The sequence below is a fragment of the Acinetobacter sp. Marseille-Q1618 genome (genome assembly GCF_902809855.1).
GTDB lineage: Bacteria > Pseudomonadota > Gammaproteobacteria > Pseudomonadales > Moraxellaceae > Acinetobacter.
Genome location: NZ_CADDWJ010000002.1, coordinates 1 through 230,686, shown reverse-complemented (window position 1 = coordinate 230,686; position 230,686 = coordinate 1). Strand labels below are relative to the sequence as shown.

General features: G+C 38.4%; 212 protein-coding genes, 6 tRNA genes, 3 rRNA genes and 1 pseudogene (1 of these 222 cut by a window edge). 117 read left to right on the top strand and 105 right to left on the bottom strand.

Annotated elements, in window-relative coordinates; all coding sequences use genetic code 11:
• The 5 genes from HUS24_RS08245 to HUS24_RS08225 form a co-directional block, all read left to right on the top strand.
• A protein-coding gene (locus tag HUS24_RS08245) for an ATP-dependent helicase (protein ID WP_173911606.1) crosses the window boundary here: on the top strand, positions 1-1,911 show its 3' portion. It extends 81 nt beyond the left edge of the window; 1,911 of the gene's 1,992 nt are visible here — the last part of the coding sequence; the start codon falls outside the window, past its left edge; its stop codon occupies positions 1,909-1,911.
• Between the two features lie 29 nt (positions 1,912-1,940).
• Entirely contained in the window at positions 1,941-2,192 is a 252-nt protein-coding gene (locus HUS24_RS08240; RefSeq protein ID WP_173911605.1) for an RNA-binding protein, read from the top strand.
• A 69-nt stretch (positions 2,193-2,261) separates the two neighbouring features.
• Positions 2,262-2,624, top strand: coding sequence for an ASCH domain-containing protein (locus HUS24_RS08235; protein WP_173911604.1), 363 nt, complete (start codon positions 2,262-2,264; stop codon positions 2,622-2,624).
• A gap of 78 nt (positions 2,625-2,702) precedes the next feature.
• A complete protein-coding gene (locus tag HUS24_RS08230; protein ID WP_173911603.1) occupies positions 2,703-3,206 on the top strand; it encodes a DUF6586 family protein in 504 nt (167 codons plus the stop codon).
• Between the two features lie 115 nt (positions 3,207-3,321).
• Positions 3,322-3,600 (top strand): hypothetical protein, encoded by a 279-nt coding sequence (locus HUS24_RS08225; protein WP_173911602.1) that lies wholly within the window; start codon positions 3,322-3,324, stop codon positions 3,598-3,600.
• Positions 3,601-3,669: 69 nt separating this feature from the next.
• Here HUS24_RS08225 and HUS24_RS08220 read toward each other — a convergent pair whose 3' ends face one another.
• The 5 genes from HUS24_RS08220 to HUS24_RS08200 all read right to left on the bottom strand — a co-directional run bounded on the left by HUS24_RS08220 (position 3,670) and on the right by HUS24_RS08200 (position 7,977).
• Positions 3,670-3,915, bottom strand: a complete 246-nt coding sequence (locus HUS24_RS08220) for a hypothetical protein (protein WP_173911601.1) — start codon at positions 3,913-3,915, stop codon at positions 3,670-3,672.
• Between the two features lie 166 nt (positions 3,916-4,081).
• Positions 4,082-5,800 carry a cation:proton antiporter gene (locus HUS24_RS08215; RefSeq protein ID WP_173911600.1) on the bottom strand — a complete coding sequence of 573 codons (1,719 nt, stop codon included), beginning with the start codon at positions 5,798-5,800 and terminating at the stop codon, positions 4,082-4,084.
• A 158-nt stretch (positions 5,801-5,958) separates the two neighbouring features.
• Positions 5,959-6,114, bottom strand: a complete 156-nt coding sequence (gene rpmG / locus HUS24_RS08210) for a 50S ribosomal protein L33 (RefSeq protein WP_004976146.1) — start codon at positions 6,112-6,114, stop codon at positions 5,959-5,961.
• 12 nt (positions 6,115-6,126) lie between these two features.
• Entirely contained in the window at positions 6,127-6,363 is a 237-nt protein-coding gene (gene rpmB, locus HUS24_RS08205) for a 50S ribosomal protein L28 (RefSeq protein WP_000048256.1), read from the bottom strand.
• 165 nt (positions 6,364-6,528) lie between these two features.
• Positions 6,529-7,977, bottom strand: coding sequence for a coniferyl aldehyde dehydrogenase (locus HUS24_RS08200; RefSeq protein ID WP_173911599.1), 1,449 nt, complete (start codon positions 7,975-7,977; stop codon positions 6,529-6,531).
• Positions 7,978-8,089: 112 nt separating this feature from the next.
• On the opposite strand from HUS24_RS08200, the gene HUS24_RS08195 reads away from it, so the two are divergent.
• From HUS24_RS08195 to HUS24_RS08175, 5 genes are all read left to right on the top strand, one after another.
• Positions 8,090-8,782: a TetR/AcrR family transcriptional regulator gene (locus HUS24_RS08195; RefSeq protein ID WP_173911598.1), complete on the top strand. Its 693-nt coding sequence runs from the start codon at positions 8,090-8,092 to the stop codon at positions 8,780-8,782.
• A gap of 86 nt (positions 8,783-8,868) precedes the next feature.
• Positions 8,869-9,735, top strand: a complete 867-nt coding sequence (gene purU, locus HUS24_RS08190; protein ID WP_173911597.1) for a formyltetrahydrofolate deformylase — start codon at positions 8,869-8,871, stop codon at positions 9,733-9,735.
• A gap of 214 nt (positions 9,736-9,949) precedes the next feature.
• The gene (locus HUS24_RS08185; protein ID WP_173911596.1) at positions 9,950-10,777 is read left to right on the top strand and encodes an energy transducer TonB; all 828 of its coding nucleotides are present in this window, start codon (positions 9,950-9,952) and stop codon (positions 10,775-10,777) included.
• A 32-nt stretch (positions 10,778-10,809) separates the two neighbouring features.
• The gene (locus tag HUS24_RS08180) at positions 10,810-11,430 is read left to right on the top strand and encodes a MotA/TolQ/ExbB proton channel family protein (protein ID WP_173911595.1); all 621 of its coding nucleotides are present in this window, start codon (positions 10,810-10,812) and stop codon (positions 11,428-11,430) included.
• A complete protein-coding gene (locus HUS24_RS08175; protein WP_173911594.1) occupies positions 11,430-11,834 on the top strand; it encodes a biopolymer transporter ExbD in 405 nt (134 codons plus the stop codon). Before HUS24_RS08180 ends, HUS24_RS08175 begins: the two co-directional genes overlap by 1 nt.
• A 68-nt stretch (positions 11,835-11,902) precedes the next feature.
• Here the strand turns inward: HUS24_RS08175 and msrA are convergent, their stop codons facing one another.
• The 5 genes from msrA to thyA form a co-directional block, all read right to left on the bottom strand.
• Positions 11,903-12,427 carry a peptide-methionine (S)-S-oxide reductase MsrA gene (gene msrA / locus HUS24_RS08170; protein ID WP_173911593.1) on the bottom strand — a complete coding sequence of 175 codons (525 nt, stop codon included), beginning with the start codon at positions 12,425-12,427 and terminating at the stop codon, positions 11,903-11,905.
• A 93-nt stretch (positions 12,428-12,520) separates the two neighbouring features.
• Entirely contained in the window at positions 12,521-12,943 is a 423-nt protein-coding gene (locus tag HUS24_RS08165) for an META domain-containing protein (RefSeq protein WP_173911592.1), read from the bottom strand.
• Positions 12,944-13,037: 94 nt separating this feature from the next.
• Complete coding sequence (locus HUS24_RS08160) at positions 13,038-14,105, bottom strand: DUF4105 domain-containing protein (RefSeq protein WP_173911591.1); 1,068 nt, start codon at positions 14,103-14,105, stop codon at positions 13,038-13,040.
• Between the two features lie 28 nt (positions 14,106-14,133).
• Positions 14,134-14,646 (bottom strand): dihydrofolate reductase, encoded by a 513-nt coding sequence (locus HUS24_RS08155; protein ID WP_173911590.1) that lies wholly within the window; start codon positions 14,644-14,646, stop codon positions 14,134-14,136.
• Between the two features lie 99 nt (positions 14,647-14,745).
• Positions 14,746-15,588 carry a thymidylate synthase gene (thyA, locus tag HUS24_RS08150; protein ID WP_173911589.1) on the bottom strand — a complete coding sequence of 281 codons (843 nt, stop codon included), beginning with the start codon at positions 15,586-15,588 and terminating at the stop codon, positions 14,746-14,748.
• A 131-nt stretch (positions 15,589-15,719) separates the two neighbouring features.
• On the opposite strand from thyA, the gene HUS24_RS08145 reads away from it, so the two are divergent.
• Both HUS24_RS08145 and HUS24_RS08140 read left to right on the top strand, forming a co-directional pair.
• Entirely contained in the window at positions 15,720-16,529 is an 810-nt protein-coding gene (locus HUS24_RS08145; protein ID WP_173911588.1) for a YwqG family protein, read from the top strand.
• Positions 16,530-17,014: 485 nt separating this feature from the next.
• Positions 17,015-17,437 carry a peptidoglycan amidohydrolase family protein gene (locus tag HUS24_RS08140; RefSeq protein WP_254433864.1) on the top strand — a complete coding sequence of 141 codons (423 nt, stop codon included), beginning with the start codon at positions 17,015-17,017 and terminating at the stop codon, positions 17,435-17,437.
• Between the two features lie 63 nt (positions 17,438-17,500).
• On the opposite strand, the gene HUS24_RS08135 is transcribed toward HUS24_RS08140, so the two are convergent.
• From HUS24_RS08135 to lgt, 3 genes are all read right to left on the bottom strand, one after another.
• Positions 17,501-17,872, bottom strand: a complete 372-nt coding sequence (locus HUS24_RS08135) for a hypothetical protein (RefSeq protein WP_173911586.1) — start codon at positions 17,870-17,872, stop codon at positions 17,501-17,503.
• Positions 17,873-17,874: 2 nt separating this feature from the next.
• Entirely contained in the window at positions 17,875-18,258 is a 384-nt protein-coding gene (locus HUS24_RS08130; protein ID WP_173911585.1) for a hypothetical protein, read from the bottom strand.
• 142 nt (positions 18,259-18,400) lie between these two features.
• On the bottom strand, positions 18,401-19,219 hold the full coding sequence (lgt, locus tag HUS24_RS08125) for a prolipoprotein diacylglyceryl transferase (RefSeq protein ID WP_173911584.1): 819 nt from the start codon (positions 19,217-19,219) through the stop codon (positions 18,401-18,403).
• A 107-nt stretch (positions 19,220-19,326) separates the two neighbouring features.
• Between lgt and HUS24_RS08120 the strand changes: the two genes are divergently transcribed.
• Entirely contained in the window at positions 19,327-20,106 is a 780-nt protein-coding gene (locus HUS24_RS08120) for an NRDE family protein (protein ID WP_173911583.1), read from the top strand.
• 63 nt (positions 20,107-20,169) lie between these two features.
• On the opposite strand, the gene HUS24_RS08115 is transcribed toward HUS24_RS08120, so the two are convergent.
• From HUS24_RS08115 to tatA, 4 genes are all read right to left on the bottom strand, one after another.
• Positions 20,170-22,365, bottom strand: coding sequence for a PhoX family phosphatase (locus tag HUS24_RS08115; RefSeq protein ID WP_173911582.1), 2,196 nt, complete (start codon positions 22,363-22,365; stop codon positions 20,170-20,172).
• Positions 22,366-22,491: 126 nt separating this feature from the next.
• Positions 22,492-23,271 carry a twin-arginine translocase subunit TatC gene (gene tatC, locus HUS24_RS08110; RefSeq protein ID WP_173911581.1) on the bottom strand — a complete coding sequence of 260 codons (780 nt, stop codon included), beginning with the start codon at positions 23,269-23,271 and terminating at the stop codon, positions 22,492-22,494.
• Positions 23,268-23,735, bottom strand: coding sequence for a Sec-independent protein translocase protein TatB (gene tatB, locus HUS24_RS08105; RefSeq protein ID WP_173911580.1), 468 nt, complete (start codon positions 23,733-23,735; stop codon positions 23,268-23,270). The genes tatC and tatB overlap by 4 nt, the downstream gene beginning before the upstream one ends.
• An 18-nt stretch (positions 23,736-23,753) precedes the next feature.
• Complete coding sequence (tatA, locus tag HUS24_RS08100; RefSeq protein ID WP_173911579.1) at positions 23,754-23,975, bottom strand: Sec-independent protein translocase subunit TatA; 222 nt, start codon at positions 23,973-23,975, stop codon at positions 23,754-23,756.
• Between the two features lie 164 nt (positions 23,976-24,139).
• Between tatA and HUS24_RS08095 the strand changes: the two genes are divergently transcribed.
• Entirely contained in the window at positions 24,140-25,018 is an 879-nt protein-coding gene (locus HUS24_RS08095) for an AEC family transporter (RefSeq protein WP_173911578.1), read from the top strand.
• A gap of 69 nt (positions 25,019-25,087) precedes the next feature.
• Here HUS24_RS08095 and rdgB read toward each other — a convergent pair whose 3' ends face one another.
• From rdgB to HUS24_RS08040, 11 genes are all read right to left on the bottom strand, one after another.
• Positions 25,088-25,714 carry an RdgB/HAM1 family non-canonical purine NTP pyrophosphatase gene (rdgB, locus tag HUS24_RS08090; RefSeq protein ID WP_173911577.1) on the bottom strand — a complete coding sequence of 209 codons (627 nt, stop codon included), beginning with the start codon at positions 25,712-25,714 and terminating at the stop codon, positions 25,088-25,090.
• 85 nt (positions 25,715-25,799) lie between these two features.
• The gene (locus HUS24_RS08085) at positions 25,800-26,297 is read right to left on the bottom strand and encodes a hypothetical protein (protein WP_173911576.1); all 498 of its coding nucleotides are present in this window, start codon (positions 26,295-26,297) and stop codon (positions 25,800-25,802) included.
• Between the two features lie 136 nt (positions 26,298-26,433).
• Complete coding sequence (locus HUS24_RS08080; protein WP_173911575.1) at positions 26,434-27,027, bottom strand: tetratricopeptide repeat protein; 594 nt, start codon at positions 27,025-27,027, stop codon at positions 26,434-26,436.
• Positions 27,024-27,617, bottom strand: a complete 594-nt coding sequence (gene metW / locus HUS24_RS08075) for a methionine biosynthesis protein MetW (protein ID WP_065993461.1) — start codon at positions 27,615-27,617, stop codon at positions 27,024-27,026. Before metW ends, HUS24_RS08080 begins: the two co-directional genes overlap by 4 nt.
• Positions 27,617-28,777, bottom strand: coding sequence for a homoserine O-acetyltransferase (locus HUS24_RS08070; protein WP_173911574.1), 1,161 nt, complete (start codon positions 28,775-28,777; stop codon positions 27,617-27,619). Before HUS24_RS08070 ends, metW begins: the two co-directional genes overlap by 1 nt.
• 109 nt (positions 28,778-28,886) lie before the next feature.
• Positions 28,887-30,584: a 2-isopropylmalate synthase gene (gene leuA / locus HUS24_RS08065; RefSeq protein WP_173911573.1), complete on the bottom strand. Its 1,698-nt coding sequence runs from the start codon at positions 30,582-30,584 to the stop codon at positions 28,887-28,889.
• A 290-nt stretch (positions 30,585-30,874) separates the two neighbouring features.
• Entirely contained in the window at positions 30,875-31,978 is a 1,104-nt protein-coding gene (locus HUS24_RS08060; protein ID WP_173911572.1) for an alpha-hydroxy acid oxidase, read from the bottom strand.
• Positions 31,975-32,658, bottom strand: a complete 684-nt coding sequence (locus HUS24_RS08055; protein WP_065993465.1) for a Fe2+-dependent dioxygenase — start codon at positions 32,656-32,658, stop codon at positions 31,975-31,977. Before HUS24_RS08055 ends, HUS24_RS08060 begins: the two co-directional genes overlap by 4 nt.
• A 107-nt stretch (positions 32,659-32,765) precedes the next feature.
• Complete coding sequence (locus HUS24_RS08050; RefSeq protein WP_173911571.1) at positions 32,766-35,027, bottom strand: catecholate siderophore receptor Fiu; 2,262 nt, start codon at positions 35,025-35,027, stop codon at positions 32,766-32,768.
• Positions 35,028-35,397: 370 nt separating this feature from the next.
• On the bottom strand, positions 35,398-37,650 hold the full coding sequence (locus HUS24_RS08045) for a TonB-dependent siderophore receptor (RefSeq protein ID WP_173911570.1): 2,253 nt from the start codon (positions 37,648-37,650) through the stop codon (positions 35,398-35,400).
• A 210-nt stretch (positions 37,651-37,860) separates the two neighbouring features.
• A complete protein-coding gene (locus HUS24_RS08040) occupies positions 37,861-40,056 on the bottom strand; it encodes a TonB-dependent receptor (protein ID WP_173911569.1) in 2,196 nt (731 codons plus the stop codon).
• Between the two features lie 283 nt (positions 40,057-40,339).
• Here HUS24_RS08040 and tig point away from each other — a divergent pair, with 283 nt between their 5' ends.
• From tig to HUS24_RS08020, 4 genes are all read left to right on the top strand, one after another.
• Positions 40,340-41,674 (top strand): trigger factor, encoded by a 1,335-nt coding sequence (gene tig / locus HUS24_RS08035; RefSeq protein WP_173911568.1) that lies wholly within the window; start codon positions 40,340-40,342, stop codon positions 41,672-41,674.
• 190 nt (positions 41,675-41,864) lie between these two features.
• Complete coding sequence (gene clpP / locus HUS24_RS08030; RefSeq protein ID WP_173911567.1) at positions 41,865-42,476, top strand: ATP-dependent Clp endopeptidase proteolytic subunit ClpP; 612 nt, start codon at positions 41,865-41,867, stop codon at positions 42,474-42,476.
• Between the two features lie 34 nt (positions 42,477-42,510).
• On the top strand, positions 42,511-43,821 hold the full coding sequence (gene clpX, locus HUS24_RS08025; RefSeq protein WP_173911566.1) for an ATP-dependent Clp protease ATP-binding subunit ClpX: 1,311 nt from the start codon (positions 42,511-42,513) through the stop codon (positions 43,819-43,821).
• A gap of 158 nt (positions 43,822-43,979) precedes the next feature.
• Entirely contained in the window at positions 43,980-44,735 is a 756-nt protein-coding gene (locus HUS24_RS08020; protein WP_173911565.1) for a DUF2846 domain-containing protein, read from the top strand.
• A 215-nt stretch (positions 44,736-44,950) separates the two neighbouring features.
• Here the strand turns inward: HUS24_RS08020 and HUS24_RS08015 are convergent, their stop codons facing one another.
• The 8 genes from HUS24_RS08015 to HUS24_RS07980 form a co-directional block, all read right to left on the bottom strand.
• On the bottom strand, positions 44,951-45,484 hold the full coding sequence (locus tag HUS24_RS08015; protein WP_173911564.1) for a DUF2059 domain-containing protein: 534 nt from the start codon (positions 45,482-45,484) through the stop codon (positions 44,951-44,953).
• Positions 45,485-45,544: 60 nt separating this feature from the next.
• Positions 45,545-46,036 carry a DUF2059 domain-containing protein gene (locus tag HUS24_RS08010; protein WP_173911563.1) on the bottom strand — a complete coding sequence of 164 codons (492 nt, stop codon included), beginning with the start codon at positions 46,034-46,036 and terminating at the stop codon, positions 45,545-45,547.
• A complete protein-coding gene (locus HUS24_RS08005; RefSeq protein ID WP_173911562.1) occupies positions 46,036-46,548 on the bottom strand; it encodes a hypothetical protein in 513 nt (170 codons plus the stop codon). Before HUS24_RS08005 ends, HUS24_RS08010 begins: the two co-directional genes overlap by 1 nt.
• Before the next feature lie 79 nt (positions 46,549-46,627).
• Entirely contained in the window at positions 46,628-48,154 is a 1,527-nt protein-coding gene (locus HUS24_RS08000) for a fumarate hydratase (RefSeq protein ID WP_173911561.1), read from the bottom strand.
• Positions 48,155-48,478: 324 nt separating this feature from the next.
• On the bottom strand, positions 48,479-50,620 hold the full coding sequence (gene pta, locus HUS24_RS07995) for a phosphate acetyltransferase (protein ID WP_173911560.1): 2,142 nt from the start codon (positions 50,618-50,620) through the stop codon (positions 48,479-48,481).
• 62 nt (positions 50,621-50,682) lie between these two features.
• On the bottom strand, positions 50,683-51,900 hold the full coding sequence (locus HUS24_RS07990) for an acetate/propionate family kinase (RefSeq protein WP_173911559.1): 1,218 nt from the start codon (positions 51,898-51,900) through the stop codon (positions 50,683-50,685).
• A gap of 299 nt (positions 51,901-52,199) precedes the next feature.
• Complete coding sequence (locus HUS24_RS07985) at positions 52,200-52,601, bottom strand: hypothetical protein (RefSeq protein WP_173911558.1); 402 nt, start codon at positions 52,599-52,601, stop codon at positions 52,200-52,202.
• 157 nt (positions 52,602-52,758) lie between these two features.
• The gene (locus HUS24_RS07980) at positions 52,759-54,024 is read right to left on the bottom strand and encodes a glutamate-5-semialdehyde dehydrogenase (protein ID WP_173911557.1); all 1,266 of its coding nucleotides are present in this window, start codon (positions 54,022-54,024) and stop codon (positions 52,759-52,761) included.
• A 314-nt stretch (positions 54,025-54,338) separates the two neighbouring features.
• Between HUS24_RS07980 and HUS24_RS07975 the strand changes: the two genes are divergently transcribed.
• The gene (locus HUS24_RS07975; protein ID WP_173911556.1) at positions 54,339-55,673 is read left to right on the top strand and encodes an alpha/beta fold hydrolase; all 1,335 of its coding nucleotides are present in this window, start codon (positions 54,339-54,341) and stop codon (positions 55,671-55,673) included.
• Between the two features lie 59 nt (positions 55,674-55,732).
• On the opposite strand, the gene HUS24_RS07970 is transcribed toward HUS24_RS07975, so the two are convergent.
• Both HUS24_RS07970 and nagZ read right to left on the bottom strand, forming a co-directional pair.
• The gene (locus HUS24_RS07970) at positions 55,733-56,581 is read right to left on the bottom strand and encodes a class I SAM-dependent methyltransferase (protein WP_173911555.1); all 849 of its coding nucleotides are present in this window, start codon (positions 56,579-56,581) and stop codon (positions 55,733-55,735) included.
• A 151-nt stretch (positions 56,582-56,732) separates the two neighbouring features.
• Complete coding sequence (gene nagZ / locus HUS24_RS07965; protein ID WP_173911554.1) at positions 56,733-57,752, bottom strand: beta-N-acetylhexosaminidase; 1,020 nt, start codon at positions 57,750-57,752, stop codon at positions 56,733-56,735.
• Between the two features lie 193 nt (positions 57,753-57,945).
• On the opposite strand from nagZ, the gene HUS24_RS07960 reads away from it, so the two are divergent.
• The 12 genes from HUS24_RS07960 (at position 57,946) to HUS24_RS07905 (ending at position 73,613) form a co-directional block, all read left to right on the top strand.
• The gene (locus HUS24_RS07960; RefSeq protein ID WP_173911553.1) at positions 57,946-60,126 is read left to right on the top strand and encodes a carboxy terminal-processing peptidase; all 2,181 of its coding nucleotides are present in this window, start codon (positions 57,946-57,948) and stop codon (positions 60,124-60,126) included.
• Between the two features lie 217 nt (positions 60,127-60,343).
• Positions 60,344-62,410: a bifunctional diguanylate cyclase/phosphodiesterase gene (locus tag HUS24_RS07955; RefSeq protein WP_173911552.1), complete on the top strand. Its 2,067-nt coding sequence runs from the start codon at positions 60,344-60,346 to the stop codon at positions 62,408-62,410.
• A 206-nt stretch (positions 62,411-62,616) separates the two neighbouring features.
• Complete coding sequence (locus tag HUS24_RS07950; RefSeq protein WP_173911551.1) at positions 62,617-64,206, top strand: peptide chain release factor 3; 1,590 nt, start codon at positions 62,617-62,619, stop codon at positions 64,204-64,206.
• A 133-nt stretch (positions 64,207-64,339) separates the two neighbouring features.
• Positions 64,340-65,137 (top strand): hypothetical protein, encoded by a 798-nt coding sequence (locus tag HUS24_RS07945; protein ID WP_173912516.1) that lies wholly within the window; start codon positions 64,340-64,342, stop codon positions 65,135-65,137.
• Between the two features lie 93 nt (positions 65,138-65,230).
• Entirely contained in the window at positions 65,231-66,220 is a 990-nt protein-coding gene (locus HUS24_RS07940; RefSeq protein WP_173911550.1) for an RsiV family protein, read from the top strand.
• Between the two features lie 21 nt (positions 66,221-66,241).
• Complete coding sequence (locus HUS24_RS07935; RefSeq protein ID WP_173911549.1) at positions 66,242-67,066, top strand: TatD family hydrolase; 825 nt, start codon at positions 66,242-66,244, stop codon at positions 67,064-67,066.
• A 123-nt stretch (positions 67,067-67,189) separates the two neighbouring features.
• Positions 67,190-69,946, top strand: coding sequence for an aconitate hydratase AcnA (acnA, locus tag HUS24_RS07930; RefSeq protein ID WP_173911548.1), 2,757 nt, complete (start codon positions 67,190-67,192; stop codon positions 69,944-69,946).
• A 106-nt stretch (positions 69,947-70,052) separates the two neighbouring features.
• Positions 70,053-70,826 carry a hypothetical protein gene (locus HUS24_RS07925; protein WP_173911547.1) on the top strand — a complete coding sequence of 258 codons (774 nt, stop codon included), beginning with the start codon at positions 70,053-70,055 and terminating at the stop codon, positions 70,824-70,826.
• A 59-nt stretch (positions 70,827-70,885) separates the two neighbouring features.
• The gene (locus HUS24_RS07920; protein WP_173911546.1) at positions 70,886-71,653 is read left to right on the top strand and encodes a ThiF family adenylyltransferase; all 768 of its coding nucleotides are present in this window, start codon (positions 70,886-70,888) and stop codon (positions 71,651-71,653) included.
• 177 nt (positions 71,654-71,830) lie between these two features.
• Positions 71,831-72,352 carry a hypothetical protein gene (locus HUS24_RS07915; protein WP_173911545.1) on the top strand — a complete coding sequence of 174 codons (522 nt, stop codon included), beginning with the start codon at positions 71,831-71,833 and terminating at the stop codon, positions 72,350-72,352.
• A 178-nt stretch (positions 72,353-72,530) separates the two neighbouring features.
• Positions 72,531-72,944, top strand: coding sequence for a hypothetical protein (locus HUS24_RS07910; protein WP_173911544.1), 414 nt, complete (start codon positions 72,531-72,533; stop codon positions 72,942-72,944).
• Positions 72,945-72,947: 3 nt separating this feature from the next.
• A complete protein-coding gene (locus HUS24_RS07905; protein ID WP_173911543.1) occupies positions 72,948-73,613 on the top strand; it encodes a CDP-alcohol phosphatidyltransferase family protein in 666 nt (221 codons plus the stop codon).
• A 38-nt stretch (positions 73,614-73,651) separates the two neighbouring features.
• On the opposite strand, the gene dusA is transcribed toward HUS24_RS07905, so the two are convergent.
• A complete protein-coding gene (dusA, locus tag HUS24_RS07900) occupies positions 73,652-74,644 on the bottom strand; it encodes a tRNA dihydrouridine(20/20a) synthase DusA (protein WP_302476105.1) in 993 nt (330 codons plus the stop codon).
• 466 nt (positions 74,645-75,110) lie between these two features.
• Here dusA and HUS24_RS07895 point away from each other — a divergent pair, with 466 nt between their 5' ends.
• The gene (locus HUS24_RS07895; protein ID WP_173911541.1) at positions 75,111-77,267 is read left to right on the top strand and encodes a TonB-dependent siderophore receptor; all 2,157 of its coding nucleotides are present in this window, start codon (positions 75,111-75,113) and stop codon (positions 77,265-77,267) included.
• 134 nt (positions 77,268-77,401) lie between these two features.
• On the opposite strand, the gene HUS24_RS07890 is transcribed toward HUS24_RS07895, so the two are convergent.
• Genes HUS24_RS07890 through HUS24_RS07880 form a run of 3 tightly spaced genes read right to left on the bottom strand, consistent with a single transcriptional unit; the run spans position 77,402 to position 80,990 of the window.
• Positions 77,402-78,769 (bottom strand): DUF3526 domain-containing protein, encoded by a 1,368-nt coding sequence (locus HUS24_RS07890; protein WP_173911540.1) that lies wholly within the window; start codon positions 78,767-78,769, stop codon positions 77,402-77,404.
• Positions 78,766-80,205: a DUF3526 domain-containing protein gene (locus HUS24_RS07885; protein WP_173911539.1), complete on the bottom strand. Its 1,440-nt coding sequence runs from the start codon at positions 80,203-80,205 to the stop codon at positions 78,766-78,768. The genes HUS24_RS07890 and HUS24_RS07885 overlap by 4 nt, the downstream gene beginning before the upstream one ends.
• Entirely contained in the window at positions 80,202-80,990 is a 789-nt protein-coding gene (locus HUS24_RS07880; RefSeq protein ID WP_173911538.1) for an ABC transporter ATP-binding protein, read from the bottom strand. The genes HUS24_RS07885 and HUS24_RS07880 overlap by 4 nt, the downstream gene beginning before the upstream one ends.
• 329 nt (positions 80,991-81,319) lie before the next feature.
• On the opposite strand from HUS24_RS07880, the gene HUS24_RS07875 reads away from it, so the two are divergent.
• The gene (locus HUS24_RS07875) at positions 81,320-81,964 is read left to right on the top strand and encodes a HEPN domain-containing protein (protein ID WP_173912515.1); all 645 of its coding nucleotides are present in this window, start codon (positions 81,320-81,322) and stop codon (positions 81,962-81,964) included.
• Between the two features lie 47 nt (positions 81,965-82,011).
• On the opposite strand, the gene HUS24_RS07870 is transcribed toward HUS24_RS07875, so the two are convergent.
• A complete protein-coding gene (locus tag HUS24_RS07870) occupies positions 82,012-83,202 on the bottom strand; it encodes an MFS transporter (protein ID WP_173911537.1) in 1,191 nt (396 codons plus the stop codon).
• An 18-nt stretch (positions 83,203-83,220) separates the two neighbouring features.
• Positions 83,221-83,652 (bottom strand): RidA family protein, encoded by a 432-nt coding sequence (locus HUS24_RS07865; RefSeq protein WP_173911536.1) that lies wholly within the window; start codon positions 83,650-83,652, stop codon positions 83,221-83,223.
• Positions 83,653-83,726: 74 nt separating this feature from the next.
• Here HUS24_RS07865 and soxR point away from each other — a divergent pair, with 74 nt between their 5' ends.
• Positions 83,727-84,212: a redox-sensitive transcriptional activator SoxR gene (gene soxR, locus HUS24_RS07860; protein WP_171531267.1), complete on the top strand. Its 486-nt coding sequence runs from the start codon at positions 83,727-83,729 to the stop codon at positions 84,210-84,212.
• Here soxR and HUS24_RS07855 read toward each other — a convergent pair.
• Positions 84,209-85,075: an LD-carboxypeptidase gene (locus HUS24_RS07855; RefSeq protein ID WP_173911535.1), complete on the bottom strand. Its 867-nt coding sequence runs from the start codon at positions 85,073-85,075 to the stop codon at positions 84,209-84,211. The two genes, soxR and HUS24_RS07855, sit on opposite strands and share 4 nt — an antisense overlap.
• Positions 85,076-85,087: 12 nt before the next feature.
• Entirely contained in the window at positions 85,088-86,014 is a 927-nt protein-coding gene (locus tag HUS24_RS07850; RefSeq protein WP_173912514.1) for a DMT family transporter, read from the bottom strand.
• Between the two features lie 888 nt (positions 86,015-86,902).
• On the opposite strand from HUS24_RS07850, the gene HUS24_RS07845 reads away from it, so the two are divergent.
• From HUS24_RS07845 to HUS24_RS07830, 4 genes and pseudogenes are all read left to right on the top strand, one after another.
• A complete protein-coding gene (locus tag HUS24_RS07845) occupies positions 86,903-88,030 on the top strand; it encodes a Re/Si-specific NAD(P)(+) transhydrogenase subunit alpha (RefSeq protein ID WP_173911534.1) in 1,128 nt (375 codons plus the stop codon).
• 11 nt (positions 88,031-88,041) lie between these two features.
• Entirely contained in the window at positions 88,042-88,362 is a 321-nt protein-coding gene (locus HUS24_RS07840; protein ID WP_065995507.1) for a proton-translocating transhydrogenase family protein, read from the top strand.
• Positions 88,363-88,365: 3 nt separating this feature from the next.
• A complete protein-coding gene (locus tag HUS24_RS07835) occupies positions 88,366-89,820 on the top strand; it encodes an NAD(P)(+) transhydrogenase (Re/Si-specific) subunit beta (RefSeq protein WP_173911533.1) in 1,455 nt (484 codons plus the stop codon).
• Positions 89,821-89,954: 134 nt separating this feature from the next.
• Positions 89,955-90,653: pseudogene (locus tag HUS24_RS07830) on the top strand (hypothetical protein).
• Between the two features lie 74 nt (positions 90,654-90,727).
• Here HUS24_RS07830 and rsfS read toward each other — a convergent pair.
• From rsfS to HUS24_RS07805, 5 genes are all read right to left on the bottom strand, one after another.
• Complete coding sequence (gene rsfS / locus HUS24_RS07825; RefSeq protein WP_065994372.1) at positions 90,728-91,129, bottom strand: ribosome silencing factor; 402 nt, start codon at positions 91,127-91,129, stop codon at positions 90,728-90,730.
• 101 nt (positions 91,130-91,230) lie between these two features.
• Positions 91,231-92,025, bottom strand: a complete 795-nt coding sequence (locus tag HUS24_RS07820; RefSeq protein WP_173911532.1) for a hydroxypyruvate isomerase family protein — start codon at positions 92,023-92,025, stop codon at positions 91,231-91,233.
• Between the two features lie 50 nt (positions 92,026-92,075).
• On the bottom strand, positions 92,076-92,942 hold the full coding sequence (locus HUS24_RS07815; protein WP_173912513.1) for an NAD(P)-dependent oxidoreductase: 867 nt from the start codon (positions 92,940-92,942) through the stop codon (positions 92,076-92,078).
• A 29-nt stretch (positions 92,943-92,971) separates the two neighbouring features.
• The gene (locus tag HUS24_RS07810; protein WP_173911531.1) at positions 92,972-93,760 is read right to left on the bottom strand and encodes a crotonase/enoyl-CoA hydratase family protein; all 789 of its coding nucleotides are present in this window, start codon (positions 93,758-93,760) and stop codon (positions 92,972-92,974) included.
• Positions 93,761-93,867: 107 nt separating this feature from the next.
• The gene (locus HUS24_RS07805) at positions 93,868-96,672 is read right to left on the bottom strand and encodes an ATP-binding protein (RefSeq protein WP_173911530.1); all 2,805 of its coding nucleotides are present in this window, start codon (positions 96,670-96,672) and stop codon (positions 93,868-93,870) included.
• A 317-nt stretch (positions 96,673-96,989) separates the two neighbouring features.
• Here HUS24_RS07805 and cysM point away from each other — a divergent pair, with 317 nt between their 5' ends.
• The 4 genes from cysM to HUS24_RS07785 all read left to right on the top strand — a co-directional run bounded on the left by cysM (position 96,990) and on the right by HUS24_RS07785 (position 102,567).
• Positions 96,990-97,904, top strand: a complete 915-nt coding sequence (cysM, locus tag HUS24_RS07800) for a cysteine synthase CysM (RefSeq protein WP_173911529.1) — start codon at positions 96,990-96,992, stop codon at positions 97,902-97,904.
• Between the two features lie 103 nt (positions 97,905-98,007).
• A complete protein-coding gene (locus tag HUS24_RS07795; protein WP_173911528.1) occupies positions 98,008-98,829 on the top strand; it encodes a 3'-5' exonuclease in 822 nt (273 codons plus the stop codon).
• Between the two features lie 9 nt (positions 98,830-98,838).
• Positions 98,839-100,233: a 23S rRNA (uracil(1939)-C(5))-methyltransferase RlmD gene (gene rlmD / locus HUS24_RS07790; protein WP_173911527.1), complete on the top strand. Its 1,395-nt coding sequence runs from the start codon at positions 98,839-98,841 to the stop codon at positions 100,231-100,233.
• A gap of 27 nt (positions 100,234-100,260) precedes the next feature.
• Positions 100,261-102,567: a bifunctional (p)ppGpp synthetase/guanosine-3',5'-bis(diphosphate) 3'-pyrophosphohydrolase gene (locus tag HUS24_RS07785; protein ID WP_173911526.1), complete on the top strand. Its 2,307-nt coding sequence runs from the start codon at positions 100,261-100,263 to the stop codon at positions 102,565-102,567.
• 54 nt (positions 102,568-102,621) lie between these two features.
• On the opposite strand, the gene HUS24_RS07780 is transcribed toward HUS24_RS07785, so the two are convergent.
• The gene (locus HUS24_RS07780) at positions 102,622-103,005 is read right to left on the bottom strand and encodes a hypothetical protein (protein ID WP_173911525.1); all 384 of its coding nucleotides are present in this window, start codon (positions 103,003-103,005) and stop codon (positions 102,622-102,624) included.
• Between the two features lie 101 nt (positions 103,006-103,106).
• Positions 103,107-103,889 (bottom strand): SDR family oxidoreductase, encoded by a 783-nt coding sequence (locus tag HUS24_RS07775; protein ID WP_173911524.1) that lies wholly within the window; start codon positions 103,887-103,889, stop codon positions 103,107-103,109.
• 116 nt (positions 103,890-104,005) lie between these two features.
• Between HUS24_RS07775 and mazG the strand changes: the two genes are divergently transcribed.
• From mazG to yjgA, 9 genes are all read left to right on the top strand, one after another.
• Positions 104,006-104,809, top strand: a complete 804-nt coding sequence (mazG, locus tag HUS24_RS07770) for a nucleoside triphosphate pyrophosphohydrolase (protein ID WP_173911523.1) — start codon at positions 104,006-104,008, stop codon at positions 104,807-104,809.
• Between the two features lie 40 nt (positions 104,810-104,849).
• A complete protein-coding gene (locus tag HUS24_RS07765; protein ID WP_254433830.1) occupies positions 104,850-105,224 on the top strand; it encodes a ComEA family DNA-binding protein in 375 nt (124 codons plus the stop codon).
• A gap of 151 nt (positions 105,225-105,375) precedes the next feature.
• Positions 105,376-106,830: a polynucleotide adenylyltransferase PcnB gene (gene pcnB, locus HUS24_RS07760; protein WP_173911521.1), complete on the top strand. Its 1,455-nt coding sequence runs from the start codon at positions 105,376-105,378 to the stop codon at positions 106,828-106,830.
• On the top strand, positions 106,827-107,315 hold the full coding sequence (gene folK, locus HUS24_RS07755) for a 2-amino-4-hydroxy-6-hydroxymethyldihydropteridine diphosphokinase (protein WP_173911520.1): 489 nt from the start codon (positions 106,827-106,829) through the stop codon (positions 107,313-107,315). Before pcnB ends, folK begins: the two co-directional genes overlap by 4 nt.
• 45 nt (positions 107,316-107,360) lie before the next feature.
• Positions 107,361-108,170, top strand: a complete 810-nt coding sequence (panB, locus tag HUS24_RS07750; protein WP_173911519.1) for a 3-methyl-2-oxobutanoate hydroxymethyltransferase — start codon at positions 107,361-107,363, stop codon at positions 108,168-108,170.
• Between the two features lie 2 nt (positions 108,171-108,172).
• Positions 108,173-109,018: a pantoate--beta-alanine ligase gene (gene panC / locus HUS24_RS07745; RefSeq protein ID WP_173911518.1), complete on the top strand. Its 846-nt coding sequence runs from the start codon at positions 108,173-108,175 to the stop codon at positions 109,016-109,018.
• A gap of 25 nt (positions 109,019-109,043) precedes the next feature.
• Positions 109,044-109,895, top strand: coding sequence for an RNase adapter RapZ (gene rapZ, locus HUS24_RS07740; protein WP_173911517.1), 852 nt, complete (start codon positions 109,044-109,046; stop codon positions 109,893-109,895).
• Entirely contained in the window at positions 109,892-110,161 is a 270-nt protein-coding gene (locus HUS24_RS07735; RefSeq protein ID WP_065994388.1) for an HPr family phosphocarrier protein, read from the top strand. The genes rapZ and HUS24_RS07735 overlap by 4 nt, the downstream gene beginning before the upstream one ends.
• Positions 110,162-110,163: 2 nt before the next feature.
• Complete coding sequence (gene yjgA / locus HUS24_RS07730; protein WP_130072016.1) at positions 110,164-110,709, top strand: ribosome biogenesis factor YjgA; 546 nt, start codon at positions 110,164-110,166, stop codon at positions 110,707-110,709.
• 177 nt (positions 110,710-110,886) lie between these two features.
• Here the strand turns inward: yjgA and HUS24_RS07725 are convergent, their stop codons facing one another.
• The gene (locus tag HUS24_RS07725) at positions 110,887-112,533 is read right to left on the bottom strand and encodes an acyl-CoA synthetase (RefSeq protein WP_173911516.1); all 1,647 of its coding nucleotides are present in this window, start codon (positions 112,531-112,533) and stop codon (positions 110,887-110,889) included.
• 555 nt (positions 112,534-113,088) lie between these two features.
• Here HUS24_RS07725 and thrS point away from each other — a divergent pair.
• The 10 genes from thrS to rplT all read left to right on the top strand — a co-directional run bounded on the left by thrS (position 113,089) and on the right by rplT (position 119,517).
• Positions 113,089-115,011 carry a threonine--tRNA ligase gene (thrS, locus tag HUS24_RS07720; RefSeq protein WP_173911515.1) on the top strand — a complete coding sequence of 641 codons (1,923 nt, stop codon included), beginning with the start codon at positions 113,089-113,091 and terminating at the stop codon, positions 115,009-115,011.
• A 5-nt stretch (positions 115,012-115,016) separates the two neighbouring features.
• The gene (gene infC / locus HUS24_RS07715) at positions 115,017-115,568 is read left to right on the top strand and encodes a translation initiation factor IF-3 (RefSeq protein ID WP_130072012.1); all 552 of its coding nucleotides are present in this window, start codon (positions 115,017-115,019) and stop codon (positions 115,566-115,568) included.
• A gap of 82 nt (positions 115,569-115,650) precedes the next feature.
• On the top strand, positions 115,651-115,962 hold the full coding sequence (locus HUS24_RS07710; protein WP_173911514.1) for a hypothetical protein: 312 nt from the start codon (positions 115,651-115,653) through the stop codon (positions 115,960-115,962).
• A 179-nt stretch (positions 115,963-116,141) separates the two neighbouring features.
• Positions 116,142-116,759 (top strand): glutathione binding-like protein, encoded by a 618-nt coding sequence (locus HUS24_RS07705; protein ID WP_173911513.1) that lies wholly within the window; start codon positions 116,142-116,144, stop codon positions 116,757-116,759.
• Positions 116,760-116,873: 114 nt separating this feature from the next.
• Positions 116,874-117,491, top strand: coding sequence for a glutathione S-transferase N-terminal domain-containing protein (locus tag HUS24_RS07700; protein WP_173911512.1), 618 nt, complete (start codon positions 116,874-116,876; stop codon positions 117,489-117,491).
• An 87-nt stretch (positions 117,492-117,578) separates the two neighbouring features.
• Positions 117,579-117,863: a hypothetical protein gene (locus HUS24_RS07695; protein WP_173911511.1), complete on the top strand. Its 285-nt coding sequence runs from the start codon at positions 117,579-117,581 to the stop codon at positions 117,861-117,863.
• 36 nt (positions 117,864-117,899) lie between these two features.
• The gene (locus tag HUS24_RS07690) at positions 117,900-118,307 is read left to right on the top strand and encodes a hypothetical protein (RefSeq protein WP_173911510.1); all 408 of its coding nucleotides are present in this window, start codon (positions 117,900-117,902) and stop codon (positions 118,305-118,307) included.
• 15 nt (positions 118,308-118,322) lie between these two features.
• Positions 118,323-118,748, top strand: coding sequence for a YqaA family protein (locus HUS24_RS07685; protein ID WP_173911509.1), 426 nt, complete (start codon positions 118,323-118,325; stop codon positions 118,746-118,748).
• A 203-nt stretch (positions 118,749-118,951) separates the two neighbouring features.
• Positions 118,952-119,146, top strand: a complete 195-nt coding sequence (gene rpmI, locus HUS24_RS07680; RefSeq protein WP_002054552.1) for a 50S ribosomal protein L35 — start codon at positions 118,952-118,954, stop codon at positions 119,144-119,146.
• An 11-nt stretch (positions 119,147-119,157) separates the two neighbouring features.
• On the top strand, positions 119,158-119,517 hold the full coding sequence (gene rplT, locus HUS24_RS07675; protein WP_120401613.1) for a 50S ribosomal protein L20: 360 nt from the start codon (positions 119,158-119,160) through the stop codon (positions 119,515-119,517).
• A gap of 27 nt (positions 119,518-119,544) precedes the next feature.
• Here the strand turns inward: rplT and HUS24_RS07670 are convergent, their stop codons facing one another.
• On the bottom strand, positions 119,545-120,477 hold the full coding sequence (locus HUS24_RS07670; RefSeq protein ID WP_173911508.1) for a hypothetical protein: 933 nt from the start codon (positions 120,475-120,477) through the stop codon (positions 119,545-119,547).
• 508 nt (positions 120,478-120,985) lie between these two features.
• Between HUS24_RS07670 and HUS24_RS07665 the strand changes: the two genes are divergently transcribed.
• From HUS24_RS07665 to HUS24_RS07640, 6 genes are all read left to right on the top strand, one after another.
• Positions 120,986-121,183, top strand: coding sequence for a hypothetical protein (locus HUS24_RS07665; RefSeq protein WP_173911507.1), 198 nt, complete (start codon positions 120,986-120,988; stop codon positions 121,181-121,183).
• A gap of 114 nt (positions 121,184-121,297) precedes the next feature.
• Entirely contained in the window at positions 121,298-121,690 is a 393-nt protein-coding gene (locus HUS24_RS07660) for a hypothetical protein (protein ID WP_173911506.1), read from the top strand.
• 73 nt (positions 121,691-121,763) lie between these two features.
• On the top strand, positions 121,764-121,961 hold the full coding sequence (locus tag HUS24_RS07655; RefSeq protein ID WP_173911505.1) for a hypothetical protein: 198 nt from the start codon (positions 121,764-121,766) through the stop codon (positions 121,959-121,961).
• Between the two features lie 54 nt (positions 121,962-122,015).
• Positions 122,016-122,561 carry an AAA family ATPase gene (locus HUS24_RS07650; protein ID WP_173911504.1) on the top strand — a complete coding sequence of 182 codons (546 nt, stop codon included), beginning with the start codon at positions 122,016-122,018 and terminating at the stop codon, positions 122,559-122,561.
• Between the two features lie 35 nt (positions 122,562-122,596).
• On the top strand, positions 122,597-123,079 hold the full coding sequence (locus HUS24_RS07645) for a GNAT family N-acetyltransferase (protein ID WP_173911503.1): 483 nt from the start codon (positions 122,597-122,599) through the stop codon (positions 123,077-123,079).
• Between the two features lie 12 nt (positions 123,080-123,091).
• A complete protein-coding gene (locus tag HUS24_RS07640; protein WP_173911502.1) occupies positions 123,092-123,640 on the top strand; it encodes an NADAR family protein in 549 nt (182 codons plus the stop codon).
• A gap of 42 nt (positions 123,641-123,682) precedes the next feature.
• On the opposite strand, the gene HUS24_RS07635 is transcribed toward HUS24_RS07640, so the two are convergent.
• Entirely contained in the window at positions 123,683-124,696 is a 1,014-nt protein-coding gene (locus HUS24_RS07635; RefSeq protein WP_173911501.1) for a hypothetical protein, read from the bottom strand.
• Between the two features lie 171 nt (positions 124,697-124,867).
• On the opposite strand from HUS24_RS07635, the gene pheS reads away from it, so the two are divergent.
• From pheS to HUS24_RS07620, 3 genes are all read left to right on the top strand, one after another.
• A complete protein-coding gene (pheS, locus tag HUS24_RS07630) occupies positions 124,868-125,848 on the top strand; it encodes a phenylalanine--tRNA ligase subunit alpha (protein WP_173911500.1) in 981 nt (326 codons plus the stop codon).
• A 141-nt stretch (positions 125,849-125,989) separates the two neighbouring features.
• The gene (gene pheT, locus HUS24_RS07625; RefSeq protein ID WP_173911499.1) at positions 125,990-128,371 is read left to right on the top strand and encodes a phenylalanine--tRNA ligase subunit beta; all 2,382 of its coding nucleotides are present in this window, start codon (positions 125,990-125,992) and stop codon (positions 128,369-128,371) included.
• A complete protein-coding gene (locus HUS24_RS07620; protein ID WP_004723042.1) occupies positions 128,368-128,664 on the top strand; it encodes an integration host factor subunit alpha in 297 nt (98 codons plus the stop codon). Before pheT ends, HUS24_RS07620 begins: the two co-directional genes overlap by 4 nt.
• 281 nt (positions 128,665-128,945) lie before the next feature.
• On the opposite strand, the gene HUS24_RS07615 is transcribed toward HUS24_RS07620, so the two are convergent.
• From HUS24_RS07615 to trxA, 3 genes are all read right to left on the bottom strand, one after another.
• Positions 128,946-129,227, bottom strand: a complete 282-nt coding sequence (locus HUS24_RS07615) for a hypothetical protein (protein ID WP_065993534.1) — start codon at positions 129,225-129,227, stop codon at positions 128,946-128,948.
• A 381-nt stretch (positions 129,228-129,608) separates the two neighbouring features.
• Positions 129,609-130,877, bottom strand: a complete 1,269-nt coding sequence (rho, locus tag HUS24_RS07610) for a transcription termination factor Rho (protein ID WP_065993535.1) — start codon at positions 130,875-130,877, stop codon at positions 129,609-129,611.
• Between the two features lie 326 nt (positions 130,878-131,203).
• Positions 131,204-131,530 (bottom strand): thioredoxin, encoded by a 327-nt coding sequence (gene trxA, locus HUS24_RS07605; protein WP_065993536.1) that lies wholly within the window; start codon positions 131,528-131,530, stop codon positions 131,204-131,206.
• Positions 131,531-131,805: 275 nt separating this feature from the next.
• Between trxA and ppx the strand changes: the two genes are divergently transcribed.
• From ppx to HUS24_RS07580, 5 genes are read left to right on the top strand one after another with little or no spacing between them, the layout of a single operon-like run.
• A complete protein-coding gene (gene ppx, locus HUS24_RS07600) occupies positions 131,806-133,326 on the top strand; it encodes an exopolyphosphatase (protein ID WP_173911498.1) in 1,521 nt (506 codons plus the stop codon).
• Between the two features lie 51 nt (positions 133,327-133,377).
• Complete coding sequence (locus HUS24_RS07595) at positions 133,378-134,202, top strand: acetyl-CoA carboxylase carboxyltransferase subunit alpha (protein WP_065993538.1); 825 nt, start codon at positions 133,378-133,380, stop codon at positions 134,200-134,202.
• Entirely contained in the window at positions 134,139-135,488 is a 1,350-nt protein-coding gene (tilS, locus tag HUS24_RS07590; protein ID WP_173911497.1) for a tRNA lysidine(34) synthetase TilS, read from the top strand. Before HUS24_RS07595 ends, tilS begins: the two co-directional genes overlap by 64 nt.
• 26 nt (positions 135,489-135,514) lie before the next feature.
• Positions 135,515-136,345: a pyrroline-5-carboxylate reductase gene (gene proC / locus HUS24_RS07585; protein ID WP_173911496.1), complete on the top strand. Its 831-nt coding sequence runs from the start codon at positions 135,515-135,517 to the stop codon at positions 136,343-136,345.
• Between the two features lie 38 nt (positions 136,346-136,383).
• Positions 136,384-136,953, top strand: a complete 570-nt coding sequence (locus HUS24_RS07580) for a YggT family protein (RefSeq protein ID WP_065993540.1) — start codon at positions 136,384-136,386, stop codon at positions 136,951-136,953.
• Between the two features lie 326 nt (positions 136,954-137,279).
• On the opposite strand, the gene polA is transcribed toward HUS24_RS07580, so the two are convergent.
• Entirely contained in the window at positions 137,280-140,051 is a 2,772-nt protein-coding gene (gene polA / locus HUS24_RS07575; protein ID WP_173911495.1) for a DNA polymerase I, read from the bottom strand.
• Positions 140,052-140,215: 164 nt separating this feature from the next.
• On the opposite strand from polA, the gene HUS24_RS07570 reads away from it, so the two are divergent.
• Complete coding sequence (locus HUS24_RS07570) at positions 140,216-142,921, top strand: DUF2339 domain-containing protein (RefSeq protein WP_173912512.1); 2,706 nt, start codon at positions 140,216-140,218, stop codon at positions 142,919-142,921.
• 102 nt (positions 142,922-143,023) lie between these two features.
• Here the strand turns inward: HUS24_RS07570 and HUS24_RS07565 are convergent, their stop codons facing one another.
• Together HUS24_RS07565 and HUS24_RS07560 are read right to left on the bottom strand one after the other, a co-directional pair.
• Positions 143,024-143,962 (bottom strand): mechanosensitive ion channel family protein, encoded by a 939-nt coding sequence (locus HUS24_RS07565; RefSeq protein WP_173911494.1) that lies wholly within the window; start codon positions 143,960-143,962, stop codon positions 143,024-143,026.
• Positions 143,963-143,981: 19 nt separating this feature from the next.
• Positions 143,982-144,803, bottom strand: a complete 822-nt coding sequence (locus HUS24_RS07560) for a hypothetical protein (RefSeq protein ID WP_171531407.1) — start codon at positions 144,801-144,803, stop codon at positions 143,982-143,984.
• A gap of 100 nt (positions 144,804-144,903) precedes the next feature.
• Between HUS24_RS07560 and gspE the strand changes: the two genes are divergently transcribed.
• Together gspE and HUS24_RS07550 are read left to right on the top strand one after the other, a co-directional pair.
• Entirely contained in the window at positions 144,904-146,391 is a 1,488-nt protein-coding gene (gene gspE / locus HUS24_RS07555; protein WP_173911493.1) for a type II secretion system ATPase GspE, read from the top strand.
• A complete protein-coding gene (locus HUS24_RS07550) occupies positions 146,391-146,615 on the top strand; it encodes a hypothetical protein (protein ID WP_173911492.1) in 225 nt (74 codons plus the stop codon). Before gspE ends, HUS24_RS07550 begins: the two co-directional genes overlap by 1 nt.
• A 127-nt stretch (positions 146,616-146,742) precedes the next feature.
• Here HUS24_RS07550 and HUS24_RS07545 read toward each other — a convergent pair whose 3' ends face one another.
• The 6 genes from HUS24_RS07545 to HUS24_RS07520 all read right to left on the bottom strand — a co-directional run bounded on the left by HUS24_RS07545 (position 146,743) and on the right by HUS24_RS07520 (position 152,252).
• Positions 146,743-147,879, bottom strand: coding sequence for a GIY-YIG nuclease family protein (locus HUS24_RS07545; RefSeq protein WP_173911491.1), 1,137 nt, complete (start codon positions 147,877-147,879; stop codon positions 146,743-146,745).
• Positions 147,880-148,163: 284 nt separating this feature from the next.
• A complete protein-coding gene (locus HUS24_RS07540) occupies positions 148,164-148,589 on the bottom strand; it encodes an organic hydroperoxide resistance protein (protein ID WP_173911490.1) in 426 nt (141 codons plus the stop codon).
• Positions 148,590-148,693: 104 nt separating this feature from the next.
• Positions 148,694-149,524 carry a carbon-nitrogen hydrolase family protein gene (locus HUS24_RS07535; RefSeq protein ID WP_173911489.1) on the bottom strand — a complete coding sequence of 277 codons (831 nt, stop codon included), beginning with the start codon at positions 149,522-149,524 and terminating at the stop codon, positions 148,694-148,696.
• 21 nt (positions 149,525-149,545) lie between these two features.
• Positions 149,546-150,076: an anti-anti-sigma factor GigB gene (gene gigB / locus HUS24_RS07530; RefSeq protein ID WP_173911488.1), complete on the bottom strand. Its 531-nt coding sequence runs from the start codon at positions 150,074-150,076 to the stop codon at positions 149,546-149,548.
• A gap of 113 nt (positions 150,077-150,189) precedes the next feature.
• Complete coding sequence (gene gigA / locus HUS24_RS07525) at positions 150,190-151,158, bottom strand: RsbU family protein phosphatase GigA (protein ID WP_173912511.1); 969 nt, start codon at positions 151,156-151,158, stop codon at positions 150,190-150,192.
• A 146-nt stretch (positions 151,159-151,304) separates the two neighbouring features.
• The gene (locus tag HUS24_RS07520) at positions 151,305-152,252 is read right to left on the bottom strand and encodes a VacJ family lipoprotein (RefSeq protein ID WP_173911487.1); all 948 of its coding nucleotides are present in this window, start codon (positions 152,250-152,252) and stop codon (positions 151,305-151,307) included.
• A 583-nt stretch (positions 152,253-152,835) separates the two neighbouring features.
• Between HUS24_RS07520 and HUS24_RS07515 the strand changes: the two genes are divergently transcribed.
• The 5 genes from HUS24_RS07515 (at position 152,836) to rrf (ending at position 158,201) form a co-directional block, all read left to right on the top strand.
• Positions 152,836-154,374 (top strand): 16S ribosomal RNA (locus tag HUS24_RS07515).
• Positions 154,375-154,433: 59 nt separating this feature from the next.
• Positions 154,434-154,510 (top strand) — tRNA-Ile (locus tag HUS24_RS07510).
• A 46-nt stretch (positions 154,511-154,556) separates the two neighbouring features.
• Positions 154,557-154,632 (top strand) — tRNA-Ala (locus HUS24_RS07505).
• A 378-nt stretch (positions 154,633-155,010) separates the two neighbouring features.
• A 23S ribosomal RNA gene (locus HUS24_RS07500) occupies positions 155,011-157,903 on the top strand.
• Between the two features lie 183 nt (positions 157,904-158,086).
• Positions 158,087-158,201 (top strand): 5S ribosomal RNA (rrf, locus tag HUS24_RS07495).
• Together the 16S, 23S and 5S rRNA genes with 2 tRNA genes alongside form the textbook arrangement of a ribosomal RNA operon.
• Positions 158,202-158,359: 158 nt before the next feature.
• Here the strand turns inward: rrf and HUS24_RS07490 are convergent.
• Positions 158,360-161,740, bottom strand: a complete 3,381-nt coding sequence (locus HUS24_RS07490; protein ID WP_173912510.1) for a DEAD/DEAH box helicase — start codon at positions 161,738-161,740, stop codon at positions 158,360-158,362.
• A gap of 197 nt (positions 161,741-161,937) precedes the next feature.
• Between HUS24_RS07490 and HUS24_RS07485 the strand changes: the two genes are divergently transcribed.
• Positions 161,938-163,101: an acyl-CoA dehydrogenase family protein gene (locus HUS24_RS07485; RefSeq protein WP_173911486.1), complete on the top strand. Its 1,164-nt coding sequence runs from the start codon at positions 161,938-161,940 to the stop codon at positions 163,099-163,101.
• A 70-nt stretch (positions 163,102-163,171) separates the two neighbouring features.
• Here the strand turns inward: HUS24_RS07485 and HUS24_RS07480 are convergent, their stop codons facing one another.
• From HUS24_RS07480 to HUS24_RS07465, 4 genes are all read right to left on the bottom strand, one after another.
• Entirely contained in the window at positions 163,172-163,984 is an 813-nt protein-coding gene (locus HUS24_RS07480) for a hypothetical protein (protein ID WP_173911485.1), read from the bottom strand.
• Complete coding sequence (locus HUS24_RS07475) at positions 163,977-164,732, bottom strand: hypothetical protein (protein WP_173911484.1); 756 nt, start codon at positions 164,730-164,732, stop codon at positions 163,977-163,979. Before HUS24_RS07475 ends, HUS24_RS07480 begins: the two co-directional genes overlap by 8 nt.
• A 30-nt stretch (positions 164,733-164,762) precedes the next feature.
• Positions 164,763-165,380, bottom strand: a complete 618-nt coding sequence (locus HUS24_RS07470) for a hypothetical protein (RefSeq protein ID WP_173911483.1) — start codon at positions 165,378-165,380, stop codon at positions 164,763-164,765.
• A 182-nt stretch (positions 165,381-165,562) separates the two neighbouring features.
• The gene (locus tag HUS24_RS07465; RefSeq protein WP_173911482.1) at positions 165,563-166,162 is read right to left on the bottom strand and encodes a TetR/AcrR family transcriptional regulator; all 600 of its coding nucleotides are present in this window, start codon (positions 166,160-166,162) and stop codon (positions 165,563-165,565) included.
• 156 nt (positions 166,163-166,318) lie between these two features.
• Between HUS24_RS07465 and HUS24_RS07460 the strand changes: the two genes are divergently transcribed.
• From HUS24_RS07460 to HUS24_RS07435, 6 genes are all read left to right on the top strand, one after another.
• A complete protein-coding gene (locus tag HUS24_RS07460; RefSeq protein ID WP_173911481.1) occupies positions 166,319-168,106 on the top strand; it encodes an acyclic terpene utilization AtuA family protein in 1,788 nt (595 codons plus the stop codon).
• Positions 168,107-168,242: 136 nt separating this feature from the next.
• Positions 168,243-169,181: an SDR family oxidoreductase gene (locus HUS24_RS07455; RefSeq protein WP_173911480.1), complete on the top strand. Its 939-nt coding sequence runs from the start codon at positions 168,243-168,245 to the stop codon at positions 169,179-169,181.
• On the top strand, positions 169,178-170,791 hold the full coding sequence (locus tag HUS24_RS07450; RefSeq protein WP_173911479.1) for an acyl-CoA carboxylase subunit beta: 1,614 nt from the start codon (positions 169,178-169,180) through the stop codon (positions 170,789-170,791). Before HUS24_RS07455 ends, HUS24_RS07450 begins: the two co-directional genes overlap by 4 nt.
• Positions 170,792-170,902: 111 nt before the next feature.
• Complete coding sequence (locus HUS24_RS07445; RefSeq protein WP_173911478.1) at positions 170,903-172,060, top strand: acyl-CoA dehydrogenase family protein; 1,158 nt, start codon at positions 170,903-170,905, stop codon at positions 172,058-172,060.
• 13 nt (positions 172,061-172,073) lie between these two features.
• The gene (locus tag HUS24_RS07440) at positions 172,074-172,910 is read left to right on the top strand and encodes an enoyl-CoA hydratase/isomerase family protein (protein ID WP_173911477.1); all 837 of its coding nucleotides are present in this window, start codon (positions 172,074-172,076) and stop codon (positions 172,908-172,910) included.
• 83 nt (positions 172,911-172,993) lie between these two features.
• A complete protein-coding gene (locus tag HUS24_RS07435; protein ID WP_173911476.1) occupies positions 172,994-174,940 on the top strand; it encodes an acetyl/propionyl/methylcrotonyl-CoA carboxylase subunit alpha in 1,947 nt (648 codons plus the stop codon).
• A 47-nt stretch (positions 174,941-174,987) separates the two neighbouring features.
• Here the strand turns inward: HUS24_RS07435 and HUS24_RS07430 are convergent, their stop codons facing one another.
• From HUS24_RS07430 to HUS24_RS07405, 6 genes are all read right to left on the bottom strand, one after another.
• Positions 174,988-175,416: a roadblock/LC7 domain-containing protein gene (locus HUS24_RS07430; protein ID WP_173911475.1), complete on the bottom strand. Its 429-nt coding sequence runs from the start codon at positions 175,414-175,416 to the stop codon at positions 174,988-174,990.
• A gap of 12 nt (positions 175,417-175,428) precedes the next feature.
• Positions 175,429-175,962 carry an ATP/GTP-binding protein gene (locus tag HUS24_RS07425; protein ID WP_173911474.1) on the bottom strand — a complete coding sequence of 178 codons (534 nt, stop codon included), beginning with the start codon at positions 175,960-175,962 and terminating at the stop codon, positions 175,429-175,431.
• An 11-nt stretch (positions 175,963-175,973) separates the two neighbouring features.
• Positions 175,974-176,939 (bottom strand): hypothetical protein, encoded by a 966-nt coding sequence (locus tag HUS24_RS07420; protein ID WP_173911473.1) that lies wholly within the window; start codon positions 176,937-176,939, stop codon positions 175,974-175,976.
• A gap of 514 nt (positions 176,940-177,453) precedes the next feature.
• Positions 177,454-178,113: a hypothetical protein gene (locus tag HUS24_RS07415; protein WP_173911472.1), complete on the bottom strand. Its 660-nt coding sequence runs from the start codon at positions 178,111-178,113 to the stop codon at positions 177,454-177,456.
• Positions 178,114-178,141: 28 nt separating this feature from the next.
• Positions 178,142-178,570 (bottom strand): ClpXP protease specificity-enhancing factor, encoded by a 429-nt coding sequence (locus HUS24_RS07410; RefSeq protein ID WP_173911471.1) that lies wholly within the window; start codon positions 178,568-178,570, stop codon positions 178,142-178,144.
• Positions 178,571-178,581: 11 nt separating this feature from the next.
• Positions 178,582-179,235, bottom strand: a complete 654-nt coding sequence (locus HUS24_RS07405; RefSeq protein ID WP_173911470.1) for a glutathione S-transferase N-terminal domain-containing protein — start codon at positions 179,233-179,235, stop codon at positions 178,582-178,584.
• A gap of 121 nt (positions 179,236-179,356) precedes the next feature.
• On the opposite strand from HUS24_RS07405, the gene HUS24_RS07400 reads away from it, so the two are divergent.
• Complete coding sequence (locus HUS24_RS07400) at positions 179,357-179,749, top strand: hypothetical protein (protein ID WP_173911469.1); 393 nt, start codon at positions 179,357-179,359, stop codon at positions 179,747-179,749.
• A 71-nt stretch (positions 179,750-179,820) separates the two neighbouring features.
• On the opposite strand, the gene rpsI is transcribed toward HUS24_RS07400, so the two are convergent.
• Both rpsI and rplM read right to left on the bottom strand, forming a co-directional pair.
• On the bottom strand, positions 179,821-180,207 hold the full coding sequence (rpsI, locus tag HUS24_RS07395) for a 30S ribosomal protein S9 (RefSeq protein ID WP_173911468.1): 387 nt from the start codon (positions 180,205-180,207) through the stop codon (positions 179,821-179,823).
• Between the two features lie 12 nt (positions 180,208-180,219).
• On the bottom strand, positions 180,220-180,648 hold the full coding sequence (gene rplM / locus HUS24_RS07390; protein ID WP_173911467.1) for a 50S ribosomal protein L13: 429 nt from the start codon (positions 180,646-180,648) through the stop codon (positions 180,220-180,222).
• Positions 180,649-181,005: 357 nt separating this feature from the next.
• Between rplM and HUS24_RS07385 the strand changes: the two genes are divergently transcribed.
• From HUS24_RS07385 to HUS24_RS07365, 5 genes are all read left to right on the top strand, one after another.
• On the top strand, positions 181,006-181,434 hold the full coding sequence (locus tag HUS24_RS07385) for a hypothetical protein (protein WP_173911466.1): 429 nt from the start codon (positions 181,006-181,008) through the stop codon (positions 181,432-181,434).
• A 57-nt stretch (positions 181,435-181,491) separates the two neighbouring features.
• The gene (pdxA, locus tag HUS24_RS07380) at positions 181,492-182,472 is read left to right on the top strand and encodes a 4-hydroxythreonine-4-phosphate dehydrogenase PdxA (RefSeq protein WP_173911465.1); all 981 of its coding nucleotides are present in this window, start codon (positions 181,492-181,494) and stop codon (positions 182,470-182,472) included.
• Between the two features lie 116 nt (positions 182,473-182,588).
• On the top strand, positions 182,589-183,416 hold the full coding sequence (locus HUS24_RS07375; protein ID WP_173911464.1) for a pilus assembly protein PilJ: 828 nt from the start codon (positions 182,589-182,591) through the stop codon (positions 183,414-183,416).
• A gap of 290 nt (positions 183,417-183,706) precedes the next feature.
• Entirely contained in the window at positions 183,707-184,519 is an 813-nt protein-coding gene (rsmA, locus tag HUS24_RS07370) for a 16S rRNA (adenine(1518)-N(6)/adenine(1519)-N(6))-dimethyltransferase RsmA (protein ID WP_173911463.1), read from the top strand.
• A 3-nt stretch (positions 184,520-184,522) separates the two neighbouring features.
• Complete coding sequence (locus tag HUS24_RS07365; protein WP_173911462.1) at positions 184,523-185,374, top strand: symmetrical bis(5'-nucleosyl)-tetraphosphatase; 852 nt, start codon at positions 184,523-184,525, stop codon at positions 185,372-185,374.
• An 86-nt stretch (positions 185,375-185,460) separates the two neighbouring features.
• Here the strand turns inward: HUS24_RS07365 and HUS24_RS07360 are convergent, their stop codons facing one another.
• From HUS24_RS07360 to hflX, 5 genes are all read right to left on the bottom strand, one after another.
• Positions 185,461-185,910, bottom strand: coding sequence for a DUF2147 domain-containing protein (locus tag HUS24_RS07360; RefSeq protein ID WP_173911461.1), 450 nt, complete (start codon positions 185,908-185,910; stop codon positions 185,461-185,463).
• A gap of 320 nt (positions 185,911-186,230) precedes the next feature.
• Positions 186,231-186,662 carry a DUF2147 domain-containing protein gene (locus HUS24_RS07355; RefSeq protein WP_173912509.1) on the bottom strand — a complete coding sequence of 144 codons (432 nt, stop codon included), beginning with the start codon at positions 186,660-186,662 and terminating at the stop codon, positions 186,231-186,233.
• Between the two features lie 235 nt (positions 186,663-186,897).
• Complete coding sequence (locus tag HUS24_RS07350) at positions 186,898-187,566, bottom strand: LrgB family protein (protein WP_173911460.1); 669 nt, start codon at positions 187,564-187,566, stop codon at positions 186,898-186,900.
• A 10-nt stretch (positions 187,567-187,576) separates the two neighbouring features.
• Positions 187,577-187,948, bottom strand: a complete 372-nt coding sequence (locus tag HUS24_RS07345) for a hypothetical protein (protein ID WP_173911459.1) — start codon at positions 187,946-187,948, stop codon at positions 187,577-187,579.
• A 36-nt stretch (positions 187,949-187,984) separates the two neighbouring features.
• Positions 187,985-189,325, bottom strand: coding sequence for a ribosome rescue GTPase HflX (hflX, locus tag HUS24_RS07340; protein ID WP_173911458.1), 1,341 nt, complete (start codon positions 189,323-189,325; stop codon positions 187,985-187,987).
• A gap of 387 nt (positions 189,326-189,712) precedes the next feature.
• Between hflX and HUS24_RS07335 the strand changes: the two genes are divergently transcribed.
• Complete coding sequence (locus HUS24_RS07335) at positions 189,713-190,531, top strand: 1-acyl-sn-glycerol-3-phosphate acyltransferase (RefSeq protein WP_173911457.1); 819 nt, start codon at positions 189,713-189,715, stop codon at positions 190,529-190,531.
• Positions 190,532-190,580: 49 nt separating this feature from the next.
• Here the strand turns inward: HUS24_RS07335 and HUS24_RS07330 are convergent, their stop codons facing one another.
• The gene (locus tag HUS24_RS07330) at positions 190,581-192,212 is read right to left on the bottom strand and encodes a phospholipase D family protein (protein ID WP_173911456.1); all 1,632 of its coding nucleotides are present in this window, start codon (positions 192,210-192,212) and stop codon (positions 190,581-190,583) included.
• A gap of 96 nt (positions 192,213-192,308) precedes the next feature.
• Here HUS24_RS07330 and HUS24_RS07325 point away from each other — a divergent pair, with 96 nt between their 5' ends.
• Entirely contained in the window at positions 192,309-193,319 is a 1,011-nt protein-coding gene (locus tag HUS24_RS07325) for a metallophosphoesterase (RefSeq protein ID WP_173911455.1), read from the top strand.
• Positions 193,320-193,603: 284 nt separating this feature from the next.
• On the opposite strand, the gene HUS24_RS07320 is transcribed toward HUS24_RS07325, so the two are convergent.
• Together HUS24_RS07320 and HUS24_RS07315 are read right to left on the bottom strand one after the other, a co-directional pair.
• Positions 193,604-194,917 carry an MFS transporter gene (locus tag HUS24_RS07320; protein WP_173911454.1) on the bottom strand — a complete coding sequence of 438 codons (1,314 nt, stop codon included), beginning with the start codon at positions 194,915-194,917 and terminating at the stop codon, positions 193,604-193,606.
• A gap of 140 nt (positions 194,918-195,057) precedes the next feature.
• A complete protein-coding gene (locus HUS24_RS07315; RefSeq protein WP_173911453.1) occupies positions 195,058-195,699 on the bottom strand; it encodes a hemolysin III family protein in 642 nt (213 codons plus the stop codon).
• A gap of 100 nt (positions 195,700-195,799) precedes the next feature.
• On the opposite strand from HUS24_RS07315, the gene HUS24_RS07310 reads away from it, so the two are divergent.
• From HUS24_RS07310 to HUS24_RS07300, 3 genes are all read left to right on the top strand, one after another.
• The gene (locus tag HUS24_RS07310; protein WP_173911452.1) at positions 195,800-197,014 is read left to right on the top strand and encodes an SAM-dependent methyltransferase; all 1,215 of its coding nucleotides are present in this window, start codon (positions 195,800-195,802) and stop codon (positions 197,012-197,014) included.
• Positions 197,015-197,157: 143 nt separating this feature from the next.
• The gene (locus tag HUS24_RS07305; protein ID WP_173911451.1) at positions 197,158-197,580 is read left to right on the top strand and encodes a GNAT family N-acetyltransferase; all 423 of its coding nucleotides are present in this window, start codon (positions 197,158-197,160) and stop codon (positions 197,578-197,580) included.
• A gap of 102 nt (positions 197,581-197,682) precedes the next feature.
• Positions 197,683-198,342: an HAD family hydrolase gene (locus HUS24_RS07300; RefSeq protein WP_173912508.1), complete on the top strand. Its 660-nt coding sequence runs from the start codon at positions 197,683-197,685 to the stop codon at positions 198,340-198,342.
• A 55-nt stretch (positions 198,343-198,397) separates the two neighbouring features.
• Here the strand turns inward: HUS24_RS07300 and HUS24_RS07295 are convergent, their stop codons facing one another.
• From HUS24_RS07295 to HUS24_RS07275, 5 genes are all read right to left on the bottom strand, one after another.
• Positions 198,398-198,718, bottom strand: coding sequence for a hypothetical protein (locus tag HUS24_RS07295; protein ID WP_173911450.1), 321 nt, complete (start codon positions 198,716-198,718; stop codon positions 198,398-198,400).
• Between the two features lie 182 nt (positions 198,719-198,900).
• A complete protein-coding gene (locus HUS24_RS07290; RefSeq protein WP_173911449.1) occupies positions 198,901-201,033 on the bottom strand; it encodes a 3-hydroxyacyl-CoA dehydrogenase NAD-binding domain-containing protein in 2,133 nt (710 codons plus the stop codon).
• Positions 201,034-201,044: 11 nt separating this feature from the next.
• Positions 201,045-202,250, bottom strand: a complete 1,206-nt coding sequence (locus HUS24_RS07285; RefSeq protein ID WP_173911448.1) for an acetyl-CoA C-acetyltransferase — start codon at positions 202,248-202,250, stop codon at positions 201,045-201,047.
• A 395-nt stretch (positions 202,251-202,645) separates the two neighbouring features.
• Complete coding sequence (locus HUS24_RS07280) at positions 202,646-203,164, bottom strand: GNAT family N-acetyltransferase (RefSeq protein WP_173911447.1); 519 nt, start codon at positions 203,162-203,164, stop codon at positions 202,646-202,648.
• Positions 203,165-203,596: 432 nt separating this feature from the next.
• Positions 203,597-204,607 carry an AraC family transcriptional regulator gene (locus HUS24_RS07275; protein ID WP_173911446.1) on the bottom strand — a complete coding sequence of 337 codons (1,011 nt, stop codon included), beginning with the start codon at positions 204,605-204,607 and terminating at the stop codon, positions 203,597-203,599.
• 211 nt (positions 204,608-204,818) lie between these two features.
• On the opposite strand from HUS24_RS07275, the gene HUS24_RS07270 reads away from it, so the two are divergent.
• Together HUS24_RS07270 and HUS24_RS07265 are read left to right on the top strand one after the other, a co-directional pair.
• Positions 204,819-205,937 (top strand): CaiB/BaiF CoA-transferase family protein, encoded by a 1,119-nt coding sequence (locus HUS24_RS07270; RefSeq protein WP_173911445.1) that lies wholly within the window; start codon positions 204,819-204,821, stop codon positions 205,935-205,937.
• A 454-nt stretch (positions 205,938-206,391) separates the two neighbouring features.
• The gene (locus HUS24_RS07265; protein ID WP_173911444.1) at positions 206,392-207,387 is read left to right on the top strand and encodes a DUF2804 domain-containing protein; all 996 of its coding nucleotides are present in this window, start codon (positions 206,392-206,394) and stop codon (positions 207,385-207,387) included.
• Between the two features lie 29 nt (positions 207,388-207,416).
• Here the strand turns inward: HUS24_RS07265 and HUS24_RS07260 are convergent, their stop codons facing one another.
• From HUS24_RS07260 to HUS24_RS07245, 4 genes are all read right to left on the bottom strand, one after another.
• A complete protein-coding gene (locus HUS24_RS07260; RefSeq protein WP_173911443.1) occupies positions 207,417-208,292 on the bottom strand; it encodes a metal-dependent hydrolase in 876 nt (291 codons plus the stop codon).
• Positions 208,293-208,483: 191 nt separating this feature from the next.
• A complete protein-coding gene (locus HUS24_RS07255; RefSeq protein ID WP_173911442.1) occupies positions 208,484-209,359 on the bottom strand; it encodes a metal-dependent hydrolase in 876 nt (291 codons plus the stop codon).
• A 50-nt stretch (positions 209,360-209,409) separates the two neighbouring features.
• Entirely contained in the window at positions 209,410-210,285 is an 876-nt protein-coding gene (locus HUS24_RS07250; protein ID WP_173911441.1) for a metal-dependent hydrolase, read from the bottom strand.
• Between the two features lie 21 nt (positions 210,286-210,306).
• The gene (locus tag HUS24_RS07245) at positions 210,307-211,191 is read right to left on the bottom strand and encodes a metal-dependent hydrolase (protein WP_173911440.1); all 885 of its coding nucleotides are present in this window, start codon (positions 211,189-211,191) and stop codon (positions 210,307-210,309) included.
• 131 nt (positions 211,192-211,322) lie between these two features.
• Here HUS24_RS07245 and HUS24_RS07240 point away from each other — a divergent pair, with 131 nt between their 5' ends.
• Entirely contained in the window at positions 211,323-212,354 is a 1,032-nt protein-coding gene (locus tag HUS24_RS07240) for an AraC family transcriptional regulator (protein WP_173911439.1), read from the top strand.
• A 132-nt stretch (positions 212,355-212,486) separates the two neighbouring features.
• On the opposite strand, the gene HUS24_RS07235 is transcribed toward HUS24_RS07240, so the two are convergent.
• Entirely contained in the window at positions 212,487-213,818 is a 1,332-nt protein-coding gene (locus HUS24_RS07235) for a Na+/H+ antiporter NhaC family protein (RefSeq protein ID WP_173911438.1), read from the bottom strand.
• A gap of 359 nt (positions 213,819-214,177) precedes the next feature.
• Here HUS24_RS07235 and trpA point away from each other — a divergent pair, with 359 nt between their 5' ends.
• From trpA to HUS24_RS07215, 4 genes are read left to right on the top strand one after another with little or no spacing between them, the layout of a single operon-like run.
• Positions 214,178-214,981, top strand: a complete 804-nt coding sequence (gene trpA / locus HUS24_RS07230) for a tryptophan synthase subunit alpha (RefSeq protein ID WP_173911437.1) — start codon at positions 214,178-214,180, stop codon at positions 214,979-214,981.
• On the top strand, positions 214,978-215,874 hold the full coding sequence (gene accD, locus HUS24_RS07225; protein WP_173911436.1) for an acetyl-CoA carboxylase, carboxyltransferase subunit beta: 897 nt from the start codon (positions 214,978-214,980) through the stop codon (positions 215,872-215,874). Before trpA ends, accD begins: the two co-directional genes overlap by 4 nt.
• Entirely contained in the window at positions 215,871-217,157 is a 1,287-nt protein-coding gene (gene folC / locus HUS24_RS07220) for a bifunctional tetrahydrofolate synthase/dihydrofolate synthase (RefSeq protein WP_173911435.1), read from the top strand. Before accD ends, folC begins: the two co-directional genes overlap by 4 nt.
• A complete protein-coding gene (locus HUS24_RS07215; RefSeq protein ID WP_173911434.1) occupies positions 217,148-218,170 on the top strand; it encodes an SPOR domain-containing protein in 1,023 nt (340 codons plus the stop codon). The genes folC and HUS24_RS07215 overlap by 10 nt, the downstream gene beginning before the upstream one ends.
• Before the next feature lie 3 nt (positions 218,171-218,173).
• On the opposite strand, the gene HUS24_RS07210 is transcribed toward HUS24_RS07215, so the two are convergent.
• The gene (locus HUS24_RS07210; protein WP_173911433.1) at positions 218,174-218,770 is read right to left on the bottom strand and encodes a dual specificity protein phosphatase family protein; all 597 of its coding nucleotides are present in this window, start codon (positions 218,768-218,770) and stop codon (positions 218,174-218,176) included.
• On the bottom strand, positions 218,767-219,582 hold the full coding sequence (locus tag HUS24_RS07205; protein WP_173911432.1) for an MBL fold metallo-hydrolase: 816 nt from the start codon (positions 219,580-219,582) through the stop codon (positions 218,767-218,769). The genes HUS24_RS07210 and HUS24_RS07205 overlap by 4 nt, the downstream gene beginning before the upstream one ends.
• 149 nt (positions 219,583-219,731) lie before the next feature.
• Here HUS24_RS07205 and HUS24_RS07200 point away from each other — a divergent pair, with 149 nt between their 5' ends.
• Complete coding sequence (locus HUS24_RS07200; RefSeq protein ID WP_173911431.1) at positions 219,732-220,337, top strand: glutathione S-transferase N-terminal domain-containing protein; 606 nt, start codon at positions 219,732-219,734, stop codon at positions 220,335-220,337.
• Between the two features lie 162 nt (positions 220,338-220,499).
• Here HUS24_RS07200 and HUS24_RS07195 read toward each other — a convergent pair whose 3' ends face one another.
• Entirely contained in the window at positions 220,500-221,141 is a 642-nt protein-coding gene (locus HUS24_RS07195) for a peroxiredoxin (protein WP_173911430.1), read from the bottom strand.
• 345 nt (positions 221,142-221,486) lie between these two features.
• On the opposite strand from HUS24_RS07195, the gene secA reads away from it, so the two are divergent.
• From secA to HUS24_RS07155, 8 genes are all read left to right on the top strand, one after another.
• Positions 221,487-224,219 (top strand): preprotein translocase subunit SecA, encoded by a 2,733-nt coding sequence (gene secA / locus HUS24_RS07190; RefSeq protein WP_173911429.1) that lies wholly within the window; start codon positions 221,487-221,489, stop codon positions 224,217-224,219.
• Positions 224,220-224,359: 140 nt separating this feature from the next.
• Positions 224,360-224,755 (top strand): hypothetical protein, encoded by a 396-nt coding sequence (locus tag HUS24_RS07185; protein ID WP_173911428.1) that lies wholly within the window; start codon positions 224,360-224,362, stop codon positions 224,753-224,755.
• Positions 224,756-224,989: 234 nt separating this feature from the next.
• A complete protein-coding gene (gene argJ, locus HUS24_RS07180; protein WP_173911427.1) occupies positions 224,990-226,210 on the top strand; it encodes a bifunctional glutamate N-acetyltransferase/amino-acid acetyltransferase ArgJ in 1,221 nt (406 codons plus the stop codon).
• A 149-nt stretch (positions 226,211-226,359) separates the two neighbouring features.
• Positions 226,360-227,427, top strand: coding sequence for a quinolinate synthase NadA (gene nadA, locus HUS24_RS07175; protein WP_173911426.1), 1,068 nt, complete (start codon positions 226,360-226,362; stop codon positions 227,425-227,427).
• A 153-nt stretch (positions 227,428-227,580) separates the two neighbouring features.
• Positions 227,581-227,657, top strand: a tRNA-Pro gene (locus tag HUS24_RS07170).
• Positions 227,658-227,704: 47 nt separating this feature from the next.
• Positions 227,705-227,781 (top strand) — tRNA-Arg (locus HUS24_RS07165).
• Between the two features lie 41 nt (positions 227,782-227,822).
• Positions 227,823-227,898, top strand: a tRNA-His gene (locus HUS24_RS07160).
• A gap of 18 nt (positions 227,899-227,916) precedes the next feature.
• Positions 227,917-227,993, top strand: a tRNA-Pro gene (locus tag HUS24_RS07155).
• A 111-nt stretch (positions 227,994-228,104) separates the two neighbouring features.
• Here HUS24_RS07155 and HUS24_RS07150 read toward each other — a convergent pair.
• From HUS24_RS07150 to HUS24_RS07140, 3 genes are read right to left on the bottom strand one after another with little or no spacing between them, the layout of a single operon-like run.
• Positions 228,105-228,584: an OmpA family protein gene (locus HUS24_RS07150; protein ID WP_173911425.1), complete on the bottom strand. Its 480-nt coding sequence runs from the start codon at positions 228,582-228,584 to the stop codon at positions 228,105-228,107.
• Between the two features lie 20 nt (positions 228,585-228,604).
• Positions 228,605-229,822 carry a sensor domain-containing diguanylate cyclase gene (locus HUS24_RS07145; RefSeq protein ID WP_173911424.1) on the bottom strand — a complete coding sequence of 406 codons (1,218 nt, stop codon included), beginning with the start codon at positions 229,820-229,822 and terminating at the stop codon, positions 228,605-228,607.
• 5 nt (positions 229,823-229,827) lie between these two features.
• Positions 229,828-230,331, bottom strand: coding sequence for a YfiR family protein (locus tag HUS24_RS07140; protein ID WP_173911423.1), 504 nt, complete (start codon positions 230,329-230,331; stop codon positions 229,828-229,830).
• Positions 230,332-230,686 lie beyond the last annotated feature (355 nt).

The following is a 230,686-nucleotide window of genomic DNA, read 5'->3' as shown; positions in this document are numbered from 1 at the left end:
CTTGCAGGGGCAGGTTGTGGTAAAACCAAAACCATCGTAGCACGTGCAGCTTACCTGATTGATCAAGGCATCCCTGCTAATCAAATCCAAATCCTGACATTTACTCGCCGATCGGCAAGTGAAATTGTGGCGCGTGTTGAGTTAGCATTAGGTGAGCAAGCCAAAGGTTTACGCGCATCAACTTTCCATACCTTTTGCATGTATTTGTTACGTCGTGTGCCAAAAGCTTTTGGATTAGACCAATTTTCAATTATTGATCGAGATGATCAACTGATGTTGTTCCGCTTGATTCGGGGCAAAGACGATAAAAAGAATCCAAATGCATTACCCAAACCACAACAATTATGTGATTTGTATTCATTTGCTCGAAATACCCGTCAAAAACTCAGTCTGGCTTTAGAAAAACAATTGCCTGAATTTTTGGAATATAAAGACCAAATTGCTGAAATCATGAAAGAGTACGAAAGCCGAAAACGGATGCGTAACTTTTTGGATTATGATGATATTCTCGCTGTGGTTGCCTCAGGCTTGGCACAGTCGGAAGGCTTGGTCGATTATGTCGCAGGCTTGTGTCAGCATCTTCTTGTGGATGAAATGCAAGATACTAATCCTTTGCAATGGGCAATTCTTGAACCTCTAAAAGACAAAACTTCATTGTTCTGTGTGGGAGATGATGCACAGTCGATTTACGGTTTTCGTGGTGCTGATTTTGAAAATATTCACCATTTTAAAGAACGTGTACCTGATGCGCAGATTTTTAAACTCGAAAAAAATTACCGTTCAACTCAAGAAATTTTAGACCTTTCTAATTGGTTACTTGATCAAAGCCCGATCAAATACGATAAAAAATTAGAAGCTTATCGAGGTGACGGCATAAAACCACGCATGCATGTCTTCCCAAATGAGTTTGATGAAGCAAAATGGATCGCTATTGATATCAAAGAGCGACATTTACTAGAAGGTTCTGCGTGGAGCGAACATATGGTCTTGGTGCGTTCTGCTTTTGCGGCACGGCATATCGAAGCGGCATTTATTCAAGCCAGTGTTCCATATCGTTTTATCGGTGGCATGAAATTACTTGAAACTGCACATGTAAAAGACTTGCTCAGTTTACTGCGTGTCATTGCCAATCCAATGGATGATATCGCATGGATGCGCTTTTTAACTTTATGGAATGGTGTGGGTGATGTTGGCGCAAGTAAGCTTGCACAGCAACTTTTGCTCGAAGCAGATTTGGATAAAATTTTTGAAAAATTAGAAAAATTTGGGCGTATTCCTGATCCTACTTTGCTGATCATGAAGCAAATGTCAGTGCTGAAAACCGAAGTAGAGGCGTGTGTGAAATTGGGTGTCGAAGCCATTGTTCAGCAACTCGAAGAAAACTATGCCAAGAAAGACTGGCATAAACGAGTGGGTGATTTTGATTTGGTGAAGCAATTAGCATCTAAACATTCTCAACTCAGTGAATTTTTAGAAGAATATGTGCTCGATCCTGTTTCAATCAGTGAAATTGAACGTCAGTCGCAAGATGATGTGGTAACACTGATTACCATTCATTCAGCGAAAGGTACTGAGCAAAAAGTATGTTATGTCGCAAATGTATCAGCAGGGCAATATCCACATGCACGTGCGCAAGGTAATTTTGATGAAGTGGAAGAAGAACGTCGTGTGTTATATGTAGCGTTGACTCGTGCGCAAAATGAATTGATTCTAACTAAACAAAACCTAAGTTTTTGGGCACATACACAAACCGATGAGCAAGGGCGTAAAGTTGAAAGTTATTTTTTAAATGATTTAACTCGCAATTTATGTACCACAGAAACCCATTATCGTCAGCGTGAACAAACGGTAAAAAGTGCTTTGATTGAACGAAAAGCGATTAATTTAGATTTTGGGATTGATCTAGATTAAACTATAGCGAAGATATTGAAGGTTTGATCATGAAAATTTTAGTGCGTAATTTAGAGCGTTCTGTGAATGAGGCAGAACTACTTGAATTGTTTAAACCTTATGGTGCAGTTGAGTCAGTTGTTATTGTCATGGACAGTGAAACCAATAAATCAAAAGGTTTTGGCTTTGTGGAAATGCCAAATGCACGTGAAGCGATTAAAGCCATTAAAGGTTTAAATACCTTAAAAGTGAAAGGCGCAGGGATTCGTGTCAAAGCTGCGGAAGAGAAGCCACAAGCTTAATATATTAATTAAAGAAGGAGTCGAAATGACTCCTTTTTTATGATTTGAAAAGCTTGATTGAGAATATGTATGCTAAAAACCTATTCTGCCTTATCGATTGTTGCTCCGAGTGGAACCAAGATTGCTCAAGGTTTAAAAACGTTGGAAATACGCTCTTGGACGCCTAAACAATTACCCTTACGCGATTTGGTCATTGTTGAAAATACTCAATTTTTAACTGCTGAATATACCGAGGAAATGGGGAGCGCAGTTGCCATTGTTGATATAGCGTCAGTACACCCGTGGCGAGAAGATGAGGTTGAGGCTGCCTGTGCAAGTAATTGGGCGGAAGGTTATTGGGCTTGGGTGATCTGCAATGTTCGCCCCATTTCACAGCCTTTTGAGGTGCTTGCTCAACGAAAAATCTATTTAGTTGATTTAGATCATTTATAAATATTATTGTGATTTTCTAACAAGAAAGTTTATCTTAGAGAGGTAGGTAGTACACGCCAAAATCTAGGAAATAACATTATGTCCCGAGTTGCTCGCTTTCATGCAGACCGCACCAATCAAAAGCTGTATTTTGCTCGACTTTCATGTCAACAAGCAGAACAAACTGAGCATGTACAGCAAGAACAAGCACATCGTGAAGCAGCTGTATTTCATTTACATGGGGCTGTTTTGGCATTTTTACAGGAATTGGTGCGCTACTATCGTCTCAATGATTTTTCTCCAACCTTGAAGTCCATCGAAGAAGGCATGGCTGCAAAAGGACAAGTTTCACCAGAAGTGGTAGTCATGCAACAATTAGCCAAAAGCGGATTTATTGCAGAATTAAAACGTGCTTACCGTTTATGTCAGTATGCCCCTGAGCCAAATGCGCCAGAACCTGAAGATGAAACCTCATCTAATCTCATTATCAAAGTTACGCAAACCCCACAAGCATGGTTACCTGATACTAAGATTTTAAGAGAATGGCACCGAGATTTGACCCAATTGATAGATGGTTTTCGTAATGAAATGGTGGAATTCTGATCTTTTTGCTTGAATACACTTGAAATTTATCAGTTGAATGACTATATAAAAATATCTACAAGATGCAAAGTACATACAGTATTTTGCCCCATGTTGAGCATGGAGGGTGATTGATATGTCTATTGAACAGTTAAAAGAGTTATTTGGTAATCAAGAAGCAATTTTAGAGTTAGTTCAACTCGAAGGTGGAGAGTTGGCGCTACGTAATGCAGGTTCTGAAAAAGAGCCTTTGGTCACTATTCAGTTTAATGAAGAAGTGAAAGCTTTGCTTGGTGAACAAACCCCTGTGATTGCTCAGCATATGATTCAAGCTGCATTGTACGCATTGATGGAAAATCAAATGAATCAATTACAAGCAGAAGTCGTTGATGAGCAGCCAAAATATTTTAGCTAATTGATTGTTATTTATTTTCAAATAAAAACGCACTTGAAAGTGCGTTTTTTATGTTTAAGATTTTGAATTTTAATAGGTTGGCAAAGGCTGCGGTGGTGCAAAAAAGTAGCCGCCCACAAACATGATGGCTAAGCCAATCAGTTGCAGAAAAAATGGATTTTTAGCTTGATGCCAATGTAAGATCAAAAAAATCAAAGAAACAGGCGAAAGCAATAAACAGCCTAAACCCCATAAAATACTTTCTTTAAATGCTGCAATGAGAAAGCCAATTGAGGCAATCACCAAAATGAGTAGCCCGAAATAAAATAGAAACATACTGTCCTCTTATTGATATTTTATATATTTCAATACAATGTATTTAAGTTTTTTAATGGAAAAGTTCATTTTATGAAGTTGTTACTTATAGTGCTTCTTTTAAAATGACTTTGTTTAAAACAAACAGACTAGCATATCTGATAGTCTGTTTGAAATAACTCATGAATCAATGTGTTGGTGCATGATGATGTGCGATTTCAATCTGATTCAAAATATAATTGCTCATATTTTTCGCCATTTCTTCTTTAGCATAATACACCTCGCCAATATTGTCTTGGCGAATCACTTCAGCTTCCTCTTTGCTTTCCGCACACACTAAAACCTGAATTTGTGGATTCAGTAATTTAGCTGTATCAACGATTTTATGAATATCTAAAATATCCATCGGTGAAAGCACCAAAAGTCGTGCATGTTGAATATGTGCTTGTATTAAAACTCCCGGTTCAGTGGCATGACCTGAAACTGCAGCAATACCTTTTTGACGCAAATTTTCAACAATTTCACGGTTTTCTTCTGCGATAACGACTTTAATGCCTTCACGCATTAAAGTTTTGGTAATTCTACCCCCAACCTCACCATGACCAACAATCACCACTTGATCACGTAAATAATCTTGATCGACTTCATCAGGCAGCATTGCCAATGGATCGCCACTGCGTTCAAGCAAACGTGCCAAATGCGAACGTTCACGAATCCAGTTTTGTACAGGTTCAATCGCTGAAAATAAAAAAGAGTTGAGCGTGATCGAAAATAAAGCACCTGCCAAAATAAGGTTTTGTGCTTCAGGTGTAAGTAGACCGAGTGATAAGCCTAAGGTTGCAAGGATAAATGAGAATTCCCCAATTTGCGCTAAACTTGCGCCCACAGTTAACGCTGTATTGAGGGGATAGCGGAAAAATAAAACCAGTCCCATTGCCGCAATGGTTTTACCAATCATGATAATAGCGATCACGGCTAAAATATGTAACGGTTGCTCAATCAGGATACGTGGGTCAAACAACATGCCCACAGATACAAAGAACAAAATCGAAAATATTTCTCGAAGCGGTAAGGTTTCTTCTTCAGCACGATGGCTAAAGTCAGACTCTTTAACGACCATGCCCGCAAAGAATGCACCAAGTGCCATAGAAACGCCAAAGATCGCATAAGAGCCATACGCAATGGAAACGGCAGCAGCAACTACAGTTAGGGTAAATAACTCTCTAGAGCCCAAACGAGCCACATACTGCATGATCATTGGTACCAGTCTTTTACCAACAATCAGCATAAACGCAATAAAACCTGAAACCTTAAGTAAGGTAATCCCTAAAGTCAGCCAAATGTTCTCATCAGAAGCATGCCCCTCAAGTGCATGACCTCCTAATAGTACAGCCGTAGCAGGTAATAAAACTAAAACCAAGACCATCACAAGGTCTTCAACCAAAAGCCAACCGACAGCAATTTTTCCATTGACTGAGTTGAGTAATCCTTTGTCACCTAAAGCTTTAAGCAAAACCACGGTACTGGCACAGGATAGACTTAAACCAAAAACCAGTGCTGAACCCCAACTCCAACCCCAGAAGTGCGACACAATCATGCCTAGAATCGTGGCAACAGTAATTTGTAAAATAGCCCCCGGTAGTGCAATACGTCGGACTTGCATCAGATCATTCAGGGAAAAGTGCATACCCACGCCAAACATCAGGAACATCACCCCCAGTTCCGCAAGCTGATTGGCAAGGGCGATATCTCCCACCACACCTGGTGTATTTGGGCTAATAATAATTCCGGCAATCAAATAGCCGATCAATGGAGGTAAACGCAAACGAGCAGCGATATAGCCAAAAATAAGGGCAATACCAAAACCAACTGCAAGCAAAATAATCAAATCTACATCATGTGGCACTCAACACTCCTTAAAAGGTGGAGAAATTTATTAGACAACTCAATGCACAAACCAAGCACAAAGAGTGCCAAAAGAAAACTTGGAGAATTTTAACCATTCGCATAAAAAAAAGGCAAAAAAAACGACCCAAAAGGGCCGTGTTTTTTAAAAAACTAAAATTATTTAATTTTAGCTTCTTTGAATACGACGTGTTGACGGATTTTTGGATCAAATTTTTTGATTTCCATTTTTTCCGGCATAGTACGTTTGTTCTTAGTTGTGGTATAGAAATAACCTGTACCAGCAGTAGAAACTAGGCGAATTTTATCACGCATGGTTCAGACTCCTTAGATCTTTTGACCTTGAGCACGTAGGTCAGCAACAACCTTTTCGATACCCAATTTGTCGATAATACGCATACCTTTAGTGGTTAGACGAAGACGTACAAAACGTTTTTCGCTTTCTAACCAGAAACGGTGGTGGTGCAGGTTCGGCTCGAACCGGCGTTTAGTTTTGTTGTTGGCGTGTGAGACGTTGTTACCAACGACTGGACGCTTGCCGGTAACTTGGCAAACCTTAGACATGGTGTAACTCCATTGATTTAGCCAACAGCAAATCTGTATGGCCAGTCAAAATAAAACGGATTGAATTCTTTCAAGGGGCGTTTTATACCAAAATTCCGCTTAAAAGACAAGCGGAATCGGTGAAAACACTGCATGATCTTTGACGATAGATCATGCCTTGATCAGTTAACGGATAAAAGTTTTCTCTAGAATTTTATGAACAGCGCCACCAAATGGCGGTAGGATGAATTTTACGCTAAACAGTTTAGGCATAGACATCATAGAGCGTTCATGCGACAAATTGAAGAAACCTTCTGGGCCGTGATATTTACCCATACCTGATGCACCAACACCACCAAATGGCAGATCATCTTGTGCAACATGGGTTAATAATGCGTTTTGACCGAAATGCCCTGAATGGGTACGCTGCGCCACATATTGTGCTCGCGCATCGTCAAAGTCGAAATAGTATAATGCAAGTGGGCGTGGACGGCTATTAATAAAGTCGATGACATCATCAATTTGATCATATTCCATGATCGGTAACACTGGCCCAAAGATTTCATTTTTCATGATCTCCATGTCAGTGGTTACACCTGTAACTAATGTCGGTGCAATCTTACGTACTTGCGTTAAATCCTCATTTTTAGGATTGATTTCAATCAGTTCAGCACCTTGCGCTTTAGCATCTTCTAGATAGCTTTGTACACGTCTATATTGTTTGTCATTAATAATCGAGGTGTAGTCTTGGTTGTTGGCAATATTTGGATACATACCGCTAACAATTTTTTTGAACTGATCTACAAACTCTGCCGTTTTGCCTTTAGGCAAGAATAAATGGTCTGGTGCAACACAAGTTTGCCCTGAGTTCCATAATTTACCAAATGCCAAACGTTGTGCCACATCTTTCATTTCAGTGGATGGATGCACAATAGCAGGGGATTTACCACCGAGTTCTAAAATCACAGGAACTAAATTCTCTGAAGCTGCTGCCATCACGGTTTTACCGACATTGGTTGAACCAGTGAAAATGATTTTATCAAAAGGCAAATGACTAAATGCATCTGAGATCACGCCACCGCCCGTAACCACCGCCACGAGTTCACGCGGAAAAGCTTCAGAAAGTGCATTTTCTAAAACATAACCAAAATTCATTGAAGAACTTGAGATTTTGATCATGGCATGGTTGCCTGCAGCCAACGCACAGATGAGTGGGCCAACAGACAGAACCAATGGATAATTCCACGGTGCAATAATCCCAATCACACCCAGTGGTTGGTACTGTACCCATGCTTTTGACGGTTGGTGCATGATGCCGACATGACGTTTCGACGGTTTCATCCATGCAGTTAAGTTTTTACTATAATATTTGATCTGTTCTAGACAAGTCACCAATTCACCGATTTTGGTTTCAGTGATAGAGCGGTTGCCATAATCTTGATTGATTGCTTCTGCAATTTGATCTTGATATTTTAGTAACACTTTTTTTAAGCGAGCCAAACGCTCAATACGTTCTTTTGCAGTTGGAACGGGATAACGTTGATATGCTTGTTGTTGTTGCGCAAGCGTATCGTGTAAATGTTGAACTTCAGGGGAATAAGAAGTCATTGGATTTGTTTTTGTTTGACTGTTCATCTCGAACACCGTTAGATAGGAGCTGATTTATGATAATTTTTAGAGTAAAAGCTCTAATTAGTCAAGTCACTTTATATGTTAGCCTAAGCTAACGCTGAAATATGGGATCAGGATGTCGCACTCCAAAACGGTAAAAACCAAAGATCGAATTTTGCAAATCAGCCTACAATTGTTCAATGAACGTGGCGAGCGTTCAATCACGACAAACCATATAGCTGCTGAGCTTGGGATTAGTCCGGGCAATTTGTATTATCACTTTCGCAACAAGCAAGAAATCATCAAAGAGTTGATGGAAAAGTATCAAAAAGAGACTTTAGAAATGCTGGCTTTGCCAGATGACCGAGCAGTCAATGCCAACGATAAAATCCGTTATTTTCAAGTTTTGAGTAGTCAGCTATGGGAATATCGTTTTTTACATCGTGATGTTTATCATTTGATTGAAAATAACGGTGACTTTAGAAAAGTTTATCCTCGTTTTGCAGGGAAAGTGATGCAACAAGGGCAAAAAATTTATCATGCTTTTGTTGATGCAGGTCTTATGCAAATGACAGCTTCGGAAATTGAAGCCTTGATTATTAATATTTGGATCGTGCTGACCAACTGGACAAATTTCTTATATATGTCAGGACATTTGAGTAATTCTAATCATTTAGATGAGAAATGGATTTGGCAAGCGCTGCGCCAAATGGTGTTTTTGGAAGGCCCTTATTTACGTGGTGAAAGCCGCGAAACCTATGAGCGGTTATTGGAAAGCTTTGGTTCATCTGAGCTATTTGCTAGTTTATCGACATTAAAACATGAATGAATGTCGATCAACGATTGAAAGCTGTCGAAAAAGCGTTAGAATACTCGGCTGATTTTCAATTTAACATATAAGTGATATCAATTAACATGAACATGACCACTGCCAACACAGCACGTCTCCTGATTACTTGTGAAGATAAACCAGGTATTGTGCAAGCTGTATCGAGCTTTTTGTATCATCAAGGGGCAAATATTACTGCGCTTGATCAATATGCAACTGAAGCTCAGGGCGGGCGTTATTTCATGCGTGTTGAGTTTGAGTTGGAAAACTTACAAAGTCGTCGTGAAACTTTGTTACAGACTTTTGCAAATAATGTCGCAGAACGTTATGACATGCACTGGCGTTTGGCTTTGGTGAGTGATTTGAAGAAAGTCGGTATCTTGGTATCGAAAGTCGATCACGCTTTACTAGAGTTGTTATGGCGTCATTCACGTGGTGGTTTACCATGTGAAATTACTCAAGTGGTATCAAATCATCCTGATTTAAAAGAAGCGGTTGAAAATTTTGGTATTCCATTTCATGTCGTACCCGTGAGTAAAGAAAATAAACGTGAAGCCTATGCGCAAATTGATGAACTCATGCAAGGCAATGATTTGTTGGTATTGGCTCGTTATATGCAAATTTTAGATGAAGAATTTGTATCGAAATGGGAAATGAAAATTATCAATATTCACCATTCCTTCTTACCTGCATTTGTTGGAGCAAATCCGTATAAGCAAGCGCATGAAAAAGGCGTAAAATTGATTGGTGCAACAGCGCATTATGTGACGGCTGATCTCGACCAAGGGCCGATCATTGAGCAAGATGTAGAGCGTGTTAGCCATGATTTTACTGTTGAGCAATTACGTGAGCTTGGTCAAGATGTGGAACGAAATGTTCTAGCACGTGCTGTAAAATGGCATCTAGAAGACCGTATTATTGTAGATGGTAATAAGACCGTTGTATTTCAATAATATATCGTGATTTTGATGTAGAGAAAGGATGCTGATCGGCATCCTTTTTACATTTTCAATTTATAAAAACAATAAAAACCATCGAAAAAGTAGTTGCAAATGAAAACACTTCTCATTTATTATTGGGCTACTTTCGTTGTTTTATTCGATGAAGAAGCTCTGGACAAACTATTTTATGTGCAGAATTTTTTCAGATTTAGGTCATTAGATTCGTATGAGTCAATCTTCCACTTCAAATATGCAGGCTCCAAACCCAATGAAGAAAAAGGTCATTGCTGCGGTCATTGCCGTTCTAGTCGGACATCTAGGGGCATTGTGGGCATTGAGTCATTTAAAAACGCCTGAACTGAAGCCTATCGAGAAAAAACCGATTCAAGTTAAATTCGTAAAAATTAAAGAAGAGCAGGTCGTTCCTCCACCACCGCCACCTCCTGTAAAGCCAAAGGTTGAACCGAAACCTGTGGTTGAGAAAAAGGCACCACCGCCACCGATTGAAAAACCAAAACTGATTACACAGAAAAAACCTGTGGTGGAAAAGAAAGCCATTCAACAGGAAGAACCAAAGATTGATTATGAAAAAATCAAACGTGAACAAGAGCAGCGCCAGCTCGAACAGCAACGTTTAGAGCAACAACGCCAAGATCAATTAAAGCGTGATCAAGCTGCGAGAGATCAAGCAGCACGTGATCAGGCGGCAAGAGAACAAGCTGCGAGAGATCAGGCAGCAAGAGATCAAGCGAATCGAGATCGTGAATCCCAACAACCGCGTAAATTGAGTGCGGGTGAGATCTCTTGGAAAAAAGCGCCATCGTTTGAGTTCGATGATGAATTGTTAAAAAATCAAGATCGTACTTTACTTGTTCGTATTGAAATCAATCCAGCAGGTAAAATCACCAATGTCACTGTTTTAAAATCAAGTGGTTTATCTGGTCTTGATCGTGAAGTGCGTAGTGCTGTACGTTTTGCAAGAATGAATCCATCGAGTGATGGACGTGCTATGGTGGCTGATTTACCTGTAAATCTTAAAACCTCTGGACAATAATTTAACCGGCTAACCCTATCAGGAGTTCGAGTATGAACTTTTCAGTTTATTGGCAACATGCAGATGCAGTGAGTAAGACACTGTATTTCGTGTTATTGGCGATGTCTATTGCCACATGGACGGTATTCATTTTACGTTTAATGGGTACACGTCAGCTTAAACAACAAGCTCAAGCTCATCTTGCTCAAGCATTAAATCAGTTAAAAGCAAAACTTGCTCCTTTAGGTTTTGATCAACGTAAAGCTGTTGCTGAACAAGCCTTATTGCGTCAGATTTCAGTTGAAAAATCCAATGCTGAAAAAGGCGTTTCGGTTTTAGGGACAATCGCTTCTATTGCACCATTTGTGGGTTTGTTTGGTACTGTGTGGGGGATTTTCCATGCATTGGTTGCAGTGGGTAAAAGTGGTCAAGCAGGGTTGGCTCAAGTGGCAACACCAGTGGGTGAAGCTTTGATTATGACCGGTTTAGGTTTGGCTGTGGCGATTCCTGCGGTATTGGCGTATAACATTTGTGTGCGTTTCAACCGTACCTTGTCAAATGAACTACAAGATCAAGCGCATGGTTTATTAATTGATACCATGTTGCAGCAAGATTCAACCTTAAAAGTTGAAAATCAAGCGACACAAAAAAGTTTAGTTGGAGGTCAAGCTTAATGGCTTTTCAATTGGGTGAAGACAACGATGCTGGCATGAATGAGATGAATCTCATTCCGCTCATCGACATTATGTTGGTATTGATGATCATCTTTTTGGTGACTGCAACCGTTGCTAACCCATCAATACCATTAACCTTACCAAAAACCACTGCGGAAATTGTGGATCTGCCACCAGAAGCCATTACCATTAGCATCAATAAAAATGGTGAAGTGGCTTGGAATAATCAAGTGATCGGTTTGCCTGAGTTGGAAAAACGCTTCCAAGAAGCGGCAGGAAAATCTGTAAAACCTGCAGTTCAACTTAGAGCAGACCAAGATGCACGTTATGATACAGTTGCTCAAGTCATGTCTCGTGCCAGTGAAGCCGGGCTGAACGACCTTGCCTTTATGAGTGATAATTAAGTTTTCAAATAGCGTAAAGTATTAAAAAGCGATCTTTAAAGATCGCTTTTTTTATTTTTTATAAAGACTTAGCTCTCTTTAAGTAAGTCTTTAAATTGGCTTTGCAGTTTCATTAACTTTGGAGGAATGGCAAAGTTACAATAACCCTGTGATGGGTTTTTTGCATAATAATTTTGATGGTAGTCTTCAGCAGGATAGAACGTTGGCACAGGGCTTAATTCAGTAACAATATTTAAATCTTGCGCTGTTAATTCTGCAATATAGCTTTCAGCTTGTGCTTTTTGTTCAGCATTAAAATAATAAATCACTGAGCGATATTGTGTACCAATATCATTGCCTTGACGGTTTAACGTAGTTGGATCATGTGTGCTAAAAAATACTGTCAGCAGTTGTTTAAAACTGATTTGTTGCTCATCAAAATCAATCAAAATCACTTCCGCATGGTTGGTCGTGCCCGTGCAAATCTGTTCATAGGTAGGCTGATCTGTATTTCCACCTGCATAACCACTGGTGACCTGTATAACGCCTTTCAGTTGTAAAAATACTGCTTCGGTACACCAAAAACATCCACCGCCAAATAATGCTTGTTGCATCACGATCTCCTTTCTATTTTATTTTCTGGATCAAAATAAAACCGCATAAAACCTGAAAATATAAGCGGTTATGCTTTTAAATACTGTTCAACATTATGGCGTTTTGTATTGCAGTACGACATTGCCATATTTGTCCACCAATTTTAAAGTTTTAGCATAGACCTGATAGCCCATGACTTGTTTTAAAGCTGTGTTGTATTTTGCAACGACATCTGTATTGTTTGGGCAAAGCATTTTGGTAGATGCGATTTCACCTAAGTTTAAATGGTAGTCTTTGACTGCATAATTCCCCATGACACGGTTACAACCATCAGAGCCGCTGACACGTAAGTCACTTCCAAACTGAATCACTGGAGAATCTGCTTTTTGCGTATATTCAGTCGTGCCAATATGGGTCATGACCCAAGCTTTATTTTGCAAAAGTGCTAGATTTTCTTGTTGTTTTACAGTGTTTGTTGTCGAACAGCCCACAAATACAGTTGACGTCAATCCAACCCATAAAAGATGTTTTAGCATGATTTTCTCAAAAATATAATTTGCCTATATATAACCAAAAAATCATGCAAATCACTAGCTTGACAATGTATCTAAGCGTTAAAAAGTCATTGGATTATGAACCATTTATGACACTCTTCGGTAAACCTTCACGAATCACTTTAGAATAGTTTTCGCTGCTTGGATTTTTTACTTGTTTAAGTAAGTCAGTACGTGGATTCACATGTGCATGTTGATACCATTGTTTGATATTCCATTCTTGATTTAATGCACCTAAATCATAAAGATAATTCGGCAAATAGCCTGAAGCAAGCAAACGATAATCCAGTGGCAATTCTTTAGATGAAATGGCTTGAATCATATCAAATACTAAAGTTGTGCAATTACTGGTCAAGGTGTTATACCATTTTGGTTGTTGCGCTAACTCATCGGTTTTACTTAAGTATTCTTCAAACAAAGCTCTCATTTCCGCTTTTGGCATATTGATCGGGAAAAAGTAGACTTGTTCATTACGAATATTGCTACGGGTATAAATTAAGTCTTTTTCATCTGAAGCAATCAGACTCAATTCATATTTTCTAAAAAAACCACCAATGGCAGAGAAGCTTTCTGTTTTTTCTTTACGGATTTCGATTGAAAAAACCAAAGGTTTTTGGTCAGCAAAATCAAAACTGACCAAGGTATGGGCGATTTGTGGCCCCATCCAATAAGAAGTAATGATATTGACGCCAGTAATGTGATTTAAATTATAGCGACGTGTGTCCCAATGCACATCGTATTGATCCTCAGTAATCCAATTAAAATTACGAATATTTTGAATAGTGACAATATCACCTTGTTTTTTATAGGTAAATAAACGATCTACTTCGGGATTCCAGTCCCGATCTTGTTTTGCAAGAATATTGAAATACCCAATCAGGCTGAGTAAAAATGCCACAATATAAATTGCAATATCTTTATTTCGGCTAAAAAGATTTTGGCTAATATAAATCCCTAAAATGCTGAGAGAAAATATAATCCAAATACCGATCAGAATACGACTGAATATCATCCCCAAAGGTTCTTGAAACCAGATGACACAGCATAACCAAATAGAGGAAACAATCACAAAAATACTAAAAATGGAATGGAGTAATCCCATTCCAAGTGTATGAAAAAATTTCTTTTTTTCGAGTTGTGGCATAGCGCAGAATACTTAGAAAAAGTCAGGCTTATTTTTGATAAGTTGCAAACTCAAAAGCAATGGCAGATTTGTCATCAATATGTGATTCGCTTGCGACTTTTTTAAACGCATCAGGGATTTCTGGGTAGTGAGCATTGCCTTGAACATCTAAATCGACATGGGTAAGTTCTAAACGGTCTGCAATCGTAAGGGTTTGTTTAAAAATTTCACCACCACCAATAATGAAGATACTGCTAGGTTTCTCAGATGCAGAGGCATCATTAACTGAGCCTTGCAGAGCTTCTTCAATACTATGCGCCACTTTAACGCCATCAAAAGTCCAGTTTGGATCACGGGTAATCACCCAATTGACACGTTTCGGTAAAGCTCGCCCCATAGATTCGAGGGTTTTACGTCCCATCACCACAACACCACCTTGAGTGATTTCTTTAAAGTGTTTTAGGTCAGCAGAAATATGCCAAGGCAAGTCATTATCTTTACCAATACAACGTTGTTGATCCATTGCAACCACATGTACAACTTCTAAATCTTGGTAAGCCATAACGTTTCATCCAAAGCATCATAAAAACTATGCCTATTAAAAGACAAAATCCCACTTTAAGCAAAGTGGGATTTTATTATTTTAAATATTTAATGAGAATTAAACTGCAACAGGTGCTTTAATCGCGGGATGTGATTCATAACCTACAATTTCGATATCTTCAAATTTAAAGTCAAAAATATCGCTAATCTCAGGATTAAGTTTGAGTTGGCACAAAGCTAAAGGTTCACGGCTCAACTGTAATTGTGCTTGTTCAAAATGATTGGCATACAAATGTGTATCCCCACCTGTCCAAACAAAATCGCCCACACCTAAACCACACACTTGCGCAATCATATGCGTTAATAAGGCATAGCTGGCAATATTAAATGGTACTCCAAGAAAAACATCAGCACTACGTTGATAAAGCTGACAAGATAATTTTCCATTTTGTACAAAAAATTGGAATAGCGTGTGACAAGGTGGCAGTGCAACATTACCAGCCTCATTCGGGTTCCAACCTGAAACGATCAAACGGCGTGAGTTTGGATTGGTTTTTATTTCATTAATTAACCATTTAATTTGGTCAAAACCGTCATTTTCATACAAACCATTGTCTTTTTTGGTTGCACCGAAATTACGCCATTGATGACCATATACAGGTCCCAGCTCACCTTCAGGACGACCAAAACGTGCTGTTTGTTCAGCAGTTGCCCATTCATCCCAAATGGTAACTTTGTTGTCTTGTAAATATTTTACGTTGGTGTCGCCTTTTAGAAACCAAAGCAGCTCAATCACGATAGAACGGAAATGTACTTTTTTGGTGGTCAGTAAAGGAAAACCTTTGGATAAGTCAAAACGCATTTGATGACCAAATACAGAACGTGTTCCTGTGCCTGTACGGTCGCCTTTGTCGCCACCATTGTCGAGGATGTGTTGTAGAAGGTCTAAATACGCTTTCATATTGATTCCAAAATTAAGCTCATACGCCAGATTATGACGTTTAGTTTTGAGCATGTCATATTTTTACTAAACGTCTCAGTTTATACTAAAGCTAGATTTATTTTAACTAGCGATAACAAGAGAGAAGAAAAATGAGCATTATATGGAATGAAATTCCTGAATTTATTCAGCAATATAAAGATCAAATTTTGGCAACAAAAAAGTCAGCCATTGAACTTAATTTGACACCTCGTGATGATTTAACCTTATGGCAAAGTAAAGTTGGTGGTCAGCCATATTTACCGCTTGGTGTTGACTATCCATGCAATGAAAATGGCGAAGCTTTACAGCTTATTGCACAAATTAATTTTGCAGAATTGCCAAATAATCAGATTTATCCAAATCAGGGTATTTTACAATTTTATATTGATACACAAGATGATTTACTTGGCCTAGATTTTGATGATCAGCAAAAACAAAATGGTTTTAGAGTGGTTTATTTTGCTGATGTTATAGAAGATCAAGCCTGCTTACAACATGATTTCCCAACCGAAGAGTTGGATGAAGATATGAGTCCAATAGCAGGGCAGTATACAGTGCAATTTGCTGCAACTGAGCGTTATATTTCAATCGGCGATCATGAGTTTAGCAGCAAAATTTTTGATCCTTATACGATTGATGAAGATCTCCTTGAGGAAGGCGACTTATTTGATGACTATGAGGATAATTTTTCTTCAAATGGACATCATTTAGGTGGATATCCATTTTTTACCCAAGAAGATCCACGTACACATGATGATCGCTTTAAAGATTATGTTCTTTTATTACAAATAGATACCGATGATGCTGAAGATGTGCAAATCATGTGGGGCGACAGTGGTGTTGCAAACTTCTTTATCCATCCAGATGATTTGAAAAACAGAGACTTTTCTAAGGTATTGTATAATTGGGATTGTTATTAATTTTACCATAAAAACTATGCGGTTAAGACTGCTACATTAAAGTGAGTGCTGATCAGTTAAGGCGTAAAAAATCCTTAACTGACTGGTTATTCATTTATCAAAATGGTTTTTCATGCATCATTATTCACAAGATTCGTATTGCATAAAAAAAGATAACAATATAAATAAAATTGATATAATGGCCGTTTATAAAAAATTACAAAAGAAAGAGCAACTTAAAATATTCTCATTTACATTCACAAATTTTATTACATTTACATTAACCACTTTTTAAGAATCTATGGCTAGTATCTCAGCTTCGTTCATTATTGTATCGGTCATTTTATGGTAAAACTGGTTCAAATAAACAGACATGGGGTTGAGTCATGATTGTCGATTTAAATACTCAACCTATTCAAAATTTAGAAAATAATGCAGCGAGTCAATTTATTTTCCAACACGAAAATGGCTCTTTTTATCCACAACAGGATTTTAATCCGACTGCAATTATTCAGCAGAATAAATTAAAAGCGGCTCAAGCAAATAAATTTTCTTTAAGTAATGCTTTTCAAATTGATATTGATAAATTCATTAGCAAATTAGATAGCATTTCTGCACGTACCAGTTCAGCACGTTGTGCACGTAGTATTCGTATCGCTTTGCAAACAGCAGGTGCTAAATTTAGCAATCATCCAGTTGCTGCGGCAGATTGGGGTGATACTTTAGAAGAAATCGGTTACAAACAAATCCAGCCTGCTTTTGATAATCCGCAAGAAGGTGATATTTACATCATTGATCGGACTCGCAAGCATCGTTATGGGCATATTGCAGGCTATACAGGCTCAGAATGGGTGTCTGACTTTAAACAGCGTAGTTACGATGTCTATAAAGGTGATGTGACTTATAAATATTATCGTTTATCCGCTTAAGTAGATGCTTGATCAGTAAACAGATAGATTAAAAAGGAAGCTTGTTCGGGAAAATCTTCCTTTTTAATCCGAGCGCTTGGCACGATTTTCATAGTTAGCAATCAGAATAAATCCAAGCGCAATAAACCCAAGACATTGCGAGATCAAATATAGCATGTTTTGTCGAGGCAAAGACCAAGCCATAATTGCTAATGCTAAAACAGGCAGCAGCATAATAAGTACTTTTAACAGCTTAAATTGAACGGTTTGAGTCGCTGTTCTTAAGCTAAGTTGCTTTAAGACATGTAAAATAATACCTATTGCGAGACTGATTCCTACAAATAAAGGGCTGAGTTTGGCAATGCTGGAGCAATAATAAATCGCAATACACAGCACAATGCTGACCATTAATTTAACTTGGCGTGTACAACGTTCAGAGTACCAAAAATCTAACATGGCTAGGGTGCTTGCGTAGGTTTATTTTGATGAAGTAAGGATAAAGGTGAAAATAGACACACTGCCAAAGCCATAAAGCCAATGCCTTGTGCGCCTGGGATTAAAATTTCACCTTGATTCATATTTTTAAAAATTAATGCCAATAACAATGCAATGGGAATCCAAGTCAGTAGGCGATAGATCAGACCTGTTGGATTTTTAGCAGCGAAATGGATTTTGCAATAACGACAAATAAGAAAAATAACACCTGTTGCCACAAACATTAAAATAGCAGAATAGGCTAAAGGTTCCATGCGATACAACACTGCAGTTGCAATAGCAATCACAATAAAAATCAACAGTTTTTTTAATACAGATGTTTGTGGATCAAACCAAAATTCAAGCATAATGTCTGAGTAATCGAAAAGGACAGTCTAAGTATAAATCAACACCATGCTAAGATGAGTTTTAGTTACACAGCAGTTGATAAATAAGAATACAGCACATAAAAAAGCGGATGTTATTTCATCCGCTTTAAGAAGTTCACAATTAAGTGTTTTTCTGAGGTCCCCAATCAAAGATTTTCTTTTGATAGGCATACCAAATCATCCAAAGACCAATCAAAATCATTGGGAAGGATAAAATCTGTCCTTTGGTCATCCAGCCAAATAAAATATAGCCTTGATCTGCATCTGGTTCACGGAAGAATTCCATAAAGAAGCGAGCACATCCATAACCCATCAAGAAGATCGCTGATACAGCCATACGAGGGCGAGGTTTTGAGCTAAACCACCACAGAATAATAAAGAGTAATAAGCCTTCGCATAGCGCTTGGTAAAGCTGTGAAGGGTGACGTACCAAATGTAACGGGTCTGTTGGAAAGATCATACCTAGAGCAAAGTTTGGATCAGAAACCTGACGACCATAGAGTTCCCCGCCGATGAAATTACCAATACGACCAAACATTAAACCTGTTGGTACACAAGGGGCAATAAAATCTAAAGTTTCAAACCATGTTTTTTTATACTTATGACACCATAACAACATCGCAACCATGACACCGAGGAAACCACCATGGAAACTCATGCCTCCCGTCCAGACTTTAAATAACCAAATCGGATCGGCAAGAAACTTATCAAACTCATAAAACAGAACATAACCAATACGTCCACCGAGCACTACCCCCAAAGCACCGTAAAATACAAGGTCTGAAACCATTTCAGCGTTCCAGTTATTACGCTGTTTGGCACGATAGGTTGCCAGTCCCCAAGCACATAAAAATGCTAAGAGATACATCAATCCATACCAATGCACTTTGAGTGGACCCAGTGATATTGCCACTGGATCAATATTCGGGTAGGTCAGCATGGTGACTCCTTTGAATTCTATTTTGCACAGATTTTAGCTGAAAGTTATTAAAAATGTTGTACATTCAATGTGTAAACTTAGATTAAGAAAAAAGTGGAATAAAAAATATGTGTATTGTGGCATTGGCATGGCAAGTTTTGGACGATATGCCATTATGTTTGATCTCAAACCGAGATGAGTTTTATCAGCGTCCGACTTCGCAATTACATCAATGGGAAAATAGTCCAATCATTGCAGGCAAAGATCTGCAACTGGGGGGCACATGGATGGGCGTAACAGCACAAGGGCGTTGGGCAATTGTGACCAATTTTAGAAATGGCCATGACAAACAGCACTATAAAACATCGAGAGGTTATTTGATTGAGAACTTTTTAGAATCAGATCAAACTCCGATTCGTTTTGCACAGGATCTAGAAAGGCAACAATGTGATTATGCTGGTTTTAATTTATTTATTGGTGATCGAAATCAAGCAGTGTATATGAGTAATCGAGGAGAAGCACCACAAGTTTTAGCCAAAGGTGTTTTTGTCATATCCAACGGTTTACTCAGTGAAGATTGGGAAAAGACCAAACATTTAAGGAAGCGTTTTACCCAAGAATTTTTACCTATGCTACAACTTACGACTACCTCAGAGCAAGATTTGCAATATGCTGCATGGGATCTTTTGGAAGATGAGCGTAAGGTGATTGTGGATTTGCTACCTGATACAGGGATCAACCCCGAAATGGAGCATTTATTGTCTTCGACTTTTATTCAAAGTCCGATCTATGGTACTCGATGCTCGAATTTTTTAAGGATAAAAAACCATACGATTGAATGGCTAGAAAAAACACAACAAGGTGAAAAAGTAGGGGATGTGGTGAGGATAAACTCGTCTCTTTCATAATAAAAATATCCACACTTGCTTTGGCAAATGTGGATATCTCAAGAAAAATTATAGTTTTAACAATTAACCCGCAATTGTTCCGCCATCTTTACGTGTAATAACAACTGTTGCCGAACGTGGACGTGCGATTTGATTGTTTGCATCTTTTTGTGTTGCTGGCCAGTGACTGGTTGGTTTGTCATAGCTTTTAGAATCTTCACCAGGATGTTGCACGTTGATAAAGATCGCTTTGTGGTCTGGGGTCATGGTTACACCCGTGATTTCACACTCTTTTGGACCAGTAAGGAAGCGACGTAAATTATCATCCGTCATTTTTGCCCCAACAATCGTTTCTTGACCTGCAGAAGTTGTTGCTTTGGTACCATCACCGACTTTACCTGGAAGTGCAGCAAGCATCATACAGTTGGTTACATCTGTATATGCACCATCATCAGTTTGAATCCAAAGTACACCACGAGGGTCAAACCACATACCGTCTGGAGAAGATAAGTCATTGTTATCATTTAAACCAGACAAGTTAATGTTGCTTGCCATTTTCGCTTCGGCACCAAATAGGTAGATATCCCAAGTAAAGCTTTCTGCAGTTGTTTTGCCATCTTTTTCGTGAAAACGAATAATATGACCATTCACGTTCCCTTTACCACCTTCTGGATCTTGGTAGTTACGTGGGTTTGCTGCATCTAATGGATGTGTTGTACCGCGGTTTGAGTTATTGGTTAAAGTTACATAAACTTCGCCATTTTCTGGGTTTATTGCGACCCATTCTGGGCGGTCCATCTTAGTTGCACCAACTGCATCACCTGCAAGGCGAGCAAAAGTAGTCACTTCAGCTTGTGATTTAAATGGATAAACTTTATTTGCGGCATCTAAACCATTTTTACCATAAGTCAATTCAATCCATTGACCTGTACCATCATTATTGAACTTAGCAACATAAAGTTTGCCAGAGTTCATGTACTTATCACCTGCCTTATAACCGCCGTTAATGTCTTTTGCAGACCATTTCGCATCTGAAACGAACTTATAAATATATTCGCCACGAGAGTCATCGCCCATATAGAATGCAAGATTTTCACCTTCAATTAAGCGACTTGCACGACAATCTTCATGTGCAAAACGACCTAAGGACGTACGTTTTACTGGGTTTTGGCGGTTATCAAATGGGTCAATTTCAACAATCCAACCAAAAGTATTGGCACTATTACGATAGTCTTGAGCTGCAGAAGCACCTGTTACTGATGAATTCCAACGATCATATAAATCTTGGTTTTCAATCTGGCCAATAGCAGTTTCCCATTGATAGCGTGAACTTGCACCATCTTTTAAACCGTAACGATTTAATGCAATGATTTCTTCAGGAGTACGTTTGGCATCATCCCCTTTTGCACGAATGAAATAACCAATATAGTTTTCTTCAGTGGTGAGATATGTTCCCCATGGTGTATAACCATTACCACAGTTATTGTGTGTTCCTCGAGTTTGTTTTGCTGCTGGAGAATATTTAGTGGCTAATAAGTTAGAACCTGTCACTACGCCTGCAAAATCCATCACAGTTGAGGCAGTAATACGGCGGTTAAAAATCGAGTTCTTAACGATTTCAACTTTTTGCGTATTTTTATCTTTTTTCAGCTCAATAATTGAAACGCCATGCGCATTCATTTCACGGATTACTTCATCTTCAGGACGACGACCATCAGCGGTTTTTGTCGGACCTTTAGGATGTAAGAATGTCTGATTAATATACTCATGGTTCATGACCAATAAGCCACTTTCAGATACTGTTGGATCATAGTTTTTATTGGCTTTATTTAAACCGAAATAGCTCATACCATCATGGCAGTCACCTGAACGATATAGAAAGCTTGGACCCAATGGAACAGCATTATCATTCCATTCAGGATACGCAGGGTTAATTGAATCACCCATCGCATACAGTACAGTTGCTTCATAACCTTCAGGTACAGTCACGATATCATTTAAGTTTTTAGCAACAGGTTTGAAAGTTAGTTTTTCAGGTTTTTTATTTGGATCAACAGGATTCGGATTTGGGTTTGGTGGCGTTACATTGTTTGAAGAGTCTTTGTCATCCCCACAACCTGTTAATGTAGAAGCTAAAGCAAGTGCTGCTGCTCCACTCGCAGTTTTAGCAATCAAACTACGGCGAGTAATATGTTGTTCTAAAATATCACGAAAGTGTGTGTTGTCAGAGGTATTGTTATCAAGTTCTTGATCTTCATGATATGGCGTCAGCTCGGTCATGGAAGTTTCCCTAAAGTTAATCAACGGTAATAAAGTTGCTATTAACTTAGAGAATAAATATGACGAAGCTTTGACAGTTGGGTGACATTCTGGTGAAGAAAAAATATTATTCAGCTTAAAACAACGTCAAGCATTACGTTGTCTTTTCTCAATAATTTTGCCAAACAATAAACCAAGTTCAAATAATAACCACATAGGAATGGCAAGCATAATCATTGAAATTGCATCTGGTGGGGTAATAAACATAGACACAAAAAAACAGCCCACAATGATATAACGGCGTTTATTAACTAAGTCTTGAGTAGACACTAGACCAATTAAAATCAGGAGTAAGGTAATAACTGGAATTTCAAAAGTTAAACCAAATACCAAAAACAGTTTTAAACAGAAAGTTAAATAGCTATTAATATCGGTCATGGGTGCAACGGTTTCAGGAGAAACACTGATGAAAAAATGTAAAATTGAAGGAAGTGCAATAAAATAGGCGAAGGCGATACCTGCATAAAATAAGCTAATACTGCTGATCAACAAAGGCAGTGCTAAAGTTTTTTCTTTTGCATAAAGTGCAGGTTTAACAAATGCCCATATTTGATAAATAATAAAAGGCATTGCCAACATCAAAGCAATAAAAAAATTCAGTTTAAACGGAGCCATAAATGTTGCAGTTACATCGGTTGCAATCATTGTAGACGTTGTTGGAAGTTGTGCTCTTAAAGGTTCTGATAACGTAATATATGTTTTATTGGCAAAAGGTAATAAACAGAAAAATAGCGCAATTAAAACCCCCATGATTTTAAACAAATGTCGTCTTAAAACGATCAAATGTTTGGTAATGGGCATTGATTCTAATTCAGGCTGAGGATTTGGCTCAGAAGATTGAATTTGAGGGGTAAAGGAGCTGTTCATACCGCAACCTCTAAGTTTTTCGATTCAAGAATATGAGGTTCAGGCTTTTGAATCGGATGAACTGAATTTTTCAATTTTTTTAACCAAATATAAGCGATATAAGGTGATGGAATTGAAGATTGAATCAAATGATAATCAATAGAGGTGTCTAACACTGAATGCGTAGTTACGAGTGCATGATTTTGTTTTTCTTCAGCAAGTTTAGATTGTTGTAACTCTTGCATTTGCGTTTGCATTTTCTGTTCAAGTTCTTGAATACGTTTCATTTCAAGTTGCATTTGTTCACGCAATTCTGAAAGACGCAGTTCACGATCAATGTCATTCTGAACATTACTCACAGTACGTTTTATTTTGGAATACCATTTCCCTGCAAAACGTGCAGCGACAGGCAGCTTTTCAGGACCTAATACCAATAAAGCAATGATTCCAAAAACCAGTAATTCAGAAAAACCCACATCGAGCATGATCTACGACTCCCAGTTTTAGTGCTTAACTGTAGAGTTCACATCATTTGTGTTTTGATGTTCTAAAGTACGAGGTTCTTTGATTGCTGCAGTATTTGCCTCATCATCTTTAATTGATTTTTTAAAGTCTTTAACAGCACCACCCACATCTTTACCCAAGTTTTTAAGTTTTGATGTACCAAACAATAAAATCACTACGATTGCAAAAATCAATACGTGCCAAATTGATAATCCAGCCATGATAAAAACTCCTATTTAATTTGACCTTATCTCAACAGGTATCTATGACAAAAAAGTGACATCAATATTGCAATTTAAAGACAGCATTTTTTTAGCCATATTTTCAAAAGCATGTTTAAGCATCACATGCTAAGATTGAGTGAAATAATTTTAGGTGAATGCAAGTGTCGGCTGTATTACCACTTTTGGGATTTTGTAGTGGCTTAATTTTAGCGACAACGCCATTCTCACAGCGCTTGAAAAGTTTATTTTCCTCGGTGCTGTCACGTTTATTTATCCCGATTGTCATTATTTACAATATGGTTTTTTATAAAGCAGGCAGTTTGGGTTTGATGCTGTTTAGCTTTTTTTCAGCTATTTTACTGTTTTTTATTTATCTTGTTTTATCCAAAGACCGTTTACAGTCACTCTGTTTTAGCTATACCAATATGGCATGGTTAGGCTTTCCGATAGCGATTGCTTTGTTTGGTGAAAATATTAGTGCTGCAATGATTGCAATTTATATTGGTGGTTCAATTTTTGGAAATGTTTGGGCAGTAACTTCAGTCAGTTCGGAACCTTTAAATCTTCAAGAGGTCTTAAAAAAAGTAATGCAGTCACCACCAGTGGTGGCATTGATATTGGCGGCTATTTTCCGCTTTTTAAATCTACAAAATCTGCAAGATCATGCTTGGATTGATGCACTTTATAATTTCTCAAAATGGGGCATGGTGTTTACAGGCATGTCTGTTTTAGGGATGTGGTTGCGTAAAACCAAAGTGCATATTGACGATCTAGCATATAGCTTCCGAGTCGCTTTACTCAAAGTATTTTGTGGCGTGGTTTTTTGTACATTTGCCTATTATTTTCTACCGATTACCCATATTCAGGACAATATTGGCGTAATGTTTTTACTGTTCTGCTTGCCACCTGCAGCAAATATTGTGGCATTAGAAACGCATTATCAGGGCACAGGGATTTCTGCTAAATATATCGCAGCTGGTACAGTGGTGAGTGTTGTGATTTGTCTATTTTACGGTGTGGTTGTTCACTTGTTTTCTTGATTTTTAAATACCTCTCCTTCTTGTGAAATTTTATTTTTCATTCTAAAAGGAGAGGGCAGTTTAAGGTATTTATTTTGCTAAACTTGCTTTGAACAATTGCATCGCCTGTCCACGATGACTAATTTTATTTTTTTCTTCTTTGCTCATCTCTGCGCTCGAAATACCGAGTTCTGGCAATAAAAATAATGGATCGTAGCCAAATCCATTTGCTCCACGTGGAGCATCTAAGACTTCACCTGTCCAAATACCTTGAAAAATTTGTGGCAATGGATCATCTGCATGTTGAACCAAAGCCAAGACACAAACAAACATGGCTTGAATTGGTTTTCCATCTTGGCGAAATGGTTTTAAATTCTCTAGTAGTTTTTGGTTGTTTGCTGCATCATCACCATGTTCACCTGCATAACGTGCCGAGTAAATTCCTGGCGCACCGCCTAAAACAGGTACATAAATTCCTGAATCATCCGCAATTGCAGGTTTACTTGAAATACGACTCGCATGACGTGCTTTGATAATGGCATTTTCAATAAAACTCAAACCATCCTCAACAGCATCTTCGATGTTGAGCTTCCCTTGAGGAATGACTTCAACCGGCAGTTTGAGTTCAGCAAACATTTTTTCAAATTCAGCAATTTTACCTTTGTTATTGCTTGCGAGTACTAAAGTTCCTTGAGATAACCAATCTTGTGCAGACATTCGAATTGCTCTGAGTTTGAATAATGGTAGTTATTTTAACTTAATCTGAGTATGAAGGAAGGGACTGTAAATTAAATCTGTGCTTTCAATGAATCTGCTTTGTTTTCGGTTTAATCCATTTATCTAACTCATTTTTTAAACCAACAATATCCTCGTTTTTCATCCAGCCTGTTGCAAAGTTAAGCTGCTGCTTGGTTTGGTCTCGCATATGAAAGACCAAATAATAATGCCGATCTAGCCACGTCTTTTTTAATTCAATTTCACTAATGTCCTTTAATAAAATCGTTTGGTTGTGAACACCTTGACCTTTGTAATCAATCGTTCGAATTTGGATGGGGGTAAGTGTCAGAATCGGTTGTTGATTCTTAAAAAGCCGATATGCATTGCGAGACAATAAATAAGCAATAAATAAAATGGGTAATAATAGAATAAGTAGATATAAGCTTTTAAGGCCATGATTAAACTGAACTATTTCAACAGATGCGAATATACTAGCGAGCCAAAAAGGACATGCAAAAAGTACAGTGAAAATAGCTACAATTTTCATACGTGTATGAGATGCAAAATATTTTTTCTTATTCATATTTTTTCATCATAGGTTAATCAAGCTTTCAATCCAGTCAAATCTGTTAGAGCATATTCTATAAATTAAAACTATCGTTTAAAGTTTTATAATGACAAAAAAAGCACCCTAAGGTGCTTTGATGTTCTATTTTAAATTATTGTGTTTGAATCCAACGATCCGCACGATCACGTGCAGTACGGATTTGCTCAGGCGTTAAGTTTGCAGCCAAAGCCGTTTTTTTGGTTTCCGACATATTGATGACTTTGTTGTCTAACATGCCATCACGTGTTGAAAGCTCATACCACTGATAAGCACCGATGTAGTTTTTCTTTTGCTCTTCCATCACAGCCAAGTTAAAGCTGGCACGGTTATCGCCATGACTTGCCGCTTTTTCAAAATATTGACGAGCAGAAGCTTCGTTTTTAGATACCCCGATACCATCTGCATACATACGACCGACATTTAACTGTGCAGCAGAAATACCTTGATCAGCTGCAGATTTAAATAAACTGAATGCTTCTTTTAAATCTTTAGCGACACCATTACCTGATTGGTAACGTGTTGCAAGGTAAAATTGTGCCGCAGGTTGACCTGCTTTTGCTGCTTTGGTTAGATCAGCAACGTTCATATGGGCATATTGTGCAGCTAAAGCAGCAGTCGATGGTTTTTGCTGCGGAATATAGTCTGCATGGGCTTGAAAACTTAGCAGCCCAAAAAAGAATGTACTGCTTAATAATAATTTTTTCATAGAGCGCTCACTCGATAAATAGCGACTTCGCCGAACAAATTCGGGATGGACTTACTGAGTAAGCTCCCTTGTTGATTCCCATTTACAGCGAGTCTATTAATAATACGAATATGATTTTCAGCACACAATGCTTCAAAGTCACGAAAGGTGCATAGGTGGATATTTGGCGTATTGTACCACATATACGGTAATGCATCTGAAACAGGCATCATTCCTTTTAAGGCAAGAAAAGAACGTGTCTTCCAATGCGCAAAGTTAGGAAAAGTAATAATTGCTTGTTTCCCCACACGCACCATATCGCGCAAAAGCACATCAGGCGCATCCACAGCTTGCAACGCTTGAGCCATGACCACATAGTCAAAAGACTGATCAGCAAAACGACCTAAACCGAGATTCAAGTCCTGCTGGATAATATTTAACCCTCTGCTGACCGCAATTGCAATCTTTTCTTGATCAATTTCTAATCCATATGCACGAATATTGTGTTTTTTACTCATATGGGCGAGTAATTCGCCATCACCACAGCCTAAGTCAAGCACACGAGAATCAGGTTGAATCCATTTTTCTGCAAGTTGATGATCAATACGCATTACACATTCTCCTTAGGTGTCGCTTGAAGGTGCTGTTCACCACCTAAAAATGCTCGTAATGATTTGACATATAAAGGAATTGGGAAAAGGAATGAATCATGCCCTTGTTCCGCATCAATGTCTAAATAACTTACAGGTTTATGGGTGCTGATCAATGCATCTACGATCTCTTGTGAGCGTTGTGGGCTAAAACGCCAGTCGGTGGTAAACGACACCACCAAAAAACGACATTTGGTATTGGATAATGCTTTGACCAATGATTGTTCATATTCACGTGATGGATCGAAATAATCCAATGCTTTGGTCATGATGAGGTAAGTATTGGCATCAAAGTTACGACTAAACTGTTCACCTTGATAACGCAAATAACTTTCAACCTGGAACTCGACATCAAAACCATACATGAATTTGCCAGATTTTAAGTCACGACCAAATTTTTGCTTCATGGCTTCTTCTGACAGATAGGTAATATGACCGACCATACGTGCCAAGATCAACCCACGTTTTGGATAACTGTCTTGTTCTAGATAACGTCCATGATGAAAATCAGGATCAGATAAAATGGACTGACGTGCCACTTCGTTAAAAGCGATATTTTGTGCCGAAAGTTTTGGTGCAGAGGCGATGATCACACATTTTTGCAAACGATCAGGATAGTCCACCGACCATTGTAAGGCTTGCATTCCTCCCAACGAACCACCGATGATGGAATACCAAACATCTATACCCAAACGATCAGAGAGCATTGCTTGGGTTTTAACCCAATCTCGTACAGTAACCAACGGAAAGTCAGGGCCATACGGACGATTGTCATTTTCAGGATTTGGTGAAGTAGGCCCTGTAGAACCATTACAGCCACCAATATTATTTAAAGCGACTACAAAGAATTTTGAGGTATCAATGGCTTTGTTTGGGCCAATACATGCATCCCACCAACCTGCTTTTTTATCATCTTCGTGATGATAGCCTGCGGCATGATGATGCCCTGAAAGTGCGTGACAAATTAAAATAGCATTCGATTTATCTGCATTCAGTTCACCATAAGTTTCAACCATGATTTCAAAACGTGGTAATACACGACCACATTCAAGTTCTAAAGGTTCTTCAAATTCAAACTTTTGCGGGGTAACGAGACCCACCGAGTCAGCAGGAAAGGACACTGGAATAATTCGCCTTAAAATTTTATAAAACAATAAATAAAAGAAAGGATACCACTTGAGATATCCTTTCTAAAGTCTTTTTCGTGCTAAAGTCTAGTTCTATAAACGCTTAAACTGCTGCGGCAACGACTTGTTCAGTGTTTAATACACCACGATCAATCAAACGGTTGGTACACGCAATAATTGCTTCAATGGATGCCGTAACGATGTTGTCATGTACACCAGCACCAAAGGCAGATTTGCCTGTGCCTTGCACTTGAAGCTCAATCAAAGCCAATGCTTTGGCATGTGCGCCTGCGCTGATGCTACGCTCTTCGTAGTTCAATACATCAATTGGTAATTGAAGCGCATTCAAGATCGCTGAAATCGGTCCATTGCCTTCACCACGTAATTGTTGGATTTCACCATTCACCTCAACATCAAGCTCAATCACTTGCTTGCCGTTTTCGTCATGTAAACGATAGTTTTTCGCTGAATAATGGGCATCTTTTGCGGCAACATAGGTGTCTTTGAACAATGTCCAAATCGCTTGTGCTGAAATTTCAGTACCTTCAGCATCGGTTTTTTGTTGAACCACTTGTGAGAATTCTACTTGTAAACGACGTGGTAAAGTCACGTTGTAGTTTGATTCTAACAAGTAAGCAATCCCGCCTTTACCAGACTGTGAGTTAACACGAATTACGGCATCATAGTCACGACCTAAATCTTTCGGGTCGATTGGCAAATATGGCATATCCCAAATTTCTTCATCTTTTTGGAATTCAAAGCCTTTCTTAATCGCATCTTGGTGTGAACCTGAGAATGCAGTAAAGACCAAGTCACCTGCATACGGATGACGTGGATGTACTGGCAAGCCTGTGCATTCTTCAACTGTTGCGATAATTTCATTAATGTTTGAGAAATCTAACTCACATGGCACACCTTGGGTGTACATGTTCAAGGCAATCGCAGCTACGTCCACGTTACCTGTACGTTCACCGTTTCCGAACACACAACCTTCCACACGGTCAGCACCCGCCATGATCGCTAACTCAGATGCTGCGATACCACAACCACGGTCATTATGGCAATGTACTGAAATGATCACACCATCACGACGTTCGATATTACGGTGCATCCATTCGATTTGGTCAGCGTATACATGAGGACCTGAAACTTCTACGGTTGCAGGCAAGTTCAAAATCACTTTATTTTCAGGTGAAGCTTCCCAAATTTCAGTCACAGCATCACAAACGTCTTTTGCTACGTCCAATTCAGTTGCAGTAAAACACTCTGGGCTATATTGGAAAATAAATTCTGTTTCAGGTTGCTTTGCTGCATATTCTTTGACTTTGGTTGCCGCATTGATTGCCAATTGTTTGGCACCTGCCACATCGACATTCAATACTTTTTGACGGAAAGTCGGTGAGTTTGCATTGTAAATATGCACAATGGCACGTTTCGCACCTTGCAAAGATTCAAAGGTACGTTGGATTAAATGATCACGCGCTTGTACCAACACTTCGATATAAACATCATCTGGAATATGACCTTCTTCAATCAATTTACGTGTGAAATCAAAGTCAATTTGTGATGCAGAAGGGAAGCCAATTTCAATATGTTTAAAACCAATTTTGACCAACATTTGGAACATTTTAAATTTTTGTTCGATGTTCATTGGTTCAAAAATCGCTTGGTTGCCGTCACGAAGGTCGGTACTCATCCAAATCGGCGCTTTATTGATTTCGTTATTTGGCCATTGACGGTCTGGCAAGTCTACACGTTGATACATGCGACGATATTTTTTACTTGGATCAGCCAACATCATGAGGAAACTCCTTGTGTAGTGTACGCTGCTCATTGCTTCGGTAAAGACAGGGGGTAAAGGCAACTGACTACGATATAGATTGTGTCTATTCTAACGATTTACAAGTATTTTTCGGAGAATATTCGCCTAAAGTGGCATAATATTATGGATGTTGTAGCATCGCATAAATTCAACGCTGATGGCTTGTAAACGAACTAACTTATGATTAATTCTAAAACAGATTGTTTGGAAATAATTTCCTTAATTTGCAGCATTAAACCTAAATAAGAAAATTATTTTCATAAAAATGACTATTCTTGAGAAATAAAGCCTGCATTAATTTCTTTCAGTGTAGATGTTCCCATCAATGCCATAGTGACTTCAAATTCTTCCTTCAAGATTTTAATGACATGCGCTACACCCAAAGCACCTGCCACCGCCAAGCCGTGAATATAGGGACGACCAATTAAAACTGCGGATGCACCAAGGGCGATGGATTTAAACACATCTGTACCACGACGAACCCCACCATCCAATAATAATGGAAAATCAGTCGGCACAACCGTTTTAATTTTTGCTAAGGCTTTGAGTGGTGAAATCGAAGTGTCTAAAACACGGCCACCATGATTGGAAATGATTAAACCTTTCACTCCAATCTCTACAGCTTTTTGGGCATCCAGTGGATGTAAAACACCTTTTAAAATCACAGGTAAATTGGTATGCGCAATGATAAATTCAATATCTGCCCATTTTGGTGCGATTTGCATTAAACCAGCAAAGACAGGATGTTGATTTTTATCGAGTTCTGGTAAAGGAATATGGCTAGGTGTATGTGGGTGCTGCATATTTTCAGGCAAATGGAAAAATACCCGACGTTCCCGATCACGTACGCCTGTATGTGGAGAGTCCACCGTGATCACGATCGCTTTAAAATGATGTGCTTCTGCCAGTTTGACCAAAGCCAGTGATTTTTCACGCTCACCCTGCCAATACAACTGAAACCATTTGTAAGGGTTTTCTTGTTTTAAACTGGCTAAGTCGGTATTGGTAAATGTACTGAGGACAAAGTTACTACCTAAAACTTCCGCTGCCAAAGCACTTGCAGCTTCTGCATCAGGATGAAATTGTTGTTGATGTCCAATGGGCGCCAAGAAAATAGGATGTGGAAATGTTTGCCCTAAAATTTCACATGCAGTATGCCCTTGGGTCAGGTCATTGAGTAAACGAGGGACGAGTTGAATTTTGGCAAATTGTTCACGATTGTCACGGATACTGTATTCATCCATTGCACCGCCTTGTAAATATTGCCACACCATATCGGATAAATGCTTTTGTGCCTGAACTTCGTAATCTGCCAATGTTTGTAAATGAGGTGGAATCTCTTGTAAAGGTGGCAGAATATTTTCCATACTCATAAGTCGCCCCACTGACGTAACAAATTATGATAATGATGCGTCAAACTCAGTACTTCTTCTGAATCTCCTAATTGCTGACGCAGCTTGATAATCGTCATGTCGAGATTAAACAGTGTGGTACGTTGCCAATCATCTTTGACCATACTTTGCATCCATGTAAAAGCTGCAATACGTTTACCTGACGTCACAGGTTCAACTCGATGTAAACTGGTGGCAGGGTAGAGAATCACATCACCTGCATCAAGTTTGACTTCATGACAGCCATAATTATCTTCAACAATCAACTCACCGCCTTCATATTCATCAGGTTCTGATAAAAATACGGTCATAGAAACATCGGTGCGAATCATTTGTCCTGTAAGTGATGAAAATTGCACAGCATTGTCTACATGATTACCATAATTGCCTGAATCTTGGTAACAATTAAGCATGGGTTGTAAAATGTGTTTAGGTAGTCCAGCAGATTGAACTAAAAGATTTTGCTTTAAGGCTGCTAAGATTTGTGTAGAAATACTTTGATAAACGTCGTGTTGAACATCCACTTGTAAATTATTTTTAATGTGTTGTGCTTGTGCGCCTGCACTGATTTTACCATTTACCCAAAGCTTTTCATCTTCCAGTAATTTTCTAAATTCTAAAACTTGCTGTTTACTCAAAACTTCGGGGATATGTAGCATCATTAGATTTCATCACTCTTTGGAACAATTTGGTGTATCAATAAAAAAGTAGTACACATTCACAATGTACTACTTTTTAGAATGCAACTAAATCTCAATTTGGTGGAAATTTAGAAGTTATAATTTAAGGTTAATGCTGCCGAACGAGGCTGTCCCATAACCACACGACCACCACCATTATTTAACGTGCTGATGTAGTCTTTATCTGCGATGTTGTAAGTATTTAAATTTACAGAGGCATTTTTATTGAAGTTATAACCTACTAATGCATCAAAGACCACATAACTCGGAATGGATGGCATATTGGCGAGTGCTGTACTATCGGTGATGACACGTTTTTGCTCATCTACATAACGTGCACCTACACCTACTTTTAAGCCTTTGAATGTATAGGTTGACCATAAACTTGCAGTCCATTCTGGTGACCAACGGACATGATTGGTTTTGGTAATTGCTCCCGTTGTTGCATTGATGCTGAGCTGATCTTCTTGTTCTGTTTTCATGTGGGCAATGCCTGCTGAAATATTCCATGCATCGCTAATTTGACCTACTGCACTCAACTCTACACCCTTAACAGTGGTTTTACCTTCTTGAATGGATTCTCGTGTAATGGCATCTTGGGTAAACTGATTTTCATTTTCGGTATAATACGCTGCTGCGGTTAATGCAAGTTGATCATTCAGCAAGTCCCATTTTGTCCCTACTTCATAATGATGGGTTTCTTGAGGTTTAGCTGCGGCGCTGTTGATTCCTTCCGCTGAAAGGCTGAAATTGGCACTGCCTGGAGGCGTGAGAGATTTAGCATAAGACGCATACACACTACTTTTTGCGGTAGGTTTAAATAAACCACCCAGTTTCCAACTGATCAATGTATCGTGCGCACGAAGATCGGCTGGTGTCTGGGTAACGGCTAAAGTGTCAGAATTAGTACTCACGCTTAAGCCATTAAAATGAGTTTCATAGTAGTCCGCACGAAGTCCTGTATTGAGTTGAAAGCGTTCACCAAATTTTAAAGTATCAAATAAATAAACTGCAGCGGTATCTGTTTGACCCTTGCTAAAACCACCATTCGCTGCAACATTTGGAACACTATCATCACGATGAGGATGATAAAGACTTGCGACAGGTGAGGGCGCTTTTTGACCCGGAATCTGTGCTGATAGCGTTTTGCTGTGTTGTTGTTCTTGGATAAGCTCCAGTCCAGCCACAACAGCATGTTCGATGACGCCAGTTTGAATATTCCAGTTTACAGTTGATTGATTTGCCAAAATTTTATTTTCTTGATCGACACCTTGACGAGAACGGCTGACAGTCCAGTTGGCAGGGTTGTTCGAGTTATTTCGATTTAAAGCGTTGATCCCTGTCAATACACGATTCATCTCGGTTTTACCGAAACGGGAAATATTGGTAAATTTAAGATTTTCAGCGAGATCAGTTTCTATTTTTGCTGTCAGCATATTGGCATCAACATCTTCATGATCATCTTTGTGACCATAATAATTTTCACGATTCACTTTAGGTGCTTGGGCTAAATCAGAATCAGCATTCCAAAAGCCTTGCATTCCAATCGTAGGAATACCCCCATCTGGAATGTTGCGCTGACGAATATGTTGCGAATATAAATAGAAACGTGTGTCAGTATCTAATCCAAAAGCAATCGCTGGCGCAATCGCATAACTATTATTTTCAATATAATCACGACCTTCGATTCCACCCTCTTGTCCCATGATATTTAGGCGTACCGCAGTATTGTCATTCACAACTTGGTTGATGTCTGCGGATAGACGTGCATGTTCGGCAGTATTGTAAGTTGCTGAAACTGAGTGATTATTTTTTAAAGTAGGCAGTTTGCTGACCAGATTGATATAGCCTGATGCAGAACCACGTCCTGCTTCTGAGCCAGAAGAACCTTTGACCACTTCAATTTGATCAAGATTAAATACATCACGACTGATAGCACCGACATCACGGATACCATCGACATACGTTGATGTTTGGGTAGAAAATCCTCGCATTTGAAAGGCATCACCAGCACTGGTATTGCCATTTTCACCCAGTTGTAGGGTAATGCCGGGGGTATTGCGTAGTGCTTCGACTAAAGATGTTGCACCTTGTTCTTGTAATAGTTCTTTTTTGATGACGGAAATGGTTTGAGGCGTATCGACTAGTGCTTGCGTATATTTAGGTGAGTGTAAAGCATCCGCTTTATAATTTTCAGTTTTTTTATTTGCATGTGCTGTTGCTTCAATTTTAGGAAGTTGTACAACCTGATCTTCCCTCACATTTTCTGCATGCGTCAAAAAAGGCAAGGATGCTGCTAAAGCCACAAGTTGTGGCATTGTCTTATGTTTACGGCTTTGGATACGTGCCATTTTAAATTCCTAACAAGGTTGATCGTTCTGATTGCTTGCGGGATTGCAATCAAAACTGTGCAGTAAAGTTGTGGGTTGTGTTACAAGGTGTAAATAATTATGTGAATGATATTGATAATGATTATTAATAACAACATCTAAAAATGTTATTTCCTATGAAAAAATACAGATAAAAATGTTAGAAAAGTAAAAGTTAATCTATTAAAACGATTGAAAAATAAAGATAATTTATTGAATGGTATAAAGTTGATTTATGAATGAAAGGGTAGATATAGATGCCGAAATTTATTTTCTACACAATAAAATAGCCACTCAAAAGTGACTATTTTATTTAAAGATTTCGCATAAAAACTATGAATTTATACTGAACTTAATACTTGAAGTTTAAAGACAATACCGCATTACGTCCTTCTGCTTCGGTTGCATAGTGTGAAGCATATGCTTTAGTAAAATAACGCTTGTCAGAAAGGTTATTTACATTTAATTGAACATTCACTTGTTTGTTTACATCATAGCGAGCCATGGCATCGTAACGGACATAAGATGGTGCCCATTTGATATTAGCTACATCACCATACACTTTGTCTGAGTAAACTGCACCACCACCAAGTGTTAACTGTGGTAAGACTTTATAGGTTGTCCATAATGTTGCTGCTTGTTTTGGTACATTTGGCATTTGGTTGCCATTGTAAATGGTATTATCTGTACAGGTTGCTGTAGCACCTGAACCACGACAAGATTTACCATTTTTGGTTAATTCACTGTCAAGATAAGTGTATCCTGCTGAGATATCCCATTTTTCAGTAATTTTGCCGTTTAAGCCAAGTTCTACACCATCAACTTTACTTTCACCTACGTTTGCATAGGTTGTTGGGTCAAGTTGTACACGGGTATTTTGTTTTTCAGTACGGAAAATAGCAGCAGTTAAGTTGAGCTTATCACCAAATAAATCCCATTTTGTGCCTAACTCAAATGTTTGTGCTTCTTCAGGATCAATCATTTGGTTATTTGCATTGATGGTTTCGCTATTATCACCCCAACCTGCATTGAGACCTACTGGACTTGCAGATGTCGCATAGCTTGTATAGATTGAGCCATTTTCAACTGGTTTAAAAGTTACCCCAGCTTGGTAAGTAAAGAAGTCAGAATCATTGTTCGCTGTAAATGCTGCCGCAGAAGAAGTTGCACGGAAATTCTGTTCTGCTTCAAATTTGTCCCAACGTACACCGAGGTCAAGTAACCATTGTGGTGTAATTTCAATATTATCTAATAAATATACTGAAGTACTTTCAACAGTGGCATCAAAGTCTTGACGTGCCTCTAAACGATCCAAAAATGGTTTTTGGGTTGGGTTATTAAGTGAAGTACACCAATTTGAAGATAAATCTGAACAGTCACTAAAGAAGCCAGTCGTCGATACTTTGCCATTTTTGTCGATGATGTTGTAGCCGCCTTTATCAGTTTCTTGCTTGCTATATTCAGCACCTACATTAAAGCTATGTTTAATTGCACCTGTATTGAATTTACCTGTTAAAGCCAATTGGTCAGTAAAAGTATCACTATCAGTAATTGCCGAGTTTAGACGATGCCAAACTTTTCCATTCGCGACATTACCTTTTGAGTCATCAGGATTTGTCCAAACATAATCATTTTTAGATTTGCTGTACATTGCTGTATTAGTAAGGGTGAGGTTATCGGTTAAGTCGTGTTCTAACTTAATCGTACCTGCGTGGTTTTCTTGTTTTTGGAAATCACGATCTTTCCAACCATAGTAAGTGCCTTGTTTTACTTCAGCAGGTTTACCTTGGGCTTTAGCTAAACCAGCATCCCAATAAGGAATACCTGAATCAGGTGTATCATCAGATTTTAAATAGTAATAACTTAAAGTCGCACGTGTTGGGGTATCTAGACCAAAGCTAATGCTTGGCGCAATCCCTGCACGTTGATATTCAGTACCATGAGCTTGACCAGGTTTTTCATTTTTGTGACCTAGAACAGCAACACGTGCCGCCATGCCATTAGCAAAATCTTTGTTGCCATCTAAAGTAATACGTTGGTAATTGTCTGTACCGCCTGCAACCGAGCCTTCTAAAAAGTCACCTTTTTTCGCAACCTTAGAAATCATGTTGATGCTACCACCAACCGTACCTGCACCACCCATTGCAGAAGCAGAGCCTTTAGTGACTTCAACTTGTTCGACTGCGAACATTTCACGGTTTTGTGATGTTGAATTACGCACACCATCTAAATACATCGAACTTTCTGAACTATAACCACGAATAAACGGACGGTCGCCATTTGGGTTACCACCTTCGCCTGCACCTAGAGTAATGCCTGGAACTGTACGAAGTGCATCTGCAAGTGTTGCAACTTTTGTATCTTCAATCAGTTTTTTTGAAATAACAGAAACAGATTTTGGCGTATCTAATAGGGGCGCAACAAATTTAGAATTGGCAGATTCATCCACTTTTAAGCTGTCTTTTTTTGTTGCATGAGCTTGCGCATGAATAGTAGGGAGTTGTTGAACTGATTCCTCTTGTGCAATGGCGGTTGTTGCGATGACGGATAAAGAAGAAGCAAGGGCAGAAACAACGACCTTTTTACGTGATTTGATAAATGACATGACGACTCACTGGAGATGAATGCAAATTTGTATGCGAATAATAATAATTCTTATTTGTTTTCACTATTCTTTATAATTGGTTTTAACAATGAATTTAATGATGGTAATTTGTAAATAAAATCTATTTAATTATTTTAATTGATTAAGTAAATGATTTTTATATTAAATAAAAAACCCTTTTAGAAAAGGGTTTTTTATTGGTTTTATGAATTAGAAATCATAAGAGACAGACAACCAGAAGTTTCGTCCAGGTAAATAAGTACCATCCATACCTGAACTAATCGACATATAGTCATAAGCTGTTGCAAGTTCACCTTTTGAGTTGATATAACTTTGGTTTCCTGCAAAGTCTTTGTCTAATAGGTTGTTAATAGCACCATTAAAGCGTAATTGGTCATTAACTGTGTAGCTCGCACCTAAATTAAATAAGTTATAGCCTTTTAATTTATTACCTGTTAATTCATAAATCGTTGCAGCATCAGTTCCCGGTGTTTGTGCGGTGTCATAGCGAGTACGGCTCGATTTATATTCATGTTGTAACCACAAATCAAACTGGTCATTGATATGCCATGTTGATGTGGTGTTAAAGGCATTTTTAGGGACATTACTTAAAGCATTACCTTTGTCTTTACCTTTAGTAATCTCAGTTTCCATATAAGTATAGGCCGTTTGTATATCCCATTCAGGTAGAACGCTGTATTTCAAACTGACTTCTACGCCTTCAGATTTTGCTTCATCGGCATTGGTTTTTTGTGAGAATGACTGTTGGGTAATGTGTGAACCAAAACTGACGCAGCTTGGATTAGCTAAATTCGGTTGAGTACCATCTTTGTCTACATAATAACAGTTGAGTAATTCAGGACCATTGGTAAAACGGTCTTTGATTTTGGTATGAAATACAGTGGTTGAGAAATCAATATCGCCTTGATTAAAATAAAAGCCAAGTTCATAGTTGGTTGATTTTTCAGGTTTTAAGTTTGGAGAACCAATCCCAAAGCTGGTGCCTTGTCCGCCGACGCTAATGATACCATTATATAAATCTTTGGCAGAAGGTGCTTTATAACCTGTGCTTACACCACCTTTTAAAGTAATGGCATTATTGGCATTCCATACCAAATAAGCACGTGGGCTGAAATGTCCGCCAAATCCGCTATGCTCCTCAAAACGCCCACCCAGAGTTAATCTTAAATTATTGAGCATTTTCCATTCATTTTCAGCATATAAAGACCAAGAATCCTTTTTGAACTCTGACCCTATGCCTGCAATATCATCTGCAACAGTTGATTCTTTATATTCAGCGCCAACAGTGAGTTTATGATTGGCAATCGGTGCAATGAAATGCGTATCTACCACAAGATCTGTATTTTCTAAAGTACGATCTGCACCTGCACTTAGATTGTTCGGGAAGGTATTGGTTGGAATTGTACGTCCCACAGTTTCAGTTGTCGTATGGCTTGCATATGATCTCAGTGAACCTAATGCATAATCACCATCATGACCGACAGAGAATTGAGTCCGCTTAAACTCTAACTCGTCTTGATAACCATTGGCTTTTTTATCTGTATCTTGTGTACCTAAGCGATTATCATAATTTTGATAAGTTTGTGATGAATGAAAGGCATCTGCCCAAAGGCTGTTTTGATCATTAAGTTTTAGACTGAGTTTTGTACCAAAATCATAATTATCTGCTTCACTTGGACGAGGGTCACGACCTGATGTCCCCGGAATACGTTCTGATTTTTGACGGTCTAAATAGCTACCGCGAAGCTGTATTCCTAAACGATCTTGGATAATAGGACCATTTACGACAAAACTAGATTTCCACGAATCTGCTTCACCTTTATGCTCCATGATATTGCCGCCAACAGTGATATTACCGTGCCAGTCATCGCTTATTTTTTTGGTAATGATGTTGATGACACCGCCCATCGCTTCAGAACCATAACGTGTTGCCATTGGTCCACGAATAACTTCAATCCGTTCAATAGAGGCAATCGGTGGAAGATAGCCTGTTGATGTTTCACCAAAACCATTTGGCGTGACATCGCTTGAGGTCGATTGACGTCGCCCATCAATCAAAATCAACGTATAAGGTGCATCTAAGCCACGTATTTTGATATTTAGACCAGAAGTTTTTCCTACGCCATCACGGATATCGAGTCCTGGTACATCCACCAATAAATCAGCAATTGAAGTGGCATTTTTCTTTTCTATTTCTTCTTTTGATACCACACTGATGCTGGCAGGTGCATTTTTCAGTTTCTGTTCAAAGCCTGATGCGGTAAGTACCACAGCTTCAAGTTGTTGCACAGGTTCTTGAGGAGCAGACTGTGCTTCTGCATAGGCAAAGCTTGAGCTAAAAGTAAATAGTGCAAGTGTGAGAGGATGGAGGTTGAATTTACTCATAAAAGAATTCCAATACTTGGACGAGATGAAAATAGTAAGTAAATGAAAAATAAAAAATTACTTAAAGTTGAAGTTAATAATAATGAGAAGTGTTATTATTTGCAATAAATTTGTATGTTTTTTTTACCAAATGTAGAAGAAATAAATCTGGAAAATTAGTGAAAAGAAATATAGAGAAATTTTTAATTTAGAGGTTAAAATAACCAACATTTTGTATATCTATAAAGTTGTCATATAATATGGCACTTTTTTAAATTGTAACTACTATTATATAGAGGAAGCCATGCAAGTAACTTCTGAAGCGGTTTCGGGCGTTGCCCGTCGTTTAAATGTTTCTGTACCGACGAGCCGTGTGAATGAGCAATTCGAAGCTCGTTTAAAACGCACTGCCAAAACTGTGAAGATTAACGGCTTCCGTCCAGGTAAAGTGCCTGTAAACGTTGTTCGTCGTGAATATGGTGCTGGTATTTACCAAGAAGTGGTTAATGACATCATTCGTGACACAGTATTTGAAGCGATTCAACAAGAAAAAATTAACGCTGTTGGCATGCCAAACATCGAAAAAGTTGAAAATAAAGATGATGCTTTAGTTTATGAAGCAACTGTAGAAGTTTATCCTGAAGTGACTGTAAATGCGTTGGATGGTTTAGAAATCGAACGTAAATCAACTTCAGTCAACGACAAAGATGTCGACACAATGCTCGAAAACTTGCAAAAACAACGTCAAACTTGGGCTGAAACCAAAGGTATGGCGAAAAAAGACATGCAAGTGACTTTCGACTTTGAAGGAACTGTAGATGGTGAGAAGTTTGAAGGCGGCGCAGCTGAAGACTTTAAACTGGTACTTGGTTCAGGTCGTATGATTCCTGGCTTCGAAGATGGCATCATCGGTATGAAGAAAGGCGAAGAGAAAGTTATCGATGTGACTTTCCCTGAAGACTACCAAGCTGAAAACCTTGCAGGTAAAGCAGCACAATTTAAAATCAATGTGAAATTGGTTGAAAAACCAAAACTTCCAGAGATCGATGCTGAATTCTTACAAATCTTTGGTATCACTGAAGAAGAAGGCGTTGAAAAATTAAAAGCTGACGTTCGTAAAAATATGGAACGTGAAGTGAAAAATGGTCTTCGTAACCAAGTTAAATCTGCTGCATTTGATGCACTTGTTGCTGCAAATGAAGTTGAACTTCCTTCTGCGATGGTTGCACAAGAAATTGATCGTCAACGTCAACAAATGATTCAACAGTTTACACAACAGTTTGGTGCACAAGGTGCAAAAGCATTTGACAGCAGCATGCTTCCAGATGATTTGTTCAAAGAACAAGCTGAAAAATCAGTTAAACTTGGCGTATTGGTAAGCAAAATCTTAGCTGACTCTAAACTTGAAGTTGATGCTGCACGTGTAGATGCGTATATCGAAGATATGGCAACTTCTTATGAAGATCCTGCTGAAGTGATCGAATACTTCAAAAATGATGAAAAACAACGTGCGCAAATCGAAGCAGTTGTTTTAGAAGATCAAGTTGTAGATTACATCTTGGCTGCTGCGAAAGTATCTGATACAGAAGTGAGCTACCAAGATTTATTGAAAGAACAACAAGCGCGTCAACAAGGCTAAGTTCTTGTGAGTTAAGAGGCGCTTTCGAGCGCCTTTTTTTATGCTGTATCAAAATTGTAATTGACCCAAATTCACAATGCTTATTCAAAAAAAGTTTGATATTTAATTGTGAATATTTTGCAATTTCAATCATTATCCCTCATATTGTCACTATGAGCTGGGTAACAAAAAATTCAGGAATAAATAACATATGTATGTTCCATCTATTGAAAACGCTTTAGTGCCTATGGTCGTAGAACAATCATCTCGTGGAGAGCGTTCTTTCGATATTTTTTCACGTCTTTTGCGTGAGCGTGTGATTTTCTTAACAGGTGAAGTTGAAGACAACATGGCAAACTTAATTGTTGCGCAAATGTTGTTTTTAGAAGCTGAAAACCCAGATAAAGATATTCATTTATATATCAACTCTCCAGGCGGTTCAGTGACGGCGGGTATGGCGATTTACGATACCATGCAATTCATTAAACCAGATGTGGTGACCTATTGTATGGGGCAAGCTGCATCTATGGGTGCATTCTTATTAAATGCGGGTGCGAAAGGCAAACGTTATTGTCTTGAAAATGCGCGTGTCATGATTCACCAACCACTTGGTGGTTTCCGTGGTCAAGCATCGGATATCGAAATCCATGCCCGTGAGATTTTATTTATTAAAGAACGTTTAAATCGTTTGATGGCAGAGCATAGTGGTCAAGACTACGACCGTGTAGCAAAAGACACAGATCGTGATAACTTTATGACTGCCCAACAAGCCAAAGAATATGGTTTAGTGGATCAAGTGTTAAGCAAACGCCCGCAAAACTAAGCTTTAATGTACAGATTTAAGATTTGGAGTGAAAATGTCCGATAATCCTCAAGGACAAAAACATTGTTCATTTTGTGGAAAAACACAGTCTGAAGTTGGAAAATTGATTGCTGGTGAGGACGCTTACATTTGTAATGAATGTGTAGATGTCTGCTTGGACTTAGTTCAAACCAGTCAACAAGTTGAAACTGGGGATTGGGCAACACGTCCATTGCCTAAACCACATGAAATTCGTGCTGCGCTTGACCAGTATGTGATTGGTCAAGACACTGCGAAGAAAACTTTATCCGTTGCGGTGTATAACCATTACAAACGTTTAAAAGTAACGCAATCTGCACATAAATCTAAAGATGCGATTGAACTTGCGAAGAGTAATATTCTACTGATTGGGCCAACTGGTTCAGGTAAAACGTTACTAGCGCAAACCCTTGCACGCTTATTAGATGTGCCTTTTGCGATGGCAGATGCAACCACTTTAACTGAAGCAGGTTATGTCGGTGAAGATGTTGAAAACATCGTGCAAAAGCTATTACAAAAAGCAGATTATGATGTAGAAAAAGCGCAAAAAGGTATTATCTATATCGATGAGATCGACAAGATTACCCGTAAATCTGAAAATCCATCGATTACGCGTGATGTATCAGGTGAAGGTGTACAACAAGCACTCTTGAAAATGATCGAGGGTACCGTTGCATCGATTCCACCACAAGGTGGACGTAAGCATCCACAACAAGAGTTTATTCAAATTGATACCTCAAATATTCTCTTTATTTGTGGTGGTGCATTTGCTGGGCTTGAGAAAGTGGTACAACAACGTCAAGAAAAAGGCGGAATTGGTTTTACTGCGGATGTAAAAAACAAAGACGATAGCAAAAAACTTTCTGAATTGTTTAGCCAAGTTGAAGCGACTGACCTTGTGAAGTTTGGTTTAATTCCAGAATTTATTGGTCGTTTGCCTGTGATTGCAACGCTTGAAGAACTTGATGAAGAAGCGTTAATGCAAATTTTGACTGAGCCAAAAAATGCCTTAACACGTCAGTATCAATACTTGTTCGAAATGGAAGATGTGGATCTGATCTTTGAAGATTCTGCATTACGTGCTGTGGCGAAAAAAGCACTTGAGCGTAATACGGGTGCGCGTGGTCTACGTTCGATTTTGGAAAATGTCTTACTTGAAACCATGTATGATTTACCAAGCCGAGAAGATGTTGGCACTGTGATCATTAATGCAGACGTGATTAATGATAAAGCTGAACCAATCTATCAAACAGAGCGTCAGCCAAAGCAAGAAGCAGAAGCCGAAGAAAAAGTGGATTTAAAAGTGATTAATAGCAAATCTGCTTAATATTCATTAAAAAATTCTGCAACTCATCCGAAACGTGTAAGAAGCCTGACTTTTTACACGTTTTTTATTTTTAAATTGTCAATGAAATGTTAAGCTGAATTTGAGAAAATCATCTTCATTCAAAAATGAAAATAAAAAATACGTGGTGAGGGATAATCATGCGTTATGTGGGTTTAGTGATTGTAGCAAGTTGTACGTTGACAGCTTGTCAAAGCCATAAAGCAGTGGAGCAACAACCAAGCAGTCAAAATGTTGTTTCAACACTCAAAGCAGTCGATTTTGAAAAAGAAAATTCATTTGTTTATGAAAAGTTAGACCAATATAAATTGGGTAAATTTTCCGTAGGTTCATGGGTCAATCAAGAACCAGGACAATATTTCAAATTGGTCAAACCACAAAATCCAAATGCGGCAGTGGTATATTTTTATCGTCCAGATAGTAAGTGGAATCGTCAAGAAATCATTGCGCAAAGTTTTTATTTAAATGGTAAGCGCATTCCAAGTTTGATCAGCAATCATTATTATTGGATTGAGTTGGCAGAAGGAGATTATAAACTCAGTTTAAGTCGTCCTTTGGCTGTGATTCATTTCCAAAAACCGAAAGTTGCCTATTTCCATGTACAAGCAGGGCAGCAATACTTTGTAAAGTATGAGGAAGAGAAATTCCGTGGTGGTCCAAATGGTGGTGGTGAATTGTTGAAAGTTGGACCACTCATGCAAATGCCAACACGTCAAGCACTCAAAGAAATCGCCATGACCCAGTTGAAATCACCAGGTTTAAACTTTGTGGGTGAGCTTCGTGCAGATGGTAAGGTTATAAAACCGCAAGAAAAAATCGACAGTGGTGATTATCAAGCCAGTGATGATGTGCATTTAAGTACACCATTTAAAATTTGGAATCCATTAACGTGGTGATTTAGATTTTTTCTGATTTAGAAAAGAGGTATTAAAACCTCTTTTTTTATTTGAAAGATTGGAGGTGTTATAAATTGTATGCTAGTTAAATCAGTCAATAGAAAAATTGAAAATATATAAATTAAATTAACTGTATTTTCAATGCTTCATGACATTTAAGTAGTGAGTAAAATATAGTCAGCATACTTTTTGAAACACCACCGAAAGATTTATCTTTACTGTGCTTCTGCGGCTTTTTTCAAAGCTTCTAATTTTTTGTTCAGTTGTGTAAAATCTTTCTCAGTCGATTGCATAGTCGACATGAGCTGTGTATTTACTATTTTCATGGACTCTTGTGCCACGATTGGGCTTTTCTCAAGGATCGCTTGTCCAACTTTACTTGAATAAAAATCAATCTGTGCCTGAACTTCTTCAGCACTATAGACGTCTTTGTAAATTTTCTGATAAATCGGCTGCATTTTATCCCAAGAAATACTTTTTTTACTTTGCTCGAAAAGTTGATCCGCCAGTTCATTGGCAACGATTTGTTCTTGTGGGCTGAGTTTGTCATGTTTCACGATATTTTGCACAATGACATAAGCTTGTTGATCTATTTGTGGACGGATTTGTTGGACGGTTTGTTGTAAAAGCTGATTAATCCTCATGACATCGATGAGTTTTTGTACTTGCTGATTGGTTGCTTGTGCTGCAAAAACCATAGGTGCAAGCGTGCATAATCCAGTGCAGAGTAATATTTTGAGCATATTCATTGTATGTCCTTTTATTTATCTAAATCTATAATTTGTGTGTTTGTCTCTACAGGATGAGTTTTATCTGAGGAAGAATTTTTCCATTGCTTGGCTGAGTTTTTGTTGAGCTTGTGCAGAAGGTTCTGCATTTTCAGGAAAAATTTGTTCAACGGCATTTACAATTTTATTTTCAAACTCAGGATTATTTAAAATAGATTTACCTATGGGAGTTTTATAAAATGTAATCCATTCTTGTAACTCTTCCTCACTCATATTTTTACTATAAATATCAAAAAGCCGTTGTTGGAATTGTTGTTTATATGCATCACTTTGATAATATTTTTTTATTGCATTGTTGATACGTGTCTGATTGTCTTGCGTTTGGGGAATCTGATAATAGGCAATGATTTGCTCAGTCAGCTCCTGAAACGCATTGCTATTAGACAGCTTTTGAATGTGCTGTTCAAGTTGAATGGTTTCAATAAACTGTTGTGTAGTGGCAGTGCTGGCAGGTGTTGCATAGAGTAATGAGCTCGTTAGGCAAACACTAAGAAAAAGTAGGCTTTTTTTCATTACTGTTGATTCTCACGAATAATGTCTTGTATTTCAGTCAAGCTGATGAGTTTATTAAAATCGTTGGTCGATGCGTCTACCATATGTGCAATCATCACAGGGATATTTTTACCTGCATCTTGCATATGAGGTTTTTTATACACGTTTAATAAAGCTGCTGCTTGTGCTTTGCTGAGTGTTTGATAGGCTGCACGAATATTGTTGAGAAAAGTTTGCTCATCGACTCGTTCGATCATGTCATTGATCATAATGTCAGAAATTTGAATGATCAGTACTTGTTGGTCTGCAGTGATCGGTTGAGGATTGCTTTGTTGTATTTGCTCAAGCATTAACTCTTCTGTAGCAGCTTTCATATTGGGCATGCTTTGTTTTAGCAATGCAGGTTTAAATTGATCCCAATGTTCAACTTTGACGAGTTGTTCAATTTGTTGTGTGGTTGCAGGCGCTGCAAAAGTTTGGAAACTCAAGCCAAATAAAAATATAGAAAATACATAAGGTTTTATTTTCATCATTTTCTCAAAAATAAAAAAGCACCCTAATCATAGGATGCTTTTTCATCAAGATTCAAGTTGAATCGGTCTAAATCTTGGATTAGTTCGCAGCAGCATCAACCACTGGGATTTTTCCAATTTTTGCTTGCCAGATTTTTGGTGCAGTAGCATGGATTGAAGTACCATTCACATCTACTGCAACAGATACTGGCATGTCTTCAACCACAAATTTGTAGATCGCTTCCATACCTAAGTCAGCAAATGCCACCACTTCCGCTTGACGAACTGCTTTAGATACGAGGTAAGCAGCACCACCGACAGCCATGAGATAAGTTGCTTGATTGTCTTTGATCGCTTCAACCGCAGCAGGACCACGATCCGCTTTACCGATCATACCGAACAAGCCAGTCGCTTCTAAAACTTGACGTGTAAATTTGTCCATACGTGTTGCAGTTGTAGGGCCAGCAGGACCAACAACTTCATCACCGACTGGATCGACTGGACCGACGTAGTAAATGAATTTACCTTTTAGGTCTACAGGAAGTTCTTCGCCTTTATTTAACATATCGACCATACGTTTATGCGCAGCGTCACGACCTGTATAGATGGTACCGTTCAGCAATAATGTATCGCCCGGTTTCCATGAGTTCATTTCTTCTTGTGTGATGTTATCTAAATCAACACGTTTAGATTTTGAAGAATCCCAAGTTACTTCTGGGTAGTCAGAAAGTTTAGGCGCTTGGATATGTGCAACACCAGAACCATCTAATTGGAAATGAGCATGGCGAGTCGCTGCACAGTTTGGAATCATACCGACTGGTTTACCCGCAGCATGACAAGGGTAGTCTTTGATTTTAATATCAAGTACTGTGGTTAAACCACCTAGACCTTGTGCACCAATCCCTAAAGCATTTACTTTTTCGAAGATTTCGATACGAAGTTCTTCGATTTGGTTTTGTGGGCCACGACGAAGTAACTCGTCCATGTTGATTTCTTCCATGAGTGACTCTTTGGCAAGCATCATGGCTTTTTCTGCAGTACCACCGATCCCGATTCCGAGCATACCCGGTGGACACCAACCCGCACCCATGGTTGGTACAGTTTTAAGTACCCAATCCACGATTGAGTCAGATGGATTTAACATCGCAAGTTTAGATTTGTTTTCTGAGCCACCACCTTTTGCTGCAACAGTGATGTCTACTTTGTTACCCGGAACGAGTTTATAGTGAATTACAGCAGGCGTGTTGTCTTTGGTATTTTTACGACCAAAAGCAGGGTCGGCAAGTACAGATGCACGAAGTACGTTTGAGTTTTCTAAATAACCTTGGCGTACACCTTCGTTGATCGCATCATCCAAGCTCATGGTTAAATCAAATTTAACATCTAAGCCCACATCAACAAATACGTTAACAATACCAGTATCTTGACAGATTGGACGATGACCTTCTGCACACATACGTGAGTTAATTAAGATTTGTGCAATTGCATCTTTTGCAGCTTTGTTCTCTTCACGATCATAAGCACGACTCATTGCTTGAATGAAGTCTTGTGGGTGATAGTAAGAAATGAACTGAAGTGCATCCTTGACCGATGTGATCAAGTCATCTTGCTTGATAATAGTTGTCATATCAAAAATCTCTTGAGCGGGCTGATAGCTAGCGGGCTAAATTATACGTGATAAAGCAAGATTTGTCGGCACTTTGCTTAAGATTTGGGCTAAAGTTTAATAAATCTTGTTGTTATATAAGAAACTCTAGAGGTAGATAAAAAGTATTCAGTTAATTTAAAGATACCGTTAGGTTGATCGTCTACTAGTGGTATTAAGTTTTTGATCACAATAGTCTTAGTATTTAGCTGAAGTAATTTGAGATTTGAGATACGTATTATAAAAAGACCACCCAATCCTTAAATTGGGTGGTTGAGTATCAAACTCTAAAAAGGTAAAACGATATTATTGTGCCGCTTGTTGCTCAGATTGAATCGCTGTTAAAGCGATGGTAAACACAATATCATCGACCAAAGCACCACGAGACAAGTCATTCACAGGTTTATTTAAACCTTGTAGCATTGGGCCAACACTCACCACATTTGCCGAGCGCTGTACTGCTTTATATGTTGTATTTCCTGTGTTGAGATCAGGGAAAATAAACACATTGGCACGCCCTGCAACTTTTGAATCAGGCGCTTTTGATTTACCAACACTCTCAACAGAAGCTGCATCGTATTGTAATGGGCCATCAATTAATAAGTCTGGACGGCGTTGTTTGGCAATTTCAGTTGCTTTAGCGACTTTTTCTACATCTGCACCAGCACCAGATGTACCTGTAGAGTAAGAAATCATGGCAATACGTGGATCGATGCCAAATGCTTTCGCAGAGTCCGCAGATTGGATCGCAATCTCAGCCAATTGCTCTGCATCAGGATCAGGATTGATCGCACAGTCACCGTACACATAAACTTCATCAGGCAATAGCATGAAGAACACAGATGAAACCAACGAATAATCAGGGGCAGTTTTGATCAGTTGAAAAGCAGGGCGAACGGTATTTGCCGTCGTATGTACAGCACCAGAAACCAAGCCATCTACTTGATCAAGAGCAAGCATCATTGTACCAAGTACAACGGTATCCTGAAGTTGATCACGTGCTTGTAGATCATTCAGTTTGCCTTTACGTAGCTGCACCATTTTTTCGACATATTGTTCACGGATCAAATCTGGATCAATAATTTCTAAATCATCAGGCAGTTCAATATTGCGAGCACGAGCAACCTCAATCACAGCTTCAGGTTTTGCCAACAAAATACAATGTGCAATGCCGCGAGATTGACAAATTGCAGCCGCTTGAATGGTACGAGGCTCATCACCTTCAGGTAATACAATACGTTTTTTCGCGGCAATCGACTTTTGAACCAGTTCATGACGGAATGCAGAAGGTGATAAACGGGGTTGATAATCACCATTTAACAACAACACCAACCAATCCATATTGATATGACTTGATACAAAACGTGTCACTTGTTCAGCACGTTCGGTGTCATCTACAGGAATTTCATTGCTGAGGTTTGAAAGCAATTGTGTAGTTTCAAAGGTGCTAAGCGGGGTATGTAAAATCGGCAAACCATTTTTAATGGCTGTTTGGCAAAATGCCAAAGCGACAGGATTAGGCTCTTGTTGTTCTGCCAAAACTAAACCTGCCAACGGAATACCATTGCTAGTCGCTAAACTTGCAGCAAGTAAGACATCGATACGATCTGCCGCACTGATGATCAACTCACCAGCGATAAATTTTTGTAATTCATGTTCAATATTTGAAGCGATCAGACTGCTGTGTAAAACACGGCGTATATTGGATTTACCTTCATTGATCCAAGTTGCTTGAATGTGTGTCGCCAAGTCTGAAACACGTGGCACACTTAAAGTATCGCTAAATGGAACTAAACCAATAATTGGTAAATGTTCTGTACCAATATGTGCATGAGTGCGTTGAATGGCTTGGGTAAATTGAGCAGTTTCTTCAACCAAACGTAAGTCTGGGGCAAAGGTAACAGGAATTTGCGCCGATTCTTCAGGCAAGCCACGCGTACGCATGAACAGCACGCCGACATTACGTGAAGATGCTGCACCACCAAAATTGCGTAATTGTGCTTCAACTTTTTCAGCAGTTTGCTCTGGTTTTTCAATGTTGGCATTGCTAACAAACACTACTTTCGCATCAAGTGCTTGAGCAAGTGAAGCATTCAGTTCACTGGCAAAAGTATCACGAGCAGTCGGCACAATCCCTTCAACAATGATAATGTCATGCGTGCGTGCAACTTCACGATGTAAACGAACTGCTTCTTCAAGCAACTCATCTTCTTCGCCAGTATTGAGTAAATGCGTGAGTTTGGTGTATGCAATTGGCTCTACAGTTTCAGTTTTTGCGACGTGACGATACAGCGCAGTTGTACGGTCGGATTCAGCCTTTTCATCTTGTGAAAAAGGTTTTAAAAATCCAGCTTTGACGCCTTGACAGTCCAAAGCGTAAATAAGTCCAAGACATGCAGAGGTAAGACCTACGCCTTCACCTGTAGGAACCAATAAAATTGTTTTCATACACTATTCTTAAAAAAATAAATAAAAATTAAATTTTAAATAAAATAGAAGCCTAAGACAGCTTAAGCTGTCTCAGTTTCCGCATTAGACTTTTTTGCAGAAGAATTTACCTCTTGCAAAACTACATTTTCAGTTTCTTTTGCAATACGACCTTCTTCATCTGTTGGAATAACCCAAATTTGTGGGCCTGTACCAGCATCAATACGACCTTCAGTACCACGTTTTAAGCTGTCATTGTTTTCTTTGCTCAGGTTAAAACCAAAGTGTGGTAAGTAAGCAACTGTTTTTTCACGGATATAAGCTGAGTTTTCACCAATACCACCTGTGAAGAACAAGCCATCAATACGTGGTAAACCACAGCTTAAACCTGCCAATGATTTTGCTAAACGGTAGCAGAATACTTCGATGGCAAGCGTTGCATCTTCATTGCCTTGTTCTGAAGCTTCAATCAAGGTACGCATATCATTTGAAAGATCAGACAAACCAAGCAAGCCAGATTGACTATTGAGCATTTTGTCGATTTTATAAATGTCCCAACCTAAGTTAGACGCAAGGAAACTATGGATACTTGGGTCAACATCACCACTACGAGTACCCATTACCACGCCTTCAAGTGGAGTTAAGCCCATAGAGGTATCGACGGATTGACCATTCCAAATCGCACAAGTTGAGCTACCATTGCCTAAGTGAGCAGTAAGCCAACCGCCTTTTTTGAAGCTACCTGCAAGCTCAGAGCCACGTTCAGAAACATAAGCATGACTGGTACCATGAAAGCCATAACGGCGAACGTTGTGTTCAGTGTATAAGAATTTTGGTAATGCATAGCGGTATGCATGTGCAGGCATGGTTTGATGGAAAGCCGTATCGAACACAGCAACCTGTGGTAAATGTGGGAATAAACGCATGGTTGCATCAATACCTACTAAATGTGCAGGATTATGTAATGGTGCAAGTGGCGTTGCTTCACGAATACGTTCAATGATTTCTGGGGTCAATAACTCAGCTTTGGTGAGTGTTCCACCATGTACGACTCGATGCCCAATCGCTTGTGGATTATGATGCGATAAACGTTCAAGAATCGTTTCTAATGCTTTTTCATGATCTGCATAAGGAATAGAAAGTTCCAGTTCAGCACCACCAGTGGTAATCCCTTTAATACGTGCATCAGCAGAACCTAAGTTTTCTGCCAAACCAAAGATTCGATCTTTACGGTGCTCTGAAACCAAAGCATATTTAATTGATGAAGATCCGCAGTTAATAACTAATACTGATGTAGACACGTTTTATTACCCGAAATTGTAATTTGATATGGTCGTCCTGATTGATCTGATTACGCTTTTTGTTGATGCAATTTAGATCAGTAGTAATGTTGTACCATGTGTTGATTTTCTGTCCTAGATAGACTTTAGGTGATTAGACTTAAGCACTATCGACCAGTCTAATAATTATAATTAAAATTTATCAGTTGATAGATTCCATTTATAAATAAAATACTCATGAATTGAATCATTCTGAGTGTTAAACCATTCTGACCATAACATGAGTTCGCTAGACATTCTAAGTAGATTTGTTTAAAAAATTATTTCGAATATTTAATTTCAGACCAACGCACAATCACATAGGCGATCAGTGACACCATAAAAAAGACCAACATCATCCATGCCAAACCCTGTAACGTTTCAATGATGGTACGATAAATTTCTAAGAACCAACGCTCATGCGTAAGTTCAATAATGACACGCTTATCATTTGCCGTATAGGTGAGAGGTGTGATGTATTTTTCCATATCATAGATACGAATACCTGAAGACGTCCCCACCACCATGCCTGCAAATTTGGTGTATTTTGCCCAAGCTGTATGAATTGGATCATTGATGATACGTGCCAAGATGGCATTGATTGAGTTTGAGAAAATACGCATCACGATGAAAGACACCAACAGCGCCAAGAAAAACGTAATAATCACTAAGGCGTAAAACATACAAAATCCTTATTTTTTCATCTTTTTAGCATTGTATGGAAATATCACCATAATGTTGTAAATTTTTATAACGTTATCATTTTCAAAAACATAAAAAGCTGCATAGTTTTAATTAAAGCTATGCAGCTAGGAACTTGATAAAAACTAGAAATGAAAATTATTGGCGAATTTGACCATCACCTAATACGATCCATTTTTGTGAGGTTAAGCCTTCTAAACCGACTGGACCACGTGCATGGATTTTATCGGTTGAGATGCCGATTTCAGCACCTAAACCGTATTCAAAACCATCAGCAAAGCGGGTAGAAGCGTTGACCATAACCGAGCTAGAATCTACACGAGTTAAGAACTGACGTGCTAAGCTAAAGTTTTCAGTAATGATCGAATCCGTATGATGCGAACCATATTTATTAATATGATCAATGGCTTCATCTAAACCTGAAACGACTTTTACTGCAAGAATAGGACCGAGGTATTCCTCATACCAATCTTCTTCGGTTGCTGTTTTGACAGATGTACCTAAAATACGGCGTGTTTCAGCATCACCACGCAGTTCAACTTGCTTTTCAGCATAAAGTTCTGCAATACGCGGTAAAAACTCTTCTGCGATTTTTTCATCAACTAGTAAAGTTTCCATCGCATTACACACACCATAACGATGAGTTTTGGCATTTAAAGCAATCGGTAAAGCTTTATGTAGATCCGCTTGTGCTTCGACATAGACATGACAGTTACCATCTAAGTGCTTGATCACAGGAATGGTTGCTTCATTGGTAATCAGTTCAACCAAACCTTTACCACCACGCGGAACGATGACATCCACATATTCAGACAATGTAATCAATTGACCTACGGCTGCACGATCTGTGGTATTGATCACTTGAACACATGTTTCAGGTAAGCCTGCTGCTTTTAAACCATGTTGAATCGCTTCAGCAAGTGCTTGATTTGAATTTAAAGCTTCTGAACCACCACGTAAAATAATGGCATTGCCTGATTTGAGTGCCAGTGATGCTGCTTCAAGTGTCACGTTTGGGCGAGATTCATAAATCATGCCGACAACACCCAAAGGCACACGCATTTTACCGATTTGAATCCCTGTTGGACGATATGCCAAATCAGTGATTTCTCCAATTGGGTCAGTCAAATTCATGACATCTTTTAAGCCATCTAGCATATCTTGGAAGCGTTTGGGGTTGAGTTCTAGGCGATCAAGTAAGGCGCTGTCTAAATTGTTGGCATGACCTTTGTCCATGTCCACTTTATTTGCAGCTAAAATTTGCGGTTGGTTGTTTTGCAAAGCTGTATAAATAGCTGAAAGTGCATTATTTTTTTGCAGCGTAGAAGCACCCGCCAAAAAGCGTGAAGCTTGGCGCGCCTGTTTCCCTACAGTTTGCATATACTGTTCAATAGAATCTTGCATAGCGTTTTAATTGACCACCTAGAAATTTCCCTTCGATAGTAGCAGTCAATGCCAAAGCAAGGAAGTCTGATTCGTAAATAAAAAAGAAAATGCAAGCGAAAACGCAGGCTTGTAAATATTTTGCAATGGTTTTTTGCTTTAAAAATGATAAGCGGTCATTTCAGCAATTGCGTAGAATTCACATATCTGTATAGAATGAAACTATAAGGACATTGAAATGATACAAAAGTAGGTCTGTATCACGATTTGATAAAACAACGCGAGCGATAATAATCTTGCAGACTAAAAGAATAAAGCAAGGATGGAGGAAGGATATGAATTCCATTATCCAGATGGACTCAGAATTAAATCAAAATTTTACAAATTTTGGTTTTTTCGATATTTACAATAAAAATAGTTTCAAGCAACCCGCCCGTACAACATGGATTGACGGTTGGAAAATTGAATATATGGCGATTGCTGATCCACAGACAATTCATAATACGCCTATTGTAATTATCGGTGGTGCTTTTCAAAATTTTAACTCCTACAAATATTGTGTAGAACAGTTTTTTGAAAGCGGACCTGTGATTTTAATTGACCTCCCGTCGATGGGAGCTAACCAGCAGATTACCAATGTCGATACGGGATTATCCGCAGGCACTTTAGAGTTACCTGATTTATCACTTATGCTGGGTCAGTGGTTTGATATTGTTGGTATTCCGAAAGTTGATGTTGTTGGTATTTCCTTGGGTTCTGTGATTGCGTCTTTTTTTGTAGAGCAACGCCCTGAACTGGTTGAAAAAATGATCCTGATGGGGGTGATGCAAAAAACCCGTAAAAGCTGGCGTATGCTTCTTGAAGAGTCTTTGATGTTGATGAAAGAACAGCGCATGGATGAGTTTGGTCAAGCTGTGATTTTATATTTGGTCAATCATGCCAAGCTCGACAAAACACGGATGTCGCCCACAGCAAAACGTCTGTTCTTTAAACAAATGGCTGAGTTTTCTGCAACCGAACAAGAACGTTATGAAATTAACTGCAATCGTTTGTTGCGCTTGTCCAATGTTCCCGTGCCACAGTGCGATACATTAGTTGCTTGTGGGCAGTATGACAGTTTTACTTTACCTCATGAAAATGCAGCTTTTGCCTTGCAATGTCCAGATATGCAATTTGCTATGATTGCCAATGCTGATCATGTGCCACAGTTGCAACGCCGTAAAGAAACCATGACTTTATTTACCACCTATTTAAAAGGTGAGTCGATTGATGGTTTGGATGGCATTATTAATTTAAGTCGTGAAGATATGCAGAATATGGAGCGTCGTGGTGAAGATCGTATTCAGCTTCAGCAAGCTACACGTAAAATGATGCACCGACATTTACCACGTGAGCTGACAGTTACGGTAGATGATCTGAATTATTTTGGACTTTCAATGACAGTAAGTTCAGAGGATGCACAATTTGCACAACAACATACACGTGATTTGGCATTGATTTTAAATGATGAACAAGGCGAGTTTGCCATTGAATGTTTGATCTTTGAAACAGGTGAAAATCACATCCGAGCATTATTTAAACATGGCAGTTTTGAAAATGCAGATCGTTTACTTAAATTCATTGCAGCAGAACGTGCAATGTTAGATATTGAAGAATGTGAAAACGTTTAATATTTTCAAATCATTAAAAACCAGTCAAATATGACTGGTTTTTTTGTGCATAAAATTAACTATTTTTCAGCATGAATCATCCACACTAAGTCACCTAAATGTTCCTCAGCATTGCCATTTTTAGCTTGTTTTTCTGGGAAATAAAGGCTCGGTTGAATGACCTCAACTTGGTTAAATCCTGCTGTTTGGAAAAAATCTCGGACTTCTTGAGGCGTTTGAAAATGGAAACTAAATGCACTACGAGAAATCACTTTGAGTAATTTGCTACTGTTCCAAATGACAGATGCCAGTTTGTTTTTGGTCGGTTCTGGATAAATGTCGGTGAGATAATGCAGTACCGCAAAGTCTTGTCCATAATGCACAATCGACTTTAATAACTGTTGTAATAAATCTTTCTCAAAATAGTTGATCAAACCTTCACTGATCATGACGAGTGGTCGCTTAGGATCAAACACGGCAAAAGCATTTTTAAAATCCTCAGTAAATAAATCCACAGATAAAACATTAGGGCTTGCTGCATTGATCTGTTTTAAAGCTGCTTGTTTCGTTTTTGCCATGTCAGGCAGGTCTAATTCTCGATAATCAATTTGTGGATAATGTTCTCTAAACCACCAACCACGTGGTGAAAGTCCTGCTGCAATTTCTAATACTTGTAGATCAGGATAGCGTTCGATGAGTCGTTTGAGGGTGTCATCTAAAAGGATATGACGTTCTTTTAAAGTGGTGCGCATACTGCCACCCACATATTTTTCTGCCCAAGTTTCAACAGGATTGGCAATAAAAGCTAAGGTTTTGCCTTTAGATGTGGCAAGGCATGGATGGGAGATTCCCATTTGATACCAAATATATCCCGTATAATGTGCGGTAAATGAGATATGGCGATGTTTTGACAGGCTTTGATCAGTCATGGTTATCCTTAACGTTCTTTTTTCTAATTTGGAATTTATTTAGCAATGATTAAAATAATTAATCAAAAAGGAATATGAAAATTTAATAGTATGGAGTCATTCCTTTTAAATCCTTTCGAACCCTCCTTAACAGGAGGGCGCTTTCATCTTTTTAAAGTGAATTCTTAAATTCTTCAATGACTTTTTTGACAGATTGCCATTCTTCCCCCAAATCAAGTTGTTCACCAATTTGGATATTTGGAATTTTTCCACGCATACGTGCTAAACGTTCTTGATTTGGTAACGGTAAATTTTCAATACCTGTAAGTGCTGTGCATGCCGATTCACGATCATTACACACCAGTCCCATATCACAACCTGCATCTAAAGCAGCTCTGATCCGAGCATCTGCGCCTCCTGCAACACACGCTGCTTGCATACTTAAATCATCTGAAAATAATACCCCATCAAATTTTAACTCTTGGCGTAATATTTTTTGAATCCAATACGGTGAGAACCCAGCAGGATTTGGATCGACATTTTCATAAATCACATGCGCAGGCATCAAAGCGTCCAGTTGATCTTGTAGCTGAATAAAACTTTGCATGTCATTTTGATAAATGTCGTCATAACTACGTGAGTCGATTGCTGCTGCAACATGAGAGTCAGCTTTGACTGAACCATGTCCAGGGAAATGTTTGCCTGTGGTTGCCATGCCAGCACTTTGCATGCCTTTCATAAAGGCACGTGCAAGTGGCACGATGTCCTGTGCATTTTTCGCAAAAGCACGATCACCGATGACATCACTAATCGCATTAATATCTAAAACAGGTGCAAAGCTAAAATCAATCCCTACAGCTAAAACTTCAGTCGCCATAAGCCAACCACATTTTTCAGCTAAATCAAGTGCTTTTTCAGGTTGGCTTAAGTAAAGCTCGCCAAAATGCCCCATTGCTGGTAATAATGTAAAGCCTTGTTTTAGACGTTGTACACGACCACCTTCTTGGTCAACGGCAATCAAAATGTCTGGGCGAATTTGACGCATATGATCAGTCAGTTGGCGAACTTGAGCAGGGGATTGGATATTTCTTGAAAATAAAATCATGCCACCGACTTGCGGAGCTTGTAATAGTTGAATATCTTCTTGGGTAAGTTCTGTGCCTGCAATGTCAAGCATCAATGCGCCGATCATAAGAAATCCGAATTGTATTTATTTAAAAAGAAACAATAACCGAATTTTGCAATGATTTGCTACATTTTGTCAGTACAGATTATGATAAAACTACACGATATAAACAGATAAAGTTGTTTAAGATTTTGAATCAGATGAATTCATTTAAAAAACAGCGCTGAAATTGGTAAATCCAAGGAAGTACACACAATTTATGAAACTTCAAACAATCGCATGTGCAGTTGCTATCGCAACAGGTGGATTATTTTTTAATCATGCTATCACAGAGGCTATTGCCGCAACTGAATCAGCTTCTGTTTCAGCTTCTATTCAACCGACGAAAGAACAAGCTTTGGTGACACGCCAGTTAGCGACTTTGGTGGATCGTCAGCATTATTTAAATATGCGTCTGGATGCCAATACATCTGCACGTATTTTAGATATGTATATTGATAGCTTAGATCCAGATCATTCTTTATTTTTAGCTAGCGAAATTGAACAATATAAAAAGCAGTACGCTGCAAACTTAGGTGCCGCTCTAAAAGCTGGGGATTTAACAGGCCCGTATGCCATTCATGCACAATATCGTACGCGTTTAAAAGAATTTTATAACTATATGTTGGCGGAGTTGAAAAAACCGCAAAACCTCAACCAGTCTGATGTTTATATTGAAACAGATCGTGAAAAAGCAGCATTTTTTAACAGTAAGTCTGAACAAGAACAGTACTGGAATAAAATGTTGGTGTCACAGCTCATCAACTTAACCATTACCAAGCAAGAAGAACAGGCAAAACAGAAAGCTTTGAAAGATGATCCTTCTTTGGCAAATGGTCAGGATTTGACAGCATCTGAAGATTTAACGCCTGTTCAAACATTAACCAAACGCTATACTCGTCAGTTAGAGCGTATGGGACGTGTGAAGAGTGATGATGTCCTTGAAAAAATCTTAAACTCAATGACACTGACCTATGATCCACATAGTAATTATTTCCCACCTTTAGATGCAATTGAGTTGAATCGTCAAACCACGTTACAGCTTGAAGGGATTGGGGTGTCGATTCGTCCTGAACGTAGCAATGAAGATTACACCAAGATTGAAACCATTGTAGAAGGTGGACCTGCGAGTAAATCTGGGCAAGTGAAATCTGGTGACCGTATCATTGGGGTGGCGCAAGATGGCGAGAAAATGATTGATGTCATTGGTTGGCCTAGCTCAGAAATTGTCGGATTGATTCGTGGTAAGCGTGGCACCAAAGTGAGTATTAAACTCTTGGGTGCAGGGGCTTCGATGAATCAAGCGCGTACCGTGACATTAACCCGTGATGTGATTCAAGAAGAAGATGCAGGTGTGCGTTCTCGCACGGTTGAAGTGACACGTGATGGTCAAAAGCATAAGTTTGGCGTGATTGAAATTCCATCGTTCTATTTGAACTATCGTGCACGTCGTGCAGGCAATGAATATCGTTCTGTGGCTGAAGATACCAATAAAGCATTGCAGTCATTAGCCAATGATAAAGTTGAAGGGATTATTATTGATTTGCGTAATAACCCTGGTGGCTCATTAGAAGAAGTTGCAAAAATGATTGGACAAGTCGTTAAAGAAGGTCCAGTGGTGCAAATTCGTGATGGCAATGGTACGGTAAATGTCTTTGAAGATACTGACGGCGGTGCGCAAACCTATGCTGGCCCATTGGCAGTATTGGTCAACCTTGCATCAGCCTCGGCAAGTGAAATTTATTCTGCTGCGATTCAAGATTATGGTCGTGGTGTAGTTTTAGGAAGTACCACGACAGGTAAGGGTACAGCACAAGTTCAATTGGACAGTTTGGCCTATGGTCAAGCGACATTAACGCAGCGTAAGTTCTATCGTATCACGGGTGGAAGTACTCAAAATAAAGGCGTAATTCCAGATATTAAGCTCGTAGACATTTACGATGAAGAGTTTGGTGAGCGTAAAGCTAAAAATGCTTTGAAATGGGACACTATTCCAACTGCGCCATTTAAACGTGAAGGCATAATTCAACCACACGTTGCACAATTGGCTGAACAGTCGAAAGTACGTGTAGCCGCTGATCCTCAATTTCAATATTTAGCAACACGTAAAGCGATCTCACAACATACCAAAGATCAAAAACAGATTGTATTGGATATTGAGAAACGTAAAGCTGAGTTGAATGAACTTGAGTTAAAAACTTTGGCTGCGGAAAATAAACGTCGTGCTGAAACTGGCTTAAAAGCTTATCCAAATTGGGAAAGTTACCAAGCGTCTTTAGATGCATTGGCTGAATCTCGTGCAAAAATGAAAGCCAATAAACGACCAGCTTTGCCTGAAGAAGAAACCTTTGTCACTGAAGCTGCCAATGTCTTAATTGATCTCGCTAAGTTACAAAAGTAAGTCTGGCTAAATACGCTGTTAATTAAATATAAAAAAGCATATTTCGATATGCTTTTTTATTGTCCAAAAATTAATAATAACTTGACCTCTAACAAGATAATGCTATTTTAATCCTGTATTTTTCATTCTTTAAAAGGTGAACCTTCACACTATTTTACGTTGTAATCTGGACGATTTCTTATAACAATAGTCGGTTCATGAATGGAAGATAATTTTTATGAATTATTTAGGGGGTGAAGGCGGTCTTATTGTCGGATCGGTCTGCATTATGGCAGCGATTTGCTATATAGCGCTTTCATTAGAGCATTTTGTAAGAACACTCAAACACGCTTATCAGCAAATCATGCTTTTTGTGCTGAGTGGAATGCTCTTTGGTTTTGCGATTTGGGCAATGTATTTGGTTGTATTTTTTGCCTATCGTTTACCAGTTCATTACTCTTTTAATTTTAGTTTGGTGGCATTGTCCTATCTGATTGCAACTTTGGCCAGTCTGTTTGCAATTTGGTTAACTTCTCGTCCTATTGTTTCTTTTTTACGTCTGATTCTTGGATCAGTGGTTATGGGGCTCGGTGTGGCAGGCATGCATTATGTGGGTATGGCTGGCATTGAGATTTCTCAGCATGACGTACATTATGATGCAAGGCTGGTATTGCTCTCGGTGATGACACCGATTATTGGATGTTGTTTTTCGTTTTGGTTAGCATCTCATTATAAACATACGCTCAAATATCAAAAAATTTATAAAATTACCATCGCAACGATCATTGCGCTCAATATTGTGAGTACACATTTTATTGGAATGAGTGCTGCAACTTTACATAGCCTGCATGATGCAACGCATTTTATTGAAAATAATCATGAATCGGGTATTCCTCTCTTTGTGATTATTTTTATAAGTGTTTTGATTGTTGCGTCTATTTTAGCGGTTGCGATTTTGGATTGGCGTTTAGAAGAGCGCAATTTACAACTGCTAAAAGCGCACAAAGAACTTGAGAATGTAAATTTTCAAGATAATTTAACTAAGCTTCCTAACCGTTTGTTTTTACAAGATCATATCGAAAAACTATTTCAACGCTATAAATTAACTCATCAAAAATTTGCATTGCTTTATTTGGATTTAGATTTTTTTAAGGCGGTAAATGATAACTTTGGTTATCAAGTCGGGGATCATTTATTGGTGGCTTTGACAGAACGTCTGCAAAGTATTTTAGATGACAAACAGATTTTGCTGCGCTTAGGCGGAGATGAGTTTTTAGTCATCTTGCCTCAAATTAAAGAATTTCAACTGGAGAGTATTGCTGAAAAAATTTTAGTCAAAGTCCAAGAGCGTTTTTTTATTGAGCATAAACAAATCAATATTTCAGCCAGTTTAGGCATCGTGCTCTATCCTGATCATGGGCAATCTTTACAAGATTTGTTAATTCATGCGGATACGGCAAAAATGCTCGCCAAAGAACAAGGACGCAATACTTTTTGTATTTATAGCGCAAGTTCTGAACAATATTTTCAGCATCGTCATCAATCCAAACTGATTAATGATTTGTATCGAGCCGTCGATGAACAGCAATTTGTTTTATATTATCAAGCTAAATTTTCAGCAGATTATCAAATTTGTGGTGCAGAAGCTTTAATCCGTTGGCAACATCCAACGCTCGGTTTGCTTGCGCCGAACAGATTCATTGAGGCAGCAGAACAAACAGGTTTGATTATTCGTATGGGCTATTGGGCATTAGAACAAGCCTGTATGCAGTTGCAAGCATGGCATGAAAAAAAATTACCATTTTGTCAAATTGCAGTGAATTTATCAGCCGTACAGTTTGAACATAAGCATCTTGTTTCCACTTTAGAAAAATTGATTAAAAAATATCAAATTCAACCTAAAGCATTAGTGTTAGAAATTACTGAATCAACGGCAATGCATCATATTGAAAAAAGTATTTGCACCTTTGAGCGTTTAAGAGCATTAGGGGTTTTACTGGCGATTGACGACTTTGGTACAGGGCATTCGAGTTTTTTATATTTAAAAGATTTGCCTGTAGATGAATTGAAAATTGATCGTGAGTTCATTCGTAACTTATGCGAAGGTTCTAAGGATGAGATTATTTTAGAAAGTATTATTCATTTAGCGATTCGACTTGGATTGGTTGTGACGGCTGAAGGGGTGGAAACAGAGCAACAGGCAGAAATTTTAAAACGCTTAGGTTGTCAGCAATTGCAGGGGTATTTGTTGGGAAAACCGATGCCTATCCAATGTTTGGAAGCTAAATATTTTGCTGAGTCATGATGTGTAAAATAGACAGGATTTGTTCAGCAAAAATGATAAATTTTCCAAAAATAAAAATGCGTGTAGAAATGAAACATGTCTAATTTATTAGCGGATAGTCACGTATTCATATACAATTACGCCAATTTTTAATTTATTTTCTCTCACACAAAACACCTCAATTTGAAGTAGTGTATAAAATTGTGTGCCAATTTAAGATTTAGTTTATGTTTAAAGACCAATTAGCCAAAGAAGTTGCTGCACGCAGAACCTTTGCCATTATCTCGCATCCCGATGCGGGTAAAACCACCATGACGGAAAAACTGTTGTTATGGGGACAAGCGATTCAGGTTGCGGGAATGGTAAAAAGTCGTAAAGCTGATCGTGCTGCGACTTCGGACTGGATGGAAATGGAAAAAGAGCGTGGGATTTCGATCACCACCTCCGTGATGCAGTTTCCATTTAAAGATAAAATGATCAACTTGCTCGATACACCAGGGCATGAAGATTTCTCTGAAGATACGTATCGTACTTTAACCGCAGTAGACTCAGCATTGATGGTGATTGATGGTGCAAAAGGGGTCGAAGACCGTACCATCAAACTGATGGAAGTGTGTCGTATGCGTGACACGCCGATCATTTCTTTTGTCAATAAAATGGACCGTGAAATCCGTGAGCCATTAGAGCTGCTCGATGAAATTGAAAATGTGCTGAAAATTAAATGTGTACCTCTGACTTGGCCTTTAGGTACAGGACGTGATTTCGCAGGTGTATATAATTTAATCGAAGAAAAATTTTACGTTTACAAAGCAGGTTTTGGTTCAACCATTACGGATATCGAAACTCGTGAAGGTTATGATCATGCTGACCTTCGTGAAAAAGTCGGTGAATTGGCTTGGGCTGCATTTGAAGAATCTTTAGAATTGGTACAAATGGCAAATGAGCCATTGGATCGTGACGAGTTCTTGGCAGGTCGTCAAACACCTGTATTGTTCGGTACAGCTTTGGGTAACTTTGGTGTAGATCATGTCTTGGATGCATTTAGTAACTATGCACCACCACCAAAAGCGCATCCAACAGAAGTACGTACTGTGGAAGCAACGGAAGAAGGCTTTACTGGTTTTGTCTTTAAAATTCAGGCAAATATGGACCCGAAACATCGTGACCGTATTGCGTTTATGCGTATTTGCTCAGGTAAGTATGAAAAAGGCTTGAAAATGAAGCATGTGCGTATCGATAAAGATGTGCGTATCAGCGATGCTTTGACTTTCTTGGCGGGTGATCGTCAGCACTTAGAAGAAGCTTGGCCAGGTGATATCATTGGTTTGCATAACCACGGTACTATTCAAATAGGCGATACATTTACCTCTGGTGAAAAATTACAATTCACGGGTATTCCACACTTTGCGCCTGAGATGTTCCGCCGTGTTCGTCTAAAAGATCCTCTGAAATCCAAACAATTGCAAAAAGGTTTAAAAGAGCTTTCAGAAGAAGGTGCAACACAAGTCTTTATGCCACAAAATAGCAATGATTTGATCGTGGGTGCGGTAGGTGTGCTCCAGTTTGAAGTGGTGGCATATCGCTTAAAAGAAGAATATAAAGTCGATTGTATTTATGAGCCTGTCAGCATCAATACGGTGCGTTGGGTGTCATGTAGCGATGATAAAAAATTCAACGAATTTAAGAAAAAAGCCCATGATCAACTTTCAGTCGATGGTGGTGGACACTTAACTTATCTTGCGCCTAGCCGTGTGAATTTACAGTTGATGCAAGAACGTTATCCTGATATTGAATTTAGAGCAACACGTGAACACTAATCAGACATTGTGAAACACGACTGAATTTGCTAAAAACAGCTTCCTTGTGAAGCTGTTTTATTTAGCCCAAAATAGCGCAACAGTTTTGATAATAATGGAGAATGCAATGCACATTCAAAAACGATTTATGCTGATGCTTTGCATGGGGATATTTTTGTCAGCATGTGATTCAAACAATAAAACCGCACAACAAGAAAAATCTAAAGAGACTTCTGCACAACAACATAGCGTAGAAAAAGCAGAAGTTTTACCGTATTTAAATATTCAAGAAGCCAAAGCAGATTATGCTGTTCCATTTTGCGAAAAGAAAAACTGTATTGACATCGACATTCAAACTTTAAAAACGCAAGATAAATGGTTAAATAGTTGGATTGCTAATAATCAATCAAAAGTCATTCAAGATCAGATCGGTCTGAAACAAAATATGAGCTTGCAGCAAGCCGTAAATGCATATGTCAAAAAGTCAGATGCATGGCAAGAAGAATTTTCTAAAAATAAAGCTTATGAATTACACTTAAGTACACGGATGGCATCGCAGCGTAATCAATATGTTTTATTGCAGTTGTCTGTGAATACGCAACAGGCGGAAGTGGCGATAAAAGAACGTCAATACTTTTTTGTCGCAGATCGTAAGACACAGAAAAGTTTAACTATTTTAGATGTGATTCAATCTAAACAACAAAATAAACTGAATACATGGGTACAAGAAAAATACCAAGCATGGCTCAAAGATCAAGATAGTCTGGTACGCAAAGCAGCACCTAAAAAATTGTATTGGGGGCAGTCAGATTGGTTCTTTGATGGTGAAGGTATTGGTCTACACTATCGTGCAGGAGAAATTGTGGAAGATGGGAAACAGTTAGATATATATTTTTCCAAACAACAAACGCAGGAAGTATTGCAAGCACAAGTCTTTCAACACATGTTTTAAGTTCAGATACAAATAAAGATTGAGCAGCATGCACAGGAAGCATAAGCTAGGACGATGCCTTGTTTATTCAATATTGTTTTAAGGTTTTATAAGATGTTAAATCAGAAACGTACTTTGGTATTGTCCATTTTGATGGCAACTTTTGCATTATCTGCTTGTCAGCCTAAAGCAGATAACAAAGAGCAAAAGCCTGTAGAACAAAGCAGTAGTTCAGAAGCTGTGGATACGACTTTGACTTTGCAAGGGCAATCTGAAAAAGTGGCTGTTGAATTGCCTGAGTGTAGTGGAAATAGCTGCCCTGAGTTTTCAGTAGAGCGCTTACATACCAATCAGTTTGTGGTCGATAATATTATTGACCAAGCGATTTTGAAAAATTTAGATCAAATCTTGGATGTGGGTAATCAAAGTAAAAGTATTCAAGAGGAAAAAAAGAAAACTGAACAGCAGCAAAAACAAGATGAGCAGCAAGCCAGTAGCAGTGTTATTGCAGCCAATGCAGCGAAAACACCAGCTCAATCTATGGCAGATCAGTTAAAACCTTATGTTGCGACTTTTAGTGCTTTACAGCAAGAGCTTTTAAGTCTTGGTGCAAGCAGTAAAATCAGTGTGAGTGTCAGCCCTAAAATTTTAAACTCAACAGAACCCTTGGCAACAGTGGTATTAAATACCAGTAGTTATTTAGGTGGCGCACATGGCTCAGCGTCACAGGTGTACTATAACTTTGATTTGAAACATCAAAAACAAGTGGGTTTAGATGATATTATTCAGCCAAATCAAAACAAAGAATTAGAAAAGCTGGCATACGAAGCATTTAAAGTTTGGGTGACTGACAATAAGTTAGCCGATAATTTGCAAGAATATGAGCAAGTTTGGAAATTTAAATTATCCAATAATTTTTATTTAGGAAAAAATGGTTTAATTCTTCAATATGGAGAATATGAGATTGGTCCTTATGTGGTGGGATTACCTCGTTTAGAAATTCCATATACAGCCTTAAAAACTGTTCTCAAACAGCCTTATTTGCCTGCGGAATTGTTGGTAGACCAACCAGCGTCAGCAACTGTTGCTGTAAAAAATAAATAACACAAGAACGAGGACAAGATCATGTCTAAGTTGGCTTTGTTTGATACGCATACCCATTTCGATGTTCCTGATTTTGATCAGGATCGAGAGTCCTTGGCGTATCAAGCCAAAGCAGTTGGCGTAGACGCTTTAATTTTGATTGGTTTTGTGCAAGAGCGTTTGGCAGATTTAATCGATACACATCATTATTTAAATCAGCTTATACAAGCACCACGCAGTTATTTGGCACCCGGTTTACATCCTTTTTATATCGAACAACATCAACACGAACACCTCAGCAAGCTTGAAAATATTTTAAAACATGAAGACTGCGTGGCAATCGGTGAAATTGGTTTAGACACATTTTTAACGCAACATAAACAACCTGAACTCTTACAAAAACAAAAGCAGTTTTTTGCAGCGCAGTTAGATTTGGCAAAGCAGTTTGAGCGACCTGTATTGCTACATATCCGTAAATCTCATGCGGATGTTTTGGCGATGTTAAAACAGCATCAATTTAAAAATGGCGGTATCGCCCATGCCTTTAGCGGTGGTGTCGAAGAAGCCAAAGCATTTATTAAACTAGGTTTTAAAATTGGTGTAACAGGACAGATTACCAATCCAAATGCTAAAAAGCTGATCAAAGTGGTACAGGAAATCGGTGCGGAGCATCTGGTTTTAGAAACAGATTGTCCTGACATGACACCTTTATGCTGTCAGACTTCTGCTGAGCATCGTACTCGAAACACCCCAGTTAATTTGCCTTATGTACTTGACGGTTTGGCGGAACAACTTCATATTTCCTCTGAAATATTAGCGCCTATACTGTGGGAAAATTCATTGCACGCCTTGCATTTAAAATCTTAATTTTTTAAGCCTGCTAAAAATTAACCAATCAATAACACGCTTAAAGCTGAATTGGCTTACATTAGAATCATAGCAACTTCTTACGACTCAATAAAAATATATCTCGCAAAAGGAGCATCACCTATGGGCACATACAGCCAGAAAAATAGTTTTCAAGCCTTAAAAGATTTACAGGTTGGTTCAGCACACTACAAAATTTTTAGCCTGCAAGCAGCACAAACACAGCTCGATGATTTTTCACAACTCCCAAAATCATTGAAGGTGTTATTAGAAAATTTACTGAGATTTGAAGATGATCTCACAGTCAAAACTGAACATATTTTAGCTTTGGTGAATTGGCAGAAAACACAAAGCTCTGATCAGGAAATTCAATACCGACCTGCGCGTGTTTTGATGCAAGATTTTACAGGTGTACCTGCGGTGGTGGATTTGGCAGCCATGCGTGCAGCCGTTGCCAAGGCTGGTGTTGATCCTGAAAAAATTAATCCTTTGTCACCTGTAGATTTGGTGATAGATCACTCTGTGATGGTTGATTATTTCGCAACGCCACAAGCCTTTGAGGAAAATGTCGATATCGAAATGCAGCGTAATGGCGAACGTTATCAGTTTTTACGTTGGGGACAGTCTGCATTTGATAATTTCAGTGTTGTACCACCGGGTACAGGGATTTGCCATCAGGTAAATCTGGAATATTTAGCACAAGCCGTTTGGACAGCAGAACATGAGGGTGAAAATTTTGCTTTCCCAGATACTTTGGTGGGGACTGACTCACACACCACCATGATCAATGGTTTGGGCGTACTTGGTTGGGGTGTCGGTGGTATCGAAGCAGAAGCCGCAATGTTGGGGCAGCCGATTTCTATGCTAATTCCTGAAGTGATTGGTTTTAAACTGACTGGAAAATTACCTGAAGGGATTACCGCAACGGATTTGGTCTTGACCATTACACAAATGCTCCGTCAAAAAGGCGTGGTTGGAAAATTTGTTGAATTCTATGGCGATGGTTTAGCTGAGCTACCATTGGCTGACCGAGCAACCATTGCCAATATGGCGCCTGAATATGGCGCAACCTGTGGTTTCTTTCCAGTCGATGAAATCACTTTAGATTATCTCAGACTAACAGGACGTAGTGCAGAGCGTATTGCTTTGGTTGAGGCATATTGTAAAGAACAAGGTTTATGGCGAAATACAGGTGATGAACCGATCTTTACTGATGTACTAAGCTTGGATATGGGAACAGTTCAAGCCAGTGTTGCAGGGCCTAAACGTCCACAAGACCGTGTTGTGTTGGCTGATATTCCACAAGTGTTTAGTGCACTCATGGCATTAGATTTAAAGCCTGCCAAAGAAGACAAAGAACGTTTGATGAATGAAGGTGGTGCAGGTGCAGCAGTGGATGCAAAACAATCTGCGCTGCAAAATGATGAGCCGCATTGTGTGATTGATGGTAAACGTTATCCATTGGTAGATGGTGATGTAGTGATTTCAGCGATTACTTCATGTACCAATACTTCCAACCCAAGCGTGATGCTGGCTGCAGGACTTTTGGCGAAAAAAGCCGTTGAAAAAGGTTTGCATCGTAAGCCTTGGGTAAAAAGTTCTCTTGCACCAGGTTCAAAAGTGGTGACGGATTATTTGGCTGCGGCAGGGTTGACGCCATATCTAGATCAATTGGGTTATAACTTGGTCGGTTATGGTTGTACCACCTGTATCGGTAACTCAGGTCCTTTACCGAAGCCAATTGAAGATGCGATCCAGTGTTATGACTTAAATGTTGCTTCAGTACTTTCAGGTAATCGTAACTTTGAAGGGCGTGTTCATCCACTGGTAAAAACCAACTGGTTGGCATCGCCGCCATTGGTGATTGCTTTTGGTTTGATGGGGACGATTCGTAAAGACATTACCCAAGAGCCTTTGGGCGTAGATGCACAAGGTAAGGCTGTATATTTGAAAGATATTTGGCCAACCCAAGCCGAAATTGATGCAGCGCTGCAAAAAGTGAATACACAGATGTATCATAAAGAGTATGCAGAAGTATTTGATGGTGATGAAAAGTGGCAAGCAATTCAAATTCCAGACAGCCAAACTTATGAATGGAATCCGCAATCAACTTATATTCGTCATCCACCATTTTTTGATGGTATCGACCAACCTGCTAAACCGATTCAAGATATTGTAAATGCAAATATTTTGGCGGTTTTAGGTGATTCAGTCACCACGGATCATATTTCACCTGCGGGGAATATTAAAAAAGACAGTCCAGCAGGGCGTTATTTGTTGGCACAAGGCGTGGAGCAAAAAGATTTTAATTCCTATGGGTCACGACGTGGTAATCATGAAGTAATGATGCGTGGAACATTTGCCAATATTCGCATTAAAAATGAAATGCTAGGTGGTGAAGAAGGGGGGAATACGCTGTATATTCCGACAGGAGAAAAGCTTGCTATTTATGATGCAGCAATGAAGTACCAATCAACACAAACGCCATTAGTGATTGTGGCTGGGAAAGAGTATGGTACAGGCTCATCACGAGATTGGGCAGCGAAAGGAACCAATCTACTTGGCGTAAAAGCGGTAATTGCGGAGAGTTTTGAGCGGATTCATCGTTCAAACTTGGTTGGTATGGGCGTGTTACCTTTACAGTTTGTGAATAACCAAAATCGTCATAGTTTAAATCTCACGGGACATGAGCAATTATCGATTACGGGTTTATCGGATGAATTGCAACCGCATCAAAGTTTGAATGTGGAGCTAAAACGTGCAGATGGTTCAATTGAGCAGTTTAAAGTACTGTGTCGTATTGATACTTTGAATGAAGTGGAATATTTTAAAGCAGGCGGTATTTTACATTATGTCTTACGTAACTTGATTGCCTCATAAAATATTCAGTTCTCCAAGCCCTACCTAGAATGTAGGGCTTTTTTTTATCGGTTTATGGGCATGTTTGAGAACTAAAAGTTTTAAACTTAAGGTAAAGGAGTTTAAAGTGACTAAGAAAAATAAGATCTTAATGTTGTTAGTGTTATTAATGACCTCCAGTTTGGCATTTTCCAAACCAGAGCAAATCACTTTAAAAAAGCAGAATATTAGCGTATTACAAAACCAACAATTATGTGAACTTCTCAGTGAACATTGCCAAGAAAAACCAAATTGGGCACTCTATAAAACAGCACAACAACAATACTATTTGATTGATCATTTAAAACTCTATCAACTTAAAAATGAAAATAAAAACTGGCATATCCAAGCGAAATGGGATTTTTCTGATTATCCAGCAGAGACCCAAACACCGCATTGGGCAAAATTTCAACAAGATGATCAAAAAAACTTATCTATTTTCCCCAAATTATTTCCTGTGAGTGCGACAGAATATGCGATTGCCATTGTGGGATCATGGAGTGAGGGCTACTCAGGTGGTGGGATGGGAGAAGAAGTCGCAGATTTTTTAAAAATTAAAAATAATGGGCAATATATGCAACTTTTCCAAAATATTCCGCTGTCTATGTACCGTATGGTTCGTGCATGTTTTTCTGAAGCAGATTATGAAGAAGCACAAGGAAAATGTCATGATGAGGCACATTTAGCGACAGAAATTGAATACGTCAAATCTGGCACTTGGAAAATAAAATACTATTTTGAAATAGACTATTCTCCTGCATCTGATTCATTGGCAAAGTCTTTTAAGCAACATCGCGTTTTAATTTTAGACCGTAATCATGCAAATGCAATTCAACTTCCACAGGCTTGGTTAGATAATTAATGCTTTTTGTGTAAGTTGAATTTGTTAAACTAAGACAAATTTTTTTGTTTGATTTGATTATGATTGACGTACTTCAAAATGATGAATATGACCGCCGTTTTGCAGGAGTTGCAAAAATTTATGGTGATGAAGAATTTCAACATTATGAAAAAAGTCATGTGATGGTAATCGGAATTGGGGGTGTCGGTTCGTGGGCGGTTGAAGCTTTAGCGCGTACAGGGATTGGTGAGTTAACGTTAGTTGATATGGATTCGATTGCTGCATCCAATATTAATCGTCAATTGCCTGCGATGACTTCGACATTGGGACAAGAAAAAATTGAAGTGATGGCGGAGCGTTGTCGTTCTATTAATCCAAGAATAAAAATTAATTTAGTTGATGATTATCTAAGTCCTGAAAATATTAAAGAAATTTTATCAAATCAACCAGATCTTGTTTTAGATTGCATTGATGATGTCAAAGCCAAACTCGCACTGATGTTGCATTGTCGTTTTAATAAAATTCCGTTGATCGTATCGGGTGGAGCTGGGGGAAAATTAGACCCGCTTAAAATACGAGTAGCAGATTTATCCAAAACTGAACAAGATCCGATGTTGGCGAAATTACGCACCCAATTACGGGGTATGGGAATCTGTAAAAAGCCAAAAGATAAATTTGGTATTACTTGTGTCTATTCGATCGATAATCCATTTTCCAGTGCAGATGTATGTGCTAGTGCTGGTTTACGTTGCGGTGGTTATGGTTCAGCCGTGGTCGTGACATCGAGTTTTGCGATGGTGGCTGTGGCAGAAGTATTGAAAAAGTTGGATAAAATAAAATCTAAATAGAGAGTAAAAATGGCAAAGTTGATTATCAAATAAAACTAATACTCATTAATTTAAATCAAAACGCATTTGAGTTAAATCAATATGCTGTGGTTTGATAGATAAAAATTTTATCCATTGTTTTATTTGATTTATAAATGAGATACTTATGCTATAAAAAATTAGCATTTTGGAGGGGAAATGCGTTCCTTATTATTAGCATTATTTATGGTCTTTGCAGTGGGATGTAATTATTTTGTATCAACAGATCAAATTGCCAAAGATGTAAAAGAACAAATCCAACAGGAGTTTGATACACAGTCACAATTTAAAGATTATCATTTTAAAATTAGTGACTTAACAGTGATTAAACAACAAGGTAATCAATACAAAGGCTTAGCCGAAGTCATTTATGAAGGCAAAGTACACCGAATTTCAGTGAATATTTTAATGGATGGAGAAAAATATATTTGGGAAATACCTGCTGAAAACTTTAATTTTGTACGAAATATAGAACTTGAAAAGTATCAAAAAGAGTTGGATGAAAAACTACAAAATATTCAGCTTGAAGCAGAAGATCATCTTTCTTATTCAAGGGAAAATCAAGGTGCAGATGCTAAAGCCGATGAGGCAGAAGCAGTTTACTATTCCGAAGAAGATGTACAATCTGCCGCGGAAGAAGCTGCAGCAGCGGCAGAAGAAGTTGTATACGAGTCACAATAAACCTTACTGCTATGAAACTGGCTTTATCTGGATAGGGTCAGTTTCATTGATTCAAAATAATGAAGGTAAATATTTACTACTGATTTAGATATAAAAAAACTAAATAACTTTGATTGCCACACACTCATCAATCTATTACAGTGGTAGTAAGTGAATAATAGAAACAAGCTTTTCAACAATGAATAAAACAATTAAAAATACCCAACGTTATAATTTTTTATCTGCTTTTTTTGCATTTCTACTCTGGGGTTCATGGTCATTTTATATCAATATGAGTCAAGGTAGCTTAAAAGCAGGAATCATTTCAGGGCTTGCACAAGGTATTTGCAGCTTTATTATTACGTTATTTATTACTCATCTGATTGAAAAACAATTTAATTTTTATAAAGCCAAGTTTTTAAAAATATTCCTTCCACCGATTTGCACGATTCTTGTAACAGGGAGCGCGCTTATTCTCGTACATAACTTGATTCATACACCGAATATTGTAAAAACAGTTGCACCTGCATTAACTGTCGCTTTAATTTTTGCTTTTGTTACCAATTTAAAACTTTATAAGCAATATCAAGATACTGAATTTTTAGGGAAATAAAAAATGTCTCCAGAAAATAATTCACCTGAAAACCGTCGCCCACTGAAAGTGCGAGGTGTGGGAATGGTTAATCAATTTGCCAAATGGTTAAGTCAAAAGTCGATTACCCCCAATCATATTTCTTTATTAAGTATTGTTTTTGCGCTATTTGCCGCACTATGTTTGCTGCTGGTACCTCAGTATTTTGGATGGCAACGATTTGCTTTATATATCGGTGCAGCATTGCTAATACAAGGACGTTTATTGTGTAATTTATTTGATGGCTTAGTTGCGATTGAGGGTGGAAAATCAACGGCTTCAGGTGAATTATTTAATGATATTCCTGATCGGATTTCTGATCCTTTCATTATTATTACAGCAGGTTATTCAATTACTTGTGTGAGTTATGGAGATGTTTTAGGTTGGTGCGGTGCATTATTGGCGGTATTAACTGCTTATGTACGCACATTAGCTGTGTCCATAGGCGCACCTGCTAATTTTACTGGTCCAATGGCGAAGCAACACCGCATGGCGTTATTAACTTTTGCATGTGTAGTGGCAGCCATTGAACAAATCCTTTGGCAGCATGATTTTGTTATGCTCATCGCGTTGATTGTTTTAAATATGGGTGCTGCACTTACAACATGGCGTAGAGCTGTATTCGCCTATCGCTTTTTAGAAAATAAATAGTCTATAAATCAGCACCCTATATTTAGAGTGCTATTTTGTTAATTTTGCTTTTCTAAAAGATAATCTTCAGTGCGTTTCATAGCATCTTTGATGTTGCAAATCGCATTTTCAATATCTGCAAAAGTTTTGGCATTGCCACCGCTAAGTGCCTGACGCCATTTTCGAGCACCTGGCAGATTTTGAAATAAACCTAAAATATGACGAGTAATGATGGAAAGGGGAGCGCCTTCTTGCATACGTTTGGCAATATAAGGCAACATTTGCTCCATGATTTCAAAGCGGTCTGGTGCTTCTAAGTTCCAAAGCTGACCAAGTTCAGCCAATAAATAAGGATTATGATAAGCTTCTCGACCAATCATCACCCCATTGACATGCTTGAGATGCACTTGTGTTTCTGCAAATGTTTTGATGCCTCCATTAATTTCGATCAAAAGGTTGGGGCGTTCTTGTTTTAAACGATACACATCCTCATAACGCAGGGGGGGGACTTCACGATTTTCTTTTGGTGATAAACCTTGTAGAAGTGCAATTCGAGCATGCACAATAAAGTTATTACAGCCAGTTTTTGCCACAGTATCAACAAAATTTAGCATTTCTTCATAGGATTGCATATCATCAATGCCGATACGATGTTTGACAGTCACAGGAATCTCTACGGCATTTTGCATTTCAGCAATACATTCGGCCACGAGATCAGGTTCTGCCATCAAACATGCACCGATTTTATTATTTTGTACACGGTCGCTTGGGCAGCCGACGTTGAGGTTGACTTCATTATAACCCCAATCTTGTGCCATCTTGGTACAGACTGCTAAATCTTTGGGATTTGAGCCACCAAGCTGTAACACAACCGGATGTTCTTCATGGTTATAGTCTAAATGCCGATTTGCTCCACCAAATAAAATCGCACCTGTTGTGACCATTTCTGTATAGAGAATGACATTTGGATTAAATAAGCGTGCGAAAAAACGGTAGTCTTTGGTGGTCCAATCCATCATCGGTGCTACTGATATACGTGGAAGCCGTGATATATCTACGTTTTGTTTTAAATCAGTCAATTAAACACCTATTTGGGTTTGTAACTTTCTTGCATATTTTGCGTTTTCTGTATTACTTTGCAACTATATTGCAACCAAAATTTATTTTCTAAAAAATGGTTGTAAGGACAATTATATCGTTCAACTAGATTCTAAGAATAAAGAGATACACCAAATTAAGTCACTATAGATTTGTTGCAAAGATGCCTAAAGTGATGATTGAAAAATATTCAATACAAAACATTTGTCAAGCGTACTTGAAAAGCAAGAAAATGAATTAGAAAAGAATCCTCAATCATTGTCAACTCACAGCAACATATTAAAAATATGAATTGGTATAAATCGCATTAGATTCAAGAGTATTTAATTTCTTTGAATATAAATATTGTTATGTTATAACATTTCTTATTTTAAGGTGATAGATATTTTTAACATAAAATATTTATAAGAGGATAAAAAATTGAAATATAAAGTAGTAACTTTCGTTTGCACAACACTGATATGTGGAACTACAAGTGCAGAAATTGAAGTACTAGATACATTAGTCTTATCAGCAAAATCAAAAAATGATTCTGGATATATAAATCAATTTAAACAAGAGACAACAACAGGTTCAAAGCTAGGTCTTAACATTAAAGAAACACCTGCAAGTATAGAAGTAATTAATGCGAAGACCATGAGCCAAAGAGGAGACAGTACAGTAATAAGAGCTGTTAGCAAAGCCGCAGGAATAGTTGGAGGATCTTCAGGACATGGCATTTCTGGTAACTATTCTGTTAGGGGATTTACGGGTTATCCTGGGATAGATTTTTTACAAGATGGTGTAAAACTTAACGGTACAATTTTCTCGAAAAGAGCTTTAGATGTAGCAAATTTAGATAAAATTGAAGTTATCAGAGGCGCTTCATCTATACTAAATGGGGAGGGAAGTATTGGTGCTACTGTTAACTTAATTACAAAAAAACCAAATTTCAATAAAGCAGAAACTGAGTTGGGTATTAAAGTAGGAAGTGATGATAGTTATAGATTAAATTTTGGAAAAGCTGGTATAGCGATAGAGGATCAATTGGCATATCGAGTTGATGTGCTTGCAAGACGAATTGGTTCCGATTTTGAAAGTGAAAAAAGAGAGTTAGGTGCTTTAAATGCATCAGTTCTATATAAAATTAATGATCATTTATCGACTTCATTTTCTATTGAAAAGTCAAAAGATGATGGAGAGCATGATTATCAGGGAACACCATTAATAAATGGAAAATTGGACAAAAGTGTTCGAGTGATTAATTATAATAATCTTATAGATGGAATCGATAAGGGGGAGAGTTTGTGGTTAAAAAACCATATTGAATGGCATCCAACACAAGATATTGAATTAAAAAATCAACTTTACTATCAAGATGCGAGTTCGAATATTCGTAGACTCTATTACGCTGTTCAAGATAAAAGTAATCCAGACCTGATTAATCGAAGAGGTTATGACTCTCGGCAAAAACAAGATTTAATAGGTAATAGATTTGATTTTATCAATCATGCTGATGTGCTTGGGCTTGAAAATAAATTTATTATTGGTCTAGATCTAAGTCAATTAAACTTCCATCGAGAGCAATCAACATACGCAGGAAAGATACTTCCAACATCTAGGTATAATCCTGAGAAACTTTATTATAAGGATTTTTTTAATTCTACAGTAGATGATTATAAGAAACCCGATGTTGATATTAAGCTAAATCAACTGTCCGTTTATTTGGAAGATCAACTGGCCTTGACTGATGATTTAAAGTTGGTGGCAGGGCTGAGACATGATTCCTACGATATTGATTATGATTTTAAAAAGGGATTGAGTAGCGCAATAGAGCAAAAAATTGATAAAAAGCACAATGAATTTTCTTATAGAGGAGGTTTAGTTTATGATATGGATAAAACAGCCACACTTTATGTGTCTTATGCTTCATCATTTGAATCAGGAGATGCAAGTGCAAGCTTACTCACTGTCAACGCAGCTCAAGCAAATTTGGATTTGACCAAAGCTAAACAATATGAAATAGGTCTGAGAAAATCATTTTGGAAGAATAAAGCAGAATTTTCAACGAGTGTATATCACATAACCAAGGAAAATATGTTTGTAAATAATCCGATTCCTGGGGCAGGATTATTAAACGTTGGACAACAAACTGCGAAAGGTATTGAGTTAACTCTGGGTGTTCGACCAATAGAACAATTACAAATAGATGCAAACTTATCTTATACAGATTCCAAGTATGATGAGTTTATTCATAATGGTATTGATTATTCTAGGAAAACACCGAGTTCTATCCCGAAATATGTTGCAAATATTGGGCTCAGATATATGCCTATAGCAGACTTAGGGATTGGAACTTGGATAAAACACGTGGATTCGTTTCATACAGATTATGTAGGTTTTACAAACTCAGTAAAATTACCAAGCTATACCACTGTTGATTTGATGTTTGATTATAAACTGAGTAAAGATTTGACATGCTCTTTTTTACTTAAAAACTTAACTGATGAAATATACGCAACGACATCCAGAAGAGATACACAAGTTTTTTTAGGTGAGGCGAGAAGCTTTGAGTTCGGATTAAATTATAAATTTTAGATGAATAGTGATTAAAATAAATTAATTGTGTCGGTTATTTTTTGCTTTTTCAAAAGTTAAATTACTACATCTTTTTCCTATTGTCTAAGGCGACATGGATGTCGCCTAGCTAGGTTGGGGAAATGGGATATAATTCAATATGATTGAATGAGTTTTAAAGCCAATAGACCTATGATTAACATAAATAGAGCACAGATAAGAACAGATAACATGAGTTTAATATTTAACTCATTGGACTGATTCACTGCTTGGAAAACTGGTCTTTGATCAAAATCAGTATAAAAATACGGTTTTTCATTAAATAAATAGGGATAATAATGCTCTCTAATTTTTTTATGAAATTCAATAACTTGATCTTGGTGCGTCAGTTGAGCCTTTAAATCAGTTTGTGCTAAACGATGTAATGCTGTTTGAGTTGCAACACTTGGCAGAAACCATCCTAAATGTTCTGTCCACTGTTGGCGTTTGAGTAAGCTCGCGCGATATTCAGTAAACTTTGATGCGACACGTTCATCACCGACTTGATGAAAAGCGAAGTACCATTTCCAATGAAATACTTCAGCTAATGGCGCAGTATCTTTCCATTCAGGATGATGTACAAAAAATTGTTGCATGGTATCTTCTCTTGGAATCTCCCATGCAGAATGTATTGCCTGACGTTGCTCAAGCATAAGGTCTATGCCTTGTGCAACTGGAATCTGCCGAGTTATTAGAAGATTAGAAATAGTAGGTAGGATGAGTGTCAAGATAACCCATAAACTCACTAAGGTTGTTGCACTGGTTACAGCAGACCAAGCTCTGCTTAGGACAAGTAAGCAAAGTCCTAACCAAAAAGCCAAGTAAATCAAACTTATTAATATAACAATCAAACTACTTTCAATAGAAATCCTTAAATAAATTGCGGCAAAAATAAAAGGCGTGACTAATGCTAAAAAAGTGAGTGCGTAGCGCAAAAAAGTTCGTTTGAGCCATGTGGTATAGCCAAATTGAGAAAATGATTTTAATAAATTTAATCGTCCAGATTGTTTTTCAATTGAAATTAAATCATGTAATAATGCAATTAAAAACAAGGGTGAAAGATAAATCAGCACAAAAGCAAAGTCGAAATGTCCTTGTAAAACCAATTCTGGATTTAACGTTTCACCTTCATAGAGTTGAGCTTGTAAGCCTAAGGCTCTAATTCTTAAAATATAGGGGGCAACATCTCTAAGACCAAGTGCAGCAAATGCTAAAGTATTCGGAGCATCCCATGTATAGTGAAAAGTATAATAGGCTGCTGTACCAGCATTACCACCTGCAGTTAAATTTTGAAATGGTTTTGCCACCAAGGCTACATCTTTAGCTTGAATAGGTTTTAAATACTCAATCGTTTGTTGTTGAGAATAAATTTCTTTTATACCAAGATAGACAGAGCAGGTCGAAATAAGCAGCAAAAAAATAAGAGAAAATACTGAAAATTTTGAACGAAAAATTAATTTAAGCTCAGCGATCCATAAACTCATTTTATTTTCCTCTCAATATAACGCCCCGTCGGTTTGATTAAAAGCATTAACAATATAAACCACACGCTTAAAATCATAAAAGGCGTAGACATTTGTTTAACGCGTTGTGTACTCGAAAATGCTTGATAATTAAATTCAGGAAATTGTTTCCAATAGGATTGATCTAAGCGGTTTTCTTTTGTTGTATCTGCATCATCTATATAACGGATTTGTGAAGTTTCTAAATGATTTAAATATTGAACTAATTTATAACGGTACTTTTCAGCTTCTATTAGAAAATGATTAAAACTTTCTAAATCTGATGCAGAAGCAGTCATAGAAAGGCGCTTTAAAGCCAATATTGGGTTTATCCAAGAGAAAATATCTACCATTTTATTTTGCTTGTTTTGCTGCTGAAAAAGTTCTTTGTTATAACGGTTATAAAGTTCAGTGGTCATACGTTCACCTTCTTCCATGACGAGACCTTTATAATTGACTGGTAAATCTTCAACCTTGTCGACCCCATACTTTTGTAAAATTTTCTGTTTAAAATTGGCAAAATATGGATCATTTTCATTATGACTATCACCAAGTGCTTTTAATTCTTTATTTACGTTGACTTGAGTTTCTATTTTGCTACGCAAAGGAATTTCTGAATTGATAAAATCAGGAATCAAGCGAGGTATTAAAATAATTTGAATCGTCCAAACTGCAATTAAAATCAACAGAGCATCACGATTATTATTTAAGAAAGCTGAGATTAAAGTAATTCCAAGAGCCCATATCATTAACCAAATGATATAGGCAGCGATTAATATAGCAGTTAAGCTAAATGAACTATGTGCTGTAATATTGAACCAAATCAAGGTACATACAGCAGGTGCGATGATGATCAAAACCACGCAACTCAGTGCAAACAATTTTCCTAGAAAAATATTAGTTCCACTTACACCTTGACTTAGCATCAAGCGTAAAGTTCCATTTTGTCGTTCACGTGCAATAGAGGCATGTCCTATAAAAATCAAAAGTAGTGGGGCTAAAACCTGTAATACAAAGGCAGGGCTAAGCTGACCAAAACGGATTAATAAGGAGGATTGTTTTGCATCACTGAAGTTAGCTGTATTTTGCTGATGTGCCTCCAAAAATACGACATGACCGGCATAAGGATTAATTCCCATATCAAATGCAGCCAAAGGATCCATTGGGCGAAATAGGAAATGCCCAAAATGGGCAACACGATGTGGATGGCGATCTGGCTGTTCAGCAAATTCAGCATTCGCATCATTTTGATAAAGAAACTGGGCTTCATTCACATTATTTTTATAAGCAAGAGCTGTTAATAAAGAAATTATTAATAATACCAATAGTATGAAAATGGATATAACAGCGATTTTATTACGCCACATCAATAAAAGCTCATCTCGACTGATTGCTTTTATGGTCAATAATGTTTTCATGAATTGCTCCAACTGACATAACGTTGATATAACTTTTTAATATCAAATGGCTGTTCGAGTTGTTTAATATCAAATTCAGAATTGCCAAGTGCTGTTATTTCTTCGACTAATTTACCTTGGGCAATAAAACCGATCCGATCAGCAATTTTTGTGGCACCAAATAAGTCATGCGTCACCATTAAGATGGTCACTTTTTGTTCACGCAACATATGCAAGAGTTGGTTAAATTCATTCGATGCATGTGGATCTAAGCCTGAAGTGGGTTCATCTAAAAGTAAAATAGGAACTTTACGGGTAACGGCAAGTGCGATTGCTACTTTTTGACGCATACCTTTAGAAAATCCCGATGTTCTTTGATTGATTGCATCCTTTTGTAATCCTGCTCTGAGTAAGGCTTGGGTAATGGTATGCTTATCGGACTTTTGCCCTGACAGTTTTAGGAAATAGTCAATATTTTCATAAGCAGATAAATGGTCATACAACGCTACATTCTCTGGGATATATGCAATCTGTTGTAGAGCAGCGGAGCGATCTGTTGCGACATTAATATGATTGACAAAAACTGCACCTGAAAAAGGTTGGATGAAGCCTAAAAAAAGACTTAAGGTCGTGGTTTTTCCTGAGCCATTGGCACCCAAAAGAGCGTAAATTTCACCTTCATAAATCGTAAAATTAAGATCACTTAAAATTGTTCTCGTTTGATAACCAGCCCGTACATTGATTGCTTCAAGTAATTTATTTTTAGGAGATATTTCTTCAGATTGGATTTTTAAGTCCGATTGCATGATCATGCCTCTTGTTGAGTCTGTTTCTGCTTCTTTGGATATCCTGAGATGGATATCAGTGGTTTTTTAATTATGTTATAACATAACATTTGGTACGATTAAAAATTATTTTGATTGCTTTTATATGCTGAATATATTTTAGCTGAAGAGTACTTTATTTATTTTTGTTTAGTCGTGAGGACAATAGTTACAAAAAATGCTTGTGAATAAAAGTGTAATGATTCAATAAGAACTGATGATTTATAATACTTTAAAGGATTTATACTTGAGTCCTTTGCTAATGTTAAGTAAGGTTATTCCTATAAATAAAATGAATAGGAAAATAAATGATGATGGTTTTAGAAGAAACTTACAAAAGTAAGAAAGCACAAAACTCAGATACATTTAATTTAAGAATCCATCGGGGCTTAAGCTGGTTAAAACACGCAGTATTATTAGATGAAGCCTTAGATTTAAAATTTATTAGTTTATGGATTGCCTTTAATGCCATATATGCCAAAGATGGGGATGAAATTAAAGACAGGCAACAGTTTAGACAATTTTTATCGGATGTCTGTCAGGCAGACAGCGAGCATAAAATTTATCATTTGATTTGGACCAAATACAGTCATGCAATCCGTATTTTGCTCGACAATCCTTATACATTTCAACCTTTTTGGGATTATCAAAATCAGAAAATCAGCCAACAGGCTTGGAGAGAGAGTTTTGATAAAGATAAAAATAAAGTCCATCGTGCACTACAGCAAAAAGACAGTATTGAAGTGCTTTATGTGATTTTTAACCGATTATATACGCTACGTAATCAAATTATGCATGGTGGTTCTACTTATAATAGTTCATTGAACCGTGCACAACTGCAAGATGCATGTAATATTCTGACAGCATTATTGCCAGCATTTATTCATATTTTATTGGAAAATGAAAAAATTCTAAACTTAGGTAAACCTTTTTATCCAGTCGTACAAATGTCTTAAAATTATTAACATATTTAAAGTCCCTAAAAATAGGGACTTTTTATTCATTATGAAGTTTGAACTTTATTTAAAAATAAACGATCCAATACTGCGAAAAAAGCCGATCCAATAACTAAACTTAAACCCACTATACAGCTCATTGTCCAGCCACCGTGATGCCATGCGTAGATGCCTAAGGCTGAGCCACAAGCACCTCCTGTAAAATAAGTCGTCATATAAATAGAGTTAATGCGTGATTTTGCATCAGGGCGTAAACGGAAAATAATATTTTGATTGCTGCTATGTACGATCGCCAAACCTAAACTAATGATGCCATAACCGAGAATGTAGCTGATTAAAGATGTTCCACCAAAATATAAAAATCCCCAGCTGAGTGCCAAAATGGCAATTCCAATCCACGTTAAGCTGTTGGTATAACCTTGATCAGCAATTTTACCGATTTTCGTGGTACTTAAAGCACCAAACACGCCGATTAAAGTTGCAACACCGACTATGACATCGGGTAACTCAAAAGGTTTTGATGTGAGTAAAACCGCAATAGTGGAAAATAAAATACTCATAGCTGCAAAGGCAAATCCACCGATCAATGAGCGATAAACCAAACGTTTTTCTTCAACAATTAATTTTGCCATCGACTGAAAAATACGGTGATAGCTCATTTTGAATGTGGTAACTGTCGGTAAACGAGTTCTCAACAAAAAAGCGAGAACGAGCATGAAAATAGCACTTACGGCATAGATCACTTTCCAATGAAAAAGGTCAGATAATAATCCAGCTAAACTGGTTGAGAGCAATAAACCAACCAATAAACCACTCATTAAAAAGCCAACAACTTCACCCGTTTTTTCAGGTTTAACTGCCATCGTTGCAAGAGGAATTAGAACTTGAGCAGCAACAGAGAATAATCCTGCGATAATCGTTCCCATCCAAAGCATCGGCAAATTTACTGCAAAAGCACAGAGTAATAAGCCTAAGGCGGCAAAAGCCATCAACAAAGGAATAAATTTGGTTTTATTCACGATGTCACCGACAGGTACGATAAACAATAAGCCTAAAGCATACGATACCTGTGCAAATGTAACGGTTAAGGCAACTTGTGACTCAGGCACATGAAAATATTGCTGTATAGAATGCACCAAGGGCTGACAATAATAATTTGCTCCCGCACATAAACCACAGGCAATCGCCATTAGCCACAATAACGCTTTATTTTGGCTAATATCGAGTTCAGCTTGCATAAATGCTCCGCATGAGGGTTATAAACAATAAGCTGTTGCTTCAATTTCTATTTGCATTGCAGGAAGCGCAAGACAAGGCAAAGGAATCAAAGTACATGCAGGAAAAGCGTGATTTTTCCATAACGTTTGCATTTCTTGGATTAAAAACTGGTGTTTTTTGGTGGAATGATCAACCACTAAAATGCGTAAAACAGCGATATCCAGCAATGAGGCATCTACATGAGCCAGAGCCAATTGTAGATTTAAAAATGCTTGATGAGTTTGCGCTGCAAAATCACTGGATAATTGTCCTTGTTGGTTTTCTCCACCTTGTCCAGAAATATGAAGCACACGTAAAAAATGCTTTACTTCTGCGATGTGACTATACGCAAATGCACGTGGATTATAAAGTGTGTTTGGGTTAATGAGCCGAAAGGCTTGGATACTCGAAAGAGAAGCTTCTGTATTCATAAACTGACGATCTATATTGCAATATATAATTTTGCTAGTATCAAAGCTCAAGTTAACTTGAGGTCAAGTGATTAGTGAAAAATAATCAGACGCATACGTGGCTGACGATTGGCGAATTGGCAGAGCGTAGTGGTGTGAGCGTACCGACGGTACGTTTTTATGAAGAAAAACAATTGATTTGGAGTACTCGTACACAAGGCAATCAACGTCGATATCAACGGGCGATGTTGAGAAGAATTGCAATTATCAAAGTTGCACAACAGGTGGGAATCAGTTTACAGCAAGTCAAAGACGCATTTTCAGTCTTACCCAAACAGCAAATTGCCAGTAAAAAAGATTGGGCAAAAATGTCTAAAACATGGCAAGCACAGCTTGATCAGCAGATCATTGCTTTATTGCAATTGCGCAATCAACTCGATAAATGTATTGGTTGTGGATGCTTATCCTTAAAAGAATGCCCATTACGCAATCCTGAAGATCAGTTTGCAGAACATTCAGCAGGTGCGCATTTTCAAACCGTCTTGTTGTCATTGTTGGAAAATGATCAAAGTGAAAATTAGATCGTTAATAGTGCATCTTGAATACGGCCTTTTTTACCGAGCCAAAAAGGGCGGTTATGCTCGCCATGTCCAAACCAATCACATTTATATAAAGGAATATTCAGGGCTTCAAGATGTTCATTTAAAATTTGTGTCAAACTGTGCGGCACATTTTTTTGTGGACAATGATAAAAATCACCTAAAACTACGGCTTTTAATAAACCAGTATCAATGCTTTGTAATAACTGTATAAAAGAACGTTCAATACAATAATAAGGCTCCCCCACATCTTCAATCAATAAGATCGAAGGTTGTTTTAATTGAAGATGATATGGCGTGCCCTGTAAGGTGCACAAAACTGTTAAATTGCCCCCTAAAATATGAGCATTTGTAATGTTAAAACACTGTGCAAAACTATTTAATGCAGTTAAAGCATAAGTATTTGTTGATTGAGTATTCAGTAAGGCGATACTTTCTAGCGCATCTGTAGAGAGTGGCGCATTTTCTAGATTTTTACAGGCAATTTCCTGAAATACAGGTGCATGCAGCGCAAAGCCACCTTGCATTGCGATATAATTCAACAAAACGGTACTGTCTGAATAGCCAATAATCGGCTTATTTAAAATCCATTCTTGTAAATAAGGCAGAAGCATTGCAGCGCCTGTACCACCTCGCGCGCACCAAATCGCATCAATTGCGGGATCTTCACAAGCCTTTTTTAAATCTTGTAGACGTTGCTCTGTAGTTCCTGCCAAATAACGATATTGTTCAAATACATGCTCAGCAAGACTCACCTCATGCCCTAAGCGTTGTAACTTTTCTTGTGCGAGTTCAACTTTTTCAATATCTACACACGCACTTGGCGCAACAATGTGAAAATGCATAATTTACCCAGATTATTGTGCGAGTTTCTTTTTCGACAGGGTGATCATCATGACACCAATGATATTCAAGATGCAACCTAGCCATTGAATTGTATTCATATGCTCGCCTAATAAAGCAACAGCCAAAATGATCGTTAAGATCGGGCCAATTGAGCCAATCATGGCGGATTGTGCTGCACCTAAACGAGAAATACTTTGTGCAATTAAAATCGTTGGCAAGACTGTGACAAGTAGACCGAGTGCAATACCATACCAAATAACTTTATTCGGTAATTGTACAAGTAAAGCCAAAGGTTGTGGCGTGGCGAGCATAAAATGTATTAATGTTCCAAAACACGCAATGCTCAGTGCTAAACCTGTATAGTTCCAAGAACCAAAGCGTACAATCAAACGCGGGGTTAATAGAAGATAAGCAGCAAAGCAGACTGCACTTGCAAAGACCAAACTGACGCCTAACCAAAAATTGCCCTCGTGTGCGACGTTATTTTGTTCTTGAAGCATGACCATAACGGTTCCACCATAGCTGAGCGCAATGGCAACACTACTTTTTAAGCTCAGTCTTTGTTTATAAATGGCACAAGATGCGAGTACAGTTAAAGTTGGATATAAAAATAAAATGATGCGCTCTAAGGATGCACTGATATACATCAAGCCAGAAAAATCTAACCAACTTGAAAAATAATAGCCCAGTAGACCTGCAAAAATAAGCAAAGCCCAATCTTTCCATGCGATATTTTGATTGCGTTTGAGGTTGAATAAACAAATTAACAAGAAAAAAGGTAAAGCACTCGCCATACGTAATGCCATCAGCACCGTACCATCAACCAAGGGCGATAAAGCATAGGCTTGTTTAATGAAAATTGCTTTAGTACTAAAAAGAAAAGCGGCAACCAGTGCAAACAATGAACCCAATTGCACCTGCGATAGCGAAAGTTTCATCATTGTTATTCAGCACTCAATTGGGGCTATGTAGGATGTTTAGGTTGAAGTATAAAGCTTCTGAACTGAGAGATAAAATGCAAAAAAAGAATCAATCTCATCAAAATATGGAATGAAAAATAAATGAATGATCACGTATTTCATCAACAGAGCATTCGAAATTGAGTTAAATCAAATAATCATAATGAGAACAATTATCTGAATAATAAATGCACTATAATTGTGCAAATTATGGCAAAGTGTTTCGAGATTGCTATTTTGTCATCATTTGGCAAAATGGCGAATAAAAAAAGTTAAAAATTTTTTAATTTAAAAATGGACTGAAATAGGGCATTTTAATTTATTTCGCACAAGTACTTTTATTTATTAATGAAATTAAAAAAAGTAATAGAAAAAACTTGGCATAATTGACAGTTTTTGCCTGAAATTAAGTCAATAAAATAGCTTGAATAACACTATAAAATTGTCAGAAAAGCTAATTCTAGAAAAAAACAGGATAAATGGCTTGTTTTCTAAATAAATATCTAAAAGCAATGAAGAGTGCTTTTTAAGCTATAAATGTAGTTACAGCCAATTTTGATTTGTATTTGAGTTTTTAAAGCATGATTTAAGCAGATAAAAAGAAAGAAAAATCATTAAATATTTTCCCTGTTGTTCAAAAAATACCCTTAAATAGCTCAAGTATTATCAACCTAAATAAATATCAGGTATGTCTTGAATTTATAAAAGTGAATGTTGAGTTCAAAATAACCTCATTTATTAAATAAATATTGGGTAGTATTTTAAAAAAGTTCAATTAGAATCCAAAAATTAGAAGAAAACGCATCCTAGGGGGAAGCATCGTTCATACGATGTTTACTTGAAGAAAAATTAGCTTGAGGAACGCTCATGCAGATCGGAATCCCAACCGAAACTGTCGTCGGAGAAAGTCGTGTAGCTGCTACACCTGAGACAGTAAAGAAGTTGATCAGCGCTGGTCATAACGTAGTCATTGAACGTGGAGCAGGTGTAAGAGCCGCTTATATCGACAGTGCTTACGAACAGGTCGGTGCCAAAATTACGGATGATGCCTATACAGGTAGTCAATTAATTTTGAAAGTTCGCGCACCTAAGGGTGAGGAAATTCAAAAGCTTGCGCCAAACACAACGATTGTTGCAATGTTTGACCCATATCGTAACCCTGAGCTTGACCAATTTGCATCACAACAAGTGTCTGCATTTGCGTTAGAGCTTTTGCCACGTACATTATCACGTGCGCAAAACATGGACGTATTGTCATCTCAAGCGAATCTTGCAGGTTATAAGTCTGTACTTTTAGCTGCTGCAGAATACCAACGTATGTTCCCAATGCTCATGACTGCTGCGGGTACAGTAAAACCTGCACGTGTCGTGATTATGGGTGTAGGTGTTGCTGGTTTACAAGCGATTGCGACAGCAAAACGTCTTGGTGCTGTGGTTGAAGCAACCGATCTTCGTCCGACTGCACGCGACCAAGTTGAGTCATTAGGTGGTAAATGGTTAGACGTTCCAATGTCTGACGAAGAAAAGCAAAAAGCTGCTGATGCTGCTAAAAATGGTTATGGTTGGATGCCGGGTGAGCAGTACATCAAGGACCAAGCAGTTATTGTCGATAAAGCCGTATCTAATGCAGATATCGTGATCACTACAGCGCTATTACCAGGTCGTGATGCACCTCGTTTAATCAAAGCTGAAACAGTTGCGAAAATGAAACCAGGTTCAATCATTTTGGACATGGCGGTAGAAACAGGCGGTAACGTTGAAGGTTCTAAGTGCGGTGAAAATGTCGTAACTGAAAATGGCGTGACCATTTTAGGGATTCCAAATATTCCAGCGACTGTATCTACAGAAGCATCTGCACTATATGCACGTAACGTGTTTAATTTCGTAGAAACTTTATTTGATCAAGAGAAAAACTTTAAATTGAATCAAGAAGACGAAATTCAAAAAGCACTTCTAGTAACTCACGGCGGTCAAGTACTGCTCAAGCGTGGTTAAGGAGAGTCATCATGGTTGAAACTATTACTATTTTCGTCTTAGCCATTTTTGTTGGTTACTACGTAGTTTGGGGGGTAACGCCTGCATTACATACACCACTGATGGCGGTAACGAATGCATTGTCTTCGATCATTATCGTAGGTGCGATGATTCAGACTGTCGGTATTCCGGGTATTGTTGATGCAAGTGTGCAATTCCAATCAATTAACGTTGTGAGTGTGCTTGGTGCAGTTGCAGTGTTCTTGGCAAGTATTAACATTTTTGGTGGTTTCGCTGTAACTGCGCGTATGCTCGAAATGTTCAAGCCTAAGCAAAAGAAAAAAGAGGGCTAATTTATGGAATTTATTCGAGAATATGCGGATTGGTTCTACCTTATTGGTGCTGTCCTTTTCATCTTAACTTTACGTGGTCTTTCAGGTCCTAAAACTGCAATTGCAGGTAACCGTTACGGTATGATCGCAATGGCGATTGCTGTGATCACAACCTTCTTTGTTGCAGAACATCCTGTGATTTGGATGATTGGTGGGGCAATGGTGCTCGGTGCGGTTGTCGGTATTGCACGTGCACGTACAGTACCTATGACACAAATGCCTGAAACTGTGGCGTTGATGCACTCATTGGTCGGTTTGGCTGCAGTATTGATTGCGATTGCAGCGATTTTGCATAACAACCAATTAACGGCATTGTTTGCTGAAAATGAAGCGGCTTTAACTGCAGCAGGCGTACAACATGCACACATGAGCAATGTTCATTTATTTGAATTGTTTGTCGGCTGTTTCGTTGGTGCGATCACTTTCACGGCATCAGTCTTTGCTTATGGTAAATTGGCTGCGAAAAAATGGGCAAAAACCATTTCAGGTGGTTGGGTTAAACCAGTTCAAGCGATTATTTTTCTTGCGATGTTAGCGTGTGGGATTTACTTCTTCACGACTGGTAACATGAATGCATTCTGGGCAATGACTGCACTTGCACTTGCATTCGGTTGGGTGTGGATTGCACCTGTTGGTGGTGGCGATATGCCAGTGGTGGTGTCACTACTTAACTCATTCTCAGGTTGGGCTGCGGCAGGTATTGGTTTCACGCTTGAAAACAACATGTTGATCGTTGCAGGTTCGCTTGTAGGTTCATCTGGTGCAATTCTGTCTTACATCATGTGTAAAGCGATGAACCGTTCAATCATCAACGTATTGTTTGGTGGTGCAATGGGTGGCGCAGCAGTTGCTTCTGCTGACAAAGGTGAACAAGTTCAACGTAACTACCGTTCAGGTTCTGCGGATGATGCTGGCTTCTTAATGTCAAATGCGGACAGCGTTGTGATCGTACCAGGTTATGGTATGGCGCAAGGTCGTGCACAAAATGCTGTGAAAGAATTGTGTGAAATCTTAAAAGAACAAGGTGTAACAGTTCGTTTTGCGATTCACCCAGTTGCTGGTCGTATGCCTGGTCACATGAACGTATTACTTGCAGAAGCAGATGTGGCTTATGAAGATATCTTGGAAATGGATGAAATCAACTCTGATTTCCCTGCGACAGATGTAGTCCTTGTGATTGGTGCGAATGACGTTGTAAACCCAGCGGCAAAAGATGATCCAAGCTCGCCAATCTATGGTATGCCGATTCTTGAAGCACACAAAGCACGTACGATCATGGTGATCAAACGTTCTATGGCAACAGGTTATGCTGGCTTAGACAATGACTTGTTCTACAATGAAAAAACCATGATGATCTTCGGTGATGCGAAGAAAGTTGTGGAAGATATGACCAAAGCCATTAATGGTGGCGGACACTAATTAAATATTGCAAACGTTTCTTTGAAAAAAGATTTAGCAAGATAAAAACCACCTTCGGGTGGTTTTTTTAAGCCTATTTATGGGTATTGATTTTTGTTAAAATGTTTAATTATGAAAATATCTAGAGAATAATAATGATCAAAAATGTAAAAACAATTCATTCGCTTTTGTGCGTATTACTACTCTGTGTAACGCAAAATTTAAATGCACAAGTCTTTGAGATAAAAGAGGGCTCTAAAATTTATGATGCCCGTATTAATGTTAAATGTGATAAAGATCAGTGTGATGGTAAGGCTGAGGTTACATTAATTAAAAAGGCTTCAAGGCAAATTTTTCAGCGATTCACATCAAAAGAATTGACCATGTATTTAGATGAAAAATTTCAGCCTAGTGTAAATGTTGTGCAACTATATGATGAGCAAAGTCCCTTAATTTTTTAGGATTTTAACTTTGATGGTACAGAAGATTTAGCGATTCGAAATGGAAATTATGGCGCTTATGGTGGGCCTGTTTATGATGTTTATGTATTTAATAAAACGCGACAAAAATTTGTGCTCAGTAAAGCGTTATCTGTTTTGACTCAAAAAAGTTTAGGTATGTTTAGTGTAGATGAGGATACAAAAAGGCTCATTACTTTTAATAAAAGTGGATGTTGTTATCACGTTCGTTCAGAGTACCAAGTTATTCCTCAAAAAGGCTTATTGCTTGTTAAAGAGTCTATAGAGGATGCAGAAAGTGGGGAATGGGTGCGTGTTATTGAGCGTAATTTGATTAAAGGCAAATGGGTTGAAAAAGTTAAGAAATATCCAGTAGAAGAGTATTATAAAGAGTAATTATGAACCTTTTAAAATATAAAAAAGCGACCATGAAGATCGCTTTATTTATAATATGACTTTGTTGCTATTGTTTAAGCTACATGCTCAGGCGTAGTGCGCCATAAGCTTTCGAGATCGTAAAACTTACGTGCTGTCGGTAGCATGACATGAACAACGATAATGCCAAGATCAATCAAAATCCATTCAGCATCACGTTCACCTTCAACCCCAATCGGGCGAAAACCTGCTTTACGTGCTTCTTCAGCAACATTGTCTGCAAGTGCTTTAACATGACGGGTTGATGTACCACTTGCAATCACTATCGCATCTGCGACATTGCTAATAGTGCTAACATCAAGTTCAAGAATATCTTTGGCTTTTACATCAAGTAGAGCTTCATGTACAACTTTTAAGCAAGTTTGCACATCTTGTTTGTGAGATTTCATTGCAAGTTCAAGAGAATTAGAAGCGCTGGGCGATGGTTCTAAATTCATAGTAAGGTATATTTTCCAGACAATTACTCATCCTCTAATATAGCGCTTTTAGTAATTAAATTCAAATTTATACATCCAATGCTTGTGGATAATTTTTAGGCTTAAGCTTGATGATTATTTACAAAGTATTGGTTTTTCCACGCAAATGACTGATTGGAATCGACTTGTGGTTTGTATTCAGCGGCAATAAAGCCTGTGTATGAACTTTGTGCAAGCCATTTAAAAATCTCAGCATAATTGATTTGTGCGGTATTCGGTTCATGTCGTCCCGGACAATCTGCAAACTGAATATGCCCAATCCAGTCAATATTCTCCTGCAATGCCGCGAGAATATTTTCGCCCATCATTGCCATGTGATAACAATCGTATTGCATTTTAAGTGCAGGGTGTTGCACCGCTTCAAGCATTTCTTGGGCTTGGGCAACGTTTTGTACCAAAAAGCGTGGCATATCTGTGCCATTAATCATTTCAAAAACAGGTTGAATGTTGTGTTCTGAACACAAGTGGCAAGCAAGTTTTAAGTTTTTAGCTAAGGTATTTAGACAAGGTAACAGATCGGCATCCAAAGGCTGTTTACCTGCTAAGATATTGATGCTCGGCACGTTGAGGGCAGTGGCATATTCAATTGCTTTGAGTAAAGCTTGGTGAAATTCAAGCTCTTTGCCAGGAATTCCAGCTAAACCATTGCCACCTTGCATCAAGTCACCTGCAGGAACATTGATTAAACACAAGCTGAGTTGGTGTTGATGAAGCTGTGTTTGAATCTCTTCAATGCTCAGCTCATAAGGAAACTGAATTTCGACATGTTGGAAACCATGTTGATGTGCTAAAGCAAACCGTTGAATTAAAGGGACTTCAGTAAAAATCATTGAAAGATTTACTGCGAGTTTGCTCATATTTCCTGCTCCATGCCCACGCATCGTATTGGTGTAATCACACGATTATTTTAAATTTCAACGTGTTTGATCACAGTTGCTAAGTCTGAGTCAGCATAACCATTGTTTTGGTGTGTTTGCAATTGCGAGAGTGCTTTTTTTGCAACGGGAATATCGAGCTGGAATTTTTCTGCCAAGGTAACAGCATTGTTTAAATCTTTAGACAGTGTTTGTACTTTCCATTGCACAGGTTCAAAATTATGCGATGCCATACGAGGCGTTAAAATCTGAAACGGTTTAGAGTCGGCAAAACCACCTGCCAATGCAGGGGCGAGTAGTGTTGTATCGACACCTGCTTGTTGCGCCAGTGCTACAGCTTCAGCGATCAGCGTACTATTTGCTGCCACAATCAGTTGATTACAGATTTTCGTGGCTTGTCCTGTACCTGAGTCACCCATACGTGTAACGCGCTGCGAAAGGACATTGTAAATCAAACTTAGATTGTTAATGGTTTCTGCATCTCCTCCCGCAAAGATAACCAATGTGCCATTTTCTGCACCTGCTGTGCCACCTGAAACAGGCGAATCAATCCAAGTTACACCGAGCTGTTGAGATTTATCCGCAAGTGAAAGGGTTTTATCCACAGATAAACTGGAAAAATCCACGACTATCTGTTTTGGTTTGAGATATGCTGCGATAAGATCAAAGACATTTTGTACAGCATCATCATCTGCAAGACAACTTAGAATTACAGGATAATCTGCAATATTTTCCAGTTGAAGTGCATGTGCGCCTAAATCAATCAAAGGTTCACATGCGCTTGCTGTACGATTCCATACAGCAACTTGATAGCCTGCTTGGATTAAACGGGTTGCCATGCGGCTGCCCATCAAACCCATACCTAAAAATGCAATTTTAGTATTACGATCAAAACTCATCATCGCGATCTCAAACCATTCCTTGTAAATTATTTAAATTGGCGAGGTAAAAATTCAATGTCAGGATTTTTATCCTTTTTACGTGCCAATTGACTATTTTTGCCTAACAGTAACTTGAGTTGCCAAATTTTTTCAAGACGTAATGATTTTTTAGGTGCATGTTCCATTGCATCGAGTACTTGCTTGGCTGCCATGAGGGCATCAGGTGAGCGTTGTAACATTTCTGCTGCGATTTGTTGGGCTTTTTCTAGCGGGGCTGTATCGACATGGGTGACTAAGCCGATGTCTTTGGCATAATTGCCATCAAAAATACGCGCAGTTAAGGTTAACTCTTTGGCTAAATCCAAACCGATTACTCCCTTGATTGAGCGAGATAAACCCATATCTGGTACCAAACCCCAACGACTCTCCATAATCGACATTTTGGTGTCTGGGTGAGCAATGCGAATATCTGCTGCAAGTGCCAATTGCATGCCTGCGCCAAAGCAAAAACCTTCAAGGGCTGCAATTACAGGGATTGGAAGCTCTTGCCAAATTAAAAATGCTTTTTGAAATAGGCTTTGTCCTGGCTTAACCAACTCCCAAGCTGCATAAGCGGTGTTTTTAGGATTATTTAAATCGGCAAGATCAATGCCTGCACTAAATACATTGGCTTCGCCTGTTAAAATAACGCAACGAATACTGCGATCTTTTTTGATTCTTTTTGCAGTAATGACCAATTCTTTGAGTAATGCAAAGCTCATCGCATTGCGTTTTTCAGGGCGGTTTAGATAAACGGTTGCGATGCCATTTTGTTTTTCAATGCGTAATAGTGACATGGTTGTTACTCTTATTTGATTTGCTGTTCAGCATAGCATGTGCGTGTCATGCGCACGTGACAGTGGAGTCACAGAAAATACTGATATCTTCTCAGTGCTATTGAATATTAGTGATTTAATATTTGCTGCGCTGCGGACTCCACTTCATGAATGACCAATTGCAAATGATCTAAACGTTGCAAAACTTCTTGGATAAATACTTCATCCGCTTTGCGACGTTCTTTTCTTAAAGTTGAAACAAACTGTTCAAACTCGCCTGTTGCTTGTTGTAATTTTGGTGTACCGACATAACGTGTTGCACCATATAAGCGGTGTAAAACATGTTCAAGCTGCGGAAAATCTTCAAGTTCAATTAATTGTGAAATTTCTTCTAGCTCATCGGCAAAACTATCCACCAACATTTTTAATAAATCTTGTGCCAAGTCTTCTTTATTGGCTGCCAAAGCTAAACTTTGTTTCCAGTCCAAAATATCAGGATCAAGTGCATCGACAAATACTGTATTTTCAGCAGATTGTTGAGGTTGAACAAAATTATCAGATGTCCACTGCGTTAAGATTTGAATCAATTGATCAATCTGAATCGGTTTGGTGACATAGTCATCCATCCCGACTTTGAGTAACTTTTGTTTTTCATCTGCCAGCGCATGTGCAGTCAATGCAATGATTGGCATACGCATACCATCTAAAGTCGACTCTAAAGAGCGAATCGCACGTGTGGTATCAATCCCAGACATAACAGGCATTTGAATATCCATAAACACTAAATCATGTGGTTTTAAACCTTGTTCAATGCGTTGCTGAATAATGGTTAAGGCTTCTTGACCACTTTGGGCTTTGGTGGTTTTAACGTTTAGTTCACCGAGTAAAGCTTCTAATACAATCAAGTTCGGTAAATGGTCATCGACTGCCAAGACATGCAGATTACGTGCTTTAAAATCCTGATGTTGTTCAGGCTCAAAAATTGGCTGATTGCTCAATAATTGAATTACACCAGTACGACTTAAAGGTTGATATAGCGGACGGGCACGATATTCATTGAGCATATTTGGCTCTAATGACATTTGATAACCGTACACAGCTAAATTACCTTGATAACGTCCTCGTATTTCTTTGAGCAACGCTTCAGTATCACCGCTGTGATCCACAATTAACCACGTATTTTCAGGCAATTGGTTCAGGCTGTTGAGTCGACTAAACAGATCTAAAATCGACTGTGTTTCAGTATGACTGACTTGATAGTCTTCTAGATAATGACGAAGCACATTGGCTGTTGCAGGATGTGCTAAATAAGACACTACGTGCATATCACTAAAGATCGGATGGATGATTTCTTCATCTTCATCGACTGAGAACGTTGCAGTGAACCAGAAGGTTGAGCCTTTTTCTGTCGGAGCACGTTCCTGATTGTCTTCAAAGCCGATTTGACCTTGCATTAAATTGACAAGTTGTTTGGAAATGGCCAATCCTAAACCAGTACCACCGAATTGACGTGTAACCGAGGCATCACCTTGTGAGAAAGATTCAAATAACTTTTTACGATCTGTACCACTTAAACCGATGCCACTGTCTTGCACACTAAAATGCAATAAACACTGCCCAATATCATCATTTTCCATACGCACACGAACGATAATTTCGCCATCTGGGGTAAATTTAATCGCATTGGAAATAAGATTAGTCAGAATTTGTTTAAAGCGTAATACATCACCTACGACATATTTCGGCACGTTGTCTGCATAGTAAAATGCCATTTCAATCTGCTTCTGTGCAGCCAAAGGTGACAGCATGTCCATAACATCAAAAATGGCTTCTTCTAAATCAAAAGGTGCCGTTTCAAGTTCTAATTTACCTGCATCAATTTTAGAAAAATCTAAAACATCGTTAATTAAAGCCAGTAAATGTGCTGAAGATTTACGAATGGTTTGTAAATATAAACTTTGATCATTGCTGAGATTGTCTTGTCTGAGCAATAGATGGATAAAACCATCAATACTGTTCAGCGGGGTGCGTAATTCATGACTGATATTGGCTAAAAATACTGATTTGGCTTGGTTCGATGAAATCGCTTGGTCACGTGCTTGTTTATAAGTAATGTTTTGCACTTCAAGCGTATCTAAGGTACGTCTTAAATCATCCTCAGTTTGCTCGGTATGCTCTTTCAGTTCTAAAAAACTAAAATGCAGACGTTTCACCACATTGGCAATATCGCGTTGCAGTAAACGTAACTCGCCTGTGCTGTTAATGACCATGTGTTGATCAAGCGTATCGGCATTTAAACGTTGTAATTGCATGCGAATTTCGTACATCGGGGCAATCCAACGACGAGAATAGAAATTTAGACACAACAACAATAAAAGTAACGTAAATAATCCTGTGGTAATCAACACAATCATGACGCGATAATGCGCAATTTCTAAAGGTTGATTATCCAATTCAATCATGAACCATACAGGCGTTTTTGATTGGGTGTTTTGTAGATGAATGGCGTAAATATTATTGTATTGGGTTGAAAATGGCCCGACAAAAACGCCTTGTTTAGGTGCAGTTGGCCATGCTTTTTTACTTTGATAACCAATATTTAATAAAATTTCATTATCTGATGAAATCATTGCGGCACGAATCAGATATTTTTCATTAAAAATATGCTGCAAAATATTTTCAGCATGTTGTTTTTGTTGAGGGTCTGATTGTACTAACTTTAGCAGTTGTTCAGCCGTGGCTTGGTAGCGGCTTAAGATCGCAATTGCTGCATAACGCTGATTAGACTTTGCTGCAGAAGAGGTTTCTTTCATCACCAACAACGCCCCTGCACACGCTAAAATTGTGATGGGTACAAAAATCAACGCAATTAACTGTCCATAAGCGTGATTGAGTTTTAGACGTTTAAACAGCTTTTTATTAAAATTTGACATGCATCAAGCCAGACCTTCCCCGTAGCGAGGATATTAACATGCTTTAATCAGGACTGGATATTTTGCCTGAAAGGATTAAACAAATGCCTTTGCAAAATCAACTAAGCTGATTTATAGATAAACTTATCATTTCTAATTCTAAGCATGATTTGTATTTTCTATGTATTTCATTTTATTTAGCAAATAAATGAAAAAACAAATATGCAGATTGAATTTATGGATTTAGTTTGCGCATTTTCATTCAAAAACAAATAGAAAGCTGTGCAGGCTGTTTTATTTTTTCATACAATATGTCCACCTCAATATAGGTGCAACACATGCGTAACACACAACCTGATTTTTTCACTGATGATTTTTTGCTTGACCATTATGTCGGGAAAACGCCTTTGGTGCGTTTGCAGCGATTGGCAAACCATACTCAAGCAACCGTACTGGCAAAACTTGAAGGCAATAATCCAGCAGGTTCTGTTAAGGATCGTCCTGCGTATAATATGATTATGCAAGCTGAAAAACGTGGACAAATTCAGCCGGGTGATACCTTGATTGAGGCGACCAGTGGAAATACAGGCATTGCTTTGGCGATGGTGGCTGCGATGCGTGGTTACAATATGCGTTTGATTATGCCTGCTGCATCGAGCCAAGAGCGTAAAGATGCGATGCGTGCATATGGTGCGGAGTTGATTGAAGCCGCAAGCATGGAAGAAGCACGTGATATGGCTTTGCAAATGGAAAAGGAAGGACAAGGCTTAGTTTTAAACCAGTTTGGTAATCCTGATAATGTTGAAGCGCATTATCTCACCACTGGACCAGAAATTTGGCAGCAAACAGGCGGTAAAATTACCCATTTTGTGAGTTCTATGGGAACGACTGGCACAATTATGGGGATTTCAAAATATTTGAAAGAACAAAATCCAGAGATTCAAATCATTGGTTTACAACCCTCTGAAGGTTCAAATATTGCAGGCATTCGCCGTTGGCCACAAGAATATTTACCCACAATTTTTGATCCATCACGTGTTGATCGCATTATGGATATTCCACAAATTGAAGCCGAAAAAACTGCACGTGCTTTGGCTCGTAAAGAAGGGATTAGTGCGGGCACCTCATCAGGTGGCGCAGTGTGGGCTTCGATTAAAATCGCTGAAGAAAATCCTGAAGCAGTGATCGTATGTATTGTTTGTGATCGTGGTGATCGTTATTTGTCGACAGGTTTATTTTCGGTAGAGGATTAAACTTTTATAAGGCTTTGCAATTATTTTACATCGGGCATTGCTTCACTGAAAAGAAGCAGGTTAATGTGTAAAATAGTCAAAGTCTTTTAGAGAAATCTTAGTTATGCATTTTCCCGTACTTGTTTTTGATATTGAAACATTGACTGATCACCAATCAGGCGCACATTTGTACGGACTAGATTTACCTGAAGACGATTTAGAGCAAGCTTTAATGAAAATCCGTCGCCAAGAAGCGGGCACGGATTTTCAACGTTTACCACTGCATGAAATTGTCTGTATTTCAGGTTTATGGATTGATGAAAGTGGTTCGATGAAGTTATTTTCATTTAGCCGAGAGCATTTTTCTGAAGCAGAAATTTTAAGCAAATTCCTTTCGATCTTTGATAAGCGTCATCCAACTTTGGTGAGTTGGAATGGTTCACAGTTTGATTTGCCTGTGATTTTGTTCCGTGCCATGTATCATGGTTTATCTGCACCAAGTTTGTTCGATCAAGGTGAGATTGACACACAAAAACGGTACAATAACTATCAGAATCGTTATCACCATCGGCATATTGATCTGATGGATGTGATGGCGATGTTTAATGGGCGACATTTCCAGAAACTGGACGATATTGCACATTTACTGGGTTTTCCTGGTAAACGTGGCATCAAAGGTTATTTTGTTCCTGAGTATGTCAAAAACGAGCAGTGGCTGAAGTTGACCAGTTATTGCGAAGGTGATGTGTTAAATACATGGCTGATTTTTTTACGTTGGAATTTACTTAAAGGTCAGATTTCTTTATCAGATCATCAACTTTGGATTCAAGCCAGTATTCACTATTTACAAGGTCAACCCCAACAAGCTGAGTTTTTGCAGATTTGGCGTGAAACTTCACAAAAAACTGCATTCAGTGCCACAGATTTTCCCTCCACTGCAAATTAGGTTATTCCTTTGAAACATAGAGCTAAACCTCGTCCATCTCAACTTCCACAATATGTTTTTAAGGTTGAGAGACTTTCACATGAAGGGCGAGGCATAGCACGCTATAGTCATAATTCAAATCATCCTACAGAAAAGCAAGGTAAAAGCGTTTTTATTCGTTTTGCTTTACCCGGTGAAACTGTCAAAGCACAAATTACCCGCCAAGTGTCTAAACTTGAAGAAGCCGATAGCATTCAGCTTTTAAGTGAACCGCATCCGCAGCGTATTCAACCGATTTGTCCGCATTTTGGGGTGTGTGGTGGTTGTAATTTGCAGCATCTACATCCAGATGAACAAATCCGATTTAAACAAGAGGTTTTAAAGTCGCATTTTAGTCATTTTGCAGGTTTGGAACCGCAACAATGGTTAGCACCAATTCGCTCTTTAAAACAGGATTATCGTCATAAAGCACGTATCGGCGTGCGTTATTTCCCTAAAAATAAACAATTGTTAATGGGTTTCCGTGAAGCACAAACCAACCATCTGGTAGATATTCAAACGTGTAAAATTTTAGATCAAGAGTTGGATCAAGCTCTACCTGAACTGCGTCAGTTACTCGAAAGTCTAACAGGCAAAGCGGATATTGGTCATATAGAATTAGCCAAAGGTGATACAGAAGTTGCGTTATTAATTCGCCATACAGCAAATTTGTCAGCGCAAGATGTCAACCAATTTCAACAATTTGCGTTACAGAAACAATGGCAGCTGTATTTTCAGCCTGCTGGGAATGACAGTTTGCATCGTGTTGATGACTCTAAGGCGAGTATGCATTTGCATTATCAACTTACTGATTTTGATGTTGAATTTTCTTTTAATCCTACGGATTTTACGCAGGTTAATCCGAGTGTAAATCCACAAATGGTCAGGTTGGCATGTGAATTGCTTGACTTAAAAGAGGGTGACCGAGTCTTAGATTTATTTTGTGGTTTAGGAAATTTTTCTTTACCGCTTGCTAAAAAAGTGGGAAGCACTGGAAACGTTATTGCGGTAGAAGGCAGTAAAGAGATGGTTCAGCGAGGTACAGAAAACGCACTGAAAAATTGCATAACGAATGTTACTTTCTATTCACAAGATTTAACAAAAGATTTTTCTCAATATTCTTGGGCGAATCAAGGATTTGATGCATTATTGATAGACCCACCTCGAACTGGGGCGGAACAGGTTATGCATTATGTGCCTAATTTTGGTGCGAAAAAAATCGTTTATGTGTCCTGTAATCCTGCCACGTTGGCAAGAGATGCGGGAATTTTAGTGCAACATGGCTATCGACTGAAAAAAGCAGGGGTGATGGATATGTTTACACATACAGGTCATGTCGAATCCATTGCTTTATTTGAGAAGAATGTAGAGATAAACGATTTATAATGAACTGTATATTTACGGGAGAAGGGTATGGTCACAGTACGTGAACAGCTTCCAGAGCAACTAAATGAGTTGTCTGAGGAAGCGACTGTAGAACATGCCGTAGAAGCGCAGCAGGCTTTAGCCACTTGGTTAGACCGTGTGCGTGGAATTTTAGACGGTGCAGCGCTTAATCAGCTTGAAGAAGTTGCTCAGTTGGTTTTACAAAAAGAATTAGCAAGCATGGCGGATAGCCGAGTCAATACCTTTGCAACGGGTATTGGTATGGCAGATATTTTGGCACATTTGCATGTCGATGAAGACACGCTTTCTGCTGCGGTTTTGTATCGAAGTGTGCGTGAAGGCATTATCACACTTGAAGAGATCAAAACACATTTTGGGGAACAGGTTTATAACCTTGTCAAAGGCACTTTGGCAATGGGGAAGCTGTCTGAACTGATTGAAAAGAATAAGCGTTTAGAAGATCATTTTAATAATAATCAACGTGAACATTTATCAGGCATTTATAAGATGCTGATTTCTGTGACTGAAGATGTGCGTGTTGTATTGATTAAATTGGCAGAGCGTACTTATGCTTTGCGTGAATTGGCAAAATCACCCAAAGAACGGCAAGAGCGTGTTGCGCGCGAAATTTTAACGATTTATTCACCCTTAGCGCATCGTTTAGGCATTGCACAGTTAAAATGGGAGCTTGAGGATCTTGCTTTCCGTTATTTGGCACCTGAACGTTATAAAGAAATTGCCTCATTGCTCAATGAAAAACGCTTGGAGCGTGAGCAATATATCCAGTTTGTGGTTGAAAAGTTAAAAGGCGAATTGGCTGCCCATGATATTCATGCAGAAATTTCAGGGCGAGTGAAGCATATTTACTCAATTTATCGCAAGATGAAGAGTAAAAATCTAAGTTTTGATCAACTTTATGACATTCGTGCAGTACGTGTGTTGGTGGAAAGTATTCCTGAGTGTTATCACGCTTTAGGCATAGTACATCAAATTTGGCGACATATTCCACATCAGTTTGATGACTATATTACCAACCCTAAAGCCAATGGTTATCGCTCATTACATACTGCTGTGATCGCTGAAAATAAGTCTCTCGAAATACAAATTCGTACCATAGAGATGCATGAAGAAGCAGAGCTTGGCGTATGTTCACACTTTAACTATAAAGAAGGCTCTAAAAACACCGATTATTCATTTAATCATCGTTTACATTCCTTGCGTTCAGTGCTTGAGCATTATCAGGAACGAAATGATGCCAATGTGCATCCGAATGAAGATGAAACAGAAGATTTTGAACATATTCAAGATTTTGAAGGTTTTGAAAAAATCTATGTGTTTAGTCGTGATGGGGATATTAAAGAATTACCTCGCGGTTCAACGGTTTTAGATTTTGCTTATCATGTGCATACTGAAGTGGGAAATAAATGCTATGCAGCACGTGTTAACCAACGTTATGTACCACTTACCTATACTTTAAAAACAGGTGAGCAGGTTGAGATTTTAACCAAGAAAGACCGTGAACCAAATCGTGATTGGTTGGTAAATTCTTTAGGTTATATCAAGACTGCCCGTGCGCGTGACAAGTTACGTCACTGGTTTAGACAGCAAGATCGCAGTAAAAACTTAGAAGTCGGTCGAGAAATTTTAAACAAAGAACTTTCTCGCTTGGCGATTCATCCGAAAAGTATTGATTTAAATGACTATTGTAATCATTTTAATGTCAAAACAGGGGATGATATTTTAGTGGCATTAGTGAGCGGTGACATTAGCTTGCATGCCATGATTAACCAAGTTAACCGTCATATGCACTTAGATCAGGATGAACCTGAACTGGTGTTGAAACCGACGTTGAATCCACGTGCTAGTCATACACTGTCAGCGCATGGCATCTTGATTGATGGTTTAGACAATGTCGAGTTACATATTGCACAATGCTGTCAACCTGTACATGGCGAGTCGATTGCGGGTTATATCACCTTAAATCGTGGAGTGAGCATTCATAAAGTTGCATGTCCTGATTATATGCGAATGATTGGTTTAGAACCTGATCGTGCGGTAGAAGCAGACTGGGAAATGCAACCGACACGTGGTCAAAGTGTGCAAATCGTTGTAGAAGCTTATGATCGTCGTGGTTTGTTGAAAGATTTAACTCAGGTGATTTTTTCTGATCAAATTAATATTCGTCAGGTGAATACGATTTCGGAAGCAGATGGTATTGCCAATATGAAGCTTTTGATTGAGGTAAAAGGGTTGGCACAATTGTCTCGTCTGTTAGCACGTTTAGAGCAGCAACCTGGCATTATCAGCGCAAGACGTTTGGTGCAAGGCAACTAGTTAGATTGAAAATTAAAAAACCTGCAAAATGCAGGTTTTTTTAATGTCTAAGGATTAAAATTTACAGTTTTTTGACTTTTGGTAAATAGAGATGTTTTCAATATTTGCCTGAGCATCCAGTATGGTTTGAGGATGAATCTGGTCAGAAGTAGTGGTCTGATTGGAAAGATTATTCGCAAAATTTCCCGCTTTTGTTGCAGACTCTGAATGTCCCCCAAAGGCACTCAAAGCATTACTTGCGATTCCAGCCCATTTACTGACAGTTTTACCTGTAGCATTGCTGTTTTGGTTGGCAGCATTCAGCGTACGTGTCGCATTGGCTTTTTCAACAGCTAATGTTGCACAATCCATAGATTTGAGTTGAGAGGTGCTGATCGGGCTTGCAAAAGTGGTTGAGCTCATCGCAATGATTGGAATTGCAAACAAATAAATTTTCATCGTATTGTAATCCAATTGTAATTATTGAAACATGATATTAACGTAAATGTAGTCAGACTTAACATTTAAATTGTTAGTAAATGCTTCAAATTATTAAAATTTTACTCATTCGATTTTCTGCTTAAAAACATATTGCTTAAACGGTTGATGATCTGTGGGCTGAAATGAGAAAGCTGATACATGATTTTGGTTTTAAAGCCAACAGGATGATGAGTCTGCGTTAAGATAGTTCCTTTGCTATTCACCAGTTTTAATATTTGCTCAGCAATATCTTGTGGTTTTAAATCCACGCCAATGTTTTGAATCGTGCCTGCATCCATGTCTTTGACCATTGCAGTTTGTACAAATAACGGCATTACATCTAAGACACGAATGCCATATTTTTGCCATTCAATATCTAAACCTTCCGTTATGCCACGAACCGCAAATTTACTGGCAGAATAAGAAATAAGGTCGGCTTGCCCATAAATTGCTGAAGCAGAGGAAAGGTTAATCACGCGTGCAAAAGTAGCCTTTTTCAAAAAAGGCAAGGCTGCATGACAACCATTGAGCACCCCTTTGACATTGATATCGATGGTACGATGATGTGCTGTGATGTCAGTTTTTTCAAAAGCACCTGAGTATAAAACTCCAGCATTATTGACTAAAACATTGAGCTCTCCTGCCCATGCTACAAACTCGTTGAGCGCAGTTTGCCACTCTGAATATTGTGCAACATCCAAACGACCTGCTTTGGCATTTTCTCCTAACTGAGCTGCTAAATGCTGTGCCGCAGTTTCATTAATGTCATAAATACCCACGTTATAACCGTGTTGATAAAATAGTCGGGCAATCGCAGCACCAATTCCTTGAGCTGCACCACTAATAAAAATACTTTGGCGCATATGGGCATCCTTTTTGTTTTAAACGTATCAATCTCAGCTCAGTTGAACATAAAATACTTAACACTGACAAGCCTAGATCGTCATTGAAATTATTGGGTTAGAAAAGGGGACATTTTATGGAAAAGTTACTCAATATCATGCAGCAGTTACGTCAAGAATGTCCTTGGGATCGTGAACAAACCCCTGCGTCTTTGACTAAATACGCCATAGAGGAAGCTTACGAAGTTGAAGCAGCAGTTCGTTCAGGTAATGTGAATGATGTGCGTGATGAGCTGGGTGATCTATTGTTACAAGTAGTGTTTCAGTCACAAATGTATAGTGAGCAAGGCGCTTTTGATTTTAATGATGTGGTAGAAGCCATATGCCAAAAATTGATTCGTCGTCATCCACACGTTTTTGAAAAAGAAAAATTTAAGGATTTAACCCCTGAGGGAGTTTCACAGCTTTGGCAACATATTAAACAACAAGAAAAACAAGGCAAAGTACAGTCTCGTTTGGATGAGGTGAAACATGCACCAGCTTTAGTGCAAGCTGAAAATATTCAAAAAAATGTGGCAAAAATTGGTTTTGATTTTCCTGATGTGGCAGAAGCTTATACCAAAGTAAAAGAGGAATTGGCTGAGTTTGAGGCTGCCGTTGCTGCTGAAAAATCCGATGAAATAATGGATGAATTTGGTGATTGTTTATTTTCTTTGATCAATGTCGGGCGTAAACTAGGAATCTCTAGTGAAATGGCATTATTGGGTACCATTCACAAATTTAAAAAGCGTTTTGCTTTTATAGAAGATCAAGTATTACAACAAGAGAAAACAATAGAACAGATGAGCTTAGAACAATTAGATCAACTATGGGAGCAAGCCAAAATACATTTAAAACAACAGGCTGCGTATGAACAACAAACATTACAAACACACACTTAATGGATATTTTCTATTTTTAATCGTATTGGTATTTTTCAGTGTGTCGATCCATTTACAAGGACATGCTGAAAAATTTGATCAACGTTATCTGCAATGGAAAGCGCAACAACAAGCTCAAGATGCTCGCTTAAAGGGTAATGACCCGAATTATTATTTAGGCAAGCCAACGCTAGATCATAGTGTTAAGCAAACAGCAGCGGCAAATGCCACAAGCCCATCTGCTGCAAAGGTTAATATCAATACAGCAGATTTACAACAATTACAGCAACTTAATGGTATCGGTGCAAAAAAAGCCCAAGCGATTTTGGAGTATCGGCAACAAAATGGAAAATTTAAAAATCTTGATGATCTAAAAAATGTGAAGGGTATTGGTCCAAAAATGTTAGAAAAGAATCGGGCAATGATTGTTTTATAGGAAAGAATGAAAAATAAAAACTGCTATAAATTGCAAATTTTCACTGAATATTTGAAGCAAGATTGAGAGAATCAAATTGCCCTTTGATTGTGTTAGAGATATCATTAGCACAATCATTATTTTTACGTCCTGACGTAGGAGACAGCGTCTTTTGCAAACTTTGCGTGCGTCAAAGTGTGGGTTATCCACCGCTCAATTACCTTCTTCCATTTTAGATGTTATTGATTCTTTAACAAAAGCAGGCTATGAAGCTTATATCGTCGGTGGCGGTGTTCGTGATTTGATGTTGGGTCAAAACCCAAAAGATTACGATGCTGTGACCAATGCAACGCCATCTCAAGTCAAAGAGGTCTTTGGACGTCGTTGTCGAATTATTGGTCGTCGTTTTGAGTTGGCGCATGTCTACTCTGGGCGTGAGCTGATTGAAGTCGCAACTTTCCGTGCGCCCCCCAAAAAAGCCATTACTTCTGCTGCTGGCATGATTTTGCGTGATAATAATTGGGGCACGATTGAGCAAGATTTCTCTCGTCGAGATTTCTCGATCAATGCACTTTATTATCAGCCACGTAAAGGCATTGTGCTTGATTTTTGCAATGCCGTAGATGACATTAAAAGTAAAACTTTACGCTTACTTGGCGATCCTGCACTACGTTTTGAAGAAGACCCAGTGCGGATGCTAAGAACATTGCGTTTTGCAGCAAAGCTGAATTTTAATATTAATCCTGCAATCTTAGAGGTTTTTACCTTAGAGATGACGCAGCTTCTGCGTGATGTTTCACCGCATCGTTTATATGATGAGTCACAAAAACTATTTACAATGGGGCATCTCAATCAAGTGATGCCAATGTTGATCGATTTTGATATTTGGCAACAACTCTTCGCAGATTTAAAAACAGAAATTACGCCATTTATTGAACGTGCTGCAAAAAATACAGATCAACGTATTCAGATTGGTAAAACCATTAATCCTGCTTTTTTCTATGCAGTATTATTGTGGGAAAATTTTTTACGTCGTTGTGATTTTTATCAAGCCAAAGGTGTGGTTGCCGCAGAAGCACGTGCGCAAGCTGGTCTAGATGTATTAAAACGTCAAGCGACTCGCACAATCATCCCCCGTTTTGCTGAAACATTTATTCGTGAAGTCTGGGAGATGCAAACCCGTTTGCTCAATCCAAAACCACAGCAAATCGAAGCACTTTCTGGGCATGCACGTTTTAGAGCAGGTTTTGACTTCTTATTGTTACGTGAAAAATCAGGTGATCCTTCGACACAAGGCATGGGGGCTTGGTGGGAGGCATATCAAAATATGTCGACCGATGAAAAAGAACGTGCCATCAGTAGTTATAATCGCCAACGTGCTAAAAACCGCCGTAAAGCCAACAGTGATGAACCACCTGAAAATAAGGTTTCCACACAGATTGAACCTTTGGTGAAAGAAGCTGAAACCCGCAGTCGTCGTCCGAGAAAAGCGCCAGTTGAAGAGAAAAAATCACTGACAAATGTTGTTTCTCATCAAGCGGATAGTATTCATCCTGACCATCCAATCTTAAAGCGTAAACGTGTACAACGTGATTTGTCTAACGTGATTTTTGGACCAACCCAATGAGTGTTATGACCTATATTGGCTTGGGAAGCAACTTGGGTGATTCACAGCAGATTTTAAAAGAAGCGGTGCAAAAACTTCGTGGTCTTGGACAAGTCAAAGTATCTAAGTTATATCAAAGTCCACCGATGGGACCACAGGATCAACCTCATTATCACAATGCAGTTGTACAGTTGTTAACAGACTTAGAACCGTTACAATTATTAGATGAATTGCAACGTTTTGAACATGAATCTGGGCGTGTGCGCTTGCGTCGTTGGGGAGAGCGTACGCTAGATTTAGACCTTTTGCTTTATGCAGAAAAAAACATTATAAATGAGCGACTCACTGTGCCACATGTTGGTATTTTAGAGCGAGATTTTGTTGTCATCCCATTGTTAGATTTAGACCCTGAACTGTGCGTAAAAGGTCAATCTTTGAAAAAATTGGAATTGCAACAACATTCAACTTTAACTGTTTTAGCTGATACCAATTGGGCAAACATTTAAGCCTGTTGAACGCTAGAAAACTCTTAATGATAGAGGAATATCATCATGATTAGTCTAAGTGATTTACGCAAATTTAAAACGCAAGGACGTAAATTTTCATGTTTAACTTGCTATGATGCAAGTATGGCAAAAGGCATGGAAGTTGCTGAAATTGATAGTATTTTGATTGGTGATTCTTTAGGGATGACCATTCAAGGTCATGATTCAACTTTGCCTGTTAGCGTTGCAGATATGGCATATCATACGGCTGCTGTGCGCCGTGGTAATCAACATTCATTTATTTTGTGTGACTTACCATTTATGAGTTATGCCACACTCAATGATGCTTTAGTGAATGCTAAAACGGTCATGCAGGCTGGCGCTCAGATGGTGAAAATCGAAGGCGGTGAATGGTTGGCAGAAACCGTACAAACGCTGACACGTAATGGTATTCCTGTATGTGTACATTTGGGTTTAACACCACAGTCTGTGCATGTGTTTGGTGGCTATAAATTACAAGCAAAAACCCGTGAAGCTGCAGACCAACTGATTGCAGATTGTAAAGCTGTGGTTGCAGCAGGCGCGGCAATTTTGTTACTTGAATGTGTACCAGCACAATTAGGACAAGAAATTTCTGAATTATTTCCTGAAGTTCCTGTGATTGGCATTGGTGCAGGGAAAGAAACAGATGGGCAAGTGTTGGTCGTCCAAGACATGTTGGGTTTAACTTTTGGTCGAGTTGCACGCTTTGTCCGTAATTTTATGAAAGAACAAGCAGGGGAAACTGCAATTATAGATGCTTTTAAAGCCTATCATGCAGCAGTACAAGATCAGTCTTTCCCTGCGGCTGAACATACTTTCCAAGTCGAGCTATAAACATGAAAACTGAAACTACCATACAAGGATTATCTGCATCATTAAATCCTGCTCGAGCGGCACGAAAAATTATTGGTTTTGTTCCGACCATGGGAAATTTGCATGAAGGGCATTTAAACCTTGTGCGTGCTGCGCGTAAATTGTGTGATGTAGTGGTGGTGAGTATTTTTGTTAATCCGATCCAGTTTGGACCAAACGAAGATTTTGATAATTATCCTCGTACTTTGGAGCATGATCGTCATCTTTTGGCAGAAGTAGGCTGTGATATTGTTTTTGCACCCTCTGTAGAGCAGATGTATGGTAAACAACCACGTTTGACCAATATCAGTGTTAGTGACATTACTAATGATTTATGCGGTTTACAGCGTCCGGGACATTTTGATGGTGTGGCGGTTGTTGTGACTAAATTGTTTAATATCGTACAGCCAAATTTTGCATTTTTTGGGCAAAAAGATTATCAACAATTGGCTGTGATTAAACAGTTAGTGCGTGATTTGAATATGCCGATAGAAGTGATCGGTGTGCCCATTGCACGTGCCGAAGATGGGTTGGCATTAAGTTCTCGTAATGGTTATTTGTCTGAACAAGAGCGTGCAACAGCACCAAGTATTTATGCAACGTTGCAAGCGGCTGAAAAACAATTGCAAAATGGGCAAAGCTTAGATGCTGTATTGACGAATATTCGTCAACAACTGACTGAAGCTGGTTTTGATGTGGATTATGTGGAAGCACGTAGTCCGATGTTGCAAAAAGTTGGTCAATTTGATCAAGATATAGTATTGTTTGTCGCAGCAAAACTTGGAAAAACACGTTTGATTGATAATTTACAGGTCAAACATTCTACATAAAATAAAAAATGAAGGTCGCCATGCCATGAAGCGTATACTTATCGTGACAGGACAATCTGGATCAGGAAAATCATCTGCTTTGCAGGTTCTAGAAGATTTGGGCTATTACTGTATTGATAATTTACCTTTGGCATTGCTGCCTGAGATTGTAGAAAAATTAGACAAAGAAAACAATTTAGAACAATTGGCTTTAGGCGTTGATGTACGTAGTACACAAGCTGATTTGCAAGGTTTTGATGATGTTTTTCAAATGTTGCAAAAACATGGTGAAGTGGACGTAATTTATCTCACGACACGCGATCAGGAACTGATTTCTCGTTTCAGTGCTTCACGTCGACCACATCCATTATCTGCACGTTTTAAAAGTTTAAATGAATGTATTCAGGAAGAAAAAAACTTATTACTTCCAATACAATTACGTGCCACAGTACATATTGATACTTCTGATAAAAGCGTACATGATTTAAAAGATATTTTACTGTCTAAGCTTGGGCAATCAGATAATCTAATTTTGATCTTACAATCTTTTGGTTATAAATATGGCATTCCTTTAGATGCTGATTTTGTCTTTGATGTGCGTCATTTACCAAATCCGCATTGGGACTTAGAGCTTCGCAAATTTTCAGGCTTAGATGAGCCTGTGAAGAAATTCTTAGAAGACAGTCAGCAAGCCAATGAGATGTATGAGGACATTTATCAGTTTTTAAATAAATGGTTACCTGCATTTGCTGAAGGGCATCGACATTATATTACGGTATCTATAGGTTGCACGGGAGGACAACACCGTTCAGTTTATATGGTGGATCGACTGAAAAATGCGTTACAGTCGAAATGGACGATTCAAGTATTACATAGAGAAATGAAGCACTGGTCATGATTGACACAACTGTTGACGTAATTAATAAATTAGGGTTACATGCACGGGCATCTGGGAAACTCATCGAAGTGACCACTAAATTTCGTTCATCCATTCAAATTGGTAAAGGTGACAAGTTAGTGGATGCAAAGAATATCCTTTCTTTACTCATGCTAGGCGCAGGGAAAGGAACTACTTTACGTCTAGTGATTGATGGTGCAGATGAAGAAAAAGCTTTGTCTGAAGTTCAAGCACTATTCGCAGCTAAATTTTACGAGGCAGAATAATCGTGGCACGTCGTCCGCAACGTTTTACTGAAGATGATTTTGAATCTTTAGAAGGGCGTGCAAGTAAATCAGAACAGAAAAGAGCTGTACAACGTATGGCTGCTTTGGGTGAGCAACTGGCTGAGTTGTCTAAAAAACAAATTGAAGCACTCCCTGTTGAGGAGCGTTTAATCGAAGCCTTGCTTGATGTGCAGTTGATTACATCCTTTGAAGCACGTCGTCGCCAGTTTCAGCGTATTGGAAAGTTATTGCGTAATGAAGATGAGGCAATGATCTTATCTTACTTGACTCCGAAACAAGGTGCGAAAAAACTTGCACAATTGGATCGTTGGGTGGAACGTATGATTGAACAACGTGACCCTGCGATTAAAGAGTTTTGTAAGTCTTATAATGCCGCAGAAAGTCATTCATTGCGTCAGCATGTGCTTCGTATCCATCGTGATAAGTCATTGCAAGCAACTGAAGAAGAGTTGGCTGAATCTAAGCAGAAATTTTTAAACTATGTTCAGCAAGTGGCGCTATTGTCTGAACAAGGTCGAGCAAAGTAATTTTATTTACTTAAATTTGATTATAAAAAACGACCTTTGTAGGTCGTTTTTTATTGGGTGAGTTATCTGTACTTGCTTTATGATCATCAAAATTTATATTGATCAATAATTTTTGTGAGTTTATTTCTAACTCTCCCTAGCCCTCTCCTAAAAAGGAGAGGGGGATATTTTTAAGGATCAACCAAACTCGCCCACTGAGCGCTCTTTCGCCCAATCACGTAAGATAAATTTCTGTAACTTACCTGTCGATGTTTTTGGAATTTCACCAATTACCACATCTTTTGGCACCTTGAAACGTGCTAAATGCTGCTTACAGAACTCGATCACTTCTTCTGGTGTGGTCGTTGCTCCTTGTTTTAATTCGATAAATGCACAAGGGACTTCTTGCCAACGTGGATCAGGCTTGGCAACCACAGCAGCGGTCATAATCGCAGGATGGGTATAAAGGACTTCTTCAACTTCTAACGATGAAATATTCTCACCACCTGAAATGATAATATCTTTTGAACGATCCATGATCTTTGCATAGCCATCAGGTTGGCAAACTGCTAAATCACCCGTATGGAACCATCCGCCTTTAAAAGCTTCTTCAGTCGCTTGAGGATTTTTTAAATAACCTTTCATGACGATGTTACCACGGAACATAATTTCCCCCATGGTTGAGCCATCATTGGGTACGGGTTGCATTGTTTCAGGATCAAGAACACGCATCCCATCTTGTAATGGATATGGCACGCCTTGACGCGAATGAAGTTGTGCTTGCTCTTGAATGGATAATTCACTCCAGCCCGCTTGTGATGCACAAAGAGCAGAAGGGCCATAGGTTTCAGTCAAACCATATACATGGTTTACTTGTACCCCAATATGATGCATACCTTCAATAATTGCAGCAGGTGGCGCAGCACCAGCAACCATTACTTCAACACGGTGATTAAATTGGATTTGTTTGTCTTTTGGTGTGTTGATCAGCATAGACAATACAATCGGTGCACCACAGAAATAATCTACTTTGTTTTGATCAATCAATTTATAAATCAATTCAGGGTCGATTTTACGCAAGCAAATATTGGTTCCACCGTTGGCTGCAATCGTCCAAGCAAAGCACCAGCCATTACAGTGGAACAAAGGTAATGTCCAAAGATATTTACAACGTGGTGTCATACCACAAGCAATAATATTACTGGCCGCGTTGATGTATGCTCCACGATGATGATACACCACCCCTTTAGGGTTGCCTGTCGTACCTGAAGTGTAATTTAAGCTGATCGCATCCCATTCATCATTCGGTAAATGCCATTCAAAATTTACATCACCGCCTTTGAGCCAGTCTTCATATTCGATTTGTCCAATACGTGCAGTGGTATCGTTTGCTTCATATTCTTCATCTGCAACATCAATGATATAAATATTTTGCTCAACCAAAGCCACCGCTTCTTGTGCAAGTGCAGCAAACTCTGGATCTACCAACAGTACTTTGGTTTCTGCATGTTCCAGCATAAACGCAATGGTTTTGGCATCTAAACGCGTATTCAATGTATTTAAAACTGCACCTGCCATCGGTACCGCAAAATGTGCTTCAACCATGGCTGGAATATTAGGTAACAATACTGAAACGGTATCGTTTTTTTGAATGCCTAAATTTTGTAGTTGATGCGCAAACTGACGGCAACGGGTATAAGTTTCACGCCAAGAAATATGTCGTGCACCATGAACAATGGCATCTTGATGTGGGTAGATATATGCTGCACGCTCTAAATAGCGCAAAGGTGATAATGCAACAAAGTTTGCAGGTGTGCGTGGCAATTCATCATATGCACTTAGCATAGTTAACTCCATTTAATATTTGTTTTATTTTCCATGCCTAAAAGATATGCATATCTGTATCGTAAATCATTACTGCTTTAGTCGAGTGCTTTTTAGCGAAATAAATACAAAAAATACTTTATTTTATTTTCTTAATAACTTGATATTTAAATATTTTATTTAATTTACTATTTTGAAATTTGTGTATTGAGCTGAAAATAATGAACCAATGTGTCTAGTTTTTTTATAGCTCCCATTTCTTTCTAAAATTTATGGGATTGTGATGCACTTTAAAGTAAATAAGCGCATATTTTAATTTAAATATTTGAAAAATATTAAAAATACGATGATTGGTATATTATAAAATGAAGCTCGCATAAAATTACAAAATAAATATTATTTGCTTGATTTTAAACTTTCGAGCTTACAAAGGTTTATAAAATGCAGTGAAGGGTGTAAAATTTTGAGCACTTTTTATTTTGTTCCACCGATTTTATCTTTTGAGCTTCGCTCGATCATAATCTCGCGGTGATATGCTCTATTGTACGGGGCATCACTCCTTAAGGATTTTAAATTATGCCTATTATCACATTGCCAAATGGCGATCAAAAAAGTTTTGACCAAGCAGTTTCTGTCATGGAAGTTGCACAAAGTATCGGACCTGGACTTGCAAAAAATACGGTTGCAGGAAAGGTAAATGGTCGCCTAGTCGATGCAAGTGATTTAATTACTGAAGATGCGAATATTCAAATCATCACACCAAAAGATCAAGAGGGTGTAGGGATTATTCGTCACTCATGCGCGCATTTGGTGGGGCATGCAGTAAAACAACTCTTCCCAGAAGCAAAAATGGTGATTGGTCCGGTCATTGAAGAAGGTTTCTATTATGACATTTGGATGCCTCGTCCATTTACTTTGGATGATATGGCAGCCATTGAAGAGCGTATGAAACAGCTCATCAACCAAGACTATGATGTCATCAAAAAAATGACACCACGTGATGAAGTGATTGCAGAGTTTACTGCACGTGGAGAAGATTATAAATTACGCTTGATCGCAGACATGCCTGAAGAAACACAAATGGGCTTGTACTATCATCAAGATTATTTAGATATGTGTCTTGGTCCACATGTACCAAACACTAAATTTTTAAAATCATTCAAACTCACCAAAATCTCTGGTGCTTACTGGCGTGGTGATGCGAAGAATGAGCAGCTTCAACGTATTTATGGTACGGCTTGGGCTGACAAAAAAGAATTAGCAGCGTATATCAAACGTATTGAAGAAGCTGAAAAGCGTGACCATCGTAAAATTGGTAAAGCTTTAGATTTGTTCCATATGCAAGAAGAAGCACCAGGTATGGTGTTCTGGCATGCCAATGGTTGGACGATTTACCAAGTACTTGAGCAGTACATGCGTAAAATCCAACAAGACAATGGTTATCAAGAAATCAAAACACCGCAAATTGTTGATTTCACGCTTTGGGAAAAATCAGGTCACGCAGCCAACTATGCTGAAAACATGTTTACGACTCACTCTGAGAGCCGTAACTATGCCGTAAAACCAATGAACTGCCCATGTCATGTGCAAGTTTTTAACCAAGGTTTGAAATCTTACCGTGATCTTCCAATTCGTTTGGCTGAGTTTGGTTCATGTCATCGTAATGAGCCATCAGGTTCATTACACGGTATCATGCGTGTACGTGGTTTTACTCAAGATGATGCGCACATTTTCTGTACGACTGAACAAATTGGTCAAGAAGTTGCTGACTTTATTAAACTGACTTTGGATGTTTATAAAGATTTTGGCTTTGAAGAAGTACAAATGAAACTGTCTACACGCCCAGAAAAGCGTGTAGGTGCTGATGAACTTTGGGACGTTGCAGAAAAATCTTTAGCAGATGCTTTAGACAATGCGGGTCTTGAATGGGAAGAGCAGCCAGGTGAAGGCGCGTTCTACGGTCCGAAGATTGAATTCTCACTCAAAGACTGCTTAGGCCGTATCTGGCAGTGCGGTACAATTCAGTGCGACTTTAACTTGCCGTTACGTTTAGATGCTTCTTATGTAACAGAAGATAACGATCGTGACCATCCTGTGATGCTGCATCGTGCAATTCTTGGCAGTTTTGAGCGTTTTATTGGTATACTTATTGAACACTACGCAGGCTTTATGCCACCATGGTTGGCTCCAATCCAAGCATGTGTCATGAATATTACTGATTCTCAAGCAGTAGCATGTGAAAATGTAGTTGCAAAACTCAAAGAAAATGGCATTCGTGCAATTTCAGACTTGAGAAATGAGAAAATCGGCTTTAAGATTCGTGAGCGTACTTTAGAACGAATTCCATACTTATTGGTACTTGGGGATCGAGAAGTAGAGGAAGGGACTGTGAATGTCCGTACTCGTTCAGGGAAAAATTTAGGTACTATGTCAATTGATGCATTTGTTGACTTAGTGAAAGCAGCCGTAGCCGAACGTGGCCGGTATATTGTGGAGTAAGAAAGATTAAACAGCCTGACCGTAACCAACAACAAGGTGCTAAAAGCAATCGTCCTGCATTAAATGATGAGATTAAGGCAAAAGAAGTCCGTCTCGTTGCTGCAGATGGAGAACAAAAAGGCATCGTGACGCTTGCAGAAGCGTTACGTGCTGCTGAAGACGCAGATCTTGACCTTGTTGAGATTGTGGCAAATGCAGAACCGCCTGTTTGTAAAATCATGGACTTTAACAAACATTTATTTGACTTAAAGCAAAAGCAAAAAGATGCGAAAAAGAAACAGCATCAAGTGCAAGTTAAAGAAATTAAGTTACGCCCGGGTACAGATGTTGGTGATTACAACGTTAAGTTGCGCGCTATTTTGAAGTTCCTTGAAGAAGGTAACAAAGTCAAAATTACTCTACGTTTCCGTGGTCGTGAAATGGCACACCAACAGTTAGGTCTTGCTCAATTACAAAAAATTGAAGCAGATGTAGCTGAAAGTGGTGTTGTTGAGCAAGCCCCAAAAATGGAAGGTCGTCAAATGGGTATGTTACTTGGACCGAAAAAGAAAAAGTAAGATTCTATTGAGATCGAAAAGCACTGCACTCAGCAGTGCTTTTTTATGTTTAAATGGTTTAAAAGTAACGTTGAGAAATACAATGACATCTATAGAAGGTTCAAATGAGCTAGGTTTAATTAATCAAAAAATTATTGAAGATGGTGAGATTTTACCGCAAGTTAAACTAAAAGATGGAAGCTCGGTACAAACAGGTACAGTTGCGACTATGTTGTATAATATTCAACTTTATAATTCAGGACATCGTGGCGAAGTAGAGAGGGAATTGGTTTTAGCGATTCCGACATTAGTCAAAGTAGGGCTTTTTGATTTGTTTCAGGTAGATGAATGGATTCAAGGTTCAAATGCAGGACGTAAATTTGTTGGATTAAAAGCTAAAGAATATCTTAAATAACTCTAAGATTTAAATAAAATATCAAATAGTGATATTTATTTAAGAAAATAATTCATTATTTAGAGAAAAATAAGAAATATTTGCAAGAGTGATTTATCCACTTGATCCTAAAAACATGCTATAAAAGTAACATAAACACGTTATAAAACCGAAAACAGCTAAAACCGATAGGATTAAAAATGATTGATTTGTATTATTGGGGTACGCCCAATGGTCATAAAATTACCATCGCCCTAGAAGAAATGGGATTGGAATATCAGATTTTTCCGATCAATATTTTAGAAAATGACCAATTTCAACCAGACTTTTTACGCATTTCCCCAAATAATAAAATTCCTGCGATTGTTGACCAAGATGGCCCAAATGGTGAGGCAATCTCTATCTTTGAATCAGGTGCAATTTTACAGTATTTAGGTCGCAAAACAGGTTTGTGCTATCCGAGTAATGAACAAGAGCGTGTTGAAGTTGAGCAATGGCTAATGTGGCAAATAGGTGGTTTGGGCCCAATGCTTGCGCAATATAACCATTTTAAAAATTATGCTAAAGAACCACATCCTTATGCAATTGAACGTTTTTCCAAAGAAACGGAGCGTTTATTTGCAGTGCTAAATCGACAGTTGGTTGGACAAGACTATGTTGCAGGACAATTCTCAATTGCTGATATTGCGATTTATCCTTGGTTGTCGATTTATGAAAAATTAGCTGTGAATATTGAACAATATCCAGAAGTTAAGGCATATCTTGAACGTATTAAAAATAGGGAAGCGGTCAAAAAAGCCTATTCCATACAGCTTTAATGTTACTCAATTAACGCGTTGATATTATTGATCAAAAGGATATTTGTCTTTAAAGTTTTGAAGTTACAAACTGCTAAAAATCATTCGACAATGAACAGATAAGTGGGTATCACCATGATTGACTTGTATTATTGGGGAACACCCAATGGTCATAAAATTACCATTGCCCTTGAGGAAATGGGATTGGAATATCAGATTTTTCCAATAAATATTTTAGAAAATGACCAATTTCAACCAGACTTTTTACGCATTTCCCCAAATAATAAAATTCCTGCGATTGTTGACCAAGATGGCCCGAATGGTGAGGCAATCTCTATCTTTGAATCAGGTGCAATTTTACAGTATTTAGGTCGTAAAACAGGTTTGTACTATCCGAGTAATGAACAGGATCGCGTTGAAGTTGAGCAATGGCTAATGTGGCAAATGGGTGGTTTTGGTCCAATGCTTGGGCAAAATCATCATTTTAGCCAATTTGCTAAAGAACAAGTGCCTTATGCGATAGAGCGCTATGTGACTGAAACAAAAAGGTTATATTCGGTGCTTAATAAGCAGTTGATTGGTCAAAAATTTGTTGCAGGAGAATACTCAATCGCAGATATGGCAATCTTGCCTTGGATTTTGCGTCATGAATGGCAACAAATTCAGCTTGAAGATTATCCTTATGTAAAAGAGTATGTTGAGCGAATGACAGCTCGACCTGCTGTGCAGCGAGCGCTATCTATCAAAGTTTAATATGTATTTTATGATAATATGAAAGCCACTTTTAAGTGGCTTTTTATGAATCTCCTAATCTTTTGGAATGGTGTATAGGTATTAGAAATGAAAGATTTCTTTTTAAATTTCACGAAAATTTTAGAAACCAATCCAAAAATTTACTGGAGTATCATTGTCGCAATTGCGGGCTGTTTAACTTTATATTTTGCAGAAATTATTCATGTGCAAAATCTTTATCCCACCATTCAATCGACTGATCCTCGTGTTGTTAAAGGGATAATCGATCCAATTGTGCAACGTTATCATTGGGCACGTATCTTGGTGGTTGCTGCTGCGCTTATTTGGGCAAATTTACAATATATAAAAACTAAAAAATCACTTAATCTATAAAACAAAACTATGAGCTAGGCTGACCGAGTAATTCTTATGAAAAATATATTTGCGCAGCATTTTATCTGTAGTTTTTTATGTATGTTGGTGACAGCAATCATTGATGCTTATTTGAATAATACCTTATCCACTGATCGTCTTGGTATATTGGCTTTTCTGTTTTTGGCAGTTGTCGGTCTGATTTTTTCAATTGCTTTTGCATTTTTTCAAAAATGGTTGCGGCAAAGTGTGAGATCTACTGTCATTTTAGTATTGATGCTTTCAATTTATCTTATCGTATCTAGTTATCTATTTTATGTGATTTATATTGACTGGAATGCTGTATCAGCAGGACAAATACAACTAACTTTATTTCAAAAGTTTTTACATTCTGAATGGTCACATTGGCTTGCTTTTTTGTTTCCTTTTTGTGCTTCATGGCTATATCAAAAGACATTGAAATGAATCTAATGATTTGATATGGCATACTTTTTATTATTTATATCTGCTTTTGGCGCTGCAACTTTACTGCCATTACAGTCTGAGGCAGTACTCGTTGGATTGCTTACACAAGAAAAATATTCAGTTTTTAGGCTGATTCTAATTGCATCTTTGGGGAATGTTTTAGGTTCATGTGTTAACTGGTATTTAGGTTTGCGTATTGAACAGTTTAAAAATCGGCAATGGTTTCCTGTTTCTGAAGTAAACATGTTAAAGGCTGAAAAAGTTTATCAAAAATATGGATTTTGGTCATTATTTTTAAGTTGGGTGCCGATTATTGGCGATCCCATTACGTTGATTGCAGGTTTACTTAAGGAAAATTTTTGGCGATTTTTATTCATCGTGACTTTAGCAAAAACAGGTAGATATATTTTTATCTATTTGCTTTATATTGGATTGTTTTAGCAAATCTAAATGTTTTCCAAACATTTCTTTTATACAGATTTCTAAAAGGTTTTTGACATAGAACAAATAAATATATTTTCAATTGAAAAAGGTGTTTATTGCTTTTGTTTTAGCCAGAGATGATTTAGAATATTGCCTCCCTTACCTGCAGGTCGTCTTCGCAATGGTGCGAACGTGCCGAACAGGTGTTTAAAGAGGTTGTTATGGCTAAGTTAAAAACTCGCCGTGGTGCAGCTAAGCGTTTCAAAGCGACTGCTAACGGTTTCAAGCGTAAACAAGCGTTCAAACGCCACATTTTGACCAAAAAATCTGCTAAACGTATTCGTCAATTGCGCGGTTGTGTCATGGTTCACGTAAGTGACATGAATTCAGTTCGTCGTATGTGCCCATACATCTAAGGAGATTATAAATGGCTCGTGTAAAACGTGGTGTACAGGCTCATCGCCGTCATAAAAAAATTCTTGCTCGTGCTAAAGGTTACTATGGCGCGCGTTCACGTGTTTATCGTGTAGCGTTCCAAGCGGTAATCAAAGCAGGTCAATACGCTTATCGTGACCGTCGTCAAAAGAAACGTCAATTCCGCGCTTTGTGGATTGCACGTATTAATGCGGGTGCGCGTCAAAATGGTTTATCGTACAGCCGTATGATTTCTGGCTTGAAAAAAGCACAAGTAATCATCGACCGTCGTGTACTTGCTGACATCGCTATGCATGATGCAGTAGCATTTGCTGCTTTAGCTGAAAAAGCGAAAGGTGCATTGGCTGCATAATCATCTTTGATGATAAAAAGAAGACCACTATTTAGTGGTCTTTTTTTGTACTTCTAATTTGGTTGCAAGTGGTTTTGCATCAAGAAAAACATTTTCAGACAACGTGTAATTATGCCAATGATAGCGTGCCGGAAATGAATAGGTTTGATTGACTTGTAAATTAGGATTGTACTTGAGGAAATTTTTTCGAATATAAAACTTGTCATCACCATTGCTCGGTTGCCAAACTTGGTGCTTACTTGAAACCTCAATCAGTTTTGCTTCATATTGCGTTTTTTCACCAAAATTTTCTGTGTAATAAGCATGTAAAATAGGCAGTAAAAAAACATAAAGGGCGATACTGATAAATGCACTAGAAAATAGTGTACCAAACCCAGCCAATTGCTTGATATCTTTACGAACCCATAAAAAACTTGGAATAAATATCAGTAGAAAAATACTACAAAAAATTGGAAAATTAGCATAATCCGTGAAAAATATAAAAGGTGCTTGAGCTGCTAAAAACATGCCAAGTCCACCAATTGGAACGCTCACAATTAATAAAATTGCAATACGTGGACTGACATTGGTATTGACTTGTTGATTGAATAAATTACGCTGTGCTTGAGCTGTTAACGTTATTTCTTGAGTACCTTCTTGAAAATTATAGTATTCTTTAAGTATTTTGATGAATTCAATTTTTTTATCTTCCTGCAATTGATTAATGTCTAAATTAAGTTGTAGCATTTTTAGCGGAAAGAAATATAATTTTTCTTCAGGCTTGATTATTTTTGTATTAAAGATCGGGCGTTGTAGAAAATAGGTTACTTTATTTTGAGTCACATCTAAAATGCCAAATTGACAATAATCAATATTCTTACGTTCAATCACTGTTCCAAGCGGCATATTGAAGAATGAGTGATATATTTTCTCAGATGTGACCGTCAGCCGAGTCGCTCTGATAAAAAGGTCAATAATCAAATAGACTCCAATATAAATTGAAGTAAATACAAAACCATCCGCTTGCTTATGTGAAATTGGAAAATGATTAAAATTATATTTTAAATATTCAATGACTATTGAAAAGCTAAATGGCTGAGCAAGTTTGGAAAACCACGGAAAAAATGGAAAAACATACATAATTATGATGAATATCATTAGCATTAGAAAAATCGTATATTTGTCTAAATAGGGTTTACGGTAGGAGAGGGGGAATGTCTTTTTCATGAGTTACTCTATTATTTTTATGGGTTTATAGGTTTTAAGACATTGATATTATAAATGAAAAGATAGAAAAAATTGAACTATCAGATGAAATGTAAAAAATCATTAAATTCTATTTATTTTGAAATAATGAAGTATTTAAATTATTTTTAACAAGTATTCGATAAATGATCTCCCATATGGGGAATAGCTATTTAAGTTTTGATAGATAAAATACACTTAATAAATTTGTAGTTTTATGCAGTGGGACAGAATGAAAATAATTATGATGCTATTTTTGACAATGTTATCAACTTCGATTATGGCGAAAAAAGTGATGACATGGGATGCCAGTACACGTGGTGAAGCTTGTAATAATGCAAAAAAAATTTTAGAAATTAGGGGAAAGCAGGTAAAAAGTGATTGCCAATGTACACAAAAGAATAATGGCACGTGGATATGTGCTGCGGAAAGTAAGAGTTAAACTGAAACTTTTAAATGTGTAAGTATTTGTCATAACAACGATAGATAATGGGTTGATAGGATAGAAAATTTGCTAGTCTAAAGTTTTAAAATGATCTTGATCTATATGAATACGATGCGCAAACAATACCATTTCCGCCAAGTTGATGAAGACATTTATATTTGGGATGTACATCGCTTGGTTGAGTTAAGCTGCCATTTTCCAGTCATAGAAATCCCCTTAGTTGATATTCAAGAGCTAAACGAGGCTTATTGGTTTCCAGATAGTTATCCAACAACTCAACAAATTATTGATCATGTTCAACTGATCCAAGAAGCAGACTTAACCTATCCTATTATTTTATGTGCAGATGGTCGCGTGATGGATGGAATGCATCGTGTTGCAAAGGCGCAATTACAAGGTCAGTCAACAATTCAAGCAGTAAAATTTGAAACTACACCCGAGCCAGATTTTAAAAATATAGATGAAGACGATTTAGATTACACAGCGCAGTCAACACTTACATAAACTCTACAGGATCAGTATTTTGCTTTGGCTAAGTGTTGCATAGAGTAGAATCACAACAACAAGGAGTAATACCATGCGTGTAGAAATAGAAGGCTTACAACAAGGCTCAATCGAAGTTGAACTGCAAATAATTCCAAGAATTGGGGAAACGGTCAAAGTGATGTATGGTGCAGATGCTGAAGTGAAAGGTGAAGTAACCGAAGTTGAACATTATATTAACCAACATGCCAATGAGCAAAAGGTGATTTTAACTATACGTCCAATATTCTGATGTGCTTTTCTCTAAAGGTCGCTGTATAGCGACTTTTTTATCAGTAGAATGACAATGAAAAGAATTAATATCGTAGGTACATCCGCTTCAGGAAAATCAACCTTTGCCCGAAAATTAGCGCAAAAACTTAATTTGGTTTATATCGAACTGGATGATTTATTGTGGATGGATGATTGGCAAGAAACGCCAGATCCTGAATTTTTTCAAAAGATTAAAAATGCAATCGCATATGCAGAACATCATTCAGATAAACAAGGCTATGTGATTGATGGAAACTATACACGAACGGTTCATTTGACTTGGAAAGATATAGATACCGTGATTTGGTTGGATTTGCCTTTTGCTTTAAATCTAGTTCAATCAGTCAAACGTGCCTTAAGTCGTGCGATCTCAAAACAGCCATTTTGGGAAAATTCAAATAATACTGAAAGTTTTAAACAAATGTTGAGTCGTGATTCGATTATTTTATGGATGATCAAAACCCATAAAAAGAATCGGAAAAAATATCAAGACAGAATCAAAAATCCTGAATATGCACATATTCAATTTATTCGTTTAAGGTCAAGAAAAGAAATTGAAAATTTTTTAAAAATGATTTGATTGCTTAAATCCATAAGTATTTTAGGGAAAAATAAATGATTCGACTAGCCACACAAGCTGATATTACACAAATTGCAGCAGTTCATGTGCAGAGTTGGCATGAAACTTATCAAGGTCTAGTAAAATCTGAAATTTTAGCTGCTTTAAATGTCGCGCAAAAAATACAGATTTGGACACAAGTGTTTCAGGATGACAATCATTGCCTTCTTGTTTATGAAAAAGATCAAAAGATTTTAGGCTTTTTAGATGGCTATTTACCAAAGCAAAAACGGACTGTTGAAATTCGAGCATTTTATTTATTAAAATCTATTCAAAAACAAGGAATAGGGCGAGAATTATTTAAGCGATTTTATCAATGTATCGATGTCGAAAAATATGACGCTTTAAGTTTAGAGGTTTTTGATCAGAACCCTAGCCGTTATTTTTATGAAAAATTGGGTGCGACACTGGTTCAAGTTGAAGATGCTGAAAACTATGGTGACGGTTTAAAAATCTGTCATTATCAATGGAAAATTTAACAAGAGAAGAATATGTCTGATTTTCAATATTTAACGGATTTACAAGAGCAACTAAGAAAGGGGAGTCATTTTAAATATCTATGTTTTTGGGGACATACACCCAAGCAAAAAGGTGTGATTGATAAAAGCTGTTTTAGTCAGTGGTTTCCTGCTGCATTTCAGTTGGATGGTATTAATTATAAAACGGCTGAACATTATATGATGGCGCAAAAAGCCAAATTATTTGCTGATAATGAAATTTTTGAAAAAATTATCCGTGTTGATCATCCCAATGAAGCTAAAGCATTAGGACGTAAAATCCAAAACTATCAGGAAAATATCTGGTTAGAACACCGTTTTGATATTGTTGTGAAAGGAAATGTTGCTAAATTTTCACAACATCCTGAATTAAATAAATTTTTATGTAATACACAAGACCGTATTTTGGTTGAAGCATCGCCTGTAGATAAAATCTGGGGAATTGGTTTAGCCGCAGATGATGAAAATGCCGAAAATCCATTGAAGTGGAAAGGTTTGAATCTTTTGGGTTTTGCACTGATGGAAGTAAGAAAGCAACTTTAATGTTGCTTTCTTAGTCAGTTAGATTTTATTTAAAATTAAAACTTATAAACCAAAATAATATGCTGCGATACAGATCAAAATCGTGATCACGATCAAGGTCATTACGCCTGATTTACCTACTTTAGATTCTGCGTTGTGATTGAAACGCTGCTGTTTGTTTTCAGTGGTCATTGGCTCAAAAGGTGAAGGTGCTTGTTTTGGTGTTAAATGTGCTGACTTGTAATGATTGGCAACTTTGGTGATAAATTTACTATATAAATCATCAAGTTTTTGTGAAAAATGACGTAAATTTATTTGTTCTTCTGGACTGATTTCTTGCTCTAAATCATTTGAAGGTGATCGCATTTTATTTTGAATGAAAACAGACAAAGCTTCTAAACGGTGCAATGTTTCATGTGCATAATCTGCGGAGTAAGCATTTGGAAATAAGGCAAGATGGTTGGTATGCTCTTGAGAGCTTGCTGTTGTACTTATACCTAAATAAGGCTGTGTGATCGTGCTTGGTTCAACAAAGCCTTGAGCATATTTGCTATTAAACAATTCATTGTCAGTATACACCTGAATATCATCCCAATTGGGTTGGGCAAGGTCTTGCTCTATTTTTTTATGATATTTTGCAGTGAGCTCAAAACGCCAAAAAGTTTCTTGACGCGTGCTGTTTTGCTGAGCCTCAGGAACATCATAATCGTTATCTGCTGTGTACCATTCGGCAAGTTCTTTGCCCAAAATCCAAGCCGTATGTTGTTGCTTGCTATGACTCACAATAAAATGTGGCGTCGCCAATAACTCGACATTGGCATTTGGGTTTTGTTCGTCATTTAAAAGACTTGAACTATGTAAACTTAAGCGATAAGCACCTTGTTTTTTTAAGCCTTCAAGCCAGATTTGAAAATGCTGTGCCAATAAATGTTGGCTAAGCAAATCCCGAAAATACAAACGATGTTGTTTAAAAATAGCATGATTGACCCATTGATTAAAACTTAAATCTTGGGACAAAAATTCGTTGCCATAGGTGACAAGTGTGAGTTGTTGTTTCCAAATTGGGTCGAGTGCCATGTGTTATTGATCTCAGAGACAGCATTTTTATGAAAGTCTGATTATCTTATACTTTTTATACTAGAAAATACTAATTTGATTTTCCTGTTTATGAGGCTTCATCCATCTGCATAAAAACTGTTAGAATACGCAGTTATATTCTTTTCTAAATTTGTTGCTTTGAGAGTTACTATGTCACTGGAAGCCCTGACCACTGAAGCGCTCGCTGCGATTGCAGCAGCAGAGGACCTTGCTACACTCGATCAAGTACGAGTGCAATTTACAGGGAAAAAAAGCCAGCTTGCGGAACAATCGAAGGCATTAGGTAAAATGGACGCTGAAGAACGTAAAGTTCAAGGTGCTGCCATTCATGCAGTTCGTGAAGCCATTAATGCTGCGTTGAATGAACGCCAAACGCAATTACAAAAAGCGGCACTAGAACAAAAACTTGCAAGCGAAACGATTGATATTACCTTGCCGGGTCGTGGGCAAACTGTAGGCAGTATTCACCCTGTTACACAGGTACAAGAACGTATTTGTCAATTCTTTACTAAAGCTGGATTTACTGTGGCAACAGGTCCAGAAGTGGAAGATGACTATCATAACTTTGAAGCATTGAATATTCCGGGGCATCATCCTGCACGTGCGATGCACGATACTTTCTATTTTGATGCAACGCATTTACTGCGTACCCATACTTCAGGTGTGCAGATCCGTACTATGGAAACGAGTCAACCACCGATTCGTATTGTTTGCCCGGGACGTGTTTATCGTTGTGACTCAGACCAAACCCATTCACCGATGTTCCATCAAATTGAAGGTTTGTATGTTGCTGAAAATACCAGCTTTGCAGAATTGAAAGGTTTATTGGTAAATTTACTGAATGAATTCTTTGAAAAAGATTTGAAAGTGCGTTTCCGTCCATCTTATTTCCCATTCACAGAGCCAAGTGCGGAAGTAGACATCATGGATGAGCGTGGTAAATGGTTAGAAGTTTTAGGTTGCGGTATGGTGCATCCAAATGTACTACAAGCTGCGGGCATTGATCCTGAAAAATATAAAGGCTTTGCGTTTGGTTTAGGGGTAGAGCGCTTTGCGATGTTGCGTTATGGCATCAATGACTTGCGTATGTTCTACCAAAATGATGTGCGTTTCTTACGCCAATTTGCTTAAACGAATTTAAACAGTTATTTGAATATTATTGAAATCCCCCTAAATCCCCCTTTGTAAAAGGGGGACTTTCCTGTCTTAAAGGGGCAGATGTGCTTCCCCTCTTTTTAAAGAGGGGCTAGGGGAGATTAAGGAAATGAATTTATGAAAATTAGCGAAAATTGGTTACGTACGTGGGTGAATCCTTCCATTGATAGCAAAACCTTATCTGACCAACTGACGATGTTAGGTCTAGAAGTGGATGATTTAACCCCTGCGGCTAAAGCATTTACAGGTGTAGTCGTTGGTGAAATTCTAACAGTTGAACAACATCCAGATGCAGATCGTTTACGTGTAACCACTGTGAACATTGGTTCAGGTGAACCATTACAAATTGTATGTGGTGCGCCAAATGTCCGTGCAGGTATGAAAGCACCTGTTGCAACTATTGGTGCGGTGTTACCAGGTGATTTTAAAATTAAAAAAGGCAAACTGCGTGGTGTGGAATCACAAGGTATGCTTTGCGGTGCTTCTGAAATTGATCTTGAAGATAAAATTGATGGTCTGCTAGAGCTTCCTGATGATGCACCAGTTGGTGTAGATATTCGTGAATATCTCAACTTAGATGATCATGTGATTGATATCAGTATTACCCCAAATCGTGGTGACTGTTTTAGTATTCGTGGGATTGCACGTGAAATTGGGGTGATTAACCAACTTCCTGTAACTGCGCCTGAAATTAAAGAAGTTGCAGCAACGATTGCCGATCAAAAGCAAGTTGTTGTGAATACTGAAGGTTGTCCACGTTATTTGGGTCGTGTGATTAAAAATGTCAACACCAAAGCGGCTACACCAGCGTGGATGGAACAAGCTTTAGCACGTTCAGGTATTCGTCAGCACAGTATTTTAGTCGACATTACCAACTATGTGTTGATGGAATTGGGTCAGCCTTTGCATGCTTTTGATGGTGGTAAAGTTCAAGGTTCAGTTCATGTACGTCAGGCGACTGCGAATGAAAAACTTGTCTTGTTAAATGAACAAGAAGTCGAACTTTCTGAAAATGTGATGGTGATTGCTGATGATACCAAAGCTTTGGCAATTGCAGGCATTATGGGTGGTTTATCTTCAGCAGTTTCAGATGAAACGACTGAAATTTTCTTAGAATCAGCATTCTTTGATCCGATTCATATCGCAGGGCGTGCACGTAGCTTTGGTTTACATACGGATGCATCACAACGCTATGAACGTGGTGTAGACTTTGAGTTGCCAATGACAGCAATGCACCGTGCATCTCAGCTTATCGCTGAACTTGCAGGCGGTGAATTTGGTCCAATTACTGTTGCTGAAAAATCTGAATTATTGCCAAAACGTGAAGCAATTGCTCTAAATCAAGCTCAAGTTGATCAATTGTTAGGTTATAAAGTTGAATCTGACTTTATTACGGACGCATTAAAACGTTTAGGTTGTGAAGTTACGGTTAAAGCACAAGGTGAATGGTCTGTAGTACCACCTTCACATCGCTATGATATGGCAATTTACCAAGATTTGATTGAAGAAGTAGCACGTATTCACGGTTATGATAATATTCAAATCAGTTTGCCTGTCATTGATGTGAAATTAGCAAAACATCAAGATCAGTTTGAATTGTCACAATTACGTCAGACGCTCGTGACTTTAGGTTATCAAGAAGCGATTAGTTTTAGCTTTGCTGATTTAAAACTTGAAAAGCAACTTAATTCACAGGTGAATCCATTGGCATTGGCGAATCCGATTTCAAGTGATTTGGCTGTTATGCGTTCAACTTTACTTTCAAGTTTGATCCCATGCGTGCAGTACAACCTTAATCGTCAACAAAGCCGTGTACGTTTCTTTGAGTTAGGCTTACGTTTTGATTATCAAAATGCACAAGGTATTGAAGATCTGCAACAAATTCCAACTTTAGCGATAGTTGCTGTTGGTGCGAAACAAGCAGAATCTTGGCATGGTAAACCTGTAGCGATGGATTTCTTTGATTTTAAAGGTGATGTAGAAGAAGTTCTTTCTGCTGCACGTTTAAATATTGAGTATGTACGCTCTGAACGTGAATGGTTGCATCCTGGTCAGTCTGCTGAGATATTAGTCGATGGAAAATCAATCGGTTACTTGGGTCGTTTACATCCTTCATTAGAAAATGAACTCGATTTAGCAACAACTTGGGTCGCTGAATTGGATCAATTGGCTGTTTTGCAAACTTATGTATCTAATTTTACAGAATTATCACGATTTCCATCGGTCAGACGTGATATTGCACTGGTAATTAATGATAAGATTAATGTTAGTGAAATTCAGCAACTTATAGAACAAACAGGTGGCGAATTGCTAGATGCAACTTGGTTGTTTGATGTGTACACTGGACAAGGTGTAGAGCAAGGTAAACGCTCGTTGGCATTTGCATTGTTATGGCAACATCCAACTCGTACACTAGAAGATGCTGAAATTAAATCTGGTATGGATAATATTATTCAAGTGTTACAAGACACTTATCAAGCGACATTGAGGGCCTCATGACAGCATTAACAAAAGCAGAAATGGCTGATCATTTAAGTGAGCTTACGAGTTTAAACCGTCGTGAAGCAAAGCAAATGGTCGAGTTGTTTTTTGATGAAATTAGCCAAGCATTAATTGCGGGTGAACAAGTCAAACTTTCAGGATTTGGTAACTTTGAATTGCGTGATAAACGCCAACGTCCAGGTCGTAATCCTAAGACTGGGGAAGAGATTCCAATTTCTGCTCGCCGTGTAGTGACTTTCCGTGCAGGGCAGAAATTTAGACAGCGTGTAGGTACAGAACAAGAAGATTGATTTTCTTTATATTAGCTTTATATTCAAAAACCCTGAGTAAAAACTTGGGGTTTTTTATTATTTAAAATTAGATCAATAAACTAAGTGCTTATTTTTGATTAATTGAGTGGATAGATAGAAGAAATTTAAGTGCAGTAATGTTGTAGGCAATTATTAAGATATTTTTATTTTAGAAATAAATATGAGTTGTGATATTCGCAAAATTGTTTAGATATAAATTTTAAGCATAAAAAAGAGAACCTATAAGGTTCTCTTTTTCTGATAATAATCTAAATTGATTATTATTGAGCAGCAGATGCAGCAGCAGTAGCGTCAGCAGCAGCAGCAGTAGCGTCAGAAGCAGCAGCAGTAGCATCAGCAGCAGCGTCTACAGCAGCAGAAGCAGCAGCAGTGTCAGTAGCAGCAGCAGCGTCAGCAGCAGCAGTAGCTTCAGATGCAGCTTCTACAGCTTCAGATGCAGCAGCGTTAGCGTCAGCAGCAGCTTCTTCAGTTTTTTTAGCACAACCAACGAAAGCTAAAGTAGTAGCAACTGCAGCAGCAATAGCGATTTTTTTGAATAACATGGCATCACTCTCATAAAATAAATTGAGACAAAAAACCCAAGTTAGCCTGTTTTTTGCTTTGTGCATAGCAGTCTAACTGGTATGCGAATATGCTATCACTGCGGATTTAGAATTGCTACTGCCTCAAATTAAAAAAATGCGAAAAAAGGTTATAAAATGACGTTTTTTTAACAGATATTTACAATTAATATTGCATTTTATATTGGATAATTACGCGCTAACTGCTTAAAAAACATAACTTTTATTTATTAAAAATATTAATATTCAAAGGCTTGTAATAAAGATTAACAGTCAAAAGCACTCTGTGTAATTTTATGTAAGTAAAGTCAACCAAATAAAAAGGCTATCGTTATAGATAGCCTCCTTAAAATAAATAAAATGTTAGTTGGTTGCTTTACGCTTCATTTGATCAAAGAAATCATCATTGGTCTTAGTTTCTTTCATACGGTCCAATAAGAACTCCATAGCAGCAAGTTCATCTTGAGTATGTAAAAGTTTACGTAAAATCCAAACTTTACGGAGATTTTCTTCACTCATTAAACGTTCTTCACGGCGTGTACCAGATTTTTTGATATTCATCGCAGGGAAAACACGTTTTTCAGCAATACGGCGATCAAGTGTAATCTCTTGGTTACCTGTACCTTTAAACTCTTCATAGATCACTTCATCCATTTTACTGCCTGTTTCAATCAAAGCAGTAGAAATGATGGTGAGTGAGCCACCTTCTTCAATATTACGTGCTGCACCAAAGAAGCGTTTTGGACGTTCTAAAGCATGTGCATCTACACCACCAGTTAAGACTTTTCCTGATGAAGGAATCACAGTGTTATAGGCACGTGCTAAACGTGTAATTGAGTCAAGCAAGATCACCACGTCTTTTTTATGTTCAACAAGACGTTTTGCTTTTTCAATCACCATTTCAGCAACTTGAACGTGACGTGCAGGGGATTCATCAAAAGTTGATGCAACGACTTCACCACGTACAGTACGTTCCATTTCTGTTACTTCTTCAGGACGCTCGTCAATTAGGAGAACGATGAGGAAGCATTCAGGATTATTACGAACAATCGACTGTGCGATGTTTTGTAATAACATGGTTTTACCCGCTTTTGGCGGTGCAACAATGATTGAACGTTGACCTTTACCAATCGGTGCGATCAAATCCACAACACGTGCGGTTAGATCTTCCGTTGAACCATTACCTAATTCCATCACCAATTGTTCAGTTGGGAATAAAGGTGTTAAGTTTTCAAATAAAATTTTATTACGTGAATTTTCAGGTGTGTCATAGTTAATTTGATTTACTTTTAATAAAGCAAAATAACGTTCACCTTCTTTAGGTGGGCGAATCGTACCTGTAATGGTATCCCCAGTTCTTAAATTAAAACGGCGAATTTGTGATGGGCTCACATAAATATCATCTGGTCCTGCAAGGTAAGAGCCAGCAGCCGAGCGTAGGAAGCCAAACCCATCAGACAAAATTTCTAGAACACCATCACCAAAAATTTCTTCGCCATTCATTGCATGACGTTTTAAGATGGCAAAAATAATGTCTTGTTTGCGGTTACGAGCCATTCCTTCAAGGCCCATAAACTCAGCAATCTTAATGAGTTCGCCAATCGGTTTTTTCTTGAGTTCAGTTAAGTTCATAGATGTCAGATTGATGTAAGGATGTGTGGTACACAGAGATAAAAGAAAGAAGCAAAAATCGCCCGCAGTACAATAGGTGAATGTAATTGTATTTGCACAATAACAAAACTCAGAATCTAATTAGTTCTTTCGAGGAGAAATGTGTAAAACAATTTCTGTTGCCGAGTGGCGATCTTATGTGTTGTGTTTTAAGAAATTGGAATGACGCCCCAAAATTTCTTATGCGTGAAATATAAGTGAGAACTATAAAGTTGTCAACGTATAGAAGAAAAATACGCCATAATTTTTATGACGTATTATGAAAAACTAAAATAATAAAAACTCAATTAGATGTTTTCATCAATGAAAGCAGTCAATTTAGACTTAGGCACTGCACCGATTTGTTGTGCAACAACTTCACCATCTTTGAACATTAACAATGCAGGAATGTTACGGATGTTGTAGTTTACCGCAGTTGCTTCACATGCAGTCACATCTACTTTAACGATTTTCACTTTACCGGCATATTCTTCAGATAAAACTTCAAGTACAGGTGCAATGGCTTTACATGGTGCACACCAACCTGCCCAGAAGTCTACAAGTACAGGAGTTTCAGATTTTAAAACGTCTGCTTCAAAGTTGGCATCGGTAGTATTTACGATATTGCCTGACATGGATATTGCTCCAAATATTTTAAAGATGTCATCTATGTCTATAAGTATTACATAGACATCTTCTACAAAGTAGGGGAATAGGTAAATTTTCGATCTTAATTGTTAATTTGTCTAATTGATGCTCACGATAACTGTAATCGGAAGGTTAAAATTGTCACACAACTGTCACAAATGTAGAAAAAATAATGTCTCAGTGAATTGTCATCATAAATGGCTTTTCAATTGGCTGTATGTGAATTAATCTAGGCACACTTCTGAATGAGTTTGTATGAATAATGTCTGATTTTTTAATTGATGAAGAATTACTTGCTGCCATTGATATGGGGTCAAACAGTTTTCACTTGGCGATCGCACGTGTCGATCATGGTGAAGTAAAAAAAGTAGCATCAATGTCAGAAAAAGTTCAGCTTGCTGCTGGACTGGATGAAAATAAAAATTTAACCGAAGCCGCACAACAACGTGGTTTGGCGTGTTTGGCACGTTTTGTTGGACGTTTAAGCTCAGTTCAGCCCAATCGTTTGCGTATTGTTGCAACCAATGCCTTGCGCCAAGCGAAAAATGGTCAGGAATTTATTCAAAAAGCAGCAGAAATTTTACCTAAACCGATTGAAATTATTGCAGGTCGTGAAGAAGCACGTTTAATTTATCTGGGTGTTTCTCATACCATGGTAAATAGCGGACGCCGTTTGGTGATTGACATTGGTGGTGGTTCCACTGAATTGATCATCGGTGAAGAGTTTGAGCCGATTCATACTGAATCTTTGCAAATGGGGTGTGTGGCATTTACCAAGGCTTATTTTCCAAACGGTGAGATTAGCCAGAAAGATTTTGATAAAGCAGTAGTTGCAGCACGTAAAGAATTAACCTCTATTGCCAATACCTATAAGGCTGAAGGTTGGGATACGGTAGTTGGTTCTAGTGGTACGATCAAAGCCTGTCGTCAAATCACGGTGAATATGGGTTGGAGCGATGATCAGGAAAATCTAACGCGAGAAGGCTTAGAAAAACTCAAAGACAAAATGTTGAAATATAAACATGTTTCAGATATGGAGTTTGAAGGTTTAAAAGAAGATCGTCGTGCGGTATTACCTGCTGGATTAGCGATTTTATATGCAGTATTTGAAATTTTAAATATCGATAAATTAGTCTATTCTGATGGGGCTTTGCGTGAAGGGGTAATGTACGACTTGCTTGGGCGTTTCCAGCATGAAGATATCCGTGATCGTAGTGTACAAGCCATGATCGGGCGTTATAGTGCAGATTTAAAGCAAGCACAACGTGTAGTTGATACAGCACAGCATTTATTTGACAGTGTAGCAACGGCACTGAATTTAAATAATGATGACAGTGACTTATTACGCCGTGCGGCATATTTACATGAAATTGGTTTAGCCATTAGTCATAGTGGTTATCATAAGCACAGTGCTTATTTATTACAGCATTCAGATATTCCTGGTTTTTCACAAATTGATCAAAACCATTTGTCACATTTGGTCGCTCATCATCGCCGAAAATTGCGTACAGACAGCAAAATTGATGTGATGAGAGTGGGCGGATACAAACTTATTTACCTGTGTTTATTGCTTCGTCTCGCCGTTTTGCTAAATCACAGCCGTAGTGATGAGATGCTTCCTGCCATTGAATTAACCGTTCAGAATGAGCAACAATGGCAACTCAGCGTTTCTGGTGATGCCAAACAATGGCCATTGCTCGTTGCCGATTTGCATGATGAGCAACTGCAATTTAAGCATTGGGACATTGAATTGAATATTCAGTCGGAACAGTTTATCGATTAACACAAATTTCTCGGTGTGGGTCATCGGCGAATTAGGGATAATACTCGACTTATGAAAAATAAAGCTGCTCAATCTAAAGCTTGGAAAACGGTTCAAATTGCACGTCATCCAGAGCGTCCGCAATTTTTGGATTATGTAGGCGAAATTTTTACAGAATTTGATGCCTTGCATGGCGATCGTGTGTTCGGTGACGATGGTGCTATGGTGGGTGGTTTAGCCCGTTTTAATGGTCAGCCTGTGATGATTGTAGGTCAACATCGTGGGCGTAGTACGCGTGAAAAGTTACAACATAATTTTGGGATGAGTAATCCTGAAGGTTATCGTAAATCACAGCGTTTGCTTGATATGGCTGAGCGTTTTAATTTACCTGTATTTACTTTCATTGATACGATGGGAGCATACCCAGGAGTCGGTGCAGAAGAACGTGGTCAAGCAGAAGCAATTGCGACCAGTCTTGCACAACTTTCGAGTTTAAAAGTGCCTGTTATTGCAACAGTTTTAGGTGAAGGTGGTTCTGGTGGTGCACTAGGTATTGGTGTGGCTGACCGTGTGATTATGCTGTCACATAGTATTTATTCTGTGATTTCACCTGAAGGTTGTGCTTCAATCCTATGGAAAACGGCTGAAAAAGCTGAACAAGCCAGCGAAGCTTTAGCATTAACTGCGGATAAACTGCAAAAACTTGGCATTGTAGAATATGTGGTTGATGAAGGTGAGGGCGCACATTTACATCCATTCAAAGTGATGGAAGCTTTGAAAGATGTGTTAAAACAGGCGCTTGATGAATTACAACCGATGGATGCGCAGGAGCGATGCGAAGCACGTTACCAACGTTTGATGAAGTTTGGCAGCGACAATTTAGGACTTGCTTCTTAAAACAATCTCAGCAATTTCAAGAAAATACTCAATTTCTCATTGGATGCAGTGGCGGCATGGATTCCATGCTGTTGTTGTATCTTATGGCTGTGCTTTGTCCCCAACAAGTGCGTGCCATTTATGTGAATCATCAACTTCAAAAAGTCAGCAAGGATTGGGCAGATTTTGTTGCCGCACAATGTCAATCTTTAAATATTCCTTATATTATTGAAAATGTTCAGGTTGCAAAAGGAAATCTCGAAAACCAAGCCCGAGAAGCACGTTATCAGGCTTATTTAAAACATTTAAAAAATAATGAAATCTTAGTATTGGCACATCATCAGCAAGACCAAGCAGAAACATTGATGTTGCGGTTACTCTCAGGTGCAGGCGTATCTGGTTTGGCAGCAATGAAAAGCCTAGATGTGCGTGAACAAATGGTTATTTGGCGACCACTTTTAGCGCTGAGTCGTGAGCAAATTTGCCAATGGGTAACTCAGAACCATATCAATTATGTTGATGACCCAACCAATCTCGATACGCATTATGATCGGGCATGGTGTAGACAGGAACTTTGGCATATTTTGCAAAGTCGCTATCCAAAAATGCAGCAAGCTTTGGCGCGCACCAGTGAGTTGATGCAAGATGCAGACGAAATTCTGACTGAGGTTTCACAGCAAGATTTGGCATTATGTGGAAATGCTGAATATCTAGATTTAGCAAAATTTCAAACATTATCACAAGCTCGTCAACGCCAACTTTTATCGGTCTGGATGAGGGGTGAAAGTAGCTATCGTCCTAGTTTCGAAATGGTACAACGTCTTCAGGATGAAGTGATTGCATCAAAAAATGATGCACAAGCAGCTTTACATTGTAATCAGTTTTATTATGTACGCTTTCAAAATATTTTATATCGTTTGGCGGCTGCAACCTATGATGCAAGTAAAAAAACACCTGATCAAAAAATTGAAGAAATTCGTTGTATATTAGGGCAGAATTTGACCGTAGCATCAGGTCAATTTCACATTCAAACAGAAAAAATCGGTTTATCACCAACATTGCTGAACAAAAATCTGACTTTGCAATATCGCGTTGGCGGAGAAAAAATTCATTTATATGGCCGAGTGGGCGCATGGCCTTTGAAAAAAGCCATCCAAAACCAGCAAATTTTTCCTTGGTTGCGTCATACAATTCAAATATTGAGCATAGATAATGTTATGCTTGGTGTTTTTACACCGAAAGGTTTTTGGCTAGCACAATCGGACTATGTTGAAGTCGGTGGTTGGCAGCCAAATTTAATGTCTTAGCGAGCAAAATCAAACGAGCGTAATTCATGAATGCAGCTTTAAATTGTAATATTACTTTCATTGGTGGTGGAAATATGGCACAAGCCCTCATTGGTGGCTTGATTACCCGTGGACTGCCTGCAACACGGATCACGGTGTCTGACCCAGTGGAAAAAATACGTGAATTATTACAAGAAAAAGACGTTCACGTGACAGATAATAATCGTGCCGCAATTGAAAGTGCTGATGTGGTGGTTTTGGCAGTCAAACCCCAAGTTTTGGCAGGTCTACTTAAGCCGCTAAAAGGTTTATTTGAAAATAAACTGATTATTTCCATTGTTGCTGGGGCTGAAATTACCACGATTGCTGAGCTGACAGGTACTGAGCGTATTGTGCGTGTCATGCCAAATACACCAGCTTTGGTACAAACAGGCGCACATGGTCTGTTTGCAACTGAGAATGTTGCTGCCGCAGATCGTGAATTGGCGAGTCAGGTCTTGGCTGCGACAGGTCTGACCATTTGGGTTAACTCAGAAGCACAAATAGATGCGGTGACTGCTGTTTCGGGTTCTGGCCCTGCATATTTCTTCTATATGATGGAAAGTATGATTCGTGCAGGCAAAAACATGGGCTTGGATGAGAAAGTTGCAACCGCTTTGACTCTGCAAACAGCTTTGGGCGCTGCACAAATGGCAATTACCAGCTCAAATACGCCTGCTGAATTACGCAAAAATGTGACTTCTCCAAATGGCACAACACAAGCGGCATTAGAAGTTTTTGATCGTGCACAAATTTCACAAAATATTCAAACTGCCTTGGCTGCGGCACAAAAGCGTAGTCAAGAGTTAGCACAAGAATTAAGTGATAGCACGAAATAATTGATTTAATTATTGATTTTATTTAGGAATATTCCGATATGGGTGCAAATTCTGCGCAGATTTTTGGCATTATTATTAACGTCGCAATTTTGCTTGTATTCTTTCGTTTTTTAATGCAATTGGCAATGGTAAGTCCATATAATCCAGTTGTATTGTCTACAGTGAAAGCGACCAAAATTGTGGATGTTTTTAGTCGCATCTTCCCAACCGTTGCCAAAGGACGAGTGAATACCGCTGCATTGGCATTATTGATTATTCTGTATTTGTTGAAAATTTTTGGCATCATGTATTTACAAGGTGCTATGCCAAATAGCCCTGTACATCTTTTGATTTTGACTTTTGTCACGATGATTCAGGATTTGATTCGCTTCTGTCGTTATTTAATTTTTGCAACGATTATTTTGAGTTGGGTGGTGATGTTTACGCAGTCACGTTCACCTTATATTGAAGTAATTCAGGAGCTTGCAGAGCCTTTGCTTGCGCCATTTCGTCGTATTATGCCAAATATGGGAATGATAGATCTGTCTCCGATTTTGGCCTTCCTTGCATTGTATATCGCTGAAATTCTAATGAATGAAGTTGCGAAGGTTTTGCTAACAGGTTTGTAATTTAGTGATTTAAAAACAAAGGACTCGATTGAGTCCTTTTTTATTGCTTAAAATTTATAAAGTGAATTGAATATGATGACTATTAAAGTATTCATTAAAAATATGAAACTTGAAGCCAATCGTTCAAATGTGGAGCTTTATTAAGTTTCATTAGCCTCCAATGAATGATTACGATTTGGATTGTTAATATTGATTTCATTGGAGGTTTATGAAAAGAGATATTCTGAAAACCTCTTTTTCTTTATAAGACAGTGCTTCTTATTTTTAAAGGTCACTTCTTCCTATTTCTAACTCTCTCCTGAGAGGAGAGAGAACTTATTTAAAGTTTAATGCGCCTCATCCCAATTGTTGCCTTTACCAACTTCCACCACCAAAGGCACAGACAAGGTACAAACTTTTTGCATCACATCCTGAATTTGTTTTGCTAATTCATCTGCGATCGCTTCATCAACCTCAAATACCAATTCATCATGAACTTGAAGAAGAAGTTTAGCTTGATCTTTCGGTAAGATTTTATCCACTTTGATCATTGCCATTTTAATGATTTCAGCAGCAGAACCTTGTAGTGGCGCATTAATCGCTGCACGTTCCGCACCTTTACGTACCATCATATTTCGGGCATCGATATCAGGTGTATATAAACGACGACCCGTAATCGTTTCCACAAAACCTTGTTCTAATGCCACTTGGCGTGTACGTTGCATGTACTCATAAATGCCTGGATAACGATGGAAATATTGTTTGATATAATTTTGTGATTCTTCACGGGTAAACCCTAACTGACGAATCAAACCAAATTCAGACATACCATAAAGTAAACCAAAATTCACTGCTTTGGCTTGACGACGTTGATCACTGGTTACTTCTTCAAGTGGAACGCCGAGAACTTCTGAGGCAGTACGACGATGGACGTCTTGCCCATGATTAAATGCATGTAATAAAGCATCGTCTTGAGAAAAATGCGCCATCAAACGCAGTTCGATTTGTGAATAATCGGCTGCAAGTAAAATCCGACCTTTAGGTGCAATAAAGGCTTTACGGATTTGACGTCCTATTTCCTCACGGACAGGAATATTTTGTAAGTTTGGATCCGTTGATGATAAACGTCCTGTTGCGGTCAAAGCTTGATGATAACTGGTATGCACACGATGTGTGTCAGGATTGGCTTGTTTGCTTAAACCTTCAGTATAGGTACTTTTGAGTTTGGTCAAACCACGATATTCAATAATTAATGCAGTAATTGGATGGTCGATTTTTTCCAAAACTGCTTCAGAAGTGCTGTATTGACCTGTTGCTGTTTTTTTGCCACCTTTTAAGCCGAGTTTTTCAAATAATACTTCACCGACTTGCTTCGGTGAGCCGACATTAAAAGATTCACCTGCAATTTCAATAATTTGATTTTCAAGGTTTTGAATGGTTTCAGCAAAATCAACACTGAGTTGATCCAAAAATGCCAAATTAAGTGCGATGCCATTTTCTTCCATTGAGGTCAAAACGCTTGCTACAGGCATTTCAATATTATGCAAAATGTCGCTCAGCTCAGGTGTTTCTTTCAGTTTACGATCTAAAACTTCGTAAAGACGATAGGTGACATGTGCATCTTCTGCGGCATAGTGCGCAGCAGTTTCAATGTCGATCTGGTTAAAGGTTTTTTGTTTTGCGCCTTTTCCTGCAATTTGTTCAAAAGTGGTGGTCAAATGGCTCAAATATACACGTGCCACGTCATCCATACCGTGACGTGTTGCCACCGAGTTTAAAACATAGGATGCCAACATGGTATCAAAATACCAACCTTGTAAATGAATGCCATGATTTTCAAAAATATGTGCATCATATTTTAAATGATGGCCAATTTTTTCAACTTTTGGATCTTCTAAAATCGGTTTGATTTTTTGGATAATCGCATCACGATTCAGTTGTTCTGGCACACCTTCATAGTCATGGGCAAGCGGAACGTAGTAAGCATCATGCGCGTCAAATGCAACCGAAAATCCAACCATTTCTGCAATGCGATAGTCTAAACTGGTGGTTTCCGTATCAATGGCAAAACGTGTCGAGGTACTCAAACGTTGCCAAAATTTTTCCCAATCTGCTTGGGTTAAAATGGTATGGTAAGTCGCTTGTCCCAATTGATCATCTACACTACTGAGATTGGCTTGGTCTTCCACAGCCACTATTTTATCTTCTGATTTTTGTTGAGTTTTTTCTATTTGTTTTGATGTTTGTTTATACGTAGTACCATTTGGATTGTTTGGATGATCCAAAGACTGTAACTGATTACGAAATTCGAGTTCAGTATACAGATTGCGTAACGCGTCAACATTAGGTTCGCATAATTTCAAATCATCATAAGTCAAGCTCAGATCAAGGTCGATGATGATACTTGCCAATTGATGATCGAGTTTAATGCCGTCAAGGTTTTCTTTGATACTCAACCCAACTTTACCTTTGATATTGTCAGCATTGGCAATAATATTTTGCAAATTATCATATTCATTCAGAAGTTTAGCTGCAGTTTTTGCACCTACGCCTGGTACACCTTTAATACCGTCCGATGCATCGCCCATGAGGGTTAAATAGTCAATAATTTGCTCAGGACGTACGCCAAATTTTTCAATGACCCCTTCAATGTTCATCGGTTTGTCTTTGAAACTGTCTTCTAAGGTGACTTTTTCAGTCACCAACTGTGCCATGTCTTTGTCACCTGTTGAGATCAGCACTTGATGACCTGCAGCTTCAGCACGTTTGGCTAATGTCCCAATAATATCATCCGCTTCAGCACCCGGTAACATATGTAAAGGAATACCCAAAGCACGAATCAAAGCATGTAAATAAGGAATTTGTTGTGCAAGTTCGTCAGGCATACTTGGACGATCACCTTTATAAATGGGTGACAGCTCATGACGAAAAGTGGGTTCAGGCGTATCGAAAATTACAGCCATGTGTGTAGGTTGCACACGACGCATGAGTTTTTGAATGGCAGAAATCGCACCACGAATCGCATTGGTTTGTAAACCCGTTGAGGTTGTTAATGGTGGCAGTGCATGAAAGGCACGAAATAAAAAGTATGAACCATCAACCAATACAAATGGTGGCATCGAAACATTCCTAATTCAAATAATAAGGCTTATTGTACGTGATTTTTTCAAGGAACATAGCATCGAGATGTAAGGTGATGGTTACCGAATATCTGATGAAATCATGCAAAGTCAGCATTTTACTGTTGTATGATCACATCACTCAGGAAAGAGAAAACATAGATATGCCAAAAGGGCAAAGTGAAATTCGGATTATTTGGCTCATGGTACTGACCATCGCTGCTGTAGCAGCATGGTTTTTTGATCTAAAGGTGGTGACATATCTGTGTGGGCTCGCCTTTGTCATGAGTGTGATGCACTATGTCGATGCTTTACAACAACCTTTGAAGGATCTTGCTACACAGCAACAGATTCCTGTGCAATTTACGTCTAAAGTTCCGCTTTATATTTCATCAATTGTTGCAATTGTTGGAATGAGTTTGCATTGGAGTTGGTTGATTGGGTTGGGTTTGACCTGTTGGATTTTCTTTTTCTTGCGTTGGTTACGGCGACTGGAACGTTATGTGCAGCAGCTTCAATCTCGTTTGCAGCATATTGCAAGCTCTCCAGTGCTTCAGAATGATCTAAACATTGCACCATCACCCCCTCCAAATTCCAGCCATGCTGAAATCACTTTGCTTGAGCAAATGAAACAATGGCTTTTTCAGGGTAATCCTGTCTTAAAAGTGGCTATTGTAGTATTGGTAATCGGCATCATTTTACTCTTGCGTTTTGCGACTGAACATTGGCAATTAAGTTTGGCTGTTAAACTCGCCATTGTGGCAGCCATAAGTTTGGCAATTACTGGTTTAGGTGTATTTTTACAGCCCAAAAATCGTAGTTTCTCCTTAGCTCTTGAAGGTTTGGGTTTGGCTGGATTGTTCCTGACCTTATTTTTTGCCTATTACAATCACATTGTTCCTAATATTTATAGCGCAAGTCTGTGTTTTGCCGTGATTATGCTGCTGACTTTGTATTTAAGTTTAAAACAACAAAGTATTGAATTGGCTTTGATGGCAATGGTGATCGCTGCGGTGGCTCCTTTCACTTTACCTGTCCGCGATGCAACTGCCGTGGAGTTTGTTAGCTACTACTTGGTGATTAATGTCTGTATTGCGATTTTAACGACTTTGCGCCCTTGGAAAATACTCAACCAAATCGCATTCTTAATGACTGCAATTGTGGCAGGAAGTTATGCTTTTGTTCATGGTCATCTACAAGAGCGCGATACTTTAGCATTGTTGGTTAGCGCCCATACGGCAGTGTTTATTTGGCTTGGTTTTCGTTTTAGTCAGTTGTTGGCAAAACAAGATGTGGTGCAATTCAAACTTAAACCTGCACTGGATATTGCACTGATTTTTGGCGCACCGATTGTGGGTTATATTTTCTTATATCTGATGTATTTTGAAAAAACTTTGTGGCAAGCCAGTTTAAGTTTGGCTTTTGCAGCATTGTTTGCTGTTTTATATGGTTTAGCCAAACGCAATCAATCTGTGCATTTGATCTCACAAAGTTATTTTAGTTTAGCTTTAATTTTCCTCAGTTTGATTCCACCGATTTTGCTTGAAAATGAATGGAGTGTGATCGGTTGGGCAATAGAAGGCGTATTGATTTTTGCACTTGCGCTTTATCGTCATTCAACGATTAGTCGTTATTTGGCAATTGCATTGCTGATTGTTGCAGGTTTATTCAGCTTATATTATTGGGTGGATTTGGCTTATTTCCCAACGATGATGTATTGGTTGCTTAGCCTAAGTTATGTCGCCGTTGTGTTGATTGCAAATGCGCATGAAAAATTTCAAACACAAATCACCAGTTCAACGATTGTCTTTTTTAGTCTGTTGTTGATCGCTGCGACCAGTATGCTGTTGCTCCTGTTACTGGATCATTTTGATGGACAACATCAGTATGTATTGGCTTTACTCAGTGTGAGTTTGGGGTATGTACTGTGCAATGAAGTGTTATTGCGCTGTAAAGCAACATGGTCTTGGCTGATTCCAAAATGGGTCGGTGTGATTCCATTGTATTTTTTTGCGCTGATTTTTGTGATAGATCGCAGTCATTTGGGGGAGATTGTTTGGCATTCGCAATTTGAACGCTTGGGCATGGCAATTGTAGGAATTCTACTCAGTGTGCTATGGCTACGACCATCGGCAAGTGTCAAACTTGAAAAAGAATGGGTGAGTTTGGGGACTTTGCTGAGCTTGGCTTTAAGCAGTTTAAGTCTTGTGCCAGCTATGCCTTATATCAGTGTCATGATTTTACCTTTGGCATTTTGTGCATGGTGTTACTCTCAAAAGCAAAATCCAGATTGGGCAATATTTTGGCAAACACGTAGTAGTTTGGCTTTAATGTTGCTATGGATAATTTGCTCTCAGCTTTTTTCACAACAAGCCTTTGAATATTATTTCTTACCCGTGTTAAATCCTTTTGATTTGATCAGTATTGCGATTTTGGCTGGTTTTATTTGGATGCTGAGCTTACAACTCAAGCAAGGCATGGATCGCGGAATTATTGCAGTTTTATCTGTGCTGAGCGTATTGTGGTTAAGTAGTTATGTGGTATTACGTGCATTGCATATGTATTTTCAAACACCTTATAACGAACTGGCGATTTGGGAAAATGCCACCATTCAACTGAGTTTTACTTTGCTTTGGGTATGTTTGGCTTTTGTCACCATGAGTTATGCCAGTAAAAAATATTTACGCCCATTGTGGATTTTAGGAGGCAGTATTTTAATGTTGGTGACTTTAAAATTGGTACTACTAGACTTGTCCCATATTGGCACATTAACCCGTGTGATTTCGTTCCTAGGTGCTGGTTTTGTGATGTTAATTATTGCTTATATTGCACCAATTCCTGAGACTGAAACTAAAGTTTTAGAATCTTAAACTTTAGATTTACTGTAAGAATTCTTCCTCTTTAAAATGTAAAACATCGTTTGATAAGAGGAAGGATTTCAACAGATTGTCTATTTTATTTTCTATAAATCATCATAATTGTTTATCTTGTTTTTTCTCTAATTTGACTTCTTTCTCATTGGCATATGTATCAATATCTTCATTTATGGTGCTATATCCATGAGTATCAGGTCGATCGACAAAACCAATTTTAGGTACAGGAATTTCAATATGACTCTCAACAAAACGGTTGCGAATCAACTCATGAATTTCATCTTTTACTTGTAAATAGTTACTTTGCTTACACCACAAAGCAAAAAGAATTTCGATAGAAGACTCACCAAAAGCTGACACAGTTACACGTGGTTTAGGGTCTGCTAAAACCAGTGGATAAGCATTTGCAACATCAATTAAAACCTCACGTACCTTATTGATGTCTTCATTAAAATTAATGGCTACCGTGATAGAGAGGCGTCGGATCGGAAATTTTGACAAGTTATGTACAGGCGCTCGAATCAATTGTTCATTCGGCAAACGCACATAAACATTATCCATAGTTAATAATTTAACAGACAATAAATCAATAGAGATGACTTCACCTTCGATGGTATGTCCACGAATTAAAGTGATTTGAATGGTATCGCCGACCTCAAAAGAACCTTCACCAATCAAAAATAGACCACTAATTAAGTTGGATGCAGAAGTTTGCGAAGCAAAACCCAAAGCAACCGTTAAAATCCCTGCCGCACCTAAGAATACGCTCAGTTTGAAGCCAGCTTCTTTTAAACTCGCCATGATAAAGATCATGAAAATAAAGTAAAAAATACCACGTCGCCATACTAAGCGTTGATGGGCATTGAAGCGAAAACCAATGGTACGGATAAAAGTGTTGGATACCACACGTGCCAAGATAAAACCGACAAAACATAAAGCAATAGCAACTGCGATTTCACTTAAGCGGTCAAGATTAATATTGGTAAAAATGCCTTTTAAGCTATTTACAATGTCTTTGGGAATATTGGATTCAGCCATATCTAATTACCTCATCCCATTAAAAAAATGAATCAAACATATTAAATAATGCACCCCCAGGTGAACGAGGAGGATGCACATAGCTGACCTCACCCGCTAAAGGTGGGGTACGACTCTCAATTTTAACGCGTGCAGGGCGATCATCACCTTCATAAATGACTTTAATTTGAGAAGTCCATAAGCGCCCAGTACTTTCACTATAAAATAACGGCAAGGCAGGGACCGGCACATTCATACGGTCAAAACGTAACTGATGACTGCTGATGTTATGAAACACAATTGGTGTTACGGCTCTAAATGCACGAGGACGTAATAAATTCAGTTCTGTGCGACCATCTACCGCAGTGGCATAACACATTTCCCCATTGCGGTGATCTGGGCCAAACCAAGTATCTTTCGGTAAAATCACAGGAATATCAAATAATGGTTCTTTTTGTGCTTGTACAAAACCTGATACCCAAAGCGGTGTACTGATATAAAGCGTTCCTCGTTGTCCCGCGGGAATATAAATCGGGTCGACAGGGCGGATTACGACTGAGCGATCTGCTAAACGGGGTAACAGTTGAAAGGTATTATGTGTTTCTCGAAACATATAACGTTCAACATGCACAGGTTGCGGAAAAGCAAAATGAACATCGTGAATGCAATTCCATTGTTGTTCATAGTCATATTGAAATTGTGGGCGATAATATTCAAGTCGCCATTCTTGCAAACCACGTGTTAAACGCATCATCATTGAGCCAAATTGCCAAGCTTTAGCTTGATTTAGCTCAAATTTTTCTTCTCCCCACCATTTTAGATCAGGAAGTTCAGGTTCTAAATGTTCATTTTTTATGGACAAGGCTGTTTATTCCTCTGATCATTTCTTTAAAAAACAGACTTCACGCTGTCATGCGCTTAGAGTACACTCAAAACAATTTTAATCATTCATATAAGTTGTAATGCAAGTCCTTAAACAATTACAAATACCCTATAGCTTTGCAAAACGACATGGCGTGCTATTACGTTATGAAGGCGATCAAGTTTTTATCATTCGTCGTGAAAATACTGCCCAAATTGCCATTCAAGAAGCACGTCGTTATTTAGGACGACTTGCACACCATCAACTGTGTACTGAAACCGAATTTAATCAACTGCTAAGCTCAAGTTATGCGGGTGAAACAGGTGAGTCTCAACAAGTTGCAGCAGGTTTAGAAGATCATCCTGATTTACTTAGTTTAGCAGATCAAGTTCCTGAAACAGAAGACTTAATGGATCAGGAAGATGATGCACCGATTGTCCGCCTCATTAATGCTTTACTCTCTGAAGCCATCCGTGTCGGTGCATCCGATATTCATATCGAAGCTTTTGAAAAGAAATTATCTGTGCGTTTGCGAGTAGATGGTCAACTTCGTGAGATTGTACAACCACGTCGTGAGCTTGCGCCACTTTTGGTATCACGTATCAAAGTTATGGCAAAACTAGATATTGCAGAAAAACGTATTCCGCAAGATGGTCGTATTTCTTTGCGTCTAGCAGGACGTGAAGTGGATGTGCGTGTTTCTACTTTACCTTCGTCACATGGCGAACGTGTTGTAATGCGTTTGCTTGATAAACAAGCAGGACGTTTGAATATGACGCATTTGGGTTTAATGCCAAATGACTATGAACGTTTGACGCAATTGGTACATCGTCCACATGGGATTATTTTGGTGACTGGTCCTACAGGTTCGGGTAAAACCACCACGCTTTATGCAGCATTATCAGACTTAAATGATGGTTCTAAAAATATCCTCACAGCAGAAGACCCAATCGAATATCAGCTTGAAGGAGTCGGACAGACGCAGGTTAATACCAAAGTAGATATGACCTTTGCGCGTGCGTTGAAAGCCATGCTGCGTCAAGACCCTGATGTGGTCATGGTCGGTGAGATTCGTGACCTTGAAACTGCGGAAATCGCAGTTCAGGCATCACTCACAGGTCACTTGGTTTTATCTACTCTGCATACTAATACTGCCATTGGTGCTGTCACTCGTTTAAAAGATATGGGCATTGAACCATTTTTATTATCGAGTTCTTTGATTGGGGTAATTGCACAGCGTTTGGTGAGAACGATTTGTTCGCATTGTCATACATGGCGTGAAGCTGATGATTTTGAAAAAGAAATATTTAAGCCAGTTTCAAATGCGATAGATTTAAAACTTCCTGTGCCGAATGGTTGTGATCATTGTTCGCATACGGGTTTTAGTGGTCGTACAGCGATTTATGAAATCGTGCCGATAGATGAGCAAATGCGTCGTTTAGTGCATGGTAATGCTGCTGAATATGAGCTTGAGGAATATGCACGTCGTGATGCAGGTTCGATTCGTGATGATGGTTTGCGTAAAGTCTTGGCAGGTAAAACCACGATGGAAGAAGTTTTACGTGTGACCAATGAAGCAGCAGAGTGATGAAAGCATTATTCATATCAGGCTTTTTATCTTTTGCACTTTGGGGATGCCATAGTACTGTTACTCAGCCAAAAGCAAAATTTGAAGAGCCTGAACGTGAACAGTGTTATCAGAAGTGTTTAGGTAGTTATAAGGGAAATGCTGAAGGTGCTCGAAATAAATGTTTTCGTATCGCATCTAAATATAAAGAAGGACGTTCATGTTTTGGTGGGCATGGAATATAAAATATTAAAAAGCCTGATTTATGGAAATCAGGCTTTTTAATGGATTACAAGTTATTGAAATTTTTAACTAACATAGTATTTTGCACATAAGATATATTATGTTAGTTTGAGGAAAACTTAAATTTAATTAGTTGGCATTATAGCCAAATTTCCTTGTTAGTAATATATTTTTCCACCAACTCTCTCTGCTTAATATAATTTGATCATCTGTCTTAGATTTAAAAATATCTAATATTGAATACCTAAAGTTTTCTTCTATGTAATCTTTTGACAATTTTTTTAATTCCACATTTCCACCATGACCATTATCAACATAGCATTGCCATCTATTTAAGAGCATATGCTGACCAGATGCAGATCCAACATACATTTTTCCCTTATGAATATCTGTAATTAAATAAACAGCTTTTTGATTCTGTAAAGCTGTTTTCCATGATTCTTTTTCAATAACACGAGAAAGCTCTTTCCAAGATACATTGACATTATCATAGCCTGGAAAAATATCATTATCGAAGATATCAGGAAGTATTTGGTAAACTTCACATTGATTCATTAAAGAACTAGCATTTCTTACAACGGATTGTGAGGTATTTTTATATTTTACAATTACTCGCCCAACAAACTTATTATATTCTATTAAGTTTTCAAACTCATAGCCCATAGCATCACGTAAATCTAGATCTTTAGTGACTTTGCCTATATGAAATAAAAGCCATAGATCTTCTTTAGGTTTAATTCTAAGTAGTCCAATCGTTGTTTGATCTTTTTTGTAGGATTTCTTGCCTTTGTAATTCCAATAATGACCTCTAAGAAGGCCCTGCATATCTCCATTTTTAAAGGCTTCTATAACATTCCAATTCTCTGTGCCATAGTCGAAGTTAAGTCTGATTTTTACATTATCTAAATCTTTAATTTGTAAAATGTCATTTAACATTACTTTATGTTCAATATTCACTAATACAGCTAATCTTTCTAATGCTCTTAGAACTAGTCCAGAGCGAAGACCATGAGAGAGTTCTCCTTCTATAAATCTTTCCGTACGAATAACTGAGGTTAAAAAAGCTAAAATTGTATTCTGATCAAAATTAGCAATACTTTTTTCATCTAACGTAATAAGTGATAAGTCATCTTGATAATTTAAAACCATTTTATCTTTCATTGCTTCAAGGAGGCGGCTTTTAATTTTTTCTATTGGCAGAGTATTATCAGCCTGCAATTTTTCTAAATCAGGTCTGAGTTGTAATAAAGACGTATATACGTTCATAATAAGCTCTTGAAAATAACTATATTTTTATAATTTACAGGAAAAACAATATGATATCAGCTTAATTAATAATCAAAAAACTACATTTGCGTCAATTTGTGTCGCTATATAAATCATAACTATTATAAAAATTCTTACTTATTTAACACAATGAATATTATGAGAAGTTTTTTAATATTTCTGTATTATCAAGTTCTTAAATGATTTCAAGTAATACACTCATTCTGAAAAAGCCGATTATAAAAATCGGCTTTTGAATAAGCGTTTAGATTATTTATAAAGAATCAAACAATCACATTCAATGTCACATCAATATTGCCACGTGTTGCATTTGAATATGGGCAAACGATATGCGCAGCATCAACGAGTTTCTGTGCTTCAGCTTGTTCCATACCTTCCAAATGAATATCTAACTTCACTTCGATGCCGAAACCTGTTGGAATTGGCCCAATACCAACTTTACCTTCAATATAGGCATCAGACGTAATTTTTAAATGGTCACGGTTGGCAACAAACTTCATCGCACCCAAGAAACATGCAGAATATCCTGCTGCAAATAACTGTTCAGGATTGGTTCCACCACCTGCACCGCCCATTTCTTTAGGGACAGCTAGCTTAACATCTAAAATACCATCTGATGAAGTTGCACGACCATCACGACCACCTGTAGCTTTGGCATGCGCGGTATACACTACTTTTTCTAAAGACATACGTATTCCCTGAAGTTTTTAAGTTGGAATAAATATCCTGTCTTAAATTGATGAAAGAATAAGCAGTGATTTTGTAAATTTATTCAATACATTTTACAGTCTAATCAGGGTGAGTATTGCACTAAGACACGATGCTGCATCAAAGGCATAGAGGCACGGATTTTTTCTTGTTCAGCTAAATCAAAAGGTACTGTAATAAGCTGCGCACCTTCAGCATGAGTAATCTCTAAAATTTGACCACGACTATTGGTAGCACCTGTATGTCCCCAAGTTTGACGTTTTTCACCATGCCAACCTTGTTGGGCTGCGCCCAAAACTTGACATTGACTGTCCATTGCACGTGCTTGTAGTAGTAACTGCCAGTGCATCTCACCTGTGGTATAGGTAAATGCCGCAGGCGCAGTTAAAATATTTGCACCTTGTGAACGTAGCGTTAAAGCCAGTTCAGGAAAACGTAAGTCATAGCAAACCATTAAGCCGATATTGCCAAATGGGGTTTTAGCAACAACAACTTCATTGCCAGGTTCAAAGAATTTTGATTCTTGATATCCCCCGACCGAATCACCCACTTGTACATCAAATAAATGAATCTTGTCATAACGAGCTTCAGTGCGTTCAGGACTAATACACAAACTCACTGTGCGTACACGACCATCAGCGATGCTTGAACCATCAGGGCGAAAAGGGCAAGGCAAAGTCCCAGCCACAATCCAAATCTGATATTGATGCGATAAATTTTCTAAACGCTGTTGAAACTCTTCAAAACGCTCAGCCGTTTCTCGTTGTTTCCCAGCGGCAAAGCATACAAAGTTTTCAGGGAAAACGATTAAAGAAGCACCATTTGCTTTACTTTGCTGTATCAACGACTCAACCACACTGAAGTTTGCTTCAATGTCATTTTGCGAGTTCATTTGAACAACAGAAAGTAAAGTCATGATTTTTTCCTTATTTTAAAGCTAAGCGTTGTGCTGTGGCTCAGAATGGGATGCACATTCCATGTCATCTTGCTGTTTTTCGAGTTGTTTGACCAGTGGTTCAAACATATTTTGATTATTCTTATTGAGTTTCATTAAAGTCTTATGTGCATCTAAGACTGTGGTCAGCATGGTGCTGTGGTTTACATTATCATCGAGCAACGCCTGCGTACAGACAGTTGGATCACCGCAATAATTTAAGATGACAAAAACCTGCCCTAAGCCCATGCTATTGGCAAGCGTCGTGATGTCAGGATTTGTGGATAACATAACAGCTTGGATGTGATGAGCTTGTTTGAGCTTTAAGCCTAACTTTGCCAGTACACCTAAAACTGTACTATCTATAAATGTGGTTTGGGTTAAATCAACAATTGCGCCAACGACGTTTTCTTGTTGTTCAATCCGTGCCAAAAGTTTGTCTAAGCTTATACAAGATTGGGCTCGCACTTCACCAATGAGTTTGAAAATATGCGTTCCATTCAAGCTTGCATATTCAACATGACCTGTTGACATATAAATGCCATTTGCAGAGAAGGATTGGAAAATTATCACATAGCGCAACTCTATACTCAAGTATTGACGCGTTAGAGAATAGTCTATATTTAATTAAATTATTGAATTTTATATTAATTCATTCTGCGTAAACTGAGGATAGCAATGTCATCAGCAACGTGATTTGGGGCTTTGAATGATTGATTTTGCAAATGATAGACCAATTGGGAGAATTGTTCATTTAAACCACCTTTATATGGCTCAAGTGCACCATCTGAGCAAATGATAAAGCGTGCATGACGATTTAACACCAATTCAAACTCTTCAACTTCAAGGTCTTCCGTTAAGCCCAAAGGAAAACTACTGGTATTTAATACACGAGGTGCTTGATTGGGTTCAAAAATAATCGGAGGAGGGTAATGTCCCGCACTAGACCATTTTAAAGCATGAGTTTCTAGATTTAAAACACCAACGATCATGGTGATGTGTTTTTCAATATTTTCCTGCACCAACATACCATTAAGTTTTTTAATCAATTCACGTGGTGTCTTAGAGCGACCATGAAAAGCAGCCATCCATGAGGTGAGTAAAGAGCTGGTTACACCATGACCTGAAACATCAGCTAAATAAAAGATAATTTCTTTATCGCTAATTTTCCAATAATCATACCAATCGCCTGATAAATAAGCCGAAGGTTTAAATAAAGTTTCAACCTTGTAATTTTGTAGTTCAATCGGATTGGGTAAAAGTTTTTTCTGTAATTCAGCGGCAGAAGGAAGATCACGACTGTCTTGATTACGTTTATATTGTGCATCAATTTTTAATAAAGAATGTTCAGGATGGGCAGGCAGTCGTGTCCAAATCCAACCTGCTAAAGCACCAAGTTCCCACGCTTGAGAGAGTGCAGTACCTTCATTTTCAAAAGCAATAGCGACCGTTGGAAGATTCCATTGATGTTGTAAATAGTCTTGTACATCCGCAATCGCAATAACAGTTGGATCATATAAATGAATATCTTCAATGTTGATCATTTGCAGACTCGGAAGGGCATTTAGGACTTGGTCTAAATTGGGTATGGTGCGAGTGGGCTGAATGAAATACATAAAGTTAATCAATAATCCTAAAGTAAAACTCATGATGCTGAATATATGGTAGACGATGTAAATACGATAACCAAGAGGTGTTGACTACCCTAAAGGGCTATCAACACCAAAGATTTTTTACAAAATATGTTAAAATATTCTCGAAATTATTGTTCACTGTCTACGGTTTCATCATCAGATACATCATCGACAAAAGAAATCGCTTCAGAACCTAAACCTTTTTTCTGCGCAATATTATAGCTTTGACGTTGTAAATAAATATCACGAATTGCTGCATATCTATCCCCTTGTAACGCACTTTCGAATTCTAATAAACGGGAACGGGCATTAATACCACCCATTAGACGATTACCCCAAATTAAACCCGTTTGATCATTATCATCCATCGGATAAGTTAATGGATTTGCATAACCTTCCGCAACATAATCAAGAGAGTTACGCAAAGTGCTTGGCCCTAAAACTGGTAACATAAGATAAGGACCACTTGGCACACCATAATAACCAAGAGTTGTACCTAAAGTTTCATCTTCATTTGGCATTCCTAAACGTTTTGCTGGATCAGCCAAACCTAAAGAAGTTACTGTATTGATCGTAAAGCGTCCTAAAGTTTTAGCGGCACGTTTAAAACGACCTTGAGCCAATTGATTGACAGCATTCCAAGGTTCACTCAGATTTTTACGGAACGAACTATAAGAACCACGGACATCTTGAGGAACTTTTTGAGAATATTGCACCGCCAATGGGCGAGCAATATTACGATCTAACATATCATTAAAAGCGTAAATTTCACGATTTAACGGCTGTAGTGGATCTTTGACTTCATCTGCTTGGGCGGCATTGGCATTTACTTTTAGATTATCTACTTTGACATTCTTTAATTCTTTTAAAGCATCCAGACGAGGATGTTTACTATCAACAGTTGAATTGTCGGTAGCTACAGTTACAGTAGAGTCTGACTCACTTCCAGTTTGAATGTTCTCTACACTTTCATCTGCTTGAGTGAGTGTATTATTTAAAGATGCATCTTGAGCAAATGCATTTGAGGTCAAGCCTATGCACAGCATACTTGCCCATAAAAAATTTAAACGATGCATATGAATCCTTAATTGAAGTCAATGAAACGAAATAATGAAGTTGTGTAGTCACATTTAGTTTTCAGAATAAATCTATTCTAACAGTAGTTCATTGCGATGTATTTAACCAAAAACATTTAAAAAATGTAAAAAAAATGCTGTTTAGCTTAAAAAAACAACGCTCATGCATAAAAATAAGAAATTTTCTAAATAAATTTAAAAAAGGGGTTGCGTGGGCTTAGAAATGCTGTAGAATGCACATCCATCGGCGGTGATGAAGATTAAAACTTCTGATAAAACAGTGATTTAGCATGAAATGGTTGAGTTGGGTTTTAGCAGGAAGGATTAAAGATAGTTTTCATTATCAGTTGACTTTCTAGTTTAAGAGAGTAATATAGCCGACCTAGCTTGATGCTGACGAAGCATTGAGAAGATCATTAAGAGAATATGAAGAACAACTTGTGTGGATTTTTACTGATTGATTAATCGAAATATTATCATTGATTGATTGGTTTAAATTACTCGAAGTTTATTTGAGAGAATTTGTCAGTAATTGATGAGCCAGAATTGGTGTCTTATTCTTTAATAAAGGCACAAATGATTTTAACTGAAGAGTTTGATCATGGCTCAGATTGAACGCTGGCGGCAGGCTTAACACATGCAAGTCGAGCGGGGTGAGTTGCTTCGGTAACTGACCTAGCGGCGGACGGGTGAGTAATACTTAGGAATCTGCCTATTAGTGGGGGACAACATTCCGAAAGGGATGCTAATACCGCATACGCCCTACGGGGGAAAGCAGGGGATCACTTGTGACCTTGCGCTAATAGATGAGCCTAAGTCGGATTAGCTAGTTGGTGGGGTAAAGGCCTACCAAGGCGACGATCTGTAGCGGGTCTGAGAGGATGATCCGCCACACTGGGACTGAGACACGGCCCAGACTCCTACGGGAGGCAGCAGTGGGGAATATTGGACAATGGGGGGAACCCTGATCCAGCCATGCCGCGTGTGTGAAGAAGGCCTTATGGTTGTAAAGCACTTTAAGCGAGGAGGAGGCTCTTTTGGTTAATACCCAAGATGAGTGGACGTTACTCGCAGAATAAGCACCGGCTAACTCTGTGCCAGCAGCCGCGGTAATACAGAGGGTGCGAGCGTTAATCGGATTTACTGGGCGTAAAGCGTACGTAGGCGGCTTTTTAAGTCGGATGTGAAATCCCCGAGCTTAACTTGGGAATTGCATTCGATACTGGGAAGCTAGAGTATGGGAGAGGATGGTAGAATTCCAGGTGTAGCGGTGAAATGCGTAGAGATCTGGAGGAATACCGATGGCGAAGGCAGCCATCTGGCCTAATACTGACGCTGAGGTACGAAAGCATGGGGAGCAAACAGGATTAGATACCCTGGTAGTCCATGCCGTAAACGATGTCTACTAGCCGTTGGGGCCTTTGAGGCTTTAGTGGCGCAGCTAACGCGATAAGTAGACCGCCTGGGGAGTACGGTCGCAAGACTAAAACTCAAATGAATTGACGGGGGCCCGCACAAGCGGTGGAGCATGTGGTTTAATTCGATGCAACGCGAAGAACCTTACCTGGTCTTGACATAGTAGAAACTTTCCAGAGATGGATTGGTGCCTTCGGGAATCTACATACAGGTGCTGCATGGCTGTCGTCAGCTCGTGTCGTGAGATGTTGGGTTAAGTCCCGCAACGAGCGCAACCCTTTTCCTTACTTGCCAGCATTTCGGATGGGAACTTTAAGGATACTGCCAGTGACAAACTGGAGGAAGGCGGGGACGACGTCAAGTCATCATGGCCCTTACGACCAGGGCTACACACGTGCTACAATGGTCGGTACAAAGGGTTGCTACCTAGCGATAGGATGCTAATCTCAAAAAGCCGATCGTAGTCCGGATTGGAGTCTGCAACTCGACTCCATGAAGTCGGAATCGCTAGTAATCGCGGATCAGAATGCCGCGGTGAATACGTTCCCGGGCCTTGTACACACCGCCCGTCACACCATGGGAGTTTATTGCACCAGAAGTAGGTAGTCTAACCGCAAGGAGGACGCTTACCACGGTGTGGTCGACGACTGGGGTGAAGTCGTAACAAGGTAGCCGTAGGGGAACCTGCGGCTGGATCACCTCCTTAACGAAAGATTGACGATTGGTAAGAATCCACAACAAGTTGTTCTTCATTGATGTATCTGAGGGTCTGTAGCTCAGTTGGTTAGAGCACACGCTTGATAAGCGTGGGGTCACAAGTTCAAGTCTTGTCAGACCCACCACTACTGATAAGAGTGCAGAAAAGCAGAATACATTAAGATCTTAACTGGGGACTTAGCTTAGTTGGTAGAGCGCCTGCTTTGCACGCAGGAGGTCAGGAGTTCGACTCTCCTAGTCTCCACCATGTACTTTAAAGAGTACGGGCTAAATAATAGATTATAGAAATTAATGAATTTGATGAAAATTGAATTGATTAATTTCTGTGATTTATCACAGTTTACTACTTGCTGACGAGGCGGTAGTTAATCATTAACAGAATATATTTGAGTTGAAATAAATTGTTCATACTCGTTTTAGTTAACTTAGCAAGCAATTGTGAAAGTTAAATGAAATGAGTAACTAGCGATAAAACTGAATCAAGCGTTTTGGTATATGAATCTAATTGAAGCTGTACAGTGTTTAGATACACAGTACTTCGAACTGTAAATTAAATAAATAATTTATTATTTACTTAATTGTCTTAATCCTACTTGTAGGGGTTAACGACTGTTTGGGGTTGTATAGTCAAGTAATTAAGTGCATGTGGTGGATGCCTTGGCAGTCAGAGGCGATGAAAGACGTAATAGCCTGCGATAAGCTTCGGGGAGGCGGCAAATATCCTGTGATCCGGAGATTTCTGAATGGGGAAACCCACTTACCATAAGGTAGGTATCATATGATGAATACATAGTCATATGAGGCGAACGAGGGGAAGTGAAACATCTCAGTACCCTTAGGAAAAGAAATCAATTGAGATTCCCTCAGTAGCGGCGAGCGAACGGGGATCAGCCCATTAAGTTATATGTGTTTTAGCGGAATGCTCTGGGAAGTGCGACCGTAGAGGGTGATAGTCCCGTACACGAAAGGGCACATATAATGATGACGAGTAGGGCGAGGCACGTGAAACCTTGTCTGAATATGGGGGGACCATCCTCCAAGGCTAAATACTCCTGACTGACCGATAGTGAACCAGTACCGTGAGGGAAAGGCGAAAAGAACCCCTGTGAGGGGAGTGAAATAGATCCTGAAACCGCATGCATACAAGCAGTGGGAGCCAACTTGTTTGGTGACTGCGTACCTTTTGTATAATGGGTCAGCGACTTATATTCAGTAGCAAGGTTAACCGAATAGGGGAGCCGTAGAGAAATCGAGTCTTAATAGGGCGCATAGTTGCTGGGTATAGACCCGAAACCGGGTGATCTATCCATGAGCAGGTTGAAGGTTGGGTAACACTAACTGGAGGACCGAACCCACTGTCGTTGAAAAGCCAGGGGATGACTTGTGGATAGGGGTGAAAGGCTAATCAAACTCGGTGATAGCTGGTTCTCCCCGAAAGCTATTTAGGTAGCGCCTCGGACGAATACCATTGGGGGTAGAGCACTGTTTCGGCTAGGGGGTCATCCCGACTTACCAAACCGATGCAAACTCCGAATACCAATGAGTACTATCCGGGAGACAGACTGCGGGTGCTAACGTCCGTAGTCAAGAGGAAAACAATCCAGACCGCCAGCTAAGGCCCCAAAATTATAGTTAAGTGGGAAACGATGTGGGAAGGCATAGACAGCTAGGAGGTTGGCTTAGAAGCAGCCACCCTTTAAAGAAAGCGTAATAGCTCACTAGTCGAGTCGGCCTGCGCGGAAGATGTAACGGGGCTAAAACTATATGCCGAAGCTGCGGATGTATACAATGTATACGTGGTAGGGGAGCGTTCTGTAAGCCGATGAAGGTGGATTGAGAAGTCTGCTGGAGGTATCAGAAGTGCGAATGCTGACGTGAGTAACGACAAAACGGGTGAAAAACCCGTTCGCTGAAAGACCAAGGGTTCCAGTCCAACGTTAATCGGGGCTGGGTGAGTCGACCCCTAAGGCGAGGCCGAGAGGCGTAGTCGATGGGAAATTGGTTAATATTCCAATACTTCTGTGTAATGCGATGAGAGGACGGAGAAGGTTAAGTCAGCCTGGCGTTGGTTGTCCAGGTGAAAGGTTGTAGGCATGTATCTTAGGCAAATCCGGGGTACTCTATGCTGAGAACTGATATCAAGCTGTACTTGTACAGTAAAGTGGCTGATACCATACTTCCAAGAAAAGTCTCTAAGCTTCAGTTACACAGGAATCGTACCCGAAACCGACACAGGTGGTCAGGTCGAGTAGACCAAAGCGCTTGAGAGAACTCTGCTGAAGGAACTAGGCAAAATGGTACCGTAACTTCGGGAGAAGGTACGCTGCCGGTGGTGATTCCCCTCGCGGGATGAGCTGTTGGCAGCCACAGAAACTAGGCCCCTGCAACTGTTTATTAAAAACATAGCACTCTGCAAACACGAAAGTGGACGTATAGGGTGTGATGCCTGCCCGGTGCTGGAAGGTTAATTGATGGGGTTAGCGTAAGCGAAGCTCTTGATCGAAGCCCCAGTAAACGGCGGCCGTAACTATAACGGTCCTAAGGTAGCGAAATTCCTTGTCGGGTAAGTTCCGACCTGCACGAATGGCATAATGATGGGGGCGCTGTCTCCAGCAGAGGCTCAGTGAAATCGAAATCGCCGTGAAGATGCGGTGTACCCGCGGCTAGACGGAAAGACCCCGTGAACCTTTACTGCAGCTTGACATTGAACTTTGATCTTACTTGTGTAGGATAGGTGGGAGGCTTTGAAACCGAGACGCTAGTTTCGGTGGAGCCAATCTTGAAATACCACCCTGGTAATATTGAGGTTCTAACTCTGCTCCATAATCTGGAGCGAGGACCATGTCTGGTGGGTAGTTTGACTGGGGCGGTCTCCTCCTAAAGAGTAACGGAGGAGTACGAAGGTGCGCTCAGCGTGGTCGGAAATCACGCGTAGAGTATAAAGGCAAAAGCGCGCTTAACTGCGAGACCCACAAGTCGAGCAGGTACGAAAGTAGGTCTTAGTGATCCGGTGGTTCTGTATGGAAGGGCCATCGCTCAACGGATAAAAGGTACTCTGGGGATAACAGGCTGATACCGCCCAAGAGTTCATATCGACGGCGGTGTTTGGCACCTCGATGTCGGCTCATCTCATCCTGGGGCTGAAGCAGGTCCCAAGGGTATGGCTGTTCGCCATTTAAAGAGGTACGCGAGCTGGGTTTAGAACGTCGTGAGACAGTTCGGTCCCTATCTACCGTGGGCGCTGGAAATTTGAGAGGATCTGCTCCTAGTACGAGAGGACCAGAGTGGACGAACCTCTGGTGTACCGGTTGTGACGCCAGTCGCATCGCCGGGTAGCTATGTTCGGAAGGGATAACCGCTGAAAGCATCTAAGCGGGAAGCCTACCTCAAGATAAGATTTCCCTAGGACTTTATGTCCTCTAAAGATCCGTTCAAGACTAGGACGTTGATAGGTTGGATGTGGAAGTACGGCGACGTATGAAGCTGACCAATACTAATTGATCGTGAGGCTTGACTATACAACACCCAAACAGTTGTTGTATAAAGCTTAATTGATTCATTAAAGATCAAATGATCTAAAAATACTTGATTCAGATAACGCTTGAACATACAATTTCGCTCAAATTAAATTCTGTTAATAACTCTTTTGGAAAAAACCTTAGCAAACAAGTAAGACTAAGCAAGTATCCATAAACAGTTGTGCTGGCGACAATAGCAAGAGTGAACCACCTGATCCCTTCCCGAACTCAGAAGTGAAACCTCTTAGCGCTGATGGTAGTGTGGGGTTACCCATGTGAGAGTAAGTCATCGCCAGCTCATTATTCAAATCCCTCTGATGCTTATAGCGCAGGGGGATTTTTTATGCTAGAAAGAAAAAGAAAGACAGTTCACAAAGATTTTCTCAACAATCATGTGAAGAAAGTATTGCAATGGAAATTTTGCCTCCTGATCTCACTATTCAATCGATTCTTAAATTAATCCAACAAACTCATCACATCATCTTCTGTTAATTTCACTTCATTTTCATGATCTATACTTAAAATAGACTTTGCTAGATCTGCTTTTTTGTTTTGTAAAGCTAAAATTTTCTCTTCTATACTTTGATTGGTAATGAGCTTATACACAAATACAGGCTTATCTTGTCCAATTCGCCAAGCACGATCTGAAGCTTGATCTTCAGCTGCAGGATTCCACCAAGGATCATAATGAATCACAGTATCCGCAGCAGTTAAGTTTAATCCCACACCACCAGCTTTTAAACTAATTAAGAAAACAGGAATATTTCCTGCTTGAAAAGCTGTGATGACCTCATCTCGTTTTCGGGTTTGCCCTGTAAGTTTTACATTTTTAATTTTAAGTTGATTGAGTTCATTTTCAATGATTTGCAGCATAGTGGTGAATTGAGAGAAGATCAAAATTTTACGACCTTCTTCTACCATATTCATGACCATTTCAAGTAATTGCTCAAGTTTTGCAGAAGCAATATTTTCATTTTTAATATGTTCTAATTTAAGTAAACTTGGGTGACAGCAAACCTGACGTAATTTTAATAAAGCATCTAAGATTTGAATTTGACTACGATTAAATCCTTTTTCTGCGATAATTTCACGAATATTTTTTTGCATGGTGGCGCGAACAGCTTCATAGAGTTTAGATTGCTGCTGATTCATGTCGATATTGATTTCAATCGTGGTTTTTTCAGGAAGTTCTTTGGCAACTTCTGTTTTTAAACGGCGTAACATGAAGGGCTTAATGCGTGAAATTAATTTACTTTTAATGTGAATATCTGCATTTTTTTCGATTGGATTTCGATATTTTTTATTAAACACATCCTGACTATATAAAAATCCTGGCATTAAAAAATGGAACAGCGACCATAATTCCCCAAGATGATTTTCCATCGGTGTACCTGTTAGGCATAAACGGTGTTTGGCTTGAATTTGACGAGCAATTTGTGCAGCTTTAGCGCGAGGATTTTTAATATTTTGTGCTTCATCCAAGATTAATAAATGATATTGATGTACTAAAAGTTGTTCTTCATCACGGCTTAATAATGGGTAAGTGCTGAGAATAATATCTGAATTTTCAATATCTTGAAAATACTCAGTACGTTGTTGTCCTTGTAAAACCAAAACTTTTAATTGAGGCGTAAATTTTCCTGCTTCTTTGCGCCAGTTTTGCATCAGTGACGTCGGGGCGATAATCAAAGCAGGATGTTTCTCTAAATGTCCTGCTTGTTTTTCCATGAGAATATGTGCCAAAGTTTGTGCTGTTTTACCCAACCCCATATCATCGGCGAGTATCCCACCATGTTCGGTTTCACGTAAAAACTGTAACCATGCTAAACCCTGTTGTTGATAGGGGCGTAATTCTCCATTAAAGCCTTTAGGTGTTGCGATCTGCTGTTGATAGCTTTGATTGAGTTTGTGTGCAAATTGATATAAACGCTCTGTACCTTGCCACGGCATACCTAAAGTATGACCTAAATCAATCAGTTGTGCTGCATCATAACGGTCAAAACCTGCGGATTCAGGTGACTGCAAAATTTCTTTTAAATAAATCAGAATAGGCTTAATATCTTGCACTTTTAAGGTGAGTTGCGGCTGTTGCTTGCCCAAATTCAATATAAAATAACCATCCTCTTCTAATTCTTCAAAAAATTCTGGCTCTAAAATGGTCGGCATTTTAACAACAAGATGTGATAATAATTTAATCAAATCATAGGTGTTGCCATTTTGATCCTGAATCGTTGCACCGACTTCGAACCAATCTTGTGAGTGTTCTGATTCATCTAAATGCAGTTGTAGATTTTGTGTGGGTAATAAATTAAATAAACTGTCAGGTGTATGCTCAACCTGCCAACCTTTTTGTTCTAATTGATTTTCAGGAATCAGTTGTTCAATCCAACGCGAAGGCTCTGCACAAAAGATTGAATTTTCTGTGACTTGATCAAATGCAGGGCGTTTATTTTTACTGAACTTGCTTAGGTTTTGAAATGTAGGAATGTTTTGTTTTAATTGTTCAATCCATTGTTTTTCACTATTCAAATCACGTTGTTGCCGGACGGATTTTCCGTTGTGATAAACGATCACATTTTCATCAGGATTGCCAGCTTTGATTCGTCCACTTGGATATTCAAATTCGATCTCTGCCATTGCATAATGATGCATATAGGCAATGCGATCATATTGTGGATAGACACCAAAACGTAAAATCGGCTTAGGCTGACCTGTGATGATGTCAATATTTTGAGCCGATTGCGCTTGTGGGAATGCTTCAAAAATTGAATAGGGTTGGATGACTTGTTCAAACTCTGCCAAAAGCTCAACAGGCATTTGTGGCATATTCATTAATTCATCTAACATTTCAATAGAATAAGAAGATTCAAGTCGTCCAACTTGATTGGTCAAACTGTCTAAATAACTCAGTGGATGTGAATAAATAATATAAATGTGCTTCGCATGTTCAGCATCGATTTTTTGTTGTTGTGGATCTAAGAAATTTGCTTTCAGTTTTTCAGTTTGTTGTTCAGGACGCGCATGCCAATCAAACTCAAGTTGATAACATTGTTCTGACCATGTTAGTGCAGGATTTGAGGTATTTAAACTATAGCAAACACCCTTTTGAATCACCATTTTTAATTGTTCTTGATAAATACCTGAAATATCCCACATTGAAGGATAATTATAGATACTTGTATTATTGAAGTTTAATTTGGCAAAAAAATACAGATGATTAAAAATATTTTTGTCTTCGTTAGATACTTTTAAGCGACCATTGGGTACATTGTCATAGCTGGTATAGTGTTCAGTTTTGCTGATATTGCCGTCTTTAGTACGCCGTACTTTATGTACACTGAGTTGTAATTTATTAGAATTTTTCTTTGGTTGAAAAATATAAATAAGTTGATGTTGTGACGCTACTTGTTTAGATTTTTCTACTGCCAATTGCTGACGAAATTGATCAAGCCATGCTTTCGCAGCGTGATGTCTTGTATTTTTTATAGATGATAGATTTTGCTGTGATTGCTGAGAAGTATTCACAGATTGTCCATTTAATTTTTTAAATGGCTGTTCATGTTGATGATCATAATAATAACGTGCCAAAGCAGCTGCATGTTTACAATTAAAGCCAACGGGACAACTACATTCATTCTCAATGATTTTATTTCTGACAAGATCAATGCGAATAAAGGTTTCGTACAAGTCGTTGCCGATAATTTGTGCCTCTATATCCAGTCGGTTATTTTCGAGATGTACATCGAGGGTCTGTAAGTCAATTTTTTTGACGTAGCTTAAACTTCTTTGAATAGTCGCAGTGCTAAAATGTGTTAAAAATTGAGTTAATGTTGTCATCATTGCGTCATATAAAAATGCAAATAGCCCAAGATTGTAATCTATTTCTACGGCTAAAAATAAAAATTACACAGAATAAAAAAGCTCAGATGGCTGAAAAGATCATGACTTTAAAGTTTAAATGATGGTTTTTGCAAACTTAAAAGTACAAAAATCTGTCAGTATAGATTTTAAAATTAATAAGGATGTATGTAAAAATGAATCCAAATCCAATTTATTACAGCCCGCAACATTTTGAATTTGCTGATAGTGTGCGTAAATTTGTACAAAAGGAGTTAATGCCTTATGTGAATGAATGGGAAGAATCAGAAACATTTCCGAAAGTGCTTTATAAAAAAGCTGCTGATATTGGACTGTTAGGTTTGGGTTTTGATGAAAACTATGGCGGTATTTCGGGGACAGATGCATTTCATATTTTATTGTCTTCTATAGAACTCGCTAAAACAGGTTCAGGCGGTTTGTGTGCATCTTTGTTGTCGCACTCGATTGGTGCACCACCCATTAATCATTTCGCATCACCTGAGATTAAAGAACAAGTACTCACACAGATTTTAGCAGGTGAAAAAATTTCTGCTTTGGCAATTACTGAACCCACAGGGGGATCAGATGTTGCAGCTTTGAAAACCAAAGCTGTGCGTGATGGGGATGATTATATTTTAAATGGTGAAAAAACTTTTATTACCTCGGGAATACGTGCTGATTATTATACTGTTGCGGTACGCACTGACCCTGAAGCCAAAGGACCAAATGGCATTTCCATGATTTTGGTTGATGCACATAGTGAAGGCATTAGCAAATCTAAGCTAGATAAAATGGGGTGGTGGGCGTCGGACACGGCACATTTGCATTTTGATAATGTGCGTGTCCCTGCAAAAAATTTGCTTGGTGCTGAAAATATGGGCTTCCTTGTGATTATGAATAACTTCAATATGGAGCGTTTTTTCCTTGCAGCAAGTAGTTATGGTTTTGCACTGACATGTTATGAAGAAGCTTTAGAATGGGCGAGAGAGCGTAAAACTTTTGGTAAACGCTTGGTGGATCATCAAGTAGTACGTCATAAATTGGTAGAGATGGCAACTCGTTTAACTTCGACTAGAGCTTTACTTGAAGATACTGCATACCGTTTGGGGCAACCTGAGTTACAGGGCAATGAGTTGATCGCACAGATTTGTATGCTTAAAAATGTCGCAACACAAACCATGCAGTTTTGTGCGGATGCCGCAGTGCAAACGCTTGGTGGAATGGGTTTTATGCGAGGTACAAAGTCAGAGCGTATTTACCGTGATGTCAAAGTGAATATGATTGGTGGTGGTGCTGAGGAAATTATGAAAGATTTGGCGAGTCGTCAGTTGGGGTATTAGATTTTATACAGTGTTATTATTTTAAGCAGTAATTTATTTATATAAATTACTGCTTTTTATTCATTTAAGATTAACGAACTTCACGTGTTTCTTCTAAATCAATCAAATCTTTTAGTGTAGCAAAATCAACTTTACGTATTTCATATAAAGGTGTTTTCAATAGGCTGTGAACAGCTTCGAAAGTATCAAAATTAGGTTGAACATAACGTTGCAATTCTAGTCTGCTATTTTCATATTTCCATGTATCTGAATATTTTTGTAGTGTTTGCTCAAGCTGTTCGGGTTGTTCACTGAGTTCGGATAATTCTCCATACTGATAAAGTCTAAATTCATTATTAAACTGTTCTAAAAACCGTTTTTTTTCTGCATGATGTTTTAAAAAGTCCGCTGTTTTTCCAAAAATCAGTTCACCGCAAAAATCATCATCTTGATCAAAGGGATTCCCATAAGGATCGGGAAGACGAAGATAATGTTCTTTTTCAATATTCCAAATGACATAATTTTCATCATTAAATTCTTCAAGCTGATAAGCGAGTAGTTTAAGTTGTTCAGCGAAAAAAAATGTATCTACATCATTAAATTCTTCAGGTAACACATCAACCATATAACTAGATTCATCTAAAAATCCTATGTTTGTACGTTGAATCATGACTTGATTTATAGCTTGTAATTCTGTTTCATTGAAAATGTCATAAACATTGTAATTGCTTAAAGTATTTTCTTGTAAATACTCGATGTTCAGCTTTTTAAATGCATGTTGTGCATCTATTAAACTTGAGTAGACACCGACAATTTCACCAATTTGATAATCAGTTAAACTGTAGTAATCGCCTTGATATTCAAATATTTTTTTTCGAATGACATATTTGATATTATTACTCATTTTCTTCTCCATTGGTGATTTTATTGAGTTGTTCTAAAGTGATTTGTCGGATTTCAAAAAATGGTTGTTTAAGTAAAGCATTCATGGATTTGAGTTGTATAAAAGTAAGCTCATCCCAATCTGCTTCTGTGATGCTATTTTCATTAGTACTATAGGTAATTGCTGTAATATTTTGGATCAGATTTTTAAAAAGAGCAGGGCTATCGCTAATGTCATTTAAATTTTTATTAAAAATTTGTTCTTCAAAATGTTCTTCAATGACAGGATAAAGTTGATCAAAATTTAGATCATCAAAATTTTCATTTTGGCTGTCAAAAACTGTATTAAAATCATAATTTGTTAAATAGCTTTGTTCTTCATTTGACCATAAAATATAAATAGGTTTTTGTTGATCAATTTCAATCAGTTGATAATGGAGTACACCTGAAATTTGTGCAAATTCAAATGCATCATCTAATTCCATTTCAGGAATTTCATCATCGATTTCAAATTCTTCTCCTGTTTTTTCAAGCACAAATTGTTCTAATTTTTCATAGGTTTCATCGCTTGCATAACCATTACCAATATCATAGTTACACAATTCACCATCTTCATATAAAGCATCCACAACAAGTTGTTTATATGTCTGAATGGCTTCAGCCTGATCAATATAAATGGCTTGAATACTGCCTGCGACAGCTTGATGGGTTTGATACCATTCATCATTATAGGCAAAGTCATTTTGGCGAATGACATATTTTATTGTCATTGTATTTACTTCCTTTTTATAAAGGTGGAATTAAGCAATTTTTGCTTTTAAATCTTGTAATTTCATGGCACTAGGTGGAACAACTGTGCCATTGTCCATCCACAGTTCAAAACGCATGGGATTAAAAAACATCGCTGGTGTAATATCAAATTCGATAAACTTCGCTTCACTTTTACCCATCATCGGTAAAATAGTATTAATAAACCAACTGTTATGCGTGATCAGTAAGGATTTCAGTTGTCCTGTCACGGATAAAGGTGAAAGCAAAGTCGCAGATAGTTTTGGGTCATCAATGACATCTGTATGGAATTTTTCTAAACGCTTGGCTAAACCTTCAGTCGGGATATCTTGCATCGCTGCAACAAAATCGCCCAAGGTTGGAATAAAACGATGATGAAAATCCACCAATAAATGATCTTTCTCACACAGGTCTTTAACTTCGATACTTGCACCTGCATTGTTCTGAAAATGATGTCCAAAGATCGGAATAATGACTTCCTGCACACCCCAAAAAGTATGCAAAATCCGATGACGATTGTCGGTACAGAGCATTTTTGTACTGTCGATCAAAGCATGAATGTCGATGTAGTCTTCAAGTTCACCACCACGACGCTTTTGTGAAATTTGAGCATGTTGGACTGGATTCATTGTTGTAATTTTATTGTTTTAAAGTCAGTAGATTAGCAAAATATTATCACAATAAAAATCATTTTTTGATAGCGTGCGTTAAGTTATGACGTTTAGTTTTTATTCAGATTGCTTTTGAGGTGTTTTATAATTCATTTAAAATCTCTTATATTTTATTCTATGTTGTCATTCTTTGAATCGAATTACCGCATCACCATTTCCCACACCATTTCCGTCAACTCATCCAAAGAAATTTTGCCTTTGGGATTATACCAAGTCACTGTCCACGCAATTGCTCCACCCAATAAACGACGCCAAATAAACGCATCTTGCTGAATTTTGCCTTGATCTTTTAATTGTTGAATGACATTTAGCCAAATATTTTCATAATCATTGCGCAGTTTTAACAGTTCGTCTTGGCGCTGTTTAGATAGCGCAAACCATTCATAAACCAAAACTGCCATCGCAGAACCTGTATCACCTGTGATCGAAGTCAGTTCAGCATGAATTAAATTTTTCAACTGCTGTTCTAAGTTTTCTGATTTGGCAACCGCCTGTTCCAAACGTGCGTGGTTATACACAATAGTTTGGTGCATGACGTTGGCAAGGATGTCATCTTTACTTTTAAAATGATGAAATAAACTGCCCGATTGAATTCCAATAAAGTTTGCCAGTTCTCTGACGGTGGTTTTAGCATAGCCTTGTTTATGAAATAAATACGCAGCACCTAATAACAAACGACCACGCGGGCTGTCATCAAAACAAGCAATAGGTTCAATTTCTGTGATAGACCTTGCAATCATAACAATGCTTTCATCCTTGAGCTTTAAAATTATTGACATGAAATTTAACAGATTTGCCAATTCAGCATAGCATTTTGCACTTTACAAACCAAGCGCTTGCTTGGTAGATTAAGTATAAATTTTATTCACCACAATGAAAACAAGATAGGTAGGAAAATGGAAGATCAACGTGTAGTCAAAATTGGATGTGCTTCAGGTTTCTGGGGTGATACCAATACAGCAGCATTTCAGCTCGTACATTTATCCGATATCAATTACTTGGTTTTTGATTATCTTTCTGAAATTACCATGTCGATTATGGCAAAAGCTATGATGACAGATCCAAGTCATGGTTATGCTTTAGATTTTGTCAGCCGTGTCATGACACCATTATTGAAAAAAATCAGTGATAAAAAAATTAAAGTGATCAGTAATGCGGGTGGTGTCAATCCATTGGCATGTCGTGATGCTTTAGAAAAAGTGATTCAAGCACAAGGGTTAGACTTAAAAGTAGCTGTGGTTTTAGGGGATGATTTATTGCCACAAGTTGCCGAATTACAAAAACAAAATATCAAAGAAATGTTTAATGGTAGTGATTTGCCTGCCCAACTTGCCAGTTGCAATGCTTATCTTGGTGCGATTCCTATTCGAGATGCACTCGACTTAGGTGCGGATATTGTGATCACAGGGCGTGTAGTGGATTCAGCCGTTGTACTTGCGCCATTGTTGCATGAATATCAATGGTCACTGAATGATTATGACAAACTTGCACAAGGTTCATTGGCAGGGCATATCATCGAGTGTGGCGCCCAGTGTACAGGCGGAAACTTCACGGATTGGCGTTTGGTTGAAGGCTTTGACAATATGGGCTTTCCGATTGTTGAAGTAACTGAAAATGCAACATTTATTGTTACTAAACCGCAAGGTACTGGTGGTCTGGTATCGACAGCAACCGTTGCAGAACAGATTGTTTATGAAATTGGCGATCCACAAGCGTATTTATTGCCTGACGTGACAGCGGACTTTTCCAAAGTTCATTTAGAACAAGTGGGCGAACATCGTGTTCGTGTAAGCAATGCTTTAGGGCGTGCACCGACAACGCAGTATAAAGTGAGTGCTACGTATCCTGATGGCTATCGTGTGCAAGTCAGTTTTATGGTGGCAGGGCGTGAAGCACCTGAAAAAGCACAAGCAATTGCTGATGCGATTTTAAATAAATGTGAGCGTGTTTTGTCATTACGTTCAGTCCCACCATTTACTGAAAAATCAGTTGAACTTTTAGGTACTGAAACCACTTATGGCGCACATGCACGTATTCACAATAATCGTGAAGTCGTGGTGAAAATGGCAGTGAAACATCTATTTAAAGAGGCGTGTATGTTCTTTGCCTCAGAAATTGCCCAAGCTTCGACAGGTATGGCGCCAGCCCTCACAGGGTTGGTTGGTGGTCGTGCAAAAGCGTCACCAGTGATTAAACTTTTCTCTTTCCTTGTAGATAAATCAAAACTAGATATTCAAATCGACATGAATGGTCAGCGTCAAAAAGTGGAGATTCCTCAAGGGGCAGCAGACCAGTCATTACCTCAAAATAGTCTAGCTGAAGTTGCACAATTTACAGGTGATGAAATAGAAGTGGCATTGATCGAGATTGCACATGCACGTAGTGGAGATAAAGGCAACCATAGCAATATCGGTGTAATCGCACGTCAGCCTGAATATTTACCTTGGATTCGTGCAAATTTAACACCTGAAAATATTGCACAGTATATGCAGCATGTTTTAAACCCAGAAACCAGTAAAGTGATTGGTTATGAACTTGAGGGTTTAAATGCGCTGAACTTTATGTTGGAAAATGCCTTAGGGGGTGGTGGAATTGCAAGTCTACGCATTGACCCACAGGGCAAAGCTTTTGCACAGCAGTTATTAGATATGCCTGTGAAAGTACCGAAGGGGTTGGTGAAATAATTAAATTTAAGACCTCTCCTGAAAGGAGAGGGAATCTCTCTAGTAATTTTCGTAATGGAAAACTCCTTCTCCCTTCGGAATAAGTTTGGGATGAGGGGCTTCTAGGAAATCAAAGAAAACACATTGGAAATAAAAAATGCAATATCACTCAGTATTTAGACAAGATGCTTTTCAAGACAAAGTTATTATCGTGACAGGTGGTGGTTCAGGCATTGGGCGTTGTACTGCGCATGAACTGTCAGCTTTGGGCGCACAAGTGGTTATCACAGGGCGTAAAATTGAAAAGCTTGAAAAAGTCAGCAAAGAAATTAATGAAGATGGTGGCAAAGTCCATTTTATTGTCTGTGATAATCGTGACGAACAACAAGTCAAAGACATGATTGCAGAAGTAATTGAAAAGTTTGGAAAACTGGATGGTTTGGTGAATAACGCAGGCGGTCAATTCCCTTCAAATCTAGAAGGTATTTCAGCCAATGGTTTCGATGCAGTGATTCGTAACAACTTACATTCAACTTTCTATTTAATGAAAGAAGCTTATAACCAATGGATGGCAAAGCATGGCGGCAGCATTGTAAATATGGCAGCCGACATGTGGGGCGGTATGCCGGGTATGGGACATTCAGGTGCTGCACGTTCAGGCGTGGACAATCTTACCAAAACGGCTGCAGTAGAATGGGGACGCTCAGGTGTACGTGTCAACTGTGTTGCACCAGGATGGATTATTTCTTCGGGAATGGACAATTACACAGGCGATTTTGCCAAATTTATCATTCCAAGTTTAGCGTCCAATGTGCCATTGAAACGCATGGGCACAGAGTCTGAAATTTCATCAGCAATCGTATATTTGCTCTCAGAAGCAGCAAGTTTTGTTTCAGGCGTGACCATTCGTGTAGATGGGGCTGCATCACAAGGTACTCGCATGTATCCACTGGCTGATGCAACCAATAGTACCTCATTCAATGGTTTTCATCGTGCTTTTATTCCAGATGTCTTAAAAGATCAACTTGAAAAATCAGAGCAAAGCGCTACTCAAGCAGAAGGTGAAAAATCTCAACAGCAAGGAGATTCAGCATGACGATTCTTCAGTCTGAAATTGCAGTAGGTAGTGAGCAATATCAGCAAAATCAAGCCGCTTTATTGGCACAAATCGAAGAAATTCGTGCCATTCAAAACAAAAGTGTTGAAAAGTCTTATGCCGCAAAAGCGAAGTTTGATAAGCGCGGCAAAATTTTACCGCATGAGCGTGTGCGTTTAGCCTTGGATGCAGATTCACCATTTATCGAGTTATGTAGCTTGGTTGGCTACAACATGCATGATGACAAAGATGGCTCGGATGCAGGTGGTGGCATCATTTCAGGAATTGGTTTTGTGAATGGTGTACGTTGTCTGATTTCAGCGAGTAATAGTGCGATTAAAGGCGGAACAGTTGCACCAATGGGGGTGCATAAAACCTTGCGTTTACAAGCGATTGCGATGCAACAAAAACTCCCGATGCTGACTTTAACTGAAAGTGGGGGCGCAAACTTAAACTATGCAGCAGAAGTTTTTACCGCAGGGGGAACAACTTTTGCCAATCAAGCACGAATGTCTGCAGCAGGAATACCGCAAATCTCAGTGGTACATGGTAATGCAACCGCAGGCGGTGCGTACCAACCCGGTCTATCTGACTATGTCATCACAGTGCGTAAGCAAACGGAAATGTTGCTTGCAGGTCCACCCTTGTTGCTTGCTGCAACAGGTGAAGTTGCCACTGCTGAAGAGTTGGGCGGTGCAGAAATGCATGCGCAAGTTGCGGGCACTGCCGAGTATTTAGCAGAAAATGATGCGGATGGTATCCGTATTGCTCGTGATATTTTTAAACATTTAAATTGGAAAGAACAAACCACTACGCATCAGGTGGAATATAACGAACCACGTTATGCCATTGATGAGTTGCTCGGCATTATTCCTGCTGACCCAAAACAACCTTTAAATATGAAGGAAGTGGTAGCACGGTTAGTCGATGACTCAGATTTCTTTGAGTTTAAAAATGAATACGATGAACATACCGTATGTGGTTGGGCAAAAATCGGTGGTTTAAATATCGGCATTATTACCAATAATGGTCCAATTACACCACAAGGTGCAGCTAAAGCTGCACAGTTCATACAACTCTGTGAGCAAACTCAGCGACCGTTATTATTTTTACACAATACCACAGGCTTTATAGTGGGAACGGATGCGGAGCAGAACGGCATTATCAAACATGGTTCGAAGTTGATCCAAGCAGTTGCCAACAGCACTGTGCCAAAAATATCCATTGTGGCGCATGGCTCATATGGGGCAGGCAACTATGCCATGTGTGGTCGTCCACTGGCACCAGATTTTATTTTTGCATGGCCAAACTCACATGTAGCAGTGATGGGATCTGCCCAAGCAGGAAAAGTCTTACGTATCGTGGCAGAAGCCAAACAAAAAGCATCAGGCATGGAACCTAATGTACAAATGCTAGATTTTCTAGAGCAAAGCACGGCTGCAAAATTAGAGCAACAATCAACCGCTTTGGCCAATACCGCGATGTTGCATGATGATGGCATTATTGACCCACGAGATACACGCAAGGTTTTGATTTTCTTGCTGCAAACAATTTATGAAGCACAGCAACGTCAGTTAAATCCGACACGTTTTGGCGTGCCGAGGTTTTAAAAATCTCCCCTAACCCCTCTTTGATAAAGAGGGGGACTCCTCCCTTTAAAAAGGGAGGTTGGGAGGGATTTAGAGATTAAAAACAAATATTTAAATTAAGGGCAAAACAAAATGAAATTTACAGCAGAACATGACGCATTACGCCGTACCGCACGCCAGTTTGTAGAAACTGAACTCAATCCTTTTATTCCTGAATGGGAAGCGGCTGGACGTTTTCCGATTCATGAAGTATTTAAAAAAATGGCAGCTTTGGGCTTGCTGGGTATTTGTAAGCCTGAGGAAAATGGCGGTTCAGCACTGGATTATTCTTACAATCTCGTAGTGGCTGAAGAGTTAGGTCGTGCGGCATGTGGCGGTGTTCCTTTGGCAATTGGGGTACAAACCGATATGGCAACCCCTGCATTGGCACGTTTTGGTAGCAAAGAATTACGTGATGAATTTTTAACACCAGCCGTTGCAGGTGAATATGTCGCAGCGATTGCAGTATCAGAAGTTCACGCAGGTTCCGATGTTGCTGCAGTAAAAACTACGGCCAAAAAAGATGGTGATGATTATGTGATTAACGGCAGTAAAATGTGGATCACCAACTCATTGCAAGCAGATTTTTTCTGTTTATTGGCAAATACCTCTGATGATAAACCGCATGTGAATAAATCCATGATCATCGTGCCTGCGAAGTCAGCAGGGATCAGCTTTTCAGAGCCATTAAATAAATTAGGTATGCGTTCAACCACAACGGCACAAGTTTATTTTGATAATGTGCGTGTACCGCAGCGTAACCTCGTGGGTGCTGAGGGTATGGGCTTTATGATGCAAATGATGCAATTCCAAGAAGAGCGCATGTGGGCTGCTGCCAATGCCATTGGTGGTTTAGAACACGTGATTAAACAAACCATTGAATATACCAAAGAGCGTACTACTTTTGGTCAACCCTTGATTAATAATCAATATGTGCATTTCCGTTTTGCTGAAATGATGACTGAAGTGGAAGCTTTACGTGCCTTGACTTATCGTGCTTGTGAAATCCACGTGGATGGTGGTAATGCCACAGAAATTGCGTCTATGGCAAAGCTCAAAGCAGGACGTTTGACCCGTGAAGTCGCGGACAGTTGCCTACAATATTGGGGTGGCAATGGCTTTATGTGGGATAACCCTGCATCCCAATTGTATCGTGATGGTCGCTTAGGTTCGATTGGTGGGGGTGCAGATGAAATCATGCTCGGTATCATCTGTAAGCTGATGGACATTTTGCCACGTAAGCAAAAATAATCAGGAGAGTGACATGAGTTTATCGCATTCTCTTGAAAATGTTCAGATAGATGGCAGTATTCAACTAGAGCAACAAGCAGGTATTTTAACGATCTGGTTAAATCGTCCGGAAAGCCGTAATGCCATGAGTTTGAGCATGGTGCAGTCGATTCAGGCCGTTTTTACCGCCATTCAAGATGATCTGAGCATCCGAGCAGTGGTGTTGCGTGGTAAAGGCGGACATTTTTGTGCCGGTGGCGATATTAAAGATATGGCTGCCATTCGTATGCAAGCTGCCTCTGCAGGCAATAACCAAGCCTATGTAGATTTTAACCGTAGCTTTGGTGCTTTGATTGAACAGGTCGATACTGCACCACAGACCGTTGTTGCAGTCCTTGAAGGTGCTGTCTTAGGTGGTGGTTTTGGTTTGGCATGTGTGTCTGATGTTGCAATTGCACATGCTGATGCTCAGTTTGGTTTACCTGAAACAGGTTTGGGCATTCTACCTGCCCAAATCGCGCCTTTTGTGGTGAAACGTATTGGCTTAACTCAAGCACGTCGTTTGGCATTATTAGGTTCACGTTTTAAAGGGCAAATGGCATTAAATGTTGGATTAGTTCATCAAGTTGCACAAGATGACACTGAGTTATCGGCTCAATTGGCAGAGGTGATTCAGCAAATTAAACGCTGTGCGCCACAAGCCTCTCGTGCGACCAAAGCTTTATTGCACCGTACTTTAAATGAAGCATTAAGCTCATTACTTGATGATGCAGCACGTCAGTTTGCTGATGCAGTTGCCAGTGAAGAAGGCGTTGAGGGCACGATGGCATTTATTCAAAAACGTCATCCAAATTGGTTTGATGGAGAATAAGTTTTCTATTGATTGAAACATGTATAGCAGAAAACTGATTCAATATTTTTAAAAGTATAAAACCAAGAATAGGGAAAACGAGAATGGCATTTTCCAAAGTATTAGTAGCCAACCGTGGTGAAATTGCAGTTCGTGTCATGCAAACCGCTCAAGCGCTCGGTTATGCAACTGTGGCGGTCTATTCAGATGCAGACCGTAATGCACGCCATGTACACGTTGCAGACGAAGCAGTACATATCGGGGCTGCTAAAGTTTCAGAGTCTTATTTGTCGATTGAAAAGATTATTGACGCATGTAAAAAAACAGGTGCGGATGCTGTGCATCCAGGTTACGGTTTTTTATCGGAAAATACTGATTTTGCAGCTGCATGTGCAGAACATGGGATTACTTTCATTGGTCCTCCTGCGGCTGCGATTGAGCTGATGGGCAGTAAACGCTTATCCAAAATTGCCATGATTGCGGCTGGTGTGCCTTGCGTTCCAGGCTATGAAGGCGATCAGCAGGATATTGATTATTTAGCACAACAAGCCAGTCAAATCGGTTATCCACTGATGGTAAAGGCTTCGGCAGGTGGTGGTGGACGTGGTATGCGTCTAGTTCAAGATGCTACGGATATTGTTGAAGCATTAAAAACAGCACGATCTGAAGCTGAAAATGCTTTTGGTTCAGGAGAATTAATTCTTGAAAAAGCTGTGATTGCACCACGTCATGTAGAAATACAAGTATTTGGCGATACACAGGGCAACTATGTGTATTTGTTCGAGCGTGATTGTTCAATTCAGCGTCGTCATCAAAAGGTAGTCGAAGAAGCACCGTGTCCAGTTATGACGGAAGATTTACGTCAACGTATGGGGGAAGCGGCTGTGGCTGCGGCTCGTTCATGTGCCTATGTCGGCGCAGGAACAGTTGAGTTTTTACTGGATCAGTCGGGCGAGTTTTATTTCTTAGAAATGAATACTCGTTTGCAAGTTGAACATCCTGTCACGGAAATGATCACTGGGCTAGATTTGGTCGAGTGGCAACTACGTGTTGCGAATGGTGACCCCTTACCTTTACAACAAGATCAATTGACATTGAATGGACATGCAATTGAGGTACGGTTATATGCCGAAGATCCTCGCCAAGACTTTTTGCCACAAACTGGCAAAGTATTGCGTTGGCAAGCGGCTGAACTTCCTCATGTGCGTATTGATCATGGCATGATGCCAAGCGATGAAATTAGTCCATTTTATGATCCGATGGTGGCAAAAATCATTGTACATGCTCAAACTCGCCAAGATGCTATTCGGCTTTTGGCACGTGCAGTAGATGATTGTGTATTGCTCGGTGTAAATAGTAATAAACAGTTTTTGGTCAATTTATTACGTCATCCAATCATCGTGGCAGGCGATACCAATACGGCATTTATCCAAGAACATTTCCAAGATGATGTTAGCTTACATAAGCAAAATTTGAGTTTAGAGAATTTAGCCATTGTGGCTGCACTGTTTACCAATGCTTCTAGTCATAGTAGTTGGAATACGGGTATTGCTTTGGCTTTGCCATTGAAACTCAAAGTAGATGAGCAACAATTACAGGTTTTGGTTAAACGAGATCACAACTGGGTAACAGTTGAACTATGTGGGCAAACGCAAAGTATTGAACTTGTTGAGCAAACGGCAGAACAACTTATCTATGTATGTGATGGTGTACGTCGTAAAATCGCATATGTCCAACAAGGTGATATGCTGTATTTGGATGCGCAACATGGCAATATTCAGGTTCAAAATATCACCTATTTGCCTCCTGAAACAGCCGATGTGGCTGGAGATGGTAAGATTCGTGCGCCGATGGATGGTGCAATGATTAATATTTTGGTGAACTCTGGCGACACAGTCAGTAAAGGGCAAACCTTGATTGTGTTAGAAGCGATGAAAATTCAGCAACAAATCAAATCCGATGTGGATGGCGTTGTTGAGGAAATCATTGCGCAGGTTGGGCAGCAAGTGAAAAAACGTCAAGTTTTATTAAATATTCAGGCTGATGCTTAATTAATTTAATCTAGAAAAAGCCATCTGATGATGAGATGGCTTTTTGTTTAATTATTTAGTGAGTCAGCTTGATCATGTTTGACAATGTTATTGCTGGCTTCTTTTAAACTATACAGTAATTGTCCCAACAAAATATCTTTGGCAGCCAAAGTCACGATTACCATTGGATGTTTGTGCGCAGGCACAGCCGTGAGAACTGCTTTACCATTTTCAGCATCAAGGGTAATGCTTTGACAACCTGTTAATTGAATTTCCCCTAAAAACGCACTGACCATCGCTAAAATCGAGCTACTCACTGCAGCAAGTTTGCCTGAGTTATAGTTATTCTTTCGATATTCCGAGCATAATTCAAAACCATCTGTTGAACATGCCATAATAAAATCAATGCCTTTGACGTTTATTAAAACATCATGTAGTTGAGCTTTACTAAAAGCAATCAACTCATCAGGCGCACTACGCTGTTCAGCAATATTCAATCAGGTATTCCTCTATAAGTACTTAATTTCTAAGGTTGTAATTAAGGTTTCAATGAGCATTAAAATATCATCTTTTTTGCGTGCGTCTATAAAAAATAAAGGATAATTCAAGTTATTTTGTATTAACCATGTGCGGTACTGATGACTCGATGTTTCGATATTTTCATCAAGATGACTAATTCCAATCACAATGTTTTCGCCATATTGTCTAAATATGTCAACATAGTATTGCAGTTCATCCAAACTATTGGCATTGCTGTGGTCTATCAGAATAACCGTGCCAATCGCACCTTGGCAGATCACCCCCCACATAAAATCAAAGCGTCCTTGTCCAGGCGTTCCATATAATTCTATTTTATGACCATCTTCTAAGGTGATTTCGCCATAGTCAATTCCCACAGTGGTATTGAGTTTCTGATGACGTTCTTGGTCGGTATTCAAGGCTTCAGTCGCTAATACTGTAATTTCAGACAGGGCTTTAATGGCTTCCGTTTTTCCAGCCCCCATTGAACCAGCAAAAACAATTTTATATTTTTGAATAATCATTGATTGTCATCCTAAAAGCCAAAACGGCGTTTTAATTTTCCAAAAAAACTGCGAAGTATACTGACATCTTGAGGATTTTCTTGCGGATGGTTTTGGTCAAATTGGCAAGCTTTGGTGCTGACCAATTCCGCATTGTGTATTGCTAAATTTGCATTAATAAAACGTTGAACAACTTGCACATCAATGCCTAATTTATTGGCAACATGTTGAACTTCTGCGCCCTGTATAAAGCATGCAGAAAGTTGCAAAATTAATTTACGATCAGTTGCGGTAGGTTGTGGCCAAAACTTTAATTTAAAATGTGCCGATGCATGCGGAAGTACACACAAGTGTGGTGAGTTCCAAACCAATGCAAATAACCAATTTTCTAAATTTAAAGAATATTTTCGAGAAACATGGGCAAAGTCTTCAATAAGGGCAGAATCATATTGGAGTGAGCCATCAGTGTGTAGTTGTGTACGTTCGCTATTCACCCAAGCACAATGCTGATGATGATCAACGATGGCAAGGCTACCAAATTGATCAAAAAGATGCACTTTCCAATGCAAATTTTCATAGATATCAGCAATAAATTGAACGTCTAAAAGAGGAAAATCTTGTGAAGTGGTTGAGATGCTTTCAGGAGGTGTTTCTAGTTCAACATGGAGATGATCCAGCACATGAGTTTCCAGCCAACTTTTTAAATATTCTGTATCTTGGATCGGTAAGCATAAGGTATGGTCTACAATCTCTTTTTGAGAAAGGTTATCTTTGGATATTTTTAAGTACGCTAAATTATTTAAAAAAATAATTTTTTGGATATTCTCAGTTTCAAAAAAGAATTCGTGAATCAGTACGAAGTGAATATCTGCTTCATTTAATTTTCCCCAATAAATATCCAAAGAAGATGGAATAACTTCACGCAGTTTTGATTTGAGCTTTTCAGTTGTAACTAATCCTAGTCCTGAAATTGCGATATTGATACGTGGTTTATTCATAATATCACTTTAAGGAAAAATGAAGAAAATACAGAATATCTAGCGCTATAAACCAAAGTTATATTGTATAAATAAACGTCTCTGAGCTTGAATAAATATCGAAGTATAAATTCAAGTAAAAACTCTTTTTAAAGATTTTAAACCTAATAAAGACGTTTATCCTTTATAAGCTGAGGTTTTAATTTGTGTTCTATGTCACATATTTTAAATATATGTGATAAATTAAACATTTAATTAAAAATCAAAGATATAGTGTGTATTTATTATATAAAATACAGTATTTAAAGCAATGAGTTTTATTTATTATTGCATTTATTTTTATATCTAAATAAGAAATAGTGAATTTAAAATATGGTATGGAAAAATTGTTTTAGTTGAATATTATAGGCATAAAAAATATAAGGTTTTATGGATAGATATTTTATAAAGTTAAAAATATAAAACCGCAATAAGTTTATAGTGTCTTATTGCGGTTTCAATCATAGATAATGACTAAAGTGGAGTTTAAATAAATTTAAGCAAATACTTTTTGTAATGCTTCAAATAAAATCCAAAGAACCACCAAAGCCACAATAGGTTCGCATACTTTTGCCCATGCTGGATTTAGAGGTGCTGTTGTTTCTGTCAAGATCGGTTCGGCTTGAACATGTTCTTTTTGCATACTGACCATTTGATTAAACTCCTTCATGGTTTCATCCAATGATATCTCTTCTTGCATGATAGGTTTAGAACCTTTCAACTCTTTTAGCTCATTGGTTGACCAAACCCAATCATCGGCATGCCCAGATAAATGCTCAACTTGTCCCAAGATCAGTTCACGTAAACCTACTTTTCCAAAACTCCCTGTTTCATCAAGTTGTTTTAACTCTTTCAATTGGAGTTCTAAAACTTCAATAGTGGCATTTTCCAATTCAGTTTTTTTTAGTTTTGAATGGTTGTGCGGCGAAGTTGTGAGGTGTCGAGCAATTTCTTGAACATATAAATGATCAACATTTTGTATTTCTCGATAGACTACATCTTCATTTTGCTTCCAAAGATGCACCAATTTCCCTAAAGTAAGCGCATTAATCTCAAGTAAATAATTCTTTCTTTCTTCTGGAGTGTATTGGTTTAAAAGCTGAGGCTTTTGGATCTTAATCTGCTCAGCAAAATATTGTACGAGATCAAAAGCCATTCAGGTCTCCTTATATATCAGTAAGTTTTTAATCTAAAATTCTTAGGCTTGGTTTTTTCTTTGCTGTTTCAACGTCTTCCGTTGTATCAGCTGGTGATGTTTCAGCGGTATTTTCAACATTAGCATATTCTTCAGGATCGAAAAATAAACCTTGTCCATTTTCACGAGCATATAAGCCGAGTACGGCATTAATGGGTACATAAATATCTTTAGAAACCCCACCAAAACGTGCAGAGAAAGTAATTGCTTCATTACTCATATTCAACATATGCACTGCATGCGGCACAATATTTAAAACAATTTGCCCATCTTGGATAAATTGGGTTGGTACATCGGTATAGGGTTGTGTTGCATCCACTAAAAGATAAGGGGTTAAGTTATTGTCACAAATCCATTCATAAATTGCACGAGCAAGATATGGGCGTGTTGGTGTTAAGTTTAATTCTGGTTCAGACATGAGAAATTACTCTATTCTTTGGCTAAAAATTCTTGAAAACGATTTTTTTCTTGAAGTGTCATAGACTTCAAAAAGCTTGGTCGATTAAAAATTCGTTGGCAATATAATAAAATTGGACGACATTGTTGCTTTGGTAATTCAATTCCCATTTGTTTTAACCGTATGAAAATTGGCGCTAACATGCAATCTAAAATTGTAAAGCTTTCCGACATAAAATAAGGGAAATGCTGAAACAGTGGCGTTAATGAAATCAAAGTATCACGTAATTGTTTTTGTGCTTTTTTCTGTGCATCAACATTTAAAGTATCGGGATGACGCAGCATAATGTCAGCAAGTTTGAGCCAATCTTGCTCAAAACGCCAAATATACTGACGTTGTTCAGCGCGAGGTGCAGGGGCATCGGCATAAAGTTTGTTTTGACGATAACGATCATCAATATATTCAGAAATAATCGCCGTATGAAATAATTTTAGATCATTTTCGATAAGCATAGGCAATTGATTATAGGGATTTAAACTGGCTAAATCCTCATCATCTTCATCGACAATAATCAAATTATGCTTAATTTGTTTTTCTGTCAGGACAAAACGAACCCAATGCGAACGGAAATCATCTGCATGACTATACAACGTAATCCCTTGTTGAGGTGCATTTTCGACTGACATATTCCAATAGCTAGATAAAGTGAATAAACTAGGATACTAAAAATAGCCAATAAAATCACCTTAACTTTAAAAAGCTTACGCTATCAACTAAATTTAAAACAAACTTAACTATGGATCGTTTATGAATTTATTAAAACTTAGTACAAAGTTATTTCTCACCGTCTGTATTGCGATGAGTATTTCAAATATTTATGCAACGCAGCAAGATCCTAATGCAGCAGAAGGCGCAGAAGTTGCTACAGGCTTGTGTGATGCTTCTGAAATGTGTGAGATTATTGATTCGATCGCAGAGGATTCTAATAACTCGACGAATTCTTGTGATGGGATTGAAAACTGTACGGTGGTTGCAGCTTCATGTAATGATAGTCCAAATGCAGCTGCATGTAATGTTGATCCTGAGCCGACTCAGCAATCAAATACAGTCATCAAAAAATATATGCAAAATGGTTGTGAGATTACAGAATATGGACAAGATGCGGTAATGGATTGTTCAATGAAAGATAGTCGAAAGTAATTTAAAAGTTTTTATTTATCCATAAAAAACCTCGGCAAAAGCCGAGGTTTTTGTCCGATTCGGTAAACGAATTAACGTTTAGAGAATTGAGGACGTTTACGAGCTTTACGTAAACCAAGTTTCTTACGTTCAACTTCACGAGCATCACGTGTAACGAAACCAGCTTGACGAAGAGCAGGTTTTAAAGTTTCATCAGCAGCGATCAACGCACGAGTAATACCGTGACGGATAGCGCCAGCTTGACCACCGATACCACCACCAGTAACAGTGATGTAAAGGTCATATTTATCAGTAGCTTCTAAAAGCTCAAGTGGTTGGTTAACCACCATACGAGCAGTTTCACGACCGAAGTACTGTTCAAGAGTACGGTTGTTAATTACGAGTTTACCAGTACCAGCTGATAGGAAAACACGTGCAGTTGCGGTCTTACGGCGACCTGTACCATAGTTAGTAGCCATGTGCTGTATCCCTTAGATGTCCAAAACTTGTGGCTGTTGAGCAGTATGAGGATGCTCACTACCAGCGTACACTTTCATTTTCTTGATCATTGCATAACCAAGAGGACCTTTTGGCAACATGCCTTTTACAGCACGTTCGAAGATTTCTTCTGGTTTGTGAGCAACTAATTTTTCAAAATTAGTTTCACGGATACCACCAGGGAAACCAGTGTGGCGATAATATTTCTTATCAAGTGACTTGTTACCAGTAACTTGTACTTGCTCGGCATTGATCACAACGATGTAGTCACCAGTGTCAACGTGAGGTGTATAAGAAGTTTTGTGCTTACCGCGTAAACGACGAGCGATTTCAGTCGCAAGGCGACCTAAAGTTTTGCCAGAAGCATCAACAACGTACCAGTCGTGTTGAACTTCAGCAGGCTTAGCGCTGAGAGTTTTCATTAAACCACTACCTATTATAGTTGGTTTGGACTATGGAAGCTGTCCAAACAAAAAGGAGTGAAAATTCTACCTGAAACTTGAAGAATCCACAATTGAAATTTAGAATTTCAAGCGCATTATTCTATGGTTTTTAGCTTATTAAAGCAACAGTTGACTTAGCGCTAGCAGAGACAGTTCATCGTCAATAGTGTGTGATCTAAGGTGTTCTTGTAAATTTAAGCAGATTAATTAGTGTAAAGCTTTGTTTTTATCTTGAGTTTTATTTAATGTGGATGAGTGTAAAGAAAATTAAAATTAGCCAAGTGCTTTAGCATTAAAAAATGAAATTGTCCCTGAGAAAGTAAAAGGTATTATCTAATGAAAACTGATCAAAGACAGCCCCCAAATCAAAATAATCATATGATTGATAATATTGAAAAAGTAAATTTTAATTCAATAATGGTATGCAATTTAATGAAATTTTTGACAGGATTTGTCTTTTTTGCACTATTCCCATTATCTATCATTCTTTTCTTTATGGGGATACCGTGGGGATATGATGCTTTCGATACTCTTTTTGTCATTGCGATATTGAGTGGAGCTTGGTTGTTTATCATTATGTTACCGTTTATTGGAAGCATAGTTTATTTAATGATGTCTGATCAATTGTTTTTAGCACATTATAAAAAAGCATGGAAAATACTGGGATACATTTGTTTGACGGGTTTTATTCTGATGAGTATTTCTGAATATGCTCACTATTTAGGTATTATAACCAGTCGTTATGAATTAAATTGGAATCATTAAGCGATTTTAGTCAATCATTTAATATGGCGTTATACTAAAGCTCATTATTTATAGGTTGTGAATCTTATGCTTCCTTTATATGTTACCAGTGGTGAACCCGCAGGCATTGGCCCTGATATCTGTTTAAGTTTAGCTGATCGTGTAGATGAACGTCCAATCGTGGTCTTGGCGGATATCAATATGTTGCGTGATCGTGCCAAAATTTTGAGTAAAAACATTGAAATTATCGAGTATCAACAACAAAAACAATCATCTGAACAAGCTCAACTTTATGTTGAACATGTACCTTTAAATGAAGATGTGGTGTTAGGTAAGCTAAATCCAAACAATTCAGCTTATGTGTTAGAACAACTTCGTCGTTCAGCTTATTATGCAATGAACGGGCAAAGTGTTGGTGTAGCGACTGCGCCTGTACAAAAATCCGTGATCAATGATGCAGGTATTCATTTCAGTGGGCATACTGAATATTATCAAGAGTTTGCAGGAGTAGAGCGCGTTGTGATGATGCTTGCGACTAAAATTCTACGTGTTGCACTTGCTACAACGCATTTGCCATTACGTGATGTTGCAGATGCCATTACCAAAGCGCGTTTGCATCAAGTCATCGATATTTTGATTCATGATCTTAAAACTAAATTTAAAATTGAACATCCACATATTTTAGTCTGCGGTTTAAATCCACATGCAGGTGAGGGCGGTTATTTAGGGCATGAAGAAATCGATACGATTAATCCTGTGCTAGAAAGTTATCGAGCGCAAGGCGTGAATATGAGTTTAAGCTTACCTGCGGATACTTTATTTACCCCTGAAAATTTAAAAGATGCTGACGCAGTTTTAGCCATGTATCACGATCAGGGTTTACCTGTGTTAAAGTCACAAGGCTTTGGTGAGGCGATTAATATTACTTTGGGGTTGCCTTTTATACGAACTTCGGTCGATCACGGTACAGCACTTGCGCTTGCAGGTACGGGAGAAGCTAAAAGTTCAAGTTTACAAGTGGCGGTGGATTTGGCGCTTGAGTTGGCGCAAGAAAAATAAAAGACTTTCTCCAATCAATCTCTTAAGTTAATAAAATTACAGTAAAATCAAGTGTAAGTACCATTGCTTAAGAGATCTAATAATTATTCACTTTAATATATAACAATGGAAATTTTATGATGTTTGACAACAAAAATGATAGAAAATTACAATCCAAATCTCGTGTTATCCATACTTTTTGTGGTATTGCGTTTGCTTCATTGCTGAGTGCCTGCTCGGGCTTAGGTGTAGATCATAGTGTGTGTGATTTGCGTGTATTGTCTCTGCAAATTCCAAAACAGTCGGCAGAGGCACTCACAGGCTCTGAACAAGCAATTAATGAATTAAAAAAGACTCAAGAAAAATTAAAACTGGTTTTACCAAGCGCAGTTAAACATTTGAAAGATCAAAGTGATGTAGAAATTTTACATGAAGATGCTGAAGCAATTTATGGCAATATTGCTCGTATTGTTCAAAACCAAAAAAATCTAAATCATATCTATGATTATACGCTTGCTGTTGCAGAAACTGTCCCTGGGATTCAAGCAGAATACAACTTGATGCTGAATATGATGACTCGCGAAAATTACCCCTCAACGCAAGTGCTGATCGCAAAAAATCAAGTTTTTATTGCTGAGCGTATGTTGCGTTCATTGTCAGGTATTACGAATAGTAATGAATTCCAAGTAAATAATATTGAAGATTTTTCTGCAGATCTTGAAACGTTTAACATTTATCTTAAGGCACAGTTAAATGGGAATCTTGAGTTAGGTGTTACACGTGTTAATAATCCACAACTCAGATTAAGTTTAGAAGCCATCAAACGTGATGTAGATGAGATTTTAATCGCAGGTTCACTCAATCTCAATCAAAACGCTGAACAAATCATCCGAGTTTCATATGCAGTCAAGGATAACCAAGCAAAATCCGCTGAAATTTTTAATAAACTAGAAAAGATAGAGTAAGGTTGATTGAGATATTCATGCCTTGAAATGCTAAATTTAAAGTTTCTAAATGGTTGAAGAAAGGTGATTTATGATCACCTTTAGGCTTTTTAGCCCTGTATAAAAACAAAAGATATAGATACAGTTTTTTGTGATCTCTCACGATCTGAGTTGAGCTGTGTTAAAATATTTAAACTTAGGTGAAGTGTTTAAGTTGTGTTCTTGAGCGATCTTGTTGAATATTTTAGCTCGTATTAAATTAAACACGCTTCACAGTTTTTTATCACTACTCTCATGTTGGAAATGTTTTTATGTATCAAATTAATGCCTTAAACCCAAAAGATGAAGGGCATCACACGCGAAAGCGTTTTGGACAAAACTTCTTACATGACCAACGTGTGATCGCAAAAATTGTCCGTTCTGTTGCACCTCGTTCAGGGGATAACATTGTTGAAATTGGTCCGGGTCTAGCTGCACTGACTTCACCTTTGATTGGTGAATGTGATGCCTTAACGGTGGTTGAGTTAGACCGTGATTTGGCTGCTGGTTTACCGGGACGAGTACCACACCCTGAGCGTTTAACGATTATTGAAACAGATGCTTTGAAATATGATTTTACTGCGCTTTTTCAGGAAGGTCGTCCTCTACGTGTGGTGGGGAATTTACCTTATAACATTTCAACGCCATTACTTTTTCACCTCTTAGAATTTGGTGATAAAGTCAAAGATATGCATTTTATGTTGCAAAAAGAAGTAGTTGATCGTATCACTGCTTCTCCAAATACCAAAGAATATGGACGCTTATCGGTCATGATTCAGTATTATTGTAAGCCAACATTTTTATTTGAAGTACCACCAGGATCGTTTAATCCACCACCGAAAGTGACCTCTGCGGTGTTTCGTTTAGAACCCTATAAAACCAAACCGATTGTGGCAAAAAGTGAAAAGGCATTGGCACGTTTAGTGGCGCATGTATTTACGCAGCGCCGTAAAACTTTACGTAACAGTTTAAAAGGCATGTTAGTTGAAGATGGTTTTGAACTTGCTGGTGTTGACCCAATGGCGCGACCTGAAACCTTAACTTTGGCTGAGTTTGTAGCATTGTCAGATCAAATGGTGGCTTAACTAATGACTCGTGCAATTCGATATAATTATGTAATTGGTGATGTACAAGGTTGTTTTGAAGCATTAAAAGCCTTGCTTAAAGAAATTCAATTCGACTCAGATCAAGACTTTATTTGGTTTGCTGGTGATCTGGTTGCTCGTGGTGAAAACTCGGTAGGTGCGATTCGCTTCATCAAGAAACTCTGTGAACGTGGTGCAGCCGCAACAGTCTTGGGAAATCATGATTTAAATTTACTCGCAGTTGCACGTGGTATTAAAAAACTTAAGGACAAAGATCGTATTGATGATGTGATTCATGCCTTAGAAAGTGATGAGTTGATCGAATGGTTGCGTAGGCAGCCTTTGTGTTTATTTCCTAATGAATACACCATACTGACCCATGCAGGCATTCCGTGTATTTGGGATGCAGAACAAACAGCACAATTGGCAAAAGAGGTTGAGGCTGTCATAGCGCATGAAGATTTTGAGGTTTTAGATACATTTTTGAAAGACATGTATGGCACAGAACCTGATATATGGCATGACGATTTAATAGGAAATGCACGTTTACGTTGTATTACCAACTACTTAACTCGTATGCGTTTAACTGATGTGAATGGTCGTTTAGAGTTTAGTTTTAAAGACGCATTAGATGAGCCGATGCCTGAAGGTTTTCAACCTTGGTTTGAATATGACTGCAAAGCCGCTAAAACTCATCAAGTGATTTTTGGACATTGGGCAGCCTTACAAGGTAAAACAGTAAAGCCTCAGATTCAAAATGTGGATGGTGGTTGTGTGTGGGGATATCAACTGCTGGCTTATCGTTTAGAAGATCAGAAAATGTTTGCAGTGGATAATCCTGTACCACTTTATTAAACAGCATGAAAAATACCGCAAATTTGCGGTATTTTTCATAGATCATTTATTTTTCAAGCTTAGGTAGTGTAGATAACACAATAAAACTATTCAACGCGGAGCCAAGTTTGACTACGACCTAAAACCGCCGTACCTAAATAACCTCTTAATCTTAAAATTTTACCATTTTGATTTAATTTCGCTTTTAGGCTATAGACCTTACCAGTCAAAGGATCAAGAATTTTACCTTGATCATAGTCTTTATCCTTAACATGCTTGAGCCCAGTAATGATGTTTAAACCCAGCACAGGTTTATTGGTATATGGTGCAGGACAGTTTACGCACAGCTCTTTAGGTGTATAACCAGGTCTTGGTGTGATTTTGATAATCGTACCTGTATATCCGCCACGATTGTCTTTTTTTAAAGCAATCTGTGCCTTCGCTTCTCCAGATTGATCATCGATTTGTTGCCAAACTCCTGAAATATCTTGTGCCAAAGCAAATGTACTTATACAGAAGCCAAGCAGGAATGTTGCCATTTTTATTTGAACTTTCATCTTACTTTCCCTGTGAATAAGATATGAGATTAAATACAAGTAGGCATTCATAAAACATGAAAATTATACTATGGTCAAGCTATAGTTGTGAGAGCGGTAGTCGTTTATTTATAGTGAAAGTTTTAAATAAATTTGCTATTTAAAAATAAGATTTAAGCGATTTTTTATTGGTTAAAATATTCTTTTGAATATGCGTTGTTTATATTAAGTATTTTAAAATATTTACGCATGAATTTAGACATCCTTGTCTATTTATTTCAGTTTAATATCTGTTATGCAAATATTGCGCTTAAAATAAAAACAGTAAAGTCCCAAAGAATTTATTGAACTCTTACCCAAGTTTGGCTACGCCCAATGGTTGAAAAGCCATAATAACCACGAATATTAAGCTTACTGCCATTTTGTGACATTTTCGCTTTTAAACTGTATAAACGACCTGTATTTGGATCTAAGATTTTACCTTTTTCATATTCAAAGTCATTGATTTTTTGTAAGTTTGTAATTGCTTTCATGCCTATAATTGGTTTGTTGGTATAAGGCGCAGGACAATTTACACATAATTCTTTCGGTTGATACCCGACACGTGGCGTCACTTTGGTAATAATGCCATAATATGTACCATTCGCATCTTTTTTAATCTCTACAATACCTTTTGGCGAGCCAGTTTTATCATCAATACTTTGCCAAGATCCTGTAATATCTTGTGCAAAAATTGCTGTACTTATACACGCCAAAGTACCCACCCCAAGCATTTTAAATACATTTTTCATAGTACGTTTTCTCATTCACATTTCAATTTTTGATATTGTACACATGTTCATTAATTAGGATGAGTTTGCCATATTATTCAAATCATGAGCAAATATTATTTTTATAGTGTGACATGTATCACGTATTTTTAACAATAGTGACATTTTTTGTTAGCGTTATGAAATGCGTATTTGAAAATAAAAAAGGTTGTTCGATCAACAACCTTTTTTAAGTGAATTATTGAATGAATAAAATGAAACTCGGTAACCAAATGGCAGTAAATACAGCATTTACAGCCATACCAAAGGCAGCGTAGCGACCAGCCACAGCACCACGTTGCCATGCTTGTGCTGTTCCAATGGCATGTGCAGCCAATCCCAAAGCCAATCCTGATGCACGTTCATCATTGATATTACGCAGAATAATTGAAGAAAATGCAGCACCAATTACTCCTGATAAAATCACGATCAAAATCACTAACGAAACAGGGGAATGTAATAAAGTTGCAATATTAATGGCGATCGGTGTGGTAACAGCACGTGTTGCAAAAGCCATAATGGTCGGTTCAGACATATGTAATAGATATGCCAAGCCCATCGGCAATGCTACAGCACTGATACTGGCAAATACTAAAATACCTACGACTGATTTGATGGGTAAATCATCATAGCGCATGGCTGCTAGAGGGATGGCAAGTGCTACGGTGACATAACCTAAGAGATGGCTAAAAATGCCATTCATTTGCGTATTATATTGTTCATAAGGAATTTTAAATAACATTAAAATTCCAATGACGAAGAACATCGCAATAACCAATAAAGGTACTTGAGGAAATCTTTTATTAACAGGTTTTGCCGCCAAATAGGCAATCAGGGTGATGAAAAAACCAGTAATAATACTTAACATGTTGATCTCCCTATAACCATTTTTTTGCCATTTTTGCATATATCCACAAAGGGATCAGCGTACTGACAAACATAACCAGTAAAAATAAGGGAATTTCTTTGCCCATACTTACCAACATCAATAATGAACCTGCACAAATTGGCAGAAAAGCAAAACCACTTTCTTTCATTAATTTGTTATTGGTATCGACTAAACGAGGTGGGATTTTTCTAAATCTACGCCAAACCACCAACACAATCAGTAGACTCAGTAAACCAGTTAAATTGCCCAATTCTGGATGGTTGAATAGCCCCATGATCCATACTGAAGCTTCACGAAAGAAAATGATCAGTGCAATGGTACAAATCCATGCCTGCCAATCAATATTTTTGAACAAGTCCATGCTATTTTTTAATCAACTCAATTTATCTTTCACGTTTTAACTCATTCGGCGATTAATTTCAAACTCTTCTAAAGGTCTTGTAAATTGTTGTGCTTTTTCACCTAAAATTTGATCAATCGGTAAATGTGCTTGTTTAATCAGTTGCTCAAGCTTATAGGGTGCGATATTTACATCTAAGAGCATTTGTCCTTGTTCATCATAGCTTTCAGACTGAATCACATTTAGCGCATAAAGTTGTGTGCGTAATTTTCCATACTCAGGTTTAAGAACGAGTTTAAAGTTTTGAATTTGTCCCATTAAACATTCTTGAACGGCTTTACGTAATAAATCTAAACCTTGTCCTGTATGCGCAGATACATATACACGTTCTGGCTGATGCGGACGTGCATAGATGATTTTAGGCTCTTCACCAGATTGATCAATTTTATTATAGACCCGTAGTGTTGGAATATCCGCACCAATTTCTTTGAGTACGTTTTCAACGGCCTCAATTTGTTCCAACATGTCAGGACTACTTGAGTCAATCACATGCAGTAATAAGCTGGCTTGTAATGTTTCTTCTAGTGTTGCTTTAAACGATTCAACTAAAGAGTGGGCAAGATTACGGACAAAGCCAACGGTATCAGCGAGGACTAATCTCCCGATACCATCCCAATCTAAGCGTCTCAGTGTTGGGTCAAGTGTGGCAAATAGTTGGTCTGCTGCATAAACATCGCTATGGGCTAAGATATTAAATAATGTAGATTTTCCTGCGTTGGTATACCCCACCAAAGACACGGTTGGAATATCTGCTTTTTGTCGAGCTGCACGACCTTGTAACCGTGTTTTGCGTACTTTCTCTAAGCGATCTTTGAGTTGATCCATACGGATCCGCAATAAACGACGATCTGTTTCTAAGATCGTTTCACCAGGACCACGCAGCCCAATACCACCTTTTTGACTGTCTAAGTTACTGTAACGACGAACCAAACGAGAAGACAGATGGTCAAGTTGAGCCAATTCAACTTGTAATTTACCTTCATGGGTACGAGCACGCTGGGCGAAAATATCTAAGATTAAACCTGTACGGTCAATCACACGACATTTTAAAATATTTTCTAAATTTCGTTCTTGTGCAGGGGATAGAACATGGTCAAAAATCACCAATTCGACGTCTAGATCAGTTACCTGTTGGGCGATTTCTTCAGCCTTGCCTGAGCCTATAAAAAACTTTGGATCGGGTTTAATGCGTTGCACATGCAAATGTTCTAAAATTTCTGCACCTGCGGATTTGGCTAATAATCGAAACTCTTCTTGATCAATATCATCTAAAATTTGAACTGCGACACTGACTAAGATAGTACGTTCATTGACTTGTTTTCGATTTGCATATTCCACAGATATTTAGACTCTCAAATGGGTTGATTAAACGCCATTCTAAAGTAATTTATGATGAAAAATGCAATTCTTGTCAAAGAAATGCAATAAATATTTTAGACATAAATACCAAGCTACCGCAGTATAAGATGACATAGCCTAGGAGTTTGTTAAATGGGAGTTTAAAGTGGAAATACGGGGAAATATGCACATTTTTACTTTGTGGCATCATATTTTTTTGCTTCATTTTTGCTCATTTGGTCAACAAACTTTAATACAATCTCGTGTACAGAAAAATGAGCTTAAGTTATCCGATTGTTGTGTTTATATGATCAATGCAACTTTCTGTATATCTGTATACAATAGCGCCTAGATGAATTTAATTAATATTGAGTTTAGTGAGCACCTATGCCTCAACAACAGACAAATGCGACAATCCCGTCAAACGCAAAAAAGAAATTAAATCTATTTTCGAAAACGTTTTTATATACTAAAAAGCTGGTCAAAGGCACCAGTGTCGTTTCAGAAGGTTTTTATTTGGTTTTTCGACATCAATTGTATAAAGACCCAAATAATTCAAATAACACACGTTATGTGCAGTATTTTTGTCGTCGTCTTGCTGACGTTTTTAATGTCGATGTGCATGTTCACGGAGAAATTCCACGAGAACCTGCGTTATGGGTGAGTAACCATATTTCATGGTTAGACATTGCGGTTTTAGGGTCTGGTGCACGCATTTTCTTTTTGGCGAAAGCAGAAATTGAAAAATGGCCAATTTTAGGTACTTTGGCAAAAGGTGGTGGGACTTTATTTATTCAACGGGGTTCAGGCGATTCGATTCGTATTCGTGAGCAGATTGCTGAGTTTTTAAAGCACGATGTGCCCGTTTTATTTTTTCCTGAAGCAACCACGACGGATGGTACAAAAGTTAAAAAAGTACATGGTCGTATCTTAGGTGCTGCGATTGAAGCCAAAAAACCTGTACAAGCTTGTGTGATTTGTTATGTAAATCAACAAGGTATGCTAGATACTGTTGTGCCATTTATTGGTGAAACAACTTTTGTAGATCATGTTCAGGCTGTTTTGGAAATGCCAAAAGTTACCGCACATTTGAAAGCCTTGCCTGCGATTTCTGTTGAAGGGCATACGGTGGACTCATTAACCAAACTCGTACAACAACAAATGCAAGAAGGCTTAGCTGAATTACATAAAGAAATTTTGGGTTAATTTGAATCGTTCAAAGATCTGATTGAAAGTTCAATCAGATTTTTTGTATTTACATAAAACCTTCGATCGGCAACCATGAGATAAATTTTACCCCTGCTTTTTGCCACCATTTCATTTTTGGTTCTTTACGAATGGTACGAATTTCAGTCTGAGTAGTCCGAATCCAGTGAATTTTTTGCTGTGAGTTTAATACCAATTTATATGCATATTTGGTCAGATTTTTATCCATTGTAGCATGCACGGCTTGGGCTAAAGGCGGGCTGTTTAAAATAACACCAATTTCTGTATTTAAATTGGCAGAACGTGGGTCAAAGTTAAAAGAACCAATAAAAACTTGTTTATCATCCAGTGCCATCAGCTTGGCATGTAAACTGGAACGACTCAGACCTTTTAAGCTAATTTTGGTTTCTTTCGAGAGCTTTTTAATATTCTCATCCAGTTCTTCTTCAGGAATCGCAGGCAAGAATTCATACAATTCCACACCATTTTTAAGCAGATTTTCTCGATACTTGGCATAAAATGCGTGTACCAAAGCGACATCGTTGGCTTTAAATGAGTTGGTTAAAACGCGGACTTGCACACCATTTTGTGCCAGTTCGATTAATCGTTTTTTACCTTCTTTTTCAGGCACAAAATACGCTGAAACGATATCAACACTTGATTCAGGCTTTTCTAAATACGTCAGCATCTGAAAGTTGAGATGTTGTTCTTTTTTTGCTTTGGCTTTAATTTTTTCTGGTGAATCCTTCACCACTTCAGCTTTAACCCAGTCGAGTTGGATGTGATGATTTAACCAATTTTCAAAATCATTAGAATGTGAACTTAAGTTCATATAATTTTGTGTAGTAATTTCTTGATAATGTTTGGTTAATTGCTCTTTTAAACTCTCATAACGTAGCGTGTATTTTTGATGACTTACAATATCTCGAACGGGGAAGGCATATTCGTGATTCCAATATTCATCAAAAGAGTGATTGATATCATCGACGGCTTTGCCGACTAACATGACATCAACGTCAGAGAACTGATAATTCTCACTGATATTGTAATATTGGTTACTCATATTACGCCCACCAATCAAACTGATTTGTTGGTCTGCCGTAAAGGTTTTATTATGCATACGGCGATTGATTCTTTTTAAATCAATTACCATTTCCAAAGGGCGAAATGAGCGAAAACGATAGGGATTAAATAGTTTTACATCAATATTGGCATGTTGGTCTAAGGCTAAATAGACAGCTTCCATCTTTTGCGCATTATTATCATCTACCAATAGACGAACTTTTACGCCACGATCTGCTGCTTGGATAATTTTATAGAGCGCCAATGAACCGATTTTGTCATTGTCCCAAATGTAATATTGTAAATCTAACGTTTTTTCAGCTCGATCAATGAGATGGATACGTGCCGCAATCGCATCAAAAGGATCGTATAATACATGAAAGCCAGTTAAATCTGGATTTTGTGTTTTTAAAGGTGTAATAATTTTAGCCAAAGAAGTTTGTTCTGTATTGATATCTTTGGCATATACAGGCGCTGTGGGTTGTGGCTTAGGTAAAGTATTACAGGCAGGTAAACCGAATACGACCACTGTGCAAAGGAACAACATTTTTGTATTAAAAATCTTGTGTTTGTTATGTGATTGGTGATGTTGTCGTATCGTATTGATGGTTTGCGTCATAATTTAATCTAAGAATTCACAGAGCTAGAGTATAATTGCCAACGTTCAAAAGATAAATAAAGTTAATCGGCGCTGGTCGCCTTTTCGAGATTTCGTATGTGGATGACAAATTCAATTATTTTTTACTTTTTTGTGTGCTTTGCCCTTGTCGCACTTTGGGGGATTGCACAAGCTTGGATTAGTCAATCACGTACTGAAACGATACATCCATTTAAATCTTTTGTTCACTTGTTGGTATTCTACCTGTCTTATTTATTATTTCCGTTGTTCTTTTTTAGTTTATATGCGGGTTGGGTCGAATATTTTTCATTACATGAAAGTATTTTTATTTTCTTATTGTCGTGTTTATTAATCTATGCACGTTTTATTGAGCCACATTTGGTACGCGTAGATACACATCAGTATAAATTGAGTGCTGAGCAAGCATTTAAAAAGCCATTCAAAGTCGCTCTAATCGCTGACTTACATATTGGATTATTTTCAGGGCATGAACGTCAGTTAAAAATCATCGTGAAGAAAATTAATGCACAAAAGCCTGATATTGTGGTCGTAGCAGGTGATTGGACATATGAACCTGAAAATAAATTAGCTGAAGAATTAGCAATGCTAAAAGATATAGAAGCACCGATCTATTCAGTGAATGGCAACCATGATGAGCAATATCCAGGTCCTCCGATTCAAGACTTATTGGCACATGCTTTAAAGGTCAATAATGTCATCGACATCGAAGGGCAAATGCTTGAGTTTGAGGATTTCCGTTTAATTGGGGTCGGTGATCTCTGGGCAGGTAAAACGGATATGCGCAGTATGCCATTATTGCCACAGGATAAACCTTGGCTGATTTTGTCGCATAACCCTGACACAGTAGATATGGTGCCTAAATTGGCATCTCATCCTTTGATGTTGGCAGGGCATACACATGGTGGACAAGTTGAGTTGCCTTGGGTAACCAATTATGTCATGAAAAAAGTGTCTATTCTTGGGCATAAACGTGGTCTGTATCAGCATGAAAATGCCGATGTTTTTGTTAGTGTAGGTACGGGTATGGTGGGAGTACCCTTTCGTTTTAGAGTGCCACCAACGATTGATATCATTGAGTTGAGTTAATATTCAGAATTTAGGCGGTTAAGGTTTGGATAATGATGATCTTCTGAGCTTTGCCGCCAAATACTGTTTTTGCAAATAGTAAAGAAAAGCTGCGACGAATTTAAAATCAGGATGTTGAGTTGAGTATTGATGTAGCTGAATTGTTGAAAAGGAAATACAGTATTTTTTATTTTATTTAATATCGTGAAATTCGATATTTTTTATGAGTGTCTATTTTATTTAAAATATTTAAGGTAAATAAAAGCCTGCAAATTTTTGCAGGCTTTCAATTTGTAATTACATCATTAAATCTGGTTATTTACATCATCATTTTTGGTTTCACGAATGGCTAAGAACGCAAGCAGTGAAAGAATAGAGGCAGCAGTTAAATAATAACCCACCGCATATAAACCATAAGTGGTTGCAAGTTTAGTTGCAATCAAAGGTGCAAAAGATGCCCCAAAAATACCAGCAAGGTTAAAAGTTAAAGCTGAACCAGTATAACGTACAGAGGTTGGGAAGATTTCTGACAGTACTGTACCGATTGGACCATAGGTTAAGCCCATAATCGCAAGACCTGTACATAGGAATAAGAATACAACAAAGGTGTTTCCAGACTCCAACATACTTGAGAACACCAAACCGAATAATGCCGAAACGATACATACGCCCACAGATGTAGCTTTGCGTCCAAATTTCTCAGCTAAAACCGCAGAAAGAGGAATGAATGCCGCAAAACAAAGAGTTGCCAATAATTGAAGCTCTAAGAATTCAGAACGAGAATAACCAAGTTTTGTTGTCCCCCAGTTCAAGGCAAAGACAGTGGTTAAATAGAACACCACAAAAGTACAAATCGCTGCGATCGTCCCTAAAATCAGCATTCCCCAGTGCTTAGTCAGCACTTCTTTAAATGGAATATTCACTTCTTTTTGTTTATTCAACACTTTTTGGAACGCAGGGGTTTCATGCAGTTTTAAACGAATCCAAAGACCGACAATGACCAAGGCAGCACTAGCGATAAAGGGAATACGCCAGCCCCATTGCATAAAGTCGGCTTCAGACATGAATGCACTAAGGGTTAAGAATGAGCCTGTAGCTAAGATAAAACCAATCGGTGCACCAAGTTGAGGAAACATCCCATACCAAGCACGTTTGCCTTCAGGCGCATTTTCGGTTGCCAACAGTACCGCACCAGACCATTCACCACCCAGTCCAAGTCCTTGACCTAAACGGCAAAGTGCCAGTAATAACGGGGCGATGATACCAATTTGATGATAAGTTGGAAGCAAACCGATACATACGGTAGATATTCCCATAGTCAGCAGTGCTGCAACCAACGTGGCTTTACGACCGATACGATCACCTAAATGACCAAATAAAGCAGCACCAATTGGGCGAGCGATAAAGGCAATGGCGAAAGTCGCTAAAGATTGAATCGTAGCAGTAGTTGGATCTGTGCTTGCAGGAAAGAACAAATGCGGAAAAATGATGACTGCTGCAGTTGCATAAATATAAAAGTCAAAAAACTCAATGGTTGTGCCCACAAGGCTTGCAAAAAGGACACGTGTTTTTGAATTCGGCTGAACTTGGTCAGTCGCAGTGATATTAGATGACGCCATGGTAGACCTTACACTTTTAAAAGTAAAAAATTAATTTTCTAAAGCGTAATCTTTTTAAAAAAGGCGTAATTTCTTAAAAAAACAACGAGATAAATCCACACCAACTCGATCAGGGTCGCTGATATATGCGTAAGTGAAGATTAGATAACGTAGAGATAGATTGCGAAGAATTGTAATCCCGCACCCATCAACACAAAGATGTGCCAAATAGCATGGGTATATCTTACTCTTTTTAAGGCATAAAACAATGCACCAATGGTGTAAGCAAGCCCACCTGCGACCAATAATTTGATGGCACCGCTACTTAAAAACCGTTGCATATCGTCCATGACCAATACAGCAAGCCATCCCATAACCAAGTATGCAATAAGCGAAATTTTTTGAAAGCGATGAATGAAAACTAACTTGAATAATGTACCAATAGCGGCAATTACCCAAAGTGCAATTAATAAATAATGTGCTTTTGCTGTAGGAATCGCGATACCTAAAAAGGGTGTATATGTCCCTGCAATCAAATAATAAATAGCGGTATGATCTAATTTTTTATACCAATGGCGTTTTTTCTCATCAACAGAAAAATGATAAATCGCAGAACTTGAAAATAACAACACCATGCTTAAACCATAAACCACTAAACCAAAAAATTGCCAAGTAGGTAAATAACTGCCTTTGATTAGCATAAAAATCATAGCAACTGCAGCACAAACAGCACCGATCGCATGACTGATCGCATTAATACGTTCTTCTTGGGGAGCGTAAACATGAATAATATTTGAGTTCATGATTGTAATTTTCTTAAAAATACATTTGTATAGTAATGGAGTTTTACCTTTAAAGTAAGAACATTTAAAATAGCAACTTGTATCAATATGAGTTTGCACTATGTCACAGTTGGCTTCGATGTCCGAGCAGGAACAACAATTTATCAATGCTTTAGAGCAAGCCATTGAAACACAAAGTTTTGAACGATTGATACTCAGTCAATATAAAGGCGAGTTAGAACATTTAGAAAAAATGACTTTTCGTATCATTTCACTACAAAATCAAGAGATGATGAGTTGTCTATATCGTTATAAAACCCAAGATGTCACCAAAAACTATCCAATAAATGAAAGCCTAACTATCATTCAGCAACTTTTTACTCAATGCAAACAAGCTAATTTATTTGCGAATGCGCAAGAAATTCAACTGAAAAAAAATAAAAAGAAGGCTTTATTAAGCTATAGCAAAGCAGCGCTTCAAAAAAACAATGTGAATGAACAACATGACCGAGCGAAACAGCGTTATGTTGAACAAGACCGTTATTATCTACAGCCTTTGGGCATCACCGACAGTAAAGCTCAAATCATTCCGAGCATGGCACGAAAATGGAAACAGATTAATAAATTTGTGGAAATATTCTCAGGGGCTTTAGATAAAATTGAACAATCAGAACCTGCTTTGCGTGTGGTGGATTTTGGCTCAGGTAAAGGCTATTTAACCTTTGCTTTATATGATTATTTGCTGAAAAATCAAATAACGCCTTATGTCACTGGGGTTGAGCTAAATCCTAAAATGGTTGAGTTTTGCCAAAACGTAGCGGCAGCATCAGCGTTTAAACATTTGCAATTTTTCCAAGGTGATGTACGTACTTATGCACCTGAAAAATTGGATGTGATGATCGCACTACATGCCTGTGATGTAGCAACAGATTTTGCCATTCATACAGGGATTCGCTTAAATGCACAGATGATCATGTGCGCGCCATGTTGTCATAAGGAATTACGTCCGCAGTTAAAAAGCCCAAAAGTACTTGCACCGATGTTGCAATTTGGTATTCATGCAGGGCAACAAGCTGAAATGCTCACAGATACCATTCGCGCATTACTCTTAAATGCTTATGGTTATGACACTAAAGTGTTTGAGTTCGTGGCTTTGGAACATACCAGTAAAAACAAAATGATTTTGGCGACCAAACGCAAAAATTTTACTGCACCTGATGAGCAAGTTTTGGCACAAATCACAGAATTGAAAAAAATGTATGGAATTCAAAAACACTCATTAGAATTGTTGTTAAATGATCAATGGGATCAGCAAGATATCGGTTGTAAGTGTTAGTGTGAAATGAAACAAGATGCATTACTCAAACTATCTTGGGTTGATAAAAAATTATTTAGTCGCATTGGCTTCTGCTAATTTTTCTGTGTGTTGCCTTATTTAAATAATGGTTGATTAAAAATGAATCATGAAAGGGATGTTAGATGTCAGACTATGTAATCCATAACGGTTGTTGGAATGATCTAGCAACAGATGCCAAAAAAGTGCGTACATTGGTATTTATCCAAGAACAAAATATTGCTGAAAATGAGGAATGGGATGCAGAGGATGAAAAGTCTTTACATTTCGTGATGTATGATCAAAATCATGCCATTGCGACAGCGCGTTTACTGGAAAATAACAGTATTGGACGAGTTGCAGTGTTAAAAAATTATCGAGGACAGGGGCTAGGGCAGCAACTGATGCAACATATTATTGCGGTTGCAGCGACAGAACAGCGAGATTTTCTAAAGCTATCTGCACAGGTTCATGCGGTTGGCTTTTATGAAAATTTGGGATTTAAACTTGAAGGCGATTCATATTTAGATTGTGGTATTCCACATGTTGATATGCGTATGGAAATTTAAGCAAAAAATTTCTTAGCCAGTAAATAAGATAAAATAAATTTATATCTCGATAAATTGAGATAGGATTCATGAGAAAAATCATAGATGAATGATACATAGAAGATCAAAGCTATACTGTTTGATTTAGATCAAACCCTTTTAGATCGCACACATTCTCTCAAGCTGTTTTTAATATGGCAAATACAGTCATTACAACTTGTGCCAGTATCACAACAACAACGATTCATACAACGCTTTTTAGAACTGGATGCTAATGGTTCGGTGTGGAAAGATAAAGTTTACCAACAATTAATTGCAGAATTTGAAATTACCCAAGTGAGTACGCAAGATTTATTAGATATGTATTTACATGAGCTTAATCGTTTTTGTGTTGCTTATGTAGGTGTGGAAAATACCATTCAAAAAATTGCTCAGGCGGGCTATAAACTTGGATTGATTTCAAATGGGAAAACGCCTTTTCAGGAGCGTAATTTTGAAGCTTTAGCATTAAGCCAATATTTTTCTAGTATTGTTATTTCTGAGGCAGTCGGACTAAGAAAACCTGACTCAGCAATATTTGAGCTTGCAACTCAACAACTGAGGGTTAAACCTGAACAATGCATTTTTGTGGGAGATAATGAGCAAGCCGATATTTTAGGTGCACAAAAAGCAGGCATGAAAACGATATTTTTCAATCCAGATACCCATTTTCATTCTAAATATGCAGATGCGAATCTGCATCATTTTTCAGATCTTATGGCTGTCTTGGCTAAAATAATATAAAAGGTTTTATCACAATCAATAAGAAATAAAGCTGTCATAAAACCTGATATTGATTTTAATGAGCACTGTGCTCTGCGTGGGTTTCAGTGTTATCGTGTTGCATATTTTTCATATTTGCATCAGGTGCTTGTTGTTCTGCATTTGCTAAACGTTGCTTTTCTGCTTCAGCCAAAGCTTCTTTTGACATCACGGGCGCATTTTTAAATGAAGTTTGGTTGACTTCTGACTTTTGTTGGCTCGGCATATAGTCAGGTTCATTGGTCACAGCCAAATAAAAAATTCCAAGAAATAAAACACTTAAAATAAAGGCAATGAAAAGACCTTTCCAACCTTTTTTTTCATCAGCAACTTTTTGAGAGTCAGTAGCATTTGACATAGGAATATTCCAAAATTAACAAATGGGAATTTATGTAATGTTATAACACAAAATTGTGGATTATCCGACAGTTTAAATAGAAAGACCTAATAAAAATAAGGCTTTTCAAATCATACTTGATGATTCAAAAATAAGAAAAGAGGCTGTTTCGCCTCTTTTACTTTAAATTTACCGATTTAAAATCAGTCAATTTTACCGCTTGCAACTTTGTCTTTGAGCAATTGTGGTGCTTTGAAGCGCTCACCATATTTTGCTTCAAGTTCATTAGCACGTGCTAAGGCTTTATCTAAACCATATTGATTTAAGAACTGAATTGCACCACCTGTCCACGGCGCAAAACCGATACCGAAGATCGAACCAATATTGGCATCTACCACTGACTCAAGGACGTTTTCTTCATAGCAACGCAAAGTATCAAGTGCTTGAACAAATAAGATGCGATCAATCATTTCTTGTTCAGAAATATCAACATCTTGTTTCCAGTGACTTAAGCCATCCCAAAGATGTTTTTTGCCACCTTCTGGATACTCATAGAAACCAGCACCCGCAGCTTTACCTTTACGGTCGAACTCGTGAATCATAGTTTTTAAGACATCTTCAGAAGGAGAGTGTGGCAAGTTTTTACCTTCTGCCTGTAATGCTTTACGTGTCTCATTGGTGACATGTTCAGACAATGTCAATGCAACTTCATCTTGAATCGCCAATGGGCCGACTGGCATACCTGCTTTCAATGCAGCCATTTCAATACGTGCAGGGTGTACACCTTCTGCCAGTAAACGTAAGCCTTCATTCACAAAAGTACCAAACACACGACTGGTGAAGAAACCACGGCTATCGTTGACAACGATTGGTGTTTTACCAATTTGTTGAACATAGTCATACGCTTTCGCTAAAGTTTCGGCAGAAGTATTTGCACCTTTGATGATTTCAACCAATGGCATTTTGTCGACTGGACTAAAGAAGTGCAAACCAATGAAGTTTTTATCATCTTTAGACGCTTTTGCTAAACCTGTGATTGGTAGTGTGGATGTATTGGATGCCATCACACCGCCATCAGCCAAGAATGCTTCTGCTTCTTGTGTCACTTTAGCTTTAAGTTCTTGATTTTCAAATACTGCTTCAATGATCAAGTCACAGCCTTTTAGGTCTTCAGCGTTGGCTGTTGCAGTAATTAAACTTAAAATTTGATCACGTTTTTCAGCAGTCATACGACCTTGAGAAACGCGTTTGTCCAATAGTTTTTGGCTATAGGCTTTGCCTTTTTCTGCATTTTCAACAGATACATCTTTCAGTACCACTGCGATGCCTTTGGTTGCAGTTGAGTAAGCAATACCTGCACCCATCATGCCTGCGCCTAAGATACCAACTTTGGTTGCTTGCCATTTTGCCACATCTTTTGGACGGCTTGCACCTGCTTTAATGGCATTTAAACCATGCCAGAAAGTACCGATCATGTTTTTCGCCACTTGACCTGTTGCAAGGTAAGTGAAATAGCGTGATTCAATGGTCAATGCTGTATCTACATCGACTTGAGCACCTTCAACTGCTGCTGCCATAATCGCTTCAGGTGCAGGGTAGCAACCTTTGGTTTTATCACGTAGCATTGCAGGCGCAATCGCAAGAATTTGAGCAACTGCAGGGGTTTTAGGATCGCCACCTGGGATTTTGTAGCCTTTCACATCAAATGGTTGTTGTGATTTCGGATTTGCTTTGACCCAAGCAATTGATTTTTCCATCAACTCATCAAGTGTTTCAGCAGTGTCTTGGATCAAGCCTAATGATTTGGCTTTATCTACACCAAATTGCTTACCTTCCATCAGGAATGGGAACGCATTTTGTAAACCCAATAGGCGTACCATACGGACGATACCACCACCGCCTGGTAGTAAACCTAAAGTTACTTCAGGTAAACCAAACTTAGATTTTGGATCATTCAATGCAATACGTGCATGACAGCCAAGTGCGATTTCCCAACCACCACCTAGTGCTGTACCGTTGAGTGCTGCAACCACAGGAACGCCTAAAGTTTCAATGTAGCGTAACTCTTTTTTCATGAGTTGAACGACATCAAAAAATTCTTTTGCATCTTCTGGACGCGCTTGAATTAAGTCATCTAAGTCACCGCCTGCAAAAAAGGTTTTTTTCGCTGAACGGAAAATAATCCCTGTAATGCCTGAGTCAGCTTTTAGTTTTTCAACCGTTTCAGTCAATGCTTTTTGGAAATCTGCATTCATGGTGTTTGCAGATTGGTTTGGCGAATTTAAAGTAAGAATAACAATGCCTTCCGCATTTTTTTCGTATTGAATTGCGCTCATTCTTATTCTCCTTATACCAACTCAATAATGGTCGCAATACCCATGCCACCACCCACACATAATGTCGCTAAACCACGTTTTTTACCTTGACGTTCTAATTCATCAAGTAAAGTTCCTAAAATCATGGCACCTGTTGCACCCAATGGATGACCCATTGCAATTGCACCACCATTCACATTGACTTTTTCAGCAGGAACATTGAGTTCTTTCATAAAGCGCATAACAACGGACGCAAATGCTTCATTCACTTCAAATAAATCAATATCATCAATGCTTAAGCCCGCTTTTTCTAAAGCTTTACGTGCAGCAGGTGCAGGGCCTGTCAACATGATTGTTGGATCAGTACCGACCAATGCAGTTGCTAAAACTTTGGCACGTGGTTTTAAACCTTGTTCTTTGACTGCTTTTTCAGAAGCAATTAAAACCACCGCAGCACCATCAACGATCCCTGATGAGTTACCTGCATGGTGAACGTGATTGATTTTTTGTGCTTCAGGATATTGTTGTAATGCAACAGCATCAAAGCCCATACCACCCATCATTTCAAAGCTAGGATTTAGTTTTGCTAAACCTTCAGCCGTTGTTGTTGGTTTGATAAATTCGTCTTTATCTAAAATGGTCACGCCAGCTTTATCTTTAATGGCAATGATCGATTTATCAAAATGACCAGCCGCTTGTGCAGCAGCCGCTTTACGTTGTGAATTTGCAGCAAATTCATCCACATCGGAACGCGTATAACCGTCTAAAGTGGCAATCAAGTCTGCACCAATCCCTTGCGGAACAAAGTTAGACTTTAAGTTGGTTTCAGGATCAAGCGCCCAAGGTCCACCATCTGAACCCATAGGAATACGCGACATTGATTCTACGCCACCAGCAACAACCACATCTTCCCAGCCAGAACGAACTTTTTGAGCCGCTAAGTTTACAGCTTCTAAGCCTGATGCACAGAAACGGTTGATTTGCACACCAGCAACATCATTGTCCCAACCCGCTGCAATCGCAGCAGTTTTGGCAATATCACCACCTTGGTCGGCAATTGGTGTTACACACCCGAGTACGATGTCATCGACTTTAGAGGTATCTAAATGGTGACGATCTTTTAATTCATTCAGTAAAGTTGTAAGCAAAGTGATAGGTTTCACGCTATATAGTGAACCATCTTTCTTTCCTTTTCCGCGTGGTGTGCGAATGGCATCAATGATGTAAGCCTCGCTCATAGCTATTCCTTTTTATGACTTCTAAAATTGTTATGTAGTTTGAGTGTACTTTATAAAGTAAAGAGTTCAATGACGAGAACGGGAAAGTCAGTTGATAGTTTTGGTCAATTGAGAGTTTTTAGATGATATTTCGATACTGGTTTATTTAATAAGTTAAGTGAATGAAAATAAGGCATTTCATGTTAGAAAATTTTAGCTTAAAAGTTAATGTTGTTTTATGCGCAAAAGCGAAATGGAGCATATTTGCTAATTTCTTTATATTGTAACTCTTAATGAATTTTCAGTACGATCTAAGTTTGATAGATTTGAAATCTGTTTGAAATTTAAAGTTGAAATTATAAAAAGAGGAATACAAATAAAATATTTAGATGACTCATCCTGACCACTTTACAGTTCTACTCTAAACGCAATTGCATAGCACAACGACTTTCACGTTCAAAACCTTGTGTAACTTCATACTCTATTTTTTGTTTTAAATAGGGTTTCAAATCCTGCTGATACAATACTTCAAAGCCTAAATTTTCATAAAAAGGTTTATTCCACGCAACATCCTTAAAAGTTGTCAATGTCACTGTTTGAAAATGGTTGAGTTGAGCAAAATTAATTATATGTGCCATAAGCTGACGACCAATGCCTTGCTGCTGATATTCATAGCGTACATCAAACTCAATAATATAAAGATCATTACCTTGCTTTTCGGCATATAAAAATCCAAGTGCTTGATCGTGTTCATTCATAGCAACAAAAGAATAATGATTTTGAATCAACTTTAAATGTTCATCATTCGACATGACAGTGCTTTTAGCTAGCCACTTTAACGTCGGGATTTGGGCAAAGGCTTGATTGGCAGATTGTTCAATTTGAATCAATTTTGCGATATCTGAAACTAATGCAGGTCGAATCGAATAAATCATATCGGATATCTGTAAAATTATACCATTCTTGGAAAATAACATAATATAAGTGGTTTGTTTTGACGGAGTCTTACATCTAAAATTTGTATTTAGGGATTAGCCTTCGGCTCGACCTACTTTTGTTTCGACAAAAGTAGGCAAAACCATTGTCATCCGCAAAACTCGACAAATACCGCAAATTGATTGACGTATTGCAAAAACATGATCAATCATTGGTAGTCCTGTCTCAGACAATTGCGGATGACGTTTTCGCGTCTCAACTTATGATTGGAAGCAGATAAAATGACTCCAAAAATATATTATAAAAATTTTATTGATTGGTATTAGTTTTTATGTTGAGATCAAAGCATATCTTTCATTTTAAAGATGTTAAACACTTGCAATAAAAAAGCCCAAGCGTAACTTGGGCGGAGGTAAAACTGAAAATAAAAATCAGTGATAACCATGTAACTGACGATACAAACCTGGGGTTACACCTGTCCATTTCTTAAATGCTCGATGGAAGGTTGAGGTTTCACTAAAACCGACTTGTTGTGCCACATCTTCTAACGTTAAATCAGGGTTTAACAATAAGTGTATAGCTGCATCACGGCGTAAAGCATCTTTTACACCTTGGTAGCTTTTGCCTTCGGCTGCCAAACGACGACGTAAGGTTTGCGGTGATAAATACAACATCGATGCCACATCATTTAAGGTTGGCATTTCCTCACCGATTTGGCTCTTTAAAACTTCACGAATACGCGAGGTTAAAGAGTTGGTATTTTTAAATTTTACCAAAAGTTGTGCAGGCGCAGCTTTTAAAAACTCTTCTAAAGATGCTTCATCTTGGCGAATAGGTAAGTCTAAATAATCTGCTGCAAATGTAATCTCAGTACGTGGCATGTCAAACTGCATGACAGGTGCAAAGAATAACGCATCATACTCATCGGCATGATTCGGACGAGGATAATTAAAATGTACTCTTTCCAACGGAATACGGCGTTCAATCAACCATGATGCTAAACCATGCCAAATCATCAGCATACTTTCTGTGATGAAGTGATCTGGATCCATGGTTTTTGGAATGAGTGGAACTAAACGAGCTTCGTGTTTATCACGTTCAACAGCAACCGACCATTCATCACCAAATAATTTATAAAATTGTGAAGAAAGCTCTAAAGCATCTCCCAAAGTCTTGGCATGAATAATCAACTGACACATGATGGCAAAAGAACCCAAACGTCTTGGTTGAATGTCAAAACCGACATGTTCGTCTTGGGTGACCATCCACAACATTTTCACAAAACGTGTGTATTGCTCAGGTGAGATCCTCGCTTTGGGTTGGCGCAACAGTTCAGCCTCAATCCCGACATGCGAAAGCAAAGTTTCGACATCCATGCCTAAGCGTTTGACGCCTGTAAGGGCTGCATTCACGAAATGGATACTGATCGTATCACGACTCATGTTAAATCCTTCTGACTCTTTGATGTTCACTAGCGATTGACCTAATACACTCTAAAAAATGTTGGATTGGCGATTTACAACAAGGCGAATCACCTTTTTACATCTTAAATTGCCGAAATGATCAAGGTAAATGGCTGAACATGACATTGTTATGTTAGTTTTATATTTCTAATATGGACTAAAAATCAACATAAGAATGGTAAATATCATTATGACAAGCGCACTAAATGGATTGAAAGTACTCGATTTTTCAACATTATTACCAGGACCATTTGCGACGATGTACTTAGCGGATATGGGTGCAGAAGTGATTCATGTTGAATCTCCAACACGTCCTGATTTAGTCCGTTTGTTCCCTCCTTATGCCAATGGGCAAGCAACTTCACATAGCTATTTAAACCGTAATAAACAGTCTGTGGCACTTGATTTAAAAGATCCTCAAAATATTGAACTGATCAAACAGAAAATTTCTGAATTTGACATTGTGGTTGAACAGTTTCGTCCTGGCGTCATGCAACGTCTCGGTTTGGACTATCAAACCCTTGCTGAAATTAACCCAAAACTGATTTATTGTTCCATCACAGGTTATGGGCAAACAGGCGCTTATAAAGATAAAGCAGGGCATGACATTAACTATGTGTCTTTGTCTGGTATAGCAGGGCATAGTGGTCGTCAGGACAGTGGCCCACCACCGATGGGGATTCAAATTGCAGATGTTGCGGGTGGTTCGCTACATGCTGTTATTGGTATTTTAGCTGCGGTCACTGAACGTCATCAAAGTGGTTTAGGGCAATATATTGATATTTCCATGACCGATTGTGTCGTCAGTATGAATAATATGGCGGCAGCGGCAAGTTTAGCGGGTGGGCAGCATCAAAAAGCTGAAAATGAGCAACTTAATGGTGGAACATTCTATGATTATTATCGTACCCAAGATGGACGTTATATTTCAGTAGGAAGTTTAGAGCCACAGTTTATGAGTGGTTTGGCTGCAACTTTAGATTTGCCTATAGTCTTACAAAAAGGCGCATCGTTTGATGCTGAAGATCGTCAAGCGGTGAAACACGCAATTCAAGAAAAAATTCTCAGTAAAACTTGGGCGGAGTGGAATGAAATCTTTGGCCAGTTGGATTTTTGTGTAGAGCCTGTATTGAGTCTTGAGGAAGCTTTGAGTTCACCATTGGCACAACAAAGAAATTGGGTTGTAGATGTGCCTTTAAAAGCTGACTCTGAACAAAAAGAACAGCAGTTGGCATGTCCAATTAAGTTCTCTCGCTCACAAATGCGTTATGACTATATTGGTCAAGAGTTGGGTGAAGGACGTTGGTAAGGTCATTTGCAATTGTTTAAGGCAAGACTACATAAGTTAATCTTTTTGCGATGTGTTAAGCAAAAGAGAACAGTTGTTGCATCTTGGGATGAAGTTTGGAGTGGAAAGCAAAGCTTCGTAAGATGGTTTTCTTATCATTATTAACATAATTTTTAATTTCATCTGAATTTCATTCAGTGTGTAACATTAGTTAAAAAGTAATCTTTTATCCAATAGAAGATTACTTTTTTATTTGCCTTGCTGCTGATCCATTGTAAATAAAAGCCGATATTTCACTTCAAATTTAAAAATGCCTGCGTCATGTTTATGTCAAAAATCCTCTTTATTTAATCCATTTATCAACTGTGAATAGGAGATCGAGTCAAAAATGATTGTCTATTCACTTTAAAATAAGCAATAATCGGATGTGTAGACTAAAGTCTAAAGATTTTTAAAACGAAGGATTGGGTTAAAAATGGATTTAATACAGACGAATGGATTACCTCGTTATGGACGCTTTAGGACATTACCCAGCTCTATCAGTGCAGATCGTTATATCTATAAAACACCTTATGGTAAAACCTTAAAAGGTTGGCGTAAGCATTTAAAATATAAAAAATTTAAATTTTGTAGTATTCAACACCAACATTATAGTATCGGCTTTGCCATAGTTGATATTGGTTGGGTAGGGCATGCTTTTATTTATATTTATGATCATGAAAATGGAGACGTTTTAGAGTGGAATTCAAATAATATCCTAGCTCATCATACTTTGGTGGATGAGCAACCGCTCTATAATCAAAGTCGTTTTCAAAAATCACCTTTTCACATCGAAATGCAACATGCCAATGGTGTGCGTTATATCAGTATCACTAAACATGGTGATGAAAAACTCAAAGCCCGTATTTTTTGTGCGGCGACAGACCCACTAAGTCTATGTAGTCCTACAGGAATTAATGGTTGGACTTATACCCAAAAATTGACAACTTTAGGCGTCGAAGGCTTTTTTGTTAATAAGAAAAATGAAATTATCCATTTTAATGAAAAAAGTTTTGCATCCTTAGATGATACCTGTGGCTTTTTACGCCCTGAAACGGCTTGGTTTTGGTTGTCGAGTAATTTTTGGGATCAGCACAATAATCGCATTGGATTAAATCTTGCTTCAGGCGTGAATGAAAGTTTCGGTAATGAAAACTGTTTATGGATCAATGGCGTATTGTATCCATTAAGTGATGTGCTTTTTGAAAAACAATCTGAGAAAATGTGGAAAATTCGTTCCTTAGATGAAAAACTAAATTTAGAGGTACAGATAGGTTGGCGGCGTTATGAAAATTTAAACCTACGTTTGGTCGGCAGTCAGTTTAGCCAGTGGCAAGCTAAAATTAGCGGTACGGTGCAAACAGAAAAAGACGAAGTCATTCATTTAAACCAAGAATATGGTTTGTTGGAACAGCATTACGCAAAATGGTAATGCTGAACTGTTGAGGATTATAGTTTTATTTATTGAGCGGCATTCCAAAAAGCATCGCCTGCTGTAATTGGGTCGCCTGTTTCATTCAAAGTGTCAACAAAAACCTGATATTGTTGAATAATTTTATGTTGGCTTGGGTGGAAGTCTGCTGTGTACCAGTCTAAGTATTCACGTTTCATTTTCGATAAAATACCTTGACGACCAATAAACCACGGTAAGCCTTTTGCCATCATGCTGAAGCGTTCTCTACGACTAAAACCATCGCATTTAAGCAAGCCATTGGTACGTTGCATGGTAAAACCAAACATCATCACAGTAACCAATGCCAGTGCCGTATAACGCACGGCATTGGGTGTATTTCCAATTTTACTCATCACATCAAATGCAACATCACGATGTTCCATTTCTTCAATCGAATGCCAAGCAAATAAAGCACGGATATAGGGATGTGCTTCTGCCATGGTTGATTTTTCAGTAAAAAAAGCATCTGCCATGAGCGCTGTTAAATGCTCACAGGCAGCAGTAATGGCGATATTCACCTGTTTTGGATAGCGTTTAAGGGCATGCCCAAAACGACGATTAACATGACCAATAAATTTTTGAACAGGCATGCCTTGATTGATCAAAATTTTATTCATGTTGTTATGCGCAATGCCATGCTGTGCTTCTTGCATGATAAAGTTGGCAACACGTTGTTTCAGATCAGAATCCTGAATTTGATCTTTAAATAAACGTACACATTGAATGAAATAACGTTCACCATCAGGAAAAGTCAAACTTAAAGCATCAAAAACACGAGTACGAAAAGGATCATCACCAAACCAAAAACGTGGAATTTCATCGAGTTTAAAATCGAGGTGCGTGCGAACAATGGGGTCGACTTGATATTGGACTAATGCATTCATTTTATTTTACTTCACATTGTCAAAAAACTTTTTAGCTCATGGAATTATCGCAAAAAGTAGAAAATATCTGTTGTCTTGTCATGCCAATTTAAAGGTAAAAGGTGACATATTTAGTCAGAATTGAATCAAAGTTAGTTTAAAACAGCACTATTTGTTTTCAGTGCTGTTTTTTAATATCCCAATTTTAAGTACTACAATGCTGCTTGCCAAAATGCCTCACCTGCAGCAATTGGGTCATTGGTTTTAGCTAAGGTGTCAACCCAAGTTTGATATTGACGAATAATAGGATGTTGACTTGGATGGAAATCTTTTTTATACCAGTCCATATATTGTTTTTGCATCATGGACAATTTACCTTTTTTCCCAAAAAACCAAGGTAAACCTTGCGCTGCCATTTTTGCACGTTGAAACGCTGAAAAACCATCATATTTTAACATGACATTGGCACGGTAAAAGGTAAATCCAAACATTTGTAAGGTAATAAAAGCTAAAGCAAATTTGCGTAGGCTTTCAGGCACTTCACCGACTTGTTGCATCACATCATAAGCCACATCACGATGTTCCATTTCTTCAATCGCATGCCAAGCAAATAAAGCACGTGCATAGGGATGAACATCTGCGAGAGTTTCTTTTTTACTATAAAAAGTTTCAGCCATCAGGGCGGTTAAATGCTCTGCTGCTGCGGTCATGGCAATGTTATATTGCTTTGAACGATGTTTGAGCACATATTGTAAATGTTGATCCAAAAAAGTAATAAATTGATCGACAGGCATGCCTTGCTTTTTCATTTCTTCATTCATTTTGTCATGGGCAATGCCGTGTTGTGCTTCTTGTTTAATAAAATCAGAGACTTTTTGTGCTAATTCAGGATCGCTAATTTTGTCACGTAAGGCACGCACACTTTGAATGAAGTAACGTTCACCAATTGGAAAAGTTAAACTTAAGGCATCAAACATGCGTGTCTTAAATGGGTCTCCACCAAACCAAAAACGTGGAATCTCATCCAGTTTAAAGTCCAAATTACTACGAACTACAGGATCAACTTGGTGTTTGACATAGGCATTCATGATCATTTTCTCTTAATTTTTAGTTTATATTGAGATGATTTTGGCAAAGCTTAGGTTGCTGCTTGCCAAAATGCTTCACCCGCGGCAATCGGATCATTGGTTTCGGCTAAAGTGTCTACCCAAACTTGATATTGGCGAATAATTGGATGTTGGCTTGGGTGAAAGTCGGGTTTGTACCAGTCTAGATATTGACGTTTCATTCTGCTCATGACCCCTTGTCGACCAAAGAACCAAGGTAAGCCATGATAAGCCAACTTCAAACGTTCGAGACGACTAAAACCATCATGACTGAGCATGATATTGGCACGGTATGAAGTGAAACCAAACATAGCGACTGTGGTCAGTGCAAGGGTAAATTTTCTTAAATATTCAGGCACTTCACCGACTTGTTGCATCACATCATAAGCCACATCACGATGTTCCATTTCTTCGATCGAATGCCAAGCAAATAAAGCACGTACATAAGGATGTGCATCTGCCAAAGTTTCTTTTTGGCTATAAAATGTTTCTGCCATCAGCGCAGTTAAATGTTCTGCTGCTGCGGTCATGGCAATGTTGTATTGTGGTGAACGATTTTTCAGTTCTGATTTAAACAAACGCATTAAAAAGTTGATGAATTGGTCAACGGGCATGCCTTGTTTACGCATTTCATCATTCATTTTGTCATGTGCAATACCATGTTGCGCTTCTTGACGAATAAAATCTGCAACACGTTGTTGTAAGTCTGGGTCAGTGATTTTGTCACGGAACAAACGAACACACTCAATAAAATAACGTTCGCCATCTGGGAAAGTCAGGCTGAGGGCATCGAACATGCGTGTTTTAAATGGATCGCCACCAAACCAAAAACGTGGAACTTCATCAAGCTTAAAGTTCAGTTTGGTACGAACAACAGGATCAACTTGATGTTTTACATAAGCATTCATTGAATTCACCTATAAAATTTTCTATTCATTTGGATAGGCTGCTTGCCAAAAAGCATTGCCTGCTGCGATAGGGTCTTGGGTTTGTTGTAACACATCGAGCCAAGTTTGATATTGGCGAATAATTGGATGTTGACTGGGGTGGAAGTCATGTTTGAACCAGTCTAGATAGTGTTCACGCATTTTACTAAGCGTACCATTTGCACCAATAAACCAAGGTAAACCTGTGGCAAACATATTGAGTCGCTGTATCAGGCTAAATCCATCATGTTTTAACATGAGATTGGTACTAAATAAGGTTAAGCCTGAAATGTTAAATGTGACTAAAACCAAAGCAATACGGCGTAAACTTAAGGATATTTTTCCTGAATTTTGCATCACATCATACGCCACATCACGATGTTCCATTTCTTCAATCGCATGCCATGCAAAGAGCGCACGAATATAGGGATGAACGTCAGCCAAAGTTGATTGATGAGTATAAAAAGTGGCTGCTATGAGCGCTGTAATATGTTCGGCTGCTGCGGTAATTGCGATATTAAATTCAGGGCTTAGGTATTTAATAAAAAATTTGGTGTACTTTTTTAGAAACCCTGTAAATTCATCAACAGGCATTCCTTGCTGTTTCATCACTTGATTCATTTTGTCATGTGCAATGCCATGTTGTGCTTCTTGACGAATGAAATTAGCTACTTTTTGTTGCAAATCTGGTTCATGAATGGTGTCACGAAACTGACGAACACTTTCTATAAAATAACGTTCACCCTCAGGAAAAGTAATGCTGAGAGCGTCAAACATACGAGTTTTAAATGCATCACCACCAAACCAAAAACGTGGAAGCTCATGTAATTTAAACTCCAGATGAGGACGTACAACAGGTATCACTTGAAATTTGACTAAACTGTTCATTATTTTATTTCGTCAATAGCCAGTTATATTTCGCAGTATGCAATGAATAAAAAGAATTGTTTTGACAGTTGTTGCCATTTTTTATACATTTTACGACAAGTGACAATTTTTATTTTCAAAATGAGTTTGCCATGGAACACCAATTAAAAATATCAAATGGCTATTTTCAACTCTTAAAAGTTTTCTTAAAGGAACAAAATGTTGATCTAGCTGATTTGGCTTTGAATGAAGAACAACGTATCGAACTAGAAAAAACCTTATGCGCAGCGATTGATCAGCAAACCAGTTATGATTTTTTTATGGAGGTAGTTGCTGCAATTCATCGTCGTATTGACTGTCCAGATTTGGCTTTTGCGTTAGCGAAATGTATTACGCCCGCAAACTTTGGGCTTTTAGGTTATATGGCATCACGAAGTGAAAGTTTGGCACAGGCATTAGAATATGTGGTGCGATTTAGTCCATTGGTTGTTGTGGGATTAAACGTGACGTATATGCGTTATGAAATCATCAATAATACCATTCGTCTTTTCTGTCCATTGGGTGCGGATAAATATATTTTTCTGCATGAAGTGACTTTTGCAGCGATGATTTTTTTAGCAAAGCAATTTGTTGGTTCGCAGCACTTACCCTTAATTCAAATGAGTTTTGTCAATGCACCCACTATGCCTTTGCATTTATATCAGCAGTTTTATCAATGTGTTATAAAATTTGAACAGCCAATGTATGAAATCATCATTTCTACAGATGCTTTACAAATGAAGCATGAACAAGCTGATCCAAACTTGATTCAGCTTTTAGTGAAGCAAGCAGAAGAAAATCTGGCACAAACATCGCCACACACGACAGTTGTGCAACGCATTCGATTTATTGTGGCTGAGTATTTAAAGCTAGAACAACAAGCACCGAAAATTGAAGATATTGCCCAAGAATTGTTTGTTTCTGGGAGAACGTTACAGCGTCAGTTAAAACAATATGACACATCGTTTAAGCAGATTTTGGAAGAGGAACGTATGCAGCGCTGTGAAGTTCTATTGATGCAAGATAAGGATTTGACAGATATTGCATTACAACTTGGCTATAGTGATCAGTCAGCCTTAGCGCGTGCTTATAAAGCCTTTAGTGGTCAGACTTTGTTGCAAAAGAAACAACAGTTGAAAGAGTAAGTGCTATAAAAATCAATTGAATAATAAGCCTACTAATTGATTGAAAAAATTTTAAGATGAATGGTGAATAGAAAAATTATGCTGAGTAAGTTGATAAAAACCTCTCTACTACCAATAAAGAGGTTTTATTTTTTAGATTGTTTTTAACTTTGGAAATCTAAAAATAATCGCCAAGACGGCAAATATTGCCAAAATCCAACAATAATAAATCGACCCAATCAACTCGATTGGTGACATTTTTGCAATCGAACACGCCAATAAAAGCTGAGCACCGTAAGGGATAACGCCTTGTACCACACAAGAAAAAATATCCATGAATGCCGCAGCACGTTTGGGGTCAACGCCATATTCTTTGGCGACTTCACGTGCCATATCACCTGATAAAATAATCGCAACGGTATTATTTGCCACAAAAAAGTTAGAGAAAATCACCAAAAAACTGATGCCAATTTCGCCTGCACGTTGAGTTCCAACTTTAAATAAACCTGTTACTGTATAAATACGTTGAATCAGCCATTCTAAACCGCCTTCTTTTTGCATAATGGCAGACAAGCCACCTAAGAACATGGACAGTAATGCCACCTCAAACATGCCAACAAAGCCATCATAAATTGCATTATTGAGTTTTAAGATGTCAAAACTAGCTTGATCCAGCAAACCAATAATCCCTGATAAAACAATCCCGATTGTCAGAACGGCAAGTACATGTAAACGGGTAAATGCTAAAAAGAACACCGCCAAATAAGGCAGCATTAACCAAATATCATAATCTTTATAACTAATGTGTTGAGAAGCTTGTGTATTTAAAACATAAATAATAATTGTGATCAGCGCTGCAGGCAGTGCGATCCAAACATTGACCCGAAATTTATCTCGGAGTTCGACATTTAAACTGCGTGTTGCTGCAATAGTAGTATCCGAAATCATGGATAAATTATCACCAAACATTGCACCGCTGACCACTGCCCCAATGGCATACACAGGTTGGATATCCGTTGCTTGAGAAAAGCCAAAGGCAATCGGCGCACAGGCAGCAATGGTTCCCATCGATGTGCCCATTGCTGTAGCAATAAATGCCGAAATGACAAACAGCATAGGCAAGACAAATTCAGGAGCAATGATCGATAAACCAAACTGTACGGTTGCATCAACACTACCAATAGCGCTGGAAACACTGGCAAACGCACCTGCGAGCATAAACACCATAAACATCAAAATGAGATTTGGATGGCTTGCACCTTTTAAAAAAGTGTCAATCGCAGCATTGAGTTTGCCACGATAGAGTAGAACAGCAAGTATAATCGCGGGTAATGCTGCCACAGGTGCTTTAACTTGGTAAAAGGCAAATTCAGTGCCAATGATTGAGTGGTAAATACCGCTGCCTAAGAAAATGGCTAAAAATACAATAAGTGGTACAAGTGCAAGCGCTCGAGCTTGCACTGCTTCGGTGGGGAGAGTGGTCATAACACAAAAAATAAAAAGATAAGCCGCTATAGTATAAACAGCTTTTGCAATATCCCAAAAATTAAAATGTAATCACTAAATAACGTTTTTTTATCAGATTTTTAAGATTTGATTTAAATTTTTCTTATTTTTTATGATTTTTAAAAAAGCCAAAATTAGTAAGCTTTGATCATTGTCCATAAAATCAAAGTATAGCTAAATGTAGCACTTGGGTGGATATATAAATTTTGTAGGGATATAAGATAGTATTATGCGGTTGCATCGCTCTATCTATTGGATAAAAAATAGCGGTACAATGCAGCGTCTTGTATTTTTACATCAATTCCTCAAGTTTAAATAATCCAAGGAAAGTCAGCCCTATGTCACGTTTAGCCACTCGATTTGCACAGCTTAAATCTCAACAGCGTAAAGCTTTGGTTTCTTATGTTATGGCGGGTGACCCACAACCACAGATAACAGTGCCATTGTTGCACAAAATGGTTGAAGCGGGCGTAGATGTTGTCGAACTCGGATTACCATTTTCCGACCCAATGGCAGATGGACCAGTGATTGCACTTGCAGCAGAACGTGCTTTGGCTGCAGGCACAAATACCCTTGATGCTTTGAATATGGTCAAACAATTTCGTCAGAAAGACACCACAACACCAGTCGTTTTAATGGGGTATTTAAATCCTGTTGAAGTGATTGGCTATGAAAAGTTTGTGGCTTATGCGAATGACTGTGGCGTGGATGGTGTGCTTTTAGTGGATTTACCACCAGAAGAAGCAGCAGATTTTGATGCAGTATTACAAAAATACAGCATGGATCAGATTTTCTTGCTTGCACCCACAACCACCGATGAGCGTATTCAGCGTGTAGTTAAACAAGCCAGTGGCTTTATTTACTACGTATCACTCAAAGGGGTGACTGGGGCTGCGACACTGGATACCACAGAAGTGGCAAGCCGCATTGAAAAGATCAAAAGCATGACTGATATTCCAGTGGGTGTCGGTTTTGGGATCAGTGATGCAGCTTCTGCACAAGCGGTTGGTCGTGTTGCCGATGCTGTCATTGTTGGAAGTGCATTTGTAAAACCATTTGCAAACTTAGCACCAGAACACGCTGCTGAACAAGCAGTGAATAAAGTCAAGGAGCTTCGAGCTGCGCTCGATGAGTTAGTATGAATCAAGAAGTGAAATCAGGGAAAATTCTCAGCCCAGCAACACCGTGGACTGAACGTTCGATTCCAGGCATTCATATGCCTGATCAACAGCAAACACTCAAAGCAACATTTACTGAACCAACCATTGAGTGCCCTGAGTGTCATGCTTTAGTGACTCGTACAGCGATGTCGTTCAATGCCTATGTTTGTCCATCATGTGACGAACATTTGAAAATGAAAGCACGTGATCGTTTAAACTGGTTTTTTGATCATGTCACTGCTGAACTTGGTCAAGAGTTTGAAGCCAAAGACCCATTACACTTTGTTGATAGTAGAGCCTATCCTGTGCGTATGAAAGAAGCACAAGATAAAACAGGTGAGTCAGAAGCGCTTGTGGTAATGCAAGGGCAACTTAAAAACATTCCAATGGTGGCGTGTGCATTTGAGTTTGACTTTATGGGCGGCTCAATGGGAACAGTAGTTGGTGACCGTTTTGTGCAAGCTGCGGAAAAAGCGATTGCTTTGAAACAGCCTTTGGTTTGCTTTGCGGCATCGGGTGGTGCGCGTATGCAAGAAGGTATGTTGTCTTTGATGCAAATGGCACGTACTTCAGCGGCAATTCAAAAAATGAAAGAGGCGCATCTTCCTTATATCGTTGTGCTTACTCATCCTGTTTACGGTGGCGTAACTGCTTCATTGGCAATGCTCGGTGATGTGCATATTGCAGAGCCTAAAGCGATGATCGGTTTTGCGGGTAAACGTGTGATTGAACAAACTGTGCGTGAAAAGTTAGAAGAACCCTTCCAACGTGCAGAATTCTTGCTTGATCATGGTGTAGTCGATCAAATTGTTCATCGTCATGCATTACGTGATACTGTATATCGCATCGTAGCGAAACTGATGAATTTGCCTTGAACAACATTGCTCCATTAAATACTGATAGTTTACAAACATGGCTCAATTATTGGAGCCATGTTCACGTTACAGGGATTGATTTAGGTTTAGAACGTGTCATTCCTGTGGCTGAAGCTTTGGGTGTGACTAAACCTCAAGCGAAAGTTTTTACCGTTGCAGGTACCAATGGTAAAGGCTCAACCACCACGACATTGGCTGCGATTTTAAATGCACAAGGTTTTAATGTCGGTTTGTACCAGTCCCCACATATTTATCGTTTTAATGAGCGTGTCAAACTGGCAGGAAAAGAAGTTGACGATCAGACTTTGATTGATGCTTTTGTCTTAGTAGATCAAGCACGCCGTCAGTGTGATCTGAGCTTATCTTTTTTTGAAGCAACCACTTTGGCTGCTTTTGTTATTTTCAAAAACATGCAATGTGATGTTTGGGTGCTTGAAGTAGGACTCGGTGGTCGATTGGATGTCGTGAATGTTGTTGACCCTGACATTGCCGTGATTACCAATATTGGACTTGATCATACCGACTGGCTCGGTGATAGCATTGAGAAAATTGCGTTTGAAAAAGCAGGCATTATCCGTCCAAATATTCCAGTGGTTTTTGCTGGATTACAGCCTTTACCGCAAGCCATTCAAAAAAAAGCACAAGATTGTCAGGCAAAATTATATGTGGTGAACCAAGATTATTTCTATGATGATGCCGAAGACGGGCAATCATGGAATTTTGCAAGCTCAGGCTTAACTTTAAAACTTCCATACGGTCAGCTTGCACTTGAAAATATTTCAACCGCAGTGGCAGCAATTTTACTCAGCGGTTTAAGCGTTACACAAGATGCCATGACACAAGGTATCTTAAATGCTCGGTTACAAGGCCGTTTTGAAATAGAACAGATACGTGGCAAAACTGTGATTTTCGATGCAGGGCATAATCCGCATGGTGTTGAATTTTTGTTAAAGCAATTGCGAAAATTCTTACAATACAATAAACAGTACACAGAAATTGTCACTGTTTTTTCAATGTTGGCAGATAAAGATATCGAATCTGTGATTGCCTTATTGAAAAACACTGTATTAAAGTGGAAAATTGCGCCATTGACTGTAGCGCGTGCAGCATCGATGGAACAATTAAGATCGGCTTTGCAGAATGAAACAGTTGAACAGTTTGAAAATGTCCAAGCTGCCTTTTTATCAGCGCTTGAAGAAACAAAAAATAATCAACTGATTTTGGTATGCGGTTCATTCCATACCTTAGAAGCGGTCTGGGAGTATTTAGAAGAATGTCAATGAATAACAAACAACGCTGGATGGGTGGCGTTGTTTTATTAGGTGGTGGTGTTTTATTAGCGGCATTACTTCTAAAAGGCAAAGAAGAAATTCATCAAAATCAGGTGACACCACCACCTGTTGCGACAACTTCGCAAAAAGGTAAAGCTGCGCCTGCAGAAGAATCGGTGCAACTACAACCGATGACAGTGGATGTGGCAACAGAAAAACGTTTGCTTGAAGAGCAGCGCCGAGCACGTGAAAAAGCGGTGGCTGAACAAGAAGCCAAAGCAGCCGAGTTCTTACGCATGCAACAACAAGCGGAAGCTGAGGCGGCACGTAAAGCTGCTGAGGAATATGCTGCTGCCAACGCCCGTCGTAAAGCTGCACAAGAAAGCTCAGATAATATTCCACCTGAGTTAAATGTAGACGATAAAACCAAAGCACAGTTAAAAGCTGAAGCTGATAAAAAGCAACAACAGCAAAAACAAGCACAACAGAAAGCAGATGCTGAAAAAAAGCTCGCTGAGCAGAAGCGTCAAGCTACCGCAGATGCAGAAAAGAAAGCGGCTGATGAGAAAAAACGTCAAGCCGAAGAAGCAAAGAAAAAAGCTGAGGCAGATAAGAAAGCTGAAGCTGACAAGAAAGCAGCCGAAGACAAGAAACGTAAGCTTGAAGAACAGCGTAAAGCTGAAGAAAAGAAAGCCGCTGATGAGAAAAAGCGTAAGGCTGATGAAGCAAAGAAAAAAGCTGAAGCAGACAAAGCACGTGATCTCTTGGAAAATGGTGATAAACAATGGATGGTACAGGTGGCATTGGCGGCAAATGAAGCCAATGCGGATGCAGTAGCTGCAAAACTGCGTGCCAAAGGTTATAAAGTTACCAAGAGTCCAACCTCCAAAGGGATTCGCATCATGGTTGGACCAGCCAAAGATCGTGAAACTGCAGATGCAACACGTAAGAAGATCAACTCAGATGCAAGCTTAGGGATGAAGTCTGCATGGGTGATTGATTGGGTACCTTTAGATAAACGTTAAGTTCTATTGTGATTCTGCTATTAGAGATGGATTTGTGAGTTGCTCACGAATCCATCTTATTTTTTCTGGGCTAAATTGTTTTTCGATATTGATCCAAATCGGGTGAAAACCATAACCACCATGCTTCATTTCTTTTAAAGCATCTTGTGTTGACCAATTTTCAAAAATAATTCGATACATGGCGATACTTGCACCCGTACGATCAGAGCCATGATAACAATGCAATAAAACTTTTTGATTTTTCTGTTGTGCTTTTTGGATGCTTTGCATTACTTTTAATAAATCATGTTCATCAATTGCCCATGTATTAATGGGAATATGCACCAAATCAAAACCTTGCCCTGCAAGTGTTGTGCGATCTTTATCTCGACTGCGTAAATTAATCACCATATCAATTTGATGTTTTTCAAGCAGGGGAATTAGCTCTTCATTCGGCTGTTCACTGCGAAATACCTGCTCACTTATTTGATAAAAATTAGAAGATTTTTGAATTAAATCTCCCCACTGTTGTGGTCGTTGTTCTTGTGGCAGCGTTGATGAAGTAATGCAGCCAGTCATTAGGCTAGAGCTAAGTAAAATTGCTAAAAAATGTAATTTCATAAAGAAGAATAACGCTGTAATTCAAAAGGATCATGCGCACAAATAATGTCAATATGCGGTTGATTTTGGGTTAAAGTTTGGATGGCTTTTAAACTGTGTAGACGTTGTTGATTATTAAATGCAAATAAACGCTCAGTCAAATTTAAGCCCAAAGACTTATACTTTGGATCAAGTTCAAGATGAGAGTAATAAGCATCACCGCAAAACAACAGCCATTGATCTTTCTGGCGAATGGCAATACCACAATGTCCTGCAGTATGACCAAGCAAAGGAATCATTAGAATTTCATCTTTAAAAATTTTAAAGCCTTGCACACGATGAAAATTAAACCAAGGTTCACCTGCTTCATGTTCTAAAAAATGCCAATAGGCATGATTTTTAAACTGTTGTGGACGATAACGCAGTTTGTTTTTACTGGAAAATGTTTGCGCAGCATTAAACTCATTCGACAAAATATGCACAGTTGCATTGGGAAAATCACCAATGCCTCCTGCATGATCAAAATCTAAATGACTCACCAAAATATGTTGAACATCGCTCGGTTTAAAACCAAGTTTTTGAATTTGATGAAACGCTGACAAATATGGATCAGACACAATTGCACTCATTTTTGTCATGAACTTACCTAAGCGTTGCTGTGGGCGTAAGTAGTCTTGTAGGCCTAAACCTGTATCGACCAAGACTAAACCTCGATCTGTTTCAATCAATAAACAATGACAGACCAAATTGGCTTTTAAACCCTTTTGCCCAAACAAAGGCGCGCACATGGGACACATGCTACCGCAGTGTAAATGGTGAATGTTATAGATCATCTTGTTCTGTTTTTAAATTTTCTAAAATATTTATACCTTATTTTTAAATAAGAACCAATGCTTACAAAACATACTAAACAATTCTCTAATTTGAGATTGTTATATTGCATACTCTAAGTACATGGATCATAAGAACAAGGAGTAGGCAGATGCAATTATATTATTCACCGACATCCCCTTTTGCTCGTAAAGTTCGAGTACTGATTTATGAGTTAAAAATTCAAGATCAATTTGATTTTTTAGTGGTTGACCCTTGGACAGATCCACAGCTAAGAAAGATTAATCCTTTGTCCAAAGTACCTACTTTGGTGCTCAATCACAAAGAAGTGCTTTTTGATTCAGCTTTGATTTGTGAGTATTTAAGTACACTGAAAGACAAAAGTTTGGTTTATCCAACTGAACGTGTGGCATATTTTAAAAGCTTACGTTTACAAGCTTTGGCGGATGGTGCGATGACAGCAGTAGGGCGTTTATATGCAGAGTTACACAAACCTGAGCAGCAACAATCAGCAGAAATGATCCAGCGTTTTGTGACAACTCAGAAAAGTGCTTTAAGTTGGCTAGAACAGCATTTAGATAATTTTACTGAAAATTTTGCAATCGGTGAAATTGCTGTGGCGTGTTTGCTGGAATATCTCAACTTTCGCTTTCCTGAGGATGATTGGAAAACTCAACATCCGCACTTAGCCACATGGCTTGAAACGGTTATAATACGTGAATCGATGCAAAGTACGCATTTTCATGTTTTACCTTAACTAACAATATTATCAAAGCAAAGAATATCCATTGATAAAGATATTTTATAAAGGTATTTAAGTGCAGTTTTTAATGTTTAAAATAAAAAAGAACTCCAATTGCTAATATTGGAGTTCATGGAGAAAATAAAAAATTTAATTTTATGTACTAAGTACTAAATATTAATCTTTATTGGGTTGTGGCGTTAAACGCAGATATGGTTTAACCGCCGTATAACCTTTTGGGAAACGTTCTTTTAGCTCAGCTTCATCCTTGATGGATGGCACGATCACTACATCTTCACCTTCTTGCCAATTGGCAGGCGTTGCCACTTTATAGTTGTCTGTCAGTTGTAAGGAATCAATCACGCGTAAAATCTCATTAAAATTACGTCCAGTTGATGCAGGATAAGTAATGATTAAACGGACTTTTTTATTTGGATCAATGATTACCAAAGAACGCACTGTTAAAGTTTCGCTGGCATTGGGATGAATAAATCCGTATAACTCAGATACTTTACGATCTTTATCCGCAATGATTGGAAAATTTACTGTTGTGTCTTGAGTTTCATTAATGTCTTGAATCCAGCCTTGATGTGACTCTACGTCATCAACAGATAGGGCAATTGCTTTGACGCCACGTTTTGCAAATTCATCTTTAAGTTTTGCTGTATAACCTAGCTCAGTCGTACATACAGGCGTGTAATCTGCAGGATGTGAAAATAAAATCCCCCAATCATCACCTAAAAACTCATAAAAATGAATTTTACCTTCACTTGAGTCTTGTTCAAAATCTGGTGCAACATCACCTAAACGAATCGTCATTATTTTTACCTCAAAATTTAAAATGCTAAAAAGTTGTGTATTTGCTCGTCAAAAACACTATCACCTAAATTTCTTATAATTAAAAATAGTGTTTTTGTATTTCTTTATGATTATTTTTCATAAAAAGACTGAATGATGCATAAAATTTGCAGATTTCTGTCGAATAATCTATCGGTCTATCGTGCAAATTTGCTACATTAGGTCGCCTAAACTCATACACGCAAAAATCGGTGTGCAGATTTTTTTAATTGGTTTTGTGTAAAAACCTTGTACTTCAAATTTCTAACACCATAATAACGTCTGAGAAAAATTTATTTTGATAAGCAAGTTTTAGAGAGTCTATACATGTTGGCAAGCCTGATCGGAGGAATCTTCGGTACTAAAAACGAGCGTGAACTGAAACGCATGCGTAAAATTGTCGATAAGATCAATGCGCTTGAGCCGACAATATCTGCTTTAAGTGATGCTGACTTATCTGCAAAAACCGAAGAATTTAAACAAAGATACAAAAAAGGTGAAAGCCTAGATCAGTTGATGCCAGAAGCATTCGCTGTCTGCCGTGAAGCAGGTAAGCGAGTGATGGGGATGCGTCATTATGATGTGCAGCTCATCGGTGGTATTACCTTACATGAAGGTAAAATCGCAGAGATGCGTACAGGTGAAGGTAAAACCCTGATGGGTACTTTGGCTGTTTATCTGAATGCTATTAGTGAGCAAGGCGTACACGTTATCACCGTGAACGATTACTTGGCACAACGTGATGCGGAGTTAAACCGTCCGTTGTACGAATTCTTAGGCTTAACTGTTGGGGTGATTTACTCCATGCAAGCGCCTATGGAAAAGGCTGAAGCTTATCGTGCAGACATTACTTACGGTACCAATAACGAATTTGGCTTTGATTATCTACGTGACAACATGGTTTTCTCGATGTCCGAGAAAAAGCAACGTGGACTGACCTATGCCATTATCGATGAGGTCGACTCGATCTTAATTGATGAAGCACGTACACCATTGATTATTTCGGGTCAAAGTGAAGATTCATCACAGCTTTATCAGTTGATGAATAATATTCCACCAAAACTCACTCCTCAGAAAGAAGAAAAAGTTCCTGACGGTGGGCATTTCTGGATTGATGAAAAACAGCGTTCTGTTGAAATGACCGAAGTCGGTTATGAAACAGTAGAGCAAGAACTCATTCAAATGGGCTTGTTGGCTGAAGGCGAAAGTTTGTACTCAGCAGGTAACTTAAACCTTGTACATCATGTTTCAGCAGCGATTCGTGCGCATTTTCTTTATCAACGTAATGTGCATTACATTGTTAATGAAGGCGAAGTAATCATTGTTGATGAAAACACTGGGCGTACCATGCCAGGTCGCCGTTGGTCAGAAGGTTTACATCAAGCAGTCGAAGCCAAAGAAGGTTTAGAAATCCAACCTGAAAACCAAACCTTGGCAACGACGACATTCCAGAACTATTTCCGTTTATACAAAAAACTTTCAGGGATGACAGGTACGGCAGATACCGAAGCTGCGGAAATGAAAGAAATTTACGGTTTGGATGTTGTGTTGATTCCAACCCATCGTCCAATGGTGCGTAAAGATTTAAACGATTTAATCTACTTAAATCGTAATGGTAAGTACAATGCGATTATTGAAGAAATTCAAAAAATTCATGCCGCTGGGGTTGCGCCTATTTTGATTGGTACAGCAACCATTGAAGCTTCAGAAATTTTATCGGATAAACTCAAAGAAGCAGGCATTCACCATGAAGTTTTAAATGCAAAACAGCATGAGCGTGAAGCGGATATTATTGCCCAAGCTGGTGCGCCAAATGCAGTCACGATTGCCACCAACATGGCAGGTCGTGGTACAGATATTTTGCTGGGTGGTAACTGGAAAGCCTTGCTTGCCAAAATCGAAAACCCAACGCCTGAAGATGAAGCACGCCTTCGTAGTGAGTGGGAAAAGAACAATGAAATGGTGTTAAGTTCTGGTGGTTTACATATCATTGGTTCAGAGCGCCATGAATCACGCCGTATTGATAACCAATTACGTGGTCGTTCAGGTCGTCAAGGTGACCCTGGTGTGTCACGCTTCTTCTTATCACTTGAAGACGATTTGATGCGTATATTCGCAGGTGACCGTGTTGTGGCAATGATGCGTGCGATGGGCTTGCAGGAAAATGAAGCCATTGAGCATAAAATGGTGTCACGTTCAATCGAAAATGCACAACGTAAAGTCGAAGCACGTAACTTCGATATTCGTAAAAACTTATTGAAATACGATGATGTAAATAATGAACAACGTAAAATTATTTACTCACAACGTGATGAAATCTTAGAAGAAGCAACGCTTCAAGATTATATTGAGGAAATGCATCACGAAGTCATGAAAGGCTTAATCGAAACTTATATTCCGCCTGAGTCGATCCATGACCAATGGGATATTGAAGGTTTGGAAAATGCTTTACGTGTCGACTTTGGGATCGAACTGCCTGTATCACAATGGCTTGAAGAAGATCGTCGTTTAGATGAAGAAGCATTAGTGGAACGCATCAGTGATGAAGTTGTAGAGCGCTATCGCCGACGTCGTGAAAGTATGGGTGAAGAGTCAGCTGCAACCTTAGAACGTCATTTCTTGTTAGGTTCATTAGACCGTCATTGGAAAGACCATTTGGCTGCGATGGACTATTTACGCCAAGGGATTCATTTACGTGGCTATGCACAAAAGAATCCTGAGCAAGAATACAAAAAAGAAGCATTTAACTTGTTTGTAAATATGCTGGGTGTGATCAAGTCGGATGTAGTGACTGATCTTTCTCGTGTACATATCCCAACGCCAGAAGAGTTAGCGGAAATGGAAGCGCAGCAACAAGCGCAAGCAGAAGCAATGCGTTTGAACTTTGCGCATGATGATGTAGATGGTTTGACAGGTGAAGTCAGTGCTAACTATCAAACAGAAGATGAGCAGTTGAATTTAGACAAACCACAAGCAAGCTTTACCCCGCCTGAAAGCCGTAATGCTCCTTGTCCATGTGGTTCAGGTTTAAAATACAAACAATGTCATGGTAAATTGTAATTTACCGCTGATACTTTAAAAAAGCAGGACTTTGGTTCTGCTTTTTTTACAAGTTATTACAATGCGTGAATATTGATTGCGCCCAGTGTGATTAAATGGTATTTACTTTCTCGACCCGTTTGAAAGATTTAGGAATGATAATGAAAAAACTATTCAAACCCTTATTTGTTGCAGTTTTAGCAATGCCCGTGCTTGCTTTTGCAGATACGCAACCACAAACCCAAACCACGACGGTTGCAAACTTACAAGCTGCGGCAGGCACAGTGAAAGCACAAGCAGAAGTAAAAAATGACTCAACTACAGTGATTAGCCCACGTACAGGCATTCGTTATACTTTGGGGAATACAGGTGGTCGCCCAATTATTTTAAAAACAGCAGCGATTGCAGCAGTAACTCCTGCAACCATTAATCGTGTAGTTGCTTCAAATCCAGCACTGTCTGCTTCCAGCCAAGAAAAAGTAAAACAAGCGCTTTTACCAAATGAACAAACAGTTGCTCAAGCGCAGGTACCGCCAACAACGACTGCACAGCAATAATTTTTGTCACGATAAAACAAATCAAACCAGTATTTAGAAAATACTGGTTTATTTTTATATGATTTTGAATATTTATATTCTATGAAAGGTTTTATTGCCAACATCTTAGAATGAAAAATTGATTTAAAAGTCGCTTGGACATGATAAAAAACAATTCACTGAGCAATAAACTCGATTTTTGATGCATTTTCTAATAAGCTGTTGTTTTCTTAATTTGATTCTGGACATTTAAAAATGGCTGTAGGTGACGTAACTATGCCACATATGCATGTGGTGCAAGGGGTAAAAATTGGCTCTGCAGAGGCGTATGTACGTTATCCAAATCGACGTGATCTAGTCATTTTTGAATTTTCTAAAGGAACAAATGTTGCGGGTGTATTTACACAAAACGCATTTTGTGCAGCACCAGTGCATGTGTCTAAACTACATTTACAACAAGCCAATCCGCGTTATTTAGTGATTAATACAGGAAATGCCAATGCCGGCACAGGCAAATTAGGCATGCAAAACGCACAATTCACCTGCTTAAAACTAGCTGAATTGGCACAGGTTGAGGAGTTTGAAGTTTTACCATTCTCAACGGGTGTGATTGGTGAGCAACTTCCAATTGAGCGCTTAACCCAAGGTTTACAGCCTGCTTTAGCTTCGCTAAGTGAAAGTACTTGGCATGATGCTGCAACAGGGATTATGACCACAGACACCACGCCAAAAGGTGCATCTGAACAGTTTGAGCTAGATGGCATCACATATACCATGACGGGTATTTCCAAAGGTGCGGGCATGATTCGTCCAAATATGGCAACAATGTTAAGCTTTGTTGCAACGGATGCACCCATTGCTCGCCCATTGGTTCAGACAATGTTAAAAATTAGTGCTGATCAGTCATTTAACCGTATTACAGTGGATGGTGATACTTCGACCAATGATTCATGTATCTTTGCGGCAACAGGATGTGCAGGTGGCGCAGAAATCCAGTCAACAAACGATCCACGCTATGCGGTGGTGTTAGATGTTTTATGTCGCGTCATGAAGCGCTTAGCGCAGTTAATTATTCGTGATGGTGAAGGTGCAACCAAATTTATTACGGTTGCTGTTGAAGGTGGAAACGATACACAAGAGTGTTGTGACATTGCCTATAGTATTGCGCATTCACCTTTGGTTAAAACGGCAATTTTTGCCTCTGATCCAAACTGGGGGCGTATCCTTGCTGCAATTGGTTATGCAGGGGTGAAAGATTTAGATGTCGAAAAAATCCAAGTCTGGTTAGATGATGTACAAATCTGTAAAGATGGGGGCGCGGCTGCCGACTATACCGAAGAAGCAGGCGCACGAGTAATGTCACAAACTGAAATGACCATTCGTGTTGATTTAGGACGTGGTACTGCAAAAGATACGGTTTATACCTGTGACTTGTCATATGATTACGTCAAAATCAATGCAGATTATCGCTCTTAAAATCAAAAATTGAAAAAAACCTCCGTTGTGAGGTTTTTTTATAATTAGATGTTTTTTTAATAACTGGTCAAATAAGCCAACGCAAAATTGCCAGTGAATTATATGAAACGCTTGTTGATGAACAGGCATATGGATAGAGAATACGTTTTATGAATGATGCGACCAATTTAATTGCCAATGAAGCAAAATCAATTGTACAAGCGCATTTAGATCGTTTGGGTGAACCTAAAAGTAACGCTTTGACTGAGGAAGCAAAACAAGCAAAATTTGCTCAAATCAAAGCTGAGCTAGAAAAACGAGATGCGGTATTGGTTGCGCATTATTATTGCGATCCTGAAGTGCAAGAGTTGGCTGAACTCACAGGTGGTTGTGTTTCTGATTCGTTAGAAATGGCACGTTTTGGGCGTGATCATCCCGCATCAACCTTGGTGGTTGCAGGTGTGAAATTTATGGGGGAAACTGCCAAGATTTTATCTCCTGAAAAAAAGATTTTAATGCCAACTCTAGAGGCAACCTGTTCACTTGATTTAGGTTGTCCCGTGGATGAGTTTACCGCATTCTGTGATGCTCATCCTGATTATACTGTAGTGGTTTATGCCAATACCTCAGCCGCTGTCAAAGCACGTGCGGATTGGGTGGTCACTTCAAGCTGTGCTGTAGAGATTGTTGAACATTTAGATAGTTTAGGTGAAAAAATTATTTGGGCACCAGATCAACATCTTGGACGTTATATTCAAAAGAAAACTGGGGCAGACATGTTGCTTTGGGATGGTTCATGCATCGTGCATGAAGAATTCCGCTCTCGTGGCATTAGCAATATGAAAGCTTTATATCCAAATGCAGCCGTATTGGTTCATCCAGAGTCGCCTGAGTCTGTGATTGAAATTGCAGATGCGGTAGGAAGTACCTCGCAGCTGATTAAAGCAGCACAAAACTTAGCACAAGACACCTTAATCGTGGCTACAGACCGTGGTATTTTTTATAAAATGCAACAAGCCGTACCAAATAAGACATTGATTGAAGCGCCAACAGCAGGTGAGGGGGCGACTTGTCGTTCATGCGCACATTGCCCCTGGATGGCGATGAATGAATTGGATGGAATTTTGGAGGTTTTACAAAAAAATGATCAAGAAGTGTTTGTGGATACCGAATTAGCACAACGTGCCAAACTGCCTTTAGATCGTATGTTGAATTTTAGTGCGAGCTTAAAACGTTAATTTTGTATAAAAAATATTAGAAATGTTTGATAAATATACATTTGATAGTTTTTTTTAACTTTTTTTGAATATAGGTGTTGACGTCTAAGGGCGTCACGCCTAGAATGCACACCGTACCGAACGACATGTTCGATACAAAAAGCTGAGATGAATCGGAGCATAGCACAGCCTGGTAGTGCACCTGGTTTGGGACCAGGGGGTCGTAGGTTCGAATCCTACTGCTCCGACCAATTCTTCAAGGCAAAGGTTTATTGATAATGTTAAAGTTATCAGTCATGCGCCTGTAGCTCAGTTGGATAGAGCATCCGCCTTCTAAGCGGATGGTCACAGGTTCGAATCCTGTCAGGCGCGCCATTTGCGACTTGATATTGTAGAATCTGAAGCATGTTGTAACGGTGGATGTAGCTCAGTTGGTAGAGCCCCGGATTGTGATTCCGGTTGTCGTGGGTTCGAGCCCCATCATTCACCCCAATCTCTTGATGAGAAAAACGGAGCATAGCACAGCCTGGTAGTGCACCTGGTTTGGGACCAGGGGGTCGTAGGTTCGAATCCTACTGCTCCGACCAATTTAAGTAATAAAACTTAAATATAAATTATCCGCTATATAGCGGTTTTTTTATGCCTAAAATTTAATGCAATAAAAAAGGTCTATTAAGACCTCTTTAGCTTGAAAGTGTTTATGGCACAATCGTTACAGTGACTCGACGATTTTCAGCGCGATGTTGTTCAGTATCATTTGCAGCGATAGGCTGTGCTGCACCTCGACCAATGACATAAATATTTTGTGGGTTAAAATGTTCAGCAATAAAAATATCGGCAACACTTTGCGCACGTTTTTTTGAAAGTGCGAGATTGTACTCTGTGCTGCCGACAGCGTCTGTATGTCCAACAATTTTGACTTTGGTGAGATTATACTTTTGTAGCTGTTGTGATAAGCGCACTAAGCCTTCTCGCTTTTGTACACTAATTTCAGCTTGATCAAACTCAAATAGTAGACGCTCAGGTAATCCCAAACTCCAGCCTTCTTCAGTTAATACGAAGCCTTCTTTTTTTAATGCACGTACCTGATTGTATTTAAGACCACCAAGATTTAAACATCCTGTTAATGCAAGACACAGTAAAGCAAGTACAGAAAATTTAAAATGATTTGCAAACATGATGAACATTCCAAAATAAATTAATGATGGTAAATAAACCAATGGTGTGTCAGAGATTTTGCTTTATACATGGCTTGATCTGCTTGAGAAATTAAATCCTCGGGTGACATGGCTTGATTTGAAAGTGCAATACCTAAACTAAAACTGAAATAGATACTTTGATCATTATAAAGCAAAGGCTCTTCAGAACTTTTAACTAGGTTTTCTGCAATCGAAATTAAGTGTTCGATATGTTGAATCGAGTTTAAAATAATTGCAAATTCATCGCCACTCAAACGAGCCACAAAATCATCTTGTCGAATATTTTTTTGCAAACGGTGTGCCATTTCTTTAAGGACTGCATCGCCAGCTTGATGCCCATATTGATCATTAATTGTTTTAAAGTTATTGGTATCAATAAAAAGTAAAGCTATTTGTTGTTTTTCTGAAGTATTGTTAAATGAGTTTACTAAAACTTGATAAAAGTAATTTCGATTCGGTAACCCAGTTAAATGATCATGCTGAACTTGATAGGACAATTGTTGATTTTCATTTTGTAAGTGCGTATGCCATGATTGAATTTCTTCAAGTAACTGATTAAAAACATTATTCAGATGATTAAATTCTTGAATATCATTATTAGGAAAGCGTAAATTATAAGCGCTTTGTGTGCTGACTAATTGTGCTATTTGTACAATAGGCATCATCGATTGCATGATGTGGCGGTAGGTCAAATTGATCGACCACCATAAAGCAAGTGTCATGAACAACATGCCTACGCCTAAACCAATAAAAATTTTGATGATAAACATCATAATTTCATTTGAGCTACCGTATAAAATGATTTTTCCAACATAATTGCCATTGTGTGAAACAGCAACATGAACGGCGTCTCGTAGAAAAATATGATCAAATAAATTTTGAAGCGCTGAATAATGGTCTACATTTTTAATACTTTCAGAAATCTTCTGATTTTCAATATTATAAACTTCAATTAACCGTACAGAGTGCTGTTGAGTATATTCATGTAAAATTTGTGATAAAGCAGATTTGTCCTGAAATACCAATGCAGGTTGAATACGTTCTGAAACAGTGCGGCTAATTAATTGTAGGTTTTGTTTTGCAAAAGATTCCATCGTAAAGACAGAAATTGTGACAAAGGTAAAAGTGCAAATTGCGAAAGTAATTGCAAATATAGTGAATTGAGATTTACGGAATAATGTTTGTAAGGAAGTCGACTTATATAGCTTATGGATCATCACTATTACTCCGAATTTTTGGCTAAGAGTAAAACACGAGGATCTACATGTACTTTTGAGCGTGCTAAGCTATCCAAGTTTACTTTAAAAATAGTATTGCCATTTTTTGTACTTTGTAAACAAAAAACACTCCCGATTTCACAAGCATGATTATTTGAGCTAAAAGAAAGCACAGATTGTTTTGCAGTGGAATTTAAAAGTTTCTGTTCTACGCTGGGAGAGGTGTTAGAAAAATAAATCGCATCACAGTTTTCTATCTTTATCTCATCATAAGATATATTTTTTACGCTAAAAGGTGAATTTTGTTGTTTTAAATAAAATAAAAATTGTTTAGCTGCATTCTGATTTTCTGTAACGCATAGCGTTGGAGTTGGATCATTCCATTTTGCATAACTTAAAATAGAAAGTGTCATCATATATATATTGTGGGTCGAGTTTGCTTGAGAAAAATTGCTAAAAAAAAGCAAAACTCCCATAACAAAAAAAACTCTAAACTTATTTAGCGACATATTTATGATGAAAGTGGAATAATAATATGTTTATTCTAATAAAAAATGAGACATAGTTCAAAAAATCTATGTAAATGCATTATCTAAAATATTTGGGCTTTGTTTAGAGTGGAAAGTAAGCGAAAAATCCAAATTTGTAGAATAAATATACAGTTGAATAAAAAAATAAAAATAAACGCTAAAAAGGGGTTGCGTGGGCTTAGAAATGCTGTAGAATGCACATCCATCGGCGGTGATGAAGATTAAAACTTCTGATAAAACAGTGATTTAGCATGAAATGGGTGAGTTGGGTTTTAGCAGGAAGGATTAAAAATAGTTTTCATTATCAGTTGACTTTCTGGTTTAAGAGAGTAAT

Excerpts from the sequence above, each read along its gene's own strand:
- HUS24_RS08240 (WP_173911605.1), top strand. The coding sequence starts at position 1,941 with ATGAAAATTTTAGTGCGTAATTTAGAGCGTTCTGTGAATGAGGCAGAA.
- HUS24_RS08235 (WP_173911604.1), top strand. The coding sequence starts at position 2,262 with ATGCTAAAAACCTATTCTGCCTTATCGATTGTTGCTCCGAGTGGAACC.
- HUS24_RS08230 (WP_173911603.1), top strand. The coding sequence starts at position 2,703 with ATGTCCCGAGTTGCTCGCTTTCATGCAGACCGCACCAATCAAAAGCTG.
- HUS24_RS08225 (WP_173911602.1), top strand. The coding sequence starts at position 3,322 with ATGTCTATTGAACAGTTAAAAGAGTTATTTGGTAATCAAGAAGCAATT.
- HUS24_RS08220 (WP_173911601.1), bottom strand. The coding sequence starts at position 3,915 with ATGTTTCTATTTTATTTCGGGCTACTCATTTTGGTGATTGCCTCAATT.
- rpmG (WP_004976146.1), bottom strand. The coding sequence starts at position 6,114 with ATGCGTGATAAAATTCGCCTAGTTTCTACTGCTGGTACAGGTTATTTC.
- rpmB (WP_000048256.1), bottom strand. The coding sequence starts at position 6,363 with ATGTCTAAGGTTTGCCAAGTTACCGGCAAGCGTCCAGTCGTTGGTAAC.
- HUS24_RS08200 (WP_173911599.1), bottom strand. The coding sequence starts at position 7,977 with ATGAACAGTCAAACAAAAACAAATCCAATGACTTCTTATTCCCCTGAA.
- HUS24_RS08195 (WP_173911598.1), top strand. The coding sequence starts at position 8,090 with ATGTCGCACTCCAAAACGGTAAAAACCAAAGATCGAATTTTGCAAATC.
- purU (WP_173911597.1), top strand. The coding sequence starts at position 8,869 with ATGAACATGACCACTGCCAACACAGCACGTCTCCTGATTACTTGTGAA.
- HUS24_RS08185 (WP_173911596.1), top strand. The coding sequence starts at position 9,950 with ATGAGTCAATCTTCCACTTCAAATATGCAGGCTCCAAACCCAATGAAG.
- HUS24_RS08180 (WP_173911595.1), top strand. The coding sequence starts at position 10,810 with ATGAACTTTTCAGTTTATTGGCAACATGCAGATGCAGTGAGTAAGACA.
- HUS24_RS08175 (WP_173911594.1), top strand. The coding sequence starts at position 11,430 with ATGGCTTTTCAATTGGGTGAAGACAACGATGCTGGCATGAATGAGATG.
- msrA (WP_173911593.1), bottom strand. The coding sequence starts at position 12,427 with ATGCAACAAGCATTATTTGGCGGTGGATGTTTTTGGTGTACCGAAGCA.
- HUS24_RS08165 (WP_173911592.1), bottom strand. The coding sequence starts at position 12,943 with ATGCTAAAACATCTTTTATGGGTTGGATTGACGTCAACTGTATTTGTG.
- HUS24_RS08160 (WP_173911591.1), bottom strand. The coding sequence starts at position 14,105 with ATGCCACAACTCGAAAAAAAGAAATTTTTTCATACACTTGGAATGGGA.
- HUS24_RS08155 (WP_173911590.1), bottom strand. The coding sequence starts at position 14,646 with ATGGCTTACCAAGATTTAGAAGTTGTACATGTGGTTGCAATGGATCAA.
- thyA (WP_173911589.1), bottom strand. The coding sequence starts at position 15,588 with ATGAAAGCGTATTTAGACCTTCTACAACACATCCTCGACAATGGTGGC.
- HUS24_RS08145 (WP_173911588.1), top strand. The coding sequence starts at position 15,720 with ATGAGCATTATATGGAATGAAATTCCTGAATTTATTCAGCAATATAAA.
- HUS24_RS08135 (WP_173911586.1), bottom strand. The coding sequence starts at position 17,872 with ATGTTAGATTTTTGGTACTCTGAACGTTGTACACGCCAAGTTAAATTA.
- HUS24_RS08130 (WP_173911585.1), bottom strand. The coding sequence starts at position 18,258 with ATGCTTGAATTTTGGTTTGATCCACAAACATCTGTATTAAAAAAACTG.
- lgt (WP_173911584.1), bottom strand. The coding sequence starts at position 19,219 with ATGCTGACCTACCCGAATATTGATCCAGTGGCAATATCACTGGGTCCA.
- HUS24_RS08120 (WP_173911583.1), top strand. The coding sequence starts at position 19,327 with ATGTGTATTGTGGCATTGGCATGGCAAGTTTTGGACGATATGCCATTA.
- HUS24_RS08115 (WP_173911582.1), bottom strand. The coding sequence starts at position 22,365 with ATGACCGAGCTGACGCCATATCATGAAGATCAAGAACTTGATAACAAT.
- tatC (WP_173911581.1), bottom strand. The coding sequence starts at position 23,271 with ATGAACAGCTCCTTTACCCCTCAAATTCAATCTTCTGAGCCAAATCCT.
- tatB (WP_173911580.1), bottom strand. The coding sequence starts at position 23,735 with ATGCTCGATGTGGGTTTTTCTGAATTACTGGTTTTTGGAATCATTGCT.
- tatA (WP_173911579.1), bottom strand. The coding sequence starts at position 23,975 with ATGGCTGGATTATCAATTTGGCACGTATTGATTTTTGCAATCGTAGTG.
- rdgB (WP_173911577.1), bottom strand. The coding sequence starts at position 25,714 with ATGTCTGCACAAGATTGGTTATCTCAAGGAACTTTAGTACTCGCAAGC.
- HUS24_RS08085 (WP_173911576.1), bottom strand. The coding sequence starts at position 26,297 with ATGAATAAGAAAAAATATTTTGCATCTCATACACGTATGAAAATTGTA.
- HUS24_RS08080 (WP_173911575.1), bottom strand. The coding sequence starts at position 27,027 with ATGAAAAAATTATTATTAAGCAGTACATTCTTTTTTGGGCTGCTAAGT.
- metW (WP_065993461.1), bottom strand. The coding sequence starts at position 27,617 with ATGCGTATTGATCATCAACTTGCAGAAAAATGGATTCAACCTGATTCT.
- leuA (WP_173911573.1), bottom strand. The coding sequence starts at position 30,584 with ATGATGTTGGCTGATCCAAGTAAAAAATATCGTCGCATGTATCAACGT.
- HUS24_RS08060 (WP_173911572.1), bottom strand. The coding sequence starts at position 31,978 with ATGAGTATGGAAAATATTCTGCCACCTTTACAAGAGATTCCACCTCAT.
- HUS24_RS08055 (WP_065993465.1), bottom strand. The coding sequence starts at position 32,658 with ATGATGCTACATATCCCCGAAGTTTTGAGTAAACAGCAAGTTTTAGAA.
- HUS24_RS08050 (WP_173911571.1), bottom strand. The coding sequence starts at position 35,027 with ATGGCACGTATCCAAAGCCGTAAACATAAGACAATGCCACAACTTGTG.
- HUS24_RS08045 (WP_173911570.1), bottom strand. The coding sequence starts at position 37,650 with ATGTCATTTATCAAATCACGTAAAAAGGTCGTTGTTTCTGCCCTTGCT.
- HUS24_RS08040 (WP_173911569.1), bottom strand. The coding sequence starts at position 40,056 with ATGAGTAAATTCAACCTCCATCCTCTCACACTTGCACTATTTACTTTT.
- tig (WP_173911568.1), top strand. The coding sequence starts at position 40,340 with ATGCAAGTAACTTCTGAAGCGGTTTCGGGCGTTGCCCGTCGTTTAAAT.
- clpP (WP_173911567.1), top strand. The coding sequence starts at position 41,865 with ATGTATGTTCCATCTATTGAAAACGCTTTAGTGCCTATGGTCGTAGAA.
- clpX (WP_173911566.1), top strand. The coding sequence starts at position 42,511 with ATGTCCGATAATCCTCAAGGACAAAAACATTGTTCATTTTGTGGAAAA.
- HUS24_RS08020 (WP_173911565.1), top strand. The coding sequence starts at position 43,980 with ATGCGTTATGTGGGTTTAGTGATTGTAGCAAGTTGTACGTTGACAGCT.
- HUS24_RS08015 (WP_173911564.1), bottom strand. The coding sequence starts at position 45,484 with ATGAATATGCTCAAAATATTACTCTGCACTGGATTATGCACGCTTGCA.
- HUS24_RS08010 (WP_173911563.1), bottom strand. The coding sequence starts at position 46,036 with ATGAAAAAAAGCCTACTTTTTCTTAGTGTTTGCCTAACGAGCTCATTA.
- HUS24_RS08005 (WP_173911562.1), bottom strand. The coding sequence starts at position 46,548 with ATGATGAAAATAAAACCTTATGTATTTTCTATATTTTTATTTGGCTTG.
- HUS24_RS08000 (WP_173911561.1), bottom strand. The coding sequence starts at position 48,154 with ATGACAACTATTATCAAGCAAGATGACTTGATCACATCGGTCAAGGAT.
- pta (WP_173911560.1), bottom strand. The coding sequence starts at position 50,620 with ATGAAAACAATTTTATTGGTTCCTACAGGTGAAGGCGTAGGTCTTACC.
- HUS24_RS07985 (WP_173911558.1), bottom strand. The coding sequence starts at position 52,601 with ATGTTTTACGCCTTAGTGATTATTACGTTTTTCTTGGCGCTGTTGGTG.
- HUS24_RS07980 (WP_173911557.1), bottom strand. The coding sequence starts at position 54,024 with ATGCAAGATTCTATTGAACAGTATATGCAAACTGTAGGGAAACAGGCG.
- HUS24_RS07975 (WP_173911556.1), top strand. The coding sequence starts at position 54,339 with ATGAATTCCATTATCCAGATGGACTCAGAATTAAATCAAAATTTTACA.
- HUS24_RS07970 (WP_173911555.1), bottom strand. The coding sequence starts at position 56,581 with ATGACTGATCAAAGCCTGTCAAAACATCGCCATATCTCATTTACCGCA.
- nagZ (WP_173911554.1), bottom strand. The coding sequence starts at position 57,752 with ATGATCGGCGCATTGATGCTTGACATTGCAGGCACAGAACTTACCCAA.
- HUS24_RS07960 (WP_173911553.1), top strand. The coding sequence starts at position 57,946 with ATGAAACTTCAAACAATCGCATGTGCAGTTGCTATCGCAACAGGTGGA.
- HUS24_RS07955 (WP_173911552.1), top strand. The coding sequence starts at position 60,344 with ATGAATTATTTAGGGGGTGAAGGCGGTCTTATTGTCGGATCGGTCTGC.
- HUS24_RS07950 (WP_173911551.1), top strand. The coding sequence starts at position 62,617 with ATGTTTAAAGACCAATTAGCCAAAGAAGTTGCTGCACGCAGAACCTTT.
- HUS24_RS07945 (WP_173912516.1), top strand. The coding sequence starts at position 64,340 with ATGCTTTGCATGGGGATATTTTTGTCAGCATGTGATTCAAACAATAAA.
- HUS24_RS07940 (WP_173911550.1), top strand. The coding sequence starts at position 65,231 with ATGTTAAATCAGAAACGTACTTTGGTATTGTCCATTTTGATGGCAACT.
- HUS24_RS07935 (WP_173911549.1), top strand. The coding sequence starts at position 66,242 with ATGTCTAAGTTGGCTTTGTTTGATACGCATACCCATTTCGATGTTCCT.
- acnA (WP_173911548.1), top strand. The coding sequence starts at position 67,190 with ATGGGCACATACAGCCAGAAAAATAGTTTTCAAGCCTTAAAAGATTTA.
- HUS24_RS07920 (WP_173911546.1), top strand. The coding sequence starts at position 70,886 with ATGATTGACGTACTTCAAAATGATGAATATGACCGCCGTTTTGCAGGA.
- HUS24_RS07915 (WP_173911545.1), top strand. The coding sequence starts at position 71,831 with ATGCGTTCCTTATTATTAGCATTATTTATGGTCTTTGCAGTGGGATGT.
- HUS24_RS07910 (WP_173911544.1), top strand. The coding sequence starts at position 72,531 with ATGAATAAAACAATTAAAAATACCCAACGTTATAATTTTTTATCTGCT.
- HUS24_RS07905 (WP_173911543.1), top strand. The coding sequence starts at position 72,948 with ATGTCTCCAGAAAATAATTCACCTGAAAACCGTCGCCCACTGAAAGTG.
- HUS24_RS07890 (WP_173911540.1), bottom strand. The coding sequence starts at position 78,769 with ATGAGTTTATGGATCGCTGAGCTTAAATTAATTTTTCGTTCAAAATTT.
- HUS24_RS07885 (WP_173911539.1), bottom strand. The coding sequence starts at position 80,205 with ATGAAAACATTATTGACCATAAAAGCAATCAGTCGAGATGAGCTTTTA.
- HUS24_RS07880 (WP_173911538.1), bottom strand. The coding sequence starts at position 80,990 with ATGCAATCGGACTTAAAAATCCAATCTGAAGAAATATCTCCTAAAAAT.
- HUS24_RS07875 (WP_173912515.1), top strand. The coding sequence starts at position 81,320 with ATGATGGTTTTAGAAGAAACTTACAAAAGTAAGAAAGCACAAAACTCA.
- HUS24_RS07870 (WP_173911537.1), bottom strand. The coding sequence starts at position 83,202 with ATGCAAGCTGAACTCGATATTAGCCAAAATAAAGCGTTATTGTGGCTA.
- HUS24_RS07865 (WP_173911536.1), bottom strand. The coding sequence starts at position 83,652 with ATGAATACAGAAGCTTCTCTTTCGAGTATCCAAGCCTTTCGGCTCATT.
- HUS24_RS07855 (WP_173911535.1), bottom strand. The coding sequence starts at position 85,075 with ATGCATTTTCACATTGTTGCGCCAAGTGCGTGTGTAGATATTGAAAAA.
- HUS24_RS07850 (WP_173912514.1), bottom strand. The coding sequence starts at position 86,014 with ATGAAACTTTCGCTATCGCAGGTGCAATTGGGTTCATTGTTTGCACTG.
- HUS24_RS07845 (WP_173911534.1), top strand. The coding sequence starts at position 86,903 with ATGCAGATCGGAATCCCAACCGAAACTGTCGTCGGAGAAAGTCGTGTA.
- HUS24_RS07840 (WP_065995507.1), top strand. The coding sequence starts at position 88,042 with ATGGTTGAAACTATTACTATTTTCGTCTTAGCCATTTTTGTTGGTTAC.
- HUS24_RS07835 (WP_173911533.1), top strand. The coding sequence starts at position 88,366 with ATGGAATTTATTCGAGAATATGCGGATTGGTTCTACCTTATTGGTGCT.
- rsfS (WP_065994372.1), bottom strand. The coding sequence starts at position 91,129 with ATGAATTTAGAACCATCGCCCAGCGCTTCTAATTCTCTTGAACTTGCA.
- HUS24_RS07820 (WP_173911532.1), bottom strand. The coding sequence starts at position 92,025 with ATGAGCAAACTCGCAGTAAATCTTTCAATGATTTTTACTGAAGTCCCT.
- HUS24_RS07815 (WP_173912513.1), bottom strand. The coding sequence starts at position 92,942 with ATGAGTTTTGATCGTAATACTAAAATTGCATTTTTAGGTATGGGTTTG.
- HUS24_RS07810 (WP_173911531.1), bottom strand. The coding sequence starts at position 93,760 with ATGTCACTATTACGCATTGAAAAACAAAATGGCATCGCAACCGTTTAT.
- HUS24_RS07805 (WP_173911530.1), bottom strand. The coding sequence starts at position 96,672 with ATGTCAAATTTTAATAAAAAGCTGTTTAAACGTCTAAAACTCAATCAC.
- cysM (WP_173911529.1), top strand. The coding sequence starts at position 96,990 with ATGCGTAACACACAACCTGATTTTTTCACTGATGATTTTTTGCTTGAC.
- HUS24_RS07795 (WP_173911528.1), top strand. The coding sequence starts at position 98,008 with ATGCATTTTCCCGTACTTGTTTTTGATATTGAAACATTGACTGATCAC.
- HUS24_RS07785 (WP_173911526.1), top strand. The coding sequence starts at position 100,261 with ATGGTCACAGTACGTGAACAGCTTCCAGAGCAACTAAATGAGTTGTCT.
- HUS24_RS07780 (WP_173911525.1), bottom strand. The coding sequence starts at position 103,005 with ATGAAAATTTATTTGTTTGCAATTCCAATCATTGCGATGAGCTCAACC.
- HUS24_RS07775 (WP_173911524.1), bottom strand. The coding sequence starts at position 103,889 with ATGCGCCAAAGTATTTTTATTAGTGGTGCAGCTCAAGGAATTGGTGCT.
- mazG (WP_173911523.1), top strand. The coding sequence starts at position 104,006 with ATGGAAAAGTTACTCAATATCATGCAGCAGTTACGTCAAGAATGTCCT.
- folK (WP_173911520.1), top strand. The coding sequence starts at position 106,827 with ATGAGTGTTATGACCTATATTGGCTTGGGAAGCAACTTGGGTGATTCA.
- panB (WP_173911519.1), top strand. The coding sequence starts at position 107,361 with ATGATTAGTCTAAGTGATTTACGCAAATTTAAAACGCAAGGACGTAAA.
- panC (WP_173911518.1), top strand. The coding sequence starts at position 108,173 with ATGAAAACTGAAACTACCATACAAGGATTATCTGCATCATTAAATCCT.
- rapZ (WP_173911517.1), top strand. The coding sequence starts at position 109,044 with ATGAAGCGTATACTTATCGTGACAGGACAATCTGGATCAGGAAAATCA.
- HUS24_RS07735 (WP_065994388.1), top strand. The coding sequence starts at position 109,892 with ATGATTGACACAACTGTTGACGTAATTAATAAATTAGGGTTACATGCA.
- HUS24_RS07725 (WP_173911516.1), bottom strand. The coding sequence starts at position 112,533 with ATGCTAAGTGCATATGATGAATTGCCACGCACACCTGCAAACTTTGTT.
- thrS (WP_173911515.1), top strand. The coding sequence starts at position 113,089 with ATGCCTATTATCACATTGCCAAATGGCGATCAAAAAAGTTTTGACCAA.
- HUS24_RS07710 (WP_173911514.1), top strand. The coding sequence starts at position 115,651 with ATGACATCTATAGAAGGTTCAAATGAGCTAGGTTTAATTAATCAAAAA.
- HUS24_RS07705 (WP_173911513.1), top strand. The coding sequence starts at position 116,142 with ATGATTGATTTGTATTATTGGGGTACGCCCAATGGTCATAAAATTACC.
- HUS24_RS07700 (WP_173911512.1), top strand. The coding sequence starts at position 116,874 with ATGATTGACTTGTATTATTGGGGAACACCCAATGGTCATAAAATTACC.
- HUS24_RS07695 (WP_173911511.1), top strand. The coding sequence starts at position 117,579 with ATGAAAGATTTCTTTTTAAATTTCACGAAAATTTTAGAAACCAATCCA.
- HUS24_RS07690 (WP_173911510.1), top strand. The coding sequence starts at position 117,900 with ATGAAAAATATATTTGCGCAGCATTTTATCTGTAGTTTTTTATGTATG.
- HUS24_RS07685 (WP_173911509.1), top strand. The coding sequence starts at position 118,323 with ATGGCATACTTTTTATTATTTATATCTGCTTTTGGCGCTGCAACTTTA.
- rpmI (WP_002054552.1), top strand. The coding sequence starts at position 118,952 with ATGGCTAAGTTAAAAACTCGCCGTGGTGCAGCTAAGCGTTTCAAAGCG.
- rplT (WP_120401613.1), top strand. The coding sequence starts at position 119,158 with ATGGCTCGTGTAAAACGTGGTGTACAGGCTCATCGCCGTCATAAAAAA.
- HUS24_RS07665 (WP_173911507.1), top strand. The coding sequence starts at position 120,986 with ATGATGCTATTTTTGACAATGTTATCAACTTCGATTATGGCGAAAAAA.
- HUS24_RS07660 (WP_173911506.1), top strand. The coding sequence starts at position 121,298 with ATGCGCAAACAATACCATTTCCGCCAAGTTGATGAAGACATTTATATT.
- HUS24_RS07655 (WP_173911505.1), top strand. The coding sequence starts at position 121,764 with ATGCGTGTAGAAATAGAAGGCTTACAACAAGGCTCAATCGAAGTTGAA.
- HUS24_RS07650 (WP_173911504.1), top strand. The coding sequence starts at position 122,016 with ATGAAAAGAATTAATATCGTAGGTACATCCGCTTCAGGAAAATCAACC.
- HUS24_RS07645 (WP_173911503.1), top strand. The coding sequence starts at position 122,597 with ATGATTCGACTAGCCACACAAGCTGATATTACACAAATTGCAGCAGTT.
- HUS24_RS07640 (WP_173911502.1), top strand. The coding sequence starts at position 123,092 with ATGTCTGATTTTCAATATTTAACGGATTTACAAGAGCAACTAAGAAAG.
- HUS24_RS07635 (WP_173911501.1), bottom strand. The coding sequence starts at position 124,696 with ATGGCACTCGACCCAATTTGGAAACAACAACTCACACTTGTCACCTAT.
- pheS (WP_173911500.1), top strand. The coding sequence starts at position 124,868 with ATGTCACTGGAAGCCCTGACCACTGAAGCGCTCGCTGCGATTGCAGCA.
- pheT (WP_173911499.1), top strand. The coding sequence starts at position 125,990 with ATGAAAATTAGCGAAAATTGGTTACGTACGTGGGTGAATCCTTCCATT.
- HUS24_RS07620 (WP_004723042.1), top strand. The coding sequence starts at position 128,368 with ATGACAGCATTAACAAAAGCAGAAATGGCTGATCATTTAAGTGAGCTT.
- HUS24_RS07615 (WP_065993534.1), bottom strand. The coding sequence starts at position 129,227 with ATGTTATTCAAAAAAATCGCTATTGCTGCTGCAGTTGCTACTACTTTA.
- rho (WP_065993535.1), bottom strand. The coding sequence starts at position 130,877 with ATGAACTTAACTGAACTCAAGAAAAAACCGATTGGCGAACTCATTAAG.
- trxA (WP_065993536.1), bottom strand. The coding sequence starts at position 131,530 with ATGTCAGGCAATATCGTAAATACTACCGATGCCAACTTTGAAGCAGAC.
- ppx (WP_173911498.1), top strand. The coding sequence starts at position 131,806 with ATGTCTGATTTTTTAATTGATGAAGAATTACTTGCTGCCATTGATATG.
- HUS24_RS07595 (WP_065993538.1), top strand. The coding sequence starts at position 133,378 with ATGAAAAATAAAGCTGCTCAATCTAAAGCTTGGAAAACGGTTCAAATT.
- tilS (WP_173911497.1), top strand. The coding sequence starts at position 134,139 with ATGCGAAGCACGTTACCAACGTTTGATGAAGTTTGGCAGCGACAATTT.
- proC (WP_173911496.1), top strand. The coding sequence starts at position 135,515 with ATGAATGCAGCTTTAAATTGTAATATTACTTTCATTGGTGGTGGAAAT.
- HUS24_RS07580 (WP_065993540.1), top strand. The coding sequence starts at position 136,384 with ATGGGTGCAAATTCTGCGCAGATTTTTGGCATTATTATTAACGTCGCA.
- polA (WP_173911495.1), bottom strand. The coding sequence starts at position 140,051 with ATGCCACCATTTGTATTGGTTGATGGTTCATACTTTTTATTTCGTGCC.
- HUS24_RS07570 (WP_173912512.1), top strand. The coding sequence starts at position 140,216 with ATGCCAAAAGGGCAAAGTGAAATTCGGATTATTTGGCTCATGGTACTG.
- HUS24_RS07565 (WP_173911494.1), bottom strand. The coding sequence starts at position 143,962 with ATGGCTGAATCCAATATTCCCAAAGACATTGTAAATAGCTTAAAAGGC.
- gspE (WP_173911493.1), top strand. The coding sequence starts at position 144,904 with ATGCAAGTCCTTAAACAATTACAAATACCCTATAGCTTTGCAAAACGA.
- HUS24_RS07550 (WP_173911492.1), top strand. The coding sequence starts at position 146,391 with ATGAAAGCATTATTCATATCAGGCTTTTTATCTTTTGCACTTTGGGGA.
- HUS24_RS07545 (WP_173911491.1), bottom strand. The coding sequence starts at position 147,879 with ATGAACGTATATACGTCTTTATTACAACTCAGACCTGATTTAGAAAAA.
- HUS24_RS07540 (WP_173911490.1), bottom strand. The coding sequence starts at position 148,589 with ATGTCTTTAGAAAAAGTAGTGTATACCGCGCATGCCAAAGCTACAGGT.
- HUS24_RS07535 (WP_173911489.1), bottom strand. The coding sequence starts at position 149,524 with ATGACTTTACTTTCTGTTGTTCAAATGAACTCGCAAAATGACATTGAA.
- gigB (WP_173911488.1), bottom strand. The coding sequence starts at position 150,076 with ATGTCAACAGGTCATGTTGAATATGCAAGCTTGAATGGAACGCATATT.
- gigA (WP_173912511.1), bottom strand. The coding sequence starts at position 151,158 with ATGTATTTCATTCAGCCCACTCGCACCATACCCAATTTAGACCAAGTC.
- HUS24_RS07520 (WP_173911487.1), bottom strand. The coding sequence starts at position 152,252 with ATGCATCGTTTAAATTTTTTATGGGCAAGTATGCTGTGCATAGGCTTG.
- HUS24_RS07490 (WP_173912510.1), bottom strand. The coding sequence starts at position 161,740 with ATGACAACATTAACTCAATTTTTAACACATTTTAGCACTGCGACTATT.
- HUS24_RS07485 (WP_173911486.1), top strand. The coding sequence starts at position 161,938 with ATGAATCCAAATCCAATTTATTACAGCCCGCAACATTTTGAATTTGCT.
- HUS24_RS07480 (WP_173911485.1), bottom strand. The coding sequence starts at position 163,984 with ATGAGTAATAATATCAAATATGTCATTCGAAAAAAAATATTTGAATAT.
- HUS24_RS07475 (WP_173911484.1), bottom strand. The coding sequence starts at position 164,732 with ATGACAATAAAATATGTCATTCGCCAAAATGACTTTGCCTATAATGAT.
- HUS24_RS07470 (WP_173911483.1), bottom strand. The coding sequence starts at position 165,380 with ATGAATCCAGTCCAACATGCTCAAATTTCACAAAAGCGTCGTGGTGGT.
- HUS24_RS07465 (WP_173911482.1), bottom strand. The coding sequence starts at position 166,162 with ATGATTGCAAGGTCTATCACAGAAATTGAACCTATTGCTTGTTTTGAT.
- HUS24_RS07460 (WP_173911481.1), top strand. The coding sequence starts at position 166,319 with ATGGAAGATCAACGTGTAGTCAAAATTGGATGTGCTTCAGGTTTCTGG.
- HUS24_RS07455 (WP_173911480.1), top strand. The coding sequence starts at position 168,243 with ATGCAATATCACTCAGTATTTAGACAAGATGCTTTTCAAGACAAAGTT.
- HUS24_RS07450 (WP_173911479.1), top strand. The coding sequence starts at position 169,178 with ATGACGATTCTTCAGTCTGAAATTGCAGTAGGTAGTGAGCAATATCAG.
- HUS24_RS07445 (WP_173911478.1), top strand. The coding sequence starts at position 170,903 with ATGAAATTTACAGCAGAACATGACGCATTACGCCGTACCGCACGCCAG.
- HUS24_RS07440 (WP_173911477.1), top strand. The coding sequence starts at position 172,074 with ATGAGTTTATCGCATTCTCTTGAAAATGTTCAGATAGATGGCAGTATT.
- HUS24_RS07435 (WP_173911476.1), top strand. The coding sequence starts at position 172,994 with ATGGCATTTTCCAAAGTATTAGTAGCCAACCGTGGTGAAATTGCAGTT.
- HUS24_RS07425 (WP_173911474.1), bottom strand. The coding sequence starts at position 175,962 with ATGATTATTCAAAAATATAAAATTGTTTTTGCTGGTTCAATGGGGGCT.
- HUS24_RS07420 (WP_173911473.1), bottom strand. The coding sequence starts at position 176,939 with ATGAATAAACCACGTATCAATATCGCAATTTCAGGACTAGGATTAGTT.
- HUS24_RS07415 (WP_173911472.1), bottom strand. The coding sequence starts at position 178,113 with ATGGCTTTTGATCTCGTACAATATTTTGCTGAGCAGATTAAGATCCAA.
- HUS24_RS07410 (WP_173911471.1), bottom strand. The coding sequence starts at position 178,570 with ATGTCTGAACCAGAATTAAACTTAACACCAACACGCCCATATCTTGCT.
- HUS24_RS07405 (WP_173911470.1), bottom strand. The coding sequence starts at position 179,235 with ATGTCAGTCGAAAATGCACCTCAACAAGGGATTACGTTGTATAGTCAT.
- HUS24_RS07400 (WP_173911469.1), top strand. The coding sequence starts at position 179,357 with ATGAATTTATTAAAACTTAGTACAAAGTTATTTCTCACCGTCTGTATT.
- rpsI (WP_173911468.1), bottom strand. The coding sequence starts at position 180,207 with ATGGCTACTAACTATGGTACAGGTCGCCGTAAGACCGCAACTGCACGT.
- rplM (WP_173911467.1), bottom strand. The coding sequence starts at position 180,648 with ATGAAAACTCTCAGCGCTAAGCCTGCTGAAGTTCAACACGACTGGTAC.
- HUS24_RS07385 (WP_173911466.1), top strand. The coding sequence starts at position 181,006 with ATGAAAACTGATCAAAGACAGCCCCCAAATCAAAATAATCATATGATT.
- HUS24_RS07375 (WP_173911464.1), top strand. The coding sequence starts at position 182,589 with ATGATGTTTGACAACAAAAATGATAGAAAATTACAATCCAAATCTCGT.
- rsmA (WP_173911463.1), top strand. The coding sequence starts at position 183,707 with ATGTATCAAATTAATGCCTTAAACCCAAAAGATGAAGGGCATCACACG.
- HUS24_RS07365 (WP_173911462.1), top strand. The coding sequence starts at position 184,523 with ATGACTCGTGCAATTCGATATAATTATGTAATTGGTGATGTACAAGGT.
- HUS24_RS07360 (WP_173911461.1), bottom strand. The coding sequence starts at position 185,910 with ATGAAAGTTCAAATAAAAATGGCAACATTCCTGCTTGGCTTCTGTATA.
- HUS24_RS07355 (WP_173912509.1), bottom strand. The coding sequence starts at position 186,662 with ATGCTTGGGGTGGGTACTTTGGCGTGTATAAGTACAGCAATTTTTGCA.
- HUS24_RS07350 (WP_173911460.1), bottom strand. The coding sequence starts at position 187,566 with ATGTTAAGTATTATTACTGGTTTTTTCATCACCCTGATTGCCTATTTG.
- HUS24_RS07345 (WP_173911459.1), bottom strand. The coding sequence starts at position 187,948 with ATGGACTTGTTCAAAAATATTGATTGGCAGGCATGGATTTGTACCATT.
- HUS24_RS07335 (WP_173911457.1), top strand. The coding sequence starts at position 189,713 with ATGCCTCAACAACAGACAAATGCGACAATCCCGTCAAACGCAAAAAAG.
- HUS24_RS07330 (WP_173911456.1), bottom strand. The coding sequence starts at position 192,212 with ATGACGCAAACCATCAATACGATACGACAACATCACCAATCACATAAC.
- HUS24_RS07325 (WP_173911455.1), top strand. The coding sequence starts at position 192,309 with ATGTGGATGACAAATTCAATTATTTTTTACTTTTTTGTGTGCTTTGCC.
- HUS24_RS07320 (WP_173911454.1), bottom strand. The coding sequence starts at position 194,917 with ATGGCGTCATCTAATATCACTGCGACTGACCAAGTTCAGCCGAATTCA.
- HUS24_RS07315 (WP_173911453.1), bottom strand. The coding sequence starts at position 195,699 with ATGAACTCAAATATTATTCATGTTTACGCTCCCCAAGAAGAACGTATT.
- HUS24_RS07310 (WP_173911452.1), top strand. The coding sequence starts at position 195,800 with ATGTCACAGTTGGCTTCGATGTCCGAGCAGGAACAACAATTTATCAAT.
- HUS24_RS07305 (WP_173911451.1), top strand. The coding sequence starts at position 197,158 with ATGTCAGACTATGTAATCCATAACGGTTGTTGGAATGATCTAGCAACA.
- HUS24_RS07295 (WP_173911450.1), bottom strand. The coding sequence starts at position 198,718 with ATGTCAAATGCTACTGACTCTCAAAAAGTTGCTGATGAAAAAAAAGGT.
- HUS24_RS07290 (WP_173911449.1), bottom strand. The coding sequence starts at position 201,033 with ATGAGCGCAATTCAATACGAAAAAAATGCGGAAGGCATTGTTATTCTT.
- HUS24_RS07285 (WP_173911448.1), bottom strand. The coding sequence starts at position 202,250 with ATGAGCGAGGCTTACATCATTGATGCCATTCGCACACCACGCGGAAAA.
- HUS24_RS07280 (WP_173911447.1), bottom strand. The coding sequence starts at position 203,164 with ATGATTTATTCGATTCGACCTGCATTAGTTTCAGATATCGCAAAATTG.
- HUS24_RS07275 (WP_173911446.1), bottom strand. The coding sequence starts at position 204,607 with ATGAGTCGTGATACGATCAGTATCCATTTCGTGAATGCAGCCCTTACA.
- HUS24_RS07270 (WP_173911445.1), top strand. The coding sequence starts at position 204,819 with ATGACAAGCGCACTAAATGGATTGAAAGTACTCGATTTTTCAACATTA.
- HUS24_RS07265 (WP_173911444.1), top strand. The coding sequence starts at position 206,392 with ATGGATTTAATACAGACGAATGGATTACCTCGTTATGGACGCTTTAGG.
- HUS24_RS07260 (WP_173911443.1), bottom strand. The coding sequence starts at position 208,292 with ATGAATGCATTAGTCCAATATCAAGTCGACCCCATTGTTCGCACGCAC.
- HUS24_RS07255 (WP_173911442.1), bottom strand. The coding sequence starts at position 209,359 with ATGAATGCCTATGTCAAACACCAAGTTGATCCTGTAGTTCGTAGTAAT.
- HUS24_RS07250 (WP_173911441.1), bottom strand. The coding sequence starts at position 210,285 with ATGAATGCTTATGTAAAACATCAAGTTGATCCTGTTGTTCGTACCAAA.
- HUS24_RS07245 (WP_173911440.1), bottom strand. The coding sequence starts at position 211,191 with ATGAACAGTTTAGTCAAATTTCAAGTGATACCTGTTGTACGTCCTCAT.
- HUS24_RS07240 (WP_173911439.1), top strand. The coding sequence starts at position 211,323 with ATGGAACACCAATTAAAAATATCAAATGGCTATTTTCAACTCTTAAAA.
- HUS24_RS07235 (WP_173911438.1), bottom strand. The coding sequence starts at position 213,818 with ATGACCACTCTCCCCACCGAAGCAGTGCAAGCTCGAGCGCTTGCACTT.
- trpA (WP_173911437.1), top strand. The coding sequence starts at position 214,178 with ATGTCACGTTTAGCCACTCGATTTGCACAGCTTAAATCTCAACAGCGT.
- accD (WP_173911436.1), top strand. The coding sequence starts at position 214,978 with ATGAATCAAGAAGTGAAATCAGGGAAAATTCTCAGCCCAGCAACACCG.
- HUS24_RS07215 (WP_173911434.1), top strand. The coding sequence starts at position 217,148 with ATGTCAATGAATAACAAACAACGCTGGATGGGTGGCGTTGTTTTATTA.
- HUS24_RS07210 (WP_173911433.1), bottom strand. The coding sequence starts at position 218,770 with ATGAAATTACATTTTTTAGCAATTTTACTTAGCTCTAGCCTAATGACT.
- HUS24_RS07205 (WP_173911432.1), bottom strand. The coding sequence starts at position 219,582 with ATGATCTATAACATTCACCATTTACACTGCGGTAGCATGTGTCCCATG.
- HUS24_RS07200 (WP_173911431.1), top strand. The coding sequence starts at position 219,732 with ATGCAATTATATTATTCACCGACATCCCCTTTTGCTCGTAAAGTTCGA.
- HUS24_RS07195 (WP_173911430.1), bottom strand. The coding sequence starts at position 221,141 with ATGACGATTCGTTTAGGTGATGTTGCACCAGATTTTGAACAAGACTCA.
- secA (WP_173911429.1), top strand. The coding sequence starts at position 221,487 with ATGTTGGCAAGCCTGATCGGAGGAATCTTCGGTACTAAAAACGAGCGT.
- HUS24_RS07185 (WP_173911428.1), top strand. The coding sequence starts at position 224,360 with ATGAAAAAACTATTCAAACCCTTATTTGTTGCAGTTTTAGCAATGCCC.
- argJ (WP_173911427.1), top strand. The coding sequence starts at position 224,990 with ATGGCTGTAGGTGACGTAACTATGCCACATATGCATGTGGTGCAAGGG.
- nadA (WP_173911426.1), top strand. The coding sequence starts at position 226,360 with ATGAATGATGCGACCAATTTAATTGCCAATGAAGCAAAATCAATTGTA.
- HUS24_RS07150 (WP_173911425.1), bottom strand. The coding sequence starts at position 228,584 with ATGTTTGCAAATCATTTTAAATTTTCTGTACTTGCTTTACTGTGTCTT.
- HUS24_RS07145 (WP_173911424.1), bottom strand. The coding sequence starts at position 229,822 with ATGATCCATAAGCTATATAAGTCGACTTCCTTACAAACATTATTCCGT.
- HUS24_RS07140 (WP_173911423.1), bottom strand. The coding sequence starts at position 230,331 with ATGTCGCTAAATAAGTTTAGAGTTTTTTTTGTTATGGGAGTTTTGCTT.